This window comes from Klebsiella sp. 141203 (assembly GCF_032601985.1).
GTDB classification, from domain to species: Bacteria; Pseudomonadota; Gammaproteobacteria; order Enterobacterales; family Enterobacteriaceae; genus Klebsiella; species Klebsiella aerogenes.
Map to the genome: position 1 here is coordinate 113099 of NZ_JAQIRL010000002.1, position 229141 is coordinate 342239.

At 56.3% G+C, this 229141-nt stretch carries 211 protein-coding genes, 14 tRNA genes and 2 pseudogenes (2 of these 227 cut by a window edge); 103 read left to right on the top strand and 124 right to left on the bottom strand.

From position 1 onward, the window contains the following. From PGR29_RS08215 to PGR29_RS08230, 4 genes are all read right to left on the bottom strand, one after another. Nucleotides 1-50: the beginning of a MoaF C-terminal domain-containing protein gene (locus tag PGR29_RS08215; protein ID WP_316424382.1), read on the bottom strand. It extends 742 nt beyond the left edge of the window; only the first 50 of its 792 coding nucleotides appear in the window; its start codon is at nt 48-50; its stop codon lies beyond the left edge, outside the window. A 25-nt stretch (nt 51-75) separates the two neighbouring features. Beyond that, complete coding sequence (locus PGR29_RS08220) at nt 76-852, bottom strand: SDR family NAD(P)-dependent oxidoreductase (RefSeq protein WP_316424383.1); 777 nt, start codon at nt 850-852, stop codon at nt 76-78. Between the two features lie 88 nt (nt 853-940). Further along, on the bottom strand, nt 941-2674 hold the full coding sequence (locus PGR29_RS08225; RefSeq protein WP_087860305.1) for an arylsulfatase: 1734 nt from the start codon (nt 2672-2674) through the stop codon (nt 941-943). A gap of 44 nt (nt 2675-2718) precedes the next feature. Continuing rightward, on the bottom strand, nt 2719-3906 hold the full coding sequence (locus tag PGR29_RS08230) for an anaerobic sulfatase maturase (protein ID WP_087860304.1): 1188 nt from the start codon (nt 3904-3906) through the stop codon (nt 2719-2721). 425 nt (nt 3907-4331) lie between these two features. Here PGR29_RS08230 and PGR29_RS08235 point away from each other — a divergent pair, with 425 nt between their 5' ends. The 5 genes from PGR29_RS08235 (at nt 4332) to PGR29_RS08255 (ending at nt 8220) form a co-directional block, all read left to right on the top strand. Beyond that, nucleotides 4332-5015: a helix-turn-helix transcriptional regulator gene (locus PGR29_RS08235; RefSeq protein ID WP_316424384.1), complete on the top strand. Its 684-nt coding sequence runs from the start codon at nt 4332-4334 to the stop codon at nt 5013-5015. Between the two features lie 117 nt (nt 5016-5132). Further along, complete coding sequence (locus tag PGR29_RS08240) at nt 5133-6326, top strand: MFS transporter (RefSeq protein WP_087860303.1); 1194 nt, start codon at nt 5133-5135, stop codon at nt 6324-6326. Next, on the top strand, nt 6323-7438 hold the full coding sequence (locus PGR29_RS08245; RefSeq protein ID WP_316424385.1) for a class II histone deacetylase: 1116 nt from the start codon (nt 6323-6325) through the stop codon (nt 7436-7438). The genes PGR29_RS08240 and PGR29_RS08245 overlap by 4 nt, the downstream gene beginning before the upstream one ends. A 116-nt stretch (nt 7439-7554) precedes the next feature. Then, nucleotides 7555-7857 (top strand): type II toxin-antitoxin system HigB family toxin, encoded by a 303-nt coding sequence (locus tag PGR29_RS08250; RefSeq protein ID WP_087860301.1) that lies wholly within the window; start codon nt 7555-7557, stop codon nt 7855-7857. Continuing rightward, the gene (locus tag PGR29_RS08255) at nt 7858-8220 is read left to right on the top strand and encodes a helix-turn-helix domain-containing protein (RefSeq protein WP_172408062.1); all 363 of its coding nucleotides are present in this window, start codon (nt 7858-7860) and stop codon (nt 8218-8220) included. Between the two features lie 18 nt (nt 8221-8238). Here PGR29_RS08255 and PGR29_RS08260 read toward each other — a convergent pair whose 3' ends face one another. The 4 genes from PGR29_RS08260 to PGR29_RS08275 form a co-directional block, all read right to left on the bottom strand. Then, a complete protein-coding gene (locus tag PGR29_RS08260) occupies nt 8239-8793 on the bottom strand; it encodes a DUF3156 family protein (RefSeq protein WP_316424386.1) in 555 nt (184 codons plus the stop codon). After that, a complete protein-coding gene (locus PGR29_RS08265; RefSeq protein ID WP_087860299.1) occupies nt 8771-10270 on the bottom strand; it encodes an APC family permease in 1500 nt (499 codons plus the stop codon). The genes PGR29_RS08260 and PGR29_RS08265 overlap by 23 nt, the downstream gene beginning before the upstream one ends. 373 nt (nt 10271-10643) lie before the next feature. Then, entirely contained in the window at nt 10644-11009 is a 366-nt protein-coding gene (locus PGR29_RS08270; RefSeq protein ID WP_113373801.1) for a cupin domain-containing protein, read from the bottom strand. 13 nt (nt 11010-11022) lie between these two features. After that, a complete protein-coding gene (locus tag PGR29_RS08275; protein ID WP_087860297.1) occupies nt 11023-12324 on the bottom strand; it encodes an NAD(P)/FAD-dependent oxidoreductase in 1302 nt (433 codons plus the stop codon). 158 nt (nt 12325-12482) lie between these two features. On the opposite strand from PGR29_RS08275, the gene PGR29_RS08280 reads away from it, so the two are divergent. The 5 genes from PGR29_RS08280 to pheP all read left to right on the top strand — a co-directional run bounded on the left by PGR29_RS08280 (nt 12483) and on the right by pheP (nt 20791). Further along, nucleotides 12483-13967 carry an aldehyde dehydrogenase family protein gene (locus tag PGR29_RS08280; RefSeq protein WP_316424387.1) on the top strand — a complete coding sequence of 495 codons (1485 nt, stop codon included), beginning with the start codon at nt 12483-12485 and terminating at the stop codon, nt 13965-13967. A 327-nt stretch (nt 13968-14294) separates the two neighbouring features. Beyond that, on the top strand, nt 14295-15599 hold the full coding sequence (locus PGR29_RS08285) for an NAD(P)/FAD-dependent oxidoreductase (RefSeq protein WP_316424388.1): 1305 nt from the start codon (nt 14295-14297) through the stop codon (nt 15597-15599). A 368-nt stretch (nt 15600-15967) separates the two neighbouring features. After that, on the top strand, nt 15968-17050 hold the full coding sequence (locus PGR29_RS08290; RefSeq protein ID WP_316424389.1) for a YncE family protein: 1083 nt from the start codon (nt 15968-15970) through the stop codon (nt 17048-17050). 59 nt (nt 17051-17109) lie between these two features. Next, nucleotides 17110-19308: a TonB-dependent receptor gene (locus PGR29_RS08295; RefSeq protein WP_271032042.1), complete on the top strand. Its 2199-nt coding sequence runs from the start codon at nt 17110-17112 to the stop codon at nt 19306-19308. Nucleotides 19309-19414: 106 nt separating this feature from the next. Next, a complete protein-coding gene (gene pheP / locus PGR29_RS08300; RefSeq protein ID WP_047054926.1) occupies nt 19415-20791 on the top strand; it encodes a phenylalanine transporter in 1377 nt (458 codons plus the stop codon). A gap of 36 nt (nt 20792-20827) precedes the next feature. Here the strand turns inward: pheP and PGR29_RS08305 are convergent, their stop codons facing one another. The 3 genes from PGR29_RS08305 to PGR29_RS08315 form a co-directional block, all read right to left on the bottom strand. Continuing rightward, nucleotides 20828-21244 carry an Exc2 family lipoprotein gene (locus tag PGR29_RS08305; protein ID WP_045381305.1) on the bottom strand — a complete coding sequence of 139 codons (417 nt, stop codon included), beginning with the start codon at nt 21242-21244 and terminating at the stop codon, nt 20828-20830. 131 nt (nt 21245-21375) lie between these two features. Next, nucleotides 21376-22620: a mechanosensitive ion channel family protein gene (locus PGR29_RS08310; RefSeq protein WP_015367814.1), complete on the bottom strand. Its 1245-nt coding sequence runs from the start codon at nt 22618-22620 to the stop codon at nt 21376-21378. A 77-nt stretch (nt 22621-22697) separates the two neighbouring features. Continuing rightward, complete coding sequence (locus tag PGR29_RS08315; protein ID WP_316424390.1) at nt 22698-24125, bottom strand: MFS transporter; 1428 nt, start codon at nt 24123-24125, stop codon at nt 22698-22700. 109 nt (nt 24126-24234) lie between these two features. On the opposite strand from PGR29_RS08315, the gene PGR29_RS08320 reads away from it, so the two are divergent. Both PGR29_RS08320 and PGR29_RS08325 read left to right on the top strand, forming a co-directional pair. Next, nucleotides 24235-25104 carry a helix-turn-helix transcriptional regulator gene (locus PGR29_RS08320; RefSeq protein ID WP_162750177.1) on the top strand — a complete coding sequence of 290 codons (870 nt, stop codon included), beginning with the start codon at nt 24235-24237 and terminating at the stop codon, nt 25102-25104. Nucleotides 25105-25128: 24 nt separating this feature from the next. Next, the gene (locus tag PGR29_RS08325) at nt 25129-26166 is read left to right on the top strand and encodes a DUF2157 domain-containing protein (RefSeq protein ID WP_316424391.1); all 1038 of its coding nucleotides are present in this window, start codon (nt 25129-25131) and stop codon (nt 26164-26166) included. Nucleotides 26167-26271: 105 nt separating this feature from the next. On the opposite strand, the gene nfsB is transcribed toward PGR29_RS08325, so the two are convergent. The 3 genes from nfsB to PGR29_RS08340 form a co-directional block, all read right to left on the bottom strand. Further along, nucleotides 26272-26925: an oxygen-insensitive NAD(P)H nitroreductase gene (gene nfsB / locus PGR29_RS08330; RefSeq protein WP_015367810.1), complete on the bottom strand. Its 654-nt coding sequence runs from the start codon at nt 26923-26925 to the stop codon at nt 26272-26274. 120 nt (nt 26926-27045) lie between these two features. Then, on the bottom strand, nt 27046-27414 hold the full coding sequence (locus PGR29_RS08335) for an MmcQ/YjbR family DNA-binding protein (RefSeq protein ID WP_087860290.1): 369 nt from the start codon (nt 27412-27414) through the stop codon (nt 27046-27048). Next, nucleotides 27414-27995, bottom strand: a complete 582-nt coding sequence (locus tag PGR29_RS08340) for a TetR/AcrR family transcriptional regulator (protein WP_087860289.1) — start codon at nt 27993-27995, stop codon at nt 27414-27416. The genes PGR29_RS08335 and PGR29_RS08340 overlap by 1 nt, the downstream gene beginning before the upstream one ends. A 173-nt stretch (nt 27996-28168) precedes the next feature. On the opposite strand from PGR29_RS08340, the gene PGR29_RS08345 reads away from it, so the two are divergent. Together PGR29_RS08345 and PGR29_RS08350 are read left to right on the top strand one after the other, a co-directional pair. Beyond that, nucleotides 28169-29284: an MBL fold metallo-hydrolase gene (locus PGR29_RS08345; protein ID WP_162750178.1), complete on the top strand. Its 1116-nt coding sequence runs from the start codon at nt 28169-28171 to the stop codon at nt 29282-29284. 32 nt (nt 29285-29316) lie between these two features. Beyond that, the gene (locus tag PGR29_RS08350; RefSeq protein ID WP_015367806.1) at nt 29317-29658 is read left to right on the top strand and encodes a RamA family antibiotic efflux transcriptional regulator; all 342 of its coding nucleotides are present in this window, start codon (nt 29317-29319) and stop codon (nt 29656-29658) included. A 57-nt stretch (nt 29659-29715) separates the two neighbouring features. On the opposite strand, the gene PGR29_RS08355 is transcribed toward PGR29_RS08350, so the two are convergent. Further along, nucleotides 29716-29964: a DUF1158 domain-containing protein gene (locus PGR29_RS08355; RefSeq protein ID WP_015367805.1), complete on the bottom strand. Its 249-nt coding sequence runs from the start codon at nt 29962-29964 to the stop codon at nt 29716-29718. Nucleotides 29965-30465: 501 nt separating this feature from the next. Between PGR29_RS08355 and PGR29_RS08360 the strand changes: the two genes are divergently transcribed. Beyond that, the gene (locus PGR29_RS08360) at nt 30466-33189 is read left to right on the top strand and encodes a cation-transporting P-type ATPase (protein ID WP_316424392.1); all 2724 of its coding nucleotides are present in this window, start codon (nt 30466-30468) and stop codon (nt 33187-33189) included. Between the two features lie 40 nt (nt 33190-33229). On the opposite strand, the gene PGR29_RS08365 is transcribed toward PGR29_RS08360, so the two are convergent. The 5 genes from PGR29_RS08365 to betI form a co-directional block, all read right to left on the bottom strand. After that, nucleotides 33230-33961, bottom strand: coding sequence for a phosphodiester glycosidase family protein (locus tag PGR29_RS08365; protein ID WP_213794450.1), 732 nt, complete (start codon nt 33959-33961; stop codon nt 33230-33232). 48 nt (nt 33962-34009) lie between these two features. After that, nucleotides 34010-35125 carry a YbdK family carboxylate-amine ligase gene (locus PGR29_RS08370; RefSeq protein ID WP_316424393.1) on the bottom strand — a complete coding sequence of 372 codons (1116 nt, stop codon included), beginning with the start codon at nt 35123-35125 and terminating at the stop codon, nt 34010-34012. A gap of 146 nt (nt 35126-35271) precedes the next feature. Further along, nucleotides 35272-36936, bottom strand: a complete 1665-nt coding sequence (betA, locus tag PGR29_RS08375) for a choline dehydrogenase (RefSeq protein WP_032714033.1) — start codon at nt 36934-36936, stop codon at nt 35272-35274. Nucleotides 36937-36950: 14 nt separating this feature from the next. Beyond that, nucleotides 36951-38423: a betaine-aldehyde dehydrogenase gene (betB, locus tag PGR29_RS08380; protein ID WP_048230691.1), complete on the bottom strand. Its 1473-nt coding sequence runs from the start codon at nt 38421-38423 to the stop codon at nt 36951-36953. 11 nt (nt 38424-38434) lie between these two features. After that, entirely contained in the window at nt 38435-39028 is a 594-nt protein-coding gene (betI, locus tag PGR29_RS08385; protein ID WP_045392822.1) for a transcriptional regulator BetI, read from the bottom strand. 128 nt (nt 39029-39156) lie between these two features. On the opposite strand from betI, the gene betT reads away from it, so the two are divergent. Beyond that, complete coding sequence (betT, locus tag PGR29_RS08390; RefSeq protein WP_015704693.1) at nt 39157-41190, top strand: choline BCCT transporter BetT; 2034 nt, start codon at nt 39157-39159, stop codon at nt 41188-41190. Between the two features lie 67 nt (nt 41191-41257). On the opposite strand, the gene PGR29_RS08395 is transcribed toward betT, so the two are convergent. From PGR29_RS08395 to PGR29_RS08440, 10 genes are all read right to left on the bottom strand, one after another. Beyond that, nucleotides 41258-42289, bottom strand: coding sequence for a methionine synthase (locus tag PGR29_RS08395; RefSeq protein ID WP_271032740.1), 1032 nt, complete (start codon nt 42287-42289; stop codon nt 41258-41260). A 26-nt stretch (nt 42290-42315) separates the two neighbouring features. Further along, nucleotides 42316-43296 (bottom strand): DUF1852 domain-containing protein, encoded by a 981-nt coding sequence (locus tag PGR29_RS08400; protein WP_316424394.1) that lies wholly within the window; start codon nt 43294-43296, stop codon nt 42316-42318. Between the two features lie 275 nt (nt 43297-43571). Beyond that, on the bottom strand, nt 43572-44357 hold the full coding sequence (locus tag PGR29_RS08405) for an SDR family oxidoreductase (RefSeq protein WP_087860281.1): 786 nt from the start codon (nt 44355-44357) through the stop codon (nt 43572-43574). 88 nt (nt 44358-44445) lie between these two features. After that, nucleotides 44446-45243 carry an SDR family oxidoreductase gene (locus PGR29_RS08410; protein WP_316424395.1) on the bottom strand — a complete coding sequence of 266 codons (798 nt, stop codon included), beginning with the start codon at nt 45241-45243 and terminating at the stop codon, nt 44446-44448. 62 nt (nt 45244-45305) lie between these two features. Continuing rightward, nucleotides 45306-46373 carry an ABC transporter permease gene (locus PGR29_RS08415; protein WP_316424396.1) on the bottom strand — a complete coding sequence of 356 codons (1068 nt, stop codon included), beginning with the start codon at nt 46371-46373 and terminating at the stop codon, nt 45306-45308. Nucleotides 46374-46390: 17 nt separating this feature from the next. Beyond that, complete coding sequence (locus PGR29_RS08420; protein ID WP_087860279.1) at nt 46391-47935, bottom strand: sugar ABC transporter ATP-binding protein; 1545 nt, start codon at nt 47933-47935, stop codon at nt 46391-46393. Between the two features lies 1 nt (nt 47936). After that, nucleotides 47937-48557, bottom strand: coding sequence for a DUF2291 family protein (locus PGR29_RS08425; RefSeq protein ID WP_213794458.1), 621 nt, complete (start codon nt 48555-48557; stop codon nt 47937-47939). 43 nt (nt 48558-48600) lie between these two features. Beyond that, on the bottom strand, nt 48601-49536 hold the full coding sequence (locus PGR29_RS08430; RefSeq protein ID WP_015367786.1) for a D-ribose ABC transporter substrate-binding protein: 936 nt from the start codon (nt 49534-49536) through the stop codon (nt 48601-48603). A gap of 169 nt (nt 49537-49705) precedes the next feature. Beyond that, a complete protein-coding gene (locus PGR29_RS08435) occupies nt 49706-51226 on the bottom strand; it encodes an FGGY family carbohydrate kinase (RefSeq protein ID WP_316424397.1) in 1521 nt (506 codons plus the stop codon). A gap of 348 nt (nt 51227-51574) precedes the next feature. Next, nucleotides 51575-52525, bottom strand: a complete 951-nt coding sequence (locus PGR29_RS08440) for a sugar-binding transcriptional regulator (protein ID WP_087860276.1) — start codon at nt 52523-52525, stop codon at nt 51575-51577. Between the two features lie 373 nt (nt 52526-52898). Here PGR29_RS08440 and PGR29_RS08445 point away from each other — a divergent pair, with 373 nt between their 5' ends. After that, on the top strand, nt 52899-53729 hold the full coding sequence (locus PGR29_RS08445; RefSeq protein WP_087860274.1) for a transketolase: 831 nt from the start codon (nt 52899-52901) through the stop codon (nt 53727-53729). Beyond that, on the top strand, nt 53722-54663 hold the full coding sequence (locus tag PGR29_RS08450; protein WP_316424398.1) for a transketolase family protein: 942 nt from the start codon (nt 53722-53724) through the stop codon (nt 54661-54663). Before PGR29_RS08445 ends, PGR29_RS08450 begins: the two co-directional genes overlap by 8 nt. Nucleotides 54664-54707: 44 nt before the next feature. Here the strand turns inward: PGR29_RS08450 and fepA are convergent, their stop codons facing one another. Then, nucleotides 54708-56936 carry a siderophore enterobactin receptor FepA gene (fepA, locus tag PGR29_RS08455; protein ID WP_316424399.1) on the bottom strand — a complete coding sequence of 743 codons (2229 nt, stop codon included), beginning with the start codon at nt 56934-56936 and terminating at the stop codon, nt 54708-54710. 236 nt (nt 56937-57172) lie between these two features. On the opposite strand from fepA, the gene fes reads away from it, so the two are divergent. From fes to entF, 3 genes are read left to right on the top strand one after another with little or no spacing between them, the layout of a single operon-like run. Beyond that, nucleotides 57173-58441 carry an enterochelin esterase gene (gene fes / locus PGR29_RS08460; protein ID WP_316424636.1) on the top strand — a complete coding sequence of 423 codons (1269 nt, stop codon included), beginning with the start codon at nt 57173-57175 and terminating at the stop codon, nt 58439-58441. A 3-nt stretch (nt 58442-58444) separates the two neighbouring features. After that, entirely contained in the window at nt 58445-58648 is a 204-nt protein-coding gene (locus tag PGR29_RS08465; protein WP_015367778.1) for an MbtH family protein, read from the top strand. Between the two features lie 10 nt (nt 58649-58658). Then, nucleotides 58659-62540, top strand: a complete 3882-nt coding sequence (entF, locus tag PGR29_RS08470; protein ID WP_316424400.1) for an enterobactin non-ribosomal peptide synthetase EntF — start codon at nt 58659-58661, stop codon at nt 62538-62540. 87 nt (nt 62541-62627) lie between these two features. Here entF and fepC read toward each other — a convergent pair whose 3' ends face one another. The 3 genes from fepC to fepD are packed head-to-tail and all read right to left on the bottom strand — an operon-like array spanning nt 62628 to nt 65415. Further along, entirely contained in the window at nt 62628-63422 is a 795-nt protein-coding gene (fepC, locus tag PGR29_RS08475) for an iron-enterobactin ABC transporter ATP-binding protein (RefSeq protein WP_087860268.1), read from the bottom strand. Continuing rightward, entirely contained in the window at nt 63419-64408 is a 990-nt protein-coding gene (gene fepG, locus PGR29_RS08480; RefSeq protein ID WP_213317422.1) for an iron-enterobactin ABC transporter permease, read from the bottom strand. The genes fepC and fepG overlap by 4 nt, the downstream gene beginning before the upstream one ends. Beyond that, the gene (fepD, locus tag PGR29_RS08485) at nt 64408-65415 is read right to left on the bottom strand and encodes a Fe(3+)-siderophore ABC transporter permease (protein ID WP_213794466.1); all 1008 of its coding nucleotides are present in this window, start codon (nt 65413-65415) and stop codon (nt 64408-64410) included. The genes fepG and fepD overlap by 1 nt, the downstream gene beginning before the upstream one ends. A 112-nt stretch (nt 65416-65527) precedes the next feature. Here fepD and entS point away from each other — a divergent pair, with 112 nt between their 5' ends. Next, complete coding sequence (gene entS / locus PGR29_RS08490; protein WP_316424401.1) at nt 65528-66769, top strand: enterobactin transporter EntS; 1242 nt, start codon at nt 65528-65530, stop codon at nt 66767-66769. A 68-nt stretch (nt 66770-66837) separates the two neighbouring features. On the opposite strand, the gene PGR29_RS08495 is transcribed toward entS, so the two are convergent. Continuing rightward, on the bottom strand, nt 66838-68961 hold the full coding sequence (locus PGR29_RS08495; protein ID WP_316424402.1) for a glycosyl hydrolase family 18 protein: 2124 nt from the start codon (nt 68959-68961) through the stop codon (nt 66838-66840). Nucleotides 68962-69190: 229 nt separating this feature from the next. Further along, nucleotides 69191-70150, bottom strand: coding sequence for a Fe2+-enterobactin ABC transporter substrate-binding protein (fepB, locus tag PGR29_RS08500; RefSeq protein WP_308957891.1), 960 nt, complete (start codon nt 70148-70150; stop codon nt 69191-69193). A gap of 187 nt (nt 70151-70337) precedes the next feature. Here fepB and entC point away from each other — a divergent pair, with 187 nt between their 5' ends. From entC to PGR29_RS08535, 7 genes are all read left to right on the top strand, one after another. Continuing rightward, nucleotides 70338-71513 carry an isochorismate synthase EntC gene (entC, locus tag PGR29_RS08505; protein WP_045361975.1) on the top strand — a complete coding sequence of 392 codons (1176 nt, stop codon included), beginning with the start codon at nt 70338-70340 and terminating at the stop codon, nt 71511-71513. Between the two features lie 9 nt (nt 71514-71522). Then, the gene (gene entE / locus PGR29_RS08510) at nt 71523-73130 is read left to right on the top strand and encodes a (2,3-dihydroxybenzoyl)adenylate synthase EntE (protein ID WP_113373834.1); all 1608 of its coding nucleotides are present in this window, start codon (nt 71523-71525) and stop codon (nt 73128-73130) included. A gap of 13 nt (nt 73131-73143) precedes the next feature. Further along, on the top strand, nt 73144-73995 hold the full coding sequence (gene entB, locus PGR29_RS08515) for an enterobactin biosynthesis bifunctional isochorismatase/aryl carrier protein EntB (RefSeq protein ID WP_015367768.1): 852 nt from the start codon (nt 73144-73146) through the stop codon (nt 73993-73995). Then, on the top strand, nt 73995-74750 hold the full coding sequence (gene entA, locus PGR29_RS08520; protein WP_316424404.1) for a 2,3-dihydro-2,3-dihydroxybenzoate dehydrogenase EntA: 756 nt from the start codon (nt 73995-73997) through the stop codon (nt 74748-74750). The genes entB and entA overlap by 1 nt, the downstream gene beginning before the upstream one ends. After that, on the top strand, nt 74751-75164 hold the full coding sequence (gene entH, locus PGR29_RS08525; RefSeq protein ID WP_316424405.1) for a proofreading thioesterase EntH: 414 nt from the start codon (nt 74751-74753) through the stop codon (nt 75162-75164). A gap of 297 nt (nt 75165-75461) precedes the next feature. After that, nucleotides 75462-77567: a pyruvate/proton symporter CstA gene (gene cstA / locus PGR29_RS08530; RefSeq protein WP_316424406.1), complete on the top strand. Its 2106-nt coding sequence runs from the start codon at nt 75462-75464 to the stop codon at nt 77565-77567. A gap of 79 nt (nt 77568-77646) precedes the next feature. Continuing rightward, nucleotides 77647-77844 carry a YbdD/YjiX family protein gene (locus PGR29_RS08535; protein ID WP_002893903.1) on the top strand — a complete coding sequence of 66 codons (198 nt, stop codon included), beginning with the start codon at nt 77647-77649 and terminating at the stop codon, nt 77842-77844. Here PGR29_RS08535 and PGR29_RS08540 read toward each other — a convergent pair. Together PGR29_RS08540 and PGR29_RS24920 are read right to left on the bottom strand one after the other, a co-directional pair. Continuing rightward, nucleotides 77841-77966, bottom strand: a pseudogene (locus PGR29_RS08540) (helix-turn-helix domain-containing protein); the annotation flags it as partial. The gene PGR29_RS08535 and the pseudogene PGR29_RS08540 sit on opposite strands and share 4 nt — an antisense overlap. Beyond that, nucleotides 77936-78046, bottom strand: a pseudogene (locus PGR29_RS24920) (hypothetical protein); the annotation flags it as partial. The pseudogenes PGR29_RS08540 and PGR29_RS24920, both read right to left, overlap by 31 nt. A 197-nt stretch (nt 78047-78243) precedes the next feature. Here PGR29_RS24920 and PGR29_RS08550 point away from each other — a divergent pair. Genes PGR29_RS08550 through PGR29_RS08560 form a run of 3 tightly spaced genes read left to right on the top strand, consistent with a single transcriptional unit; the run spans nt 78244 to nt 81826 of the window. Further along, nucleotides 78244-79746 (top strand): sugar ABC transporter ATP-binding protein, encoded by a 1503-nt coding sequence (locus tag PGR29_RS08550; protein WP_316424407.1) that lies wholly within the window; start codon nt 78244-78246, stop codon nt 79744-79746. Continuing rightward, nucleotides 79743-80741 carry an ABC transporter permease gene (locus PGR29_RS08555; protein ID WP_316424408.1) on the top strand — a complete coding sequence of 333 codons (999 nt, stop codon included), beginning with the start codon at nt 79743-79745 and terminating at the stop codon, nt 80739-80741. The genes PGR29_RS08550 and PGR29_RS08555 overlap by 4 nt, the downstream gene beginning before the upstream one ends. Before the next feature lie 20 nt (nt 80742-80761). Beyond that, entirely contained in the window at nt 80762-81826 is a 1065-nt protein-coding gene (locus PGR29_RS08560) for a sugar ABC transporter substrate-binding protein (RefSeq protein WP_213794472.1), read from the top strand. An 8-nt stretch (nt 81827-81834) separates the two neighbouring features. On the opposite strand, the gene mtnK is transcribed toward PGR29_RS08560, so the two are convergent. Continuing rightward, complete coding sequence (gene mtnK / locus PGR29_RS08565) at nt 81835-83034, bottom strand: S-methyl-5-thioribose kinase (RefSeq protein ID WP_213317381.1); 1200 nt, start codon at nt 83032-83034, stop codon at nt 81835-81837. Nucleotides 83035-83138: 104 nt separating this feature from the next. Here mtnK and mtnA point away from each other — a divergent pair, with 104 nt between their 5' ends. Then, nucleotides 83139-84164, top strand: a complete 1026-nt coding sequence (gene mtnA, locus PGR29_RS08570) for an S-methyl-5-thioribose-1-phosphate isomerase (protein ID WP_316424409.1) — start codon at nt 83139-83141, stop codon at nt 84162-84164. Nucleotides 84165-84189: 25 nt separating this feature from the next. After that, a complete protein-coding gene (locus tag PGR29_RS08575; protein WP_087860255.1) occupies nt 84190-84795 on the top strand; it encodes a methylthioribulose 1-phosphate dehydratase in 606 nt (201 codons plus the stop codon). Nucleotides 84796-84798: 3 nt separating this feature from the next. Here PGR29_RS08575 and PGR29_RS08580 read toward each other — a convergent pair whose 3' ends face one another. Together PGR29_RS08580 and mtnC are read right to left on the bottom strand one after the other, a co-directional pair. Next, nucleotides 84799-85341: a 1,2-dihydroxy-3-keto-5-methylthiopentene dioxygenase gene (locus PGR29_RS08580; RefSeq protein ID WP_316424410.1), complete on the bottom strand. Its 543-nt coding sequence runs from the start codon at nt 85339-85341 to the stop codon at nt 84799-84801. Next, on the bottom strand, nt 85338-86027 hold the full coding sequence (gene mtnC, locus PGR29_RS08585) for an acireductone synthase (RefSeq protein WP_087860253.1): 690 nt from the start codon (nt 86025-86027) through the stop codon (nt 85338-85340). The genes PGR29_RS08580 and mtnC overlap by 4 nt, the downstream gene beginning before the upstream one ends. A gap of 184 nt (nt 86028-86211) precedes the next feature. Here mtnC and PGR29_RS08590 point away from each other — a divergent pair, with 184 nt between their 5' ends. Beyond that, nucleotides 86212-87357 carry a pyridoxal phosphate-dependent aminotransferase gene (locus tag PGR29_RS08590; protein WP_213794497.1) on the top strand — a complete coding sequence of 382 codons (1146 nt, stop codon included), beginning with the start codon at nt 86212-86214 and terminating at the stop codon, nt 87355-87357. Here the strand turns inward: PGR29_RS08590 and PGR29_RS08595 are convergent, their stop codons facing one another. The 4 genes from PGR29_RS08595 to dsbG all read right to left on the bottom strand — a co-directional run bounded on the left by PGR29_RS08595 (nt 87358) and on the right by dsbG (nt 91190). After that, a complete protein-coding gene (locus tag PGR29_RS08595; RefSeq protein WP_087860251.1) occupies nt 87358-87984 on the bottom strand; it encodes an IbrB-like domain-containing protein in 627 nt (208 codons plus the stop codon). It abuts the gene before it with no gap. Further along, nucleotides 87969-89192: a phosphoadenosine phosphosulfate reductase gene (locus tag PGR29_RS08600; RefSeq protein WP_087860250.1), complete on the bottom strand. Its 1224-nt coding sequence runs from the start codon at nt 89190-89192 to the stop codon at nt 87969-87971. The genes PGR29_RS08595 and PGR29_RS08600 overlap by 16 nt, the downstream gene beginning before the upstream one ends. A gap of 149 nt (nt 89193-89341) precedes the next feature. Then, on the bottom strand, nt 89342-90244 hold the full coding sequence (gene citR / locus PGR29_RS08605; protein WP_087860249.1) for a DNA-binding transcriptional repressor CitR: 903 nt from the start codon (nt 90242-90244) through the stop codon (nt 89342-89344). Nucleotides 90245-90437: 193 nt separating this feature from the next. Next, entirely contained in the window at nt 90438-91190 is a 753-nt protein-coding gene (dsbG, locus tag PGR29_RS08610) for a thiol:disulfide interchange protein DsbG (protein ID WP_316424411.1), read from the bottom strand. A gap of 402 nt (nt 91191-91592) precedes the next feature. Here dsbG and ahpC point away from each other — a divergent pair, with 402 nt between their 5' ends. Together ahpC and ahpF are read left to right on the top strand one after the other, a co-directional pair. Then, a complete protein-coding gene (gene ahpC, locus PGR29_RS08615) occupies nt 91593-92156 on the top strand; it encodes an alkyl hydroperoxide reductase subunit C (RefSeq protein WP_004859485.1) in 564 nt (187 codons plus the stop codon). A gap of 128 nt (nt 92157-92284) precedes the next feature. Next, a complete protein-coding gene (gene ahpF, locus PGR29_RS08620; RefSeq protein WP_015367747.1) occupies nt 92285-93850 on the top strand; it encodes an alkyl hydroperoxide reductase subunit F in 1566 nt (521 codons plus the stop codon). Nucleotides 93851-93936: 86 nt separating this feature from the next. On the opposite strand, the gene uspG is transcribed toward ahpF, so the two are convergent. The 4 genes from uspG to dcuC form a co-directional block, all read right to left on the bottom strand. Continuing rightward, complete coding sequence (gene uspG / locus PGR29_RS08625; protein WP_015367746.1) at nt 93937-94365, bottom strand: universal stress protein UspG; 429 nt, start codon at nt 94363-94365, stop codon at nt 93937-93939. A gap of 189 nt (nt 94366-94554) precedes the next feature. Further along, on the bottom strand, nt 94555-94965 hold the full coding sequence (gene rnk, locus PGR29_RS08630) for a nucleoside diphosphate kinase regulator (protein ID WP_015367745.1): 411 nt from the start codon (nt 94963-94965) through the stop codon (nt 94555-94557). 172 nt (nt 94966-95137) lie between these two features. Beyond that, nucleotides 95138-95935, bottom strand: a complete 798-nt coding sequence (rna, locus tag PGR29_RS08635) for a ribonuclease I (RefSeq protein ID WP_087860247.1) — start codon at nt 95933-95935, stop codon at nt 95138-95140. 93 nt (nt 95936-96028) lie between these two features. Next, entirely contained in the window at nt 96029-97402 is a 1374-nt protein-coding gene (dcuC, locus tag PGR29_RS08640; protein ID WP_087860246.1) for an anaerobic C4-dicarboxylate transporter DcuC, read from the bottom strand. A 291-nt stretch (nt 97403-97693) separates the two neighbouring features. Here dcuC and pagP point away from each other — a divergent pair, with 291 nt between their 5' ends. Next, on the top strand, nt 97694-98269 hold the full coding sequence (gene pagP, locus PGR29_RS08645) for a lipid IV(A) palmitoyltransferase PagP (RefSeq protein WP_162750180.1): 576 nt from the start codon (nt 97694-97696) through the stop codon (nt 98267-98269). Nucleotides 98270-98462: 193 nt separating this feature from the next. Further along, entirely contained in the window at nt 98463-98672 is a 210-nt protein-coding gene (cspE, locus tag PGR29_RS08650) for a transcription antiterminator/RNA stability regulator CspE (protein WP_012542460.1), read from the top strand. A 57-nt stretch (nt 98673-98729) separates the two neighbouring features. Here cspE and crcB read toward each other — a convergent pair whose 3' ends face one another. Then, nucleotides 98730-99113: a fluoride efflux transporter CrcB gene (crcB, locus tag PGR29_RS08655; protein ID WP_087860424.1), complete on the bottom strand. Its 384-nt coding sequence runs from the start codon at nt 99111-99113 to the stop codon at nt 98730-98732. A gap of 89 nt (nt 99114-99202) precedes the next feature. Between crcB and PGR29_RS08660 the strand changes: the two genes are divergently transcribed. Together PGR29_RS08660 and tatE are read left to right on the top strand one after the other, a co-directional pair. Beyond that, nucleotides 99203-99991, top strand: coding sequence for a deaminated glutathione amidase (locus tag PGR29_RS08660; protein WP_087860245.1), 789 nt, complete (start codon nt 99203-99205; stop codon nt 99989-99991). Between the two features lie 138 nt (nt 99992-100129). Then, nucleotides 100130-100336: a twin-arginine translocase subunit TatE gene (gene tatE, locus PGR29_RS08665; RefSeq protein WP_045381457.1), complete on the top strand. Its 207-nt coding sequence runs from the start codon at nt 100130-100132 to the stop codon at nt 100334-100336. Nucleotides 100337-100539: 203 nt separating this feature from the next. Here the strand turns inward: tatE and lipA are convergent, their stop codons facing one another. The 15 genes from lipA to leuS form a co-directional block, all read right to left on the bottom strand. Continuing rightward, nucleotides 100540-101505, bottom strand: coding sequence for a lipoyl synthase (gene lipA, locus PGR29_RS08670; protein WP_015367739.1), 966 nt, complete (start codon nt 101503-101505; stop codon nt 100540-100542). A 181-nt stretch (nt 101506-101686) separates the two neighbouring features. Beyond that, nucleotides 101687-102637 carry a YbeF family transcriptional regulator gene (locus PGR29_RS08675; RefSeq protein ID WP_316424412.1) on the bottom strand — a complete coding sequence of 317 codons (951 nt, stop codon included), beginning with the start codon at nt 102635-102637 and terminating at the stop codon, nt 101687-101689. A 143-nt stretch (nt 102638-102780) separates the two neighbouring features. Continuing rightward, the gene (gene lipB, locus PGR29_RS08680) at nt 102781-103422 is read right to left on the bottom strand and encodes a lipoyl(octanoyl) transferase LipB (RefSeq protein ID WP_087860243.1); all 642 of its coding nucleotides are present in this window, start codon (nt 103420-103422) and stop codon (nt 102781-102783) included. 100 nt (nt 103423-103522) lie between these two features. After that, nucleotides 103523-103786 carry a DUF493 family protein YbeD gene (ybeD, locus tag PGR29_RS08685; protein WP_015367736.1) on the bottom strand — a complete coding sequence of 88 codons (264 nt, stop codon included), beginning with the start codon at nt 103784-103786 and terminating at the stop codon, nt 103523-103525. Nucleotides 103787-103899: 113 nt separating this feature from the next. After that, entirely contained in the window at nt 103900-105099 is a 1200-nt protein-coding gene (gene dacA / locus PGR29_RS08690) for a D-alanyl-D-alanine carboxypeptidase DacA (RefSeq protein WP_015367735.1), read from the bottom strand. A 142-nt stretch (nt 105100-105241) separates the two neighbouring features. Further along, entirely contained in the window at nt 105242-106378 is a 1137-nt protein-coding gene (rlpA, locus tag PGR29_RS08695) for an endolytic peptidoglycan transglycosylase RlpA (RefSeq protein ID WP_316424413.1), read from the bottom strand. 10 nt (nt 106379-106388) lie between these two features. Then, the gene (gene mrdB / locus PGR29_RS08700; RefSeq protein ID WP_008805635.1) at nt 106389-107501 is read right to left on the bottom strand and encodes a peptidoglycan glycosyltransferase MrdB; all 1113 of its coding nucleotides are present in this window, start codon (nt 107499-107501) and stop codon (nt 106389-106391) included. After that, nucleotides 107501-109402 carry a peptidoglycan DD-transpeptidase MrdA gene (mrdA, locus tag PGR29_RS08705; protein WP_015367733.1) on the bottom strand — a complete coding sequence of 634 codons (1902 nt, stop codon included), beginning with the start codon at nt 109400-109402 and terminating at the stop codon, nt 107501-107503. Before mrdA ends, mrdB begins: the two co-directional genes overlap by 1 nt. Before the next feature lie 27 nt (nt 109403-109429). After that, nucleotides 109430-109897, bottom strand: a complete 468-nt coding sequence (gene rlmH / locus PGR29_RS08710) for a 23S rRNA (pseudouridine(1915)-N(3))-methyltransferase RlmH (protein ID WP_015367732.1) — start codon at nt 109895-109897, stop codon at nt 109430-109432. A 3-nt stretch (nt 109898-109900) separates the two neighbouring features. After that, nucleotides 109901-110218 carry a ribosome silencing factor gene (rsfS, locus tag PGR29_RS08715; RefSeq protein WP_002894623.1) on the bottom strand — a complete coding sequence of 106 codons (318 nt, stop codon included), beginning with the start codon at nt 110216-110218 and terminating at the stop codon, nt 109901-109903. Nucleotides 110219-110461: 243 nt separating this feature from the next. After that, a complete protein-coding gene (locus tag PGR29_RS08720; RefSeq protein WP_316424414.1) occupies nt 110462-111070 on the bottom strand; it encodes an adenosylcobalamin/alpha-ribazole phosphatase in 609 nt (202 codons plus the stop codon). 51 nt (nt 111071-111121) lie between these two features. Further along, nucleotides 111122-111772, bottom strand: a complete 651-nt coding sequence (nadD, locus tag PGR29_RS08725) for a nicotinate-nucleotide adenylyltransferase (RefSeq protein ID WP_213794478.1) — start codon at nt 111770-111772, stop codon at nt 111122-111124. Next, nucleotides 111765-112796, bottom strand: coding sequence for a DNA polymerase III subunit delta (gene holA / locus PGR29_RS08730; protein ID WP_113373848.1), 1032 nt, complete (start codon nt 112794-112796; stop codon nt 111765-111767). The genes nadD and holA overlap by 8 nt, the downstream gene beginning before the upstream one ends. Beyond that, nucleotides 112796-113386, bottom strand: a complete 591-nt coding sequence (gene lptE, locus PGR29_RS08735; RefSeq protein WP_087860239.1) for an LPS assembly lipoprotein LptE — start codon at nt 113384-113386, stop codon at nt 112796-112798. Before lptE ends, holA begins: the two co-directional genes overlap by 1 nt. Nucleotides 113387-113400: 14 nt before the next feature. Further along, nucleotides 113401-115983 (bottom strand): leucine--tRNA ligase, encoded by a 2583-nt coding sequence (gene leuS, locus PGR29_RS08740; RefSeq protein WP_015704739.1) that lies wholly within the window; start codon nt 115981-115983, stop codon nt 113401-113403. Nucleotides 115984-116209: 226 nt separating this feature from the next. Here leuS and PGR29_RS08745 point away from each other — a divergent pair, with 226 nt between their 5' ends. Next, nucleotides 116210-116692, top strand: coding sequence for a zinc ribbon-containing protein (locus PGR29_RS08745; protein ID WP_087860422.1), 483 nt, complete (start codon nt 116210-116212; stop codon nt 116690-116692). 44 nt (nt 116693-116736) lie between these two features. Here the strand turns inward: PGR29_RS08745 and PGR29_RS08750 are convergent, their stop codons facing one another. The 11 genes from PGR29_RS08750 to miaB form a co-directional block, all read right to left on the bottom strand. Then, nucleotides 116737-118530, bottom strand: a complete 1794-nt coding sequence (locus PGR29_RS08750; RefSeq protein ID WP_213317391.1) for a filamentous hemagglutinin N-terminal domain-containing protein — start codon at nt 118528-118530, stop codon at nt 116737-116739. A 39-nt stretch (nt 118531-118569) separates the two neighbouring features. Then, on the bottom strand, nt 118570-120243 hold the full coding sequence (locus tag PGR29_RS08755; RefSeq protein WP_316424415.1) for a ShlB/FhaC/HecB family hemolysin secretion/activation protein: 1674 nt from the start codon (nt 120241-120243) through the stop codon (nt 118570-118572). Between the two features lie 363 nt (nt 120244-120606). Further along, the gene (locus PGR29_RS08760; protein ID WP_015367722.1) at nt 120607-121332 is read right to left on the bottom strand and encodes an amino acid ABC transporter ATP-binding protein; all 726 of its coding nucleotides are present in this window, start codon (nt 121330-121332) and stop codon (nt 120607-120609) included. After that, a complete protein-coding gene (gene gltK / locus PGR29_RS08765; protein ID WP_045381494.1) occupies nt 121332-122006 on the bottom strand; it encodes a glutamate/aspartate ABC transporter permease GltK in 675 nt (224 codons plus the stop codon). Before gltK ends, PGR29_RS08760 begins: the two co-directional genes overlap by 1 nt. Beyond that, a complete protein-coding gene (locus tag PGR29_RS08770) occupies nt 122006-122746 on the bottom strand; it encodes an amino acid ABC transporter permease (protein WP_087860236.1) in 741 nt (246 codons plus the stop codon). The genes gltK and PGR29_RS08770 overlap by 1 nt, the downstream gene beginning before the upstream one ends. 163 nt (nt 122747-122909) lie before the next feature. Next, a complete protein-coding gene (locus PGR29_RS08775; RefSeq protein WP_087860235.1) occupies nt 122910-123821 on the bottom strand; it encodes an amino acid ABC transporter substrate-binding protein in 912 nt (303 codons plus the stop codon). Between the two features lie 428 nt (nt 123822-124249). After that, complete coding sequence (gene lnt / locus PGR29_RS08780) at nt 124250-125788, bottom strand: apolipoprotein N-acyltransferase (RefSeq protein ID WP_316424416.1); 1539 nt, start codon at nt 125786-125788, stop codon at nt 124250-124252. 22 nt (nt 125789-125810) lie between these two features. Next, complete coding sequence (gene corC / locus PGR29_RS08785; RefSeq protein ID WP_015704743.1) at nt 125811-126689, bottom strand: CNNM family magnesium/cobalt transport protein CorC; 879 nt, start codon at nt 126687-126689, stop codon at nt 125811-125813. A gap of 158 nt (nt 126690-126847) precedes the next feature. Next, nucleotides 126848-127321, bottom strand: coding sequence for an rRNA maturation RNase YbeY (ybeY, locus tag PGR29_RS08790; protein ID WP_087860233.1), 474 nt, complete (start codon nt 127319-127321; stop codon nt 126848-126850). Next, nucleotides 127318-128364 (bottom strand): PhoH family protein, encoded by a 1047-nt coding sequence (locus PGR29_RS08795; protein ID WP_087860232.1) that lies wholly within the window; start codon nt 128362-128364, stop codon nt 127318-127320. Before PGR29_RS08795 ends, ybeY begins: the two co-directional genes overlap by 4 nt. A gap of 156 nt (nt 128365-128520) precedes the next feature. Next, entirely contained in the window at nt 128521-129945 is a 1425-nt protein-coding gene (miaB, locus tag PGR29_RS08800; protein WP_045381508.1) for a tRNA (N6-isopentenyl adenosine(37)-C2)-methylthiotransferase MiaB, read from the bottom strand. Between the two features lie 170 nt (nt 129946-130115). Here miaB and ubiF point away from each other — a divergent pair, with 170 nt between their 5' ends. Further along, nucleotides 130116-131291, top strand: coding sequence for a 3-demethoxyubiquinol 3-hydroxylase (ubiF, locus tag PGR29_RS08805; protein ID WP_113373854.1), 1176 nt, complete (start codon nt 130116-130118; stop codon nt 131289-131291). A gap of 114 nt (nt 131292-131405) precedes the next feature. Here the strand turns inward: ubiF and PGR29_RS08810 are convergent. The 12 genes from PGR29_RS08810 to nagB all read right to left on the bottom strand — a co-directional run bounded on the left by PGR29_RS08810 (nt 131406) and on the right by nagB (nt 138363). Next, nucleotides 131406-131480 (bottom strand) — tRNA-Gln (locus tag PGR29_RS08810). Nucleotides 131481-131515: 35 nt separating this feature from the next. Beyond that, a tRNA-Gln gene (locus tag PGR29_RS08815) sits at nt 131516-131590 on the bottom strand. 45 nt (nt 131591-131635) lie between these two features. Next, nucleotides 131636-131712: transfer RNA gene (locus PGR29_RS08820), tRNA-Met, on the bottom strand. A gap of 23 nt (nt 131713-131735) precedes the next feature. Further along, nucleotides 131736-131810: transfer RNA gene (locus PGR29_RS08825), tRNA-Gln, on the bottom strand. A gap of 36 nt (nt 131811-131846) precedes the next feature. After that, nucleotides 131847-131921: transfer RNA gene (locus tag PGR29_RS08830), tRNA-Gln, on the bottom strand. A 23-nt stretch (nt 131922-131944) separates the two neighbouring features. After that, nucleotides 131945-132029 (bottom strand) — tRNA-Leu (locus PGR29_RS08835). A gap of 8 nt (nt 132030-132037) precedes the next feature. Continuing rightward, nucleotides 132038-132114 (bottom strand) — tRNA-Met (locus tag PGR29_RS08840). 226 nt (nt 132115-132340) lie between these two features. Next, entirely contained in the window at nt 132341-134005 is a 1665-nt protein-coding gene (asnB, locus tag PGR29_RS08845; RefSeq protein ID WP_015367711.1) for an asparagine synthase B, read from the bottom strand. 279 nt (nt 134006-134284) lie between these two features. Further along, complete coding sequence (locus PGR29_RS08850) at nt 134285-135037, bottom strand: HAD-IIA family hydrolase (protein ID WP_045392984.1); 753 nt, start codon at nt 135035-135037, stop codon at nt 134285-134287. 45 nt (nt 135038-135082) lie between these two features. Then, complete coding sequence (nagC, locus tag PGR29_RS08855; protein WP_087860229.1) at nt 135083-136303, bottom strand: DNA-binding transcriptional regulator NagC; 1221 nt, start codon at nt 136301-136303, stop codon at nt 135083-135085. A gap of 8 nt (nt 136304-136311) precedes the next feature. Further along, complete coding sequence (nagA, locus tag PGR29_RS08860; RefSeq protein WP_015367708.1) at nt 136312-137460, bottom strand: N-acetylglucosamine-6-phosphate deacetylase; 1149 nt, start codon at nt 137458-137460, stop codon at nt 136312-136314. Nucleotides 137461-137562: 102 nt separating this feature from the next. Continuing rightward, complete coding sequence (gene nagB, locus PGR29_RS08865) at nt 137563-138363, bottom strand: glucosamine-6-phosphate deaminase (protein ID WP_015367707.1); 801 nt, start codon at nt 138361-138363, stop codon at nt 137563-137565. A gap of 314 nt (nt 138364-138677) precedes the next feature. Between nagB and nagE the strand changes: the two genes are divergently transcribed. The 4 genes from nagE (at nt 138678) to chiQ (ending at nt 144690) form a co-directional block, all read left to right on the top strand. Beyond that, entirely contained in the window at nt 138678-140630 is a 1953-nt protein-coding gene (gene nagE, locus PGR29_RS08870; protein WP_113373855.1) for a PTS N-acetyl glucosamine transporter subunit IIABC, read from the top strand. Nucleotides 140631-140807: 177 nt separating this feature from the next. Next, entirely contained in the window at nt 140808-142475 is a 1668-nt protein-coding gene (gene glnS / locus PGR29_RS08875; RefSeq protein WP_045381516.1) for a glutamine--tRNA ligase, read from the top strand. Between the two features lie 434 nt (nt 142476-142909). Further along, nucleotides 142910-144310, top strand: a complete 1401-nt coding sequence (gene chiP, locus PGR29_RS08885; protein ID WP_045392987.1) for a chitoporin ChiP — start codon at nt 142910-142912, stop codon at nt 144308-144310. 47 nt (nt 144311-144357) lie between these two features. After that, a complete protein-coding gene (gene chiQ, locus PGR29_RS08890; protein WP_015367703.1) occupies nt 144358-144690 on the top strand; it encodes a ChiQ/YbfN family lipoprotein in 333 nt (110 codons plus the stop codon). 52 nt (nt 144691-144742) lie between these two features. On the opposite strand, the gene PGR29_RS08895 is transcribed toward chiQ, so the two are convergent. The 8 genes from PGR29_RS08895 to ybfF all read right to left on the bottom strand — a co-directional run bounded on the left by PGR29_RS08895 (nt 144743) and on the right by ybfF (nt 152385). Further along, the gene (locus tag PGR29_RS08895) at nt 144743-146038 is read right to left on the bottom strand and encodes an MFS transporter (protein ID WP_213794485.1); all 1296 of its coding nucleotides are present in this window, start codon (nt 146036-146038) and stop codon (nt 144743-144745) included. A gap of 55 nt (nt 146039-146093) precedes the next feature. Further along, nucleotides 146094-147233: a tricarballylate utilization 4Fe-4S protein TcuB gene (tcuB, locus tag PGR29_RS08900; protein ID WP_113373859.1), complete on the bottom strand. Its 1140-nt coding sequence runs from the start codon at nt 147231-147233 to the stop codon at nt 146094-146096. Continuing rightward, nucleotides 147220-148623: an FAD-dependent tricarballylate dehydrogenase TcuA gene (tcuA, locus tag PGR29_RS08905; protein ID WP_316424417.1), complete on the bottom strand. Its 1404-nt coding sequence runs from the start codon at nt 148621-148623 to the stop codon at nt 147220-147222. Before tcuA ends, tcuB begins: the two co-directional genes overlap by 14 nt. Before the next feature lie 96 nt (nt 148624-148719). After that, the gene (gene tcuR, locus PGR29_RS08910) at nt 148720-149646 is read right to left on the bottom strand and encodes a tricarballylate utilization LysR family transcriptional regulator TcuR (RefSeq protein WP_316424418.1); all 927 of its coding nucleotides are present in this window, start codon (nt 149644-149646) and stop codon (nt 148720-148722) included. Nucleotides 149647-149759: 113 nt separating this feature from the next. After that, the gene (gene fur / locus PGR29_RS08915) at nt 149760-150212 is read right to left on the bottom strand and encodes a ferric iron uptake transcriptional regulator (protein WP_015367698.1); all 453 of its coding nucleotides are present in this window, start codon (nt 150210-150212) and stop codon (nt 149760-149762) included. Nucleotides 150213-150504: 292 nt separating this feature from the next. Then, nucleotides 150505-151035, bottom strand: coding sequence for a flavodoxin FldA (gene fldA / locus PGR29_RS08920; protein ID WP_015367697.1), 531 nt, complete (start codon nt 151033-151035; stop codon nt 150505-150507). A gap of 149 nt (nt 151036-151184) precedes the next feature. Beyond that, nucleotides 151185-151478, bottom strand: coding sequence for a LexA regulated protein (gene ybfE, locus PGR29_RS08925; RefSeq protein WP_015367696.1), 294 nt, complete (start codon nt 151476-151478; stop codon nt 151185-151187). Between the two features lie 133 nt (nt 151479-151611). Further along, nucleotides 151612-152385: an esterase gene (gene ybfF / locus PGR29_RS08930; protein ID WP_316424419.1), complete on the bottom strand. Its 774-nt coding sequence runs from the start codon at nt 152383-152385 to the stop codon at nt 151612-151614. Nucleotides 152386-152614: 229 nt separating this feature from the next. Here ybfF and seqA point away from each other — a divergent pair, with 229 nt between their 5' ends. The 3 genes from seqA to PGR29_RS08945 are packed head-to-tail and all read left to right on the top strand — an operon-like array spanning nt 152615 to nt 155340. Then, nucleotides 152615-153175, top strand: coding sequence for a replication initiation negative regulator SeqA (seqA, locus tag PGR29_RS08935; protein ID WP_213317403.1), 561 nt, complete (start codon nt 152615-152617; stop codon nt 153173-153175). Between the two features lie 32 nt (nt 153176-153207). Then, entirely contained in the window at nt 153208-154848 is a 1641-nt protein-coding gene (pgm, locus tag PGR29_RS08940; protein ID WP_087860223.1) for a phosphoglucomutase (alpha-D-glucose-1,6-bisphosphate-dependent), read from the top strand. A gap of 54 nt (nt 154849-154902) precedes the next feature. Beyond that, nucleotides 154903-155340, top strand: a complete 438-nt coding sequence (locus PGR29_RS08945; protein WP_045393008.1) for a hypothetical protein — start codon at nt 154903-154905, stop codon at nt 155338-155340. On the opposite strand, the gene kdpE is transcribed toward PGR29_RS08945, so the two are convergent. Genes kdpE through kdpF form a run of 6 tightly spaced genes read right to left on the bottom strand, consistent with a single transcriptional unit; the run spans nt 155322 to nt 163107 of the window. Then, nucleotides 155322-155999 (bottom strand): two-component system response regulator KdpE, encoded by a 678-nt coding sequence (gene kdpE / locus PGR29_RS08950; protein WP_047049246.1) that lies wholly within the window; start codon nt 155997-155999, stop codon nt 155322-155324. The two genes, PGR29_RS08945 and kdpE, sit on opposite strands and share 19 nt — an antisense overlap. Continuing rightward, nucleotides 155996-158683: a two-component system sensor histidine kinase KdpD gene (gene kdpD / locus PGR29_RS08955; protein WP_316424420.1), complete on the bottom strand. Its 2688-nt coding sequence runs from the start codon at nt 158681-158683 to the stop codon at nt 155996-155998. The genes kdpE and kdpD overlap by 4 nt, the downstream gene beginning before the upstream one ends. A gap of 3 nt (nt 158684-158686) precedes the next feature. Further along, complete coding sequence (gene kdpC, locus PGR29_RS08960; RefSeq protein WP_087860219.1) at nt 158687-159259, bottom strand: potassium-transporting ATPase subunit KdpC; 573 nt, start codon at nt 159257-159259, stop codon at nt 158687-158689. A 10-nt stretch (nt 159260-159269) separates the two neighbouring features. After that, complete coding sequence (gene kdpB, locus PGR29_RS08965) at nt 159270-161318, bottom strand: potassium-transporting ATPase subunit KdpB (RefSeq protein ID WP_316424421.1); 2049 nt, start codon at nt 161316-161318, stop codon at nt 159270-159272. Between the two features lie 20 nt (nt 161319-161338). Beyond that, nucleotides 161339-163018 (bottom strand): potassium-transporting ATPase subunit KdpA, encoded by a 1680-nt coding sequence (gene kdpA, locus PGR29_RS08970; protein WP_113373866.1) that lies wholly within the window; start codon nt 163016-163018, stop codon nt 161339-161341. Next, nucleotides 163018-163107, bottom strand: coding sequence for a K(+)-transporting ATPase subunit F (kdpF, locus tag PGR29_RS08975; RefSeq protein WP_020079348.1), 90 nt, complete (start codon nt 163105-163107; stop codon nt 163018-163020). The genes kdpA and kdpF overlap by 1 nt, the downstream gene beginning before the upstream one ends. A 313-nt stretch (nt 163108-163420) precedes the next feature. On the opposite strand from kdpF, the gene PGR29_RS08980 reads away from it, so the two are divergent. Together PGR29_RS08980 and phrB are read left to right on the top strand one after the other, a co-directional pair. Continuing rightward, on the top strand, nt 163421-163627 hold the full coding sequence (locus tag PGR29_RS08980; RefSeq protein ID WP_015367687.1) for a DUF2517 family protein: 207 nt from the start codon (nt 163421-163423) through the stop codon (nt 163625-163627). A 178-nt stretch (nt 163628-163805) separates the two neighbouring features. After that, the gene (gene phrB, locus PGR29_RS08985; protein WP_316424422.1) at nt 163806-165215 is read left to right on the top strand and encodes a deoxyribodipyrimidine photo-lyase; all 1410 of its coding nucleotides are present in this window, start codon (nt 163806-163808) and stop codon (nt 165213-165215) included. 3 nt (nt 165216-165218) lie between these two features. On the opposite strand, the gene dtpD is transcribed toward phrB, so the two are convergent. Next, nucleotides 165219-166697 (bottom strand): dipeptide permease DtpD, encoded by a 1479-nt coding sequence (dtpD, locus tag PGR29_RS08990; RefSeq protein ID WP_087860216.1) that lies wholly within the window; start codon nt 166695-166697, stop codon nt 165219-165221. 268 nt (nt 166698-166965) lie between these two features. Here dtpD and ybgI point away from each other — a divergent pair, with 268 nt between their 5' ends. The 8 genes from ybgI (at nt 166966) to nei (ending at nt 173291) form a co-directional block, all read left to right on the top strand. Then, nucleotides 166966-167709: a radiation resistance protein YbgI gene (gene ybgI / locus PGR29_RS08995; RefSeq protein ID WP_032707631.1), complete on the top strand. Its 744-nt coding sequence runs from the start codon at nt 166966-166968 to the stop codon at nt 167707-167709. A 14-nt stretch (nt 167710-167723) separates the two neighbouring features. Further along, nucleotides 167724-168380 (top strand): 5-oxoprolinase subunit PxpB, encoded by a 657-nt coding sequence (pxpB, locus tag PGR29_RS09000; protein ID WP_316424638.1) that lies wholly within the window; start codon nt 167724-167726, stop codon nt 168378-168380. Continuing rightward, nucleotides 168374-169306 (top strand): 5-oxoprolinase subunit PxpC, encoded by a 933-nt coding sequence (gene pxpC, locus PGR29_RS09005; RefSeq protein ID WP_087860215.1) that lies wholly within the window; start codon nt 168374-168376, stop codon nt 169304-169306. The genes pxpB and pxpC overlap by 7 nt, the downstream gene beginning before the upstream one ends. Continuing rightward, nucleotides 169296-170039: a 5-oxoprolinase subunit PxpA gene (gene pxpA / locus PGR29_RS09010; protein WP_087860213.1), complete on the top strand. Its 744-nt coding sequence runs from the start codon at nt 169296-169298 to the stop codon at nt 170037-170039. The genes pxpC and pxpA overlap by 11 nt, the downstream gene beginning before the upstream one ends. Before the next feature lie 73 nt (nt 170040-170112). Next, the gene (locus tag PGR29_RS09015) at nt 170113-170838 is read left to right on the top strand and encodes a DUF969 domain-containing protein (protein ID WP_015704763.1); all 726 of its coding nucleotides are present in this window, start codon (nt 170113-170115) and stop codon (nt 170836-170838) included. Next, nucleotides 170835-171830 carry a DUF979 domain-containing protein gene (locus PGR29_RS09020; RefSeq protein ID WP_213317413.1) on the top strand — a complete coding sequence of 332 codons (996 nt, stop codon included), beginning with the start codon at nt 170835-170837 and terminating at the stop codon, nt 171828-171830. Before PGR29_RS09015 ends, PGR29_RS09020 begins: the two co-directional genes overlap by 4 nt. 9 nt (nt 171831-171839) lie before the next feature. Beyond that, nucleotides 171840-172484 (top strand): pyroglutamyl-peptidase I, encoded by a 645-nt coding sequence (gene pcp / locus PGR29_RS09025; protein WP_213794495.1) that lies wholly within the window; start codon nt 171840-171842, stop codon nt 172482-172484. 15 nt (nt 172485-172499) lie between these two features. Then, nucleotides 172500-173291 carry an endonuclease VIII gene (nei, locus tag PGR29_RS09030; RefSeq protein ID WP_213317416.1) on the top strand — a complete coding sequence of 264 codons (792 nt, stop codon included), beginning with the start codon at nt 172500-172502 and terminating at the stop codon, nt 173289-173291. Nucleotides 173292-173388: 97 nt separating this feature from the next. Here the strand turns inward: nei and gltA are convergent, their stop codons facing one another. Together gltA and PGR29_RS24975 are read right to left on the bottom strand one after the other, a co-directional pair. Continuing rightward, nucleotides 173389-174672: a citrate synthase gene (gltA, locus tag PGR29_RS09035; RefSeq protein WP_015367676.1), complete on the bottom strand. Its 1284-nt coding sequence runs from the start codon at nt 174670-174672 to the stop codon at nt 173389-173391. A 183-nt stretch (nt 174673-174855) separates the two neighbouring features. Next, the gene (locus PGR29_RS24975; RefSeq protein ID WP_418268990.1) at nt 174856-174987 is read right to left on the bottom strand and encodes a hypothetical protein; all 132 of its coding nucleotides are present in this window, start codon (nt 174985-174987) and stop codon (nt 174856-174858) included. Nucleotides 174988-175311: 324 nt separating this feature from the next. Between PGR29_RS24975 and sdhC the strand changes: the two genes are divergently transcribed. From sdhC to pnuC, 28 genes are all read left to right on the top strand, one after another. After that, a complete protein-coding gene (gene sdhC, locus PGR29_RS09040) occupies nt 175312-175716 on the top strand; it encodes a succinate dehydrogenase cytochrome b556 subunit (protein ID WP_020079340.1) in 405 nt (134 codons plus the stop codon). Then, nucleotides 175710-176057, top strand: coding sequence for a succinate dehydrogenase membrane anchor subunit (gene sdhD, locus PGR29_RS09045; RefSeq protein ID WP_015367674.1), 348 nt, complete (start codon nt 175710-175712; stop codon nt 176055-176057). The genes sdhC and sdhD overlap by 7 nt, the downstream gene beginning before the upstream one ends. Continuing rightward, complete coding sequence (sdhA, locus tag PGR29_RS09050; protein ID WP_032707635.1) at nt 176057-177823, top strand: succinate dehydrogenase flavoprotein subunit; 1767 nt, start codon at nt 176057-176059, stop codon at nt 177821-177823. Before sdhD ends, sdhA begins: the two co-directional genes overlap by 1 nt. Before the next feature lie 15 nt (nt 177824-177838). Continuing rightward, the gene (gene sdhB / locus PGR29_RS09055; RefSeq protein WP_020079339.1) at nt 177839-178555 is read left to right on the top strand and encodes a succinate dehydrogenase iron-sulfur subunit SdhB; all 717 of its coding nucleotides are present in this window, start codon (nt 177839-177841) and stop codon (nt 178553-178555) included. Between the two features lie 265 nt (nt 178556-178820). After that, a complete protein-coding gene (sucA, locus tag PGR29_RS09060; protein WP_045381571.1) occupies nt 178821-181628 on the top strand; it encodes a 2-oxoglutarate dehydrogenase E1 component in 2808 nt (935 codons plus the stop codon). Nucleotides 181629-181642: 14 nt separating this feature from the next. Further along, entirely contained in the window at nt 181643-182863 is a 1221-nt protein-coding gene (gene odhB / locus PGR29_RS09065; RefSeq protein WP_020079338.1) for a 2-oxoglutarate dehydrogenase complex dihydrolipoyllysine-residue succinyltransferase, read from the top strand. A gap of 104 nt (nt 182864-182967) precedes the next feature. Further along, nucleotides 182968-184134 carry an ADP-forming succinate--CoA ligase subunit beta gene (gene sucC, locus PGR29_RS09070; protein WP_015367670.1) on the top strand — a complete coding sequence of 389 codons (1167 nt, stop codon included), beginning with the start codon at nt 182968-182970 and terminating at the stop codon, nt 184132-184134. Further along, the gene (gene sucD, locus PGR29_RS09075) at nt 184134-185003 is read left to right on the top strand and encodes a succinate--CoA ligase subunit alpha (protein WP_015367669.1); all 870 of its coding nucleotides are present in this window, start codon (nt 184134-184136) and stop codon (nt 185001-185003) included. The genes sucC and sucD overlap by 1 nt, the downstream gene beginning before the upstream one ends. Before the next feature lie 791 nt (nt 185004-185794). After that, nucleotides 185795-187363 carry a cytochrome ubiquinol oxidase subunit I gene (gene cydA / locus PGR29_RS09080; protein ID WP_015367666.1) on the top strand — a complete coding sequence of 523 codons (1569 nt, stop codon included), beginning with the start codon at nt 185795-185797 and terminating at the stop codon, nt 187361-187363. Between the two features lie 15 nt (nt 187364-187378). After that, nucleotides 187379-188518 (top strand): cytochrome d ubiquinol oxidase subunit II, encoded by a 1140-nt coding sequence (gene cydB / locus PGR29_RS09085; protein WP_015367665.1) that lies wholly within the window; start codon nt 187379-187381, stop codon nt 188516-188518. 15 nt (nt 188519-188533) lie between these two features. Next, on the top strand, nt 188534-188647 hold the full coding sequence (cydX, locus tag PGR29_RS09090; protein ID WP_004100325.1) for a cytochrome bd-I oxidase subunit CydX: 114 nt from the start codon (nt 188534-188536) through the stop codon (nt 188645-188647). Then, nucleotides 188647-188937, top strand: coding sequence for a cyd operon protein YbgE (gene ybgE / locus PGR29_RS09095; RefSeq protein WP_087860209.1), 291 nt, complete (start codon nt 188647-188649; stop codon nt 188935-188937). The genes cydX and ybgE overlap by 1 nt, the downstream gene beginning before the upstream one ends. A gap of 160 nt (nt 188938-189097) precedes the next feature. Then, complete coding sequence (gene ybgC / locus PGR29_RS09100) at nt 189098-189502, top strand: tol-pal system-associated acyl-CoA thioesterase (protein WP_004859689.1); 405 nt, start codon at nt 189098-189100, stop codon at nt 189500-189502. Continuing rightward, nucleotides 189499-190191 (top strand): Tol-Pal system protein TolQ, encoded by a 693-nt coding sequence (gene tolQ / locus PGR29_RS09105; RefSeq protein ID WP_015704769.1) that lies wholly within the window; start codon nt 189499-189501, stop codon nt 190189-190191. Before ybgC ends, tolQ begins: the two co-directional genes overlap by 4 nt. Nucleotides 190192-190194: 3 nt before the next feature. Beyond that, nucleotides 190195-190623 (top strand): colicin uptake protein TolR, encoded by a 429-nt coding sequence (tolR, locus tag PGR29_RS09110; RefSeq protein ID WP_015367661.1) that lies wholly within the window; start codon nt 190195-190197, stop codon nt 190621-190623. A 90-nt stretch (nt 190624-190713) separates the two neighbouring features. Then, nucleotides 190714-192033 (top strand): cell envelope integrity protein TolA, encoded by a 1320-nt coding sequence (tolA, locus tag PGR29_RS09115; protein ID WP_032714098.1) that lies wholly within the window; start codon nt 190714-190716, stop codon nt 192031-192033. A gap of 130 nt (nt 192034-192163) precedes the next feature. Continuing rightward, a complete protein-coding gene (gene tolB / locus PGR29_RS09120) occupies nt 192164-193456 on the top strand; it encodes a Tol-Pal system beta propeller repeat protein TolB (protein ID WP_316424423.1) in 1293 nt (430 codons plus the stop codon). A 34-nt stretch (nt 193457-193490) separates the two neighbouring features. Next, nucleotides 193491-194015 carry a peptidoglycan-associated lipoprotein Pal gene (gene pal / locus PGR29_RS09125; protein ID WP_004859700.1) on the top strand — a complete coding sequence of 175 codons (525 nt, stop codon included), beginning with the start codon at nt 193491-193493 and terminating at the stop codon, nt 194013-194015. 9 nt (nt 194016-194024) lie between these two features. Then, nucleotides 194025-194828 carry a cell division protein CpoB gene (cpoB, locus tag PGR29_RS09130; RefSeq protein WP_316424424.1) on the top strand — a complete coding sequence of 268 codons (804 nt, stop codon included), beginning with the start codon at nt 194025-194027 and terminating at the stop codon, nt 194826-194828. Between the two features lie 161 nt (nt 194829-194989). Continuing rightward, nucleotides 194990-195065, top strand: a tRNA-Lys gene (locus tag PGR29_RS09135). Between the two features lie 36 nt (nt 195066-195101). Further along, nucleotides 195102-195177, top strand: a tRNA-Val gene (locus PGR29_RS09140). 2 nt (nt 195178-195179) lie between these two features. Beyond that, nucleotides 195180-195255, top strand: a tRNA-Lys gene (locus tag PGR29_RS09145). Nucleotides 195256-195405: 150 nt separating this feature from the next. Further along, nucleotides 195406-195481 (top strand) — tRNA-Val (locus tag PGR29_RS09150). A gap of 3 nt (nt 195482-195484) precedes the next feature. Beyond that, nucleotides 195485-195560 (top strand) — tRNA-Lys (locus PGR29_RS09155). A gap of 47 nt (nt 195561-195607) precedes the next feature. Next, a tRNA-Lys gene (locus tag PGR29_RS09160) sits at nt 195608-195683 on the top strand. A gap of 132 nt (nt 195684-195815) precedes the next feature. Continuing rightward, nucleotides 195816-195891: transfer RNA gene (locus PGR29_RS09165), tRNA-Lys, on the top strand. 370 nt (nt 195892-196261) lie between these two features. Continuing rightward, a complete protein-coding gene (gene nadA, locus PGR29_RS09170) occupies nt 196262-197305 on the top strand; it encodes a quinolinate synthase NadA (RefSeq protein ID WP_047065013.1) in 1044 nt (347 codons plus the stop codon). 35 nt (nt 197306-197340) lie between these two features. Then, nucleotides 197341-198060 (top strand): nicotinamide riboside transporter PnuC, encoded by a 720-nt coding sequence (pnuC, locus tag PGR29_RS09175; RefSeq protein ID WP_015367656.1) that lies wholly within the window; start codon nt 197341-197343, stop codon nt 198058-198060. Here pnuC and zitB read toward each other — a convergent pair. After that, entirely contained in the window at nt 198057-198995 is a 939-nt protein-coding gene (gene zitB / locus PGR29_RS09180; protein ID WP_015367655.1) for a CDF family zinc transporter ZitB, read from the bottom strand. The two genes, pnuC and zitB, sit on opposite strands and share 4 nt — an antisense overlap. Before the next feature lie 115 nt (nt 198996-199110). Then, nucleotides 199111-199482 (bottom strand): YbgS-like family protein, encoded by a 372-nt coding sequence (locus tag PGR29_RS09185; protein WP_316424425.1) that lies wholly within the window; start codon nt 199480-199482, stop codon nt 199111-199113. A 315-nt stretch (nt 199483-199797) separates the two neighbouring features. Here PGR29_RS09185 and aroG point away from each other — a divergent pair, with 315 nt between their 5' ends. Next, nucleotides 199798-200850 carry a 3-deoxy-7-phosphoheptulonate synthase AroG gene (gene aroG / locus PGR29_RS09190; RefSeq protein ID WP_015367653.1) on the top strand — a complete coding sequence of 351 codons (1053 nt, stop codon included), beginning with the start codon at nt 199798-199800 and terminating at the stop codon, nt 200848-200850. Between the two features lie 110 nt (nt 200851-200960). On the opposite strand, the gene gpmA is transcribed toward aroG, so the two are convergent. The 7 genes from gpmA to modE form a co-directional block, all read right to left on the bottom strand. Next, complete coding sequence (gene gpmA, locus PGR29_RS09195) at nt 200961-201713, bottom strand: 2,3-diphosphoglycerate-dependent phosphoglycerate mutase (RefSeq protein WP_015367652.1); 753 nt, start codon at nt 201711-201713, stop codon at nt 200961-200963. 234 nt (nt 201714-201947) lie between these two features. After that, the gene (gene galM / locus PGR29_RS09200) at nt 201948-202991 is read right to left on the bottom strand and encodes a galactose-1-epimerase (RefSeq protein WP_213795096.1); all 1044 of its coding nucleotides are present in this window, start codon (nt 202989-202991) and stop codon (nt 201948-201950) included. Beyond that, nucleotides 202985-204133 (bottom strand): galactokinase, encoded by a 1149-nt coding sequence (gene galK / locus PGR29_RS09205; protein ID WP_213317971.1) that lies wholly within the window; start codon nt 204131-204133, stop codon nt 202985-202987. The genes galM and galK overlap by 7 nt, the downstream gene beginning before the upstream one ends. Further along, a complete protein-coding gene (gene galT / locus PGR29_RS09210) occupies nt 204130-205182 on the bottom strand; it encodes a galactose-1-phosphate uridylyltransferase (protein ID WP_316424426.1) in 1053 nt (350 codons plus the stop codon). Before galT ends, galK begins: the two co-directional genes overlap by 4 nt. A gap of 31 nt (nt 205183-205213) precedes the next feature. Beyond that, a complete protein-coding gene (galE, locus tag PGR29_RS09215) occupies nt 205214-206230 on the bottom strand; it encodes a UDP-glucose 4-epimerase GalE (RefSeq protein ID WP_045364697.1) in 1017 nt (338 codons plus the stop codon). A 206-nt stretch (nt 206231-206436) separates the two neighbouring features. Further along, nucleotides 206437-207912 (bottom strand): molybdate ABC transporter ATP-binding protein ModF, encoded by a 1476-nt coding sequence (modF, locus tag PGR29_RS09220; RefSeq protein WP_316424427.1) that lies wholly within the window; start codon nt 207910-207912, stop codon nt 206437-206439. A 67-nt stretch (nt 207913-207979) separates the two neighbouring features. Then, nucleotides 207980-208768: a molybdenum-dependent transcriptional regulator gene (modE, locus tag PGR29_RS09225; RefSeq protein ID WP_087860065.1), complete on the bottom strand. Its 789-nt coding sequence runs from the start codon at nt 208766-208768 to the stop codon at nt 207980-207982. A gap of 153 nt (nt 208769-208921) precedes the next feature. Between modE and PGR29_RS09230 the strand changes: the two genes are divergently transcribed. The 4 genes from PGR29_RS09230 to modC all read left to right on the top strand — a co-directional run bounded on the left by PGR29_RS09230 (nt 208922) and on the right by modC (nt 211722). Then, the gene (locus PGR29_RS09230) at nt 208922-209071 is read left to right on the top strand and encodes an AcrZ family multidrug efflux pump-associated protein (protein ID WP_087860064.1); all 150 of its coding nucleotides are present in this window, start codon (nt 208922-208924) and stop codon (nt 209069-209071) included. A 127-nt stretch (nt 209072-209198) separates the two neighbouring features. Continuing rightward, nucleotides 209199-209975, top strand: coding sequence for a molybdate ABC transporter substrate-binding protein (gene modA / locus PGR29_RS09235; protein ID WP_316424428.1), 777 nt, complete (start codon nt 209199-209201; stop codon nt 209973-209975). Beyond that, nucleotides 209972-210661, top strand: a complete 690-nt coding sequence (gene modB, locus PGR29_RS09240) for a molybdate ABC transporter permease subunit (RefSeq protein WP_015367643.1) — start codon at nt 209972-209974, stop codon at nt 210659-210661. Before modA ends, modB begins: the two co-directional genes overlap by 4 nt. A 2-nt stretch (nt 210662-210663) precedes the next feature. Continuing rightward, on the top strand, nt 210664-211722 hold the full coding sequence (modC, locus tag PGR29_RS09245) for a molybdenum ABC transporter ATP-binding protein ModC (protein WP_049032994.1): 1059 nt from the start codon (nt 210664-210666) through the stop codon (nt 211720-211722). Here the strand turns inward: modC and PGR29_RS09250 are convergent, their stop codons facing one another. Continuing rightward, nucleotides 211723-212541 carry a pyridoxal phosphatase gene (locus PGR29_RS09250; RefSeq protein WP_213317975.1) on the bottom strand — a complete coding sequence of 273 codons (819 nt, stop codon included), beginning with the start codon at nt 212539-212541 and terminating at the stop codon, nt 211723-211725. 184 nt (nt 212542-212725) lie between these two features. On the opposite strand from PGR29_RS09250, the gene pgl reads away from it, so the two are divergent. Beyond that, nucleotides 212726-213721, top strand: a complete 996-nt coding sequence (gene pgl, locus PGR29_RS09255; RefSeq protein WP_316424429.1) for a 6-phosphogluconolactonase — start codon at nt 212726-212728, stop codon at nt 213719-213721. Between the two features lie 60 nt (nt 213722-213781). On the opposite strand, the gene PGR29_RS09260 is transcribed toward pgl, so the two are convergent. The 3 genes from PGR29_RS09260 to ycgZ form a co-directional block, all read right to left on the bottom strand. Next, a complete protein-coding gene (locus PGR29_RS09260; protein WP_015367639.1) occupies nt 213782-214048 on the bottom strand; it encodes a biofilm development regulator YmgB/AriR family protein in 267 nt (88 codons plus the stop codon). Nucleotides 214049-214095: 47 nt separating this feature from the next. Continuing rightward, complete coding sequence (locus tag PGR29_RS09265) at nt 214096-214398, bottom strand: hypothetical protein (RefSeq protein WP_171830086.1); 303 nt, start codon at nt 214396-214398, stop codon at nt 214096-214098. 64 nt (nt 214399-214462) lie between these two features. Beyond that, nucleotides 214463-214708 carry a regulatory protein YcgZ gene (gene ycgZ, locus PGR29_RS09270; RefSeq protein ID WP_087860058.1) on the bottom strand — a complete coding sequence of 82 codons (246 nt, stop codon included), beginning with the start codon at nt 214706-214708 and terminating at the stop codon, nt 214463-214465. Between the two features lie 309 nt (nt 214709-215017). Between ycgZ and PGR29_RS09275 the strand changes: the two genes are divergently transcribed. Both PGR29_RS09275 and PGR29_RS09280 read left to right on the top strand, forming a co-directional pair. Then, entirely contained in the window at nt 215018-216229 is a 1212-nt protein-coding gene (locus tag PGR29_RS09275) for a diguanylate phosphodiesterase (RefSeq protein WP_113373884.1), read from the top strand. Between the two features lie 156 nt (nt 216230-216385). Further along, a complete protein-coding gene (locus PGR29_RS09280) occupies nt 216386-217120 on the top strand; it encodes a MerR family transcriptional regulator (protein WP_087860056.1) in 735 nt (244 codons plus the stop codon). A gap of 53 nt (nt 217121-217173) precedes the next feature. On the opposite strand, the gene PGR29_RS09285 is transcribed toward PGR29_RS09280, so the two are convergent. Both PGR29_RS09285 and PGR29_RS09290 read right to left on the bottom strand, forming a co-directional pair. Beyond that, a complete protein-coding gene (locus tag PGR29_RS09285) occupies nt 217174-217728 on the bottom strand; it encodes a helix-turn-helix transcriptional regulator (protein WP_113373885.1) in 555 nt (184 codons plus the stop codon). A 28-nt stretch (nt 217729-217756) separates the two neighbouring features. Continuing rightward, nucleotides 217757-217969, bottom strand: a complete 213-nt coding sequence (locus tag PGR29_RS09290) for a hypothetical protein (protein WP_213794624.1) — start codon at nt 217967-217969, stop codon at nt 217757-217759. A 391-nt stretch (nt 217970-218360) separates the two neighbouring features. Between PGR29_RS09290 and blc the strand changes: the two genes are divergently transcribed. Then, the gene (gene blc / locus PGR29_RS09295; RefSeq protein ID WP_087860053.1) at nt 218361-218894 is read left to right on the top strand and encodes an outer membrane lipoprotein Blc; all 534 of its coding nucleotides are present in this window, start codon (nt 218361-218363) and stop codon (nt 218892-218894) included. Here the strand turns inward: blc and PGR29_RS09300 are convergent. From PGR29_RS09300 to PGR29_RS09315, 4 genes are all read right to left on the bottom strand, one after another. Beyond that, complete coding sequence (locus PGR29_RS09300; RefSeq protein WP_316424430.1) at nt 218891-219685, bottom strand: anti-sigma factor family protein; 795 nt, start codon at nt 219683-219685, stop codon at nt 218891-218893. The genes blc and PGR29_RS09300 overlap by 4 nt on opposite strands. Beyond that, a complete protein-coding gene (locus PGR29_RS09305) occupies nt 219682-220215 on the bottom strand; it encodes an RNA polymerase sigma factor (RefSeq protein WP_271032787.1) in 534 nt (177 codons plus the stop codon). The genes PGR29_RS09300 and PGR29_RS09305 overlap by 4 nt, the downstream gene beginning before the upstream one ends. Before the next feature lie 18 nt (nt 220216-220233). Continuing rightward, the gene (locus PGR29_RS09310) at nt 220234-220773 is read right to left on the bottom strand and encodes a tetratricopeptide repeat protein (RefSeq protein ID WP_316424431.1); all 540 of its coding nucleotides are present in this window, start codon (nt 220771-220773) and stop codon (nt 220234-220236) included. Between the two features lie 175 nt (nt 220774-220948). Continuing rightward, on the bottom strand, nt 220949-222232 hold the full coding sequence (locus tag PGR29_RS09315; RefSeq protein ID WP_087860050.1) for a putative acyl-CoA thioester hydrolase: 1284 nt from the start codon (nt 222230-222232) through the stop codon (nt 220949-220951). 213 nt (nt 222233-222445) lie between these two features. Here PGR29_RS09315 and hutI point away from each other — a divergent pair, with 213 nt between their 5' ends. The 6 genes from hutI to PGR29_RS09345 all read left to right on the top strand — a co-directional run. Continuing rightward, a complete protein-coding gene (gene hutI / locus PGR29_RS09320; RefSeq protein WP_271032783.1) occupies nt 222446-223705 on the top strand; it encodes an imidazolonepropionase in 1260 nt (419 codons plus the stop codon). Next, entirely contained in the window at nt 223702-224658 is a 957-nt protein-coding gene (gene hutG, locus PGR29_RS09325) for a formimidoylglutamase (RefSeq protein WP_316424432.1), read from the top strand. The genes hutI and hutG overlap by 4 nt, the downstream gene beginning before the upstream one ends. Before the next feature lie 61 nt (nt 224659-224719). Continuing rightward, the gene (locus tag PGR29_RS09330) at nt 224720-225445 is read left to right on the top strand and encodes a histidine utilization repressor (RefSeq protein ID WP_087860047.1); all 726 of its coding nucleotides are present in this window, start codon (nt 224720-224722) and stop codon (nt 225443-225445) included. Between the two features lie 142 nt (nt 225446-225587). Then, nucleotides 225588-227276: a urocanate hydratase gene (gene hutU, locus PGR29_RS09335; protein ID WP_316424433.1), complete on the top strand. Its 1689-nt coding sequence runs from the start codon at nt 225588-225590 to the stop codon at nt 227274-227276. Continuing rightward, entirely contained in the window at nt 227273-228808 is a 1536-nt protein-coding gene (gene hutH / locus PGR29_RS09340; RefSeq protein WP_213794627.1) for a histidine ammonia-lyase, read from the top strand. Before hutU ends, hutH begins: the two co-directional genes overlap by 4 nt. Before the next feature lie 99 nt (nt 228809-228907). Beyond that, a protein-coding gene (locus tag PGR29_RS09345) for an amino acid permease (RefSeq protein ID WP_316424434.1) crosses the window boundary here: on the top strand, nt 228908-229141 show its start. It continues 1149 nt past the right edge of the window; 234 of the gene's 1383 nt are visible here — the first part of the coding sequence; it begins with the start codon at nt 228908-228910; the stop codon falls past the right edge of the window.

Here is a 229141-nt window from a genome sequence, read left to right on the forward strand (position 1 = left end):
AAACCATCGGCCAGCGCGCCGACCTGGATAAATACGGCTTCTGAAGTCATATAAGCTCCTGAGTAGAGTGGGGCGCTAAGTAAACGCCAGCGTTGGAACATCGACGATGCTGGACCCGCCATCGGCGACCAGCGTCGCGCCGCTGATGATGGCGGCCTGCGGCGAGCAGAGAAACTGACAGGCCAGGGCTATCTCCTCGGGGCTGGCGGGGCGGCGTAGCGGAACGTCGCGGCACACCCGTTGATAGGCTTCGGTAAGCGACAGCCCGTGTTGCTGCATCAGTGGGATCATCTCTTCATCCGCCATCGGGGTGGTGACCCAGCCGGGACAAATCGCATTGGCGCGGACGCCCTGTGGGCCGTAATCACGGGCGATGGAACGCATCAGGCCAATTAACGCGTGTTTGGCGGTGATATAGCCACAGGCCTGCGGCCCGGCGGCAAGGGAAGCGATGGAGGCGACAAACAGCACATTGCCGCGGTTGGCGATAAGCGAAGGCAGGCAGGCGCGCACGCTGGCGAAAGCGCTGTTTAAATTCGCGTTCAGCGCCTCGCGCCATTGGCGATCGCTGGTATCGGTGGCGGCGCTATTGCCCATGCCGCCGGCGCTGCAGATGAGTACATCAATACCGTGAGTCTGGTCGAGAATCGGCGGTAGCAGCCGTTCCCGCCAGACGTCGCCGTCGGCGGCATCGCCCACCAGCGCCGTCGCACCGGTTTCAACGGCGATCTTGTGTAGCGGCGCTTCACGTCTGCCGGTAATAAACACCCGATCGCCCGCCGCGCTCATCAACCGCGCGCAGGCGGCACCAATCCCGCTTCCGCCGCCGGTAATCACCACGACTCTCGCCATCTGCTCTCTCCTGTAATGGGGTTCAGGATTACCTTAGAAAGCGAGTCTACTTCCGGCTATCGCCCGGAAGAACGATAGCCGGGTTCGTTTATTTGCCCTCGCTCACAGGAATGGCCTGCGGCGCGGGCACCGGCTTCATGGTCGCCGGATCGACCGCCAGATAACGCCCGGTTTTGTTATCGATACCGACGTAATCGATCATCTTGCCCTGCGCTTTGGTGACCATGGTACGTTTGGCGAATGCCTCGTAAGCGTCGCTCATCGTTTTGACCCGATCGGCATGTTGGGCCGCGACGTCATGCGTTTCCAGCGGATCGTCATGCAGGTTAAACAGCTGCCACGGCGCATCGCCGGCGTTGAGGCCGCGAGGTACCAGCCGCCGCAACTTCCATTCGCCATCGACCCAGGCCGCCTGATTATGCAGTTCAACGCCGTAGTTGCCGCGCGGCGGCTGCTGGACTTCACCGGTTAGATAGCGCTTAAAGCTGACGCCAATCATCGGTAACACGGGTTTCTTCGCCAGCGATTTATTGGGATCGATGCCGGCGAATTCATATAGTGTCGGCGCCACGTCGTACACCGCCATCGTTGAGGCGTCAATTTTACCGCGCCGGGTAATGCCGGGACCGGAGATCATAAAGTCGGTATTGATGCCGCCCTGGGCGCTGGTGGTTTTGTGATAGTTGGCGTAGGGGGCATTGCTGACGTTCGCCCAGTGGGGGCCGTAGGAGACAAATGATCCTTTGCGGCCCACGTTGTCATAGCTGTTATCGAACTGCTTCCAGAATTCGGGGGTAGATTCGTAATAAAAACCCTGTGCCGGGTTGGCGCCGTTATCGGTTAAAAACACCAGCAGGGTATTTTTATCGCGCCCGGTTTGTTTCAGCGTCTCTATCAGCGTGCCGATTTGCGCGTCCATATTGGCGATCATCGCCGCATATACCTGCATTACTTTCGCCGTATATTTCTGCTGCTCTGGCGTTAGCGCTTCCCACTCTTTATCCAGCTCCAGATGCGGCAGCGGGGTGTCGTCATGAATGATTCCCAACGCTTTCAGGCGGGCGATGCGCTGGCGGTAGACCTCGGCGTAACCCTGCTCATACTGGCCTTTAAAGCGCTTAATCCACTCGTCCGGCGCCTGCAGGGGGTCATGAGGGGCGGTAAACGCCAGCCAGGCGAAGACCGGCTGCTCCTTCGGCGTCGCTTTAATCCAGCTATTCATCTGGCGGGCGTAAGCTTCGCTGGAGTAAAAATCATCCGGCAGGGAGACGCGCTCGCCATCGCGGGTATAGTAAGTGTGGAACGCCTCGACGGTACCGAGCGGTATCGCGTCGTTAAAGTGGCTGGTGCCGCCGCCCATAAAGGCGAAGGAGTGGTTAAAACCGCGGTCCTTCGGCGTGGCGCCGGGAACAAAACCGAGATGCCATTTGCCGGCCATCAGCGTGTTATAGCCGGCATCTTTAAAGCGCTCGGCCATGGTGGTGACGCGGTCGGTCAGCCGCAGCTCGTAACCCTCCTTGCCTATGGTACTGTCGTACCACCACATGCCGCCCATCCCGGCCTGCTGGTTACTGTTGCCGGTCAACAGCATCGAACGCGCCGGGGCCGACATCGGCGAGGTGTAATACTGGCTCATGCGGATACTTTGCTCCGCCATGGCCTGCAGGTTGGGGGTGGGGATCTCACCGCCGAAGGGGCTGATATCGGAATAACCCATATCATCGGCGATAATCACGATGACGTTTGGATGCTCATTCTGCGCGCCGTGCGCGCCGCCGGCGAGGATCATGCTGACCGCCGCGGCCATGGCTTTTTTGTTCACGACTGACTCTCCTGTTCAGAGGGGGATATCATCAGGGTAAGGCGCTACGCAGTATGCGCAGACCCAACAAACGCGGCCCGCCAGGCCTTCAGGCCGTTAAGGTCGCGGGAAAAGGGGCGTACTGGCGCGAGGATTTCGCTAAAGAACCGGTAATAGCCGCCGCAGAGGCGGTTGTTGCCAGCGGCGTTGAGATGCGCGGGGCAGCCGCCCTGGCAGACCATTTTTACAGCGCAAGTCTGACATTCGCGGCGCCGGCTTTTTTGCTGGCCAAAAGGGAGCTGAACGGATGCGTCGACCGCGGCGGCGAGCGTCTGCTCGTCAAGGCGGCCCAGACGGTGTTCGGCGTTGATCAGATGATCGCAGGCGTAAAGCTGGCCGTCAGACTCCATCACCAGATTGCTGCCGCAGCGGGCGCTATGCACGCAGCTGCCGCTGGTATGGGTAAAATATTGCGCCCACGCCTGTTCGATATTGATGACGAATACCCGCCCCATATCGCAGCGCTTTTGCCACTGTCGCCAGATACCGACCATAAAACGCCCCCAGTTATCGGCGCTGAGCTGATAACCCTCACGCAGCGCCGCGCCTTCGCTCATTAGCGGCTGGAACTGCAGATAGCGCGCGCCAAGCGTGACCACCCGGTCATAAATCGCCGCCGCGTGGGCGGCCATCTCGTTATGCACCACCACCAGCAGATTAAACTCCACCTGATGCTGGTGGAGCAGGGCGATACCGCGTAGCGCCGCCGGCCAGGAAGCCTGCCCGCGTTTATCCGGTCGATGGTGGTTTTGCAGCGCTTCGCTACCTTCGAGGCTGACGCCGATAATAAAGCGATGTTCGCGAAACAGCCGGCACCAGGCGTCGTTGATAAGCGTCCCGTTGGTCTGCAGGCTATTGCTGATGGTTACGCCGTCAGGGGCGTAACGCTGCTGCAGGGCGAGCGCCTTTTTATAAAAACGTAGCCCGGCCAGTAGCGGCTCGCCGCCCTGCCAGACAAAGTTGATTTCCCGCGCGCTGGCGGGCTGGGCGGCAATATAGCGGCGGATAAACTGCTCCAGCCGCGCCTCGTCCATCTTCCTGACCGGCGTTTCATCCTGCGGGTAGTAGCAGTAGCGGCAGGCGAGGTTACAGGCGGGGCCAATCGGTTTCATCAGAATATGAAACGGCAGCGATGAGCGCGGTTCGACGGCCAGCGGAATTTGCTGCTGGCGTAAGGCGGCGATATTCAGCATCGGCTTATCCTCTATTAATTGCTGGCCTGGGGCGGCGTATTTGGGCAATAGCAAGTCAGGCGTAATCCGTTGATTAAGCCGCGGCGTTAAATTATCGACATCCTTTTTAGGGTATAAATGAAAAAATGCAAAAAACTATCGTTCTTAAGGATGAGATCGGACCTGCCAATATAAGGGTTTTTAATCCTTGCCGGAAAATAACGCGTGGTGTTAATAACTTTTGTTTATGTTTTAACGTGTCCACGTTAACAGAACGCTGGCTTGTTTTTAAATGCTTTAAATAACAATGCATTGATGAAAATAATGTAATCGATATCACATTGTTAACATGTTAATGATTGTGTTACTTAAATGTGAAATGTATGCTTCATCTTACTCTGGTAATCCGCGTGTTACGCACCACCACCTTGACGGGGGGAAATATCATGTCTGCTTTATTAAAAGCCAGTCGTAATGATGCGATAATAGCCCGTTGTTTACAGACTATTTCACAGTTAATTCCACTGTCTTCAGCGGTTTTTTATCGAGTAAATAATCGTTTAAAACCTGAAAACTATATATTGCATAATATTTCGGATAATACACACCAACAATATCTGGAGAGCTTCCAGCCGTTGGATCCACACCTGCCGGCGCACTTTAGCCACCAGAGCACGACCATGGCGGCGATGACGCCGCGACTCTGTGACCGTAACCGGCACTACTACCATGAATTTATGTTGCCGAATAACGTACGCGACATGACCGAAATCTTTATTCGCCGCGAACGGCGGATCGTTGCCGGTATCTCGCTGATGCGCGACGTGCCTTTTTCCAGCGAAGAACGGTTGCGGGCCCAGGCGGTACTGCCGTTGGTGGAACTGGCTATTCGCGATTTCCTGCAGGAAGAGGATGAACTCCCCGCCATCCTGACAGCCAAAGAGCGCGAAATCGTCGGCATGGTGCGTGAAGGCGCCAGCAACAAGCTGATTGCCCGCCAGCTGGATATCTCGCTCTCGACGGTGAAAACCCATCTGCGCAATATTTTCGCCAAGACTGAAGTCATCAACCGGACTGAACTCGTTTCCCGAACCTGGATGCCTGCCGCTCAGCGTACGCTGCATCTGTAATCTGACTATCGCATCCCGCGCGCGCCGTGGCAGCACGGCGTTTTCCTGATGCCTGAGGGTATCACTCCCTGGATAACCGTCCGGGGGGAGGCTTTTTTGACTGGAGCACGCCCTACGATGTCGAGTACACCTCTTTCTGATAATACTCTTTCGCGGCCTGGCAGGCTGGTGGTGTCGCTGCGTTTGCTGGCGGCGATTGTCATTTTCGCCGCCATTGCGCCGGGGATTTTAATGACCGCGCCGGCGGTGGCGGCGCAACTGGGCAGCGAATGGCACCTTAAACCCGGGCAGATCGGTTGGTTGTTTTCGGCGGAGCTCGGCGCGATGAGCCTGGCGACGCTTCCGGCGTGGTGGTGGATGAGCCGCCTCGACTGGCGGCGGGTCGCGCTCGTTGCCTGTGCGGTATTTCTGCTCGCTAACCTTGCCTCGGCGGCGGTAACCCAGTATTCGTCGCTGCTGGCGGTACGCTTTATTGCTTCCCTGGCGGGAGGCACGCTGATGATCTTGTGCATCAGCTGCGCGGCGGGAACGCCGAATCCATCACGGGTGTACGCATTCTGGGTACTGGGGCAACTGCTGTTAGGCATGCTTGGCTTGCTGGTGTTGCCCGGCCTGTTCGTGACCTTTGGCCTGAAGGTCGTTTATCTGATTCTTGCCGCCATCATGCTCTGCTGTTTGCCGCTGGTTTCCGCCTTCCCGTCGTGTTTTCAAGCGCAATCGGCTTCCCATCGCCAGCCGTCTGCGGCGTCGTGGCGAAAGGCGCTGGCGGTGCTGGCGGTTCTCACCTTCTATATCAGCCTCAGCGCGGTATGGACCTTTATCGGCACCATCGGCAGCGGGGCGGGGTTGAGTCCGACACAGGTCGGTCTGGTGCTGGCGGCGGCGACGGTGTTCGGCATTATCGGCGCCGGCGGCGCGGCGCTGCGCGGTACCCAACGTCCGGACCGGCTGGCGGTGTGGCTGGGATACGCGCTGCTGATCGCCAGCGTGCTGTTACTGACAGGTCATCCGCTGCTGGTGCGTTACGCCATCGCGGCGCTGCTGTTTAAGTTCACCTGGACTTTCGTGCTGCCCTTTATCCTCGCTCGCGTGGCCGCGCTCGATAACAACGGCCGGTTGATGAACAGCATCAATCTGGTGATCGGCGGCGGAATGGCCGCCGGTCCGGCGATCGCGGGGGCCTTACTGCAACACTTCGCCAGCGCCAATCCGCTGCTGGCGGCGGCAGGCGCCTGCGCGCTGCTGTCGCTGATTTTGATTGCGGCGGCGTCGTCCGCCGGGAAAGGTTTAGCCAACGGGAGGATAGAGTGAAAAGAAAAACCGGTTTCTTCTTTGATGAACGTTGTTTCTGGCACAGTACCGGCCTGCACGCGGTAACGCTGCCGGTCGGTGGTTGGGTACAGCCGCCTGCCGGCGGCGGCCATGCCGAGTCGCCGGAGACCAAACGGCGGATGAAAAACCTGATGGACGTCTCCGGGCTGACGCCGCAACTGGAACTACGCAGCGCGGCGGCAGCGAGCCTGGAAGACCTGCGGCGGATCCATCCCGATAGCTATCTTGAGCGCTTTAAGGCAATCAGCGATAACGGCGGCGGCATGCTCGGCAAAGAGGCGCCGCTGGGGCCGGGGAGTTATGAAATCGCCTGCCTTTCCGCCGGGCTGGCCTGCGCCGCCGTCGAGGCGGTGCTTAAGGGCGAACTGGATAACGCTTATTCGCTGTCGCGGCCGCCAGGACACCACTGCCTGCCGGATCAGTCGATGGGGTTTTGTTTCCTCGCCAATGTTCCCATTGCCGTTGAACGGGCGAAAGCGTTGCTGGGGCTCGGCAGGGTAGCGATTATTGACTGGGACGTTCACCACGGTAACGGTACGCAGCATATCTATCTGCAGCGCGATGACGTGCTGACTATCTCATTGCATCAGGACGGCTGCTTCCCGCCGGGCTACTCCGGCGAGGACGATCGCGGCGTTGGCGCCGGCGAAGGTTACAATATCAATATTCCGCTGCTGGCCGGGGCGGGCGACGATAGCTGGCGCTATGCGCTGGAAACTATCGTCATTCCCGCGCTGGCGCGTTTTGAGCCGGAACTGATTATTATCGCCTGCGGCTATGACGCCAACGCGATGGATCCATTGGCGCGGATGCAGCTACATAGCGACAGCTTCCGGGCGATGACCGAACAGGTCCAGCAGGCGGCGGATCGCCTGTGCGGCGGCAAACTGGTGATGGTGCACGAAGGCGGCTATGCCGAATCCTACGTGCCGTTCTGCGGCCTGGCGGTGATGGAAACGCTGAGTGGCGTGCGCACCGAGGTTCAGGATCCGCTGCTGGAATTTATTCAGCAGCAGCAGCCGCGCGCCGCGTTCGCGCAGTTCCAGCGCCAGGCTATCGATCGACTGGCTCAGCAGTTCGGTCTGCTATAAACCACCTCAGCCTCCCCGCTGTGATGGCGGGGAAGGGCAAGACGCAATGTGGCTCAAAAGTCCCGGTTTGGGACTTTTTTCTTTACCTGGTCCCGAATTGGGACTAATATCCGTCCATGAAGATAATCTCAGTGAAAGTACTCAGGGATTTCTGGGCGGAGAATCCCGACGCGGAACAACCGCTAAAGGCTTGGGTGGACGAGGCAATAAAGGCTGACTGGAAAACCCCGGCGGAGATCAAGGACCAATACCGCAGCGCAAGCATATTGAAAAATAAGCGGATGGTATTCAACATAAAGGGAAATGATTATCGGTTAATTGTAGCTGTTGCTTATCTGCGGGGATGGATGTTCGTTAAGTTTATCGGAACGCATAAGGAATATGACGTGATAAACGCTGAGACGATAGAGAGGAAGTAAATGATGAATGTTAAGCCTATCCGCACTGAACAAGATTACGAAGCCGCGTTAAGCGCGGTTGAACCTTTTTTTGATAATGAACCAGCGCCTGATACGCCAGAGGGCGATTTTTTTGAGGTGATGTGCTTGCTCATTGAAGAGTATGAGAAAAGGCACTATCCCATCGAGCCGCCCACCCCCATTGAAGCCATAAAATTTCGCATGGAGCAGCAGGGGCTTACCGTAAAAGATCTGGAACCGGCGATTGGTAAATCTAATCGCGTTTATGAAATTCTCAATGGCACGCGCAACCTGACGCTCCCGATGATTCGCCGGCTTCATGCACAGTTCGGCATTCCTCTGGAGAGTCTGATCGGTGCGTGATGTCATGGCCATAAGCTCTTAATCATTGGTTTTTTCAATCATCCACTGACTTACCGCCTGATTAATCATCGCCATCACGCTGAGCAGCAGCATCCGCTGCTGCGCTTCGAGCTTCAGATAACGGCGCAGCGGCGGCATTTTGCAGACCACTTCGCTGGCGGCCCAGGGTTCAATGCAGCAGCGCCAGCCGCGACCGTCAAAGGTCAACGAAAAACGGCGGTAGTCCAGCTCGCTTAAGGTCTGCTGAAGATTAGGAAAACCGTTGAGATAGCCGGCGAGTTCCGCGCTCTCTTTACCGCCGATAAAGCGGACTGGCTGACGTTTCAGCCAGCCGGATTGGTGAGCGCGGATCTTACCGCGAGCGGGCCGGGTAACCGGCCCCTCGACGACAAACTCGCAGCTGTGAATGCTGGCCATAAATAGTCGCTTCTGACGCACCCTGTAGGTGACGAAGGTGGCGTCGTTCAAGCGCAACATCGCGCTGCTTTCGCTGAGTTTTTCGCTCGGCCAGCCCGCTAAATCGCGCTGCACCGCGTTCATTAATGGCGTTTCAAACCAGGGGACGGAGGGCATCAGGCGTCATCTCCCCGCGGGTCTGTTTCTCATAGTTGCCGATAGCGCGCTCGACCACCTCTTCTACCGCCAGCGGCTTGAACGGATTAACGCGCTGTACGCACAGCGTCCAGAACAGGGCATAGGCGGCGGTCAGGCCGAGCATAATCCCGAACGGCACCAGCACCTCGCGGCTGTCCATCCCCGGTGGGGTAATATTCACGATAGCGATGATAATCCCGACGCTGGAGATAATCTGCGGTAGCGGAAACCACGGCGAGCGGTAGGCGCGCGGTAGGTCCGGGCGGCGAATGCGCAGCATCACCACCGACAGCGTCACCAACAGATAGGCCACGCCCCAGGCGCAGACCGCGGCGAGGATCAGCGGCACGATGCGGTCCAGATCGCCGTTCAGGTACCAGGCGTGCAGGCAGGGGATGGCCACGCCGATGGCAATCGCGATCACCGGCGTTTTGAAGCGCGGATGCAGCCAGGTAAGAAAACGCGGCAGCGCGCCGTCCAGCGCCATACCGTAAATAATACGTGGCACCGCGGCCATCAAGGTATTAATCGTGGCGCAGCCCGCCAGCAGCAGGCCGACTCCGAGCCAATACTGGCCGGCGTGGCCCATCACCCGCTCGGCGAAGGCCGGGATAGCCATCGGCGTGTCCAGCAGATGGACGTTATTCGCCGCATCGACCACCACGTTTTCCACCTGGCGGTTAATCGCCGCGCCGTAGATAAACATGCAGCTGGCGACCCCTAGCAGACCCAACGCCATCGCCCGCGGAATGGTGCGGTGGGCTTTTTTGATTTCCGGCGCCATCGGCGTCACCAGTTCGCAGCCGACGAACATAAACATCGCCATGCCGATATAGCCGAACAGGCCGGAGATATCGCTAACGTTCAGCGGCGTGCCGAACCAGCCGGAAAGGTGAGTCACCGGCGCCATAAAAATGCCGCACAGGCCGAAAATGGTCAGCGTCGTCCACATGCCAAAGGTAAGCACCACTTCGACCTTGCCGAAAATTTCCACGCCAATGGCGTTGAGCAGGCCGAAAATGACCACCATACCGACGCCCACCATCCAGGTGTTTTGATGGGCGGCCATCTGCGCATTGACCGATTCGAAGTTCACCAGCGCCATAATGCCGGCGAGAATGGTCTCCGCGGTTCCGGCGAAGATATGGACGATAAGATAGGCGCACAGCGCGCCGGTAATGGCGAAGAAGCGGCCCATACCGCAGGAGATATAGTCGTACACCGAACCGGTGGTGGGGATTAACGTCGCGGCTTCGGCGAAGGTAGTGACCTGCGCCTGCATCATAATAAAAGCCAGCAGTACCGCCAGCGCGAAGGTGTCGCCGCCCATGCCAAATCCGCTGGTGACCGTCAGGATCACCGGGCTTGCCATAATCAGCCCAACCGAGCTAGCGAGGGTCGTCGGAAAGCCGACGACGCCGCGTTCAAGATGGCTGGCGAGTCTGTTACTAAACATAGTCAACCTCTGCACAATGTAGGGGAGGGCAGGGAATAGCCAGCGCCACTCCCGGATAGTCATAATTTAGGCGGGCATCCTGCTCAACGAATATCGTCCGGAAGGTGGAGAGCAACGGGTGAATCTGTGACGTAGTCCATGAATGTGGCGACTGATAAACAAGATGGCCCCGGAAACCGGGGCCATCTGTCTTGCCACGTTGCGCGTATTTCTGCCGGGTGGCGGCTAGCGCCTTACCCGGCCTACGGTCCGTGCGGCCTGCCTTTAATTTGGCCTCAAAACCCCGGTGGCGCTGCCGCTTACCGGGGCTACAGCGCTGTGCGATTTGGTAGCCCGGAGAAGGCGCAATGCGTCGCCGGGCATTATCAGCGTGTTAGCGCGTCTCAACGTTCGCCAGATAGTGTTTGACGAAACGCGGGGTGAGAATTTTCCACTCCACTTCGGTGCCTTGTTTGACAAACCAGCTGTCGCCCGGCGCGAAGCGCTGCGGCTCGCCGCCGGCGACGGTCAGTTCTACTTCGCCCTCCAGCACGGTGGCGTGTTCGGTAAATGGATAGGTCATGGTGAAGCTCCCTTCGGTGGACGAAAACAGTCCGCAGGTAAAGGCGTCCTGCGGCTCGCCATATATCATCGCGCCCGCTACCTGCGGGTCGCCGGCGGTCGGCGTCGCGCCGAGCAGACTTACGCTGCCGATCGGCTGCAGTTCAGGTACCGGTTGTTCGAGTTTAAAAGCGTACATTGCGTTCTCCTGATTAACTCCGGCCTTTCCAGAAACCGGCGGTTTGATGCATCAGTTTTCCGGCGGTGACTAATAACAGACGCAGGCTGTCACGGCCGTGGATGGTCGCGTGGGGAATGCTGCTTAGCAGGCGATAGCGGTCGGAACCGCCATTGATCCCTTCGGCGAGGATTTTGCACACGATGTGCGAGGGGGTGACGCCGAAGCCGGAGTACCCCTGGACGTAAAAGACGTTGTTATGGTCGCGTAAGGTGCCGATCTGCGGGAACAGGTTGGCGCTGCAGGCCATCGGCCCGCCCCAGGCGAAGTCGATCTTCACATCTTTCAGGTACGGGAAGACCTCCGCCAGCAGCGTACGATTCCAGGCGGCGAAATCGTTCGGCGTATATTCCACGAAGCGGGTAGCGCTGCCGAACAGCAGGCGGTTTTCGCGGGTGACGCGGTAGTAGTTAATCACCGGGCGAATATCGCTGAAGGCGCCGCGCAGCGGGCTGATGCGCTCGATCAGTTCATCGGAGAGCGGCTCGGTCGATACCTGATAAGAGTAAGTGACCAGCGTTTTGTTGTAGATCTCCGGCTCCATATTGTTGAGGAAGCTGTCGCAGGCCCACAGCAGTTTGGCGGCTTTAACGCTGCCCATCGCGGTGCGCACCCGAACCTGTTTGCCGTAATTCACTTCCACTACCGGCGAGGATTCGAAAATCTTCACCCCCAGAGAATGCGCGGCCTGCGCCGAACCAAGCAGCATATTGAGCGAATGGATCTGTCCGCCGCCCATATGTTTCAGCGCGCCGCAGTAGACCTCGGAGCCGACCACCTGCTGTACCTCTTTGCCGGTATACAGTTCGATATCTTCATCCGGGGTGGCGGCTTTAAACTCCTTCTCCCACTGGCGTAGCGTTTTGAGCTGCCGCTGGTTATAGGCCAGGTAGCCGTAGCCGGGGACGAAATCGGCGTCGATGTTGTATTTGCGGATGCGTTCGCGAATGATGCCCGCGCCGAGGTTGGCGATTTTAAATAGCGTCTCCAGCCCCTCTTTGCCGACGTGTTTTTTCACCGCTTCGATATCGTGGCCGATCCCGGCCATCACCTGGCCGCCGTTGCGCCCGGTGCCGCCATAGCCAAGATGGCGCGCTTCCAGCACCACCACGTTGGTGATCCCCTGTTCCGCCAGCTCCAGCGCGGTGTTAATACCGGAAAAGCCGCCGCCGATAATCACCACATCGGCTTCGATATCTTCCCGCAGCGCCGGAAAATGGAGCTGGTATTTCTTCGTCGCGCCGTAGTAGTTCAGCGCATCGATTTTAATATTCATCGCGTTACCCTGTCGTCTTGCCTGGCTCAATGTCCTCATCACAGCACGCCGCGCGGGCGTTGAATATCGTCCGGAAGAATGACGTTCTTTAGAACGATGGGCGGCGCGGCGCAACCGTGCTGTGATGGGCTAACTTTGCTAAAAAACGGGTGCTGACGATGAGCGAGATAACCATACTGGCGGAAGTGACCGCCTTTTTACGCCAGCCGCACGGGCAGTTTATTGCCGGCCATCGTGAGGCGGGCCACGGCGCGCCGTTCGCTGTGATAAACCCGGCGACCGGAGAGTCAATCGCCGAAGTCACGGCGGCGGATGTCGGCCAGGCGGACCGCGCCATGGAGAGCGCCCGCCTGGCGTTTAATCAGTGGCGCGAGATGCCGACGCTGGCCCGCGGCGCGCTGCTGCTAAAGCTGGCGGACACGCTGGCAGAGCATCGCGAAGAGCTGGCGCAGCTGGAAAGCCTCTGCTCCGGTAAGCCCATCACCCTGGCGCGGATGCTCGAGCTGGATCAGTCGGTAGCGTTTTTGCGCTACTTCGCCGGCTGGGCGGGGAAAATCACCGGAGAAACCCTGGATGTGTCACTGCCGTCGATGGCCGGGGAAAGATATACCGCCTTTACCCGCCGCCAGCCGTTGGGCGTGGTGGTCGGCATCGTGCCGTGGAACTTCTCGATTATGATTGCCATCTGGAAGATGGCGGCGGCGCTGGTCTGCGGCTGCACTATCGTCCTCAAGCCGAGCGAGTATACGCCGCTGACGCTGCTGCGGGTGGCGGAACTGGCGAAGGTAGCCGGTATTCCGGATGGCGTGATTAACGTGGTCAACGGCGCCGGCGGCGAAATCGCCCAACGCCTTATCACGCATTCGGCCTGCGCCAAAGTGAGCTTCACCGGCTCGGTGGCGACCGGGGGAAAAGTCCAGCAGTCGGCCAGTGCGTCAGGTAAACGGGTTACGCTGGAGCTGGGCGGTAAAAACGCCGCGCTGTTCCTCGATGACCTGCCGCCAGAGGCCATGGTGAACGGCATTATCGAAGCCGGTTACCTCAACCAGGGGCAGATTTGCGCCGCCGCTGAGCGCTTTTATCTGCCGCAGGGAAAACTGGATGCGGTGCTGGCGCTGCTGAAAGACAAGCTCAGCGCTTTCGCCCCGGGGTCGCCGCTGGATGAACAAACGCTGATGGGGCCGCTGGCTAACCGCCAGCAGTATGACAAAGTCTTGCGTCTCATTCAGACCGCGCGCGAAGAGGGTGATACCATCGTTTGCGGCGGCGAAGCGCTGCCCGGCGAGGGCTATTTCCTGCAGCCGACGGCGGTTAAGGTGCGCAGCGAAGAGAGCACCCTGATGCGCGAGGAGACCTTCGGCCCGGTATGCAGCTTTATTGGCTATCGCAGCGAAGAAGAAGCGCTGGCCCGAATTAATGCTTCCCCATTTGGACTGGCGGCCAGCGTCTGGTCGGATAATATCCGCCAGGCGCTGCGCTACTCGCAGGCCATTGACGCCGGGATCGTATGGGTCAACATGCATACCTTCCTCGACCCGGCAGTGCCGTTCGGCGGCATGAAAGGGTCGGGTATTGGCCGTGAGTTTGGTAGCGCGTTTATTGATGATTATACCGAACTTAAATCAGTGATGATGCGTTATTAAAACACAGGAATATCGGCATGCCGCTAATCACTATTAATTAATGAAAGATAAGACTTGCTGGTTATTATTATCTAACCCACCGCCAGGCCGCTAAATAATAATTTAGTGGCCTTTTTGTTTACCTCGAATATGCGTTCAAGGAAAACGCCCGAAAACTTGTACAATAATATCCCGATTAAAAATTGCCGCCAATTAAATTTGCGATTACCAATATGCACTCCGTAATCATCTAATGGATGACTGGCATTTTATTGTTTGAATTATTGTTAACTAAAAATTATCTGAGAGTTTTTAATTAACATTTAATTAATTATTTGAGAGGTCACTTTGACTACGCTATTAAAAGAGATCGTTATTGTCGGCGGCGGCGCCGGCGGGTTGGAGCTAGCGACCCAGCTGGGACGTAAATTAGGGCGTCGGCGGAAAGCGAATATTACCCTTGTCGATCGCAGCCAGAGTCATCTGTGGAAACCACTGTTGCATGAAGTCGCCACCGGTTCGCTGGATGAAGGCGTGGACGCGTTAAGCTTTCTTGCCCATGCCAGCAAACACCACTTTTCCTTCCAGCACGGTTCGGTAATGGATATCGATCGGCAGAATAAAACGATTACTATCGCCGCGCTGCGGGATGAGCAGGGCGAAGTACTGGTGCCGGAACGCAAGTTGCGCTGGGATACGCTGGTGATGGCGCTGGGTAGTACGTCGAACGATTTTAATACGCCAGGGGTAAAAGAACACTGTATTTTCCTCGACAGCGCTGAGCAGGCAAAAGTATTTCATCAGCAAATGCTGAACCAATTTCTGCGCTATTCCGCCGACCCGCAGACGACCGGTAAGGTCAATATTGCCATTGTTGGCGGTGGCGCTACCGGCGTTGAATTATCTGCTGAATTACATAATGCGGTGAAAGAACTGCGCAGCTACGGTTATAAAGATCTGACCAACGAGGCGTTAAATGTCAGTCTGATAGAAGCCGGCGACGGTATTTTACCTGCACTGCCAAAACGGATTTCCCGCGCCGCGCACGAAAAGCTGAGTAAACTTGGCGTGAATGTGATGACCAATACCATGATCACCGGCGTTGAAAAAGGTGGCCTGCAGACCAAAAATGGCCAGTTTATCGAGGCGAGTTTAATTGTCTGGGCGGCGGGGATAAAAGCGCCGGACTTCATGAAGGATATCGCCGGGCTGGAGACCAACCGTATCAATCAACTGGTGGTGACCCCGACGCTGCAGACGACGCGCGACGCTGATATTTTTGCTTTCGGCGACTGCGCGGCATGTCCGCGTCCGGAAGGTGGATTTATCCCGCCGCGCGGCCAGGCGGCGCATCAAATGGCGCTCTTGACCGCCGACAACATTATCGCCCGCATGAAGGGGCATAAGTTGAAATCGTTCTCCTATCGCGATCGCGGTTCGCTGGTTTCTCTCTCCGGCTACACGACCTTTGGCAGCATTATGGGACATCTACCGATTGGCCCGATGATGGTCGAAGGCCGTATTGCGCGGATGGTTTACGATTCGTTGTATCGGATGCATCAGGTGACGCTGCACGGTTATTTTAAAACCGGCCTGATGATGTTATCCGGGGGGATAAACCGGATTATTCGCCCGCGCCTGAAATTGCATTAAGCGTGTTAAGCCGCCCTTCGCAAGAAGCGTGCGGCATAGCCTCCTGTCGCCCGGATAAGGCGTAGTGCGCCGCTATCCGGGTATGTATCGATCCCGAAGTTTCTTTCTTCCCCTATCAATCCGCCATTCCACGTTAAAAAATCAGCAGATTATCTTTTTTGCCCGCCGGGGGTTGTCTGACGCCTGATAATGCGTATAGTTCTCATTCTCTTTTTTGTTCGCGGGCTAAGCAGGGATCGATCTGCGCCAGTGAGTCGTTCACAAGGAACAGCAAAGGCGTAGGGTGACGCAAAGACAGCAGGCCGGAAACACACAATATCGGCCACTGCGCGACCACCGGGTCATTGATTTTTTATAGGGTTGTTCCAATGAAATACACTCTTCCGGCGTTGGCGCTGGCCATCAGCGCGACGTTAGGCGGCTGCGCGACTCACCATTCCGCTGCCGTTGCGCAACCGGTTGTTAACTCTCCTGCGGCTAACGTGGCGCAACCGCTGCAGCGCCAGCTAGCGGAAGGGTTGTACGAGATGGCGCTAAGCCCGCAGGGCGATGCGCTGTACGTCGCCAGCGCCGAAGGCTTTAAAGATGTGCAGGGCGGGGCGGTTTACAAGCTGGATCAGCAAACCCTTAATACCATCGGCCTGACGCATACCGATCTGAAAAACTTCGCTTTGCAACTCTCTGCGGATGGTAAAACGCTATACGTCAGCAATTCGCTTGACGGCGGCATCAGCGCTATCGACACCGCCACCGGCAAGGTAAAAAACCGCCTGCTGTTCAGCGAGCGCAATGAAAAAGGGCTCCCCTATGGGGCGCGTCAGCTGCTGCTGCTAAATAATACCCTCTACGTTGGCGCAGTCGCCGACCCGGCGCAAATCTGGGTGGTTGACGCCACTACCATGAAGCTGAAAACGCGGATTAAAAACACCGGTAAATGGATGACCGGCCTGCACTATTCTGCACAAACCGGGCGCGTATACGCCGCCAACGGCAGCGGTGAAATTCTGGTGATCAACCCGCGTAACCAACGCATTGAACAGCGCTGGAAGCCGCTGGGCGACAAGCCGGCGCTGCTGCTTAATATGGCCGAAGATAGCGACACCGGTCGTCTGTTCGTGACCGATAACTCGAAAGCGAAAACCACCCTGGTGTTGGATATCCACAGTGGCAGACTGCTTAAACAGCTCGAGGTCGGTGATTCGCTGGCGGTGCAGTTCAATGGGAAACGCCACGAAATTTATATTTCACAGCGTGAATCCGGCAAGGTTATCAGCCTTGACGCCAGCCGCTACACGCTGAAGAAAAGCTGGGCGCTGCCGGCCAATCCCAACAGCCTGCTGCTTTCCGCCGATGGTCAGACGCTGTTTGTCACCGTCAAACAGCCCTTCAATAAAGACCACTCCACTAAAGGCCCGGACAGCGTCGTACGTATCGACCTGAACGCGCAATAAAAATAACTGGCCCGGCGACGGGTCCTTTGATCCATTTATCCTCATCCATGGGGCAAATTATGCACACCACGCACTATTCATCCTTCCCGCTGCGTAAAACGCTGTTGGCCTTAGCCATCGGCGCCGCCAGTCAAACGGCGATGGCCGCTGACGCTGCCGCCGCGGAGCAGCCTGGCGAAGAGACCATCATCGTCGAGGCTAACGAAAACGGCGATTTTAAATCCGGCGGCGACCTGGTGGTACCGGCATTCCTCGACGGCCAGATCGCCCACGGCGGCCGTCTGGGGATGCTTGGCGAACAAAAAGCGATGGACGTCCCGTTTAACGTCATCGGCTATACCTCGAAGCTGATTCAGGACCAGCAGGCGAAAACTATCGCCGATGTCGTCAGCAACGACGCAGGCGTGCAGGCCGTACAGGGCTACGGAAACTTCGCCGAGACCTATCGAATCCGCGGGTTTAAGCTCGATGGCGATGACATGACCATGGGCGGTCTGGCGGGCGTGGTGCCGCGTCAGGTGATGGACACTCAGATGCTGGAGCGCGTTGAAATTTTCAAAGGGGCTAACAGCCTGCTTAACGGCGCGGCCAGCAGCGGCGTCGGCGGGATGATTAACCTCGAGCCGAAACGGGCGGAAGATCTGCCGACCGCACGTGTTGGCGTCGACTATACCTCTGATTCGCAGGTTGGCGGTACCCTCGACCTGGGACGCCGTTTCGGCGATAACAACCAGTTCGGCGCCCGGGTCAACCTGGTGCATCGCGAGGGCGAAGGCGCTATCGATAACGATAAACGCCGTACCACGCTGGCTTCGCTGGGGCTTGATTACCGTGGCGATCGTTTCCGCTCCTCGCTCGATTTCGGCTATCAGAAGAAAACGTTCCACGGCGGTACGATGGGCGTCAATATCAGCGGCGTAGATTTCATCCCGGCGCTGCCGGACAACAGCAAAAACTACAGCCAGAAGTGGGGCTATAGCGATATTGAAAGCGAGTTCGGCATGGCGAAGGCGGAATATGACCTGAGCGATAGCTGGACGGTATACAGCGCCCTCGGCGGTCAGCATTCGCATGAAATCGGCACCTACAGCGCGCCGAAGCTGCTCAATAAAAACGGCGATGCAACGGTTGGCCGCCTTGATACTAACCGCATCATCGACGCGATCAGCGGCATGGGCGGGGTACGCGGCGATTTCAATACCGGCGCGATTTCGCATAAGGTGAATCTCGGCTATGCGGCGCAGGTGCATACCGATGCGACCGCCTGGCGGATGTCGGCGAAGAATCCGACCACCAATATCTATGACAACCACGATGTGGCAATGCCGGATAACGCCTATTTTGGCGGCAACTACCACGATCCGCTGGTCACCTCGCGCAGCCGTACGCAGGGCTGGCTGCTGAGCGACACTCTCGGCTTCTTTAACGATAAGGTGCTGTTTACCGCGGCTGCTCGTCATCAGAAAGTGGTCGTGCGCAACTACAGCAACGCCACCGGACTGGAAGATACCTCTTCGCGTTATACCCAAAGCCGCTGGATGCCGACGTTTGGCTTGGTGTACAAGCCGTGGGAGCAGCTGTCGCTGTATGCTAACCATACCGAAGCGCTGCAGCCGGGCTCTGTGGCGCCGACTACGGCGGCCAATGCCGGGCAGAGTACCGGGATCGCGCACTCGAAGCAGGACGAAGTGGGCGTCAAGATCGACTACGGAACGATCGGCGGATCGCTGGCGCTGTTTGAAATCAAAAAACCGAACGCCATTTCCGATACCTCTGGCAATTACGGCCTCGACGGCGAGCAGCGTAACCGCGGCGTAGAGATGAACGTCTTCGGCGAGCCGATGCTGGGGCTGCGTCTTAACGCCAGTACGGTGTGGCTGGATGCCAAACAGACTAAAACCGCTAAAGGCGCAACCGATGGTAAAGATGCCATCGGGGTGGCTAATTTCTACGCGGTGCTCGGTGCCGAGTATGATATTAAGCCGGTGGAAGGCCTGACCGCGACAGCGCGTGTCAATCATAGCGGCTCGCAGTATGCCGATGCGGCCAACACCAAGAAGCTGGATAGCTACACCACCCTGGATTTAGGCCTGCGCTATCGTATGCGCCTGAACTCCGACCAGAACGAAATGACCTGGCGCATCGGGGTGACCAACGTGACCAACGAGAAGTACTGGTCCGGCATTGACGATACCGGAACCTATCTGTTCGAAGGCGATCCGCGTACCGTTCGCGTCTCAATGAGCTACGACTTCTAACGCTAAAAAAGCGGGGCGGGCGGCTGATGCTTGCCCCGTGCAACTTGCGACAATTCCCCCTAAGTGATAAAAGGTGCCCCTTCACAAAAATACACAGGGGAACGACGTGAAAGACGCGTCAACGTCGTCGGATGCCGTGGAAGAGAGCGGCCCGACGCTTCATCGCGGTTTACAGAACCGACATATTCAACTTATCGCCCTTGGCGGCGCGATTGGCACCGGCCTGTTTCTTGGCATTGGTCCCGCGATTCAAATGGCTGGCCCGGCGGTATTACTGGGTTACGCCGTGGCCGGTATTGTGGCTTTTCTGATTATGCGCCAGCTTGGCGAGATGGTGGTGGAAGAGCCGGTATCTGGCTCTTTTGCCCACTTTGCCTATAAATACTGGGGCCCGTTCGCCGGCTTTCTCTCTGGCTGGAACTACTGGGTGATGTTCGTGCTGGTAGGGATGGCGGAACTAACCGCCGCCGGGATTTATATGCAGTACTGGCTCCCTGATGTTCCCACCTGGGTTTGGGCGGCGGCCTTCTTCATCATTATTAACGCCGTCAACCTGGTCAACGTACGTCTGTATGGCGAAGCGGAATTCTGGTTCGCGCTGATTAAAGTGCTGGCGATTATCGGCATGATCGCCTTTGGCCTGTGGATGCTGTTTGGCGGTCACGGCGGCAGTAAAGCTGGTTTTGATAACCTGTGGAAGCATGGCGGCTTCCTCGCCACCGGCTGGCATGGCCTGGTGCTGTCGTTGGCGGTCATTATGTTCTCTTTTGGCGGCCTGGAGCTAATCGGCATTACCGCCGCGGAAGCGCAGGATCCGGAAAAGAGCATTCCGAAAGCGGTCAACCAGGTGGTTTACCGTATCCTGCTGTTTTACATCGGCTCGCTGGTGGTGCTGCTGGCGCTTTATCCGTGGGTGGAGATCAAATCCGATAGTAGTCCGTTTGTGATGATTTTCCATAATCTTGACAGCAACGTGGTGGCTTCCGCGCTGAATTTCGTCATTCTGGTGGCATCGCTGTCGGTCTATAACAGCGGCGTCTATTCTAACAGCCGCATGCTGTTCGGGTTGTCGGTACAAGGCAACGCGCCGAAGTTTCTCGCCCGCGTCAGCAAACGCGGCGTGCCGGTGAATTCGTTGCTGCTGTCGGGCGTCATTACCTCGCTGGTGGTGGTACTGAACTATCTGCTGCCGCATGAAGCGCTGGGGTTGCTGATGGCGCTGGTAGTGGCGACGCTGCTGCTGAACTGGATAATGATCTGCATGGCGCATCTGAAGTTTCGCGCCGCGCAGCGTCGTAAAGGTCGCGAGTCGAAGTTCAAAGCGTTACTGGCGCCAGCCAGCAACTACTTTTGCATCGCTTTTCTCGGTTTGATTCTGGTGCTGATGTGCACCATTGACGGGATGCGTCTGTCGGCGATATTGCTGCCGGTGTGGATTATCTTCCTGTTTGCCGCTTTCAAACTGCTGCGCCGCCCGGCGTAAGGCTTATCGCCCCGCGGAATGGCGGGGCGACATAACTTATTTTATCCCGTGGAAGCCATCCAGATAGGCGCCAGCCAGCTCATTGCCAAACAGACGAGCATCCTTCGCTTCCATCGTTTCGCTCCACCGATCGCTCGCATTACCGTTGAAGGAGTGTTGCGACTTCACCCCTTCCAGCGCCTGTTGCTTAATGGCGTCGGCAACTCGCTGCGCATCGCTTTCACTCACCCCTTTTTTCCGATCTTCTTGCCCGCGGGCGTAGATATCGCGGAAGTTAGGCAAGTTCATCTGATAATTTTGCTGACGGTTAACGGTGAAATTACCGCCGACGAAATCTGAACGGTGAGACACGAAGCTATAAGCATGGCGTTCTGGCGAGGTCTTCGATGAGGTGCAACCGGAAAGGAGTGCTAAAGCGCAGCCAAGCGCGACAAACGTTGTGGTTAATTTCATTATGCAGAGCGTCCTTTGGCGATAATCCATATTGGTGAAAAGATCATCTGCTTAAACTGTGTCGACGGCTAGCCCTGAGAAATGATAGTGGAGTGAGAGTACGCTGGCGCGCAATGCGCGCCAGCCGGGAATCAGGACGACAGCGCGCCCGACAGCGAACGAATGTCGTTGCCGGTTGGCGTCTGGTGAATACGCAGGCCGAACTCGTCAACCACGGCAAAGATATGGTCGAAGATATCCGCCTGAATGCCTTCATACTCCGCCCACACCACGGTATTGGTAAAGCAGTAGATCTCAATCGGCAGGCCGTTAGCGTCCGGCGCCAGCTGGCGCACCATCATGGTCATATCCTTACGTAGCCGCGGATGGTTACGCAGATACTCCTGCAGATAGGCGCGGAAGGTGCCGATATTGGTCATTTTGCGCAGGTTAAGCACCGAGGGTTCATTAGCGTGCTGTTGGTTCCACTCGTTAATTTCCTGATGGCGCGAGTCCATATACGGCTTCAGCAATTTGGCCTGAATCAGCCGCTGCTGCTCCTGCTCGTCAAGAAAATGGATGCTGGTGGTATCGATGTTCAGGCTGCGCTTAATGCGACGACCGCCGGAGGCCGACATCCCGCTCCAGTTTTTAAACGAATCCGAGACCAGCGACCAGGTGGGGATTGTGGTGATAGTGTTATCCCAGTTGCGCACTTTTACCGTGGTCAGGCCGATATCAATAACCGCGCCATCGGCGCCATATTTCGGCATTTCCAGCCAGTCGCCGAGTTTGAGCATGTCGTTGGCGGAAAGCTGGATGCCGGCCACCAGGCCAAGAATCGGGTCTTTAAATACTAACATCAGTACGGCGGCCATCGCGCCAAGACCGCTAATGAGAATCGCCGGCGACTGGCCAATCAGCAGAGATATGATCAGAATGCCGATAATAATCGCCGTAACCAGTTTAATACCCTGGAAGATGCCTTTAAGCGGCAGCTGCGAGGCAGTCGGGAATTTTTGCGCCAGATTGAAAATCACGTCCAGCAGCGAGAAGAAGGAGAGCATGGCGTAAACCATGACCCACAGTTGCGCGCAGGTGGATAAAATTTCCGCCGCTTCGCTGCCTTTCTGCAGCCAGAGCACGGCCTGAACGTTGACGATAATCCCCTGTAGGGTGAACGCCAGGCGGTGGAAAAGTTTATTTTGCGTGATGATCTGCAGCCATAAATGGCTACTGGCCTGCGCCCGCTTTTCGAAGGTGCGTAGTACCACTTTATGTAGAATGAGATGAACGACAATCGCCGTCAGAAAAATAATGCCAAAAGTAATGATGAGCGAGGTGGTTGGGGTGATTTTGATGCCTAATGCGGCGATTTGCGATATTAATTCCTGCATAACGTCTCCTGTACATCCAGCGGTTATGATGACCGCTGGATGACTATTATGCAAATCAGAGGTTACACAGTTGTGAATCAGGACGCCGTCGCCGCCGCCTGCAGATTCAGGTGATGGCGCAGCCAGAGGGCTATAGCGCCCAGCAGCAGCATCATCGCCACCTCGACCAGCAGGAAGACGATCAGCGCCTGCGCATAGTCACCACCGCCGCGCTGGGCCAGGGTTAAGAACAGCGAGCCGAGAATGGCCGGCCCCAGCCCCAGCGTCGCCTGTTGCAGGGTACTGAGAATGGCGCTACCGGCCCCGGCGTCGCAGGCGCGAATGTCCCGCATCCCGATACGATAGAAACTGTTGACGATTAACGCCTGGCCATAGCCGACCAGCGCGGTGGAGGGCACCAGCGCCAGCGTCGTGGTCCGCAGGCCAAGTTGATAAAAGGTGGCGCTCAGCATCAGCAGGCCGCTAATCTGCACTGCCAGGCCAATCAGCAAAATCCGCCCCATACTATAGCGAGCGATAAGCTTCGGCGCGTACAGCGCGGAGATAAAATAGGCCACCCCGAGAGCGATAAAACTGTTGCCGGACTGCCACGGCGCCATCCCAAGCCCGGCCTGCATGGTCAGCGCCATACAAAACATAAAGCCGGACCAGGCGCTGAAGAACAGCAGCGCGATAGCCATACCAAAACGGATGCTGGTGAGCTTCAACAGCCGCGGCGGCAGCAGCGGTTGCTCGCCGCGCTGCTGCTTACGCAGCGCGCTCAGGCGCATCCAGCCGAGCAGGGGGAGTACGGCCAGCAAAAGCAGCTGTAGCTCCCATGGCCAGTGCAGTTCCGGCCCCAGCGCCATCGGGAACAGCAGGCAGCAGAGGATTAACGCCAGGCTGAAAGTTCCCTGCCAATCGATGCTGGAATGGCTTTCGCGGCGGGTTTCCGGCACATAGCGGCGGCTAAAAGCTAACACCAGCAGGCAGATAGGGATGTTGATAAAGAAGGCGTTACGCCAGCCGAGCCCGGCGATATCGGCGGAGACCAGCCAACCGCCGCCCATCTGGCCGACGATAAACGCGATGCCGCCGATACCGCCGTAGAGGCTGATCGCCCGGGCGTGGGCGGTACCTTTCAAGGTGACGTGCAGGGTGGCGAGTATTTGCGGCACGATCAGCGCGGCGCCCGCGCCTTGCAGCGTTCTCGCGGCCAGCAGGGTAGTGATTGAGTTAGCCATCCCGCATAGCAGCGAGGCGATGCCGAATACCGCCACGCCCCACAGGAACAGGCGGCGGCGTCCATAGTTATCGCCCAGTTTGCTGCCCATCGCCAGGCAGACGGCAAAGGCCACGCCGTACAGCGCGACGATAAGCTCCAGTTGGGTGGCGCTGGCATCGAGGGAGTGGGTGATCGAGTCCAGTGCCACGTTGGTTATCGAGGTATCGATTAACGGCAGCATCTGGCCGGTCAGTAACAGCAGTAAACCGGCGCGGCCGGGTGAAACAGCAGACGAATTCATCGGATCTCTCCATTGCGTCATTCAGCGTATGGCCGTAGCATCACCGATTAATTAAACGGGTACCAGTTCCTGTCTATACTGGTATTGGTACTACCATGCTGGAGGAACGATGTCGCTAATACTGCAACGTGAGGCCCCGAACCTCGCGCCCGATGATAGCCGTAAACAGCTGGGGGCATTTCTGCGCGCCCGCCGCGAAAGTCTTGACCCGCAGCGCCTCGGCCTGCCGCGCGTCGGGCGGCGAAGGACGCCGGGCCTGCGCCGGGAAGAGGTGGCGATGTTGGCGGACGTCGGCGTGACCTGGTATACCTGGCTTGAGCAGGGGCGGGAAGTGAATCCATCGGCGGCGGTATTAAGCGGCGTGGCCAGCGCGCTTCAGTGCAGCCCGCTGGAAACCCGTCATCTGTTCGTTCTGGCAGGCTTAACGCCGCCGGAGAACACGCAGGCCACGGTCTGCGAGGGGATCAGTCCCGGAACCCGACGCATGCTTGATAGCCTGATGCCGCAGCCCGCCAGCATTCAGAAACCAAACTTTGATATCGTCGCCTGGAACGACAGCTTTTGCCGCCTGATGGGCGTTGATTTCGCGACGATTGCCGAAGAAGACCGCAATTGCATTTATCTCTATCTCACCTGCGAAACCTGGCGTAGCCGCATTGAAAATCGCGATGTGTTGCCCACTTTTGTTTCCTATTTTCGCGCGGCGATGGCTGAGCATCGCGGCTCGCCAGAGTGGGAAGATAAGCTGGCGCGTTTTTTCGCCGCCTCGGCGGAGTTTGAAGCGCTATGGCACCAGCGCTACGAGGTACGCGGCGTCGAAAACCAGGTGAAAAATTTTAACCATCCGCAGCTCGGGCGCTTTAGTCTGCAGCAAATGTACTGGTATTCCGCGCCGCGCAACGGTTCGCGTCTGCTGGTCTATTTACCGCTGGATGAAACCGGAGAACAGGCGCTGGCCTGGCTGGATCAACAGGGCTAAGCCCGCAATGGACAAGGAACGCTTATGAACGTCACCCGCAAGCAGCAGCGGATTATTCAACGTGCTATCGAGCAATGGCAGCAGGAGGGGATTCTGAACAGCAGCGACGGCCAACGGCTGTCAGCGTCGCTATCTGTTCGCGCTTTCGACTGGCAGCGCCTGAGCCGCTATGCCTTCTGGACCGCGATGGCCTGCGTGCTGATTGCGCTGGGGAGTCTGTTCGCCGACGCCGAATTGATTACGGCGATTATCAATCTGTTCAGCGACTCCGCTGTCGCGCGCATTATCCTGCCGACGCTGCTGGCCATCGCATTTTATTATTGGGGGTTCCGCCGTCAGCGTCGCGAAGCGCAGTGGCACTATAGCACCGAGGCGATTTTGTTCCTCGGCGTGATTTGCACCGCCATTGCCTTGTGGCAGCTAGGCGATCGGCTGGACGACGGCAGCGGCCACGTGGCGCCGCTGATACTGCTCGGCTGCGCGATTTACGGCCTGATAGGGTATTTCGCCCGTTCCGGGCTGGTGTGGCTGTTCTTTCTGCTGGCGTTGGGGAACTGGTTTGGCGCGGAAACCGGCTATGTATTAGGTTGGGGCGCCTACTGGCTGGGGATGAGCTTCCCGATTCGTTTCGTGTTGTTCGGCGGCGTGCTGCTGGCGCTGTGCTACTTGATGCAAAATGTATTACGCCAGCGGCAGTTGTTTACCGTCACTAAGGCGATGGGGCTGACCTGGCTGTTTGTCGCGCTGTGGATCCTGTCGATTTTCGGCAACTACGATTCCGAGAGCTGGTATGGGGTGAGCCAGGCGCAACTGCTGCCGTGGGGGCTGCTGTTTGCGCTGGCGGCGGTGCTGTGTATTTATATCAGCCTGAAAACCGACGATGGCATGCTGCGTGGATTTGGCCTGACGTTCCTCGCCATCAACCTCTACACCCGCTTCTTCGAATTCTTCTGGTATAGCCTGCACAAGGTGGTGTTCTTCCTGATCCTGGCGGCATCGCTGGCGATGATTGGCCGCTATGCCGAGCGGATCTGGCACGCCGGAGAGGGGGAGAAAAAGTAACCTTCCCCGGTGGCGCTACGCTTACCGGGGCTACCAACTGAGTACTGGACCGTAGCCCGGATAAGGCGCAAAGCGCCGCCATCCGGGGAGGGCAGCGCGCGGAGATTAGATCTCTGTGATGGTGGTAGACTGCGGCAGGCGGGATTTCGGCAGTGCGGCGTTGAAGTCCTCCACGCTGTGATGACCGACCGGCACCACGACTACGCTGGTATAACCTTGCGCTTTCAGGCCAAACTCTTCGTCGAGGATGGCGAAATCGACGCCTTCGATCGGCACCGCATCCAGACCCATTGCCGCCACGCCGAGCAGGAAGTTGCCCACGTTAAGATAAACCTGCTTCGCCATCCACTGATCGTCATCTTTCAGCTCTTTGCGGTGCATATCGGCAAAGAAGGTGCGGCCTTTGTGGTTACCGGCTTTGGCTTCCGGAGTGGCAAAACGGCCATCGGCATCTTCCTGATCAACGACTTTTTCCAGCCACGCATCGTCCATCGCGGTTTTCGCACAGAACACGACAACGTGGGAAGCGTCGAGGATTTTACGTTCGTTGAACACGTAGGTGCCGCTGGCTGCTTTCGCGACGCGAGCTTTACCTTCATCGCTGCTGGCGACGATAAAGTGCCATGGCTGGGAGTTGGTGCTCGACGGGCTATATTGCAGCAGCGTTTTCAGGTTTTCCGCCTGTTCAGCCGTCAGTTTTTTCGCCGGATCGAAAGCCTTAGTGGAGTAACGTTTTAAGGCAACTGAGATAATATCCATGACTCTTCCTCACAATTTTCAGCCCCTTACGGGCACATTTCGTGGGAGGAAGAGTACAGCGATGCGCGGGAAATGATAAGAGTGAAAAATGCGATAACACTTATCGCATTTATTTGAAAATCAGCCGGGACGCAGCCGACGCTGGTCTTTTTTCGCCAGCTTATCCACCACCAGATTCCACGAGTCGTCAATAAGCTCGGCAAGTAAATCCTCGCTGATATCCTCGCCCGGGACCACGGTGATCCAGTGCTTTTTGTTCATGTGATAGCCCGGTTCGATGCTGCGGTAAATTTGCTGATTGAGCAGCGATTTTTGCGGATCGGCCTTCAGGTTGACTATGACACGCCCGCGAAGGGTCATGGTCAACATGAAAATCCGCCCGCCGACTTTAAACACGTCATACTCCGGGCCAAACGGCCAGCAGTGTTCGGTGAAAGGGTAGGTTAGCGCGATACGCTGCGCGTGATGGTGTAGCGCTTCGTTATCCATTAATGCTCATTCTCATGCAGCGCATTCCACATAGCCTCAAAACCGAGGGCGATGATTTCTCGAGCACGCTGCGGGTCGTGGCTGGCGAACTCGATGGTGGTTTCGGCCAGCGACAGGAACAGGGCATCGCCGAAGGCGCGATAGGCGTCGCTAAGGAAAACCGCTTTCACCGACAGCTGACACATCTCGTTCAGCTCGGGAAAACTCTCTTTAACCTGGCTGCGGGTTTCATCGGTGATGCGTTCGCTCAATGCCATGCGGCGAATGGCGCGGTATTCCATAGGGTTACGCATCCCCCAGTCGATATAGCTGTTCCAGATGTTGCGCGCGTTCTCTTTCGGGCGCTTTTCGTCAGGATTGAGCCCGTCGATCATCGTCTGTACTAAGCGCATCTTAATGGCGAGGTATAACTCGTTGAGCAACTCATCTTTAGTGGCGAAATAGCGAAACAGCGTTCCTTCAGCAACCCCCGCGCTGCGGGCTATCGCCGATGTTGAAGCGGCAATGCCGGACTGGGCGAAAGCGGCCGTGGCGGCTTCCAGTAACGCTTGTTTTTTATCTTCACTCTTAGGACGAGCCACTACATTTTACCTCGCTGAAAGTTAAACCTCGATCTAATCACGGCGGACCGCACAACTGCAACGCCAGATGTCAAAAATTGAAAATAGTCTTGACGATTTTCTACTCCTTCCTAATAATGAGTGCTTACTCACTCATAATCAAGTTATATCATAAAGTCCCCTGGATGGGGCTTTTGTCTGGTCAGGATATGAACCGTGTCACCTTTAGCGTGGTCGCCATTATGTTATTAGCAGCAGCAACGACATTGCCGTTTGTTCTCAATGCCGGTTTTGGCAAAGCGCCGCAGGGTGCGCAGCTCAGTCTTGTCGAACAGTCGCCGAACTACCGTGACGGCCAGTTCCATAACCAACTGCCGACGCCGGGATTCACCGGGCAGAAAAACATGCTGGCCGCGTGGTGGGATTTTCTGGTCACGAAGCGAGAGAACGCGCGCCCGCAGCAGCCGTTGCCGCTGGTGAATACCGATCTTGCCGGTCTACCTTCTGGTGAAGACGTGATGGTCTGGCTCGGTCACTCATCGTGGTATCTGCAGCTGGCGGGTAAACGTATCCTGATCGACCCGGTATTTAGCGATTACGCCGCGCCGTTCTCTTTCATCAATAAGGCTTTCCCCGGTGATTACCCGTGGAACGCGCAGCGGATGCCGGAGATCGATCTGCTGATTATCTCCCACGATCACTACGACCATCTCGACTACGCCACCATCAAAGCGCTGATGCCGAAAGTTAAACGCGTGGTGACGCCGCTCGGCGTCGGCTCGCATCTGCGCTACTGGGGAATGGATGCGGCGATCATTGATGAAATGGACTGGAACCAGGCGGTAAAAATCAGCGATGAACTCACCGTACACGCGCTGCCGGCTCGCCATTTTTCCGGCCGCGGGTTGAAACGCAACCAAACCTTGTGGGCCAGCTTCCTGTTCGTCACCCCGCAGCAAAAGATTTATTACAGCGGCGATAGCGGCTATGGCCCGCATTTTAAGGCCATTGGCGAGCAGTTTGGTCCCATCGACCTGGCAATCATGGAAAACGGTCAATATGACCAGGACTGGAAATACATCCACATGATGCCGGAAGAAACGGCGCAGGCCGCCGATGATTTACGCGCCCGGTCGGTATTACCGGGGCATGCCGGACGCTTTGTGCTGGCAAAACACAGCTGGGACGATCCGTACCAGCGGCTGGCGGCAGCCAGCGAAGGACGTGAGTGGCGTTTAGTCACGCCAATGCTGGGCGAACCGGTGTGGGTCGCTGATAAGACACAATCATTTAACGCCTGGTGGCGCTAACCGCCAGAGTGGTTCAGAAGGAGAGAAGAGATATGAATATATCCGCTCAGGTGATTGACACTATCGTGGAATGGATTGATGACAATCTGCATCAACCGCTGCGAATTGATGATATTGCGCGCCATGCCGGATACTCAAAATGGCATCTGCAACGGCTGTTTTTACAGTACAAAGGGGAAAGTCTCGGGCGCTACATTCGCGAGCGTAAACTGCTGCTGGCGGCGCGCGACCTGCGAGATACCGACCAGCGGGTTTATGATATCTGCCTGAAATACGGCTTTGATTCTCAGCAAACCTTTACCCGCATCTTTACCCGTACTTTCAATCAGCCGCCGGGCGCGTATCGCAAAGAGAACCACAGTCGCGCGCATTGAGCGCCGGTCGCATACCAGTCCGCCTCTTCGGCGGGCTTTTTTTTGCTCGCTTGCGGCTTAATCTGCCAGCGAGAACCAGCGGCGCCATATCCAGCGCAATACCAGATACTCAACTACCCCCAGCGCTAAGAACCACAGGCAGAAGATCAAAGTATAGAGCTGGTTGAGATCCATCAGGTGGAAGGATGTGACTAGCTTTTGCGCCAGCGTCAGGCCGAGCGAGGGCGCCGGCAACAGCAAGCACGAGATCAGGGCTAACAGCAAAATGCCGGCGGCGGATAATAGCGTTTCCAGCGGGTGTTTCATTATGATGTTAATCGTCAGTTAAAAAACATATTGTCCGGTAAAAAGTCCGTTAACGCAATATGCTTTATCTGCTGATTAATTTACGTCATTCATATTATTTCTAATATTATTAATAAAAAACCCTCTGTTAATTTATTGGGTAATATTTGTGATTAAGTTAATTTCACCTGGATGTAAATTAACGTCATTTATTATCCCAGCATTTTTACAAAAGTATAGGTACTATATCCCACTATTGTGGCAATAATGATTGCCAACGCGACATACAGCGCCAGCCGGCGTCCGCGGTAGATTCCAAACATGTTTCACCTCGTTTATAAATGGTTTAGAAATACCCTGTAATATTTGTTTTTCAGAACCAACTTACCATGTATTTTTTAATTTGCGAGCAAATAAATGTTGTGGCTGGATAATTTGATCTTGCTCGCAAAACGCATTAATTCATTGGCCAGAAATGATTTCAGGCTTTCCGATTCACGGAATTTAAAAGGAAACTTTATTTTGACCAGGATGATTAATCCCCACAACATCACGCCTTCGGGCGACAGCGCGCCGCAGCAGGCTTATCAGCAAACAGTCGAGGCGGTACTGGCGCAAAAAAAGAGCCATGCCGACGGTCTTAGCAGCGCTGAAGCCGCCGGTCGCCTGAAATCATACGGCCCTAACGCACTGCCGGAAAAGAAAGGCAAACCCGCATGGCTGCGTTTTCTCGCCCACTTCAACGATGTCCTGATTTACGTCCTGCTGGCCGCTGCCGCGCTCACCGCGGTGATGGGCCACTGGGTCGATACTCTGGTTATTCTCGGCGTTACCGTCATTAATGCGTTGATCGGTCATATTCAGGAGAGCAATGCCGAAAAATCGCTGCAGGGGATCCGCAACATGCTTTCCAGCGATGCCCGCGTACAGCGCAACGGCAAGCATGAAACGATTCCCACCCGTGACCTGGTGCCGGGCGATATTGTTATTCTGCGCGCCGGCGATCGCGTTCCGGCGGATCTGCGCCTGATTGAAAGCCACAATCTACGGGTAGAAGAGGCTATCCTCACCGGTGAGTCGACGGTGGTGGATAAAACCACCGTGACGCTACAGGGGGAATTGCCGCTGGGCGACCGCACCAATATGGTCTTCTCCGGCACCACTATCAGCGCCGGCAGCGGCGTCGGCGTGGTTACCGCTACCGGTCAAGAGACCGAGCTAGGCCACATCAATCAGATGATGGCGGCTATTGAAAAGCACCGTACTCCGCTGCTGGTGCAGATGGATAAGCTGGGGAAAGCGATTTTTGTCATCATTCTCGCGATGATGGTGGCGCTGTTCTTCTTCAGCCTTGCGTTGCGCGATATTCCGCTGGGCGAGCTGCTGCTGTCGCTGATTAGCCTCGCGGTGGCGGCGGTGCCGGAAGGCCTGCCGGCGATTATCTCGATTATCCTGTCGCTCGGCGTACAGGCGATGGCGCGCAAGCGGGCGATTATCCGTAAGCTGCCGACGGTTGAAACGCTTGGCGCGATGACCGTGGTGTGCTCGGACAAAACCGGCACCCTGACCATGAACGAAATGACGGTGAAAGCAGTCATCACCGCTGACTGCTGCTACCGCGTAGAAGGCGATAGCTATGAGCCGCAGGGGCGCATTTTCCAGGAAGGCAGCGACGAGCCGGTGGTGGTCCAGCCGGGTAGCGTTCTGGAAACCTACCTGCGCACCATCGATCTGTGCAACGACAGCCAGATCGTTCAGGACGAGCGTGGTCTGTGGGGTATCACCGGCGGCCCGACCGAAGGGGCGCTGAAGGTGCTGGCGGCAAAAGCCCGGTTGGCGCCCCTCGTTACCCGGCTGGTGGCGAAGATTCCGTTTGATTCGCAGTATAAATATATGGCCACCCATCAGCAGATTGGCGATGAGGAGCGGGTGCTGATTACCGGCGCGCCGGATGTCATCTTCGCCCTGTGCGGCCAGCAGATGAGCAAGCAGGGGCCAATGCCGTTTGACCGTCAGTACTGGGAAGACGAAATGGCGCGCTTTGCCCGCCAGGGGTTACGGATGGTTGCCGCCGCCTGCAAACCGGCAGCAGTCGGTAGCACTACGCTGAACCACGACGATCTGCGTGAAGGGCTGGTGTTCCTCGGCATCGCCGGAATGATGGATCCGCCGCGTCCGGAGGCGATTGACGCGATCCACGCCTGCCAGACCGCCGGGATCCGCGTGAAGATGATCACCGGCGACCATCCGCAGACGGCGATGAGCATCGGCCAGATGCTGGGGATCGCCAATAGCCGCCAGGCGATGACCGGCTATCAGCTTGAGCATATGGATGATGCCGAGCTGGCGAAGGCTGCAGTGGAGTTTGATATTTTCGCCCGTACCAGTCCGGAGCATAAGCTGCGCCTGGTAAAGGCGCTACAGGATAGCGGCGAAGTGGTCGGCATGACCGGTGACGGCGTTAACGACGCCCCGGCGCTGCGCCAGGCCGACGTGGGCATCGCCATGGGCATTAAAGGGACCGAGGTGACCAAAGAGGCCGCCGATATGGTGCTCACCGACGACAACTTCGCCACCATCGCCAGCTCGGTGAAGGAGGGGCGTCGTGTCTATGACAACTTGAAAAAGACCATCCTGTTCATCATGCCGACCAACCTCGCGCAGGGGCTGTTGATCATCATCGCGCTGCTGGCGGGCAATATTATTCCGCTGACGCCGGTGCTGATTTTGTGGATGAACATGGCGACCTCGGCCACGCTCTCCTTCGGCCTGGCCTTTGAAGCCGCCGAGCGCAACGTGATGAATCGCCCGCCGCGTAAGACCGGCCAGCACGTGATGGATGGGTTTGCCGTCTGGCGCGTCGCCTTTGTCGGTTCGATGATTGCCGTCGCCGCTTTTATTCTCGAAGCCTGGCTGGCGCCGCGCGGCCACAGCGCCGAGTTCATCCGCACCGTGCTGCTGCAGATGTTGGTGACCGCGCAGTGGGTCTATATGATTAACTGCCGCAGTAGCGACAGCTTCTCCCTGAACAAAGGATTGCTGCGCAACAAAGGCATCTGGTTGGTGACCGGCGTTCTGTTGCTGATGCAGTTGGTCATCATCTATGTACCGCTAATGCAGAACATGTTCGGCACCGAAGCGCTACCGCTGCGCTACTGGTTCGTGACCCTGGTGATTGGTGTGGCTATGTTCCTGGTGGTTGAAATTGAGAAGCGGCTGACCCGCCGTTTGCGTAAAGCTGCCTGATCCCCTCCGGCGCCCCTTCAGGATTGAGCGGGCGCCATTTTCATTTAGCCAGGTTTTTTCTTTCTACGGTTATCATGGTGACGAAAGGGTGATACTGCCACGGTATGCCGCCGCCCTTTTGATACATTTTTGAAATCGTGCCGTCGAGGTACAGCATCTGGCGCACGTGGAGTTTGGACTGCGCGTAACAGGCAAAATCGTAGAAATTGGTTTCGCGCTCGCTAAGCATAAATACCACCCGTCCCTGTTTATCAATGCCGACGCCGTTGCGCAGCTTACGCGAGCTGGCGGAGGGCTTCAGCCGCCAGTTAATGGCGCCGTTTTCAATCAGCATCGGACCAGACTGCACGGCGTAGGTTATCTCAGGCGATGGCGTAAACTTGTTGATAGGCGTTATTCCCGCCCGCTGGCCTTTCAGCCAGAATACGCCGCCGGGGCGAATGAAAAAATTGCCGCCGCCGGAGGCGCGGTTGAGCGGCTTTAGCTGCTTGCCGTTTTCGATATACAAGCCCAGCGGCTCGTAGGCTTTATCGTATATCCCGCCGTTCATCGCCATCTGGACGCTGCCGTCTTTATTGATATCGGACAGCAGCGATCGTAACGATCCCCAGGCTTTACCATTTTGCTTTTGCCAGTACATTACGATGCGCTCTTGCTGCGGATTAACCGTATAGCTTTGCAAGATCAGCGTTGGGTCGGTGAGAGTACAGGCTGCATGGGTAAAGGCGGTGAAGGGGAGAAGCGCAAGAGGGATCAGGCGGCGTAATAACATGAACAATCCTTTTAAATATCCTGCGCCGAGTATACCCGTTTCGCTTCCTTATGCCGCCCAAATCTCGCAGTGCTTTTGTACCAGACCGATCAGCGAACCGCCGTTGGCGATGAATTCGCGCATCTGCTGCGCTTCGCTGATGGGGGACCTGGCCTGGCGCACAACCGACTCCAGCGCCGCGCTGGCGTGCACCTTATGGGCAAAGGGCGCCAATCGGTCGGCTAACTGAATAATGTTCGCGCGGATGCTCTGTTGTTCGCCGGACCAGACATCGGTTATCACCCCGTCGAGGCCGTAGCGACAGGCCTGATAGCGGTTGAAAGGGTAGAGTAGATAATCTTCTGGCTGATGTTTAAACGGTCGTTCGCTTAACAGCCAACAGGCAAGCGTCTGGATAAATCCGGCGATATTCACCGCCTGGCCTATCGTCAGCGGCGTATCCATCACCCGCACTTCGACGGTACCGAAAACCGGACTCGGGCGAATATCCCAGTGTAGATCCTTCATGCTGTCGATCATGCTGGTGTAGCTCAGGCGACGGAATAAACGCTGAAAGGCCTGCCAGTTCTCTACCCACGGCATCGGCCCGTTATCGGGATAGGAAGAGAAACGGTTCAGGCGCGAGCAGGCGAAGCGGCTGTCGGTGCTGTCGAACCACGGCGAGGCGGCGTTGAGGGCGATAAAGTGCGGTACAAAGCGAGACAGCCCGTGTAGTAAATAGATGGCGTCATCGCCGTTTTGACAGCCGACGTGGACGTGCTGGCCAAACACCGTCGCCTGCTTTGCCAGATAGCCGAAGTGCTCGACGGTTTTCACATAGCGCGGGTTATCGCTGATTTGTTGACGCTGCCAGGCGTGGAAAGGGTGCGAACCGCCGCCGCAGATTTGCAGGTGGTGACGGAGTGCGGCGCGCTGTACCGCCTGATGGATGGCGCCGAGCTGTGTTGTGGCGTGGCTGATATCGCGACAGATGCCGGTCGCTATCTCCAGCATGCTTTCGGTGATGTCGTGTTTGGCCTCTCCCGCCGTCAGTTCATCCTGCACATCGGCAATCAGCGTGGAGGCATCCTGGCTGAGGTCATATCCCGGCGGGTTGACGACCTGTAACTCCAGCTCAATACCAAGCGTAAAAGGCGCTGAGACGTGAAAATCGGGTAGCGTCATCGTCGTTCTCCTGTCCCGCTTAAACTGCAAGTATAGGTGAAGCGCAGAGAGTGCGGGCAGGATGAGAAAACCCCGCTTACCGGGGCTACAGAGTTGTGCGATTTGGTAGCCCGGATGAGCGCAGCGCAATCCGGGGACCTGCTCGTTTAGCGGCGAACCGGCGCGTCGCCGGCGACATAGTACGCTGCGGTGCTGCGCGGTAACGGCTGACGCCCGCGAATGGCATCGGCCATCTTCTCGCCAATCATGATTGTGGTGGCGTTCAGGTTGCCGGTAATAATCTGCGGCATAATCGACGCGTCGACCACACGTAATCCTTCCATGCCGTGGACGCGGCCTTCGCCGTCAACCACCGCCATGTCGTCGTACCCCATTTTACAGGTGCCGCACGGGTGGAACGCGGTCTCGGCGTGATTACGCACAAACTCATCTAACTCCGCATCGCTTTGGCACTCAACGCCAGGGCTAATTTCGCGTCCGCGATACTTATCCAGCGCCGGCTGGTTCATGATTTCGCGGGTAATACGGATGGCGTCGCGGAACTCCTGCCAGTCCTGTTCGCTCGACATATAGTTAAACAGGATTGCCGGATGAGCATGCGGGTCGCGCGATTTCAGACGCACATGGCCGCGGCTTGGTGAACGCATCGAGCCAACGTGGCACTGGAAACCATGCTCTTTAACCGCATTGGATCCATTGTAGTTAATCGCCACCGGCAGGAAGTGGTACTGAATATTCGGCCAGGCGAATTCCTCGCGGCTGCGGATAAATCCGCCCGCTTCAAACTGGTTGCTGGCGCCGATCCCGGTGCCGCCGAACAGCCATTCCGCGCCGATTTTCGGCTGATTCCACCACTGTAGCGCCGGATACAGCGACACCGGCTCTTTGCACTCGTACTGCAGATACATCTCAAGATGGTCCTGCAGATTTTCACCGACGCCGGGCAGGGCGTGGACCAGCGGAATATCAAACTGGCGCAGGAGTTCTGGGTTACCGACTCCGGAACGCTGCAGAATTTGCGGCGAGGCGATGGCGCCGGCGCACAGCAGCACTTCTTTATTGGCCATTGCTTTCGACGGCGCGCTGCTGTCGCCTTCCAGCCACTCGACGCCGACGGCGCGTTTGCCGTCAAAAATAATGTGATCGGTCATGGCGTGGGTGCGGATGGTCAGGTTCGCGCGGCTGCGGGCCTGATCGAGATAGCCGCGGGCGGTGCTGGCGCGGCGTCCCTGCGGCGTCACGGTGCGATCCATCGGGCCAAACCCTTCCTGCTGATAACCGTTGAGATCGTCAGTACGCGGATAGCCCGCCTGCACGCCGGCTTCCACCATCGCATGGAACAGCGGATTATTATTCTGTTTCGGCGTAGCGACGCTCACCGGGCCGTCGCCGCCGTGATAGTCGTTAGGGCCGATGTCGCGGGTTTCCGCTTTCCGGTAATAGGGCAGGCAGTCGAGGTAGCTCCAGTGTTCCAGCCCCGGCGCGGCGGCCCAGTTATCAAGATCCATGGCGTTGCCGCGGATGTAACACATGCCGTTAATCAGCGAGGATCCACCGAGCCCTTTACCGCGTCCGCACTCCATGCGGCGGTTGTTCATATAGGGTTCCGGTTCGGTCTCATAGGCCCAGTTGTAGCGTTTGCCCTGCAGTGGGAAAGCCAGCGCGGCGGGCATCTGGGTGCGGAAATCAAAGCGGTAATCCGGACCGCCCGCTTCCAGCAGCAGGACGGTGGTGTTGGGATCTTCCGTTAAACGCGTCGCGAGGACGTTGCCGGCGGAGCCGGCGCCAATAATGATGTAGTCAAACTGCAAAAATGACCTCCTGGTTAAAATATGGATTGAAACTGACCCATCTCAACCTGGATGGATTTCACTTGGGTATAGCTCTGTAGGGTCATCACGCCATTTTCTCGGCCAATGCCGGAGTGCTTATAGCCGCCGACCGGCATTTCCGCCGGCGATTCTCCCCAGCTGTTGATCCAGCAAATACCGGCTTCCAGCTGGTGGATGATGCGGTGAGCGCGGTTCAGATCCGGCGTGACGACGCCAGCGGCAAGGCCGTACTCGGTGGCGTTGGCGCGACGAATCACTTCCGCTTCGTCGTCATAGCTGAGAATCGACATCACCGGTCCGAAGATCTCTTCGCGTACGATAGTCATGTCATCGGTGCAGTCGGTGAAGACCGTCGGGGCGACCCATGCGCCATTATCGAAGCCTTCGCCTTTCAGCACATCGCCGCCGCACAGCAGGCGAGCGCCTTCGCTTTTGCCGCTCTCGATATAGCGCAGTACATTCTGGCGATGCGGGAAGCTGACCAGCGGGCCGAAGTTGGTATCGTCGGCAAACAGGTCGCCGGCGCGGATACGGCCCACGCGCTGCAGGATCTTGTGTTCAAATTCGGCTTTAAACTTCGCGGGAACAAACACGCGGGTGCCGTTGGTGCAGACCTGACCGGAGCTGTAGAAATTGGCCATCATGGCGATATCGGCGGCGAGGTCGAGGTTGGCATCTTCCGCGATAATCAGCGGTGATTTACCGCCCAGCTCCATGGTCACCTCTTTTAAAGAAGAGGCGGCGGAGTTGGCCATGACTTTTTTGCCGCTGGCGACGCCGCCGGTGAAGGAGATTTTGGCGATATCCGGATGCTCGGTCAGGTACTGGCCGGTTTCGGCGCCGATCCCCGGCAGGACGTTGAAGACCCCTTCCGGCAGACCCGCTTCGCGGTAGATTTCCGCCAGCTTCAGCGCGGTGAGCGGAGTGACTTCGCTCGGTTTAAAGATCATCGCGTTACCGGCTGCCAGCGCCGGGGCCGATTTCCACAGGGCTATCTGGATCGGGTAGTTCCAGGCGCCAATACCGGCGACCACGCCAAGCGGCTCGCGGCGGGTGTAAACAAATGAACTGTCGCGCAGCGGGATCTGGCTGCCTTCCAGCGCCGGGATTAATCCGGCGTAGTATTCCAGCACATCGGCGCCGGTCACGATATCAACGGCGGCGGTTTCGCTCAGCGGTTTGCCGGTATCGAGCGTCTCCAGACGCGCCAGCTCATCGTTACGTTCGCGCAGGATATCAACCGCTTTACGCAGGATCCGCGAGCGCGCCATCGCGCTCATCGCCGCCCATACTTTTTGCCCCTGTTGGGCGCTTTTTACCGCACGGTCGACGTCTTCACGCCCGGCGGCCTGGACGGTTGCCAGCACTTCCCCAGTGGCAGGGTTGATGGTCTCGAAAGTTTTACCGCTGGTGGCGGCGACAAACTTGCCGTGAATATAAAGCTGCTGTTCGGCCATTCGGGACATGGTTTCCTCCATTATTGCGAAGTCGGTGGCAGATACTGCCTGATGAAATGGTCCGCGAGCGCCTCAGCGCGGGCTTTGTCGAGCGGTTTACCGCTTAACGCCGCACGCAGCCACAGGCCATCGATTAGCGCCGCCAGGCCATAGCCCGCTTCCTGCGCCTGCTCGCGCGGCAGCTGGCGCTGAAACTCATAGACGATATTCGATAACAAACGCTTGCTGCTGACCTGCTGCAGGCGGTAGAGCATCGGCTGGTGCATACTGCTGGCCCAGAAGGCGAGCCAGGCCTTCATCGCCGCGCCGCTTATCTGGCTGTCATCGAAATTGCCGGCGACGATAGCCCGCAGACGCCGTTCAGCGCTGGCGCCGGGTAGCGCCCGCAGCCGCTGTAACACCGCATGGCGTAGCTGGCCGGTGATGTCGCGCATCGTCGCTTCCAGCAGTCCGTTTTTATCCTTGAAATAGTGGCTGATGATGCCCGTCGATACGCCCGCCCGGCGGGCGATCTGCGCGATGGTGGCGTCATGCATGCCGACCTCATTAATCGCCGCCAGCGTGGCGTCGATCAGCTGCCGCTGACGTATCGATTGCATCCCCAGTTTTGGCATTTCCCGGACTCCATTCATCAGATTTGTTTATCTATTAAAGCGGTTTTTGATTGGACGTTCAATATAAAATGTGTCTTAATTGTTGCCGATTTGCTTTTTAATAGTTGCAATAAATGTAAGGAGAATGGATGACAGACCTTTCGCCGAGCAGAGAAAAGGACAAAATCAATCCGGTGGTTTTTTACACTTCCGCAGGACTGATTTTGTTGTTTTCCCTGATGACTATCTTCTTCAGCGATTTTTCCGCGGCCTGGATTGGCCGTACCCTGAACTGGGTTTCTAAAACCTTCGGCTGGTATTATTTACTCGCCGCCACGCTGTATATCGTGTTCGTCGTCTGTATTGCCTGTTCGCGATTCGGTTCGGTGAAGCTGGGGCCGGAACACTCGAAGCCGGAGTTCAGCGTGCTGAGCTGGGCGGCGATGCTGTTTGCCGCCGGTATCGGCATCGACCTGATGTTTTTCTCGGTCGCCGAACCGGTCACGCAGTATATGCAGCCGCCGGAAGGGGCGGGACAGACCATGGAGGCGGCGCGCCAGGCGATGGTGTGGACGCTATTCCACTACGGCCTCACCGGCTGGTCGATGTACGCCCTGATGGGAATGGCGCTGGGATACTTTAGCTATCGTTATAATTTGCCGCTCACCATCCGCTCCGCGCTCTATCCAATCTTCGGTAAAAAAATTAATGGCCCTATCGGCCACAGCGTCGATATCGCCGCGGTGATCGGTACGATTTTCGGCATCGCCACTACCCTCGGTATCGGCGTGGTGCAGCTCAATTACGGCCTGAGCGTGCTGTTCCATATTCCTGATTCATTGGGCGCAAAGGCGGCGCTGATTGTATTGTCGGTGATTATCGCCACCATTTCGGTAACCTCTGGCGTGGATAAGGGCATTCGTATCCTTTCCGAGCTCAACGTGGTACTGGCGCTGGGGCTGATCTTATTCATTCTGTTTATGGGCGATACCGAGTTCCTGCTCAATGCGCTGGTGTTGAACGTCGGGGATTACGTCAATCGCTTTATGGGAATGACGCTGAACAGCTTCGCCTTCGACCGCCCGGTTGAATGGATGAATAACTGGACGTTATTCTTCTGGGCCTGGTGGGTGGCGTGGTCGCCGTTTGTCGGCTTGTTCCTGGCGCGTATTTCGCGCGGGCGCACCATTCGCCAGTTTGTGGTCGGTACCTTAATTATTCCGTTCACCTTCACCCTGCTGTGGCTGTCGGTATTCGGCAATAGCGCGCTGTATGAAATTATTCACGGCAATGCGGATTTTGCCGCCGAGGCCATCGCTCACCCGGAGCGCGGTTTCTATAACCTGCTGGCGCAGTACCCGGCGTTTACCTTTAGTGCTTCGGTCGCCACCATTACCGGCCTGCTGTTTTACGTCACCTCAGCGGACTCCGGCGCGCTGGTGCTCGGCAACTTCACTTCGAAGCTGAAGGATATTAATAGCGATGCGCCGAACTGGCTGCGCATTTTCTGGTCGGTGGTGATTGGCCTGTTGACCCTCGGTATGTTGATGACTAACGGCATCTCCGCGCTACAGAACGCGACGGTGATCATGGGGCTACCGTTCAGCTTTGTGATTTTCTTCGTGATGGCGGGATTATATAAGTCATTGAAGGTGGAAGATTATCGCCGCGAAAGCGCCAATCGCGACACTGCGCCGCGCCCGCTTGGCGTACAGGATCGTCTGAGCTGGAAAAAGCGCTTGTCACGCTTAATGAACTATCCCGGCACGCGCTATACCCGCCAGATGATGGAGACGGTGTGCTTCCCGGCGATGGAAGAGGTGGCGCAGGAGTTGAAGCTGCGCGGCGCTTACGTTGAGCTGAAAAGCCTGCCGCCGGAAGAGGGCGATAACCTTGGTCACCTCGATCTGCTGGTGCATATGGGCGACGAACAAAACTTCGTCTACCAGATTTGGCCGCAGCAGTACTCGATTCCTGGTTTTACCTATCGGGCGCGCAGCGGCAAATCGACCTACTACCGTCTTGAGACTTTCCTGCTGGAGGGTAGCCAGGGCAATGACCTGATGGATTACAGCAAAGAGCAGGTGATCACCGATATTCTCGACCAGTACGAGCGACACCTGAACTTTATTCATCTACACAGGGAAGCGCCGGGGAATAGCGTAACGTTTCCGGGGATGTAAACCCGCTTTTGATATGGCGTCATGTTTTCAATGACGCCTTGTTTCAGAAGTGAACGGCAGGCGGCGATTATTTCGCCACCAGCTCCCGGCGAATGATTTCCGCCCCGGCGCTTAGCGCATGAAGCTTACCGCTGGCGACCTGACGCGATAACGGCGCCATGCCGCAGTTGGTTGATGGATAGAGCTTGTCGGCGTCGACGAACTGCAGGGCTTTGCGTAGCGTGCTGGCCACCTCCTCTGGCGTCTCAATGGCGTTGGTCGCCACATCGATTGCTCCGACCATCACTTTCTTGCCGCGGATGAGCTCCAGCAGGTCCATCGGTACGCGCGAGTTATGACACTCCAACGAAATAATATCGATAGAGGAGGTTTGGAGTTTCGGGAACGCCTCTTCATACTGGCGCCATTCGGAGCCGAGCGTTTTTTTCCAGTCGGTATTGGCCTTAATACCGTAGCCATAGCAGATATGCACGGCGGTTTCGCATTTCAGACCTTCAACGGCTCTTTCCAGCGCGGCGATTCCCCATTCATTGACTTCATCAAAAAAGACGTTAAATGCGGGTTCATCAAACTGAATAATATCTACCCCGGCGGCTTCTAATTCCCGGGCTTCCTGGTTGAGAATTTTGGCAAATTCCCACGCCAGTTTTTCACGGCTTTTATAGTGATTGTCATACAGGGTATCGATCATCGTCATTGGCCCAGGCAGAGCCCATTTAATCGGTTTGTTGGTGAGTTGACGCAGGTATTTTGCATCTTCCACAAACACCGGCTGCTGGCGTTCGACGGCGCTGACAACGGTCGGCACGCTGGCGTCATAGCGGTTGCGAATTCTCACCGTTTGCCGTTTCTCAAAATCGACGCCGCTGAGATGTTCAATAAAGGTGGTGACAAAGTGCTGACGCGTCTGCTCGCCATCGCTGACGATATCAATGCCTGCGCGCAGCTGATCGTCCAGGGATAAACGCAGCGCATCGCGTTTGCCTAGTACTAACTCTTCATTCTGTAATTTCCACGGTGACCACAGCGTCTCGGGCTGCGCCAGCCAGGTCGGTTTCGGTAAACTGCCTGCGGTGGATGTCGGGAGCAATGTTTTCATACAGGTGACCTTTATTTTTTTATGATTTAGAGAGCGTAATGAGCTGACCATTGCTCAAGAATATGCTGGTACGGCTTAATAAACTGTTGTTCGGTAAATTTGCCCTGTTCAATCGCCAGGCGGCTGCGCTCTTCGCGGTCATAAACAATCCGGGTCAACGAATGATCCTGATTATTCAGGTTCGGCTGATAGCACTGCCCGGCCGCGGAGTTGGCGTTGTAAATTTCCGGGCGATAAATCTTCTGGAAGGTCTCCATGGTGCTAATGGTACTAGCAAGCTCAAGGTTGCTGTAATCGCTGAGCAGATCGCCCGCGCAGAAGAAGGCCAGCGGCGCTACGCTATTGGTCGGCATAAAGTAACGCACCTGCAGGCCCATCTTATTGAAATAGGCCTCGGTCAGCGCCACGCCATCCTGCTGGTACTCGACGCCGAGAATAGGGTGCTGATTGCCGGTCCGGCGGTAGGTATGCTTATTGGAAACGCTCAGGCAGATGACCGGCGACTTTTTAAAACATTCATGGTATTCGGCAGAGCGTATGAAATGTTTGAAAATATTGCCATGCAGAACGCCATAATTTTCCGGCACGCTGAATGTGGCTTTATCTTTATTATATTCCGGCAGTAATACGCTAAAATCATAATCGCGCACATAAGAGGAGAAGTTATTCCCAACAATACCTTCGATTCGCGCGTTGGTGGCTTTATCAATAATATTGGTTTGCAGAATCTCAATCACCGGGAATGCCGCATTCTGGCCGTTATCGCTAATATTCATTTCGACCGAGATGATATCGAGCTCGACGGAGTAGCGGTCGCCGTTCGGGTTGTCCCACTGCACCAGGTTATTAAAGCGATTATCAATCATTGCCAGCGCATTGCGCAGGTTCTGCTGACGGTTTTCGCCCCGCGCCAGGTTGGCAAAATTGGTGGTAATACGCGTATTTTCCGCCGGGTTATAGTGTTCATCAAAACGACTACGTTTAATCGTAAAGGTAAAGTCTGTCATCGTCTCTTTCCACCCTGGGTTCTGATATAAAAATGCAGGTATTTCACATTCCCAGAATGACCTTGCGATTTATCTGGATTTATTATTCAGTAGCATTCATATTGTCTGCAGTTGCTGAAGACTATTTTTGCCAGAGTCATTGAGTGAGTGAAAGAGAGTTAATTTCAATACTGCATGAGCCATCTTCATGATCCATCATGTGCTCTGCGTGGATGTGCAAGACGGCTGAAGAAAACGCCCCGGCTTGTGCATCGTTAGCCGGGGTAAGACCGGTTTTACCAGCAGACAAACCCACCGTCGACCACCAGATCCACGCCGGTGCAGAATGAGGCGGCGTCGCTGGCGAGGAACAGCGCCGGGCCGGCCATCTCTTCTACCTTCGCCATGCGCTGCATCGGGGTCTGGCTTTCAAACTCGCGGGTCTGATGCACCATCTCCGGGCGGGTATTCATCGGCGTGGCGGTATAGCCGGGGCTGATGGCGTTGACGCGGATCCCTTTATCAACCCACTCCATGGCCAGGCTTTTCGACAGATGGATAACGCCGGCTTTCGAACAGTTGTAATGCGCCTGATCGAGGCCGCGATTCACGATAATCCCCGACATCGAGGCGATATTGATAATCGACCCGCCGCCAGACTCCTGCATTAATTCCGCTTCTGCTTTGCAGGAGTTCCATACGCCGGTGAGGTTGATATCGATAACCCGCTGCCACTGCTCGCTTTCCATCTCCAGGGCCGGATTGGCGTTGGCGATCCCGGCGGCGTTGACGGCGATATCGAGGCGGCCAAAGCGGCTTTTTGCCAGCGCAACGCCGGCGCGCAGGTCGGCAAGCTGGCGGACATCGCCGGTATAAGAACACGCCTGGCCGCCGATGGATTCAATATGGCTGACCGTTTCCGCCAGCCCGCCGTCGTCGCGAAGATCAAAACAGACCACCCGCGCGCCGGCGCTGGCGAGCGCGCAGGCGATGGTTTGGCCGATGCCGCTGCCGGCGCCGGTCACGAAAGCGACGCGCTCCTGCAGGTTAAACAGCTGCTGTGCAAAGTCTTTGCCGATCATAGTGATTACTCTCTTCAATATAGTGTCGAACCTCGGGAGCCCGCTTTCCCGGATGACGGCGCTTAGCGCCTTATCCGGGCTATCGCGTTCAGGACATAATCAAACCGCCATCGATATTGATGGTCTGCCCGGTGAGGTAACGTGCATCGTCGGAGGCGAGGAAGGCCACCAGCCCGGCTACGTCTTCCGGCTTACCGGCGCGCTTCATCGGGATCCCTTCGACCCATTCCGCCATCAGTTCGCCCTTGCCGTAACGCTTCTGCTCGGTGCTGAGAATTTCTCCCCACACGCGATCGTTGTAATCCCACATTTCGCTTTCAATAATGCCGGGGCAGAAGGCGTTGACGGTGATGTTCCACGGCGCCAGTTCGTGGGCCAGGCTTTGGGTAATACCGATCACGCCCATTTTGCTGGCGGCGTAGTGCGGCGTGTAGATAAAGCCCTGACGCCCCTGGCCGGAAGAGGTGTTAATCAGGCTGCCGTGGTTCTGTTTCACCATATATTTAGCGGCCTCGCGGCAGCACAGCCACACGCCGGTGGTGTTAACCGCGAGCACTTTTTCAAAATCGGCTTTTGGCATCCGATCGTAGTAATCGATGGTGATCACCCCGGCGTTCTGAATGGAGACGTCAATGGTGCCGAAGCGCGCGGCGGCCTGCTCATACAGGGCCTGCACCTGGGCTTCGTCGGTCACATCGACCTGCAGCGATAAAATATCCGCCTGATAGCGCTGACGCAGGATTTCGGCGGTCTCGTGAACGCGCTCGGCGTTGGAGACCATCACCAGATTAGCGCCGTCGCGGGCAAAACGCTCCGCAATACCTGCACCGATGCCGCGGCAAGCGCCGGTGATAACCACCGTTTTATTATGGAAATCTCGTTGCATATTTTTTCCCTTTCGATAAGCCGGGCGCCAGGCCCGGCGGAATACGTGTATACGGTTGCCGATTAGCTGGAGGTGGCGCCGTTCGGCGGGATGGCGGCCAGCTTCTCTTCATGGCGGCGCATCAGGATGACTTTGTTCTGCAGCTTCTGCTGGAACTGGTCGACGACAACGGCGGTGACGATCACCAGGCCCTTAATGACCATCTGCCAGAAGTCGCTAACGCCCATCATCACCATGCCGTCGGCGAGGAAGACGATCACGAAGGCGCCGATAATCGAGCCGGTCACCCGACCGCGGCCTCCTGCCAGCGCGGTTCCGCCGAGCACGGTGGCGCCGATGGCGTCCATCTCAAACATGTTGCCGGTCATCGGGTGGGCGGTTTGTAGCTGAGAGGCGACGATCAAGCCGACGAAGGCGGCGCACAGACCAGAGAAGGCATAGACGAAAATTTTGGCTTTGACGATCGGTACGCCGGCGAGGCGAGCGGCGGATTCGTTGCCGCCGATAGCGTAGATGTAGCGACCAAGCGGCGTTTTAGTCGTCAGCCAGTAGCCCAGTACCAGGAAGGCGATCATCAACCAGATCGGCAGATAAACCCCAAGCAGGGTACCGGAGCCCAGCGTGGCGAAACCGGTGTTGCCCAGCGCCTCCATGCCGTTGAGGTTCGGGTAGGTGCTGCCGTTGTTAAACAGCAGGGCGGAGCCGCGGGCGACGTACATCATCCCTAAGGTGCAGATAAACGGCGCGACGCCGAAGCGGGTAATCACCGCGCCGTTAACCAGCCCTACCAGCACGCCGAAGACCGCGACGCAAAGGATCACTTCCGGGACGTTAAAGAAGATGATGTCGCCGTTCCATAGCGGTAGCCCGTTGGTCAGCAGCGCGCCCGCGACCATCCCGCAGATACCCGCCACTGCGCCGACGGACAGGTCAATGCCGCCGGTGAGGATCACAAGCGTCATACCGATGGCCAACAGGCCGGTAATCGCCACGTGCTGGGTCATGATCAGCAGGTTAGAGGCGGTCAGGAAGTTCGGTACCATCACGCTGAAGAATGCGATCACCAGCAGCAGGGCGATGAAGGTTCTGGCCTTCAGCAGGTACATATAAATCATATATTTCTGGTTCATGATGGATTCCAGCCTGATTAATCTTGAGGTGTTGAAGCCGCGATTAACTTTTCGCGGGTCACCGCATGGCGCGGTAAATCGGCGGTAATGCGGCCATCGGCCATCACCAGGATGCGGTCGGCCAGCGCCATCACTTCATCCAGCTCCGAAGAGGAGAACATGACCGCCAGCCCCTGCTGGGCCATTTTGCCGATCAGGTGATAGACGTCGGTTTTCGCGCCGACGTCGATACCGCGCGTCGGTTCATCAAGGAACACCACCTGCGGCTGGGTCATCAGCGCCTTACCCAACACCACTTTTTGTTGGTTGCCGCCGCTCAACGAGGTGATGGGCAAATTGGCGTCGCTCACTTTGATCGCCAGTTGCTGAATCATCTCTTTTACGCAGGACTCTTCTTTCTGCGGATTCAGCCACCGCCAGGCGCGGCGAAATCCCTGCAGACTAAAATCAGAGAGCGTCATGTTGGATTGAATTGACATCATCTGCACCACGCCTTCGCCCTGACGGTCTTCCGGCACCAGCGCCAGCCCCTTTTTCAGGCGGTGTTGAAAGCGCGATTTGCCGATGTTTTCGCCGTTAAGATGTACCTCGCCGCTCTGACAGGGCATCAGGCCGACCAGCCCTTTAAACAGCTCGGTGCGCCCGGCGCCAAGCAGGCCGTAAATGCCGATCACTTCGCCTTTGCTGAGGGTGAAGGTGACATCATTGAGTTTGTAGCCGCCGCTCGGATGCAGCGCGGTCAGCCCCTTGACGTCAAGCACCGCGTTGCCTTTTGGCGCGGGCTGATAATCAAAGTGCTTTTTCTTATCGCCGACCATCTGTTCGATGATCCACGGCACGCTGGCGTCGCTGACGTTGCGCTCGCTGATAAAGCGACCGTCGCGGAAAATGGTGATATTGTCGCCAATCTCCATCAGCTCTTCGAGGCGATGCGAAATATAGATAATGGTGACGCCGCGGCGCTTAAGCTGCTCGATGACCTTAAACAGCACTTTGACCTCGGACTGGCTCAGCGCCGAGGTGGGTTCATCCATAATCAGTACGCGGGTGTCTTTCGATAGCGCACGGGCGATTTCAACCAGCTGTTGATGGCCAATCCCCAGTTCGCCCAGTTGCGTGTAGGGATCGACGTCGAGCTCCAGCCGCTCCAGCAGCGATTTGGCTAACGCATATTGATATTTTTCGTTGATGCGTCCTTTCTGAAAGAATTCATTAGCCATGAATATGTTGTCCATCACATTCATATTGGGGAATAAATTCAGTTCCTGGAAAATAATGCTGATGCCGACTTTCTCTGCCTGATGGGTAGAGTTTAAAGTCACCGCCTCGCCATCGAGAATAATTTGACCGGAGGAGGGCGTTTCAACGCCGGCAAGCATTTTCATCATGGTGGATTTACCCGCACCATTTTCTCCGATCAGAACGTTAACCTTATTTCGATAGACCCGGTAGTTCACGTTATCCAGCGCGGTCACGCCGGGATAAATGCGCGAAAGGCCGCGGGTTTCGATAATCACTTCAGATTCGACTGGTTGGGGAGCGACGATATCTTGCGGCGTCATATTATTGACCTCCCGGATGAACGATTTTCGCCGGCGTGATTTCTGGAATAGTTTGTGGAATATCCCAGGCCGAGAAGACGCCATACACTTCTATGTTGTCGCCGGTTTTCAGGTTGGCCGCCTGAATCATCTTGACCGCCTGACTGTTAATATTTTTGCTGTATTCGCCAAACAGCACCTGGTCGTTAAAGTCCTGGTAGCTGGCGCCGCGGTAACCGTCGCGCAGCAAGGTGCCGCGCAGGGTTGGGCCAATCTGCACCATCACATTACCGATACTGCCATCGGCGAGGGTCATCTTGCCGCTGCGCGAGGCGCTATCCAGCTTGCTGACGGCGCCCGCCACCTTAACGTAAAAGATGCACGGGTTTTCGTCCTGGGCGCGGTAGCCCAGCGCTTTGCAGGCGCTATCGATATCTTTTTGCGCCTTCAGCGCGCTCATCAACTCCGCCGCCGGGCGGGCGTTGGCGACCACCTGCGGCACGATGCTCTGCTGCCAGGTTTTATCGATGTTCGCCATATGCGGATTGGGCGGGGATTTCAGGTCTGCCAGCTCCTGCTGCGAGACGATGCGGCAGCCGCCCAGCGCCAGAACGGCCAGCGCGAGACAGGTTTTCTTGTACATAATGCTCTCCTCTGCGCCCCCACAGGGGCGCAACCACCCGAACTCAGGACTTGATGTTGAAGTCCTGAACTTTATCTGCGTTATCCTGGGTAATCAGAATGCCGCGGAACATCACGCGCTGCTTCGCCGGCTTCTCTCCTTTTTGCAGGTAGTTATCCAGATCGGTAACGCCCTGGGCGGCGATGGCCTGCGCCTGGAGCATCACGGTCGCCTGCAGTGTGCCCGCCTTCACCGCATCGCGTTCGTCGTTGCTACCGTCGATACCGACGACGATCACATCGTTACGATTGGCCGCTTTTAGCGCCGCGATGGCGCCAAGAGCCACCGGGCCGTTGCCGCAGATCACCCCTTTGACATCCGGGTGAGCCTGGAGAATGCTATCCATAATGCGTTTGCCGTCGATCAGGGTGCCTTTGGCATCCTGTTTTGCCACGCTGACCATATCCGGGTACTGGTCAATCACCTGGTGGAAGGATTTAGAACGGGTGACGCAGTTATTATCGGCGAGGTTGCAGGTCAGTTCGGCGTATTTGCCTTTTTCCGCCATTTTCTCAACAAATACGTTGGCGACTTCTGAACCCGCCTGGAAGTTATTGTGGGTAATTTGTTCCAGCGCGACATCATCAACCGGAATTTCACGGTTAATTAATACCACCGGAATACCCGCTTTTTTGGCTTTTTCAATGGCGGCGACGCTGGCGGTGGAGTCGGCGTTATCGAGAATAATTCCCTGCACCTTTTTACCAATGGCGGTATCGATCAGCTCATTTTGCTTTTTCACATCTTCGCCATGCGAGAGCACGGTCGTTTTATAGCCGAGGGCCTGCGCTTTTTCGCTGGCGCCTTTGGCTTCCGAGGCGTAATAAGGGTTATCCAGCGAGTTAACCATTATCATAATGGTGCCTTTTTCGGCGCTATGCGCGGCAAAGGAAAAGGCGGTCAGGGTCGCAGCGGTTAAAAGAGTTAAACGTAATTTCATGACTCTGTTCCTGTATTTTTATATTCGAACAAATGATCCCTGAGCGGGCAGGGTTTACGGTCTGAAATTTCCCCAGAATAAATTCGGGGGTTGCGATACATCGTTATGGGCCGGGGTTCTCCTGTAGTGGGTTAATAAGGTTCGTCGCCCAATCTGACGCCGATGGGCATCAGGCCGGCGAATCCGGTTTCCATAATGTTCTGTTTACCGCATGGCGCCACTCCTGCCAGCGCTGCTGTAGGCGCTGGTGGCGGGCCATGTCGGGTTGAAAAGCGCTGTGTTCGGTTAAGAAGGCTTGCAGGTCGGCGGTTTCACCCGGAGTGAGGGCTTTTCGCGCCAGCAACGCCGCGCCGATGGCGGACAGTTCCGGGATATCGCTGCGCATCACCGGGCAGCCGAGCAGGTCGGCCTGGTATTGCATCAGCCAGTCGTTGTTGGTTGGGCCGCCGTCGACCATTAACGCCGTCAGGGTGAATTCAGCGTGCTGGCGCATCGCTGCCACCACGTCGGCGATTTGATAGGTAATGGATTCCAGCGCCGCGCGGATCAGGTGCGCGCGCTTGACGCCGCGGCTCAGACCGCAGATCACCCCGCGGGCGCTGTCGTCCCACCAGGGGGCGCCGAGCCCGGTCAGCGCCGGTACGAAGTAGACCCCTAAAGTCGAATCGACAGAGGCGGGCAGGGTATTCAGCTCATGGGCCAGATCGGCGGCGGTGAGTTCGCTCAGTCCGGTGCTGTCCGCCATCCATGCTACCGCATCGCCGGTATGGGGAATGTTGCCTTCCAGCCCCCACACCAGCTGGTCGCCATCGTGCCAGGCGACAGTGGTCGCCAGAGCGGCAATATCGCACTGGGCCGATTTGACCGGCGCCATCACCGAGGAGCCGGTGCCGTAGGTGGCTTTCACACAGCCAGCTTCGCCAAGCGCGTGGCCGAATAGCGCGGCGTGTGAGTCGCCGATCATCGCCATCACCGGGATACCGTCGGGGATCGCCGTTAGCCCTTTGGTGTAGCCAAACAGACCGCTCGACGGTTTAATCTCCGGCAGCGCCGCGCGCGGAATACCAAACAGCGTCAGCATCTCGTCATCCCACTCGCCGCGGTGCAGATTCAGCAATTGGGTGCGGGCGGCGTTGGAGTAATCGCAGAAGAAGGATTGTCCGCCGGTCAAATTCCACAGCAGCCAGCTGTCGATAGTGCCGAGGCAAATCTCGCCGCGTGCGGCAAGCTGATAGCCGTCGGGAGTGGCGTCCAGCAGCCAGCGCATTTTAGAGGCGGAAAACAGCGGCGCAATCGGCAGGCCGGTGGCGTGCTTAATGCGCTGTTCCTGACGATCGCGACGCAGGGTGTCGCAGAACGCGGCGCTGCGGGTGCATTGCCAGGTGATGGCGGCGTTAATCGGTTCACCGCTGGCGCGATACCAGCCGATGGCGGTTTCTCGTTGATTGCTGATAGCCAGCGCCGCGACGTTTTCCGCGCCGACGTGAGCCACCGCTTTGGCGATCACCGCCAGCGAGGCCGCCACCAGCGCCTCGCCGGATTGTTCCACCCAACCTTCGCGAGGGGTTTGGATCGCCAGCGGCTGCGAGAACTTGACGCTAACTTTGCCTTTGCCGTCCAGCACCACGGCTTTCGCGTTGGTGGTGCCTTCATCCAGCGCAATGATGAACTCTTTGGCTGTCGCCTGCATATGATGCTCTCCTCGGTCACACATTGTCCTGGAACGGCGGAGAATGGTTTATCTCCGGCCATTGCATGCGTCTACGCAGGCCATGATGTGACATATCGTTATCACTTTTTCATCACTGAATATATATTCGATAGTGATTATTTATTTGATACCTTAAGCCACAAACCCGGTGATGGGCTACCTGAAAAATCATCAATTGTGCTGGCAATCACATTTCACAGATTGGGAATATGACGCGAAGACGGGGAGGGGGATGGATTAATTTATTGAATTATAATTATTTATTTTGCAATCCCTGTGGCTGAAAAAACAGCCTCAGGGATTGTCGAGGCGGGAAACTGCGGTGGGTTAGTCGCTAACCAGTAGTCTGGCGGTGGGGTAATCGGTGATTAAAACGTCGATATAGCCGCCGGTAAGCGCGCCTTTAATTGCCGCGACTTTGTCGGTGCCGCCGGCCAGCGCGACCACGTTCGGGCATTTTTTGACTTTCTCCAGCGCCATGCCGATCACCGGATCTTCATCATCACGCAACACCGGCTGGCCGTATTTGTCGTAGTAGTGCAGGCAGATATCGCCAACCGCGCCGCGCGCCGCCAGCACCTGCAGCATATCTTCGTGATAATAGTTACCCGACGTTTTCAGCAACTGGGAAGGTTCGAGAATTCCAATGCCGACAATGGCGATATCGACCTCGTCAAAGCGGGAAACCACGTCGGCGACATCTTTACTGGCCAGCAGGCGGTTGCGCTCTTCCATGGAACCTTCGATGCTCTGCGACGGCAGCAGCCAGGCATCGCAGTTAAGACGCTGGGCCAGCGTCTGGGTGAGGATCGTCGCCTGCACGTTGCCGTTGGGCCCGACGCCGCCAAGCAGCTGGATGACGCCGCTGGCCTTCAGATTTTGCGCGTGGACCTCATCAACCATCGCACGGATGGTCGAGCTCCATGAAGAGACGCCAATCAGATCTTTTGGCCGCAGGCGGGTTTCCAGGTAGTGCGCGGCGGCCGAACCTATCGCCCGCTTGATGGTATGGTCGCTGGCCTCTTCTTCGGTATCGACTACCACCGCCTGTTTAAGCCCGTAGCGATCCTCAAGCCCCTTTTCAAGATTGAGGAAAATATTCGATGGCTGCACGACGCTGATTTTCACGACGCCCTCTTTTTGGCAGCGGGTAATCGCGCGAGAGACAAATGACTGAGATAGCGAGAGAAGTTGGGCGATATCAGACTGCTTTCGTCCTTCCAGATAGTAAAGCGTGGCAATCTTCACCAATAGCCGTTGTTCATCCTGCTTAGCCATATTTATCCTCGAAAATCATTTATCGCCTTTCTTCAGGCGTTTAGCTGCAGCCATTATCGTAGTGACTTTTATCATACGCGAAAAAAAATCACACTTAAGTGTGATGGTGGTCAAATTTTTGCCACTCATCAAAATCGACTATGGACAAAAACAAAACAGCCAGGCCATAATCGAATAAAGAATCATCATTGAATATATATTCAAGGTGACTTTGAGTCAACGAGTTTATCCGGGCTTCGCCTGGAGCGGGAGGCAGAATGTTCCTGAGTACGGCGCTGTGGTGGAAGGCTAACCACCGGCATGGGGATATCTGGTTTTTTTAGTCCCTGACGGAATAAATATTCCATATTGAAAATAAATTCAGAGGTATTAAATGAATCCCTACAGATTTGATGTCCAGACGCTTGAGCGCAAAGCGCGCGCCGTGCGCCGCCACATTGTCCGCTTAAACGCCAATAGTCCGGCGGGCGGGCACACCGGGGCCGACCTGTCGCAGGTCGAGTTGTTAACCGCGCTCTACTTCCGTGTGCTCAATGCGGCGCCCGATCGTCTTGACGACCCGCAGCGCGATATCTATATCCAGTCGAAAGGCCATGCGGTGGGCTGCTACTACTGCGTACTGGCGGAAGCGGGTTTCTTCCCGATCGAATGGCTGGAGACCTACCAGCACGCGAACTCGCACCTTCCCGGCCATCCGGTGCGGCAGAAAACGCCGGGCATTGAGCTAAATACCGGCGCGCTGGGCCACGGTTTGCCCGTTGCGGTGGGGCTGGCGCTGGCCGCAAAGAAAAGCAATAGCTCCCGCCGCATCTTTTTAATCACCGGCGACGGCGAACTGGCGGAAGGCAGTAACTGGGAGGCGGCGCTGGCGGCGGCCCATTATGGCCTCGATAACCTGGTCATTATTAATGATAAGAACAATCTTCAGCTGGCTGGGCCAACCCGCGAAATTATGAATACCGATCCGCTGGCCGATAAATGGCGCGCCTTCGGCATGGAGGTCAGCGAATGCGAGGGTAACGATATGGCCTCGGTGGTCGCGGCTATCGAAGGGCTGCAGCAGAACGGTAAACCTAACGTCATTATTGCCAACACCACGAAGGGCGCGGGCATCTCCTTTATCCAGGGGCGCCCGGAGTGGCATCACCGGGTGCCGAAAGGCGAGGAAATCGCACTGGCGCTGGAGGAACTGAAAGATGAGTAATGCAGAACACCTGGCGAACGTGATGGTCGAGGCGTTTATCGCCGCGGTGGAAAAGGGCGTCGATCTGGTGCCGGTGGTCGCGGACTCCACCTCAACGGCCAAGATCGCTCCTTTTATTAAGCAGTTCCCCGGACGGCTGGTTAACGTCGGTATCGCCGAGCAGAGCATGGTCGGCACCGCCGCGGGGCTGGCGCTCGGCGGTAAAGTGGCGGTGACCTGTAACGCCGCGCCGTTCCTTGTCTCCCGCGCTAACGAGCAGATTAAAGTCGATGTCTGCTACAACAACACCAACGTCAAGCTCTTTGGCCTTAACGCCGGGGCCAGCTATGGCCCATTGGCCAGTACCCACCATGCTATTGACGACCTGGCGGTAATGCGCGGTTTCGGCAATATCCAGATTTTCGCCCCCTCCACGCCGCGCGAATGTCGGCAGATTATCGACTACGCCCTGGCGTATCAGGGGCCGGTTTATATCCGCCTTGACGGCAAGGCGCTGCCGGAGTTGCATGACGAAGCGTACCGTTTTGTGCCCGGCGCGGTGCTGACCCTGCGCGAAGGCGCTGCGGTGGCGCTGGTGGCGACCGGTTCAACCGTGCACGAAGTGGTGGAGGCGGCGCAGCAGCTTGCCGACCTCGGCATTGAGGCGAAAGTGGTCAGCGTGCCGTCGATTCGTCCCTGTGATACCGCGGCGCTGCTGGCGGCGCTGCAGTCATGCCGTTCAGTTATTACCGTCGAAGAGCATAACGTCAACGGCGGTCTGGGGAGCCTGGTCGCCGAAGTGCTGGCGGAAGCGGGCGCGGGGATTGCCTTGCAGCGTCTGGGGATCCCGGATGGCGAGTATGCGGCGGCCGCCGATCGCGGCTGGTTGCGTCAGTATCACGGTTTTGATGCGGCGTCGATTGTCGCGCGGGTACAGAAAATAGCGCAGTGTTGAAAAAAACGCCCTCCCGGCGGGGAGGGCGTCAGACACTAATATTATCAGAAGTGGGTGTTGACGCTCATATACCAGGTACGGCCGGATTCGTTATAGGTCTCAGCGCCAGCGCCGTACATACTCCCTTTGTCGCCGCCGGTGGTTTGGGCGTTACCCGCGCGCCAGTGGCGCTTGTCGAAGACGTTATCCACGCCGCCGGTCAGGCTGACGTTTTTGGTCACGTCCCAGGTCGCGCTCAGGCCGAGAATGCTATACGGGCTGACCTCGTTCTTCTCGCTGCCGGTGACCGGCTGGCCTTTGTAGTTGTACTTCTTCGGTTCCTGCTTGCCGTACCAGGTGAAGGTCGATTGCACAGAAACGTCCTGATAAACCTGCCAGCTCAGCGTCGAGTTCAGCGTGTATTCCGGAATAATCGACAGGCGATCGCCGGTCTCTTTGTTCTTACTCTGCAGCATGTAGGTGATGTTGTTGGTCCAGTTCACCGTCTCGCTGACCGGCACGTTCAACGTGCCTTCCAGCCCTTCAACTACCGCTTTCGGCACGTTTTCCCATTGGTACAGGTCGGTCCCTTTAGTATTGCGATAAACTGGGGCATATCCCGCTTCAATCTTGTTGCGGTAATCGTTACGGAACCAGGTAACCCCCGCCAGCCAGCCGTCGCGTTTGAACTCGAGGCCGATCTCTTTGTTGATGCTGGTCTCTGCTTTTAAATCGTCATTCCCTTGCAGGTAGCAGCCTGCTTGGCTGGCGTAGCAGCCCTGACCTTTACTGTAGAGAATATAGTTGGGGTTGGTCTGATACAGGCTCGGCGCTTTATAGGCGCGGGCGATACCCATTTTCAGGGTAAAGTCGTCGCCCAGACCCTGCGACAGGTTCAACGACGGGCTCCAGTTATTACCGACAATACTGTGGTGATCGAAACGCAGCGCCGGCGTCAGCATGGTGGTATCGGTCACTTCCATGTTGTTCTCGGCGAACAGGGAGAAGATTTCCGCTTTCGAATACGGGCTGCGGCCGGTGCTGTCATAGCCCGGAATTTCACCGCCAGAGAGTTCCTGGGTATTAGAGGCGTTGTCCTTCATGCGCTGCTGGTTCCATTCGGTACCAAGCGTCAGGTTCTGGTTAACCCACAGATCGAACGGAATATTGACTTCGCTGTGCAGCATCACGTCGGAGAGATCGATATCGGTAAACTGGTTGCTGCTGAAGATCCCCTCGGTGCCGCCCGCCAGACCTTCGCCTTTACGGGAGTTGCGGGTGTGTTCGTACTGCGCCCAGTTGCTGGTGGTCACGCCGTTATCCCAGCCGCCGTTCCAGGTCACGGAGTAAGTATTGCGATAGAGACGGTTGGTCTCTTTACCGTAGTTCTCTTTCACCAGATCGTTGCTGTTGGTGTTTTGCGTATCACCGGCGTACAGGTTGCCCTGGCGGCTATAGCCGGCTTCAAACTCCAGCGACTGCATCGGCGCGAAATCCCAGCGCACCACGCCGTTGATGTTTTTGTTTTCTACCCCTTCACGCCCGGCGGGCAGGGTATCGGCGTAAATGCCGGTACGTTCAGACTGATGGCCCTGGTTGATATCCCAGGCATCAGCCTGGGTTTTATCGAGGTTACCGTACATGCGGAAGCTGAAATCGCCGCCCAGCGGGCCGCTGAGGCTAAAGTCGGTACGCTTGGTCGCGCCTTCGTCTTTATGCTCCGGCATGTTCATGTAGGCGTTCCACGAACCATGCCACTGGTTGTCGAATTTTTTAGTAATGATGTTGACCACGCCGCCCGCCGCGCCGTTGCCGTAGCGCGCCGCCGCCGGGCCGCGGATAACGTCAATACGTTCGATCATTTCCGGCGGTACCCAGCTGGTATCGCCGCGGGTGTCGCGCTCGCCGCGCCAGCCGAGACGAACAGAGTTACGGCTGGTCACGGGCTTACCGTCAATCAGGATTAAGGTGTTTTCCGGGCCCATACCGCGAATATCAATCTGGCGATTGTTGCCGCGCTGGCCGCTGGTGGAGTTGCCGGTCAGGTTGACGCCCGGCATGGTACGGATGATTTCAGAGACGTCGCGCGCCGGCGGACGTTTGCGAATTTCATCGGCGGTAATGGTAGAAACGCCCGGCGCCTGCAGGTTTTGCACCTCGGCGGTGACTACCATCGTTTCTTCACCGGCGGTTTGTTTACTGTCGGTGGTTTCTTCTGCCGCGCACAGCGGGAATGCCACCCCGTAGATACCCAGATTGACCATTAAGGCCAGGGACTTAATCCTGTTATTCATTGTAAGTCAGTTCCGCTTTTCTTTGCCGCTTTCCCCAGAAGCCCCTTCCCACCGGGAGGGGAGACGGCATAAATGTAGCCAGTAGAAGGTGAACGCTTTCCGTAGCCGACCGAGCCAAACGCTCTGAAAAGACCCTCTCTGACCTTGATTTAATGTAATGAGAAGACGCGCTACCCATAGGCGCGTTAATACGCTATTGCAAATGCAAATAGTTATCAATAATATTATCAATAAATATTACCTTTGTTGATAAAAATCACGGTAAACATAGGGTTACTGACGGAATGCAAATAACGGGAAGTGACGACTGGTGGCGGGGGATCGCCGGCCCGCAGACAGAGGCGCTGGGAGACGCATATCGGGTGACCTTCTGGTGGCGCGATCCGGCAGGCAGCGAAACCACGTCGCCGATTCGGCGGGTGTGGATTTACATTACCGGCGTCACCGATCATCACCACAACGCGGCGCCGCAAACCCTGCAGCGCATCCCCGGTACCGATGCCTGGTGCTGGCAAACCACGCTCCCCGCCAGCTGGCGCGGCAGCTACTGTTTTATTCCCTCCGAACGCGACGACGATTTTTCCCCGCAGCTTTTTAACGGTGAAGCGCCGGACCGCGCGCTGCTGCGCGAAGGCTGGCGCAAACTGCTGCCGCGGGCGATTGCCGATCCCCGCAATCCGCAAAGCTGGAAGGGGGGGCGCGGCCACGCGGTCTCGGCGCTGGAACTGCCGCAGGCGCCGGAACAGCCGGGTTGGCATTATCGCGAGCCGGTTTCGCCAGCGCCGCGCTGTATTGAATGGCGCAGCCAGCGATTAGGTAACCAACGACGAGTGTGGATTTACACCACCGGCAGTGGGACGGATCGCCCGCTGGCGGTCCTGCTTGACGGCCAGTTCTGGGCCGAAAGCATGCCTGTCTTTGCGCCGCTGGCGGGGCTGACGCGGGAAGGCCGCCTGCCGCCGGCGGTCTATGTGCTGATCGACGTTATCGACAATCAACACCGAAGCGTCGAGTTGCCCTGCAACCGTGATTTCTGGCTGGCGGTACAGGAAGAACTGCTGCCGCAGGTGCAGGCCGTGGCGCCGTTCAGCGATCGCGCCGACCGGACGGTGGTGGCGGGACAGAGCTTCGGCGGTCTGGCGGCGATGTATGCCGCGCTCCACTGGCCGCAGCGTTTTGGCTGCGTTCTGAGCCAGTCGGGGTCGTACTGGTGGCCGCAGCGCGGCAGTAGCCAGCCGGGAGTGATACTTGAACAACTGCAGCGCGGCGAGCTTCGACCGCAGGGGCTGCGTATCTGGCTGGAAGCCGGCGTGCGCGAGCCGATTATTTTTCGCGCCAACCAGGCGCTTTTCGCGCAACTACGGCAGACCACGCCGTCCGTTTTCTGGCGCCAGGTTGACGGCGGTCATGACGCGCTATGCTGGCGCGGCGGGCTGACGTCCGGGCTTATCCAGCTGTGGCTGCCTTTGCGCCGCGGGCAACAACACGCGCTTAATGAGGAGTGAGAGATGCAATTCAGCAACCCCTTCGACAATCCGCAAGGGCAGTTTTACATTCTGCGCAACGCACAGGGGCAATATAGCCTGTGGCCGCATCACTGCGCGCTGCCGACAGGCTGGACGGTGGAGTGTCCGCCGCAGTCATTAGAGGCCTGTAACGCCTGGCTTGCCGCCAACTGGTCAACTCTTATTCCAGCGCATTACGCCTCCTGAGGAGCTTTCGATGAGTACACGTTTACCGCTGGTTGCGGCGCAGCCGGGAATTTGGATGGCTGAACGCCTCTCCACGCTACCTGGCGCCTGGAGCGTTGCCCACTATGTTGAACTGCGCGGCAATCTTGATCCGGTGCTGCTGAGTAAGGCAATCGTCGCCGGGCTTAAGCAGGCCGATACCCTAAGCATGCGTTTTTGTGAAGATAACGGCGAAGCGTGGCAGTGGGTTGATGACGCGCGCGAGTTTGCCGAGCCGCAAAGCGTCGACCTGCGCCAGCAGGCCGATCCGCACATGGCCGCGCTGGCGCTGATGCAAAGCGATCTCGGGCAGAATCTGCGCGTCGATAGCGGTAATCCGCTGGTCTGCCATCAGCTCATGCGCGTTGGCGACGACTGCTGGTACTGGTATCAGCGCTATCACCATTTGCTGGTCGATGGCTTTAGCTTCCCGGCCATTACCCGCCAGATCGCCGCTATTTATCGTGCCTGGCAACGCGGCGAAGAGACGCCGGATTCACCGTTTACGCCGTTCGCCGAAGTGGTGGAAGAGTATCAGCGCTACTACGGCAGCGAGGCGTGGCAGCGCGATAAAGCCTTCTGGCAGGCGCAGCGTCAGGCGTTGCCGTCTCCGGCCTCGCTATCAGACGCGCCGCTGGCCGGGCGGGCGACCAGCAGCGATATCTGGCGCCTGAAACTGGAGGCCGATCCGGCTGTCTTCAGCCAGCTCGCGGCCAGCGCGCCGCAGTGCCAGCGCGCCGATCTGGCGTTGGCGCTGACGACGTTGTGGCTGGGGCGGCTGTGCGGCCGAATGGATTACGCGGCTGGCTTTATCTTTATGCGCCGCATGGGATCGGCGGCGCTGACCGCCACCGGCCCGGTACTCAACGTACTGCCGCTGGCGGTGAATATCGACGCGCAGGAGACGCTGGCGCAACTGGCGACGCGACTCTCCGGGCAGCTGAAAAAAATGCGCCGCCATCAGCGCTACGATGCCGAGCAAATTGTCCGCGATAGCGGCAAAGCGGCGGGCGACGAACCGCTGTTTGGCCCGGTGCTGAACATTAAAGTCTTTGATTACCAGTTGGATATCGACGACGTGAAGGCGCAGACGCATACCCTCGCCACCGGCCCGGTGAATGACCTCGAGCTGGCATTATTCCCGGACGAACGCGGCGGCCTGTCGCTGGAGATCCTTGCCAATAAAGCGCGTTATGATGACGTCACGCTGAACCGCCACGTATCGCGTCTGACATCGTTACTGGCGCAGTTCGCCGCCAATCCGGCGCTGCGCTGCGGCGAGGCGGAGATGTTGTCGGCGGAAGAAGGCGCGCAGCTGGCGTTGATCAACAATACCGCGATGCCGCTGCCGACCACTACCCTCAGCGCGCTGGTGGCGGAACAGGCGCGGAAAACGCCGGATGCCCCGGCGCTGGCGGATGCCAACTGGCGCTTTAGCTACCGCGAAATGCGCCAACAGGTGGTGGCGCTGGCCAACCTGCTGCGGCAACGCGGCGTGCAGCCGGGGGATAGCGTGGCGGTTGCCTTACCGCGTTCGGTCTTCCTGACGCTGGCGCTGCACGGTATCGTCGAAGCCGGCGCCGCCTGGCTGCCGCTGGATACCGGCTACCCGGATGACCGTCTGCGGATGATGCTGGAAGATGCGCAGCCATCGCTGCTGATTACCTCTGACGATCAACTGGCCCGTTTTAGCGATATTCCGGGACTGACCAGCTTGTGTTATGAGCAGCCGCTGGCTGCTGAAGATGATACGCCGCTGGCGCTGTCAAAACCGGAACATACCGCGTATATCATCTTCACCTCCGGTTCCACCGGACGGCCGAAAGGGGTGATGGTCGGCCAGACCGCCATCGTGAACCGCCTGCTGTGGATGCAAAATCACTATCCGTTAACCGCCGCCGATGTGGTGGCGCAGAAGACGCCGTGCAGCTTTGATGTCTCGGTATGGGAATTCTGGTGGCCGTTTATGACCGGCGCCCAGCTGGTGATGGCGGCGCCGGAGGCGCATCGCGATCCGCAGGCGATGCAGCGGCTCTTCGCGCAGTACGGCGTGACCACCACCCACTTTGTTCCGTCGATGCTGGCGGCGTTTGTCGCCTCGCTGGATAGCGATAATGTGTCATCCTGCCGGACGCTAAAACGCGTTTTCTGCAGCGGCGAAGCGCTGCCGACGGAACTGTGTCGCGAATGGGAGCGCTTAACCGGCGCGCCGCTGCATAACCTGTACGGGCCAACGGAAGCGGCGGTGGATGTCAGTTGGTATCCCGCCAGCGGGCCAGAGCTGGCGGCGGTAACCGGCAACAGCGTGCCCATCGGCTGGCCGGTATGGAACACCGGATTACGTATTCTTGATGCCGCCATGCGCCCGGTGCCGCCGGGCGTGGCGGGTGATTTGTACCTCACGGGCATCCAGCTGGCGCAGGGGTATATGGGCCGCCCTGATCTCACCGCCAGCCGCTTTATTGCCGACCCGTTTGCCCCCGGCGAGCGCATGTACCGCACCGGCGATGTGGCGCGCTGGCTGGATAACGGCGCGGTGGAATATCTTGGCCGCAGCGACGATCAGTTGAAAATTCGCGGCCAGCGCATTGAGCTTGGCGAGATCGACCGGGTGATGGCGGCGCTGCCGGACGTCGCGCAGGCGGTGTGCCACGCCTGCGTCTTCAATCAGGCCGCGGCCACCGGCGGCGATGCCCGCCAGCTCGTCGGTTATCTGGTGAGCGAGTCCGGCCAGCAGCTGGACGTGGCGGCGCTGAAGGCGCGTCTTAGCGAACAGCTGCCGCCGCACATGGTGCCGGTGGTGTTGATCCAGCTGGAATCCTTCCCGCTCAGCGCCAACGGTAAGCTGGATCGTAAAGCGCTACCGCTCCCCTCCTTAAGCAGCGAGCGCTGCGGTCGCCCGCCGCAATCGGCTACCGAAATGGCCGTTGCCGCGGCGTTCAGTCAGCTGCTGGGCTGCGAGGTAAATGACATCGACGCCGATTTCTTCGCCCTCGGCGGCCATTCGCTGCTGGCTATGCGGCTGGCGGCGCAGCTTAGCCGCGAGCTGGCGCGGCAGGTGACGCCGGGGCAGGTGATGGTCGCTTCGACGGTCGGCAAGCTGAGCGCGCTTCTGGCTTCCGACCTGAGCGACGAGCAGGCGCAGCGCCTGGGCTTCGATGCGCTGTTGCCGCTGCGCGAGAGCGACGGTCCGACGCTGTTCTGCTTCCATCCGGCCTCCGGTTTTGCCTGGCAGTTCAGCGTGCTGGCGCGTTATCTTAGCCCGCGCTGGTCGATTACCGGTATTCAGTCGCCGCGTCCGACGGGGCCGATGGCCTCCGCCGCCAACCTCGACGAAGTCTGCGAGCACCATCTGCGCACGCTTTTAGCGCAGCAGCCGCATGGGCCTTACTATCTGTTTGGTTATTCGCTCGGCGGAACGCTGGCGCAGGGGATTGCCGCCCGTTTACGTCAGCGCGGCGAAGAGGTGGCGTTCCTCGGCCTGCTCGATACCTGGCCGCCGGAGACGCAAAACTGGGCGGAGAAAGAGGCGAACGGTCTGGATCCCGAAGTACTGGCGGAAATCGCCCGCGAGCGCGAAGCGTTTCTCGCCGCTCAGCAGGGGCAGGCTTCCGGCGAGCTGTTCAGCGCGATCGAAGGTAACTACGCCGATGCGGTGCGCCTGTTGACGACCGCGCACAGCGCAAAGTTTGACGGTAAAGCAACGCTATTTGTGGCGGAGAAAACGCGCCAGAAAGGGATGGATCCGCAGGTCGCATGGGGGCCGTGGGTTGGCGAACTGGAGGTGTTCAGCCAGAACTGCGCTCACGTCGAGATTATCTCGCCGCAGGCCTTTGAAGCGATAGGCCCGGTAGTGCGGGAAATTCTGGGGTAACGGTAGAGCTCGGGCTACCCGTTTTTGGTAGCCCGGCTCAGCGCAGCGCAAGCCGGGAATGCGATGGTTGAGATGGTATAGAAAAGATTATCGGCGACCCAGCGGCACCACCAGCGGCGTATGCGCCACCGGATCCTCGATTATCGTGCAGCGCAGGCCGTAGATACGCTCAATCAGATCCGCCGTGACGATCTCTTTCGGCGCCCCTTCGGCGACGATCTTACCGTCACGCAGGGCGATCAGATGGGTGGCGTAACGGCAGGCCTGATTGAGATCGTGCAGTACCGCCGCCAGCGTATATCCCTTCTCGCGATTCAGCTCGCTTAACAGTTCCAGCAGGTCGATCTGATGGCTGATATCCAGCCAGGTCGTCGGCTCATCAAGCAACATAATCGCCGTCTCCTGCGCCAGTACCATCGCAATCCATGCCCGCTGGCGCTGGCCGCCGGAGAGGGTATCCACGCTCTGCAGCGCGAGGTCGACAATACCCGTCGCCCGCATCGCGTTATTTACCGCAGTTTCATCTTCTTTACGCCAACGGGTAAACATCGGCTGGTGCGGATAGCGACCGCGCGCCACTAGCTCTTGTACGGTGATATCGCCGGGCGTGGTGGCATTCTGCGCCAGCAGGCCAATCCGCTTCGCCACCTCTTTGCTGGCGTAGCGCTGGATCTGCTCGCCGTCGAGATAAACGTGTCCGCTGGACGGCGTCATCAGACGGCTAAGGGTCCGCAGCAGAGTTGATTTACCACAGCCGTTGGGGCCGATAATCGCCGTGAAATGACCGTCAGGAATTGTGACATTCAGCGATTCGGCGATGGTCTTTTTGCCGTAGGCCAGGGTCAACTGGTCGCCGCGCAAACGGGAAGTTACAGCGGTCATTTTTTGCGGGACTCCTGAATTAATAACGCGATGAGGTAGATACCGCCAAGACTGACGGTGACCACCCCAACCGGTAACTGATAAGGCATGAACAGGCGCTGAGCGCAGTAATCGGCCAGCGCCAGCAGCAGCGCGCCGCACAGCGCCGACTGGGTTAACCCCCAGCGTGCGGTACCGCTTATCCGCCGGGCGATATGCGGCGCGACCAGCGCGACGAAAGAAATAGGCCCGGCCAGCGCGGTGGCGGAAGCGGTCAGCAGCACCGCCACCAGCATCAGCAGCAGGCGCGAACGTTCGACCCGAACCCCCAGCGCGCAGGCGGTATCGTCGCCCATCTCCAGCAGCCGCATCCGCCGCGCCAGCAGCGCGCCGCACGCCAACATCAGCAGAATCAGCGGCGCCGAAGGCCAGGTTTTGCCCCACGTCAGGCCGTTGAGCGAACCGGCATTCCATAATCCGGCGGAAAGGGCGGTCTCAAGCGACGCGCGCAGCAGCAGCCAGGTATTGAATGCCACCAGCATGGCGCGCACGCCGATGCCGATAATGATCAGGCGGAAGGTTTCTATGCCGTTGCGCCACGCCAGCAGCCACACCACCAGCGAGGTCAGCACGCCGCCAAGCATTGCCGCCAGCGCGATGGCGGTCAGGTTCTGGCCGAACATCACCATCGCCACCAGCACGCCGCTCCAGGCGCCGGTGTTGAAGCCCATTACGTCCGGGCTACCCAGCGGGTTACGCATCAATGACTGAAAAATGGCGCCGCTGACGCCAAGCCCGGCGCCGATCAGCAGCGCCATCAGCACGCGCGGCAAGCGCCATTCGGTGACCACCATGCTGACGTTACGCGGTGCGTCGCCGAGTAGCGCCGAAACCACCTGTTCGATGCTGAGCGGCACCAGGCCATTACCCAGACCGAGCAGCGACACCAGCAGACTGGCGGCGATCAGCAGCAGGCAGCAGAAAATCAGGCGACGGGAAGGGGCCATCACAGCGCACCTCCTCGCGGCTGACGGCGAACCAGCCAGATCAGCACCGGCGCGCCGATAAAGGCGCTGACCACCGAAACGCGCAGTTCACCGGGCACCAACAGGCGGCCAAGCACGTCGGCAAACAGCAACAGGGCGGGGGTGGCGAGTAGCGTGACCGGCAATGACCAGCGATGATCCGCTCCCACCAGCCAGCGCGCCATATGCGGCATCATCAGGCCGATAAAGGCGATAGGGCCGACCAGCGCCGTCGCGCTGCCGCACAGAACGGTGATCGCCAGCAGGCCGATAAGCTGGGTGCGCGCGACCCGGCTACCGAGCGCGGTGGCGGTGTCGGCGCCGAGACTCAGGCTGTTTAGCGCCCGGCTGAGAAACAGCGTTACCGCGGCGGCAATCAGTACCGGCAGCAGGACGATTTTCAGCGTTTGCAGGGTGCGAATATCCAGCGAACCGGCCTGCCAGAAGCGCAGCTGGTCATATACGTCCGGGTTGAGCAGGGCGATGCCGTTAGATAAGCCTTCCAGTACCGCCGCCAGCGCCACGCCCGCCAGGGTCAGGCGCACCGGGCTAAGCTGGCCGCCGCCCTGGCTGCCGGTAAACGCGACCAGTAGCGACGCGGCGAAGGCGCCGCAGAAGGCCATCAGCAGCTGCTCCTGCGGCGAAGTGATACCCAACAGCGCCGCGCCTAACACGATGGCGAAGCTGGCGCCGGAGTTGACGCCGAGCAGGCCCGGGTCGGCCAACGGGTTACGGGTGAGGGTTTGCATCAGCGCGCCGGCGAGACCGAGCGCGCAGCCGGCGAGCAATCCGGCCAGCGTACGCGGCAGGCGGGCATCCAGTACGATGGTACAGTCGGCGCTCTGACAACTGCCGGAAAAGGCATCGACAATCACGGAAGGCGGCAGAGGTTTGGCGCCGATAAGCAGGCTGAGCGCAATCGCGAGAGCTAAAAGTAACAAGAGACCAGGCACGGCGACGGCGCGCACCGTGGTCGTAGAAAACGACATAGTTCAAATCCCTGACATGATAATGATAGTAGTTATCGTTATCGATTTTATTCAGGTATGTTATCATGAGAAACCATAAAAATGGTATGAAAAATAACGACAAGGCCCTTGCATGAACCGACCTTCCCGGCTGCTTGATGTCAGCCTCCTGCGCACCCATCCGGCGTTCCGCGCCGTCTTTATCGCTCGCTTTATCTCGATCCTGTCGCTTGGCCTGCTAGGCGTGGCGATCCCGGTACAAATCCAGATGATGACCCATTCGACCTGGCAGGTGGGCCTCTCAGTGATGTTGACCGGCTGTTCAATGTTCATTGGGCTGATGGTCGGCGGCGTGTTGGCCGACCGTTATGAACGCAAACGCCTGATCCTGCTGGCGCGTGGCACCTGCGGCGTTGGCTTCGTCGGCCTGTGCCTGAACGCCATGCTGCCGGAACCCTCGCTGGCGGTAATTTACCTGCTGGGGATCTGGGATGGCTTCTTCGCCTCTTTAGGCGTAACCGCGCTATTGGCGGCAACGCCGGCGTTAGTCGGCCGCGAAAATCTGATGCAGGCAGGGGCGATCACCATGTTGACCGTGCGTCTCGGTTCGGTGATCTCGCCGATGATTGGCGGACTATTGCTGGCGACCGGCGGTGTTGCCTGGAATTATGGCCTGGCGGCGGCAGGGACGTTCATTACCACCCTGACGCTGCTACGCCTGCCGCTGCTGCCGCCACCGCCGCAGCCGCGCGAGCATCCGCTGAAATCGTTACTGGCGGGGCTAAAATTTCTCTTTAATAGCCCGCTTATTGGCGGTATTGCGCTGCTCGGCGGCCTGTTGACGATGGCCAGCGCGGTGCGGGTGCTTTATCCGGCGCTGGCGGAAGGCTGGCAGATGTCAAATTCGCAAATTGGCCTGTTGTACGCCGCCATCCCGCTTGGCGCGGCGCTGGGAGCGTTAACCAGCGGGCAACTGGCGCATACCGCCAGGCCGGGAGCGTTGATGCTGATGACAACGGTAGGGTCATTTGTGGCGATCGCTTTATTCAGCGTGATGCCGTTCTGGGCGCTGGGCGCGCTCTGTCTGGCGCTGTTTGGTTGGCTGAGCGCGATAAGCTCGCTGCTACAGTACACGCTTATCCAGACGCAAACGCCGGAGAATATGCTGGGGCGCATTAATGGCCTGTGGACCGCGCAGAACGTCACCGGCGATGCCATTGGCGCGGCGTTGCTTGGCGGATTAGGGGCGGTGATGACCCCGGTGGCTTCCGCCAGCGCCAGCGGCTGGGCGCTGGTAATTGTTGGCGTATTACTGGTTGGCTTATTACGCGAGCTACGTCGTTTTCAGCGTCCGGAAATGGTCAGCGAAAGTTAAGCGCAACAATAGCGAAAGGCCCCGGATTGCTCCGGGGCCTGGTGACATTTATCGGTACATATTAATGCTTAGTACGCGCCGAGATCTTTCCAGACGTCGAACTGGCCGCAGTACAGGTCAGGCTGGTTGCCCTGAGACCACCATTTCACCTGATAGTTATGGCCTTTCCAGCTCACGGTTTCAAAGGTACCCCAGCTGCCGCCATAAACGGTTTTAGCATCCCACAGCGGGTAAGGCGTAGCGTCGTCGGACGGCGCGACTTCATCATCCTTTGCCGGCGCGTCATCGGTATCTTTTCCTTCATCGGCGGGTTGATCCGCAGGCTCATCGGCCGGCTCATCAGCGCTTGGTTCACCCTGGGAAGCGACGACCACCGACAGAATAAAGCGCTGCTGGGTTGACGGTTCGCCCCAGGTGTCGCGAACGAACAGGGTAAAGGTAAACTCGGTATCCGCGGTGACGACCGGGACATCGAACTCAATAACCGCGGCGGTTTTATCCACAACATCAATCGCTGCCGGCACGCCCCAGCTGTAGCTCAGCTCGTCGCTATCTTCATCAGACGACTTTTCCCCGGACAGACGAACGCGGGAGCCGCCTACGACCATCATCTCAATCGCCGCCTCTGGCGCATGGTTTACCGTCGGTTCAGTCTGGTCTGTATCTTCTTCCTCTTGTTCATCAGCTGGCGCAACGTTGATGCCTTCGAAATAGAACGGGTCCATATCGATAACTTCAGAAGCGATTTCATATCCCAGACCTTCACGGGCGGCGTTAACCAGCACGCCGTTGTCCTGGTCGATAGTCCAGGTGAACATGCCGCCGAGGCCCAGCTTCGCCGCGTATTCGCCTTTGGCTTTCACGGTGCGCGGCGTATCCAGCGACATAAACAGTTTGGATTCCGGGTTGTAGAGGTAGTCAGCGTCAGCTACCTGGTCGGTATAAACGTTAAAGCCGTTACGCCCTTTCTGGTTTTCCAGGTCCAGGTAGTTATAAATGACGTCATACCATTCGGTGGTACCCGATTCAAAGGTACCGACGGTGGTGCCGTTACCCGGGTTATAGGTACCTTTCAGCGGAGACAGCGACTCCAGCTCGGCGTTGCGGCCGTTACGGGTATAACTGGCGTAACCGATGTTGATACGTTCAGCGGGGAAACCTTCCGCCAGCAGATGTTCAACGATGGTGTTAACCGCCCAGCCGCCTTGTTCAATGGCGTTCAGGTTGCTGTGGTGAGCAATGCTTTCGGCCCACGGGGTGCCGAAGAAGTCATAGGTCATCAGGTTGATGCCGTACAGACCGGCGCTGAGCAGCGCTTTGACGTTAGAATAATCGAAAGTCTTCACCACCGCCGAACTGGCGATAGAGATTTTGACATCGCTCAGGCCGGCGGAATCCAGCTGCTTACGCAGTTCGGCAATCAGCAGGGCGTAGTTATCGCCATCTTCCGGGCCATAAGGGTTACCGGCGCCTTCAGCGTTCGGGTACTCCCAGTCGATATCCACTTCGCTGAACATCGGGAACTGTTTGAACAGCTTCACCACGCCTTTAGAGAAGGTTTTACGTGCGGAATCAGACGCTGCGGTTTCATGGAAGCCGTTACTCATGGTCCAGCCGCCGATGCTCATGGACAGCACCAGGTTGTGGCCCTGCTGTTTGGCTTTTGCCTGCAGGTCGCGCAGGCCGCCGAGCAGGCCTTTGGTGTTCGTCTGGGTTACGGTTTTCGGATCGACATCCCAGCCGCTGACGCTGTGGCCAACGTTAATGTAGGACTGGAAGTCGCCCCACGGGTCGAGGAAGGTCGGTTCATATTTGACTTTGCCGCACTTCTCAGCCCCGTCGGCCACCACATCGTGATACAGACCATCCACTTTATGGAAGCCGGTCACGCCGACGAAGCCAACGATAATTTTATCGTAAGCGGTAGGGGAGACGTTGGTCAGATCATAGCCGCGGCCGCGGTTATCTTTCGCATCGCCGCCCTGCAGGCGACCATCATACTGAGACCAGTCGGTGTAGTAACCGAATACCTTTGGTTTGGTGGTTGCGCTTTTGTATTTGTTATAGACCGGTTTGGCGACGCGGTCTGACGTGTAGCTGTAGTTGCTGACTTCAGTTGCCGGGTTAAAACCATCTGCGGCGTTGCTGGTTTCGGTCAGGGTATCGCCCTTGATCAATTTGCTAGTGGTCACGGTAAGTTCCTTCTGAGTTGAATGTCCACCTCAAGTGGTGTGGGGCAGATATTCGGGGAAGGCGGCGACGATGGCTAATCACAAAACAACACCTCAAATGATGATGTTTCGCATGAGGAATGGATGAGATATCAAAGGGAAAAAGGAGTAAAAAGTCTTTTGTAACAGATAGATGATGTGTTTGATGATATGAAATGAGATCCCGGCGCCAGGCGCCGGGAAGGGAGACTCAGGCAAAGAGCGCGGATAAACGCTGCAGGACCAGCATGGCGCTGTAGTAGTCAAGACGGAAGGTTTCGGTACCCAGCGGATAAACGCGCTTCGCGGCAACCGACGGCAGGTGCGCCAGCAGCGGGTTAGCGTAAATGGCCTCAGCGTCTTTCTGGTCGCCGGCGAACAGGAACAGGCTTTCGCCGTTGATACCCGCCGCCAGATTCTCGCCGCCCAACTGCACGATGTCGTGACGCTTACCCTGGCTCTGGCTGGCGTGAAGGCCGGCCGGCAGCGCCGCCAGCTTAAAGCCTAACTGTTCCAGCATCTGACCCTGCGCTGATTCCGGCGTCCAGATATTGGCGCTATGCGCCGCGGCGGTATAAACCAGCGCGGTGACCGGCTGCGGCGGCAACTTCAGTTTCTCTTTTAACGAAACGAGCTGTTTATTGAACTCGGCAATGCGCGCGTCCGCCTGCTTTTCGTGACCGGTGATATGCCCTAATTGGGTAAGCAGCGTCTGCCAGCTTTTATCGTCGTAGTTGATGACAAGCGTCGGCGCGATAGTCGAAAGCTGGTCGTACAGGGCGAGAGCGGAATCGCCGCCGGTGGCGCTAATCAGGATCAGATCCGGCATCTGCGCCGCCACCGCTTCGGCACTGGGTTCGCCAATATACAGTCGCGCCAGTTTGCGCTTTTTCGCGACATCGCCCCACTGGCGCAGAAAGCCCTGCGCGTCGGCCACGCGGTTATTCGGCGTGGTTGCGCCGCTGGCCACCACCGGCGCATCAATAGCCAGCAGCGAGCCGGTGAGGGTAACGCTGGTTGAGACTATGCGCAGCGGCTGGCTTTCCAGCGTATGGGTGCCGCGGCTATCGGCGATCTGACGCGGCCAGTCCGCCGCCAGCGCTGAGGTAATTCCTAAAAGGCACAGCCCGCTGGCGAGTAAAGTACGACGGCAAAAAGTGGCAAAATTCACGAATTCGCATCCTGAGTCAGTTGTAGTAAATACGTCTCATTTTCAACATTGTGTTGCCTGGATGCAAGTTTAAGTCGCATAACCTGCTGTTTGTGCGGTTGACAAGGAGAGCAATACCTTTTAGGTTAGCCAACAAAAATATAAATGATAATTATTCTTAATATCTTTATCGTTTTTGGAGGATGATATGGAAACGTCACTGGCTGAGGATGTACAGGAAAAAACGCAGACCCTGTCGCCGCAAAGCTTCTTCTTTATGTCGCCGTACCGCAGCTTCAGCACCACCGGCTGTTTTAGCCGTTTTTCCCAACCTGCCGTCGGCGGTGATTCGCTGAACGGCGAGTTCCAGCAGAAAATGGCGGCCGCTTTTGCCGAAGCCCGCGCGGCGGGGATCCGCAAGCCGGTAATGGTCGGGGCGATTCCGTTCGACACCAATCAGCCTTCCGAGCTCTATATCCCCGAACGCTGGGAAACCTTCTCCCGTACCGACAAACAGCAGTCCGCGCGTTACGCGGCGCCGCTCAAGGCGATGGATGTTGTCGATCGTCAGGAGATCCCGGAACAGGACGAGTTTTTGGCGATGGTGGAACGTGCCGCCGCGCTGACGGCGACTCCGGAAGTCGACAAAGTGGTGCTCTCAAGGCTGATTGATATCACTACCCGCGACCGAGTCGATAGCGGCGCGCTGCTGGAGCGGCTGATTGCCCAGAACCCGGCGAGCTTTAATTTCCATGTCCCGCTGTCAGACGGCGGGGTACTGCTGGGCGCCAGCCCGGAACTCCTGCTGCGCAAAGAAGGGCTGCATTTCAGTTCGCTGCCGCTGGCCGGCTCTGCCCGCCGCCAGCCTGACGACGTGCTGGACCGCGAAGCAGGCAATAAATTGCTGGCCTCCGGTAAAGATCGCCATGAGCACGAGCTGGTGACCCAGGCGATGAAGAGCGTGCTTGGCCCGCGCAGTAGCCAGCTGTCGCTGCCGGAATCACCGCAGTTGATTACCACGCCAACCTTATGGCACCTGGCGACGCCGATCGAAGGTACGGCGCTGGCGGAAGAAAACGCCATGTCGCTGGCCTGCCTGCTGCACCCGACCCCGGCGCTGAGCGGTTTCCCGCACCAGGTGGCGAAGCGCCTGATTGCCGAGCTCGAACCGTTCGATCGCCAGCTGTTTGGCGGCATTGTCGGCTGGTGCGATGACGAAGGCAACGGCGAATGGGTAGTGACCATCCGCTGCGCGCGCCTACATCAACGCTCGCTGCGCCTGTTTGCCGGCGCGGGGATCGTCCCGGCCTCCTCGCCGCTGGGCGAATGGCGCGAAACCGGCGTCAAACTCACCACCATGCTTAACGTATTTGGCTTGAATTAAGAGGCAAGGATGATTGCATTTACCCGTTGGCCGGAAGAGTTTGCGGCCCGCTATCGTCAAAAAGGCTACTGGCAGGATCTGCCGTTAACCAATCTGATTACTCGTCATGCGGAAAATGACGCCGTGGCGATTATCGACGGCGAGCGGCAAATTAGCTTCCGCCAGTTTAACCTGCTGGTGGATAACCTCGCGTCTTCCCTGCAGCATCAGGGACTTAAGCGCGGAGAAACCGCGCTGGTGCAGCTTGGTAACGTCGCCGAGTTCTACATTACCTTCTTTGCGCTGCTGCGCATCGGCGTCGCTCCGGTTAACGCCTTGTTTAGCCACCAGCGTAGCGAACTCAACGCCTACGCCGCGCAGATTAAACCCTCGCTGCTGATTGCCGACCGCGAACACGCGCTGTTTGCGGACGATAGCTTCCTTAATGGTTTTATCGCTGAGCATCCTTCACTGCGCGTCGCGCTGCTGCGTAACGATGGCGGCGAGCGCGACCTGGCGACGGAAATTAACCGTACGGCGGATAACTTCGTCGCCAATCCGACCCCGGCTGACGAAGTGGCTTTTTTCCAGCTCTCCGGCGGCAGCACCGGGACGCCGAAGCTTATCCCGCGTACCCATAACGATTACGATTACAGTATCCGCCGCAGCAACGAGATCTGCGGTATTAACGCCGATACGCGCTATCTCAACGCGCTGCCGGCGGCGCACAACTATGCGATGAGCTCGCCGGGCTCACTGGGCGTCTTCCTCGCCGGCGGCCGGGTGATCCTCGCCGCCGACCCGAGCGCCACGCTCTGTTTCCCGTTGATTGAAAAACATCAGATTAACGTCGCGTCGCTGGTGCCGCCGGCGGTCAGCCTGTGGTTGCAGGCTATTCATGAATGGGGCAGCAACGCGCAACTGCAATCGCTGCAGTTACTGCAGGTTGGCGGAGCGCGCCTGTCCGCGACGCTCGCCGCGCGCATTCCGGCGGAAATCGGCTGCCAGCTGCAGCAGGTGTTCGGCATGGCGGAGGGGCTGGTTAACTACACCCGCCTAAACGATAGCCCGCAGCGGATTATCAATACCCAGGGTTGCCCGATGTGCCCTGACGACGAAGTGTGGGTGGCGGATGCCGACGGCAACCCGCTGCCGCGCGGCGAAGTGGGCCGTCTGATGACCCGCGGGCCTTATACCTTCCGCGGCTACTACAACAGTCCGCAGCATAACGCAGAAGCCTTTGATGCCGATGGATTTTACTGCTCCGGCGATCTGATTTCGATCGATGAAGATGGCTATATCACCGTCCAGGGGCGGGAAAAAGATCAGATCAATCGCGGCGGCGAGAAGATCGCCGCTGAAGAGATAGAAAACCTGCTGCTGCGCCATGAGGCGGTGATCCACGCCGCGCTGGTCAGCATTGAGGACAATCTGCTGGGCGAGAAGAGCTGCGCTTATCTGGTGGTGACATCGCCGCTGCGCGCCGTCGCGGTGCGCCGCTTCCTGCGCGAGCAGGGCGTGGCTGAATTTAAATTGCCGGATCGCGTGGAGTGCGTTGCCGCGCTGCCGCTGACGCCGGTGGGCAAAGTCGATAAAAAACAATTACGTCAGTGGCTGGCCGAAGGCAAGCTGGGCTGAAGGAGAACAGAAAATGGCAATCCCTAAATTACAGGCTTATGCGCTGCCGGAAGCCAGCGATATTCCGGCGAACAAAGTTAACTGGGCCTTTGAGCCGTCGCGCGCCGCGCTGCTGATCCACGACATGCAGGAGTATTTCCTCAATTTCTGGGGCGAAAACAGCGCGATGATGGAAAAAGTGGTGGCCAATATCGCCGCCCTGCGCGACTTCTGCAAACAAAACGGTATTCCGGTGTACTACACCGCCCAGCCGAAAGAGCAGAGCGATGAAGACCGCGCCCTGCTGAATGATATGTGGGGGCCGGGGTTGACTCGCTCGCCGGAACAGCAACAGGTGATTGCCGCGCTGGCGCCGGATGAACAGGATACGGTGTTGGTGAAATGGCGCTACAGCGCGTTTCATCGCTCGCCGCTTGAAGAAATGCTGAAAGAGACCGGCCGCGACCAGCTGATCATCACCGGCGTTTACGCCCATATCGGCTGCATGACTACCGCCACCGACGCTTTTATGCGCGATATCAAACCGTTCTTTGTCGCCGATGCGCTGGCGGACTTCAGCCGCGAAGAGCATTTGATGGCGCTGAAATACGTCGCCGGCCGTTCCGGACGGGTGGTGATGACCGAAGAACTGCTGCCGCTGCCAGCCTCCAAAGCGGCCCTGCGCGCACTAATTCTGCCGCTGCTCGACGAATCCGACGAACCGCTGGATGATGAAAACCTGATCGACTACGGGCTGGATTCGGTGCGTATGATGGCGCTGGCCGCCCGCTGGCGCAAAGTGCACGGCGATATCGACTTCGTGATGCTGGCGAAAAACCCGACCATCGACGCCTGGTGGGCTCTTCTTTCCCGCGAGGTGAAATAATGGCGGCTCTGGATTTTCACGGCCAGACCGTGTGGGTGACCGGCGCAGGTAAAGGCATTGGCTATGCCACCGCGCTGGCTTTCGTCGAGGCCGGGGCCAACGTCACCGGTTTCGACCTTGCCTTTGACGGCGAAAGCTACCCGTTTGCCACCGAAATGCTCGACGTCGCCGATGCCGACCAGGTACGCGACGTTTGCGCGCGTCTGCTCAACGATATCGAACGACTGGACGTGCTGGTGAATGCGGCCGGGATCCTGCGCATGGGGGAGACCGATCAATTGAGCGCGGAGGACTGGCAGCAGACCTTCGCGGTGAACGTCGGCGGCGCGTTTAATCTGTTTCAGCAGACGATGGCGCAGTTCCGCCGTCAGCAGGGCGGGGCGATCGTCACCGTCGCCTCCGATGCCGCGCATACGCCGCGTATCGGCATGAGCGCCTATGGCGCCTCGAAAGCGGCGCTGAAAAGCCTGGCGTTGACCGTCGGGCTTGAGCTGGCAGGCAGCGGCGTGCGTTGTAATCTGGTATCGCCGGGCTCCACCGACACCGATATGCAACGTACCCTGTGGGTCAATGAAGATGCTGAACAGCAGCGGATCCGCGGATTTGGCGAGCAGTTTAAGCTTGGGATCCCGCTGGGCAAAATCGCCCGTCCGCAGGAGATCGCCAATACCATTTTGTTCCTCGCCTCTTCTCACGCCAGCCATATCACGCTGCAGGATATTGTGGTCGATGGCGGCTCGACTCTGGGGGCGTAGATGGCCTGGAAACGAGAGCTCACGCTTGCGGCGCTGAACGCCAGCAGCGAAAACACCATGGTGGCGCATCTTGGCATCGTCTACACCCGGCTGGAAGAGGGGCTACTGGAGGCGGAGATGCCGGTGGATGCGCGCACGCATCAGCCGTTTGGCCTGCTGCACGGCGGCGCTTCCGCGGCGCTGGCGGAGACGCTGGGCTCGATGGCCGGTTGGCTGATGACGGAGGATGGGCAGTGCGTGGTGGGCACCGAGCTTAACGCTACCCACCATCGTCCGGTCTCCAGCGGTAAAGTGCGCGGTGAATGCCGACCGCTGCACCTTGGCCGCCAGAGTCAGAGCTGGGAAATTGTAGTGTATGACGATAAAGGGCGGCGCTGCTGCACCTGTCGTCTGGGTACCGCGGTGCTTGGCTAAGACGCCGCTATTTCCCCGGCTTGCGCTGCGCTGAGCCGGGCTACCAAATCGCACAGCGCTGTAGCCCCGGTAAGCGGTAGCGCCACCGGGGGTTTTGAGGCCGCCACCCGACAAAAAAACGGCACCGTTCACGGCAATCCTTTCATTAATTTTCCTGTCTTAAGTGATCCCGCTAGCAATGTGAGACAAATCTCCGCCGCGGCATGGCATCTGCGCTGTTTCGAAGTTGTTAAATTCTGCGTTGTGTTCTAGAAACAAACTGTAACATCCTGATTACCCTACCGGTGGACCACAACAATGAATAATTCAGGGAAATACCTTATCTGGACACTGCTCTCCGTAATCGGAGCCTTTGCCCTCGGCTATATCGCCTTAAACCGGGGTGAGCAGATAAACGCGCTGTGGATTGTCGTCGCGGCGGTCTGCGTTTATCTGATCGCGTATCGTTTCTACGGCCTGTATATCGCCAAAACCGTCCTCGGCGTTGACCCAACGCGGATGACGCCGGCGGTACGACATAACGACGGTCTCGATTATGTTCCGACCGACAAAAAAGTGCTGTTCGGTCACCATTTTGCCGCGATTGCCGGCGCAGGGCCGCTGGTTGGCCCGGTGCTTGCCGCGCAGATGGGCTACCTGCCGGGGATGATCTGGATCCTCGCCGGCGTGGTGCTGGCCGGCGCCGTGCAGGACTTTATGGTGCTGTTTGTTTCGACCCGCCGCGATGGCCGTTCGCTTGGCGAACTGGTTAAAGAGGAGATGGGGCCGACCGCTGGCGTACTGGCGCTGGTGGCCTGTTTTATGATCATGGTGATCATCCTCGCGGTACTGGCGATGATCGTGGTGAAAGCATTGACCCACAGCCCATGGGGGACATACACCGTCGCCTTTACCATCCCGCTGGCGATCTTTATGGGCATCTATATTCGCTACCTGCGCCCGGGGCGCATCGGCGAGGTGTCGGTGATAGGCCTGGTGATGCTGGTGTTCGCGATTATTTCCGGCGGCTGGGTGGCGGAAAGCCCGACCTGGGCGCCGTGGTTTGATTATACCGGCGTACAGCTGACGTGGATTCTGGTGGGTTACGGCTTTGTTGCCGCGGTACTGCCGGTCTGGCTACTGCTGGCGCCGCGCGACTATCTCTCCACGTTCCTGAAAATCGGCACCATCGTTGGGCTGGCGATTGGCATCCTGATTATGCGCCCGACGCTGACTATGCCGGCGCTGACGAAGTTCGTCGACGGTACCGGCCCGGTCTGGACCGGCAACCTGTTCCCGTTCCTGTTTATCACCATCGCCTGCGGCGCGGTTTCTGGTTTCCACGCGCTGATCTCCTCCGGCACCACGCCGAAGATGTTAGCCAACGAAGGCCAGGCCTGCTTTATCGGCTACGGCGGCATGTTGATGGAATCCTTCGTGGCGATTATGGCGCTGGTGGCGGCCTGTATTATCGACCCGGGCGTCTACTTCGCGATGAACAGCCCGATGGCGGTGTTGGCGCCGGCGGGGACGACTGACGTCGTGGCCTCGGCGGCGCAGGTAGTGAGCGGCTGGGGCTTTAGCATTACCCCGGATACGCTGAATCAAATAGCCCATGAGGTCGGCGAACAGTCGATTATTTCACGCGCCGGCGGCGCGCCGACGCTGGCGGTGGGGATGGCTTACATTCTGCACGGCTCGCTGGGCGGGCTGATGGATGTCTCTTTCTGGTACCACTTCGCCATTCTGTTTGAAGCGCTGTTTATCCTGACGGCGGTCGATGCCGGCACCCGCGCGGCGCGGTTCATGCTGCAGGATCTGCTGGGCGTGATTAGCCCCGGGTTGAAAAAAACCAGCTCGCTGCCGGCTAACCTGCTGGCGACCGCGCTGTGCGTCCTGGCGTGGGGCTACTTCCTGCATCAGGGGGTGGTTGACCCGCTGGGCGGCATCAATACCCTGTGGCCGCTGTTCGGTATCGCCAACCAGATGCTGGCGGGAATGGCGCTGATGCTGTGCGCGGTGGTACTGTTCAAGATGAAACGCCAGCGCTATGCGTGGGTGGCGCTGCTGCCGACAAGCTGGCTGCTGATTTGTACGCTGACTGCCGGCTGGCAGAAATCGTTTAGCCCGGATACTAAAGTCGGTTTCCTGGCCATCGCCAATAAATTCCAGGCGATGATCGACAGCGGTACCATTCCGCCGCAGTATACGGAATCGCAGCTGGCGCAGCTGGTGTTTAATAACCGTCTCGATGCCGGGCTGACTATCTTCTTTATGATTGTGGTGGTGGTTCTGGCGCTGTTCTCGATCAAAACCGCGCTGGCGGCGCTGAAAGAGGATAAACCGACGGCGAAAGAGACGCCGTATGAAGCGATGCCCGCGGATGCGCAGACCTTAACGGCGCAGGCGAAGCGCGCGCATTAACCTGTTTGGCCTACCTTTCTTCTCCTCCCTCTCCCTGTGGGAGAGGGCTGGGGTGAGGGGAATAAGCGAGAAACTCATTATGTTCGACACCCTTTCAAAAGCAGGAAAATATTTAGGCCAGGCGGCGAAGATGATGATCGGCGTGCCGGATTACGACAACTACGTCGAACACATGCGGATCACGCATCCGGACCAGACGCCGATGACCTATGAAGAATTCTTCCGCGAGCGCCAGGACGCACGCTACGGCGGTAAGGGCGGGGCGAAGTGCTGCTAGCCTTCTTTCGGTAAATAAAGGCTGATTTGCTCCTGGGTACAGCCGTAAATCGCCGCCAGTTTTTCGCGGGTTCGCTTCTGCGGATGGGAGTTCAGCGCTTCCAGCTGTGACACCGCGGACTTCCTTGATGTACTGAATAGTCATGTTCGGTATGTTCCTCATGAAGGTAGGTGGTGGTGGTTCGGCGTTTAACCGCCACTATCGATTTTAGAAAATTGCTTATCTGCCGTTTTTGACCAGACAATCTTCCTCCGTACCTCCACTGTAAGCCCGCTCATATCTGGACATCCAGATGGCTAATATTATTTGGTTTTATCTTATGCTTTTTACGCAGTTGTCAGGCATCGGCAGCTGTGAAAAATTCGTTAAATCAGAATATTAATTGCCCTGGGGAGGGTGATGAGCGTGAATCGCCTTGAGATGCATAACATTAGCCTGGCCTTTTCCGGCTTTCAGGCGCTGAGCAAGGTGAATTTTACCCTTAAGGGCGGAACGGTGCATGCGCTGACCGGCGCCAACGGCGCTGGCAAATCGACGCTGATGGCGGTGTTGTGCGGGACGCACGCCGATTACGAAGGCGAAGTCGCGATCAATAACCAGCCGGTTAGCATTCGTTCGCCGCGCGATGCAAAGCAACTGGGCATCCATCTGGTACAGCAGGAGGTGGATGTTGCGCTGGTTCCGGGGCTGAGCATTGCCGAAAACATCATGCTGGACAGGCTGGCTGAACCGGGTGCGGTTTTTCGCTGGTCGCGGGTGCGTCAGCAGGCGCGCGAAGCGCTGGCGCAGCTTGATATTGCGCTGGATGTTCGACGTTCAATCGATAGCTGTACCCTTGCCGAAAAACAGCAAATTCTGCTGGCTCGCGCACTGTCGCACCATTGCCGCTTTTTGATTCTTGATGAACCCACCGCGCCGTTGGATCAGCACGAAAGCGAACGCTTATTTGCGGTGGTTCGTCGTCTGCAGCTGCAGGGGATCGGCGTGGTCTTTATTTCGCATCGTATTCATGAACTAAAAGCGATTTGCGACACCCTGACGGTACTGCGCGATGGCCGTTTAATCGAAAGCGGCCCGATGGCGCAGCTCAGCGGCGAGCAGATCGTCGAAAAAATGCTCGGCCACGAGTTGAGCGATATTTTTCCGCCTGCGCGTCCGCCGCATGGCGAAGAGGTGCTGCTGCAGGTTGACGGTTTGCATGACGAAGCGCTGTTGCAGGATATCTCGCTACGTCTGCATAAGGGCGAAATTCTCGGTATCGCCGGCTTAGCGGGCGCGGGGAAAACTGAACTTTGCAAAGCCTTATTCGGCGCCAGTAAAAGCCGGGTGCGCTACGGCGAACTTAACGGCCAGCCGTGGCGGCCGCGCGATCCGGGCGATTCCGTCCTCCAGGGGCTGGCGCTGGTGCCGGAAGAGCGGCGCAAAGAGGGGATATTCATCGATGAGGCGATCGCCATGAATCTGGCGGTCAGCGCCGATAACAGCTTTTCGCGCTGGAGCCTGTTCGGCCATCGGCAGGCGTGGCGGTGGGCGCAGGAGGTTATTGCCCGTATCGGCGTGCGCGCCACCGGGCCGGGGCAGACGCTGCGCCGCCTCTCCGGCGGTAATCAGCAAAAAGTGGCCATCGGCAAATGGCTGCGCAGCGGTGCAAACGTGCTGATTTTCGACGAGCCGACGAAAGGGGTGGACGTGAAAGCGAAAACCGATCTGTTTCAGTTGATTGATGGCCTGGCGCGGGAAGGCCGGGGCGTGATTTACGCCTCCGGCGAATTTTCCGAGCTGGTAGGCCTGTGCGATCGCATCTGCGTGCTGTGGGATGGGCGCATTGTGGCGGAAATTCCCGGCGCCGAGGCGCGGGAGGAGACGATTCTTTATTACTCCACCGGAGGAGCGGCAGCGTGAGCAAGGCTCTGGCAGTTAACGCGACGGTATCGGGCCGTCAGCGGTTTTTCGATTTTCTCTATAAATGGGGCATGTTGCTGACCGTGGTGCTGCTGGTTGGCGTCTTTGGTTTGGCCTCGGAGAACTTTCTTGACCCGTTTAACATCATCAACATTCTGCGCTCCATCGCTATCGTGACGGTGATTGCCATTGGGGTATCGATTTCTCTTACCATCGGCGGCTTTGATCTGTCGGTGGGGTCGACGGCGTCGCTGGCGAATGCGTTAGTGATTTCGTTGTTTGTCTGGCACGGCCTGAACACCACTGAAGCCATTCTGATCACCCTCGCGCTCTGTACGCTGGTTGGGCTATTCAACGCGTTTCTGATCGTGGTGCTGCGCATTCCTGACATGCTCGCCACGCTTGCCAGCCTGTTTGTGATTCAGGGCGTGGCGATGACCTACAGCTACGGCGGCTCGATCACCGAAAATATGGTGCTGCCGAGCGGCGAGATGGCCGAAGGTACGATCCCGGCGGCGTTTGGCGCGCTGGGGCAGGTACCGACCATCGTCATTATCATGCTGGTGGTAACGCTAATCGCGCAGCTGGCGCTGTCGTTCACCACTCACGGGCGGAGGATGTACGCCATCGGCGGCAACCCGGAGGCGGCGCGACTCTCCGGCCTGCGGATCACGCGCTATAAAGTGGCGGCCTACGTGATTGCCTCGCTGTTGGCCGGGCTGGGCGGCATTCTGCTGGCATCTAGGATTGGTTCTTCCCAGGTAAACGCCGGGGGCGGTTACCTGATGGATGCGGTCGCGGCGGCGTGGATCGGCTTTTCGCTGGCGGGCTCCGGCAAGCCGAATGCGCTGGGTACATTGGTGGGTGCGGTGATCCTCGGCGTGCTTTCCAATGGCCTGGTGATGCTGTCGGTGCCCTATTACGCGATGGACATTATTAAAGGGCTGGTGCTGGCTGGCGCGCTGGCACTGACCTATTTTCAGCGCCGGACCTAACACTTTACAGGGTAAACAAAATGAAAAAGATAGCACTTTCTCTTATAGCGCTGGGCCTGCTGCAGTCGATGGCAGCGCTGGCGCAGACCCCGACGCCGGTTCCGGCGGCGATCGCTGAGCATAACGGCCCGATCCGCATCGCGGTGATTCGCAATCTCGGTTCTGACGATAACACTACCCAGTTTGTCGCCGGGGCGATTCAGGAAGGTAAAAAGCTCGGTTTTAAAGTCAGCGCCTTCCTGAGCAACGGTGATGACGCCAAATTCCAGGACTTCGTCAATCAGGCCATTAGCCAGAAATATGACGGTATTATTCTTTCCCAGGGGCGCGACCCGTACTCGACCGCGCTGGTGAAAAAGGCGGTCGATGCCGGGATCAAAGTCGCGGTGTTCGATACCGCGGTGCAGGGAGCCATCCCCGGCGTGACGGTTAGCCAGCAGGATGACGCCTCGTTGACCGAGCTCTCTTTTGGCCAACTGGTGAAAGATTTCAACGGCAAGGCCAACATTATCAAGCTGTGGGTGGCAGGCTTCCCGCCAATGGAACGCCGGCAGGCGGCCTACCAGACGCTGCTTAAACAAAATCCGGGGATTAAAGAGCTGGAGTCTATCGGCGCCGTTTCATCCGACGTGCAGGGTGACACCGCTAACAAAGTCGGCGCGATTCTGGCCAAGTATCCGAAAGGGAAAATCGACGCCATCTGGGGCACCTGGGATGCCTTTAGCCAGGGGGCCTATAAGGCGCTGAAAGAAAACGGACGCAGCGAAATCAAACTCTACAGCATCGATATTTCCAATCAGGATTTACAGCTGATGCGGGAAGCCGGTAGTTCGTGGAAGGTTAGCGTGGCGGTCGACCCGAAACTCATCGGCGCCACCAACGTGCGCTTGATTGCCAATAAGATTGCCGGAGAAAGCACCCCGGCTACCTACGATTTCAAAGCGGCGGCGATCCCGCAGGCGCTGCTGGCGGCACAGCCTGGGGCGGTCAACGTGGCGTCGCTGGGGAAAATAATCCCTGGCTGGGGGCAGACCGAAGATTTTATTGCCCCGTGGTTTGCCACCCTGGAAGCTCAACATAAATAATCACGCGTTTAGCTGTACTGACGCACGCGGGCGATAAGTTCGTCCACGCTATCGATACGTTCGGCGATGACGATCAGCGCTTTGCCGAGCGTAATTGCGTGGCGCAGGCATTCGTGGCGCATGGCCGTGTCCTGAATAGAATCGATATCGGCGACGTGTGAAAGCCCGACGCTGCGGCGTATCAGTTCGGTTCCGCAGAATCCAATAGCATCGCACCAAACCTTTTTGAGGAATACTGAGGCGTAACCGGGGCAGGCCAGCGCGGTATCGCGGGTTTTCTCCGTCGCTAACGCCTGGAAACGCTCGCTGAAGGTATGCCACAAGGTCTGAATATCGTTGAGCCGCTGTTCGCGCGCGGCGGCGGCATCGCGAATGCCGAGATGACCGGGCAAACCGCAGTAGTTAAGCAGCAAGTTGCCAATGGCGGTGCCGACGTCAAAACCGATTGGGCCGAAATAGCCAAATTCGGCATCGATGGCTTTAAGGCTATTTTCAGCGACGAAGATGGAGCCGCTATGAATATCGCCGTGCAGCAGGGCTTCGGCCTGTGAGAAAAAGCGGTGCTTCAGCGCCGCGACAGCCAGTTTAAGCTGAGCGTCCTCACGCAGGGCGGCAACATCTTCTTCCAGCTCCGCCGGGTAGTTATTGCGCTCGTGGATCTGATACGGATCGTTAAAAAACAGATCCTCGGTGATCTCGCACATTTCCGGATTGATAAATTGCGCCACCTGCGCTTTTTTCTCATGCGGATGGAGATAGAAATCGCTGGTGTGGAACAGCGTCTGCGCCAGATATTCGCCCAACTGGCGCGCCGCCTGCGGATAGTAGACGTTGCCGATAAGCTCGCCGCGCCAGATACGGTGGTCGGAAAGGTCTTCCATTACCATCACCGCCAGAGCGGGATCGAAATGAAGAATCTGTACCGTATGCTGCGGGCTGTGCTGATAGTGGGCGACCAGGGTCTGCGCTTCGAGGCGCGCGCGGTCCAGTGTCAGCGGCCAGGATTCGCCGACGCAGCGCACGTAGGGCAGCGCCTGCTTAACAATAATTCGGCTCACGCCCTGAGCATCGAAAATTTTGAACACCAGATTGAGATTGCCGTCGCCTACCTCCTGCGCCGACACCAGCTCAGACGGATCGTCGAGCCCGCCAAATTGTTGTGCGTAAGCCACCGCATCGCTGGCCGTGAAGGTATGGTATTGCGACATTGCCTCGATCCTCAAAAGTGCTGAATTAAGCCGTTCAGACGTCTATACATCTGGATTTCATCCTGACACAATGTGATACAACAACGCAACAGGGATTTAACGATATGCAGACACTACAGACCACCAGCCTGCGGGTAAGCGAAAATCAGCTTTTTATTCTCGATCAACAGGCATTGCCGCAGGAAAAACGCTGGCTGGCGGCGGATAACGTTGCGCTGCTGGTGGACCATATTCATGCTTTGCGGGTGCGCGGCGCGCCGTTGATTGGTCTCTCCGCCAGCCTGTTGCTGGCGCTGTTGGCGCAGCGCGGTTTATCCCGCGACGAGCTCGCTCAGGCGCTGGAAACCCTGCGCGCGGCGCGGCCGACGGCGGTCAATTTGATGAATAATCTCGATCGTATGAAGCAGGCGCTGGCGCAGGAAGACTATCCGCAGGCGCTGGAGACTGAAGCGCTGCGTCTGATTGCCGAAGATAAACAGCTGTGCGCCAGCATTGCCGAAGCTGGCAATGCGCTGGTCACGCCGGGTAGCCGTTTGTTGACCCACTGTAATACCGGTGGTTTGGCGACGGCGGGGGTTGGCACCGCGCTGGGGGTTATCGCTTTGGCCCATGAACAGGGCAAGGTGGCTAACGTCTGGGTCGATGAGACGCGGCCGCTGCTGCAGGGCGGCCGCCTGACCGCCTGGGAACTGGGGGAGCTGGGCGTGCCGTATCAGCTTATTACCGACTCCATGGCCGCCAGCCTGATGGCAAAGAGGCAGGTTGATGCGGTATGGGTCGGTGCGGATCGTATCGCCGCCAACGGCGACGTGGCGAATAAAATTGGGACCTATTCGCTGGCGGTGCTGGCTCACTATCATCGCATTCCTTTCTACGTGGCGGCGCCGCAAACCACTCTCGATCGCCACTGCCCGAACGGCGCGGCGATCCCGATTGAACAGCGTGCGGCGCAAGAGGTGACCGGCGTAAAAGGCAGCTTTGGCGCCGTGCAGTGGGCGCCAGAAAACGCGCCGGTTTACAACCCTGCCTTTGATGTGACGCCAGCGTCGTTAATCAGCGGTTGGGTGCTGGATAGCGGCGTGGTCACGCCACAGCAGGTGGCGGACGGTATATTTGCGCCGCTGGCGTAACGGTTAACATCGATAAGGAACGATTATGTGGCAAGAGCGACTCGCACAACTGGTGACCACCTGTCACTGGATTGGCGCGAAAGGGTGGGCGCCGGCAACCGGCGGCAATATGTCAGTACGCGAGGATGCGCGCTGGTGTTGGTTAAGCGAATCGGGGCGCGATAAGGGCAGCCTGACCCGCGACGATTTTTTGCAGGTGGACATCGCCAGCAATCGCGCGCCGTCGGGCCGTAAACCATCGGCGGAGACCGGGTTGCATACGCTGGTTTATCGTCTGTTTCCGCAAGCGAACGTCGTGCTGCACGTGCATACCGTGCACGCCACGGTGCTCTCACGTCTTGAAACCAGCGATACCCTGCAGCTGCAGGGCTATGAAATGCAAAAAACGCTGAGCGGGCAGCATAGCCATCTCGATAGCGTACCGGTGGCGATTTTTGATAACGATCAGGATATTGAGGCGCTGGCGGCGCGGATTGAAGCGTATGCCCGTAGCCATCCTTTACGTTATGGATTTTTGATCCGCGGCCACGGTTTAACCTGTTGGGGCAGGGATGTTAGCGAGGCGCGGCGTCAGCTGGAAGGGCTCGAATTTCTCTTCGAATGCGAGCTGCTGCGCCGCCGCTATGCATAAAGGTTAGGGTAAGCGCGGGTAGGCATCGGCGATAGCATCGCCGGTGAACTGCGCTATCCAGCCTTCCGGATTGTCAAAAATACGAATGGCGGTGAAATTCGGCTCCGAACCCATATCGAACCAGTGTGGGATATTTGCCGGGACGGAGATCAGATCGTTCTTTTCGCACAGCACCTGAAAGACTTCATCGCCGATATGCAGGCAAAACAGCCCGGCGCCTTCGACAAAGAAGCGCACTTCATCTTCGCCATGGGTATGCTCATTGAGGAATTTTGCCCGCAGCGCCTCTTTCTGCGGATTATCCGCTCGCAGGCTAATGACGTCCCAGCTCTGATAGCCCTTTTCAGCCACCAGTTTATCAATCGCGTGCTGATAGGCCGCAATAACGGTTTCAGCGCTTGGCGCCGGGCCAAGGTTGCGATCGGCCTGCCAGCGCTCGAAGCGCACCCCTTTCGCGCGCAATTGCTGTTGGATCTCATCGGCGTTGCTGCTGTGCCAGCGTGGATGGCTGGCATCGTTAACGGAAAAAATAGTTAATGCGCTCATGAGGGAAGTTGCTCCGGGTCGATGTCGTCAAAACGCTGAACCTGTGGATGATGGCTGGCCGGATCGCGGTCGCCGCGTACCAGCTGCAGAGTGCGGAAACCCGCTTCTTCAGCGGCGTCCAGTTCCTGATGAATATCAGAGAGGAAGAGAATGCGCGCCGGGCTATGCCCCAGTTGCTCAGCGATGGTGCGATAGGATTGAACTTCGCGTTTGGCGCCGACCAGGGTATCGAAATAGCCGCTAAAGAGATGAGTAATATCACCTTCGTCGCTGTAGCCAAATAACAATTTCTGCGCGGCGACCGAGCCTGAGGAATATACATATAAATCAATGCCCATTGCCTTCCATTTCTCCAGCGACGGCAGAACATCGGGGTAAAGATGGCCGGTAAAATCACCGTTCAGATAGCCTTCGCGCCAGATAATGCCCTGCAGCGCTTTCAGCGCCGTCGATTTACGATCCTCATCCATGAAGCGGAATAGCGTCTCGATAAGCGCTGCGGTGCTGGCTTCGGGGGCGGCGATTTCCGTACGCAGATTGTCGAGAATGGTACTGACCGGCTCGACATACTGCTGCGCGGTGACAAATGCGGCCAACCGCTCGCGGGCGTAGGGGAATAAGACGTTATGGACGAAGCGAATGTCGCTGGTGGTGCCTTCAATATCGGTCACGATAGCGCGGATCATGGTATCTCCAGAGTGGATAGTGCGCCGTGCTGCCGGTGGCGTCGGTTTGCCGCCTGCCTGCGGCAAGCGAAATAACGTTAGCATTTAGACGTCTAAGCGTCTTGATTGCCAAATATTAACATCGTGTTATAGTGGCTTCAACAACAGCATTACAATCGGAACGAAGATAATGAGCAATAAGCCACTGATTCCTGAGAGTAAACTCCCTGCATTAGGCACCACCATTTTTACCCAGATGAGCGCGCTGGCGCAGCAGCATCAGGCCATCAATCTATCACAAGGTTTCCCGGATTTTGACGGCCCGCGCTATTTACAGGAACGCCTGGCGTGGCATGTCGCCCAGGGAGCCAACCAGTATGCTCCGATGACCGGCGTACCGGCGCTGCGCGAAGCCATTGCCGATAAAACCGCTGAACTTTATGGCTATCGCCCGGATGCTAATAGCGAAGTGACCGTGACCGCCGGTGCGACTGAAGCGCTGTATGCGGCGATCACCGCGCTGGTCAGAGCCGGCGATGAGGCGATCTGCTTTGACCCGAGCTATGACAGCTACGCGCCGGCGGTAGAACTTTCCGGCGGGGTGCTGAAACGTATTGCTCTGCAGCCGCCGCATTTCCGCGTTGACTGGCAGCAGTTTGCCGCCACGTTAAGCGACCGCACCCGTTTGGTCATTCTTAATACGCCGCATAATCCATCAGCCACCGTCTGGCAGCGGGAAGATTTTGCCGCGCTGTGGCAGGCGATCGCCGGGCGGGAAATTTACGTTATCAGCGACGAAGTGTATGAGCATATCTGTTTTGCAGAGCAGGGGCACGCCAGCGTGCTGGCTCATCCGCAGTTGCGTGAACGGGCGGTAGCGGTCTCTTCTTTCGGTAAAACCTTTCATATGACCGGCTGGAAAGTGGGTTATTGCGTGGCGCCTGCCGCCATCAGCGCCGAGCTGCGTAAAGTGCACCAGTATTTAACCTTTGCCGTTAATACGCCGGCTCAGCTGGCGCTGGCGGATATGCTGCGCGCGCAGCCGGAGCACTACCGCGAGCTGCCTGCGTTTTATCAGGAGCGCCGGGATCTGTTTATCGATGCGCTACGCGACAGCCGGCTGGAGATCCTGCCGTGTGAAGGCACCTACTTCCTGCTGGCCGACTATAGCGCCATCTCTGACCTTGATGACGTCAGCTTCTGTCGCTGGCTGACCACGGACGTCGGCGTGGCGGCGATCCCGCTATCGGTATTCTGCGCCGATCCGTTCCCGCATAAGTTGATTCGCCTGTGCTTCGCTAAGCAGCCGGAAACCCTGCTGGCGGCGGCAGAGCGTCTGCGCAGCCTGTAGCTATTTCACCGTCCACGCCTGGGAAAATTGACGGTCGCCGAACATCTCGGCCAGACCGTTAATTTGCTTCAGGCGCAACACTTCATCGGCATCCATCCCCAACTCTTTACTGATTTTTGCGTTGCTCCAGCCGAGATTGGCCAGCTCGCGGACAATTTCCGACATCGCGTGAATCTGATGGCGTCCGCGGGCCCGATTGTGACGAATAGTGGCGGCCATCAGGGCATCGCGCGGGTGGCTATTCTCCGTCAAACAGGTTACCGGTAAATATCCCTTGAGCCGCTTTTTTAATGACACTTTGCTGCTAACCAGTTCGTGGCGGTGAAAACCGTCAATGATGGTATAACGCTTTGGCTGCTGATGCTGCACCACGATAGGTTGCGTAAAGCCGTTGGCCTCCAGCGAAGTTAACAACAGTCGCTTTTCCGGCGGTGCAAGATTGTTAGGGTTGTAGTCATTGGGAACCACTTCTTCCTCTTTAACCCATAGCACGCAGTCAACCGGCTGGTTGCGAAAAGGGCTATGGCGGTGCAGAGCCTGGCGAAAGCGGTTCAGCGCGTCGATTTTTTCCTCTTCCGGCAGCGCGGCCAGATACTCTTCTATCTGGGTTATTAGTCGTTGTTGCATAACAGTCCCCATTGTTGGCGTTTTTTACTTATGCGCTCGCAGTAGTTTTTATAGCGGGTGGCCTTAGTTGGGCTAAATGAAAGCTGGCGACACCAGTAATCATTGTTTAATAACACTTTGCAGACGCGTCGCCATGAAGGGATATCCCGGGTGCCGATGTCGCTCTCCTGGCTATCGGGGATATCGTCCATTCCCTGTTTTTGATACCAATGCAGATAGACCGCGATTTTGTTGCGATAGTGCTCGGCGGTTTGCCGCGGCATGCTATCCAGCAGAAACAGGGCATAACTCTTCCAGCTGTGGTGTCCGGGTTTATCGAGCTTACGGTGACCATAGAATTTGTTGTCATATCCGGCATAAATACCGCCGCTGTGCACGCCGTTTACGCGCTGGCAGATGGCTGCCCAGCGCTCGGGTTCCAGCACGTGATACAGCCAGAGTCCCTGGCGCTGCTCCGGGCCAAAAGGTTCGCAGATGCGCATATAGCGTAGCGGCACCCCGGCCTGATACATCAGATCGTAAAGGGGGTTATAGGTATGGCCGCTTTTGCTAAACCACGTCCAGATATCGGCGGTTTTCCAGTCATAGATCGGGTAGATGTACCAGGTATGACCGCCCGGCGCCGATGTTGTCCATGGCTTGTCATCGGCAAAGCGCAGCTTGCGCTGCGATGAGATGGTCATAAAACGATTAAGCGATTCATCTGCCCGGATACCCACCATCATTGCCGCCGGGCGGTTTTGCGAAAACCAGTCGGCGAAATCACGAACGAACTCTTCAAAGCTCATTCCGCATCTATAAAACGGAAAATAGCCGGGATCGGTAATAGCGTCAGCGGGCGGCTGGCGTACCCAGTTGACGCCAGGTTCCCAGCATTGCCACTCCGGCGAAAACTGCGTCAGTGAGTTTTGCGTGGTGAGCGGTAGGGCCACCCAATAAAATTTTTCAATAACATCCTGGTATTCGGTGCGAATATTTTCGCAATGCTGAATGGTGCAGGAAAATTGCGCTTCCCAATCAATAAACAGCACGCTGAATTTCTTGCCCATTTGCCGGGCGCAAAGCGCCGCCAGGTGCAGCATAGTGGTGGAGTCTTTTCCACCGGAGAAAGAGATGCAGATGCGTGAAAAATTTTCTAATACCCACTGTATCCGCTGCTGGCTTGCTTGAAGAACGGACTCGGGTAATGGAATTTTTATTAATGACATTACCATTAATCCTTTAATGTGATAGGTACGATTTCACGGATAGTGTAGAACACATTAATGGTAAGGTTAATATATATTAGTAATGTTTCACCTGGTTCATAAATGGAGGTCCACAATATATTTGTTATGTGAATATATTGTGGGTTTAATTAATCGGTGTTTTTATGTCTGCTGATAAAAGCAGCAAATTTAGGATTGTTAAGTGATGAACGATTGTAAATCATATATGTCTTGATGGGCGGTACGGGGTGTGGCTGAATGATTTCATGAAAATCAAATGAACCTTTAAAGTACTCCAGTACGTGTCTGGCCATATAACCGATAAAATCACTTTGATGAATCATGGTTAAAATAGCTATCAACGAGTTGCTTTGGAACGCAATTCTACGATTGGTAAATATATTTTCATTTTGATTTTGAAATAATTTCACACCTGGATCATTAGAAATATAATAAGTGAATCCTTCCTTCTCAATCGCTTCCTGTGTATTAAGTAACGCCTTTCTTGGGTGATCTTTACGGCAAATCAGAACCACCTCAATTTCCTGAAATGGTTGGCATACGACACTATGATTTGAGATTGGCGTTAGACTATAAACCAGATCCGCTTTTCGATAGGCCATCAAATCATCAGCGCTCTCCGAAGATAAAAGAAGATCGCGGTGTTCAATTTGGAGGTTTGGATCCTGATATAAATCATTGATCAAATCCATTGTACCAGGGGCAACAAACAATTGTGGGCTATAAATAACAAATCTTTTACTTAATTCAGAATGATTGGCAATATTAATTGTTTTTTCTAATTGATTGAGGTTCTGTTCCAGGTGATGATGTAAATTCACCCCAACGATCGTTGGCGTTATCCCCTTGCCCGAACGGACAAATAGCGGATCGTTTAATTGATTGCGTAACCGCTGCAGCGACTGACTAACCGCAGAAGGGGTAATAAACAGCGTTTCTGCGGCTTTACTGATACTAAGATGTTGATAAATACACTCGAAGATAACCAACAGGTTTAGATCGAATTTTTTTAAGTCATAAAGGTTGGCCATGCTTAACGTCCTGTTTATGTTGCATCGAGGCGAACGGATTACTATTTCTTCCCGTTATAAATTTGGGGCGATGCCATGAATTATCATTATTATAGCTAAATCTACAATTAATCCCTACTAAATGTATACCAACCAATCGCTTTCCGCCAGATCCTTTTTTGTCCTTAAGACTCTGGCGGAAATACGTTATTTTTTACTGCTGTTTTTCACCCATCATCACCTGCAGTTTCTCTTTATCAGGTAACCCCACTACCTGCTGCAGCATGTTGTCTTTATTCATATAGTAAATAGCCGGGGTGGCATTAGCGCCGAGGTCATCCATCAGCTGCTGGTTGACATTCAGTGTCCTCATCAACGCTGCAGGGATATCTGCCGGTACGTTTAGCTTCATTTTGCCGTTGGACTGTTCGTAATCATGCCAGGTTTGCGCCGGGTCTTTGCTGGCCAGAATGGCTGCCGCGGTGGCCGGGCTCTCTGGTTTAATCACGCCGACCAATAAGGTGTGCAGCTGCACCTTACCGGATTCAACCCACGGTCGCGCCTGTTGCCAGAACTGTTTACAGTAAGGGCAGAAAGGGTCGGCAAACACATAAAGGACGATGGGCGCCTCTTTTTTGCCTTCCAGTAGCCAATCAGCGGATTCGAGTTTTTTCCACATCGCCTGTCCTGCCGGGGTATAGAGCTCTTTCTGGAAAAGCTGTTCGCTCAGATTGTTGCCTTTTTCGTCGTACATATAGCCGGAAATAGCGTGTTTACCGTCGGGGGTGAGATAGATAGCAACACCCATATCCTGATATTTTCCGAGCCAGCCTTTGACGCCACCGGGAGCTTCAAAGGGCTTAATGATAGTAATACCCTGTTTTTCTATCGCTTTTACGGGGGCAGGGAGGTCTTCGGCATAGCTGCACAACGGCAACAGGCTCAGGAAAAGCAGTCGTTTTAACATGAGTATTCCTTTTAAATCAGAAACTAATGCGAAGTGGTGGTGAAACCTATCGCAGTCATAGATAAGACCTGCCGGGCGTTTGGTTGCCCTTTAGTTCGGCGAATGATGTAATCCTTCATGCTGTTACATTAAGGTGTAGAGCGCAACATATTGCCAGCCATTCTGGCGCTGAAGCTACCTGCGGGTATTTCAGGTAACGGGGCCGCCTGAGAGGGCGGCCTTTTTACTTTTAGCGAAATGAGGCGAAACACGGGTAAAAACCGCGATCGCGACGGCAGGTTCACAAAGTTGTCTTATGGCGGTTGTTAGATAACGCTTATTGATTTGATAATGCAAACGCATTGGTCGAGTCAGGAAAAATTCGTTAACTTAGACCTCAACAAAAACACGGAGGAAGTATCGATGTCTTTAATTAATACCAAAATCAAACCTTTCAAAAACCAGGCATTCAAAAACGGTGAATTCATCGAAGTTACCGAAAAAGATACTGAAGGCCGCTGGAGCGTCTTCTTCTTCTACCCGGCTGACTTCACTTTCGTTTGCCCGACTGAACTGGGCGACGTGGCTGACCATTACGAAGAACTGCAGAAACTGGGCGTAGACGTGTACTCTGTATCTACCGACACCCACTTCACCCACAAAGCGTGGCACAGCAGCTCTGACACCATCGCTAAAATCAAATACGCGATGATCGGCGACCCGACTGGCGCCCTGACCCGTAACTTCGACAACATGCGTGAAGATGAAGGTCTGGCTGACCGCGCGACCTTCGTCGTTGACCCGCAGGGTATCATCCAGGCAATCGAAGTTACCGCTGAAGGTATCGGCCGTGATGCGTCTGACCTGCTGCGTAAAATCAAAGCCGCTCAGTACGTTGCTTCCCACCCAGGCGAAGTGTGCCCGGCTAAGTGGAAAGAAGGTGAAGCGACGCTGGCTCCTTCTTTAGATCTGGTTGGTAAGATCTAATTCGTTTTATTCCCGCTAATCAACGGGCGTACCCGCGCCCGTTTTATTCCAACACCATGATGCAAGCGCATTCAGGCTGCCTGATAAAGGCCGCTTGCATGATGATGTTTTAAGCCCAGGAGATAAAAATGCTCGACACCAACATGAAAACCCAGCTCAAGGCCTATCTTGAGAAGCTGACTAAACCTGTTGAGCTGATTGCCACGCTGGATGACAGCGCTAAATCGGCAGAGATCAAGGAACTGTTGGCTGAAATCGCTGAACTGTCAGACAAAGTTACCTTTAAAGAAGACAATACGTTGGCGGTACGTAAGCCATCGTTCCTGATTACTAACCCAGGTTCCAACCAGGGCCCGCGTTTCGCTGGTTCTCCACTGGGACATGAATTCACCTCATTAGTGCTGGCGCTGCTGTGGACCGGCGGCCATCCGTCGAAAGAAGCGCAGTCGCTGCTGGAACAGATCCGCAATCTTGACGGTGATTTTGAGTTTGAGACCTACTACTCGCTCTCTTGCCACAACTGCCCGGACGTGGTGCAGGCGCTGAACCTGATGGCGGTGCTTAACCCGCGTATCAAACACACGGCGATTGATGGCGGGACCTTCCAGAATGAAATCACCGATCGCAACGTGATGGGCGTACCGGCGGTGTTTGTGAATGGTCAGGAATTTGGTCAAGGTCGTATGACGCTGACTGAAATCGTTGCCAAAGTGGATACCGGCGCGGAAAAACGTGCGGCGGAAGAGCTTAACAAACGCGATGCTTATGACGTTCTGATTGTGGGTTCCGGCCCGTCTGGCGCCGCGGCGGCGGTATACTCCGCGCGTAAAGGCATTCGTACCGGCCTGATGGGCGAACGCTTCGGCGGTCAGGTACTGGATACCGTAGATATCGAAAACTATATTTCCGTACCGAAAACCGAAGGTCAGAAGTTGGCGGGGGCGCTGAAAGCGCACGTCAGTGAGTATGATGTTGATGTGATTGATTCACAAAGCGCGGCAAAACTGATCCCGGCAGCCGTCGAAGGCGGCCTGCATCAGATTGAAACCGCCTCCGGCGCGGTGCTGAAAGCGCGCAGCGTGATCATCGCGACCGGCGCCAAATGGCGTAACATGAACGTACCGGGTGAAGACCAATACCGGACTAAAGGCGTAACCTACTGCCCGCACTGCGACGGCCCGCTGTTTAAAGGTAAACGCGTGGCGGTGATTGGCGGCGGTAACTCCGGCGTTGAAGCGGCGATTGATCTGGCGGGCGTCGTTGAGCACGTGACGCTACTGGAATTCGCACCAGAAATGAAAGCCGACCAGGTGCTGCAGGACAAAGTACGCAGCCTGAAAAATGTCGATATTATTCTCAACGCCCAGACTACCGAAGTGGTTGGCGACGGTAGCAAGGTGACGGGGCTGCAGTACCGTGACCGCGTCAGCGGCGATGAGCATCATGTCGCGTTAGCCGGTATTTTTGTCCAGATCGGCCTGCTGCCGAACACCAACTGGCTGGAAGGTACGGTTGAGCGTAACCGCATGGGTGAAATCATCATCGATGCCAAATGTGAAACCAACGTGAAGGGCGTGTTTGCGGCCGGTGACTGCACCACCGTACCGTACAAGCAAATTATTATCGCCACTGGCGAAGGCGCGAAAGCTTCTCTGAGCTCATTCGATTATCTGATTCGCACCAAAAGCGCATAAACATAAAAAGTCGTAAGACAATACCTGCATACAGCAAAGAGGCGACCATAGGGTCGCCTCTTTTTTTTGCTTATTTCACCGTTTCGTTATCTCACGACCATCACCGGAATATGTGCATGACGGATGACGCTTGAGGCGTTTGAACCCAGCAAATGGGTGCTGATCGACGGATTGCGGGAACCAATTACTACTACGTCAGCTTTTATTTCATTGGCCAGTTCATTAACCATGTCGCGTACATTGCCGAAACGTACATGGCTCTTGATGCGTGAAGGGTCGATGCTGAAGTGGCCGACCATGGTCTGCAAGCGGGTTTCCGCTTCATGCTGCAAATGCTCTTCAAAGCGGCGTAGATCGGCGGTAAAACGGCTCATGGTGAAGCTGGATGAGCCGGGTAAGACGTGAAGTAAATGAATAATGCCGTCCTGTTGGGCAAGAAACTCTGCATGGCGGACAGCCTTGTCGCTCAGCTCCATTTCAAAGACATCAACCGGCATAATGATAGTTTTATACATATGCATTTCTCCTTGTTTGTCTGTTTCTATATCAACATATTATACAAGGATATTGTGGCATTCAGGTCGCAAAACTGTATACGCCGTCACGAGATGAGGTAAAACTTTGTCAGACAGGAAGGGAAAACAGAAAGAGGATGGCGAAGCATCCTCTGAATAAAGCGTCAAACGCCTCAGGCAGCGGGGAACTTAGCGGTGGAATTCGCCTGCGGCTTCCGGCTGGTACAGCAGCTCCAGCACTTCCAGATGCGCCGATGCGCCGCCAGGTAACTCCCAGTGAATGGAGGTGCCGACTTTCAGCCCAAGCAGCGCTGCGCCAACCGGTGCCAGAACCGAAAGCTGAGTGGCGCTATCGGTCGCCTGAGCCGGGAAGACCAGAGTCCGCACGCGTTCTTCGCCGCTGGTTAAATCGCGAAAGCGGACTTTGCTGTTCATGCTCACGACGTCGTGCGGCATTGCTTCCGGCGCGAGCATTTGCGCACGATCCAGTTCGTCGTTCAGGGCATCGGCGACCGGCGAATTAGCGTAAGCCGGTTGCTCAAGCAGTCTGTCGATACGTTCAGCATCGAATTCGTTAATAATGATTGCGGGTCTGGTCATTGCATACTCCATGTTATCCAGGAACCTTTTCCGTAAAAGAAAACCCTCGCCGAAAGGGGCAAGGGTTAATGTCCCTTCATCATACTGAGACTTGCCTGATGTTTGAAGTGATTAAGCGCACATTCAGCGCATCATGAGCAAAAGCAGATGAAGTGGGCGCATCGCCCTGTTATCAAGAACCGACTTTGTCCAGAACAAACTGCTTAGCGCAGTTGCCCGGATGCGGCTGCGGCAGGAACGAATCTGCGCCCAACGGAGAATTGATAGCGCCAGCTTTGATGGAAATTTGCATTTCCGTTAAATAAGCCGGGTTGCCGTCGCAGGTTAATTTAAAGGCTTTGACGTTTTGCGCGCCATACGCTTTGGCGACGGCGGCATCAAAATCGCTACGGCTAACGGTTTGTCCGTAGTGTTTTGCCAGAAAATCACCGATTGCGCTTTGCTTCACTTCGCCATTCAGGCGCACCATCGTACCGAAGTAGCTATCCGGATCGAAGCCGAAACAGACGCCATGCTTGGCATACTCATAACGTTCCAGACAAGAGTTCCCGCCAGAACCCGGCATCACGCTATTCAGCTTATTAGCCATTTCCAGCGACAGCCCGGTTTCCGCGGCCTGGCATTTACGTCCGGCTTTGACTTCCGGCATATTGGGGATCGGGCGCGTCGCGCAGCCGTAGCGCATCCAGCGGCGCTCGTCGACGCCGCGTGAGGCGATCGACTTCGGCAGGCCCGGCCATAGGCCGTGTACCGTCAGAAAATCGGCTTTGTTGCGTTCGTCCTGCTGTAGCCGGCACTCCTCGGGCTCATTACGGTTACTATCCAGCATGCTCTGACAAAAACCGGTTTGCCAGGACAGTGCCAGCACGTAACGATCGAAATCACCGTATTTCGTCGCGGTAAGCGGCTCTGCGCCAACCTGCGTTGCGCCGAGTAAAAGGGCAATGGCGACGACATCCTTCCTGAACATTTTTATTCCTGATAGTGGGAGATGATTAATTGCTGGGATTTATTAAAGCATAAAAAAGACGCCTGCTGGCGCCTTTTCACTGTGGTTTGTAGTTTATTGAACCGCGGCGCCGGGGACCAGAATCTCGGTGGCGACGATCACCACTAACAGGCCGACGATAACGGGGACCGAGGTGCGCTTAACGACTTCAAATGGCGAAATCTTCGCCATTCCCGCCACCGCCACCACCACGCCGGAAACCGGTGAAATAGTGCGTCCCAAATTCGACGCCTGCAACATAGGGATCGACAGGTAAGCCGGATTGATGCCGGAAGAGTGGGCAAGCTTCGGGATCATCTCTACGAAGGCATAAAATGGCGCGTTGCCGGAGCCGGTGGTCATCGCCGCCAGCATGGTCAGAATCACCAGCACCAGCATCAGAATGATACTGGCGGAACCGAACGAGGTGGCTATGGAGATAAGTCCGTCGATAAAACCGATAGTGCTCAGACCCTGGGCAAATACGCCGGCCGCGACCAATAGCATGACGACGCTGGCGAAGGCGTCAGCCATACCGCGATAGGCGGCTTCCAGCCCGGCGAAGACCTTTTTAGTGTCAAAACTGCGCAGGAATTCCAGTACCGAAGCCAGCACCATACAGAGCACCAGAATAGTGATGATGTGTAATTCAGGACCCCATTTGCCGTCGAAAATCAGCACCCCGATAATCGGCGTGAAAGGTAGAATAGCGTACAGCGCCGGCGCGGTGGTGGTTATCTCGTTGACGTCGAGCATTTCGTGCGAGGCGTTCTCTTTTTTATCGAGGTAGCGCTGCCAGAAGAAGTGAGCGATGGCCATACAGACGATAGCGGCAATCGAGATAGGCAAGGTGGTTTTGAACGCGAAATCGATTAGCGGCATTTCGGCAGCTTTGGCCGCCAGTACTACGTCACCGGAGGTCGGAGACAGGATCAACGCGGCAGGGGAGGCGCAAATCGCCGCCGCGGCGCCGCGGCTGATGCCGACGTTGACCATTACCGGGAACAGCGTCGCCATCAGCAGCACACCCAGGCCGGTCGCTGAGGAGACCGCCAGCGACATCAGACAGGCGAGGAAGTAGGCGGCAATCATCAACAGATAAGGTGAGTTAATATATCGCAGCGGTTTAGAGGCCAGTTTAACCACCATATCATTGGCGCCGATATGCGTCATATAGGTGGCGAAGCCGCAGAGCATCATAATCATCATGCCGAGGTCGCCGCCGCGGCTCATGAGCAGTATTTTAATATACTCGAAGATGTCGGTCGCGGTGTAACCCGTACTGGCGGCGCTGGCCGGGAGAACCTTATGCCCCATGATGGCGCTGGCGATAAGTAAGACTAAACCGCCGACAAACAGCACCCCTGTCGCGGAATAGCCTTTTATAATGTAGCGGGCGACGCCCACAATAACCACGACCCCGATTAGGATCTCAACAAGCGTAAGCATACTTTACCCCTAAGCCATTAACCCAAAGAATCTGCTGATATCTAAAGCACTACAAAAATTAAGTGAGGGAATGTGCCCAAAAAACGGACAGAACTTGCTGACCCAAATCAATAAACTACTGAGAATTGACTAATCGGAACCTGCGGCGCGGCTAACATCACAAAAGTCGTCTCCCAGGATGCGGTTTTTGCCATCGCGCAATTCAGGATTTTGCCTTATTCCGTTAACAGTCTATTAAGATTACATTTGTTACTTTACTTCGTTTTTAAAATTGAAATCGGTAATAGAGAAGTGTTGAAACTACGTCAATTTACATTGTTTATTCTTGCGCTGTCCGGCCTGCTGCTGTCGTCCGGTTATGCTAACGCCTCGTTCTCGTCAACGCTCCGCGATGGCTACAATACGCTGACGGACAATGTCTCGCAAACCTGGAACGAGCCTGAGCACTACGATCTGTACGTTCCGGCGATCACCTGGCACGCGCGTTTTGCCTATGACAAAGAGAAAACCGATAAGTACAACGAACGCCCGTGGGGGGCGGGATTCGGCGTGTCGCGTTGGGACGATAAAGGAAACTGGCACGGCCTGTATCTGATGGCGTTTAAAGATTCCTTTAATAAGTGGGAGCCGATTGGCGGCTATGGCTGGGAAAAAACCTGGCGTCCGCTGGCCGATGACAACTTCCACCTTGGCCTTGGTTACACCCTTGGCGTAACGGCGCGCGATAACTGGAACTATATCCCGATCCCGGTAGTGCTGCCGCTGGCCTCGATTGGCTACGGCCCGGCGACGTTCCAGATGACCTACATCCCCGGCACTTATAACAACGGCAACGTTTATTTTGCCTGGGCGCGCATTCAGTTTTAATCGTTATAACGTAGTGACAAAAGTGATAAGTTCTTTGTCTTGTTGAAAAACAACGACTAACGTAACTGCCGGCTATAAAGATAGAGACTTTTATCACTTTTTAAGAAAGTTACGCTGGACAAAAGGCATCACAATTGATGTACTGGTATCCGACACAGCATTAGTGTCGTTTTTTAATTTAAAGGTAATTTTGATGTCTAAGATTAAAGGTAACGTTAAGTGGTTTAATGAGTCCAAAGGTTTCGGTTTCATTACTCCGGAAGATGGCAGCAAAGATGTATTCGTACACTTCTCTGCAATCCAGTCCAACGGTTTCAAAACTCTGGCTGAAGGTCAGCGCGTAGAGTTCGAAATCACTAACGGTGCCAAAGGCCCTTCTGCTGCAAACGTAATGGCTATCTAACCAACACGTCAGTAGAATATAAAAACCCGCTTATAGCGGGTTTTTTTTTGCCTGTTGTTAACGGGCGGCTGACTGTGAAAATAGCCAGAATGCCGTCGCGGTCATGGTGAAAGAACCAAGCAGGTTGACGAGAACGTTTAGCAACGCCCAGCTGAAACGCCCCTGCTGGAGCAGGAAGACGACTTCTGCGGAAAAGGTGGAGAAGGTCGTCAGGCCGCCGCAGAAACCGGTAGTGATGAGCAACTTCCACATAGGATCGACATGCGTCAGACGATTAAACCACGCCAGCCCGGCACCGATAATAAAGGCGCCCAGCAGGTTAGCGACTAGCGTGCCAATGGGAATCGCATGATGCATGGGGTTAAATTTCATGCCCAGCCACCAGCGCAACACGCTGCCGGTTCCGCCGCCAACAAAAACGGCTAAAAGGAGTTGTAACACGGTCATTTCCTGCTAATACGTTAGATAGAGGGTTGAGTGTAGCGCGATAAACGCGTTTTTGGCTATGGATTCGCAAGTGGGAGAAAGAGATGCGGGTAGCTGCGGGACAATTCGCCGTCACGGCGCAGTGGCAGAAAAATGCGCAGACCTGCGTTGAGCTGATGCATCAGGCGGCAGAATGCGGCGCTTCGTTACTGGTCTTGCCCGAGGCGTTACTGGCGCGAGCCGATAACGACCCGGATATGTCGGTAAAATCCGCGCAGGCGCTGGATGGCGGCTTTATGCAGCAGTTGCTGGCGGAAAGCCGGCGGAATGACTTAACCACGATATTAACGCTACACGTGCCCTCTGCTGAAGGGCGCGCGAGCAATACTCTGGTGGCGATATGCCGAGGAGCGATTTGCGCACAATACCAGAAACTCCATTTGTACGATGCGTTTAATATGCAGGAGTCACGGCTGGTGGATGCCGGCGAGCAAATCCCGCCGTTAATAGAGGTAAATGGGATGCGAATCGGCTTAATGACCTGCTACGATTTACGCTTTCCCGAATTAGCGCTATCGTTAGCGTTAAAGGGGGCCGATGTGTTGGTGCTTCCGACAGCCTGGGTGCGTGGGCCATTGAAAGAACATCACTGGGCGACGCTGCTGGCGGCAAGGGCGCTGGATACTACCTGCTACATTATTGCGGCAGGCGAGTGTGGAACGCGTAATATCGGCCAGAGCCGGATTATCGACCCGCTCGGTACCACCATTGCTGGCGCCGCAGCCCAGCCGCAGCTGATTTTTGCTGAGATATCCGCAGATTATATTCATCAGGTGCGCGAGAGTTTGCCGGTGCTGCGTAATCGCAGATTTGCGCCACCGCAATTATTGTGACGTTTTTTTAAACAAGGCTTGATTCACCTTGTTACAGATTGCTATTGTGTCGGCGCGTCAAATAGCCGTTAATTGTATGCGTATATGTGTATGATGGCGTATTCGCAGCTTGAGCTTGTATAGAGAAGAAGGTTAGCTATGGGTGAGATTAGTATTACCAAACTGCTGGTAGTCGCAGCGCTGATTATTTTAGTGTTTGGTACCAAAAAATTACGCACGCTGGGTGGAGACCTGGGTTCGGCTATCAAAGGCTTCAAGAAAGCCATGAATGATGACGATGACAGTGCCAAAAAGACCAGCGCTGAGGAAGAAGCGCCGGCACAGAAACTCTCTCATAAAGAGTAATTAATCACGGGCTCCCGATAAGCGGGGGCGCGTCGCGGCCGGGTGTGAAGCTCTGGCGGCAAAGAGGCGGCAGCGTATTCGTTGTCGCCTTTTTTATGGTCGTTGTTTGGGATGCGAAAAAGTTGCAACCAGGTGTGACGATAGAAAGGGGCGTTAGCAGGTAAATCTGGCCGCCGCGAACGGCGGCCAAAGAAAGGCAGAGGTTATTTTACTTCCATACCTTTTGCCTGCAGATCGGCATGATAGGAAGAGCGGACGAACGGGCCGCAGGCGGCATGGGTAAAGCCCATCGCCATGGCTTCAGCTTTCATCTCTTCAAACTCTTCCGGGCTGACGTAGCGCTGCACCGGCAGGTGGTGACGGCTCGGCTGCAGGTACTGACCCAGCGTCAGCATAGTGACGCCATGACGGCGCAGATCGCGCATTACTTCGATGATCTCTTCATTGGTCTCGCCAAGACCCACCATCAGACCCGATTTGGTCGGGATTTCCGGATGCGCTTCTTTAAAGCGCTCCAGCAGCTTCAGCGACCAGTTGTAATCTGCGCCCGGACGTACCTGGCGATACAGGCGCGGTACGTTTTCCAGGTTGTGGTTAAACACATCCGGCGGCGTCACTTTCAGGATATCCAGCGCGCGATCCATACGACCACGGAAATCCGGCACCAGCGTTTCAATCTTGATGTTCGGGCTCTTTTCGCGGATAGCGCTGATACAGTCGGCGAAATGCTGCGCGCCGCCGTCACGAAGATCGTCGCGGTCAACGGAAGTCACCACCACGTAGCGCAGACCCATGTCGGCGATGGTTTGCGCCAGTTTTTGCGGCTCATTGGCATCAGGCGTCACCGGACGACCGTGGGCAACATCGCAGAACGGACAACGGCGAGTACAGATAGCGCCGAGGATCATAAAGGTCGCGGTGCCGTGGTTGAAGCACTCGGCAAGGTTCGGGCAAGAGGCTTCTTCGCACACGGAGTGCAGGCCATTCTTACGCATCGCTGCCTTGATCCCCTGAATACGGGACGAGTCAGCCGGAAGTTTGATTTTCATCCATTCCGGTTTTCTGAGCAGAGCTTCACGCTCAGTTGCCACGTTTTTCACCGGGATAAGGGCCATTTTATCGGCGTCGCGGTACTTAACACCGCGTTCCATCACAATGGGTTTACTCATAGCGTGCGTGTTCCAGTTGCGAGTCACGAAGGAAAGCGAATTAATTCAATCAAATGTTGTATTTATCAACTATTTTTGAACTAAGGACAGGCAGTATATCATTGATACGGGGTTGAAAGCAGCCTGGTTACCCGGCAAATTGTAAAATAGTTGTTGTTTTATCCTTTTCCCTCGCGTGCGGTTAGCAGGAATAAGTTTGCACAATAGTGTCGATAATCTCTTTCAGTAACGGCTCCTGGGCGCTTTGTCGGTTGTAATGGAGCGAAATATCAATACGCTGGTCCTGCAGCGGTGGAAAAGGAATCGCTTGTAAATCCCAGATCTTCGCCACCAGCGCGAACATGCTCTCAGGCGTCAGCCCCAGCAAATTGCTATTATTCATCATCGCCGCCTGGGTCAACAGGTTATAGCTGCTAAAACCGCAGCGGCGTTCGCCGATAAATTCATCAAGTTGCCGATGCAGGGTAGGGTAGCGCTGTCCTTCCGGCAGCAATAGCGCAAACTCAAACTGCTGTAGATTTTCCCGCGTCAGCGGAAGAGGCAAAATGGGATGATCTTTCCGGCAGAACATGACGACCGGTTCGGAAAACAGTACCTGGTGTGCAATGGCCAGCCCGCTATGGTTATAGCTGTCGATCAGCAAATCAACCTGCCGCTGGTTGAGCTGGCTGGCGGCATCGGTAATCGCAATGTTGTGCAGTAATACCTGAGGAAACCTCGGTTTCAACGCATTGGCGATCGTTGGCATCACCAGGGCGCCGATGGTTGGAGTGGTAGCGATGGTGAGCACGCGCTGTTGCTGCGAGCTGCTGCCCAAATCCAGCGCATTGAGAAAGGCTTCCATCCCCTGACTAATATACTGATGCAAGTGAGTGGCAAAAGCCGTCGGCGTCACCCCCTGTCCTTTACGAATAAAGAGCGGGTCAGGGAACAGAGCCCGTAATTTATTGATGGACTGGCTGATGGCCGAAGGGGTGATATTTAGCACCCTCGCCGCGTTGACGATGCCTTTATGCACGTACACCGCTTCGAAGATGGTCAGCAGATTAAGATCGATATTACGCAGAATACGAAAAATCTGCCGATCTTCAGGTTGTTCATTGAGTTCCGATGGGGGATGGTTTTCTGCCACTCAGCGTATCCGGTTGTCGGGTGTATAGCGCTATTATAGCGGGCCGTGGCATTGCGGAACGTGATAATTGATTGCAAATATAAAGTATTAATAATGACTTGCGCAATTTACAGGCGCTCTGAGATTTCAGAGCGCGAAGCTTCTTAAGCGGCTACATACTCATGCGGTGGGTTATTCAGCAGCGCCAGCAGGTTGGCGACCAGCCGCGGCGCGACGTTTTCCGTGGTGGCCTGCGGCTGCCACTGGCGCATTTGCGTCATCTCCATACCGGCATAGCCGCACGGGTTAATGCGCAGGAATGGCGTCAAATCCATTGCCACATTCAGCGCCAGGCCGTGGAAAGAACAGCCTTTACGAATACGCAGCCCCAGCGAACAAATTTTCTGTTCACCAACGTAAACCCCAGGCGCATCGGCGCGTGGGTGGGATTCAATCTGATACTCCGCGAGAGTATTGACCACGGTCTGCTCCAGCAGCGTCACTAATTCACGCACGCCGAGTTTACGCCGTTTAAGATTCAGCAATACATACATCACCTGTTGGCCAGGCCCGTGATAGGTCACCTGGCCGCCGCGATCGCTCTGAATGACCGGGATATCGCCTGGCACCAGCACGTGTTCGGCTTTACCGGCCTGACCCTGAGTGAAGACCGGGTGATGTTCTACCAGCCAGATTTCATCCAGCGTCGTGTCGTCACGGCTGTCGGTAAATTCATGCATTGCCTGCGAGATGGGTTCGTAAGGTTGCAGGCCAAGTTGTCGGATAAGAATGGTATTGTGCTGCAAAACAACGTCTCCGCCGAGAGGGATGACTTAAGTGGGGGAGAGTATATCACAACGAAAGAGGGAGGATTACCCGGCCCTTGAGGCCGGGTAAGGAGATGGATTACAGCACCATCCGCACGATTTCGATATTGCCCAACTCTTCGTACAGGGCTTCGACCTGCTCAATGTGGGTAGCGTTAATGGTGATGGAGACCGAGTGGTAGTTACCTTTGCTGCTCGGTTTTACTGACGGAGAGTAATCACCAGGCGCATGGCGCTGTACCACTTCCACCACCTGATCAACCAGCTCAGGCAACGCCTGCCCCATTACTTTGTAAGTAAATGGAGTAGGGAATTCAAGCAGTTCGTTAAGTTTGGTTTTCATGTCAGCTCCGGTGTGACGACTAAAATAATAACTCCCACGTAATGTGGGAGTTATCAGGTTTCTTTGATGAATAGTATATGGGGATAGAAATCACACTTTCAAGTGTTCAATTTTTAACCAAACCAGTGATGGAACATTAACTTAATGTAATCAATGATTTTGCCGAAGAAATTACCTTCCGGAATTTCCTGCAGCACCACTAACGGACGCTGATCGATAGTTTTGCCATCTAACTGGAAGTTGATGGTACCGACCACCTGGTTTTTCTGCAGCGGCGCGTGCAGCTCGGTGTTATTCAACACATAGCTGGCTTTCAGATCTTTCATACGGCCGCGCGGGATAGTCAGATAGACGTCTTTATCTACGCCCAGAGAAGCGCGATCGCTATCGCCGAACCAGGCCGGTTCAGAGGCGAACTCTTTACCTGCTTTAATAGGGTTGACGGTTTCAAAGAAGCGGAAGCCCCAGGTCAGCAGTTTCTTGCTCTCGGACTCACGCCCTTTGTAGGTACGCCCGCCCATGACCGCGGAGATCAGGCGCATCTGGCCTTCGGTAGCAGAGGCAACCAGGTTGTAGCCGGCTTTATCGGTATGGCCGGTTTTAATGCCATCGACGTTGAGGCTGTTATCCCACAGCAGACCGTTACGGTTCAGCTGGCGAATACCGTTAAAGGTGAACTCTTTCTCACGGTAGATGGAATACTCATTCGGTACGTCGCGGATCAACGCTTGGCCGATCAGCGCCATGTCACGCGCGGAGCTGTACTGACCGTCGGCATCCAGGCCGTGAACGGTCTGGAAGTGGGTGTTTTTCAGGCCCAATGCGTTAACGTAATTGTTCATCAGGCTGACAAACGCGTCCTGGCTGCCGGCAACGTAGTCGGCCATCGCCACGCAGGCATCGTTACCGGATTGCAGGTTGATGCCGCGGATCAGCTGAGAAACCGGCACCTGCATGCCCGGTTTCAGGAACATCAGGGAAGAACCTTTAAACACCGGGTTACCGGTTGCCCACGCGTCGTTACCTACGGTGACCAGATCGGATTCTTTGAATTTGCCCGCCTTCATGGCCTGGCCAATGACATAGCTGGTCATCATTTTGGTCAGGCTCGCCGGATCGCGACGGGCGTCGGCGTTGTTTTCCGCCAGCACTTTACCTGAGTTGTAATCGATAAGAACCCAGGATTCAGCATCGATCTGCGGAGCGCCTGGGATCATGGTTTTCATATTCAGGTCATCGGCGCGGGCAGCGGTAGACAGTGCCGCAACGGAGAGGGCCGTAACGAGTAAACGAGCGGTGAAAGAGGTCTTCATGGTTAGAACAACGGCATCCGTGATGAAATTAAAAAAAGTGCCTTACTATAACAAATGCGTTTCGCAGCGGCATCCGACATTGCATATGACTTTGTTAACGACTTTTACATATGCGGCGGCGGGAGATACCGCGGCGTTACGTTTAGTTGGCGCGAGTAATAAATGATTGCAGCTGCGCTTCGTTTTGCAGGCGCTGCTGTACCGTCGACGCTTGCGACTTACTGGTAAATGGACCCAATTGGATTCGCCACACGGCGCCATTTTGCATCACTCGGCCCGGAACGGCGAACTGCTGGCTCAAGCGCTGCTGATATTGCTGGGCGCGAGCCTGGTCGCTAACGGCGCCGACCTGCACGACGAACTCGCCGCTGGTGCTGGCGCTTGGCGCGGCAACAGTCGCGGTTGCTGCTGCGGCCGCGGCAGGCGCAACGCTCCCCTGAATCGAGCCCGGCGCGGTGACTGGAGCGCTGGGTGCTGTCGGCGTCGCGGCGACGGCGGCAGGCGCAGCAGCAGGTTCGTTGCTTTCCAGCACGCCATTATTCAGCGGCGTCGGCGCGCCAAGGAATCCACTATTGCTGACCGGCGCGCCCACGTTATCCTCAGGCTTAAGCGTTGAGTTGCTGATGGCGTGAATGTTTGATTGGTCGGCCGGGGCGATGGCCGCGGAACCATCGCCATCAAGGTTTGGCCGTGAAGGCAGGGCATAGGTTTGTTTGGCGACGGTGGTACACGCCATACCCGGGCCCGACAAAGCGCCGTCCTGAGAGACGATAATAGGATCGATACGAACTTTAGTATTGTTCGAGGTATTCAGGCGGTCGGCGGACGCGCGGGACAGGGAAATGACCCGATCATTGCCGTACGGGCCGCGATCGTTAATGCGCACCACGATCATCCGGCCGTTGGCCAGGTTCGTGATACGCGCGTAGCTCGGGATGGGCAAGGTTGGATGCGCGGCGGTGAGCTGAGTTGGATCGAACGCTTCGCCAGAGGCGGTCAGATTGCTGTTCGGTTCGGCATCATAAATTGCCGCCAGACCGGTCTGGGTGAAGTTAGCCGGATCCTGAACGATTTTATAGCTTTTGCCGTCGCGCTCATAATCCTGATTGGCCGTGGCGTTCAGCGTTTCGAAACGCGGATCGGCGCCGCTAATTTCTACCGTCGGACCATTACAGACGGCCGGCTGCGGGACGCTAACCGTCTTCTGCTGAACGTCTTCACCCGAACATGCCGCCAGCAGCCCTGCTGCTATGCAGATCCCCAGCCATTGCTTACGCATTGCGAACCCCTTAAACGCTTTTCGACAACATTTTTCTGTGGGTATGGATCGACATCACGATACCAAACCCGGCCATCAATACGATCAGGGCTGAGCCCCCGTAGCTGACCAGCGGCAAAGGTACCCCCACCACCGGCAAAATACCACTTACCATACCAATATTTACGAAGACATAAACGAATAAAATCAACATTAAACCGCCCGCCATGACGCGGCCAAAGGTGGTTTGCGCCTGGGCGGCGATCCACAGTCCGCGCATGATAAGCAAAATGTACAATGCCAGCAGGATCAACACCCCGATAAGACCCAGCTCTTCCGCCAGCACGGCGAAGATAAAGTCAGTATGGCGCTCCGGCAGGAATTCGAGCTGCGACTGAGTACCATGCAACCATCCTTTACCGCGTAATCCGCCGGAACCAATAGCGATTTTCGACTGAATAATATGATAGCCCGCGCCCAGCGGATCGGTCTCCGGGTCGAGCAGCATCATCACGCGCTGACGCTGGTAGTCGTGCATCAGGAAGAACCATAAAATCGGAATAAAGGCGGCGACCAGCACGACCGCAATACCGATCAAGCGCCAGCTGAGGCCGGAGAGGAACAGAACAAACAGGCCGGAGAGGGCGATCAAAATCGAGGTGCCGAGGTCTGGCTGCGCCGCAACCAGCAGGGTCGGCAGGAAGATCAGGACCAGCGCGATAGCGGTATTCTTCAATGACGGCGGACAGACATCGCGGTTAATAAACCGCGCCACCATCAGCGGCACGGCTATTTTGGCAATCTCCGAGGGCTGAAAGCGCACAATACCGAGATCCAACCAGCGCTGCGCGCCTTTGGATATTGCGCCGAAGGCATCTACGGCAACCAGTAAAATAATACAGAAAATATAGAGGTAGGGCGCCCAGCCCTCGTATACCCGCGGCGGGATCTGCGCCATCACGATCATAATCACCACGCCCATGGCGATTTGGCCGATTTTGCGCTCCATCATTCCCACATCCTGGCCGCTGGCGCTCCAGATAACCAGCGCGCTGTAGGTGAGCAGCGCCAGCAGGATGAGCAGCATCGTGGGGTCCAGATGGATTTTATCCCATAGTGATTTTTTGTTCGGATTATCGGTCATTATTGATCCTCCCCCGCCGTCACCGCCGGGCTTTCACTCGGCAGATTGGTGTTGTTATCACCCAGCATGATGTGATCGAGGATCTGGCGCATAATGGTACCGACCGCCGGGCCGGCGCCGCCATTCTCCAGGATCATCGCCACCGCGACCTGGGGGTTGTTGTAAGGCGCAAACGCCGTCATGAGTTTGTGGTCACGCAGACGTTCGGAAATTCGGTGCGCGTTATAGGTTTCGTTGGCTTTCAGGCCGAATACCTGCGCGGTACCGGACTTCGCCGCAATCTTATACGGCGCGCTGGCAAAGTATTTGTGCGCGGTACCGTTGCCGCGGTTAGCAACGCCGTACATCCCGTCTTTGGCGATTTCCCAATAGCCGGAATGAATATCGCCGACCGGCGGTTCATGCGGCTGTACCCACGGTACCTGTTTACCGTCTTCGAGAGTGCTTTGCAGAAGATGGGGCACTTTGACCACGCCGTCGTTTATCAGGATCATCAGCGCTTTGTTCATCTGAATCGGCGTAGCGGTCCAGTAGCCCTGGCCGATACCGACCGGGATGGTATCACCCTGATACCAGGGTTTCTTAAAGCGCTTGAGCTTCCATTCGCGAGTGGGCATGTTGCCGGAGCGTTCTTCCGCCAGGTCAACGCCAGTGTAGTCGCCGTAGCCAAACTTACTCATCCATTCGGAAAGACGATCGATGCCCATATCATAGGCGACTTGATAGAAATAGGTATCCGCGGACTCTTCCAGCGCTTTGGTGACGTTCAGGTGTCCGTGGCCCCATTTTTTCCAGTCGCGATAGCGTTTTTCCGAACCAGGCAACTGCCACCAGCCGGGGTCGAACAGACTGGTGTTGCGCGTAATCACACCGGCGCTCAAGGCTGAGACGGCGACGTAGGGTTTCACCGTCGATGCAGGTGGATAAACCCCCTGCGTCGCGCGGTTAACCAGCGGGGTATTCGGATCGTTGAGTAGTCCGGAATAATCTTTGCTGGAGATACCATCAACAAACAGGTTGGGATCGTAGCTCGGGGTTGAAACCAGCGCCAGAATCGCGCCGCTGCGCGGGTCGGTGACCACTACCGCCGCGCGGCTGCCCGCCAGCAGCGTTTCGATATACTGCTGCAGCTTCAAATCAAGGGTTAGGTAGATATCGCGTCCGGCCTGCGGCGGCACTTCTTTAAGCTGGCGAATAACGCGGCCGCGGTTGTTGACTTCAACCTCTTCATAACCGGTTTGCCCGTGCAGCACGTCTTCATAATAGCGCTCGATTCCAAGCTTACCGATGTCATGGGTCGATGCGTAGTTGGCCAGCTTGCCCTCTTTATCCAGGCGATCGACGTCTTTATCGTTGATTTTAGAAACGTAGCCGATAACGTGGGTCAGGGCGGAGTTATAGGGATAGTAGCGGCGCTTGTAGCCTTTGACTTCGACGCCGGGAAAGCGGTACTGGTTTACGGCGAAGCGCGCCACCTGGACTTCATTAAGATTGACCTTCACCGGAATCGAGGTGAAGCGGTGAGAGCGCGCGCGCTCTTTTTTAAAGCCGGCGATATCGTCGTCGGTCAGGTCGACGACGTCGCGCAGCGCATCCAGCGTCTGCTGCACGTTATCGACTTTTTCCGGCATCATCTCTAGCTGATAGATGGTGCGGTTCAGCGCCAGCGGCGTGCCGTTGCGATCGTAGATAATGCCGCGGCTGGGTGGAATAGGGACCAGCTTAATGCGGTTTTCATTGGAACGCGTTTGATAGTCGTTGAAACGGACAATCTGTACGTTGTAGAGGTTGGCAATCAGCACGCCGGTAAGCAACAAAATGCCCGTAAAAGCGACCAGCGCCCGGCGTACAAACAGCGAGGATTCAGCCGTATAGTCGCGGAAAGAATTCTGTAATTTCATTCGCTGCTTAGTCTACCCAGGTCATCATTACTCACGGTGGTAAGGGTGGTTAGTCGTAATGCTCCACGCACGATACAGGCTCTCAGCGACCAGCACGCGAACTAACGGGTGAGGCAACGTGAGCGTGGAAAGCGACCAACTCTGTTCCGCTGCCGCTTTGCAGGCCGGAGAGAGACCTTCCGGGCCGCCAATGAGTAAACTGACGTCCCGGCCATCCTGCTTCCAGCGTTCCAGTTCTCGCGCCAGCTGCGGCGTATCCCACGGCTTACCGGGAATATCCAGGGTCACGATACGGTTCTTGCCTGCGGCCGCCAGCATCATTTCGCCCTCTTTTTCGAGGATGCGTTTGATATCGGCATTTTTTCCGCGCTTACCGGCAGGGATCTCTACCAGTTCGAACGGCATATCTTTTGGAAAACGGCGCAGATATTCGCTAAAGCCGGTCTGAACCCAGTCCGGCATTTTGGTGCCAACGGCCACCAATTGTAGCTTCACGCATTAACTCCAGAGTTTTTCCAGCTCGTACAGACGACGGCTCTCTTCCTGCATGACGTGAACCATCACGTCGCCCAGATCGACCACGATCCAGTCGGCGGCGGCTTCACCTTCAACGCCCAGCGGCAGCATCCCGGCGGCGCGGGATTCCTGCACCACATGGTCGGCGATGGACATCACGTGGCGCGTAGACGTGCCGGTGCAAATAATCATGCAATCGGTGATGCTGGATTTGCCATGTACATCAATGGCGACGATGTCCTGACCTTTCAGGTCATCAATTTTGTCGATAACAAAATCCTGGAGTGCTTTACCCTGCAAGTGTTCCCCCTGGGTGCGTGAAGAGTGATAACAATAACGAGCCTGACAGTATACCCGAAGTCATGGCAATGTCGGGAGAAAAGTCAGCTTTCAGCCCTTGAAAGCGGGCTATCATCCCATCCCTTGCCGACGAATGCATCGCCATTTTTGTAAAACAATTTCTGCAAGATGCGTATAGCGGGTGTAGCCTGGCTGCGGAGAATAACAGCCTGCATTTGGCTGTCAATGGGCGACGATTAATTCTTATTCCGCGCGCCACCGCGCCTGGCTATTTAATACCCGCAGGGTAGTAAAATCGTGGTGTCGTTCGATAAGGCTCCAGCTACCGTGGGCGAGGGGAAAATGCCACATTGCTGCCGCAGGCATCTGCAATAAAAGTGCGATTAACAGGCTTAAAGCGCCCTGGTGGCCGACGATCAATAGATTATCCCGCTGCTGATATTGCCCGAGGGTGGCGGCAAAAGCCGCGATACGCTGCGCGAAGGCCTGGAAACTTTCGCCGTTGGTCGGCGCAGCATGTTGCCAGTCTTTGCACCAGGCGGCGTAGTTCTGCGGGTCATCTTGTTGCAGATCGCGATGGTGGCGCATTTCCCAATCACCAAAAAACATCTCATTCAACGAAGGAATCACTTGCCGTGGGATTGGCCGTCCAGCGAGCAATAAGTCGGCGGTATGCTGGGTTCTCTCCAGCTCGCTGCACAATACCAGCTCGAAAGGCACCGCCCGCAGATAGTCACCCAGCGAGCGAGCCTGCTGGATCCCGCGTTCGGTAAGAGGGGTTGGGGCATGACCGCTATACAGTCCGTCGACATTAGCCTGCGTTTCGCCGTGGCGAACCAGCCATAATTTCATGATGCACTCCGTGGAACTCGCGTAGCGTAACGATATCCCCGTAGCGGGTTCTCAGCAATAGAGCTTCTGCTGGTGAATGTAGTCCAGCACGGCTGCAGGCAGCATATCGGCGCAGGAGACGCCCTGCTGCAGACGCTGGCGAATCAGCGTAGCGGAAATATCGAACCACGGGGTTTCCGCCAGATAGATAGCTCCGGCGGGGCGGTTATGTAACTGCTCGACGTCGTGGGTGAGATGTTTATCGAGCCATTGCTGATCTTCTTCACGCTTCATCGCCAGTGGATATCCCGGGCGGCGGCAGACAATCAGATGGGCGTTATCGAGGATCGTGGCGTAGTTATGCCAGGTGGGGAAGGTCAGCAGCGAATCCTGGCCGATGATAAACGCCAGCGGCCGCTCGGGCCCCTGTTCCTGCCGCCACTCCTGCAACGTTTGCGCCGTCCATGAGAGGGTATCGCGTCGCAGCTCGCGCTCGTCGAGGACAAACAGCGGTTTGTCCGCAATCGCCAGCTTGAGCATATGTACGCGCTGGGCGCTGGTGGCCTCCGGCTGCGGACGATGCGGCGGGACATTATTGGGGACGATAATCACCCGGTTAAGACCGATCTGGTTAGCCAGAATTTCTACCGGCTTCAGGTGGCCATAATGCACCGGATCGAAGGTGCCGCCGTACATCGCCTGCAACTGAGTCATATCAACCATCAATGAAAACGTCTGCCAGCGCTTTATGGCAGAGCAGTAACGAAAGACTTTCCAGCTCGGGCCATATTGACTGGCCATAATCTTGTTTGAAGGTGAGCTCGGCGCGGGTTAATAACGTGACGGCCTGGCGTAGTTGCTCGGCGCTGAGGCGCGTGAGCGCGTCGCCAACCAGTTGACGGCGGTTCTGCCAGACCCGGTGTTTATCAAACAACGTGCGTAGCGGCGTATGCGCCGACTGGCGCTTCAGGTTCACCAGCAGCAGCAGTTCGCGCTGCAACGTACGCAACAAAATGGCGGGTTCGCAGCCCTCAAGCCTCAACTGCTGCAGGACGTGCAGTACGCGCTTGCTTTTGCCGGCCAGCAGGGCATCGACCCAGTGATACGGCGTGAAGTGGGCGGCATCATTCACCGCCTGTTCAACGCGAGGCAACGTCAGCTTGCCGTCAGGCCACAGCAGCGAGAGCCGCTCCAGCGCCTGCGCTAACGCCAGCAGGTTACCTTCATAGCAGTAGCACAGCAGTTGGCTGGCGGCGTCATCTAATTGCAGCTTGTTCTGTTTAGCGCGGGCGGCCAGCCAGCGCGGTAGCTGCGCATATTCCGGCGTCTGGCAGCTGACCTGTACGGCGCGACTGGCAAGCGCGGTCACCCATGCTGCATTTTCCTGGGCTTTGGTAAGCTTGTTGCCGCGGACAATAAGCAGCAAATCTTCATGCAGCATACCGACCAGAGTGGCAAGCTGTTCGTTAATCGCCGCATTCGGGCCGTTTTCCGGCAGAATAAGCAGAAGCGTCTGGCGACTGGAAAAGAGGCTCAGCGCCTGACTTAAAGAGAAAAGGGCGGGCCAGTCGGTGCTGGCATCGATGGTCGCGGTGTGATGTTCGGTAAAGCCCTGAGCGGCCGCGGCTTCGCGGATCGCATCCTGGCTTTCCTGTAACAGCAATGGATCGCTACCAAGCAATAAATACGCCGCGCGCAGCCCTTCAGTGAGCTGCGCGCGGAGTTGTTCCGGGTACAACCGAATCATCAGTTACCCAGCGTAGTGGAGACGCGGTTGCCAGAGGTCGAGGTGGCCGGGGTTCCAGACACCGGCTGCTCAGCCTCTTTGGTGGCTTCGACATCCGCAACATGCACGCTCGGCAATTTGCGGATCAGTTGTTCCGCGGCCTTGTCGTACATCTCTCGGACAATCATGTCCTGCTCGGCATCTTTCGCCAGCGCCGCCTGCGGGTTATCGAAGAACGAACGATAAACCTTGGTATTGATTGGGTAAATGTCATGACCCGGTATCAATACGGTGGCGTTAACGGTCAGCACCATCTGGTATTCAGCAGTACGACCATCCTGGAAAATGGATGCCGTATCTTTCTGAATGGATGAGTTACCCAGACGCAGGGACGGAACGTCCTTACGCAGCGTATCGGCATCGATCAGCTCGACGCCATTCAGACGCAGCTGATTGCGTACCGCACGGCTTAACGGACCATTCGGATCGCTTGACTGGAAAATCATAGTTTTCATTGTGGTTGGAACCTGCGTATTGCTACGCAGATGCCAGCCGCAACCGGCGGTGATTAACACCGCCAGAGATAACAGCATTGTTGCCAGATATCGCACGCTTCCTCCCGCGCTTAGCCAACGACCAGATTGAGCAGTTTGCCCGGAACGTAAATCACTTTACGTACGGTCACGCCTTCAAGGTATTTTGCGACCAGATGTTCCTGGCCTGCACGTTCACGAACCTGCTCCTCGGTTGCATCTACCGCAACGGTAATTTTACCACGAACTTTACCGTTTACCTGGACGACGACCAGAGTCGTGTTTTCAACCATTGCACTTTCGTCCGCTACCGGCCACGGCGCATTATCGATATCGCCTTCGCCGCCCAGTTCTTGCCACAAGGTGAAGCAGGCATGCGGGGTGAACGGGTTGAGCATACGTACCACGGCCAGCAGAGCCTCACGCATCAGCGCGCGATCCTGCTCGCCTTCCTGCGGCGCTTTCGCCAGTTTGTTCATCAGCTCCATCACCGCGGCAATGGCGGTATTGAAGGTCTGACGACGGCCGATATCATCGGTCACTTTGGCAATCGTTTTGTGCACGTCGCGACGCAGCGCTTGCTGATCTTCGCTGAGGCTTGCCACGTCCAGGGCGACAGCCGGGCCCTGAGAGGTATGCTCGTAAACCAGTTTCCAGACGCGTTTCAGGAAGCGGTTTGCACCCTCTACGCCGGATTCCTGCCACTCCAGGGTCATTTCAGCCGGAGACGCGAACATCATGAACAGACGTACGGTATCCGCGCCATAACGTTCAACCATAACCTGCGGGTCGATACCGTTGTTCTTCGACTTGGACATTTTGCTCATGCCGGTGTACACCAGCTCACGACCCTGCGGATCGAAGGCTTTGACGATGCGGCCTTTTTCATCACGCTCAACGGTGGCGTCAATCGGTGATACCCAGTTACGCTCGCCGTTTTCGCCGACGTAGTAGAACGCATCGGCCAGTACCATGCCCTGGCACAGCAGCTGTTTGGCTGGCTCATCGGAGTTCACCATACCGGCATCGCGCATCAGCTTGTGGAAGAAGCGGAAATAGAGCAGGTGCATAATGGCGTGTTCGATACCGCCGATATAGATATCCACCGGCAGCCAGTAGTTCGCGGCATTCGGATCCAGCATGCCTTTATCGTACTGCGGACAGGTATAGCGAGCGTAGTACCAGGAAGACTCCATAAAGGTGTCAAAGGTGTCGGTTTCACGCAGCGCCGGCATGCCGTTAACGGTGGTTTTCGCCCACTCAGGATCGGCTTTGATCGGGCTGGTGATGCCGTCCATGACCACGTCTTCCGGCAGGATAACCGGCAGCTGATCTTCCGGCGTCGGCATCACGGTACCGTCTTCCAGGGTCACCATCGGAATTGGCGCGCCCCAGTAACGCTGGCGGGAAACCCCCCAGTCGCGCAGGCGGTAATTCACTTTGCGCTCGCCAACGCCCATCGCGGCCAGTTTGTCGGCGATGGCGTTGAAGCCCGCTTCGTAATCCAGGCCGCTAAATTCGCCGGAGTTGAACAGCACGCCTTTCTCGGTCAGGGCCTGCTCTGAGAGATCCGGTTCAGAACCGTCGGCGGCGAGGATTACCGGCTTGATGTTCAGGCCGTATTTGCTGGCAAACTCGTAGTCACGCTGGTCGTGACCCGGAACGGCCATCACCGCGCCGGTGCCGTACTCCATCAGCACGAAGTTTGCCGCCCATACCGGGATGGCTTCGCCGGTCAGCGGGTGAATAGCTTTAAAGCCGGTGTCGACGCCTTTTTTCTCCATTGTCGCCATGTCAGCTTCGGCAACTTTGGTGTTACGGCATTCGTCGATAAAGGCGGCCAGCGCCGGATTATTAGCCGCAGCCTGCTGCGCCAGCGGGTGACCGGCAGCGACCGCCAGGTAGGTGCAGCCCATGAAGGTATCCGGGCGGGTGGTGTAGACGGTCAGCTTATCGGCGTAGTCGTTGACGTCAAAGGAGATTTCTACCCCTTCAGAGCGGCCGATCCAGTTGCGCTGCATGGTCTTAACGGTGTCAGGCCAGTGATCCAGATTATCCAGATCGTTGAGCAGTTCGTCGGCGTAGGCGGTGATTTTAATAAACCACTGCGGGATCTCTTTGCGCTCAACTTTGGTGTCGCAGCGCCAGCAGCAGCCGTCGATAACCTGTTCGTTAGCCAGCACGGTCTGATCGTTCGGGCACCAGTTGACCGCGGAGGTTTTCTTGTATACCAGGCCTTTTTTATACAGCTCGGTGAAGAATTTTTGCTCCCAGCGGTAGTATTCCGGGGTGCAGGTCGCAATTTCACGGCTCCAGTCATAGCCGAAGCCCAGCTTTTTCAGCTGGTTTTTCATGTAAGCGATGTTGTCGTAAGTCCACGGGGCCGGCGCGGTGTTGTTTTTCACCGCTGCGCCTTCCGCAGGCAGACCAAACGCATCCCATCCGATCGGCTGCAGGACGTTTTTGCCCAGCATGCGCTGATAGCGCGCGATGACGTCGCCGATGGTGTAGTTACGCACGTGACCCATGTGTAGTCGACCAGAAGGATAAGGAAGCATCGACAGGCAGTAATACTTCTCTTTGCTCTCGTCTTCAGTTACTTCAAATGTACGATTTTCGTCCCAGTGAAGCTGGACTTTCGATTCTATCTCTTCCGGGCGGTATTGCTCTTGCATGGCAGCCAGTGGTCCTGTTTTCAATACAGCTACAAAATGTAGCCAATGGATGTGTTGTTTCAGATCGGCATAGCATAGCCCAAACGTCCACGTCAAAACAGCCTTTCGCACATTAACATCGGCAAAAGCGACGTAGAATTTTTCGCGACTCTGTGGCGTGGCTGGCAATGCAAACCGCTGATAACGTCTATTATTAGAAGCAGTTAATCACACCGGAGGCGAAATGATGAACAAGGTTGCTCAATATTACCGGGAACTGGTCTCCTCGCTCAGTGAACGGCTGCGCAATGGAGAGCGTGACATTGACGCGCTGGTGAAACAGGCGAGGGAGAAGATAGTCCAGGCCGGCGATCTGACGCAGAGCGAGGTTGAATCACTGATCGCGGCGGTAAAGCGCGATTTAGAAGAGTTCGCCCGCAGCTACGAAGAGAGCCATGAAGATGATAGCGACAGCGTCTTTATGCGGGTGATCAAAGAGAGCCTGTGGCAGGAGCTTGCTGATATTACGGATAAAACGCAGCTTGAATGGCGCGAGGTATTCCAGGATTTGAACCACCATGGCGTCTATCACAGCGGGGAAGTGGTGGGCCTTGGCAACCTGGTGTGCGAAAAGTGCCACTATCATCTGGCGGTATACACCCCGGATGTGCTGCCGCGCTGCCCGAAATGCGGGCATGACCAGTTCCAGCGGCGGCCATTTGAACCGTAAACGCTAAAGCAGCGATGCGCATTGCGCTGCGCATCGCTGAGTCATTACAGAACGGTATTGATTTCCGCAATCTTAAAGTATTGATATCCGCCCATCTCGCTGGCGTATTTGTATGAGGAGTTGAGGATCATCTTGTCGGCATAGATAGTGCCGACGTCGCAGGTACTCAATTTTAACCAGCCGCAGCCGCGACCGCCGTTAACTACCTTTTTAGCCGTCATGGTTAAGGTGCCGTTCGCCTGCAGTAAAGAATAGTTGTAAATATTCGCTTTATTCTGCGTATCCAGCAGCAGATCGCCGGTGCTGAAGATGGTGCCTTCATTTACGATATCAAATCTGGATGTGATTGAAATGGAGTCACCTTTTATGGAGCCCGTATTGTTGACCGGACCATGATCGGTAGTGATAGTCGCCGCCTTTATCGCGCCATTATTATTCAACCAATAGCTATGGGCGGTAAAAGCGTCTGTCGCTGTCATTTTGCCGTCAGTGCTCTGCGCCAACGTACCGTCGGTTTGCATATCGATATTTGCGCCGCTAATACTGCCTAAGTTGTAAATCTCACCGGTGTTGAGGGTGCTGTCCTGATTTAACGATTTCACGGCGACATTACTGGTCGCGGCGATGGTTCCGGTATTTTTAAAATTAGTACCAATAAAATTCAGCGCGACGTTGTTACCGTTAATCGTACCGGCATTGGTGAAATTACCTAGCGAGGTAGCGGTAATCTGCGCATCCGAGGTGATTTTCGCGCCGGCATTGTTGGTTATCGCCCCGTTGCTGGCGGCCACCAGACTGGACGTCGCGCTAATCGTTCCGCTGTTCTGGATATTGCCGCTGGCATTGAGCACCAGCTGCTTTGTCGAACTAATCGTGCCCTTGCTGCCGTTGTTGAGAGCGCCATAGGTTGTAATCATGGTCATATTCTTGGTCGCCAGCGTACCGTTATTCGTGAAATTCCCGGAAGCGGCGATGCTGGTAAGGTAACCATTGCTGGCGATGGAGCCATCGTTGGTCAGTAATCCATTGTTGGTGATAGAAAGCGTCGAGTTGGCGGTGATTGACCCTTTGTTACGTACGCCAAAGCCCAAATTGTTGCCGACCATACTGATACTGTTGGCTTTAATGCCGCCCAGGCTACTGATATCAATGCTGTATACCGGACTTATCATTTGCAGGACGGTAGCGCTTTTACCTGCGCTAGTCATGGCGCCCGTGCTGTTGTCGAAGGTGAAGTTACCGCCGCCGACCGTGGCGTTACCTGCGTTGACCATGCCATTGATGGCGACGGCATCAGCCAGCAATGCGGCATAGCTGGTGGTGGCATCCATGCCCTTCTCGCCAATAGTAATTTTGCCATCGGTGATGGTATAGCTGCCGATAGCGCCTTCATCGGTCATATTGACCTGGCCTGTGGTTAATACCGCCTTGTTGGTATTAACGAAACTACAACCAGAGCAGGTAATGCCATTGGGGTTGGCAATCACGACATCGGCTTTTAGTCCGGCGACCTCAATAAAACCATTCAGGGAACTGGCTTTATTTGAGGTGACTTCATTGAGGATCACCGATGCGCCGCCGTTGGTCAGATTATTGTTTTTAGCAATATTGCCAAAAGTCGCGTGATTGATATCGCTGTCGCTGTTGTTGAGTATTAATCCATTGCTACCTACGTTAAATTCGCGATACAGATTGTGCGAGACGCCGGCGGCGTTAGGGGCTTCAATATCTACAACCGTTGCTCCTGACAGATGGGTGTAAGTCGTTGGGTCGGCGTACGCTATCGTAGAACTTAACGCCGCTGCTAACGCAACATAGGTTAATTTAAACTTAAACATGAATTTATTCCTTTAAATATGATTGATAATACGTGGGTTTTAATACTTCCATTTCAATGCGAAGCCCAGATTAAGTGAGTCGCTCTGAAAGTTATCCGGTTTACTTAGCGGCGTGCCGATAAAAAGATCATATTGTGTGAACAATAGCTTGCCACGTAATCCGCTAACCGCACCTGAAATAACTTTTCCTTGCCGATATTGTTCACTGCCAATAATACGACCAATATCTAATCCTAAATAAAATTGCTGTTCCGGGCCGGCGATATCCCAGATGAAATCATTACTCCAGTACCAGCCCTGATTGCCGGAGAGCGTATATTCGCCATCAAATCCACGGACCGTCCAGCGGTTGCCAATATTAAATTGGTTGTCCGAAGAGAGGATGTCCGGGCTATATTGCGCATTAACATGCGGTGCGTAACTAAATTTATCGCCGGTTACATCGAATTTCATCAAAGCCTGTAAATCGGCATGTACGACACGTGAACGCTTACTGAACAGGCCCGCTTTTTCTTCGGGCGTGGCGACGGAGCTTAGCCATGGAAGGCGGCGTTGCAGCCCCAGGCTGGCGGCGACGACTTTTTTATCGAAGTAGCGTTGCTGGCGGAGCGTCAGCTCCCATGTCGGGTTCTGTTTGCGCATCACCCCGAGTTCCTCTCCGCCAAAGTAGTAATGTGATGAGCTTTTGGCGATGCGTAAATCCAGCGACGTTTGCTGTTGACGAGTATGTGACAGGAGCCGCGACAGCGTCGCGCTGTAGTAGCGGTTTTTACTTTTATAGTCCGTTTGCGACCAGGCGCCTTTGAACAATTGCCTATATTGACTCTGCGAACCGTAAAGACTTAATGCCCAATAGCCGAAAGGGATCGAATAATACAGACTCCCATTCTGGTTGCCGTCATTATGCTGATTAAATTCAATATCGCCGCCGCCGGAGACATAGAATATATCGTTGAGCGTGGTGATATCATAAAGATAGAGCGCGCCGCCGGCCTGATAGCGGCCGCTGGCGCGGCTGCCGGCATCATCCATCCAGGCGCCGACCTGCCACTTTTTATCCAGACGCCGCGTAAGCTGCAGATTGCTTTCCGCCTCTCGCTGTCCCGGCAATATTTGCATATTCGCTGAGCTTCCCGGCAGGCGACGCAGGTTTTTCATCCCCTGTTCGAGATCGGAGAGGCGCAGAATATCTCCCTTGCTGGCGGGGATATTGTTCCAGATGCTGGTGGTTTGCTCACTTGCGGTTGACCAGAGTATTTCACCGATTTTGCCATAAGCCAGCTCGAGCCTTAATGTCCCTTCCGCCAATGATTGTTCCGGGATGGTCACCAATGAAGTGATATAACCCCAGGCGATTAACTCATTTTGTAATGCCATGGCGAGATGCTGAATGCCGTTAATCCCCAGACAACGATGCAGAGCCTGAGCTGTAAGGTTGTCCAGAAGCTGATGAGTGAGCTTCGGCTCGGCAGAATCGATATAAATATTATTGATGAGCCTGCAGTTTTCTTCCTCCGGAAAGGTGAGCGTTTGCCGGTCGGTATTAATTTGTGAAGCCTGGGCGGCCTGATGCTGTGGCGTCAGCGCCGCCTGACGCGCTTTATCCTGCTCGTTTTGATTCGTTGTGGCCGAGGCAATGGTGCTGGCAATAGCCTGATGCTGGCATAATAATAAAATTAGTAGAGCGTGAAGCAGATTGTGTTTATTAAACATGAAGCAAGATCCATTTGTTTCATTGAGTGTGTATGCCGTTGTTTAAGCGCGCTCAAGGCGTAGCGTAATTAAGCCCATAGGGTCATCTATAAAAATATTATTTTTATTGTTGATAATGTTATGTAGAGACGTATTTCCTGAGGTCGTTTTTAAAGGGGGGTATGTTAGCGGTGGCGGTAACGCTTAGCCATGCGAAGGAAACTGAATTTTATATGAATTAAACTAATTTAGAATGTGAATTATTAGGCGAGGAGGTTGAATTATTTATTTGCCAGATAGAAGGAAGCTTAAAATAAACCACTAATATATGTATGCAAATACCGCAGGGGAAGAAAGCGCGCACATGACGTGCGCGCTGGGATTTTAGTGCAGGATTTTGGCAAGGAAATCTTTAGCGCGTTCTGATTGTGGGTTGGCAAAGAAGGCTTCTTTATCGACATCTTCGACAATTTTACCTTCATCCATAAAGATGACCCGGTTGGCTACTTTACGGGCAAAGCCCATTTCGTGCGTCACCACCATCATAGTCATACCTTCGTTAGCCAACTCAACCATGACATCCAGCACTTCGTTGATCATCTCCGGGTCAAGCGCTGAAGTCGGCTCATCGAACAGCATCGCTATCGGATCCATGCACAGCGCGCGGGCGATCGCGACACGCTGCTGCTGGCCGCCGGAAAGCTGCGCCGGATATTTTTCCGCATGCGCCGCCAGACCCACGCGTTCCAGCAGCTTAAGTCCCTTTTTACGCGAAGATTCTTTATCGCGATTGAGAACCTTAATCTGCGCCAGCGTCAGGTTGTCGATGATCGACAGGTGCGGGAACAGTTCAAAGTGCTGGAATACCATACCGACGCGGGAACGCAGTTTAGCAAGATTGGTTTTCTTATCGTTAACCTGAGTGCCATCAACGATAATTTCGCCTTGCTGCACCGGCTCAAGGCCGTTAACGGTTTTAATCAGCGTCGATTTACCGGAGCCAGACGGCCCGCAAACTACCACCACTTCGCCTTTTTTCACTTCGGTGGAGCAATCGGTCAGCACCTGAAAGTGACCATACCATTTCGAAATATTTTTCAGGGTAATCATTACACAGTCCTTTTCTTCAACCAGCTGACCAACAGCGATGCGCTGAGACTAAATACAAAATAAACGGCGCCTGCGAACAGGATCATTTCCACTTGGGTTCCGTCGCGTTCGCCGATAGTGGAAGCGGTACGGAAGAAATCGGCCAGGCTCAGGACATACACCAGCGAGGTATCCTGAAACAGGACGATACCCTGGGTTAACAGCAGCGGGACCATTGCGCGGAAGGCCTGCGGCAGAATCACCAGCTTCATCGATTGCCAGTGGGTCATCCCCAGCGCCAGCGCGGCGCTCGACTGACCGCGGGAAATACTCTGGATCCCGGCGCGAATAATTTCCGAATAGTAGGCCGCTTCAAACATTGAAAATGCCACCATCGCCGAAATCAGGCGAATATCGGTTTTCGGCGACAGTCCCAGCACGTTTTGCAGGAAGCCGGGAACAATCAGATAGAACCACAGCAGCACCATCACCAGCGGAATCGAGCGGAAAACGTTAACGTAGGTCTTGGCGAACCACGCCAGCGGCAGGAAGCTCGACAGGCGCATCACCGCCAGAATCGTACCCCAGACGATACCGAATATAATCGCCGTGACGGTGATTTTCAGCGTAATGACCAATCCTGCCAGCAGGTAGGGCATGGAAGGGACAATTGAACTCCAGTCAAAATCGTACATTATTTGCCTCCCATATTGCCCGGCAGACGAACTTTACGTTCAACCACGTACATCACCAGCATAATGACGGCGTTGATGAAGACATAGGCGAGGGTGATCGCGGTAAAGGATTCCCAGGCGTGGGCAGAGTAATCCAGCAGCTTGCCGGCCTGCGCCGCCATATCCGCCAGGCCGATGGTAGAAGCGATGGCCGAGTTTTTTACCAGGTTCATCATTTCCGAGGTCATCGGCGGCACGATAACGCGATAGGCGTTCGGCAGCAGCACGTAGCGATAGGTTTGCGGCAGGGTCAGCCCCATCGCCAGGCCGGCATTTTTTTGCCCGCGCGGCAGAGACTGTATCGCGGCGCGAACCTGTTCGCAGACGCGGGCAGCGGTAAACAGCCCGAGGCACAGCATTGAGGAGACAAAGAACTGGATATTGGGATCCAGCTCTGACTTAAACCACATGCCGATGTTTTCCGGCAGAAATTCCGGAATAACAAGGTACCAGGTGAAAAACTGTACGATCAGTGGAACGTTGCGAAACAGCTCGACGTAGCAGGTGCCGATCCCGGCTAACCAGCGGTTAGGGACGGTACGCAGAATGCCGAACAGCGAGCCGACAAGGAAAGCGATAATCCAGGCGCTAATCGACAGCGCGACGGTAACCTGAAAGCCGCTCCATAACCAGCCTAAGTAAGTCGTGTTGCCGAACGGGGCGGGTTGCAGGAATATTCCCCAGTTCCAGTCTATTGACATAAATAAACTCCAGAAAAAAAAGGGTAGCAGCGCTACCCTCGAAGATTGTTGCCCTGCTTGTTTCGGTATTCGCGGCGGCTGGGGAACGACCAGCCACCGTATAGTCTGTCCGTGCGAAGGCAACAATCGGGAGGGCTACTTAGTCGAGCCCCTGTTTTTTTAATTAGTTAAGAGCTTTGTCATTCGGTGATTTGAACAGCGCCTTCATGTCTTCTGACAGTTCGAAGTTCAGGTTCAGATTTTTCGGCGGAATCGGGTTCTTGAACCACGTGTCGAACCATTTTGCCGCTTCGCCGGAGGTCTGCGCCTGGGCGACGGTGTCATCGACCAGCGTTTTGAACGATGCGTCATCTTTACGCAGCATGCAGCCATAAGCCTCTTTTGACTGCGGCGTACCGACGATTTCCCAGTTATCCGGTTTCTTCGCTTTTGCGCGCTCGCCGGCCAGCAGGGCATCGTCCATCATAAAGGCTACCGCACGGCCGCTTTCCAGAGTGCGGAAGGAGTCGCCGTGATCTTTCGCGCTGATGATGCGCATGTTCATTTTCTTCTCGTCGTTCAGCTTATGCAGCAGCACTTCCGAGGTGGTACCGGAAGTAACGACCACCGCTTTGTCTTTCAGATCCGGGAAGTCTTTAATCGGGCCACCTTTTTTCACCAGCAGACGAGTGCCGACGACGAAAATGGTATCGGAGAAGGCGGCCTGCTTCTGACGCTCAAGGTTGTTGGTGGTGGAACCACACTCGAAATCATAAGTGCCGTTCTGCAGCAGCGGGATGCGGTTCTGCGAGGTGACTGGAATCAGTTTCACCTGCAGGTCGGGTTTGTTCAGCTTTTTCTTGATGGCTTCAACGATAGCGTTGGAGTAATCCTGAGAGTAACCCACCACTTTTTGTTGGTTATCGTAATAGGAGAATGGTACTGACGATTCGCGGTGGCCGACGACGATCACCCCGTTTTTAGCGATTTTATCCAGCGTGCTCTGACCTGCGGCCGGGGCGGCATCTTCAGCGTGCGCCAGACCGGCGGTCACTCCCATGACCAGCATTGCGGCGGCCAGTTTACGTAATTGCATATCCAACTCCTTATCCTTAACGCCAGGGACGCTAGTGATACCCATTGTGATTGTGTGTATGTGTTGTTATTCCTTCCGGCACTGCGGTAAGGCGGCGCTTTCGGGAATCGTCTGCAATCTTAAAGTGCAGTATTTGTATGAGCTTGTTAGCATTTAGTTTGGCTTAATGTAAAGATTTTGATGCTTTATTGTTTATTTTTGCGAAGTGCTCCGCACCATTTGTGGGCAAAAATGGGTTGTTGCACCAACCTGGCGCGAAGTGCGAACGCTTTCGGTGCAACCCCGGTACAACCGCGGTCAAAATCGCCTACAGGGATGAAATTAAGCAATGGACGTGCCAGATTGGCGCTGGAGAGCGTAAAGCGGGGAAGACCCGCCGGCGACGAATGCCGCCGGGAGCAGGCCGGGCGGCTGCCCGGCGGAAAAGATTAGCGTCGACTCTGGCGCAGGCTCATCACCAGCGCGGCAAAGCCAAAGAGGGCGGTTAACGCCCACAGCGGCCAGTTGCCGGTACGGGCATACGGCGTCAGGCCGGTGGTTGGCGTGACTTTGGTGGTCAACACCGCGCGGGTAAACTGCGGGATCATGTCCTGAATTTCACCTTGAGGGCCAATAACGGCGGTAATACCGTTGTTGGTGCTGCGCAGCAGCGGGCGCGCCAGCTCCAGCGCGCGCATCCGCGCCATCTGGAAGTGCTGCCACGGGCCTATCGACTTACCAAACCACGCATCGTTGGAGATGGTCAGCAGATAATCGGTATCCGGGCGGAAATTATCTCGGACCTGTTCGCCGAGAATAATTTCGTAGCAAATTGCCGCCGTAAGCTTCAGGTTATGCGCCACCAGCTGCGGCTGCACGTAAGGTCCGCGGCTGAACGAGGACATCGGCAAATCGAAGAATGGCGCCAGCGGGCGTAAAATCGACTCCAGCGGTACGAATTCGCCGAACGGCACCAGATGGTTTTTGTTATAGCGATTGCTCGAGTCGTAGCTGTACGGGTTATCTTTACCCAGCGTGATGATGGTGTTGTAGGTATCGTAGCGGTTTTGTTTATTGAGCCGCGCATCGACGATACCGGTAATCAACGAGCTATTTTTTGCCCGCATCAGGTCATCAACCATGCTAAGGAAATGCTGCTGATTGATTTCCAGATCCGGAATCGCCGACTCCGGCCAGATAATCAGCTGCGATTTACCCATATGCGGCTGGGTGAGATCGAGATAGGTTTTCAGGGTGTTTACCAGCTGGTTTTCATCCCATTTCATCGCCTGCGGAATATCGCCCTGCACCAAAGAGACTTCCGTCGCCCGTTCAGGCAGCAGTTGATACCACTGGATATAACGCAGCGGGAAGGGCAGGGCAAACAGCACTATCGCCACCAGCAGCGGTTTCCAGTGACGCTGTACGACTGCCAGCGCCAGCAGGCCGCTGACCATCATCAACAGAAAGTTTATCGCCTCAACGCCCATCACCGGCGCCAGCCCCTTCAGCGGGCCGTCAATCTGGCTATAGCCGAACTGCAGCCACGGGAAACCGGTCAGCACCCAGCCGCGGAGAAATTCGGTAATTTGCCAGATGACAGGCGCGGCGATGGCCAGACGGATCCAGTTGGTTTTCGGCCACAGTCGCGCGAGGATCCCGGCGAACAGACCGGTATACAGCGATAAATAGGCCGCCAGCAAGGCAACGAGGAAAACGTTAACCGGGCCCGGCATGCCGCCGAACTGCGCGATGCTAACGTAAACCCAATTGATGCCGGTACCGAATAGCCCCAGCCCCCAGAAGTAGCCAATCCAGGCGCTTTGTAGCGGGCGACGGTTGAGAGTGAGCGCCTGCAGGCCAAAGAGCGAGACAATTGCCGCCGGCCAGAAGTCGTAAGGTGAAAAAGCCAGCGTTCCGCTGGCTCCGAATAACAGCGCCAGCAGCAGACGTACGCGCTGGCGTTCAAGTAAAGAGGCAAATACCATTTAGGTTAATCGTCCCGTTAAATTAGTCTTCCAGCTTCGGCTGCGGCGCATCATCAGGAAGCTTTACATGGACCTGAATAATACGTCTGCTGTCAGCCATTGCGACCTTGAATTGGTAACCATCAATGTCAATCGACTCGCCGCGGGCCGGGAGATGACCAAAGGCCTGCATCACCAGTCCGCCGATGGTATCGACCTCTTCATCGCTGAAGTGGGTACCGTAGGCTTTATTGAAGTCTTCAATCGATGCCAGCGCGCGTACCGTCCAGGTATGACGGCTTAGCTGGCGAAAATCGATATCTTCCTCTTCGTCATATTCGTCTTCGATTTCGCCGACGATAAGCTCAAGAATATCTTCGATAGTTACCAGACCGGAGACGCCGCCGAACTCGTCAATGACGATCGCCATATGATAACGTTGCGAGCGGAACTCTTTCAGCATGCGGTCAACCCGCTTGCTTTCAGGCACGACAACCGCCGGGCGTAACACTTTTTCCATGCTGAAAGCTTCGGCGTCGCTGCGCATAAACGGCAGCAGATCCTTAGCCATCAGAATCCCTTCAATGTGATCTTTATCTTCGCTAATGACCGGGAAACGCGAGTGGGCGGATTCGATGATGACATCGAGGCATTCGTCCAGCGTCTGGTTGCGTTTCAGGGTAATCATTTGCGAACGCGGGATCATAATATCGCGGACGCGCTGGTCGGCGATATCCATTACCCCTTCGAGCATGTCGCGCGTATCTTCATCGATAAGCTCGTTCTGCCCGGAGTCACGGATCAGCGCCAATAATTCATCACGGTTTTTCGGTTCACCGTGGAAAAGTTGGCTGAGTAAGAGGGAGAAAAATCCCTTTTTGCTGTTTACTGTGTCACTACTGTGTGAATTGTCGTCGCTCATGGCGTCGTATGGGTTCTCGTGTTGATTTAATTGTCGCTCGTCGCGCGTAAACTCAGCGTCGTACGGCATGTTTCGCCTGATGGCGCTACGCTTATCAGGCTTGGGATACGCATGAATGTAGGCCGGATAAGGCGCTCGCGCCGTCATCCGGCAAGTTACTATTCAGCAATCTTCTCGGCAATGTACGGATCCTCATAGCCCAGAGCAAGCATTATCTCTGTTTCGAGGCCTTCCATTTCTTCCGCTTCGTCGTCTTCGATATGATCGTAGCCCAGCAGGTGCAGGCTACCGTGCACGACCATGTGCGCCCAGTGGGCCTCCAGCGGTTTTTCCTGCTCTTTGGCTTCCTGTTCAACCACCTGGCGGCAGATGATCAGATCGCCGAGCAGCGGCATCTCAATGCCCGGCGGGGCTTCGAAGGGGAAGGAGAGGACGTTAGTCGGCTTATCCTTGCCGCGATAGGTCAGGTTCAGCTCGTGGCTTTCGGCGACATCGACCAGGCGAATCGTTAACTCTGACTCTTCCTGGAACTGCGGGATGACGGCATCCACCCAGCGTTGAAAGAGGGCTTCGTCCGGTAGACCGCCGGTGTCTTCGCAGGCCAGCTGTAAATCGAGAATCACCTGACTCATTTTTGCTCCTGTTCCTGGGCTTCGCGTTTGCGCTCGGCGGCCAGTTCTGCTTTACGTTTTTGTTCGGCTTCTTCCCATGCCTCATAGGCATTGACGATGCGGGCGACCACCGGGTGGCGCACCACGTCTTCGCTGTGGAAGAAGTTGAAGCTGATTTCATCGACTTCCGCCAGCACTTCAACGGCGTGACGCAGACCTGATTTGGTATTGCGCGGTAGGTCAATCTGGGTAACGTCGCCGGTGATAACCGCTTTCGAGTTAAAGCCGATACGGGTCAGGAACATCTTCATCTGCTCGATGGTGGTGTTCTGGCTTTCATCGAGAATGATAAAGGCGTCATTCAGCGTACGCCCGCGCATGTAGGCCAGCGGCGCGACTTCAATGACGTTACGCTCAATCAGCTTCTCAACTTTCTCAAAGCCGAGCATCTCGAACAGCGCGTCATACAGCGGGCGCAAATACGGGTCAACCTTCTGGCTTAAGTCGCCCGGCAGGAAGCCGAGCTTCTCGCCTGCTTCGACCGCCGGACGGGTCAGCAGAATACGGCGAATTTCCTGGCGCTCCAGGGCATCTACCGCCGCGGCAACCGCGAGGTAGGTTTTACCGGTACCCGCAGGCCCGACGCCAAAGGTAATGTCGTGGTCGAGGATATTGGCGATGTACTGCGCCTGGTTTGGCGTACGCGGTTTGATGACCCCGCGTTTGGTTTTGATATTGATGGCCTTGCCGTATTCCGGCACGCTCTCGGCGCTTTGCTCGAGCACCCGGGCTTCTTTAATAGCCAGGTGGATTTGTTCCGGTTCAATATCCTGAATCTGGCCGCGCATTGGCGCGGTATCAACATACAGGCTTGTCAGAATATCTGCCGCGGCGTGCACGCAGATGGCGCGGCCGGTCAGTTTAAAATGATTGTCGCGGCGGTTGATCTCAATACCCAACCGGCGCTCCAGCTGTTTGATGTTGTCGTCAAACGGGCCGCACAGCCCTAACAGGCGGGCGTTGTCCGCTGGCTCCAGGGTAATTTCACGGGTTTCTATGTTCAAACTGTTCCTCTTATTACGCGTGTTGCCGGAGGGCGTTCGTCATCCGGCCAATAAGGAAATTATTCACGTCACGGGAATATGGCGCAAGCATTGCTGTAGATATAGGGGCGAGGAGGGGAAATACAAGGCCTGTCGGAACCGACAGGCCTGCGGGGATTACGGCTGGTAGATGCCGACGCCCAGATCGTTTTCTTTACGCGTACGCGCAATGACCGATTCCGGCGATTCCACGACGCGCAGCCCCATCTCGTCTTCGGTGCGGACAATTTTGCCGCGCAGTGAGTTAGTGTAGACATCGACGATTTCCACGTCGACGAATTTACCGACCATATCCGGCGTACCTTCGAAGTTCACCACGCGGTTGTTCTCGGTGCGCCCGGAGAGCTCCATCAGGCTCTTACGCGACGTGCCTTCTACCAGAATACGCTGGGTGGTGCCGAGCATGCGGCGACTCCACGCCATCGCCTGCTGATTAATACGCTCCTGCAGAATGTACAGGCGCTGTTTTTTATCGGCTTCAGAGACATCGTCGACCATATCCGCCGCCGGGGTGCCCGGGCGGGCAGAGAAGATAAAGCTGTAGCTGACGTCAAAGTTAACCTCGGCAATCAGCTTCATGGTTTTTTCGAAGTCTTCCGTCGTTTCGCCCGGGAAGCCGACGATAAAGTCGGAGCTAATCTGAATATCCGGGCGCGCTTCGCGCAGCTTGCGGATAATCGCTTTATATTCCAGCACGGTGTGGGTACGGCCCATCAGGTTCAGTACGCGATCGGAACCGGCCTGCACCGGCAAATGCAGGAAGCTCACCAGTTCAGGGGTATCGCGATAGACCTCGATGATATCGTCAGTAAACTCAATCGGGTGGCTGGTGGTGAAGCGAATACGGTCGATACCGTCGATGGCGGCGACCAGACGCAGCAGATCGGCAAAGTTGCCGGTCGTGCCGTCGTAGTTTTCGCCGCGCCAGGCGTTCACGTTCTGCCCGAGCAGGTTGACTTCACGCACCCCTTGCGCCGCCAGTTGGGCGATTTCAAACAGAATATCGTCGCACGGACGGCTTACTTCTTCACCGCGGGTATAGGGCACCACGCAGTAAGTGCAGTATTTGTTGCAGCCTTCCATGATGGAAACGAAGGCGGTCGGCCCCTCGGCGCGCGGTTCCGGCAGACGATCGAATTTTTCGATTTCCGGGAAGCTCACGTCGATAACCGGTTTATGGTTGTTGCGCACCGCGTCGATCATCTCCGGCAGGCGGTGCAGCGTCTGCGGGCCAAAAATAATGTCAACGTAATGGGCGCGCTGGCGAATCAGCTTGCCTTCCTGGGAGGCAACACAGCCGCCGACGCCGATAATCACGCCGGGTTTTTTCTCTTTCAGCAGTTTCCAGCGGCCAAGCTGATGGAACACTTTTTCCTGCGCCTTCTCGCGAATTGAGCAGGTGTTGAGCAGCAGCACGTCCGCTTCTTCGGCCACTTCTGTGAGTTGATACCCATGGGTGGCATCCAGCAGATCGGCCATCTTGGATGAATCGTATTCGTTCATCTGACAGCCCCAGGTTTTAATATGGAGTTTTTTTGTCATCGACTTGCTCATGCTCAATTATAAAGACGGGTATAAGTTAAGAATTAGAATTCGTTTGCAGGGTACGCATTGTAATGCTTTGGTTGCCACCTGACCAGTGCGACCACGATCCCCCGCAAGGCGCAAAAAATCCGGTAAACTTAAGGAAATCAGCTTTAAGGATAATTGCCATGACAATTCATGCAACAGATATCGCCATTGTCGGCGGCGGAATGGTCGGCGGCGCGCTGGCGCTGGGGCTGGCGCAACACGGGTTTTCGGTGACGGTGATAGAAAAACACGCGCCTCCGGCCTTTGATGCCGCTGCGGCGCCGGATGTGCGTATTTCGGCGATCAGCGCGTCGTCGGTCGGCTTGCTCAAAAGCCTCGGCGTCTGGGAGGCGGTGCGCGCTATGCGCGCGCATGCTTATCGTCGTCTTGAAACCTGGGAGTGGGAAAGCGCGCACGTTGACTTTAATGCCGCCGAACTGAAGCTGCCTGAGCTTGGCTATATGGTGGAAAATAACGTGCTACAGCTGGCGCTGTGGCAGGCGCTCGAAGCCCATCCGCAGGTGACCTTGCGGGTTGGCGTGACGTTAAGCGAGCTTAATCGTGAGCCGCAGGGCGTTTCGTTGCGCCTGAGCGATGAGAGCGTTTGCACGGCGCAACTGGCGATCGGCGCAGACGGCGCGAATTCTCAGGTGCGCGAATTGGCCGGCATCGGCGTTCAGGCGTGGCAATATCAACAATCCTGTATGCTAATTAGCGTGCAGTGCGCCGACGATCCCGGTGATAGCACCTGGCAACAGTTTACCCCCAGCGGGCCACGCGCCTTCCTGCCGCTATTCGATAACTGGGCGTCGCTGGTGTGGTACGACACCCCGGCGCGCATCCGCCAGCTGCAGGGGATGTCGATGTCCCAACTGCAGCAGGAAATCAGCGCGCATTTTCCAAAACGTCTGGGCGGCGTGACGCCGATGAGCGCCGGCGCCTTCCCGTTAACCCGCCGTCATGCATTGCAGTACGTGCAACCGGGACTGGCGCTGGTGGGGGACGCGGCGCATACCATTCATCCGCTGGCGGGGCAGGGGGTTAACCTTGGCTATCGCGACGTTGACGCGCTGCTGGATATTTTGGCGGAAGCCCGCGGGCGCGGGGAAGCCTGGTCCAGCTTGCCGGTGCTGAAGCGCTATCAGGCGCGGCGTCGGGCGGATAACTTTATTATGCAATCCGGCATGGATCTGTTCTATGCGGGCTTCAGCAACGATTTAGCGCCGGTACGCGTGTTGCGTAATATTGGCTTGATGGCAGCCGAACGTGCTGGAGTATTAAAGCGCCAGGCATTGAAGTATGCATTAGGGTTGTAAAGGGGCTTTTGCCGATGGGGGCTGCAGACTGAGGTTTTGCAGTACCTACATCGGCAATGTGACTATCCGCAGAAAGCAAAAAAGCTCACCGAAGTGAGCTTTTTTGTGAATAAGTGGCTGGGGTACGAGGATTCGAACCTCGGAATGCCGGAATCAGAATCCGGTGCCTTACCGCTTGGCGATACCCCAACAGGCTGCGTTCACAGAGGAACGTCTTTAGAATTTGGCTGGGGTACGAGGATTCGAACCTCGGAATGCCGGAATCAGAATCCGGTGCCTTACCGCTTGGCGATACCCCAACAAATTTTTACGGATTTACCGATGTTAACCGATAGTCCTGAATATGGTGGCTACGACGGGATTCGAACCTGTGACCCCATCATTATGAGTGATGTGCTCTAACCAGCTGAGCTACGTAGCCAAATTGTCATGCTGTTTCTTCGATGGCTGGGGTACCTGGATTCGAACCAGGGAATGCCGGTATCAAAAACCGGTGCCTTACCGCTTGGCGATACCCCAATACCGTCGCGGCTAACCGCAAATATCGAAGAAATATGGCTGGGGTACCTGGATTCGAACCAGGGAATGCCGGTATCAAAAACCGGTGCCTTACCGCTTGGCGATACCCCATCCGTGCAACGCTTTTTGGTGAATGGTGCGGGAGGCGAGACTTGAACTCGCACACCTTGCGGCGCCAGAACCTAAATCTGGTGCGTCTACCAATTTCGCCACTCCCGCAAAAAAGATGGTGGCTACGACGGGATTCGAACCTGTGACCCCATCATTATGAGTGATGTGCTCTAACCAGCTGAGCTACGTAGCCATCTTTTTTTCGCGTTACCTTATCGGCGTTGCGGGGCGCATTATGCGTATTGGGCCTGCGAGCGTCAACCACTTTTTCAAGGAAAATCGTCGTAATGTGACTGTTTGGTTAGGTTGCGAACAGCATGCTGCAATAATCGGCAAGAATTGATTATTTATCGTTTTTATTTGCCAATTTTGGCATAAAAAAAACGGACCCCGTAGGGTCCGTTGTTCGCCAGAATGGCTTATTTATAAGCTGACTGGTGGACGCCGACCGCGCGTCCTGATGGATCGTTCATGGTTTTGAACGCTTCATCCCACTCGATGGCTTTCGCTGAAGAGCAGGCGACGGACGGGCCGCCGGGGACGCATTCCGCCGCGCTGGGCAGCGGGAACAGCTCTTCGAAGATTTCGCGGTACAGGTAGCCTTCTTTAGAGGTCGGCGTGTTGTACGGGAAGCGGAAGCTTGCCGTCTCCAGCTGCTGGTCGCTAATTTGTTTTGCCGCCACTTCTTTCAGCGTATCAATCCAGCTATAGCCCACGCCGTCGGAGAACTGCTCTTTCTGGCGCCAGGCGACGCTGGCTGGCAGATAGGACTCAAAGCATTCACGCAAAATATGTTTTTCCATTTTGCCGTTGCCGCACATTTTATCCTGCGGGTTGATGCGCATCGCCACATCGAGGAATTTCTTATCGAGGAACGGTACGCGGGCCTCTACCCCCCAGGCGGACATCGCTTTGTTAGCGCGAGCGCAGTCAAACATGTGCAGCGCCTGCAGTTTACGCACCGTTTCTTCATGCAGTTCTTTGGCGTTCGGCGCTTTGTGGAAATAGAGATACCCGCCGAATACTTCATCGGAACCTTCGCCAGAGAGCACCATTTTAATGCCCATGGCTTTAATTTTACGCGACATCAGGTACATCGGCGTCGAGGCGCGAATGGTGGTCACGTCATACGTTTCGATGTGATAGATAACGTCGCGGATCGCATCCAGCCCTTCCTGCACCGTAAAGTGAATTTCGTGATGCACGGTGCCGAGGTGGTTCGCGACTTCTTGCGCCGCTTTCAGGTCAGGGGAGCCTTCGAGGCCGACCGCGAATGAGTGCAGCTGCGGCCACCAGGCTTCGCTACGCTCCTGATCTTCAACGCGGCGGGCGGCGTATTTTTTGGTAATGGCCGAAATCACCGAAGAGTCCAGGCCGCCGGAGAGCAGCACGCCGTAAGGTACGTCGGACATCAGGTGGCTCTTCACCGACTCTTCCAGCGCCTGACGCAGTTCATTTTTATCCGTAACGTTGTCTTTTACCGCGTCGTAGTCGAACCAGTCGCGCTGGTAGTACTGACGAATTTCGCCATCCTGGCTCCACAGGTAGCTACCTGCAGGGAACTCTTTAATGGTGCGGCAGACCGGCACCAGCGCTTTCATTTCAGAGGCGACGTAGAAGTTGCCGTGCTCGTCGTGGCCCATATACAGCGGGATAATACCGATATGGTCGCGGCCAATCAGGTAAGCGTCTTTCTCGCTGTCATACAGCGCGAAGGCAAACATCCCCTGCAGTTCATCGAGGAACTCAGGCCCTTTTTCCTGGTACAGCGCGAGGATCACTTCGCAGTCGGAACCGGTCTGGAACTGGTAGCGATCGCCATATTCGGCGCGCAGCGCCTGGTGGTTGTAAATTTCACCGTTGACCGCCAGCGCATGGGTTTTTTGTTGGTTATAGAGCGGCTGGGCCCCGGCGTTGACGTCGACGATCGACAGACGTTCGTGGGCGAGAATCGCTTTATCGCTGGCATAAACGCCGGACCAGTCCGGTCCGCGGTGGCGCATCAGGCGGGAAAGTTCCAGTGCCTTTTTACGCAGTTCGCCTGCGTCAGTTTTGATATCCAGTACGCCAAAAATAGAACACATAGCCTTCTCCGTTACCCTGTCTTGTAGTGATGTTATGCAGACCTCGTCTCTTGCAAGGTCTTAGTGTGTGTTAAAGAAAATGCCGTAAAGGAGAGTGGGGCGCAAGAGATTTACCGGCTGAAAAGTAAAAAGTGCAATGCTGATTGCCGGATGTTGAAAAATGAGTATGTTTAGCTCGGCTTTATTGATGATTGTTTAGTGATAAGCCATTTTCATTAGATGAATCTATTTTTGGAGGCGCCAAAAATAAAAAACCACGTCCTGGGACGTGGTTTCGGCTCAAAAAACGTCGATTTCGGCGACCGACGGATAAATCCACGACGGGCGGAACGGCATGCTGTCGATATCGTCCAGCGTGGAGACTCCGGAGAGCACCAGAATGGTCTCAAGGCCCGCCTGGAAACCGGCGAGGATATCGGTACGCAGGTTATCGCCGACGATCACCGTTTGCTCGGAGTGGGCCTGCATTTTGTTCAGCGCAGAACGAATAATCCACGGGCTCGGCTTACCGACATAAAACGGTTTACGGCCGGAGATTTTTTCGATTCCCGCACAGAGTGCGCCGCAAGCAGGGTAGTAGCCACGGCCGTGAGTATCCGGGTTGGTGGCGATGAAACGCGCGCCGTTGGCGACAAAGAAAGCCGCTTTATGCATCATTTCCCAGTTAAAGGAGCGAGTCTCGCCAACGATGACGAAATCAGGGTTAACGTCGGTGATGGTGAAGCCGGCCTTATACAGTTCGTGGATGAGCGCGCCTTCGCCAACCACATAGGCTTTTTTACCTTCCTGGCGACGCAGGAAATCGGCGGTGGCCATGGCGGAGGTGTAGAACGCGGTATCCGGCACTTCGATACCGGCGGTGGCGAAACGGTTGGCCAGGTCCTGGCCGGTTTGCGAAGGATAGTTGGTCAGCATCACCAGCGGCATGCCTTTATCCAGGATGCGTTTGATAAATTCAGCGGCGCCGGGAACAGCCACGTTATCGTGCATCAGCACGCCGTCGATATCACAAATTACGTTTTGAATGGTCATGGACAGTCCAACATCATTAACGAAAGGCGAAACTATAAAGCTGGATTAGCTTTCCAGCAAATGCTGTAGCAGGATGCCGTTGAGCATCGCGCGCTTGACCAGCGCGAAGGCGCCGATGGCCGAGCGGTGATCGAGCGTCGAACGTACCACGGGCAGGTTTTTACGAAACGCTTTCAGCGCCTGGCCGTTGATACAACCTTCAATGGCCGGCAGCAGCACCTTTTCCGCCTCGACGATTTCGCCGGCAATCACCACTTTTTGTGGGTTAAACAGATTGATGGCGATGGCGATGGTTTTACCCAGATGACGACCAACGTATTCGATCACTTCACAGGCCAGCGCATCGCCTTTATTTGCCGCTTTGCAGATGGTTTTGATATTACAGTCATCAAGCGTGATACGGCTTTGATAGCCCTGCTCAAGCAGATGACGGACGCGGTGCTCAATGGCGGCGTTCGCGGCGACGGTTTCCAGACAGCCGAAGTTGCCGCAGTGACAGCGCTCGCCTAATGGGTCAACCTGGATATGGCCAATTTCACCGACGTTACCGTTACGGCCGATAAAAATACGCCCGTTGGAAATAATGCCCGCGCCGGTACCGCGGTGTACACGCACCAGGATGGAGTCTTCGCAATCCTGGCTTGCGCCAAAATAGTGCTCGGCCAATGCCAGACTGCGGATATCGTGGCCGACAAAACAGGTGACGCTAAAGCGTTTTTCCAACGCGCCGACCAGCCCCCAGTTCTCGACCTGAATATGCGGCATATAGCGGATAACGCCGCTTTCCGGATCGACCAGCCCCGGCAAAATGACCGAAATGGCGATAAGCTCGCGGATTTTGCGCTGACAATTTTCAATAAAGGTGGCGATGATATTCAGCAGCGCGTGCTCGAGGGTTTCCTGGGTACGCTCCGGCAGCGGGAAATGCTCTTCTTCCAGCGTCTTACTGCTTAAATCATAGAGGGTCAGGGTGGCGTCATAGCGGCCAAGCCGCACGCCGATGGCGTTGAAATTGCGGGTCTCCGCAATGATAGAGATGGCGCGGCGCCCCCCGGTGGAGGCCTGCTGATCGACTTCTTTGATCAGGCCGCGCTCAATAAGCTGACGCGTAATTTTGGTTACGCTGGCAGGGGCAAGCTGACTTTGTTCCGCTATCTGAATGCGCGAGATGGGACCATGTTGGTCAATCAGCCGATAGACGGCCGCGCTGTTCAGCTGTTTTACCAGATCGACGTTACCAATTTGAGCTTGTCCGCCTGCTGTCATACTTTTACTTACTCAGTGACGACCTCGTTACCATTAACGATGGTCTTGATGATTTTATAATCGCGGCTGAAAGCGGTCAGGTTAGCGACCATACCCGGCGCAATGCTGCCGAGCTGCTTGTCCACGCCAATCGCGCGCGCCGGGTAGAGCGTCGCCATACGCAACACTTCGTCCAGCGCCACGCCGCAATGTTCAACGAGGTTACGTACCCCTTCAATCATGGTCAGCGAAGAGCCGCTGAGGGTGCCGTTTTCATCCACGCACAGACCATTGCGGTAGTATATTGTTTTACCAGCAAAAATGAACTGGTCAATATTAGCTCCTGCCGGCGCGGTGGCGTCAGTCACCAGGCACAGTTTATCGCCTTTCAGGCGTTTAGCGTTACGCACGTTGGCATAATCGACGTGCATACCGTCGACGATGATACCGCAGTAGACATCCGGCTCGTCGAAAATGGCGCCGGCCAGGCCTGGTTCGCGACCGGTAATATATGGCATGGCATTATAAAGGTGCGTCGCAAAAGTGATACCGGCGCGGAAACCGATTTTCGCCTCTTTCAGCGTAGCATTAGAGTGGCCTGCTGAAACGACGATGCCGGCGGCAACCAGTTTACGGATCACTTCCGGTTCGACGCGTTCAGGGGCCAGCGTCACTTTGGTGATAACGTCGGCGTTGTCGCACAGGAAGTCGACCAGCGCGGCGTCCGGTTTACGCACGTAGTCCGGGTTGTGAGTGCCTTTTTTAACGATATTCAACCACGGCCCTTCCAGATGCAGACCCAGCGCCTGGTTCGGGTGTTTTTGCAGGTATTCGCGCATCACGCGAATGCCTTGCTTCATCAGGTCATCGCTGGAGGTAATCAGCGTCGGCAGGAAGTTGGTGCAGCCGGAACGTTCATTCGCTTTCTGCATAATTTCCAGCGTTTCGACGGTGACCGCATCCGGACTATCGTTGAACTGCACGCCGCCGCAGCCGTTCAGCTGGACGTCGATGAAACCGGGGGCAATAATCGCGCCGTTGACCGAGCGTTGCTCAATTTCAGACGGCAAATCAGCCAGCGGACAGAGACGTTCGATACGGCCATTGGCGATAACAACCGCATGGTCATCGAGAATTTCATGACCGGTGTAAACCCGGCCCTGGGTTAATGCATACATTACGACCCCCGGTATATACGCCCCACCAGCTCAACTCGCATTGTTCTGGTGTGGCATACAAAGAAAAAGATGGTCCCACGCCAGGGCGCGGGACGGACTACATTACAGACCTTTAATATTTTCAGCTTCTAATTCGTTGAAATATTTCAGAGTCTTCACTTTCAGTTCCATCGTGGACGGCTCGTCGCAGACCACAACCGCTTTCGGATGCAGCTGCAGACAGGTGATGGTCCACATGTGGTTGACGTTACCTTCGACCGCCGCCTGCAGCGCCAGCGCTTTCTGATGGCCCAGCACCAGAATCATCACTTCTTCCGCATCCAGCAGAGTACCCACGCCCACGGTCAGCGCATATTTCGGCACCAGATCCACATCGCCGTCGAAGAAGCGGGAGTTGGCCACGCGGGTGTCATGGGTCAGGGTTTTAATACGGGTACGGGACGCCAGAGAAGAGGCCGGTTCGTTAAACGCGATATGACCATCGTTACCTACACCGCCCATAAACAGGTGGATTTTACCGTAGGAGCGGATTTTTTCTTCATAACGACGGCATTCTGCATCGATATCCGGCGCATTACCATTCAGCAGGTTGATATTTTCAGCTGGAATATCAACATGGTCAAAGAAATTGCGGTGCATGAAGCTATGATAGCTTTCTGGATGCTCTTTCGGCAGGCCGACATACTCATCCATGTTGAAGGTAACAACGTGCTTGAAGCTAACCTGGCCTGCTTTATGCATTTCAACCAGCGCTTTGTAAGCGGTAAGAGGCGTACCACCGGTAGGCAGACCCAGTACGAACGGACGGTCCGCGGTCGGTTTGAACGCGTTAATGCGGTTAACGATATGACGGGCAGCCCATTTACCTACTTGTTCAGCTGTTACCAGGGGGATCAGTCTCATTCTTCACCTCTATAGTTAAATTAGAACCTGGCGGATTGGCGCCAGCATACTATGAAGAGTATTGCAGCAACTGCGCCGACCGGGGTCAATCCGTGTTGATTTTTTGAATGATAAAATAAGTTTTCGATGTTAGCCAGTCAAAGGGAGGGGGGAATACGATATTTGGTGATTATAGTCACAAAAAATACCCGTTTAATTTGCGATACGAATTAATTTTTCACACACTTTGCCGGTAAGTGATAAATCCGACCTTGTTACACAATAAAAAAGTGGCTTTGAAATGAGCCTCATCGGGGTCTCATAGGGGGAATAAGATGAATATTTTAGGTTTCTTTCAGCGGCTGGGTAGGGCGTTACAGCTCCCTATCGCAGTGCTGCCGGTCGCGGCCTTGCTGCTGCGATTCGGGCAACCAGATCTGCTGAACGTACCCTTCATCGCGCAAGCGGGTGGGGCAATCTTTGACAACTTAGCGTTGATCTTCGCCATCGGCGTGGCATCAAGTTGGTCCAAAGATAACGCGGGTTCTGCGGCGCTGGCCGGCGCGGTAGGTTATTTCGTGATGACCAAAGCGATGGTCACCATTAACCCGGAAATTAACATGGGCGTGCTGGCGGGTATCATTACCGGTCTGGTCGCGGGTGCTGTTTATAACCGTTGGGCCGGCATTAAACTGCCAGACTTCCTGAGCTTCTTCGGCGGTAAACGCTTCGTACCTATCGCTACCGGCTTCTTCTGTCTGGTGCTGGCTGCCATCTTCGGCTATGTCTGGCCGCCGGTGCAGCACGCTATTCATGCGGGCGGTGAATGGATCGTGTCTGCGGGCGCGCTGGGTTCCGGTATCTTCGGTTTCATCAACCGTCTGCTGATCCCAACCGGTCTGCATCAGGTGCTGAACACCATCGCCTGGTTCCAGATTGGCGAGTTCACCAACGCCGCGGGCGCGGTCTTCCACGGCGACATCAACCGCTTCTATGCCGGTGACGGTACCGCGGGGATGTTCATGTCCGGCTTCTTCCCGATCATGATGTTTGGTCTGCCGGGCGCTGCGCTGGCGATGTACATGGCTGCGCCGAAAGAGCGTCGTCCGATGGTCGGCGGTATGCTGCTGTCCGTGGCCATCACCGCGTTCCTGACCGGTGTGACCGAGCCGCTGGAATTCCTGTTCATGTTCCTGGCGCCATTGCTGTACCTCCTGCACGCTATCCTGACCGGTATCAGCCTGTTCATCGCAACGGCGCTGGGTATCCATGCGGGCTTCTCCTTCTCCGCGGGCGCTATCGACTACGTGTTGATGTACAGCCTGCCGGCAGCCAGCAAAAACGTCTGGATGCTGCTGGTGATGGGCGTGGTGTTCTTCTTCGTTTACTTCCTGTTGTTCAGCGCGGTTATCCGCATGTTCAACCTGAAAACGCCGGGTCGTGAAGATAAAACCGACGACGTCGTGACTGAAGAAGCTAACAGCAACACCGAAGAAGGTCTGACTCAGCTGGCGACCAACTACATCGCAGCCGTAGGCGGTACCGATAACCTGAAAGCCATTGATGCTTGTATCACCCGTCTGCGTCTGACCGTCGGCGACTCGGCGAAAGTCAACGATGCCGCCTGTAAACGTCTCGGCGCCTCCGGCGTGGTGAAACTGAACAAACAGACTATCCAGGTCATCGTTGGCGCGAAAGCGGAATCCGTTGGCGACGCCATGAAGAAAGTGGTTGCCCGTGGTCCGGTTGCCGCTACCGCCGTCTCGACTGACAGCGCGCCAGCCGCCGCGCCTGCCGCCAAACCGCAGGCGGTTGCAAACGCTAAAACCGTCGAAGCGCTGGTTTCCCCGATTACCGGCGAAGTGGTGGCGCTTGAGCAGGTGCCGGATGAAGCCTTCGCCAGCAAAGCCGTCGGTGACGGTGTCGCGGTGAAACCGACCGATAACATCGTTGTCGCGCCGGCGGCCGGTACGGTGGTGAAAATCTTCAACACCAACCACGCATTCTGCCTGGAAACCGATAATGGCGCGGAAATCGTCGTCCATATGGGCATCGATACCGTCGCGCTGGAAGGCAAAGGCTTTAAACGTCTGGTTGAAGAGGGCGCACAGGTGAAAGCCGGCGAGCCGATTCTGGAAATGGATCTGGCGTTCCTCAACGCCAACGCCCGCTCGATGATTAGTCCGGTCGTCTGCAGCAACAGCGATGATTACAGCGCGCTGGTGATTCAGGCAACGGGTAACGTTGTCGCCGGCCAAACGCCGTTGTTCGAGATTAAAGGCAAGTAAGGCTCCTGAGTAGAGTTTTGCCTCAGCGGCGCAGCGAAACCTGCGCCGCTTTTTTTTGCCGCAAATACCCCCATATCCAACAACAGATACGTATTTTGCGTAACTAATAGTTGTCTCTGCGCCCTGCTTGTAAGATCATGTGCCGTTATACGTTGTTTACGCTTTGAGGAACCCGTGATGAGTGAGGCAGAAGCCCGCCCGACTAACTTTATCCGTCAGATCATCGATGAAGATCTGGCTACCGGTAAGCACACCACCGTTCATACCCGCTTCCCGCCGGAACCGAACGGCTACCTGCACATTGGCCATGCAAAATCCATTTGCCTGAACTTCGGCATCGCTCAGGATTACCAAGGTCAATGTAATCTGCGTTTCGATGACACCAACCCGGTGAAAGAAGATATCGAATACGTGGAGTCGATTAAAAACGACGTGCAGTGGTTAGGTTTCCACTGGTCCGGCGATGTCTGCTACTCCTCTGATTACTTCGATCAGCTGCATCAGTATGCGGTTGAACTGATCAACAAAGGTTTGGCCTACGTTGACGAACTGTCCGCCGACGAGATCCGCGAATACCGCGGTACCCTGAAAGAGCCGGGTAAAAACAGCCCTTACCGCGATCGCAGCGTGGAAGAGAACCTCGCGCTGTTCGAAAAAATGCGCACCGGCGGCTTTGAAGAGGGTAAAGCTTGCCTGCGCGCGAAGATCGACATGGCGTCGCCGTTCATCGTGATGCGTGACCCGGTGCTGTATCGCATTAAATTTGCGGAACACCATCAGACCGGCAACAAGTGGTGCATCTACCCGATGTACGACTTCACCCACTGCATCAGCGATGCGCTGGAAGGTATCACCCACTCGCTGTGTACCCTGGAGTTCCAGGACAACCGTCGTCTGTACGACTGGGTGCTCGACAACATCAGTATTCCGGTGCATCCGCGTCAATATGAATTCTCGCGCCTGAATCTCGAATACACCGTGATGTCCAAGCGTAAGCTGAATCAGCTGGTGACCGAGAAGCACGTGGAAGGCTGGGATGACCCGCGTATGCCGACTATTTCCGGTCTGCGCCGTCGCGGTTATACCGCTGAATCCATCCGCGAGTTCTGCAAACGCATCGGCGTGACCAAGCAGGACAACACCATTGAGATGGCGTCGCTGGAGTCGTGCATTCGTGAAGATCTTAACGAAAACGCGCCGCGCGCGATGGCGGTAATCGATCCGGTTAAACTGGTTATCGAAAACTATCCGCAGGGCGCAAGCGAAATGGTGGCGATGCCGAACCATCCGAACAAGCCGGAAATGGGTAGCCGCGAGGTACCATTCAGCGCTGAGATCTGGATCGATCGCGCGGACTTCCGCGAAGAAGCCAACAAACAGTACAAGCGTCTGGTGCTGGGTAAAGAGGTGCGTCTGCGCAACGCCTACGTGATTAAAGCGGAACGCGTTGAGAAAGATGCAGAAGGTAATATCACTACCATCTTCTGTACTTACGATGCCGACACCCTGAGCAAAGACCCGGCCGATGGCCGCAAGGTTAAAGGCGTTATCCACTGGGTGAGCGCGGCGCACGCGCTGCCGGTTGAAATTCGCCTCTATGACCGTCTGTTTAGCGTGCCGAACCCGGGCGCGGCGGATGACTTCCTGGCGGTAATGAACCCGGAATCGCTGGTCATCAAGCAAGGTTTCGCGGAGCCGAGCCTGTCGAAAGCGCAGGCGGGTAAAGCATACCAGTTCGAGCGCGAAGGTTACTTCTGCCTCGACAGCCGCTACGCCACCGAGAGCCATCTGGTCTTCAACCGCACCGTTGGCCTGCGTGACACCTGGGCTAAAATCGGCGAGTAATGCTCACCGTCTTCATGAAACGCCGCGCACTGCGGCGTTTTTTTATTTCAGAATCAGTGAATTAAGAATCGATATTTTTTCGATGCGAATTAATCTTATTAAAACGCAGTAATAATTCCCCATCTCTTCCTGCCTGCGTATTTACATTTAACCGTTTCAGCTTTGACGGATTTTCAATTTTTTTTCGATATAACCATGACTTATCGTTAAAAAAGCTGAGAAGTAAGTCTGTAACAAAACGACATAAATTATGTGCGCTTTGTCATAATCTTAAGCTTTGCTCTGCGAAAGAGATTGATAATTCGCGTCACGAAAAATAGTCTATCCATAGTGGTTTCGCGGACTTTTAACCGCGCCGCTTTTAGTACTTTTTTATTTTTTTAGCGAGCTGCCTTTGGCAATCGCAATTTTAAAACGTCAAAGAGGATATGCACATGCGTACGTTTAGTGGCAAACGTAGTACGCTGGCGCTGGCTATTGCCGCCGTCACCGCGATGTCGGGTTGGGTTGTGGCTCCACAGGCCAGCGCAGCAGGCTTTATCGATGATTCTACCTTAACCGGCGGTATCTATTACTGGCAGCGCGAGCGCGACCGTAAAAACGTAGAAACCGACAAATACGAAACTAACCTTTCCCATTCTACCTGGAACGCCAACCTGGATTTCCAGTCCGGCTATGCCGCCGATATGTTTGGTCTGGATATTGCTGCCTTCACCGCGATTGAAATGGCGGAAAACGGCGACAGCGGCCATCCGAACGAAATTGCTTTCTCCTCCAGCAACCGTGCGTACAGCGAAGATTATACCGGCGATAAGAGCGGGATAAGCCTGTATAAAGCGGCAGCAAAATTTAAATTTGGCCCGGCGTGGGCGCGCGCGGGTTATATCCAGCCGACCGGACAAACGCTGCTGGCGCCGCACTGGAGCTTTATGCCGGGTACCTATCAGGGTGCGGAAGCCGGAGCCAACTTCGACTATGGCGATAACGGCGCGCTGAGTTTCTCCTATATGTGGACGAACGAATATAAGGCGCCGTGGCATATCGAGATGGATGATTTCTACCAGAACGATAAGAAAACCAAAGTTGACTATCTTCACTCTCTTGGCGCGAAGTACGATTTTAAAAACGATCTGGTGCTGGAAGCCGCATTTGGACAGGCCCAGGGCTATATCGATCAGTACTTTGCTAAAGCCAGCTACAAATTTGATATCGCGGGTTCGCCGTTGAGCACCAGCTATCAGTTCTACGGTACCCGCGATAAAGTCAGCAACGGCGGCGTCAACGATATCTACGACGGCACCGCGTGGCTGCAGGCGATCACTTTCGGCTATAAAGCGGCCGATGTGCTGGATCTGCGTCTGGAAGGGACCTGGGTGAAAGCCGATGGTCAGCAGGGCTACTTCCTGCAGCGTATGACGCCAACCTATGCCTCCTCTAACGGTCGTCTCGATATCTGGTGGGATAACCGCTCTGACTTTAACGCCAACGGCGAGAAAGCGGTGTTCTTCGGTGCGATGTACGACATGAAGAACTGGGACATGCCGGGCTGGGCGTTTGGCGCATCCTATGTTTACGCCTGGGATGCTAAGCCTGGCAGAATGGCATCCCCGGATGCTTACTACGATCCTAACTATCGTCTGAAAGAATCCGCCTACAGCCTGGATGCTATCTACACCCTGCAGGAAGGCCGGGCGAAAGGAACGATGTTCAAACTGCACTTCACGCAATACGACAACCACTCCGACATCCCAAGCTGGAGCGGTGGTTACGGCAACATCTTCCAGGATGAGCGTGACGTGAAGTTTATGGTTATCGCGCCGTTCACCATTTTCTGATGCCTGCGCGGCGGGCGTGAGCCTGCCGCCCCTCTGGGAGAATAACTATGAAAAAGCTGCTGCTCATCGCCATCATGGCATCGGGTCTGGTTGCCTGCGCGCCATCGCCAGCGCCGAAAGAAGATTCCAAATTGAAAGATGCCTATAGCGCCTGTATCAACACGGCAGAAGGTAATCCGGACAAGATTGAAGCCTGTCAGAGCGTACTCAACGTCCTGAAGGAAGAGAAACCGCATCAGCAGTTTGCGACGCAGGAGAGCGTCAGAGTGCTGGATTATCAGGCCTGTATTCAGGCGACGCGCACCGGTAATGACCAGGCGGTCAAAGCGCGCTGCGATAAAATCTGGCAGGAGATCCGCAGTAATAACACCACGAAGTAAAGCAGACAGTTAAGCGTATACGGGCGGAGCGCACACTCCGCCCGTCGCTATTTTAACGCGGTATTTCCGCTGGTTGATAGCCGCGGCTCAGACGCATGAACAGCATGGCGGTGGCGGCGAATCCGCATAGCGCCGCGCACATCAGCCACCAGCCCGGCGCGCTCTTATCGCCGGTGATTTCCACCAGCGCGGTAGAGATAGCTGGCGTCAGACCGCCGAAGATAGCGGTGGCGAGGCTAAACGCCAGCGAAAAGCCCACGGTGCGAACGTAGACCGGCATCACTTCCGTTAGCGCCGCCACCATTGCGCCGTTATACATACCAAAGAAGAACGAGAACCACAGCAGCACCAGCGTCATGCGGGTGAAGTCCGGCGCGGCGGTGAGCCATTGCATCACCGGCCAGGTGGTCAGCAGCGCCAGGACGGTGATTCCCATCAGCACCGGACGACGACCTATTTTGTCTGACAGCGCCCCGCCAATCGGCAACCAGATAAAGTTAGAGATACCGACCAGCATCGTCACCAGCAAGCTGTCGCGCGCGCTCAGATGCAGTACCGCTCTGCCGTAAGTTGGGGTATAGACGGTAATAAAATAAAAGGTGGTGGTGGTCATCGCTACCAGTAAGGTGCCTGCGCTGATGATGCGCCAGTTTTTAACAATTGTGGTCAGTATCTCTTTCGTATCGGGACGATGCTTACGCTGAAGAAAGGCTTCGGTCTCCTGCAGCGAACGCCGTAGCACGAAAATCAGCGGGATAATCAGGCAGCCGATAAAGAAGGGAATGCGCCAGCCCCATTCTGCAATCTCGTCGTGACCCAGCGTCTCGTTCAGTGCGTAGCCAATCAGCGCCGCCATGACGATGGCCACCTGTTGGCTGGCGGACTGCCAACTGGTATAGAACCCCTTTTTCCCCGGTTTGGCGATTTCCGCCAGATAGACCGACACGCCGCCGAGCTCGACCCCGGCCGAGAATCCTTGCAGCAAACGGCCAATTAATACCAGCACCGGCGCCAGCATGCCGATGGTTTGGTAGCCCGGCACCAGCGCAATCAGTAACGTGCCGCAGCCCATAATCGCCAGGGTGACCATCAGTCCTTTACGGCGCCCGATCCTGTCGATATAGGCGCCCAGCACCACCGCGCCAATGGGGCGCATCAGAAAGCCGGAACCAAATACGGCAAAGGTGAGCATCAACGCCGCAAACTCGCTCTCTGCCGGAAAGAAGGTTCTGGCGATATAGGTGGCATAGAAACCAAACAGAAAGAAGTCGAATTGCTCGAGAAAATTACCGCTGGTTACGCGGAGAATTGCGCCGAAGGTACCGGCGCGCGAGGTTGGTTGGGTCATAGAGTTTGCTCTCCATTGTCTTTATCTTGTTGTTATAGAGGTAAGAGTGAGCGGGTTAGTCGCCTGCGACTGCCGCCTGTTTTCCGCGCCGCTTCTCAATCGCCCACTTGAGTAACGCCGCACAGCGATAAAATCCGTGGGCAAATTTTCCGTAAGGCAGCGTTAAAAACAGCGCCATCACCACCCCGAGATGGATAGCGAGCAGAATGCCCATCCACGAGGTGTCCCGGCCCGCCAGGAGCGCGAGCCCGGTAAAACTGGTCAGCAGCAATAGCAGGATAAAACCACGATCCATCGGTTTTTGCCGCGCGTCGCCGTGCAGCGGCGAGCGGCGCAGGTTCAGCCATAGCAAACCCGCTGGGCCCACCAGTAGCCCGATCCCGCCAAGCGTGCCCAGCAGCACCGGTACGCTAAAGAACGGGTAGGGCGCTTCCCAGCCGGCGAAATAGTGATAGCCGGTGGCCACAACCGTGGCGGCGAAACAGAGCATAAAACCGTAAAATGTGAAGTGGTGAAAACGGCGGCGCATCAGGGTGAAGGCGTCATCGGCCTCGTTACAGCCTTTACCGTGTCCGCCGTCGAGATATTTCAAGGTCAGCGCATCATGTGAGGCCCTGGCGATATCAGCCGCCTGCGGTTGGCCCGGCGAGATCTCGCGCCAGAAACGAATCACCCCGCTCATCAGTAAACCGATGGCCAAAATAAAGACTGAACCAAACATCCACGCCAGCAGGTTATGTGGGAAAATCTGGTAGAAATCGCCGGCCAGCGGCGGGTGCAGCAGCGAGCCTTTGAGCCCCATCGCCAGCAGCAGAAACAGGACAAGACCCGCGACCAGCGCCAGCACCGTGGCGATCCCCGCACGGCGATATAAACTGCCGAAAGCGGCGGGCCGGGCGTAATGTTGATAGGTTTCCAGCCGCACTTCCGCCATCGCTTTGGGAACATTAATCGCAAACTCGTGCGGCGGGGCATACTGGCAGGCGTGCAGGCAGGCGCCGCAGTTGTGGCACAGGTTCGCCAGATAGTTAATATCCGCCTTGCCAAAGGACAGACGCTGGGTCATGGCCGGAAATACGGCGCAAAAGCCTTCGCAATAGCGGCAGGCGTTACAGACCTGCATCACCCGTTCGACTTCCGCTTCCGGCTCGGTGATGATTTGCGCCTCGATGATCAGCTTTTCAAGCGACTTCATGATGTTTCTCCTGCTGTGCCGCCAGGGCGGCTTGCTGACCGGCAATGCGGCCGAATGTGGTCCCGATCGACATGCCTACGCCGGCGGTATAGCCTTTGCCCAGCACGTTGCCGGCCATCATTTCGCCGGCGACAAACAGATTGCGGCTCGGCTTGCCGGCAAAGTGGACGGCGGCGTGTTGATTGACGTACAGCCCGAGGTAGGTGAAGGTGATCCCTGGACGCAGGGCATAACCATAATAAGGCGGCGTATCGATAGGCCGCGCCCAGTGGGTTTTTGGCGGCGTAAGGCCGGAGGTAGCGCAGTTATCAAGACGGGTATGGTCGAACTGGCCTGGCGTACAGGCGGCATTGTAGCTGGCGATGGTCTGCGACAAACGTTCGCCATCCAGCCCCAATTGGCGGGCCAGTTCCGCGATGGTATTGGCCTGGGCTCCCGGAAAAACGGGCGGCATAAACTGTCCAACGGCTTTACTGTCGATGATCGAATAGCCGATTTGCCCCGGCTGGTGGGCGACCAGACGGCCCCAGATGGCGTAACGTTTGGGCCAGAAATCCTCCCCTTCATCATAAAAGCGCTCAGCATCGCGGTTCACCACCACCCCCAGCGACACGCAGTCGACGCGGGTACAGATGCCGCCGTCATAGAGCGGCGCCCGGGCGTCAATGGCGACGCAGTGCGACTGCGAAGGATCGCCGATGATATCGGCCCCGGCGTCGATCATAAATTTGAGCAGCACCCCCTGATTAAAACGGGTGCCGCGGATGAGAAAGTTGTCGGCAGGCCATTCGCCGCGCTCATTTTGCCCCCAGGCTTCGCGCAGCCACTCGCGGTTAGATTCAAAACCGCCGGCGGCGAGCACGCAGGTTTTCGCGGCGATCCGCTCGGTGCCCGCCAGCGCGGCGACGAATTCGCCATCACGTAATTCAAGCGCCTGCACCGGCGTGTTATAGCGGATCTGCACGCCCATCTGCTCGGCGCTGCGGTAATAGGCATTGACCAGGGCTTTACCGCCGCCCATAAAAAAGGCGTTGGTGCGGGCGACGTGCAGGGCGCCGGATAAGGGCGGTTGAAAGTTAACGCCATGACGGCGCATCCAGTCCCGACATTGCGACGAGGTGCGGATCACCAACCGGGCCAGCGTTTCGTTGGTGTTGCCCCCGGTGACGCGCAGCAGATCCTGCCAGTATTCTTCTTCCGGGTAGCTGTCAACTAAGACATCCTGCGGCGCATCGTGCATACAACGCAGGTTACGCGTGTGCTGAGAGTTACCGCCCCGCCATTCCCGCGGCGCGGCCTCCAGCAGCAGTACGGATGCGCCTGCTTCCCGGGCGGTTAAGGCGGCGCATAACGCGGCGTTGCCGCCGCCAATCACCAGTACATCCACCATTATCGGCTCCATTACGCTTTGACTAATTGTTAAATTTGTAATGGAAATGTAAGGTGCAGGGGCGGCAGGCGCTATGGCGTAAAGCTAAAAAGGGGTTTAGGAAGTGTAAAGACTGGCGCCCGGCCAGTTGCCGGATTCAACTAGCTGGCGCATGACTTTTGCCAGCATTACCCGTGCCGCAAGGCCTGCCGGGGTGAGTTCGTCATCGGAAAGACTGACCAGAAAATTCGGTCGGCTTAGTACCGGATTGTCGACGCCGATCACTCTTAGCGCCTCGCTGTCGAGATGAGAAATCGCCGCGCCCGGCTGCAGCGTGGCGCCGAGGCCATCACGGACGGCCCGCATCAGCAGGGCCAGGCCATCGATTTCAGCTACCACGTCAACGTTGATGGCGTGCTCCTGGCAAATAGCGTCCAGCCTGCCGCGCAGGCCATGCCCCTGGCTTGGCATAATCAGCGGGATGGCGGCCAGTTGGTTCGGGGAGATGCTATCGCCGGGCAGCGGCGCCAGCACGTCATGGGCGCCAATGAGAAACAGACGCTCTTCGAGAATGGGTCTGGCGCTCCAGCGCAGGATCTTCTCTTTCTGGAAAACGATGGCTAAATCGAGCTGGCGGGTATTGATCATCCGTTCCAGATTGCCGGAGAGGCTTTCCACCAGGTGCAGGCGGACGTCGGCGTAGCTTTCGCGCATGGCGTTGATAAAAGGTACGCCCAGTACAGAAGCGGTGCTGGGCGCCATACCGACGCTGACGTGACCGGAAAGGCGCGCTTCACGCGCGGCGAGAATGGCATCGTCAGCATGGCGCAGCGCCAGTTGCGCCTGTGAGTAAAAGGCGAGCCCGGCGCTGGTGGGCATTACGCCACGCGAAGTCCGTTGCAGCAGGCGGATAGCGAGTTCATTTTCCAGACGCGCCATTTGCTGGCTGAGCGCAGAGACGCCAATATTCAGATCGAGCGCGGCGCGGCCCATACTGCCGGTTTCCACGATGCGGACAAAATAGCGTAGCTGGCGCAGCTCCATAGTGACTCTCCGTACAAGGCGATAGGCTCTGACAGAATACGCATTCAGGCGGATTTCGCCCATAAAAAAAGCCAACCTTCAGGTTGGCTTTTTACGACAAACGAGACGGGAAATTACTTATTCACCGCATCGTGGGCATGTTCATCTTCGCGGCAGTCGCCTTCCGCACAGTGGCCGTACAGGTACAGGCTGTGGTTAGTTAAGCGGATGCCGTGTTGCGCAGCAATTTCACGTTGGCGGGATTCGATCGAATCATCGCTGAACTCGATCACTTTGCCGCAGTCGAGGCAAATCAGGTGATCGTGGTGGTGCTGCTGAGTCAGCTCGAATACGGATTTACCGCCTTCGAAGTTGTGACGAGTCACGATGCCTGCATCGTCGAACTGGTTCAGCACGCGGTAAACGGTAGCCAGACCAATCTCTTCACCCATATCGATCAGGCGTTTATATAAATCTTCCGCACTGACGTGATGGTTATCCGGTTCCTGCAACACTTCCAGAATTTTCAGTCGGGGAAGTGTGACTTTCAGGCCAGCCTTCTTTAATGCGATATTGTTGTCAGTCATGCGGAATCTGTCCTGTTGCTAAAGATCGGCTTCCTTCAAAGGGAAGCAATACAGAGAATCACCCGATGTAATGCGTCTCATTATAGAGCTGCTACTCTGAAATGAAAACTGCAAGCATCGCGCCTTGTAAGCTGTCAAAAACGAATTACCAGCTACAAACTGTGTCACGTGACCTCGTGGAATCAGAGGACATTGTACAGATATGTGATGAAAAGTTAAAAACTTGTAGCTATTAGTTTGATTGCTTTTATCTATTAATTCAGCGCAGCTTAATAGCTGCGCCGTTTGATTCTTAGGCGTTTTTGATTTCTTCCAGATGCAGCTCTTCGGAAATCTGCTTCACCCACTTCTCAACGCGCTCGTTGGTCAGTTCCGGTTGACGGTCTTCATCAATCGCCAGACCTACGAAGTGATCGTCGTCCGCCAGGCCTTTCGACGCTTCAAAGTGGTAGCCCGCGGTCGGCCAGTGGCCAACGATGGTTGCGCCGCGCGGTTCAATGATGTCACGAATGGTGCCCAGCGCATCGCAGAAGTATTCTGCGTAATCTTCCTGGTCGCCGCAGCCAAAGACGGCTACCAGCTTACCGTTGAAGTCGATCTCTTCCAGCGTCGGGAAGAAGTCGTCCCAGTCGCACTGCGCTTCGCCGTAGTACCAGGTTGGGATGCCGAGCAGCAGAATATCGTGGCTTTCCAGATCTTCTTTGCTGCTCTTGGCAATGTCGTGAACTTCAGCAACGTCTTTACCGAGCTGCTTTTGGATCATTTTTGCAATATTTTCGGTGTTGCCGGTGTCGCTGCCAAAAAAGATGCCGATGATTGCCATGAGTAAAATAACCTCTTGAAACTTAATGATGTGGTAGTGGCATTATGCCTACAGTTAACGGCAATCATAGCAGAACAGGGAAGGGCGCGGAAACAGCAATAACGTCCTGGTGCACACTCTGCTACATGAAAGCGATTTTTTTGCGTTTTTCAGACTTCGCCCTGGTTACGCAGGCAGGCCAGTTGGTGCATCAGCATCTCTTCGATAAGATCGCTGCGGCTCATATTGCGGGCTTCCGCCAGCTCATTAAGCGCGTCGACCGCATCGGCGTTGAGCTTCAACTCAACGCGCTTCAAGCCGCGAACCTTATCGCGTTTGAGCTGATTGCGTTTGTTGATGCGCAGTTGTTCATCGCGCGAAAGCGGATTGGTTTTCGGTCTACCCGGGCGACGCTCATTTGCGAACAAATCTAATGTCGTTCGGTCCGTTTGTTCTTTTGCCATGATTCAGAGTGACTTCGGGGAAACAAGCTGCCGGGCTATAGCCGGCGCAGATAGCGCGCCATAATACATCAGGCGAACCGCTGCGCCAACGACCGCGGGCATTCTGCCGCGCGGTCGGGCGTTTTTTAGCCACTCAGGCTTCAATTGTGCTCAGATAACGGCGAATTGCGCGTAAAACCGCCTCGGGTTTTTCCGCATGCACCCAGTGTCCGGCGCCGGCAATGACGTGGGCGCGGGCCTGCGGGAACTGCGCCAGCAGCGCGTCGCGGTATTCATCGGTGACATAAGGGGAGTTGCCGCCGGGAATAATTTGCGCCGGGTGCGGCCAGGCTGGCACGGTTTCCCAGCCGACAATATGCGGGTATTGATCCCACAGCGCCGGCACGTTGAAGCGCCACGCGCCGTCGACAAAGGATTTCAGCAGAAACTGAATGACGCCTTCTTCCTTTATATGCTCGCGCATCACCTGCGCCGCCTGCTGGCGGGTGCTGGCGGCGGATTCGCTGACCGCGTTAATCGCCGCGAAGATCTCATCATGACGGCGGACGTGATAAGCCACCGGCGCAATATCAATCGCCACCAGCCCGGCGATGCGATCCGGCGCCAGCGCGGTCAGCGCCATCACCGCTTTGCCGCCCATCGAATGGCCGATAAAAGTCGCTTTCTCTATCTGATGATCGTCAAGAGTATCCAGCAGATCCTGCGCCATCGCGCGGTAGGTCATCTCCGGCGAACGCGGGGATAAACCGTGGTTTCGCATATCGACCTGCAATATATCGTAGTCGGCGACCAGATCGCGGGCGAGGATCCCAAGATTGTCCAGGCTGCCGAACAGGCCATGTACCAGGACGATTGGGGATTTATTGTGCGGGTTTTGTGCAGATTGCGCTCGGCTATTTAATTTCATGGCAAAGTTCTTTTTTTCGCTCCGTCGGGTTAGGGTATTATGTTGGACATTCTGCCATTAGGCTGCAAGACCCGGAAGCATTCTGAGTTTTAACGCCATCCTGGTTTGACGCTATTCGCGGTTGGGATTTGTCCTCTATCTGCTGCCTGTTGCGCTGCGGCGTGAAAGACAAAGGATAGTTAATCCCGACGACTTGTATTCAGAAACAAAGAAATCGCACTGGATTAAGATGAAAACAATCGAAGTTGATGATGAGCTCTACCGCTATATTGCCAGCCACACTCAGCATATTGGCGAGAGCGCATCCGACATTTTACGGCGCATGCTGAAATTTTCCGCCGTTTCTCAGCCTGCATCTGGCGCGCCAGCGGCGAAAGCCGCGCCGACGGCTGCTCCTGCGGCGGCGCCAGCCGTCGAAGCGAAGCCGGCCAACCCGGTTAAAGATAAAGTCCGCGCGATGCGCGAGCTGCTGTTATCTGACGAATACGCTGAACAAAAGCGCGCGGTTAACCGCTTCATGCTGGTGTTGACTACGCTTTACTCGTTAGACAGTAAGGCATTTTCAGAAGCCACTGAGTCTCTGCACGGACGCACCCGCGTATACTTCGCCGAAGACTCACGGACGCTGCTGAAAAGCGGTAATCAGACCAAACCGAAACAGGTTCCTGGTACGCCGTGGTGGGTTATCACCAATACTAATACCGGCCGTAAATGCAGCATGATCGAACACATCATGCAATCAATGCAGTTCCCTGCGGAGCTCATTGAAAAGGTTTGCGGCACGATCTAGTTAATTAAACTTTGCACCAGAAGGATCAGGCAATGGCAATCGATAAACGTGCGGGTCAGCCGGCACAACAGAGTGATTTGATTAACGTCGCCCAGCTGACCGCTCAGTACTATGTGCTGAAGCCGGAAGCGGGCAATGCGGAGCATGCGGTTAAATTCGGCACCTCCGGCCATCGCGGTAGCGCAGGGCGCCACAATTTCAATGAGCAGCATATTCTGGCGATTGCGCAGGCGATTGCGGAAAACCGCGCGAAAAACGGCATCACCGGCCCGTGCTACGTGGGTAAGGATACCCACGCTTTATCCGAACCGGCCTTCATTTCCGTGCTGGAAGTGCTGGCGGCAAACGGTGTTGATGTGATCGTTCAGGAAAACAACGGCTTCACCCCGACGCCGGCGGTTTCCAACGCGATTCTGGTGCATAACAAAAAAGGCGGCCCGCTGGCGGATGGTATTGTCATTACCCCGTCGCACAACCCGCCGGAAGATGGCGGTATTAAGTACAACCCGCCAAACGGCGGCCCGGCTGATACTAACGTGACTAAAGTGGTAGAGAACCGCGCTAATGAACTGCTGGCTGCCGGTCTGCAGGGCGTGAAACGTATTTCTCTCGACGCCGCGCTGGCTTCCGGCCACGTGAAAGAGCAGGACCTGGTACAGCCGTTTATTGAAGGGCTGGCGGATATCGTCGATATGGCGGCTATTCAGAAAGCGGGCCTGAAACTGGGCGTCGACCCGCTGGGCGGTTCGGGTATCGAATACTGGAAACGCATCGGCCAACACTACAAGCTGGATCTGACCATCGTCAACGATCAGGTCGATCAGACGTTCCGCTTTATGCACCTTGATAAAGATGGCGCGATCCGCATGGACTGCTCCTCCGAGTGTGCGATGGCGGGTCTGCTGGCGCTGCGCGATAAGTTCGATCTGGCTTTCGCCAACGATCCGGATTACGACCGTCACGGTATCGTGACCCCGGCTGGCCTGATGAATCCGAACCACTATCTGGCGGTGGCTATCAACTACCTGTTCCAGCATCGTCCGCAGTGGGGCAAAGATGTTGCGGTTGGTAAAACGCTGGTTTCTTCGGCGATGATTGACCGCGTGGTTAACGATCTGGGCCGTAAGCTGGTGGAAGTGCCGGTGGGCTTTAAATGGTTTGTTGACGGTCTGTTCGACGGCAGCTTCGGCTTCGGCGGCGAAGAGAGCGCGGGGGCATCGTTCCTGCGTTTCGACGGCACGCCGTGGTCCACCGATAAAGACGGTATCATCATGTGCCTGCTGGCGGCGGAAATCACCGCGGTGACCGGTAAGAACCCGCAGGAACACTACAACGAGCTGGCGGAACGCTTTGGCGCCCCAAGCTACAACCGTCTGCAGGCATCGGCCACTTCCGCGCAGAAAGCGGCGCTGTCTAAGCTATCGCCGGAAATGGTGAGCGCCGATACGTTGGCGGGCGATCCGATCACCGCGCGTCTGACCGCGGCGCCGGGCAACGGCGCTTCTATCGGCGGGCTGAAAGTGATGACCGACAACGGCTGGTTCGCGGCCCGTCCGTCAGGCACCGAAGACGCCTACAAAATCTACTGTGAGAGCTTCCTTGGCGAAGAGCATCGCAAGCTGATTGAAAAAGAAGCGGTAGAGATTGTCAGCGAAGTGCTGAAAAACGCCTGATTGTCCTATCAGCATCAGGCCCCCTGCGGGCCTGATTATTTCGCAAGGAATGCGATGAAATTACAACGGAAGTCCCTTTTTTTGTTCTGGGCGTGGATGGATCTCTTTTTCGTCCTGCAATTCTTATGGTGGAATATTTCCCACCGCCGTCTTCCTTTCTACGACGATCTACTGGCGTATCTTCAGCTGCTGCACACTTACGGCGCAGCGGCGGCCTGGCTGTACCCGCTGAATGTTCTGCTGATTATCAGCATTCCGCTGTCGATGATCCTATTTTTCCGTCAGAGCCGCTATGCGCTGTGGTTGGCCTGGGGGCAGGCGCCGCTCAGGCTGGTATTTATGCAGCCTTCGCTGTCGCTGGGTCTGTGGCTGATTCAAGCCGCCGGCGTCAGGAATTTAGCGATCCTGGCAGGCTTCCTGCTGCTCTCTGAAGGGCTGAAAATCGCCACTCTCTGGTACTGCAGAGGCGAATTTCAGGGCATAAAGCGATAGCCAATCCCGGTTTCGGTCAGCAGATGCTGCGGCCGCGCCGGGTCAACCTCCAGCTTTTGCCGTAAGTGTCCCATATAAATCCGCAAATAGTGACTGTGTTCGACGGCGTTAGGCCCCCATACCTGATTCAGAAGCTGGCGCTGGGTGAGCACTTTGCCGGGATTGTTCAGCAGCGCTGCCAGCAGGCGAAACTCGATGGGCGTCAGGTGAATTTCTTCACTGCCGCGCACGATACGGCGGGCGGGGATGTCGACGCTAATATCGGCAAAACGCACCACCGGCTCATCGGCCTGCGCGCTGCCGTGACGGCGCAGCGCGACGCGTAGCCGCGCCTGCAGTTCGCCTATACCAAACGGTTTACTTAGGTAGTCATCGGCGCCGGCGTCAAGGGCGGCGATCTTGTCATGTTCTTCGCTGCGCGCCGACAGCACGATAATCGGCATCTGGCTCCACTGGCGGACTTCGCGGATAAAATCATTACCGTCGCCGTCCGGCAGGCCAAGATCGAGGATCGCTAAATCCGGTTTGCGGGTGGCGGCTTCGATGAGTCCGCGCTGCAGGGTTTCGGCTTCAAATACGCGCATGCCGTCGGCTTCCAGCGCGGTGCGCAGAAAGCGGCGGATAGCGTGTTCGTCTTCGATGATTAAAACGTTAATCACATTTCCTCGGCTAACTCTTCCAGTTCTGGGGGGGCTTCTCGCGGCAGTGTAACACGGAAACAGGCGCCGCCCTCCGGACGGTTGCTGGCGGTAATGCTGCCGTCGTGCACCTCGACAATGGCCTGGCAAATCGCCAGCCCCAGGCCGACGCCGGGGATGGCCGACTCTTTATTACCGCGGGCGAATTTATCAAAGATAGCCTGTTCCTGGCCTGCCGCGATCCCTGGACCATTATCCCAGACTTCGATGATCAACTGTTGTGTATCCGCTTCGGCATGAATGCCAATCTGCGCCTGTGCGCCGGCGTATTTATGCGCGTTCTCCAGCAGGTTGATCAGCACCCGTTCAAACAGCGGGCCGTCAACGTGGACCAGCAGCAGCGGGTCCGGCAGCGACAGCTGGATGCGCTGGCCGCCAAGCCCAGGCTCCAGCATACGCAGGGCGCTACCGACGATCTCTTCGAGAGTTAACCACTCTTTATGCAAATTAAAACCGCCGGACTGAATACGCGCCATATCCAGTAGATTATTCACCAACCGGGTAGTGTTGAGCACGTGCTGGCGAATTTCGTTGGCCTGCGGCGCGTGCTTCGACCCTTCGCTGGCCAGATCGAGGGTCAGGATCTCCGCCTGGCCGAACAGGACCGTCAGCGGCGTCCGCAGATCGTGAGAGAGGGCGGCCAGCAGTGAGTTGCGCAGGCTTTCGCGTTCGCTGGTCAAGCGCGCCTGCACTTCGCTGGCGGTCAGGGTCAGGCGCTCAAGCGCGCTGGCCACCAGCAGGGTAAAGGTTTCCAGCAGCCGCTGTTGTTCGGGGATCATCAGCTGGCGCAGATTTTCCGGTTCGACCAGCAGCAGCCCCCAGGTGCGGGCGGCGCTTTGTAGCGGCAGAATTTGATACGGCACGCCGGGGAGAGTGTCGGTACCGGCCCCGGCTGGCTGACCTTTATCGAAACTCCAGCGGGCAATCGCATCATCCCACGAGAAAACGCCGGATTGCTGGGTCATCGGCTGCAACTGCCCGTTCTCATCAGGCAGCAGTAGCTGGCTGCGGGCCTGAAAGGTGGAAGTAATAAAGCGTTCGCTGGTGGCGGCGATATCTTCACGGCTGCGGCCGACCGCCAGCGCTTTTGACATTTCATACAGATGGCGGGTACGCCGCTCGCGATAACGCGCCACCCGCGCTTGGTATCGCATCCCGGCGGTCAGGTTGCCGATCACCAGACCAACGGTCAGCATCACGCCGAACGTCAGCAGGTACTGAACGTCGGAAACCGCCAGCGTACCGCGTGGGGCGACAAAAAAGAGATCGAAGCTAATCACGTTGATAAAGGTCGCCAGCACCGATGGCCAGCGGCCATACAGCAGGGCGATTATCACCACGCCCAGTAGATAGAGCATCACCAGGTTGGCGGCTTCAAAGGCCATCAGCCACTGCATGGCGACTACGGTGATAATGGCGCACAGCGCCACGGCCAACAGACAACCCTTCAACTGTTGGCGCCATTTATCAATAGCCGTACGATTGTCATTTGCACGGGCGGGCAGGGAGGCCGGTTTTTCATCCAGCGCGATCACCACCAGATCGAGGTCCGGGGCGCGACGCGCCAGACGGTCGGCAAACCCGGCTCGTTCCCACCAGCGGCGCTCTCCCTGGCGACCAATCACAATTTTGCCGAGGTTGTGCTCGCGAGCGTAATGCAGCACCGCTTTTTCTTCCGATGGGTCGGAGAGCGTCGCGGTTTCGGCGCCTAACTCTTGCGCTAGCTTCAGCGCGGCGAGGATCGCCCGCCGCCTGGCCTCCGGCAGTCGGTGCAGCGCGGGCGTTTCTACATAGACCGCGTGCCAGACGCTACCGAGCCTGGCCGCCAGCCGGGCGGCGGCGCGAACCAGTTTTTCGCTGCCGGTATTGTGCCCGATGCACAGCAGAATGGCGTCGCGGGTGTGCCAGACTTTTTCCTGCCCCTGGCGGTCGCGCCAGGCGCGCATTTGTTCATCTACCCGGTCGGCGGTACGACGCAGCGCCAGTTCGCGCAGGGCGATCAGATTACCTTTGCGGAAGAAGTTTTCGATGGCGCGTTCGGCCTGGCCGCCGATGTACACCTTGCCCTCATTCAGGCGCTGGCGCAGATCGTCCGGCGGCAAATCCACCAGAACCACATCATCGGCGGCGTCAAAGAAGGGGTCGGGGACGGTTTCGCGTACCTGCACGCCGGTAATACCGCTGACTACATCATTGAGGCTTTCAAGATGCTGGACGTTGACGGTGGTGAAGACGTCGATACCGGCTTCGAGCAGTTCTTCGACGTCCTGCCAGCGCTTCGGGTGGCGCGAACCCGGCGCGTTGCTATGCGCCAGTTCGTCCACCAGGATCAGCGCCGGGCGGCGGGCCAGCGCGGCATCAAGGTCAAACTCATGAACGTAGCGTCCGCGGTGGGAAATGCGCTTTTGCGGGAGGGCGCTAAGCCCCTCCAACATGGCGGCGGTATCTTTGCGGCCGTGGGTTTCCGCCACGCCGATCAGAATATCCAGCCCCTGAGCGCGCAGCCGCTGCGCTTCCGCCAGCATTGCCCAGGTCTTACCCACCCCGGCGCAGGCGCCGAAAAACACCTTCAGCTTGCCGCGATGCGGCGCAGCGGTTTGTTGCAGCAGACGGTCGGGGTCCGGACGCAGCGGCTCGTCACTCATTGATTAATCCTTTAGGGCATCCAGCGCCATGTTCAGTTGCAGTATATTTACCACAGGTTGACCGAGAAAACTGAGCAACGGTTTTTGCGTCGCCTGGTCCACTAACTGTTTCACCTGCGCATCGCTGAGGTTGCGCGCTTTGGCGACGCGCGGTACCTGCCACAGCGCCGCGGCTGGGGTCAGGTTGTTATCCAGTCCGCTGGCCGACGCGGTAACCAACTCGACCGGCACCGTCGGGCTCGCTTGCGGGTTAGCGGCGCGTAATGCCTGTACCCGTTCGCTTATCGCTTTATCCAGCGCCGGATTGCTGACCGCCAGATTACTGCCGCCGGAGGCCAGCGGATTATCCGCCACCTCTGCCGTCGCGGAAGGGCGGCCGTGGAAATAACCGGCGGCGGTAAAGTTCTGCCCGATCAGAGCGGAGCCGCGCACCTCGCCGTCGAGATGGATCAGCGAGCCGTTAGCCTGCTGCGGGAACCACCACTGCCCTAAGGCGGTAGTCAGTAACGGATACAGGCCGCCGGTGAGCAGGGTTAACAGAATAAATAGCACAAGTGCCGGACGAATCAATGACATGGTAATTTCCTCACACCAGACCGGTCAGGGTCAGCAACAGGTCGATAGCTTTAATACCGACAAAAGGCACGATCAGCCCGCCGAGGCCGTAAACCCACAGGTTGCGGCGCAGCATCGCCGACGCCGACAGCGGACGATAGCTCACGCCCTTCAGCGCTAAAGGGATCAGGCAGACGATAATCAGGGCGTTAAAAATAACCGCGCTCATGATCGCCGAAGAGGGCGAGTGCAGATGCATCACGTTCAGCATCGCCAGTTGCGGATAGGCGGCGGCGAAGGCGGCCGGAATAATCGCGAAATACTTGGCGACGTCATTGGCGATACTGAATGTGGTTAACGACCCACGGGTCATCAGCATCTGTTTACCGATATGCACCACTTCAATCAGCTTGGTCGGGTTCGAGTCGAGATCCACCATGTTGCCCGCCTCTTTCGCTGCCTGAGTGCCGGAGTTCATTGCGACCGCCACATCAGCCTGCGCCAGCGCCGGAGCGTCGTTGGTGCCGTCGCCGGTCATCGCCACCAGCCGTCCTTCCGACTGATACTGGCGAATCAGCGCCAGCTTGGCTTCCGGCGTTGCTTCGGCCAGAAAATCATCAACCCCCGCTTCGGCGGCGATGGCGGCGGCGGTCAGGCGGTTATCACCGGTGATCATCACCGTCTTAATGCCCATTTTGCGCAGCTGGGCGAAACGCTCTTTAATGCCGCCTTTGACGATATCTTTGAGCGAAATAATCCCCAGCACGCGTTCGCCCTCGGCGACGACCAGCGGCGTGGCCCCCTGGCGGGCGACCTCTTCTACCTGCTTATCGACATCGGCCGGGAAGTGGCCGCCGTTAGCTTCGATATGGCGGCGAATCGCGTCCACCGACCCTTTACGGATCATGCGTTGGTCGATGTTAATACCGCTCATACGGGTCTGGGCGGTGAAGGGGACAAATGTGGCGTGCAGCGAATGCAGATCGCGTTCGCGCAGATTAAAGCGCTGTTTCGCCAGCACCACGATGCTGCGGCCTTCTGGCGTTTCATCCGCCAGCGACGATAGCTGGGCGGCATCGGCCAGCACGCGCTCTTCGACGCCGCGAGCCGGCAGAAACGCCGAGGCCTGACGGTTGCCGAGGGTGATGGTGCCGGTTTTATCCAGCAGCAGTACGTCGACATCGCCGGCGGCTTCCACCGCGCGCCCGCTGGTGGCGATAACGTTGGCGCCAAGCATCCGGCTCATCCCGGCGACGCCGATAGCGGAGAGCAGGCCGCCGATGGTGGTTGGGATAAGGCATACCAGTAGCGCCACCAGTACGGTCACGCTAACCGCATTACCGCTCCACGCCGAGAAGGGCCAGATGGTGGCGGTGGCCAGCAGGAACACCAGCGTCAGGGCGATCAACAGGATCGTCAATGCGATTTCGTTCGGCGTTTTACGGCGCTGCGCGCCTTCAACCATGGCGATCATCCGGTCGAGGAAGGTTTCACCCGGATTGACGCTGCAGCGGATCACCAGCCAGTCAGAGAGGATCCGGGTGCCGCCGGTGACCGAGGCGAAATCGCCGCCGGACTCGCGGATAACCGGCGCGGATTCCCCGGTGATGGCGCTTTCATCTACCGAAGCGCCGCCTTCGATCACTTCGCCGTCGCAGGGGATAATGTCGCCGGCTTCCACCAGTACGATATCGCCTTTGCGTAACTCTTCCGCCGGGACGTGATCCATCGGGGCATCGTGCTGCGGCGCGCGCAGCTTACGGGCGAAAGCGGTTTTTTTCACCCCTTTCAGGCTGTTGGCCTGCGCTTTGCTTCGTCCTTCGGCCATCGCTTCGGCGAAGTTGGCGAACAGCACGGTAAACCACAACCACAGACTCACGGCTGCGGTAAAGCCGGCGTGACCCGTAAGATATCCCCCGGCCATGGCCATCGCCAGCAGGGTGGTCAGCACGCTGCCAATCCAGACGATAAACATCACCGGGTTACGCCACTGCACCGAAGGGCTGAGTTTTTTCACGGCATCCAGCAGCGCCTGACGCACCAGCGTCGGCTCCAGCAGGGCTAATTGTTTGCGACTCATAACAGGCTGCTCCGCATCGCTTAAAGTAAAGAGAAGTGTTCCGCCACCGGGCCGAGCGCCAGTGCGGGGATAAAGGTGAGGGCGCCGACCAGCAGGACGGTACCGATCAGCAGGCCGATAAACAGCGCATCGTGGGTGGCGAGCGTGCCGGAACTGGCGGGCTGAATTTTCTTGTTCACCAGCGACCCGGCAATCGCCATCACCGGGACGATCACCCCGAAGCGGCCCACCAGCATGCAGAACGCCAGCAGCAGGTTCCAGAAGGTCGTGCCGGCGCTTAAGCCGCCGAAGGCGCTGCCGTTGTTGTTGGCCGCCGAGGTGACCGCGTACAACACTTCGCTAAAGCCGTGCGGGCCCGGATTCAACATGGCGCTGCGACCGGCTTCGGTCATCATCGCCAACGCGGTGCCGAGCAGTACCAGCGTCGGGGTCACCAGAATCGCCAGCGCGATCATTTTCATTTCGCGCACGTCGATTTTCTTGCCGAGATATTCCGGCGTGCGGCCAATCATCAGCCCGGCGATAAATACCGCCAGCATGACGAACAGCAGCATGCCGTACAGCCCGGAGCCCACGCCGCCGAAGACCACCTCGCCAATTTGCATCAGCCACATCGGCACCATGCCGCCCAGCGCGGTGAAGGAATCATGCATCGCGTTGACCGCGCCGCAGGAGGCGGCGGTAGTGACTACCGCAAACAGGCTGCTGGCGAGAATGCCAAAGCGGCTCTCTTTCCCTTCCATATTCAGGCTGCTGTCGGCGCCAAGGCTGAGCAGGTGCGGATTTCCGCGAGTTTCCGCCCACATCACCACCGCCACGCAGACCACGAAAATCAGCGCCATTGCCCACAGGATTGCGCGTCCCTGACGGCGATCGCCGACCGCTTCGCCAAAGGCAAAACACAGCGCCGCCGGGATCAGGAAGATCGCCAGCATCTGCACCAGGTTGGTTAACGCCGTCGGGTTCTCAAACGGATGCGATGAGTTGGCGTTAAAGAAGCCGCCGCCGTTGGTACCGAGCATTTTGATCGCTTCCTGCGAGGCGACCGGTCCCATCGGCAGCCACTGGCGAACGCCTTCCAGGCTGGTGAACGGCTGATAAGCCTGCAGGTTCTGCGGCACGCCCTGTTGCACAAAGAACAGCGCGATCAGCAGAGAAAGAGGCAGTAGCAGCCACAGCGTAATGCGGGTCAGGTCGACCCAGGCGTTGCCGAGGGTGCTGACTTTCTGTCGCGCCCAGGCGCGGGTCAGCACGAAGATAACCGCAATACCGGTCGCGGCCGACAGGAAGTTTTGCACCGCCAGACCTACCATCTGGCTGAGATAGCTCATGGTGGTTTCCCCGGCGTAGGCCTGCCAGTTGGTGTTGCTGACGAAGCTTACCGCGGTATTCAACGCTAAATCCCAGGACAGATTGGGGAAGTGCTGCGGATTGAACGGCAGCCAACCCTGACACATCAGCAGCGCCATCAGCGCCGCGAGACCAATCGCGTTAAACAGCACAATGGCGATCAAGTACTGCCGCCAGTCCATCTCCTGGCTGCGAATCCCCGCCAGCCGCCAGATACCGCGCTCAACGCCGGCAAGCCCCGGGAGCGGGAGGTCGTTGATCATTCGCGCCAGCAGCGAACCGAGCGGCCGCGCCAGTACCAGCAGTACCAGCAGGAAGCTGGCGATAAGTAAGAACCCTTGCGCGGCCATCAGAACGCCTCCGCATGTATCAGGGCATAGACCAGATACGCCAGCAGCAGGAATACCAGCGTTACGCCAGCAATGATGCCTGTAGTCACTTTCCACCTCCGGGTGTGTCTCTTATTGATATACCGAGAGGGTAGGAATTTCGGCGCAAAGATTTCGCAAAAATCGCCGCGGGCGGTGTAAAAAAAGTATAAAAATGGCTAAAGGCACAATTTAACTAATGGTTAGTATTAATTTAACTTTTTTGTAACTCAGTTACGCCGTGAATGTAAATTAAGTATAAATAAGTGCTTTTTAGTGGTCGGATGAGTAGTAAAATTACAACCAGCGCGGTACTATTTGTGCAGACAAACATTGTGACATTTACCGGCGCTGCTTGCCGGCCTGACAAAGGGGAGAGAAATTATGGCGTTGTACAAAGCTTATCCTGCTCACATTATCCTGATGCGTCGCGCTTTCGCCGTCGTGGCCGGGGTTGCTGCGCTGCCGGTGATGCTGTTCTGGAAAGATCGCGCCCGTTACTACAGCTGGCTGCATCGCGTATGGGCGAAAACCAGTGAACAGCCGGTATGGATGGCGCAGGCGGAAAAAGCCGCGCACGACTTCTACTAATCCGCGCTGCTGCGACGAATATAAAAACCGCCGGTTGACGACCGGCGGTTTTTTTTCGTCTGCTGTCTACACTTAGCTTTCACGCGCCGTGGCAGAATTGGCAGGTGCTTATTTTGCCGCAGCGCGCTATTTTGCCGGCCTGAGTGATGAGTTTTGCTTACGGAGAGTGAGGAGTTTTATGGCCACCCATCTGGTCTGGTTTCGCATGGATTTACGCCTACACGATAATCTGGCGCTGGCCGCCGCCTGCCGCGACCCGCAGGCGCGGGTGCTGGCGCTCTATATCGCCACGCCAGAGCAGTGGCGCCAGCATCATATGGCGCCGCGCCAGGCGGCCTTTATCGCCAGCCATTTACGCAGCCTGCACGCGGCATTAGCGGAACGCGGTATTCCGCTGCTGGTAGAAGAGGCGGACGATTTCGCCGCCAGCATCGAGTTGCTGACGCGCTTCTGTAAACAGCACCAGGTGAGCCATCTATTTTATAACTATCAGTATGAGTTTAATGAGCGCCGACGCGACGCCGACGTCGAGAAAACCCTGACAGAAGTCACCTGCCAGGGGTTTGACGACAGCGTACTGTTGCCGCCGGGCAGCGTGATGACCGGCAACCGTGAGATGTATAAAGTCTTTACGCCGTTTAAAAATGCGTTTATCCGCCGCCTGCGTGAAGGGCTGCCGGAGTGCGTGGCGGCGCCGAAAGCACGCCAGTCAGCCGCCGGGCAGGCGCCGCCGCTGCCTGAGATCAACTATCCGCAAACGGCATTTGACACCGATCTGTTCGCGGCAGATGAAAAAACGGCGCTGGCTCGATTGCGCGCGTTTTGCCAGCAGCCGGCGGCGGATTACGATCAGCAGCGCGATTTTCCGGCAATAGAAGGAACCAGCAGGCTATCGCCGTGTCTCGCGGTAGGCGTACTGTCGCCGCGCCAGTGCCTGCATCGCTTGTTACGGGAGCAGCCCGGCGCGCTGGATGGCGAAGCGGGCGCAAGCTGGCTGAACGAGATTATCTGGCGCGAGTTCTATCGTCATCTGATGGTTTACTACCCGAAACTGTGTAAAGGCCGGCCCTTTGTCGCCTGGACCGACAAGGTCGCCTGGCGCAGCAATGAGGATGAACTGCAGGCCTGGCAACAGGGGCAAACCGGTTTCCCCATCGTCGATGCCGCCATGCGGCAGCTTAACGCCACCGGCTGGATGCACAATCGCCTGCGGATGATTGTCGCCAGCTTCCTGGCGAAAGACCTTCGTCTCGACTGGCGGCAAGGAGAGCGCTATTTCATGAGTCAGCTGATCGACGGCGATTTGGCGGCCAACAACGGCGGCTGGCAGTGGGCGGCCTCGACCGGTACCGATGCAGCCCCTTATTTTCGTATTTTCAATCCGACGACCCAGGGGGAGAAGTTTGATAAGCAGGGCGAGTTTATTCGCCGCTGGCTGCCGGAACTGGCTGAAGTACCAGAGAAAGCGCTGCATCAGCCGTGGCTGTGGGCGGATAAACAGGGGGTAGCGCTGAGGTATCCGCGCCCGCTGGTTGACCATAAGCAGGCGCGGCTGGAGACGCTGGCGGCCTGGGAAGCCGCCAGATAGTTTTTATTCTACCGCCAGTTGGCGGGTTTTGACCTTCACGGAGTGATACAGCCAGATGACCAGTACCAGGCCGACGCAGGCCAGCGCGCCCCAGGTGATCTGGCTGAAGACGTCGATGTAGGCTTCAATCGAATAGTTAACCGCGCCCGCGGCATCAAACGACGCCTGCGATGTCTGGTCGGCGATGACGCCGGCCAGATAGTTGGCGATCGCCCCGGAAAGCAGCATATAGATACCGGTCAGCACCCCGGTGACGCCGGGGATTTCGATCCGGGTGATTTGCGACATCGCTACCGGGTCGATAAACAGTTCGGCGAAACCCATCACCGCCAGCCCCAGTACCATTAGCGGCATGGAAGAGTGGCCATACGCGGCCGACCAGCGGGCGCTTAAGGTCAGAATGCAGAACCCGGCGCTCATTAGCCCCAGACCGAGGGCGAATTTCCCCCAGATACGCACGGTGCGGTTGCCCTTGATGTTCTCTTTAACCAGCCATGCCAGCACCATACCGCAGAGCATCACCGCGAAGGCGTTAACCGACTGGAACATCGCGGTTGGTACTTCATAGCTCATGACGTGGCGGTTCACGAAACGGTCGATATACAGGCTGATGGAGCTGCCGCCCTGCTGGGCAAAGGCCCAGAACAGCAGGCTAAAACCGGTGAGGACGATAATCAGACGCAGCTCTTTACGCTGTTTGTCGTTCTCCGCGCGCAGGTAAATACGCGCCAGTACCGCCAGGCCAATCACCGTCGCCACAATCAGCGCATACACCGACCACTCCTGCCAGAACAAGACGGTAATTAGCAGCGGCGTCGCCACCAGCAATACCAGCAGCCAGCCCCAGTTCGGCAGGAGGAAGGTCCGGGCGCGCAGCGCCTCGCGGTTAACGCCGGTGGTGTGGCGGAAGTGGCGACCGCCGCAAAGGAAGATCACCAGTCCAGCAATCATACCGACTGCCGCCAGCGCAAAGCCCATCGCCCAGCTGTACTCTTCCTGCACGTAGCCGCAGGCGATAGGCGCGATGATCGAACCAATATTTCCCGCGGCGTACATCAGCGAGAAGCCGCCATCGCGGCGCGGATCGGTCGGCTCGTACAGTTCGCCAAGCAGGCAGCTGACGTTGGATTTAAACAGCCCGTAACCGCAAACGATAATCGCCAGCGATAAATAGAGGAAGGTGGGGGCGACTTCGCTGGCGCCGAGCACCAGATGGCCGATAGCCATGAGTAGCGCGCCGAGCATCACCGCCATGCGGTTGCCGAGCAGTTTGTCGGCGAGGAAGCCGCCGAGAATAGGGGTGACATAGACCAGGGAGCAGTAGGCGCTAAACAGGGTATAGGCGTGATTATCGTCGTACTTGAGCTGGTTGGTGAGGTACAGGATTAACAGCGCCCGCATGCCGTAAAAACTGAAGTATTCCCAAATTTGCAGCGCAACGACGTAGTAAATCGCCCGTGGCTGTGAAGTTTGTCTGTTCATGTAACGTTCATTTCCTGGCCGTAAAACGAAAGTCGATCTTTCTGCATGAATAGCGTTTGTCTGGTGTTATTCATGGCCTAAATGGCTTTCTTGTTATTTAATATGCTTTATAAGTGCATAAATATACACTAATGCGCGGTGAGGGGAAGAGGCAATTTGGGCGATTATGCGAATGGCTGAAATGGACCCTTTGGCGTCGCTATCGACGACTCGGGCGGATGTGGTTATGTTATAGGTTTGTACAAACAGATTTTCTGATGGAGCGGCAATGAAAAATAGCGAACTGGAACAATTAATTAACGAAAAACTGAATAGCGCGGCCATCAGTGATTACGCCCCGAATGGCCTGCAGGTGGAAGGGCGGGAGACGGTGCGGAAAATCGTCACCGGCGTCACCGCCAGCCAGGCGCTGCTCGATGAAGCCGTGCGTCTGCAGGCGGATGCGGTGATTGTGCATCACGGCTACTTCTGGAAAGGCGAATCGCCGGTGATCCGCGGCATGAAGCGCAATCGCCTGAAAACGCTGTTGGCCAACGATATCAATCTTTATGGCTGGCATTTACCGCTGGATGCGCATCCGGAGCTGGGCAATAACGCCCAACTGGCGCAGCTGCTGGGGATCAATGTGATGGGGGAAATCGAACCATTGGTGCCCTGGGGCGAGCTGTCTATGCCGGTATCCGGGCTGGAACTGGCATCGTGGATTGAAGCGCGATTAGGGCGTAAACCGCTGTGGTGCGGCGATACCGGGCCGGACAAAGTTACCCGCGTCGCCTGGTGTACCGGCGGCGGCCAGAGCTTTATCGATAGCGCGGCCCGCTTTGGCGTCGATGCCTTTATTACCGGTGAAGTGTCTGAGCAGACCATCCATTCCGCTCGTGAGCAGGGGTTGCATTTTTATGCCGCCGGCCATCATGCCACCGAGCGCGGCGGTATTCGCGCCCTGAGCGAGTGGTTGACGGAAAATACCGACCTGGACGTCACCTTTATTGATATCCCTAACCCGGCCTGATGAGAGAGAAAAAAGTGCAGCGAGCGCGTTGTTATCTATTAGGTGAAACGGCGGTGGTCCTGGAGCTTGAGCCTCCGGTGACCCTGGAGAGCCAAAAACGTATCTGGGGCCTGACGCAGCGGTTAACCGATCACGAAGAGGTGATTGAAGTGATCCCGGGGATGAACAACATCACCGTTGTGCTGCGTCGTCCGCAGGAGATGGCGTGGGAGGCGATTGACAAGCTGCAGCGCTGGTGGGAAGAGAGCGATGCGTTGGAGCCGGAATCCCGTGAGATAAGTATCCCGGTTATCTATGGCGGTGAAGCGGGGCCAGATCTTGGCGACGTCGCGCGCCATAGCGGGTTGAGCGAAAAACAGGTGGTCGAACTGCACTCTTCGGTGGAGTATGTGGTGTGGTTTCTGGGGTTCCAGCCGGGATTTCCGTACTTTGGCGGCCTGCCGGAGCAGTTGGCCATGCCGCGTCGCGCCGAGCCGCGCGTACTGGTACCGGCGGGATCCGTCGGTATCGGCGGATCGCAAACCGGTATTTATCCGCTGGCGACGCCGGGCGGCTGGCAGCTGCTGGGGCGCACGCCGCTGGCATTATTCGATCCAAAGCGTGAAGAACCGGTGCTACTACGTTCTGGCGATCGCGTACGCTTTGTGCCGCAGAAGGAGGGGGTATGTTGAAATTTATCCGCGCCGGCATGTATACCTCGGTACAGGATGGCGGCCGGGAAGGCCAGCGGCAGTGGGGGATTAGCCGCTGCGGCGCGCTGGATAAACCGGCGATGACCATTGCCAATCTGCTGGTAGGCAATGCGCCGGAGGCGGCGGCGCTGGAGATTACGCTGGGTCAGATCGATGTGCAGTTTACCCGCCACTGCTGGTTCGCGTTGACCGGCGCCGCCTGTGAAGCGACGCTCGACGGCGCGCCGGTCTGGCTGGGCTGGCGAATGGAAGCAAAGGCCGGGCAGCGGCTGGTGCTGAAAAATCCTCAGCATGGGATCCGCAGCTACCTGGCGGTGGCGGGCGGCATCGACGTACCTGAAGTTTTAGGTTCCCGCTCTACCGATCTGAAAGTTGGCATCGGCGGAATCGAAGGGCGCCGATTGCAGGATGGCGATCAATTGAAGATTGGGAAATCCTCCCGCCGCTTTAGCGCCTCGCGCGGCGTTAAACAGCTACCGACCGGTAATATCATTCGTGCGCTGCCGGGGCCGGAGTATCACGAATTCGACAGCGTGTCGCAGGAGTCGTTCTGGCGTTCGCCGTGGCGGCTTAGCCCGCAGAGCAACCGTATGGGCTACCGCCTGCAGGGTCAGCCGCTCAAGCGCACAACCGACCGTGAAATGCTCTCCCATGGCCTACTGCCTGGGGTGGTACAGGTGCCGCATAACGGCCAGCCGATCGTGTTGATGAACGATGCGCAGACCACCGGCGGCTATCCGCGTATAGCCTGCATTATTGAAGCCGATATGTACCAACTGGCGCAAATTCCGCTGGGTCAGCCGATCCATTTCGTCCCCTGTTCGCTGGAAGAAGCGCTGAAAGCGCGCGCCGACCAGCAGCGTTACCTTGAACAACTGGCCTGGAGATTGAGCGATGAAAATTGATTTAAATGCCGACCTCGGCGAAGGCTGCGCCAGCGATAGCGCGCTGCTGCAGCTGGTCTCTTCCGCCAATATCGCCTGCGGCTTTCACGCCGGCGATGCGCTGCTTATGCAGCAGTGCGTGCGCGAGGCGCTGAAAAACGGCGTCGCTATTGGCGCACACCCGAGCTTCCCGGACCGGGAAAATTTCGGTCGAACCGCAATGCAGTTACCGCCAGAAACGGTCTACGCCCAGGTACTGTACCAAATTGGCGCGCTGGCGGCGATTGTGCATGCCCAGGGCGGCGAGCTGCGGCACGTTAAACCGCACGGCATGTTGTACAACCAGGCGGCGAAAGAGCCACCGCTGGCCGATGCCATCGCCCGTGCGGTGCGCGATGCCGACGCCGGGTTGGTGCTGGTCGGGCTGGCGGGGAGCGAGCTTATTCGCGCCGGACAGCATTATCAGCTGACGACGCGTCAGGAAGTCTTCGCCGATCGCGGCTATCTCGCCGACGGTAGCCTGGTGCCGCGTAGCCAGCCGGGCGCGCTGATAGAGAGCGAAGAGCAGGCGCTGGCGCAAACGCTGGAAATGGTGCAACACAATCGGGTGCGCAGCCTGAGCGGCGAATGGGCGCATGTGAAGGCGGAAACGGTCTGCCTGCATGGCGATGGCGCTCATGCGCTCGATTTCGCCCGACGCTTGCGCGCTGCTTTCGCAGGGCGCAATATCGACGTCAGCGCGGACATCGATTAATAGTCCGCCTTAGTATTTTAATAATAATTAAATCAAATAACTAACAACACTCACAACTGAACAGGACGTTATTATGCAAGAGGCGATATCCCTCTGGCCGCTGATCGGCATTGCCGTGATTGTGGTCGGTTTTGTATTACGCTTTAACCCGGTGCTGGTGGTGATTATCTCCGGGATCGTCACCGGCGTGGCGGCGCATATGCCAATAGCCACTATTCTGGAGAAACTGGGCGAGGGCTTCCTTAATACCCGTAATCTGCCGTTTATTCTGCTGTTGCCGCTGGCGGTGATCGGGCTGCTGGAGCGCCATGGTCTGAAAGAGCGGGCGCAGGCGTGGATCGCGAAGATCCATAGCGCGACCGCCGGACGTCTGCTGATCGTCTATCTGTTTGTGCGCGAAGCCACCGCCGCCCTGGGCTTGACCAGCCTCGGCGGACATCCGCAAATGGTGCGCCCGCTGCTGGCGCCGATGGCGGAGGGGGCGGCGGAAAAGCGCTTTGGCCCGCTGCCGGGTCATGTGCGCTACCGCCTGCGTGCGATGTCGGCGGCGACCGACAACGTTGGCCTGTTCTTCGGTGAAGATATTTTTGTCGCCTTTGGCGCGATCATCTTCATGCACAACTTTATGCTGGAGTCGGGCGGGATCCAGACGGAACCGTTGCATATTGCCCTGTGGGGGATCCCGACGGCTATCTGCGCCTTCCTGATCCACGCCGCGCGCCTGTGGCGCCTCGATCGCCATCTCCAGCGCGAGTTGGACCGCGTTAACGCCGGGCAGGCGAAAGGCGGTGCGGCATGAACTTCCAGCAAACGTATTTATACTGGCTGGCCGGCGCGGTACTGCTGGTCGTGGCTATCATGTCCTGGCGCGACAAAAGCAATCCGCGGCGCCTGACAACCGGCCTGTTCTGGGGCCTGTACGGGCTGGTGTTCTTGCTCGGCGACTGGACGTATCAACTGGTGGGCGATAAGCGTACGGTGAACATCGCCGTCGGCGGCTTGGTGGTTGTACTGGCGCTAATCGCTGGTTTTGGCGGCGTGCGCCTCGGCAGCTACCATCAGCGTACCCAGGAAGAGAAAACCGCCAGCGCGAAACGCCTCGGCAACAAACTTTTCTATCCGGCGCTGGCGATTCCGGTCGTCACCGTTATTGGCGTTCTGCTGTTTAACAATCTGCCTTCATGGCAGGTGGCGCTCTTCGGGCCGGGCAACCACGCGACGCTGATTACCCTGTTCTCGATGACCGTCGGTACGCTGATTGGCCTGGCGATGGCGATTCGTATGACGCATGAAACGGTGGCGCAACCGATGCAGGAAGCGCGCCGTTTGCTGGATTCCGTCGGCTGGGCCTTTATCCTGCCGCAAATCCTCGCGGTGCTGGGGCTGCTATTTACCGCGGCGGGCGTCGGAACCAGCATTTCATGGCTGACCGAGCACTATCTGGCGGTAGATAACCGCTTTATCGCCGTGGCCGTGTACGCCATCGGCATGGCGGTGCTGACGATGGTGATGGGCAACGCCTTTGCCGCTTTCCCGATCGTGACCGCCGGGGTTGGCATTCCGATTTTAGTCCTGCAGCACGGCGGCAATCCGGCGGTGATGGCGGCGATTGGTATGTTTTCCGGCTACTGCGGTACGCTGATGACGCCGATGGCGGCGAACTTTAATATCGTGCCGGCGGCGCTGCTGGAACTGCCGGATAAAAACGCGGTGATTAAAGCCCAGGTACCGACCGGTATCCTGCTGCTTATCGTCAACGTATTCTTACTCTATTTCCTGATGTTCCTGTAAGGAGGGATGATGGCTGGCGTATTAATTACCGGTTTTGAGCCGTTCGGCGGCGAAACGATTAACCCTTCATGGGAAGTGGTTAAGCAACTTGATGGCGTGATGATTCGCGGGCAGCAGGTGGTGGCTAAACAGTTACCCTGCGTGTTCGGCGAGGCGCTGACGGCGCTGAAGGCCGCGCTGGAAATCTATCAACCGCAGCTAACGATTGCCGTCGGCCAGGCCGGCGGCCGTGTCGATATTACCGTCGAACGAGTGGCTATCAATGTCGATGATGCGCGGATCCCCGACAATAAAGGCCAACAGCCGATCGATGAGCCGATCGTCGCTGATGGCCCCGCGGCCTGCTTCAGTACGCTACCGATCAAAGCGATCGTTAGCGCGCTGCGCCAGCAGGGGATCCCGGCCTCGGTGTCGCAAACCGCGGGCACTTTTGTCTGCAATCACGTGATGTATGGTTTGCTACATCAGTTGCAGGGCAAAGCCGGGCAGAAGGGCGGTTTTATCCATATTCCGTATCTGCCTGAACAGGCGGCGGCTCATCCGGGGCAGGCGAGTATGTCGGTCGCGACGGTACGCGCGGCGCTGGAAACGGCGATTGCCGTCGCTCTTGAACAGGATGACGACGTCAAAATTGGCGGCGGCGCCACGCACTAACAGAAGGACGATACTATGCCTGAAGGCCCGGAGATCCGCCGCGCGGCGGATAACCTGGAGGCGGCTATCAAAGGCGAACCGTTAACCGAAGCCTGGTTCGCCTTTCCACAGTTGCAACCCTATCAAAGCCAGCTGATTGGCCAACGGGTGACCCATATCGCTACCCGCGGCAAGGCCCTGTTAACCCACTTCTCCGGCGGATTGACGCTGTATAGCCATAACCAGCTGTATGGGGTCTGGCGCGTGGTGGATGCCGGCGTTGAGCCGCAATCGAACCGCGTACTGCGCGTCAGACTGCAGACCGCACGCAAGGCGATTTTGCTCTATAGCGCCTCGGAGATTGAGATGCTGACGGCGCAACAGCTGGCCGATCATCCGTTTTTACAACGGGTCGGGCCGGATGTGCTGGATATGACGTTAACCGCCGGGCAGGTCAGAGAGCGCCTGTTGTCGGCGAAATTTCGCAATCGCCAGTTTTCCGGCCTGTTGCTGGACCAGGCGTTTCTCGCCGGGCTCGGTAACTATCTGCGGGTGGAGATCCTGTGGCAGGTAGGGCTGACCGGGCAGCATAAGGCCGCCGAGCTCAATGACACGCAGCTCGATGCGCTGGCGCACGCGCTGCTGGATATCCCGCGCCTTTCTTACCGCACCCGCGGCCAGGTGGATGAAAACAAACATCATGGCGCGCTATTCCGCTTTAAGGTTTTCCATCGCGAGGGGGAGGCCTGCGAACGTTGCGGCAGCATCATTGAGAAAACGATGCTGTCATCGCGACCCTTTTACTGGTGCCCTGGCTGCCAGCACTAACGCCAGTTGTTGAGCGATTAAAATTTTTTTGTACGCTTAAATAAAAAAAATCGGGGAAGGTCCCCGATTTTTTTTGCTAACCCCAAAAGGGGTGAAATTACTTCTTGAGATCGGACTTGAAATCGCGCTTCTGGTAGCCGGTATACAGCTGACGCGGACGGGCAATTTTCATACCGTCGCTGTGCATTTCGTTCCAGTGGGCAATCCAGCCGACGGTACGCGCCATCGCGAAGATGACGGTAAACATCGAGGATGGAATACCCATCGCTTTCAGGATGATGCCGGAGTAGAAATCGACGTTCGGATACAGTTTCTTCTCGATGAAGTACGGGTCATTGAGCGCGATGTGCTCAAGTTCCATAGCCACTTCCAGCAGATCGTCCTTGGTGCCCAGCTCTTTCAGTACTTCGTGGCAGGTTTCACGCATTACGGTGGCGCGCGGATCGTAGTTCTTGTACACGCGATGGCCGAAGCCCATCAGGCGGAAAGAGTCATTCTTGTCTTTCGCGCGGCGCACGAATTCCGGAATGTGTTCAACGGAGCTGATCTCTTCCAGCATTTTCAGCGCGGCTTCGTTGGCGCCGCCGTGCGCCGGTCCCCACAGGGAGGCGATACCCGCAGCGATACAGGCGAACGGGTTAGCGCCGGAAGAGCCAGCGGTACGCACGGTAGAGGTTGATGCGTTCTGTTCGTGGTCAGCGTGCAGGATCAGGATACGGTCCATTGCGCGTTCCAGTACCGGGTTAACCTCATAGGTTTCGCACGGCGTGGAGAACATCATATTCAGGAAGTTACCCGCGTAGGAGAGATCGTTGCGCGGATACACGAAAGGCTGGCCGATAGAATATTTGTAACACATTGCTGCCATGGTCGGCATTTTAGACAGCAGACGATAGGCGGCGATTTCACGGTGACGTGGGTTATTTACGTCCAGGGAGTCGTGATAGAACGCCGCCAGCGCGCCGGTAATACCGCACATCACCGCCATCGGGTGAGAGTCGCGACGGAACGCGTGGAACAGACGGGTAATCTGCTCGTGGATCATGGTGTGGCGGGTAACGGTAGTTTTGAATTCGTCGTACTGCTGTTGAGTCGGTTTTTCGCCGTTCAACAGGATGTAGCACACTTCAAGATAATTTGACTCGGTAGCCAGCTGATCGATCGGGAAACCGCGGTGGAGCAGGATCCCTTCATCGCCGTCGATAAAAGTAATTTTAGATTCACACGAGGCTGTTGAAGTGAAACCGGGGTCGAAGGTGAAGACACCTTTTGAACCAAGACTACGAATATCAATAACATCCTGACCGAGCGTGCCTTTTAGCACATCAAGTTCAATAGCAGTGTCACCACCCAGGGTGATTTTTGCTTTAGCATCAGACATTTATGGTCTCCTTAGCGCCTTTTATTGCTTAAGACTGCCGGGTGGTGGATTTGCATTCGGCCCGAACCTGACTACGTTACCAGATTGTTATGTTGCTCACAGCTCTGTGTCGCGAAAATTGCAGGGTACAGAGCGCAGGCGCTTGATGGTACGTCTTCAGCCCGGGAGTGAAACGGCAGCAAATCAGCGTTTTAGCAGCCCGAATATTAAAACCTGTATACCACTAATAACTGTCCTGATTACATCGGTCAATACCATCACACTGTTACATAACTTATTCTCAGGTGAAAGAGTGACCCCATAACTTTTGGGCATTATTGCATTAATCTAGTAATGGTTGTAACAAGAATGTTTAATATTTGTCAAATCAGGTGATTAAAATTTAAAATAATGTTGTAATCGTGACCTTGATCACTGTTCCGGACAAAACCCGACAAACTATATGTAGGTTAATTGTAATGATTTTGTGAACGGCCTATACTGCCGCCAGGTCTCCGGAACACCCTGCAATCCCGAGCCACCCAGCGTTGTTTGGTCACGCTTTTACTCCTGGAAAGGGGTTTTAACATGACTTCTGGTTATAGAAAGGACGCTGTCTGACCCGCAAGCAGACCGGAGGAAGGAAACAATAAGAACAGCATGTGGGCGTTATTCATGGTAAGAAATGTGAAAAAACAAAGACCTGTCAATCTGGATCTACAAACGATTCGATTCCCAATCACGGCGATAGCGTCCATTCTCCATCGCGTATCCGGTGTGATCACTTTTGTGGCGGTCGGTATTCTGCTTTGGTTGCTGGGCACCAGCCTTTCCTCTCCGGAGGGCTTCCTGACGGCCGCTTCCATCATGAATAGCTTCTTCGTGAAGTTCATCATGTGGGGCATCCTCACCGCTCTGGCTTATCACGCCGTTGTCGGTATCCGCCATCTGCTGATGGACTTTGGCTATCTGGAAGAAACCCTCGAAGCAGGGACACGCTCCGCCAAAATTTCTTTTGTTATTACTGTCGTGCTTTCACTTCTCGCAGGAGTCCTCGTATGGTAAGCAACGCCTCAGCACTGGGACGCAACGGCGTACATGACTTTATTCTGGTCCGTGCTACCGCCATCGTTCTGACCCTCTACATCATCTACATGGTTGGCTTCTTCGCCACCTCCGGTGAGATCTCCTGGGAAATCTGGACCGGATTCTTCTCCTCCGCGTTCACCAAAGTCTTTACCCTGCTGGCTCTCGTTTCCATCCTGATTCACGCCTGGATCGGTATGTGGCAGGTGTTGACGGACTACGTTAAACCACTGGCCGTGCGCTTAGTTCTGCAACTGATTATCGTTGTGGCGCTGGTGGCTTACGTTCTTTATGGATTTGTTGTGGTGTGGGGTGTGTAATGAAATTGCCAGTCAGAGAATTTGATGCAGTTGTAATTGGTGCCGGCGGCGCAGGTATGCGCGCGGCGCTGCAGATTTCCCAGAGCGGACAGACCTGTGCGCTGCTCTCTAAAGTTTTCCCTACCCGTTCCCATACCGTTTCCGCGCAGGGTGGCATCACCGTTGCGCTCGGTAATACCCATGAAGATAACTGGGAATGGCACATGTACGATACCGTGAAAGGGTCGGACTATATCGGCGACCAGGACGCCATCGAATATATGTGTAAGACCGGCCCGGAAGCGATTCTTGAGCTGGAACATATGGGCCTGCCGTTCTCCCGTCTTGATGACGGCCGTATTTATCAGCGTCCGTTTGGCGGCCAGTCGAAAAACTTCGGCGGCGAGCAGGCGGCACGTACCGCGGCGGCGGCCGACCGTACCGGTCACGCGCTGCTGCACACCCTGTATCAACAGAACCTGAAAAACCACACCACTATCTTCTCCGAATGGTATGCCCTCGATCTGGTGAAAAACCAGGACGGCGCGGTGGTCGGTTGTACCGCTCTGTGCATCGAAACCGGTGAAGTGGTGTACTTCAAAGCCCGCGCTACCGTGCTGGCGACCGGCGGCGCAGGCCGTATTTATCAATCCACCACCAACGCCCACATCAACACCGGCGACGGCGTCGGTATGGCTCTGCGCGCGGGCGTTCCGGTGCAGGATATGGAAATGTGGCAGTTCCACCCGACCGGTATCGCCGGGGCAGGGGTGCTGGTCACCGAAGGTTGCCGCGGCGAAGGCGGTTACCTGCTGAACAAACACGGCGAGCGCTTCATGGAGCGTTATGCGCCGAACGCGAAAGACCTGGCGGGTCGTGACGTGGTGGCGCGTTCCATCATGATCGAAATCCGCGAAGGCCGCGGCTGCGATGGTCCGTGGGGCCCGCACGCCAAGCTGAAACTGGATCACCTGGGTAAAGAAGTGCTGGAATCCCGTCTGCCGGGCATTCTTGAACTGTCTCGTACCTTTGCCCACGTTGACCCGGTTAAAGAACCGATTCCGGTTATCCCAACCTGCCACTACATGATGGGCGGTATTCCGACCAAAGTGACCGGCCAGGCGCTGACCGTGAACGAGAAGGGCGAAGATGTGGTGATTCCGGGCCTGTTCGCCGTTGGCGAAATCGCCTGCGTATCGGTACACGGCGCCAACCGTCTGGGCGGCAACTCGCTGCTGGACCTGGTAGTCTTCGGCCGCGCGGCGGGTCTGCATCTGCAGGAATCCATCGCCGAGCAGGGCGCGCTGCGTGCTGCCAGCGAGTCCGATGTCGAAGCTTCCCTGGATCGCCTCAACCGTTGGAACAACACCCGTTCCGGCGAAGACCCGGTTGCTATCCGCAAAGCGCTGCAGGAATGTATGCAGCATAACTTCTCGGTCTTCCGTGAAGGCGACGCGATGCATAAAGGTCTGGAACAGCTGAAAGAGATCCGCGAGCGTCTGAAAAATGCGCGCCTGGACGACACTTCCAGCGAGTTCAACACCCAGCGCGTTGAGTGCCTGGAGCTGGATAACCTGATGGAAACGGCGTATTCCACGGCGGTATCCGCTAACTTCCGTACCGAAAGCCGCGGCGCGCATAGCCGCTTCGACTTCCCGGAACGTGATGATGAAAACTGGCTGTGCCATTCCCTGTATCTGCCAGAGTCGGAATCCATGACGCGTCGAGCGGTCAACATGGAACCGAAACTGCGTCCGGCATTCCCGCCGAAGATTCGTACTTATTAATGCGGAGACAGGAATATGAAACTCGAGTTTTCAATTTATCGCTATAACCCGGATGTTGATGACGCTCCGCATATGCAGGATTACACCCTCGACGCGGAAGAAGGTCGCGACATGATGCTGCTGGATGCGCTTATCCAGCTGAAAGAAAAAGATCCGTCGCTGTCGTTCCGCCGCTCCTGCCGTGAAGGGGTGTGCGGTTCCGATGGTCTGAACATGAACGGTAAAAATGGTCTGGCGTGCATCACGCCGATCTCCGCGCTGAACCAGCCGGGTAAGAAAATTGTTATCCGTCCACTGCCTGGATTGCCGGTTATCCGCGATTTGGTGGTAGACATGGGGCAATTCTACGCACAATATGAGAAGATCAAGCCTTACTTATTGAATAATGGGCAAAATCCTCCGGCTCGCGAGCATCTGCAGATGCCTGAGCAGCGCGAGAAACTCGATGGTCTGTACGAGTGTATTCTGTGCGCATGTTGTTCGACCTCTTGCCCGTCGTTCTGGTGGAACCCGGACAAGTTCATCGGCCCGGCAGGCCTTCTGGCCGCGTATCGCTTCCTGATCGACAGCCGCGATACCGAAACCAGCGAGCGTCTGGAAGGTCTGAGCGATGCTTTCAGCGTATTCCGCTGTCACAGCATTATGAACTGCGTCAGTGTGTGTCCTAAGGGATTGAACCCAACGCGCGCCATCGGCCATATTAAGTCGATGCTGCTGCAGCGCAGCGCGTAAGTTGTTTTCGTTGCCGGATGGCGACGTATACGTCTTATCCGGCCTACAGGATCGTATCTTGTAGGCCTGATAAGCGAAGCGCCATCAGGCAATAGAGATAGCAGGAAACCTCTAAAAACTGCCCCTGATAGTTAGACAGTTTTTAAAGGTTCCTTAGCGGATAGAAACCACAACTCGTCCGCAACAAGTGAACCCCGGCACGTGCACTCGGTGTGCGTGGTAGTTTCTACGGCGAAATAAGCATAAAAATGCTTAAGGGATCACGATGCAGAACGGCGCAATGAAAGCCTGGCTGGACTCTTCTTACCTCTCTGGTTCGAACCAGAGCTGGATAGAACAGCTCTATGAAGACTTCTTAACCGATCCTGACTCTGTTGACGCCAACTGGCGTTCGATGTTCCAGCAGTTACCTGGCACCGGAGTTAAACCGGATCAATTTCATTCGAAAACACGTGATTATTTCCGTCGACTGGCGAAGGATGCCTCACGTTACACTTCTTCGATATCCGACCCTGATACCAATGTGAAGCAGGTTAAAGTCCTGCAGCTCATCAACGCATACCGTTTCCGCGGTCACCAGCAGGCGAATCTCGATCCGCTGGGACTGTGGCAGCAAGAGAGAGTGGCGGATCTCGATCCGGCTTACCACGATCTCACTGAGGCCGATTTCCAGGAAAGCTATAACGTAGGTTCTTTCGCCATCGGAAAAGATACGATGAAGCTGGGCGACCTGATTGCGGCGCTTAAGCAAACCTACTGCGGCTCCATCGGCGCGGAATACATGCATATCACCTCTACTGAAGAAAAACGCTGGATCCAGCAGCGAATTGAGTCAGTAGCTGGTAAAGCGAGCTTCACCGCGGAAGAGAAAAAGCGCTTCCTGAGCGAACTGACCGCCGCGGAAGGCCTGGAGCGCTACCTCGGCGCCAAATTCCCGGGCGCGAAACGCTTCTCGCTGGAAGGCGGCGATGCGTTAATCCCGATGCTCAAAGAGATCATCCGTCACGCCGGTAAGAGCGGCACCCGTGAAGTGGTGCTGGGCATGGCGCACCGTGGTCGTCTGAACGTACTGGTTAACGTGCTGGGTAAAAAACCGCAGGATCTGTTCGACGAATTCGCGGGCAAACATAAAGAACACCTCGGCACCGGCGACGTGAAGTACCACATGGGCTTCTCTTCCGATATGGAAACCGAAGGCGGCCTGGTTCACCTGGCGCTGGCGTTTAACCCGTCGCACCTGGAAATCGTAAGCCCGGTGGTTATCGGCTCCGTACGCGCCCGTCTGGATCGTCTGGACGAGCCGAGCAGCAACAAAGTTCTGCCAATCACCATCCACGGCGACGCCGCGGTAGCCGGCCAGGGCGTGGTTCAGGAAACCCTGAACATGTCCAAAGCGCGCGGTTACGAAGTGGGCGGTACCGTTCGCATCGTTATCAACAACCAGGTTGGCTTCACCACGTCCAACCCGCTGGATGCGCGTTCTACGCCTTACTGCACCGATATCGGTAAGATGGTTCAGGCGCCGATTTTCCACGTTAACGCGGATGACCCGGAAGCGGTCGCTTTCGTTACCCGTCTGGCGCTGGATTTCCGTAATACCTTCAAACGCGATGTCTTCATTGACCTGGTGTGCTACCGCCGTCACGGCCACAACGAAGCCGACGAGCCGAGCGCAACCCAGCCGCTGATGTACCAGAAAATCAAAAAGCATCCGACTCCGCGCAAAATCTATGCTGACAAGCTGGAGCAGGACAAAGTCGCGACGCTGGAAGACGCTACCGAACAGGTTAACCTCTACCGCGATGCGCTGGATGCCGGCGATTGCGTGGTAGCGGAATGGCGTCCGATGAACATGCACTCCTTTACCTGGTCTCCATACCTCAACCATGAGTGGGACGAGAGCTATCCGGATAAAGTTGAGCCAAAACGTCTGCAAGAGCTGGCCAAACGCATCAGCACGGTACCGGAAAGCGTTGAGATGCAGTCTCGCGTAGCGAAAATCTACGGCGACCGTCAGTTGATGGCGGCGGGCGAGAAGCTGTTCGACTGGGGCGCGGCGGAAAACCTGGCGTACGCCACCCTGGTTGACGAAGGTATTCCGGTACGCCTGTCCGGCGAAGACTCCGGTCGCGGCACCTTCTTCCACCGTCATGCGGTTATCCACAACCAGAGCAACGGCTCTACTTATACGCCGCTGCAGAACGTACACAACGGCCAGGGCCAGTTCCGCGTCTGGGACTCCGTGCTGTCTGAAGAAGCGGTACTGGCATTCGAATACGGTTACGCCACCGCGGAACCACGCACTCTGACCATCTGGGAAGCGCAGTTCGGCGACTTCGCCAACGGCGCGCAGGTGGTGATTGACCAGTTCATCAGCTCCGGCGAGCAGAAATGGGGCCGGATGTGCGGCCTGGTGATGCTGCTGCCGCACGGCTACGAAGGGCAGGGCCCGGAGCACTCCTCCGCGCGTCTGGAACGTTATCTGCAGCTGTGTGCTGAGCAGAACATGCAGGTTTGCGTACCGTCCACTCCGGCACAGGTTTACCACATGCTGCGTCGTCAGGCGCTGCGCGGTATGCGCCGTCCGCTGGTGGTCATGTCGCCGAAATCTCTGCTGCGCCACCCGCTGGCGGTTTCCAGCATGGACGAACTGGCGAACGGCACCTTTATGCCGGCGATTGGCGAAATCGACGAGCTCGATCCGCAAGCCGTGAAACGCGTCGTACTGTGCTCTGGTAAGGTTTACTACGACCTGCTGGAACAGCGCCGCAAAAACGAGCAAAAAGATGTCGCCATCGTGCGTATCGAACAGCTCTATCCGTTCCCGCATCAGGCGGTGCAGGAAGCGCTGAAAGCTTATTCGCACGTCCACGATTTTGTCTGGTGCCAGGAAGAGCCGCTCAACCAGGGCGCATGGTACTGCAGCCAGCACCACCTTCGTGAAGTAGTTCCATTTGGGGCCTCTCTGCGTTATGCAGGCCGCCCGGCCTCCGCCTCTCCGGCGGTAGGGTATATGTCCGTTCACCAGAAACAGCAACAAGATCTGGTCAATGACGCGCTGAACGTCGATTAATTAAAGGATACACAATGAGTAGCGTAGATATTCTGGTTCCCGACCTTCCTGAGTCTGTAGCTGACGCAACCGTCGCCACCTGGCACAAAAAACCGGGCGACGCGGTAGTCCGCGACGAAGTTCTGGTCGAAATCGAAACTGACAAAGTGGTACTGGAAGTACCGGCATCAGCGGACGGCATTCTGGATGCAGTACTGGAAGACGAAGGCGCCACCGTGCTGTCTCGTCAGATTCTGGGCCGCCTGCGTGAAGGCAACAGTGCCGGTAAAGCCGCTGATGCGAAAGCTGATACTAAAGAGTCCACCCCGGCTCAGCGTCAGCAAGCGTCTCTGGAAGAGCAAAGCAACGACGCGCTTAGCCCGGCTATCCGTCGTCTGTTGGCTGAACACAGCCTCGACGCGGCGGCGATTAAAGGCACCGGCGTTGGCGGCCGCCTGACCCGCGAAGACGTTGAGAAGCATCTGGCGAGCGCGCCGGCGAAAGCTGAAGCGAAAGCGCCAGCCGCTGCTGCGGCGCCGGTTGCGCAACTGGGCCACCGCTCTGAAAAACGCGTACCGATGACCCGTCTGCGTAAACGCGTTGCCGAGCGTCTGCTGGAAGCGAAAAACTCTACCGCCATGCTGACCACCTTCAACGAAGTCAACATGAAGCCGATTATGGATCTGCGTAAGCAGTACGGCGAAGCGTTCGAAAAACGTCACGGTATCCGTCTGGGCTTCATGTCCTTCTACGTGAAAGCGGTGGTTGAAGCGCTGAAACGCTACCCGGAAGTGAATGCTTCCATCGATGGCGACGACGTGGTTTATCACAACTACTTCGACGTAAGTATGGCGGTTTCTACGCCGCGCGGCCTGGTGACTCCGGTTCTGCGTGACGTTGACCTGCTGGGCATGGCGGATATCGAAAAGAATATTAAAGAGCTGGCAGTGAAAGGCCGTGACGGCAAGCTGACCGTAGATGACCTGACCGGCGGTAACTTCACCATTACCAACGGCGGCGTATTCGGTTCTCTGATGTCCACGCCGATCATCAACCCACCGCAGAGCGCCATCCTGGGTATGCATGCCATTAAAGACCGTCCGATGGCGGTGAATGGCAAGGTAGAAATTCTGCCGATGATGTACCTGGCGCTCTCCTACGACCACCGTCTGATCGATGGACGTGAATCGGTAGGCTTCCTGGTAGCGATTAAAGAGCTGCTGGAAGATCCGACTCGTCTGCTGCTGGACGTGTAGTAGTCACAATGGCCCGGTGCGTCTGCCCGGGCCAATAAAAACATCATCGGCCTGCAATTGTGTCGGCTACATGATAACGATTACCTGAAGGATGGACTGAACACATGAACTTACATGAATATCAGGCAAAACAACTTTTTGCCCGCTATGGCTTACCGGCGCCGGTGGGTTATGCCTGTACTACTCCGCGTGAAGCAGAAGAAGCCGCTTCAAAAATCGGCGCGGGTCCGTGGGTAGTGAAATGTCAGGTTCACGCTGGTGGCCGCGGTAAAGCGGGCGGTGTGAAAGTAGTTAAGAGCAAAGAAGAGATTCGCGCTTTTGCTGAGCATTGGCTGGGCAAACGCCTGGTGACTTACCAAACAGATGCTAACGGCCAGCCGGTAAACCAGATCCTGGTTGAAGCGGCGACCGATATTGATAAAGAGCTGTATCTGGGCGCGGTTGTTGACCGTAGCTCCCGTCGCGTGGTGTTCATGGCGTCTACCGAAGGCGGCGTGGAAATCGAAAAAGTAGCGGAAGAAACCCCACACCTGATCCACAAGATCGCTATCGATCCGCTGGCGGGCCCGATGCCTTACCAGGGTCGTGAACTGGCGTTCAAACTGGGTCTGGAAGGTAAACAGGTTCAGCAGTTCACCAAGATCTTCATGGGTCTGGCGACCATCTTCCTGGAGCGCGACCTGGCGCTTATCGAAATCAACCCGCTGGTTATCACCAAGCAGGGCGACCTGATCTGCCTCGACGGTAAACTGGGCGCTGACGGCAACGCGCTGTTCCGCCAGCCGGATCTGCGTGAAATGCGCGACCAGTCTCAGGAAGATCCGCGCGAAGCTCAGGCGGCGCAGTGGGAACTGAACTACGTTGCGCTCGACGGCAACATCGGTTGCATGGTTAACGGCGCAGGCCTGGCGATGGGTACCATGGACATCGTTAAGCTGCACGGCGGCGAACCGGCTAACTTCCTCGACGTTGGCGGCGGCGCAACCAAAGAGCGCGTGACCGAAGCGTTCAAAATCATCCTCTCTGACGACAACGTTAAAGCGGTTCTGGTTAACATCTTCGGCGGTATCGTACGTTGCGACCTGATCGCTGACGGCATCATCGGCGCGGTTGAAGAAGTGGGTGTTAACGTACCGGTTGTGGTTCGTCTCGAAGGTAACAACGCCGAACTGGGCGCGAAAAAACTGGCTGACAGCGGCCTGAATATTATTGCAGCGAAAAGTCTGACGGACGCAGCACAGCAGGTTGTTGCCGCAGTGGAGGGGAAATAATGTCAGTTTTAATTAATAAAGACACCAAGGTTATCTGCCAGGGCTTTACCGGTAGCCAGGGTACATTCCACTCTGAACAAGCGATCGCTTACGGCACTCAGATGGTTGGCGGCGTAACGCCAGGTAAAGGCGGCACCACTCATCTGGGCCTGCCGGTATTTAACACCGTGCGCGAAGCCGTTGAAGCCACCGGCGCGACTGCGACCGTCATCTACGTTCCGGCGCCGTTCTGCAAAGACTCCATTCTGGAAGCTATCGACGCGGGCATTAAGCTGATTATCACCATCACCGAAGGTATCCCGACCCTGGATATGCTGACCGTGAAAGTGAAGCTGGACGAAGCTGGCGTTCGCATGATCGGCCCTAACTGCCCGGGCGTTATCACTCCGGGCGAGTGCAAAATCGGCATCATGCCGGGTCACATTCACAAGCCGGGCAAAGTGGGCATCGTTTCCCGTTCCGGTACCCTGACCTATGAAGCGGTTAAGCAGACCACCGACTATGGCTTCGGCCAGTCTACCTGCGTCGGTATCGGCGGCGACCCGATCCCGGGCTCCAACTTCATCGATATCCTGAAAATGTTCCAGGAAGACCCGCAGACCGAAGCGATCGTCATGATCGGTGAAATCGGCGGCAGCGCGGAAGAAGAAGCGGCAGCTTACATTAAAGAGCACGTGACTAAGCCGGTTGTCGGCTACATCGCGGGCGTTACCGCGCCGAAAGGCAAGCGTATGGGCCACGCCGGCGCCATCATCGCTGGCGGTAAAGGTACTGCTGATGAGAAATTTGCTGCGCTGGAAGCGGCCGGTGTGAAAACCGTTCGCAGCCTGGCGGATATCGGCGAAGCGCTGAAAGCAATCATCAAGTAAACCCTCACTGCTCCTCAGGAGCAGACTAATGTCCGATTTCGACATGGTTGGCCACCGTCAGGTGGCCTTTTTTTTGCCTTGTCGTCATGCCGCAGGCTCTCCCTTGCGTTAAAAAACGCTATTGTATTGATTTGATGAATATTATTAGGAATAATCACTCGCCGCTTTCCGGGGGAGGGGAGATGGTTAATTTTATGTGAAAATAAACAGAAAAACGCAGACGTTATTTTTTGCATTTCGATTGGGAAAAATAGTGTGACCGGTCTAACATTATTAGGATCGCATCATTTCTTACCTTAAATTGGTCAAAGTTAAAATTATATTACCTATAATTCTCATCTCTCTCTTTTTAGTAACCGCTAGCGGCAGACTTTAAACACATTTTTAACATCAATTTCACTGTTATTCTTTATTGCGCCACATAATTAACATGGGCGGGAAAAATTGATTTATATCAATGCTTAATACTTGGAAAAAATCCCCAAAAAACGTTAAATTGTCGCAAATCAAATTGGCCTATTCAGGGCATTTTCGCTATATATTGATCACCGTCGAAAAATGTAAAGCTGGAACAATAAAATCCTATTTATTGTAAGGTTATTGCGGCGTAATATATTAGAGAATCATTTGGTTTTTTCGTTAACGTATTTGTAACCTTTGCGAGGGCGCTGTTTCATCGCCAGATGAGCAGTAACGTACCAGGGAGCAAATAATTTTGTATTGGGGCATGCGTATGAACCTGAATTTTGGGTTCGTTCTCGGAGTCTTCATGCGATGAGCAAGGAGTCATGATGTTAGATATAGTCGAACTGTCGCGCTTACAGTTTGCCTTGACCGCGATGTACCACTTCCTTTTTGTGCCGCTAACGCTCGGTATGGCGTTCCTGCTGGCCATCATGGAAACGGTCTACGTCCTTTCCGGCAAACAGATTTATAAAGATATGACCAAGTTCTGGGGCAAGTTGTTTGGTATCAACTTCGCTCTGGGTGTCGCAACCGGTTTGACCATGGAGTTCCAGTTCGGGACTAACTGGTCTTACTATTCTCACTATGTGGGCGATATCTTCGGTGCGCCGCTAGCCATTGAAGGTCTGATGGCCTTCTTCCTCGAATCTACCTTTGTAGGTCTGTTCTTCTTCGGTTGGGATCGTCTGGGCAAAGTTCAGCACATGGCGGTGACCTGGCTGGTCGCTCTGGGGTCTAACCTCTCCGCGCTGTGGATCCTTGTGGCCAACGGCTGGATGCAGAACCCGATCGCATCGGATTTCAACTTTGAAACCATGCGTATGGAGATGGTCAGCTTCTCTGAGCTGGTCCTGAACCCGGTTGCTCAGGTTAAATTCGTCCACACCGTGGCCTCCGGCTATGTGACTGGCGCGATGTTCATCCTTGCTATCAGCTCCTGGTACATGCTTAAAGGCCGTGATTTCGCCTTTGCTAAGCGCTCCTTCGCGATTGCTGCAAGCTTTGGTATGGCCGCTATCCTCTCCGTTATCGTCCTCGGCGATGAGTCCGGTTACGAAATGGGTGACGTGCAGAAAACCAAACTGGCGGCGATTGAAGCAGAATGGGAAACTCAGCCGGCGCCGGCTGCCTTTACCCTGTTTGGTATTCCCGATCAGGAAGCGCAAACCAACCACTTCTCCATCCAGATCCCTTACGCGCTGGGTATCATCGCTACCCGCTCGGTGGATAAGCCGGTTATCGGCCTGAAAGATCTGATGGCGCAGCATGAAGAGCGTATTCGTAACGGGATGAAAGCCTATGCGCTGCTGGAACAGCTGCGCGCCGGTTCCACCGATCAGGCGGTACGCGATCGGTTCAATGATGTTAAGAAAGACCTCGGTTATGGCCTGCTGCTCAAGCGCTATACCCCGAACGTCGCCGACGCCACGGAAGAGCAGATTGCTAAAGCGACCAAAGACTCTATTCCGAGCGTAGCGCCGCTGTACTTCGCCTTCCGTATCATGGTGGCGTGCGGCGTACTGATGCTGTTGATTATCGGCGCCTCTTTCTGGACCGTGATTCGCAACCGCATTGGCGAGAAAAAATGGCTGCTGCGCGCCGCGTTCTTCGGCCTGCCGCTGCCGTGGATTGCCGTTGAAGCGGGCTGGTTTGTTGCCGAGTATGGCCGTCAGCCGTGGGCGATTGGTGAAGTGCTGCCTACAGCGGTGGCGAACTCATCGCTGACCGCGGGCGATCTGATCTTCTCGATGTTGCTGATCTGCGGTCTGTATACGCTGTTCCTGGTGGCTGAACTGTTCCTGATGTTCAAGTTTGCCCGCAAAGGACCGAGCAGCCTGAAAACGGGTCGCTATCACTTTGAACAGTCCTCCGCGGCTATTCAGTCGGCACGCTAAGACAGGAGTCGTCAAATGATCGATTATGAAGTATTGCGTTTAATCTGGTGGCTACTGATCGGCATTCTGCTGATTGGCTTTGCCGTCGCCGACGGTTTCGACATGGGGGTGGGCATGCTCACCCGTTTCCTCGGTCGTAATGACACCGAGCGTCGAATCATGATCAACTCCATCGCCCCGCACTGGGACGGAAACCAGGTGTGGCTCATCACCGCCGGCGGCGCGCTGTTTGCTGCCTGGCCGATGGTATACGCCGCCGCGTTCTCCGGTTTCTACGTGGCGATGATTCTGGTGCTGGCGTCTTTATTCTTCCGTCCGGTGGGCTTTGACTACCGTTCCAAGATTGAAGATACCCGCTGGCGCAACATGTGGGACTGGGGCATCTTCGTGGGGAGCTTTGTGCCGCCGCTGGTTATCGGCGTGGCTTTCGGCAACCTGCTGCAGGGCGTACCGTTCCATATCGATGAGTATCTGCGTCTGTACTACACCGGCAACTTCTTCCAGCTGCTGAATCCGTTTGGTCTGCTGGCGGGTATCGTCAGCGTGGCGATGATCCTGACGCAGGGCGCGACCTACCTGCAGATGCGTACCGTAGGCGAACTGCATCTGCGCACCCGCACCGTCTCCACGGTGGCGGCGCTGGTGACGCTGGTCTGCTTCGCGCTGGCGGGCGTTTGGGTCTACTATGGCATCGACGGCTATGTGGTGAAATCGGTGCTGGATCATACCGGCCCGTCTAACCCGCTGACCAAAGAAGTGGCGCGTGAAGCCGGCGCGTGGATGGTGAACTTTAACAATATGCCAGCGCTGTGGGCTATTCCTGCCCTGGGCGTGGTGCTGCCGCTGCTGACCGTCGCGTCAACAAAAGCAGATAAAGGCGCCATGGCGTTCCTGTTCTCCTCGCTGACGCTGGCCTGCATCATCCTGACCGCGGGTATCGCGATGTTCCCGTTCATCATGCCGTCCAGCACGATGCTGAATGCGAGCCTGACGATGTGGGATGCCACCTCCAGCCAGCTGACGCTGAATGTGATGACCTACGTGGCTATCGTGTTTGTGCCGATTATCCTCGGCTACACCACCTGGTGTTACTGGAAGATGTTTGGCCGCATTACCCGCGAAGACATCGAAAAGAACACCCACTCGCTGTACTAAGGTAAGGAGCTATATATGTGGTACTTCGCATGGATTTTGGGAACGCTGCTTGCCTGTGCCTTTGGGGTGATTACCGCGCTGGCGCTTGAGCACGTGGAAGCCACCAAAGCAGGTAAAGAAGAGCATTGATGAAAATTATCGCGACCCTTTACGCGATAATGGACAAGCGCCCGTTAAGGGCGCTTTCCTTATTATTGGCGCTGCTGCTGGCAGGCTGCATCTTCTGGGATCCGTCGCGCTTTGCGGCGAAGACCAGCGAGCTTGAAATCTGGCATGGATTCTTGCTGATGTGGGCGGTGTGCGCTGGCGTCATTCACGGTGTGGGCTTCCGTCCGAAAGCCGTGCACTGGCAGGGGATTTTTTGTCCGCTTATCGCTGATATCGTTCTCTTCGCAGGCCTGATCTTTTTCTTCTTTTGAAAGATAAGAGTATAAGAGAAGTCTGTTAACCGCATGGGCTTGCATAAGCCCATAAAAATTTACTCGCCGTTTACTTTCTCCCATTCCAAACCACGATTCCCGCGCGTATAGTAGCGAAGTTTGAAAGCACTACTCTTTTTTTGCATTACCGGGATGTAAAGTGAATACAACGCTGTTTCGATGGCCGGTCCGGGTCTACTACGAAGATACCGATGCCGGTGGTGTGGTTTACCACGCCAGTTACGTCGCTTTTTATGAAAGAGCACGCACAGAGATGCTGCGCCACCATCACTTCAGTCAGCAGGTTCTGTTGGCTGAACGAGTTGCCTTTGTCGTTCGCAAAATGACGCTGGAGTATTTTGCGCCCGCCAGACTCGACGACATGCTCGAAATCCAGACGGAAATTACCTCGATGCGAGGCACCTCTTTGGTTTTCACGCAGCGAATCGTCAACGCCGAGAATACAGTTTTGAACGAAGCTGAAGTTCTCATTGTGTGCGTTGATCCACTCTTAATGAAGCCTCGTGCGCTTCCCAAGTCTATTGTCGCGGAGTTTAAGCAGTGACTGACATGAATATCCTTGATTTGTTCCTGAAGGCGAGCCTTCTGGTTAAACTTATCATGTTGATTTTGATTGGTTTTTCTATCGCTTCCTGGGCTATTATTATTCAGAGAACGCGTATCCTCAATTCCGCCAGCCGCGAAGCCGAAGCGTTTGAAGATAAGTTCTGGTCCGGCATTGAACTGTCTCGCCTGTACCAGGAGAGCCAGGGCCGTCGCGATAGTCTCGCCGGTTCCGAGCAGATTTTTTACAGCGGCTTTAAAGAGTTCGCTCGTCTGCATCGCGCCAACAGCCATGCGCCGGAAGCGATTGTCGAAGGGGCGTCGCGCGCGATGCGTATCTCGATGAATCGCGAGCTGGAAACGCTGGAAACGCATATTCCGTTCCTTGGCACCGTGGGTTCTATCAGCCCGTATATCGGCCTGTTCGGTACCGTCTGGGGGATCATGCACGCCTTTATCGCCCTCGGCGCGGTGAAGCAGGCGACGCTGCAGATGGTTGCGCCGGGGATCGCGGAAGCGCTGATCGCCACGGCAATCGGTCTGTTTGCCGCCATCCCAGCGGTTATGGCCTACAACCGTCTGAACCAGCGCGTGAACAAACTTGAACTTAACTACGACAACTTTATGGAAGAGTTCACCGCCATTCTGCACCGTCAGGCGTTTACCAGCAGCGAAAGCAATAAGGGGTAAGCCATGGCCAGAGCACGTGGACGCGGACGTCGCGAACTGAAGTCCGAGATTAACATCGTTCCGCTGCTGGATGTCCTGTTGGTGCTGTTGCTGATCTTCATGGCGACAGCGCCGATCATTACGCAGAGCGTGGAAGTCGATCTGCCGGACGCCACGGAGTCGCAAGCGGTGAAAAGCAACGATGAACCACCGGTTATCGTTGAAGTCTCCGGAGTAGGGCAGTACAGCGTGAAAGTCGGTCAGGAAACGTTGTCTCAGTTGCCGCCGGAGCAGGTCATTGCTGAAGCGAAGCGCCGACTCGAAGCGAATGAGAAGACGGTGTTCCTTATCGGCGGCGCGAAAGATGTGCCTTACGATGAAATTATTAAAGCGCTTAACCTGTTGCATAGCGCAGGGGTTAAATCGGTTGGCTTAATGACCAAGCCTATTTAATCGGCCCGCAAAGCGAGCGGCGGTGGATATCGATAGCATTCCGCCGTTGCTTTTAAGCGGCAACAGGCGAACAGTTTTTGGGAACCGATAGTGTCAAAGGCAACCGAACAAAACGATAAGCTTAAACGAGCGATCATAGTTTCAGTGGTGCTGCACATCATTCTGATTGCGCTACTGATCTGGAGTTCGTTCGACGAGCATCTGGATACTTCCGGCGGCGGCGGAGGTTCGTCCATTGATGCGGTGATGGTCGATCCTGGCGCGGTAGTCAACAACTACAACCGCCAGCAGCAGCAGCAGTCCAGCGCGCGTCGCGCGGCCGAGCAGCGTGAAAAGCAGGCTCAGCAGCAGGCTGAAGAGCTGCGGGAAAAACAGGCTGCCGAGCAGGAACGCCTGAAGCAAATGGAACAAGAACGTCTGCAGGCGCAGGAAGCGGCGAAAGAAGCGAAAGAACAGCAGAAACAGGCTGAAGAGGCCGCAGCTAAGGCTGCCGCCGCGGCAAAAGCGAAAGCGGATGCCCAGGCGAAAGAGGCGCAGGAAGCTGCCGCCAAAGCCGCCGCTGATGCCAAAGCTAAGGCCGATGCTCAGGCGAAAGTCGCGGAAGCGGCTGCCGCTAAGGCGGCGGCTAAAGCAGCTGCCGACGCGAAGAAACAGGCGGAAGCCGAAGCGGCGAAAGCCGCCGCGGATGCGCAGAAGAAAGCCGAAGCGGAAGCTGCGAAAAAAGCTCAGCAGGATGCAGAGAAGAAAGCGCAGCAGCAGGCCGAGAAGAAAGCCCAGCAGGAAGCGGCGAAACAGGCTGCGGCAGAAAAGGCCGCCGCTGAAAAAGCCGCTGCCCAGAAAGCTGCCGCGGAAAAAGCAGCAGCCGAGAAGGCCGCTGCTGAAAAAGCCGCAGCCGCCGAAAAAGCTGCCGCCGCCAAAGCTGCCGCCGCAGAAAAAGCGGCGGCTGATAAAGCGGCCAAAGCCGCCGCCGCGAAGGCCGCCGCGGCCAAGAAAGCCGCTGCTGCTAAAGAAGCAAGCGGTGTTGACGATCTGCTTGGTGACCTGAGCTCAGGTAAGAATGCGCCGAAAACCGGCGGTGGCGCTAAAGGTAATGGCCAGCCATCGAAAGATAGCGGTGCCTCTGGCGCCAACGGCGGGGCAACGGGCGCTGATATCAGCGCATACGCAAAGCAAATACAGATGGCTATTCAAAGCCGCCTGTATGATGCCAGCCTCTATCAAGGCAAGCGTTGCGTGTTGCATATCAACCTTGGGCCTGACGGCACATTAAAGGATATCACCTCTGAAGGAGGCGACCCTGCGCTGTGTCAGGCGGCATTAACGGCAGCACGTACTGCGAGTATTCCTAAACCGCCAAGTCAGGCTGTTTATGAGAAAATAAAAAATGCCACACTAGACTTTAAACTGTAATCGTTTTTCCCCGTGCAGGCGGGGAAAAACAATCTATGGTAGTCACAGGGTTTTGGTAGTTTTGTGTATTTGGGTTTGTTAACATTCTGCTAAATTATCGTGGGCTTTCCGCCCGGATAAGGGAGATATGATGAAGCAGGCATTACGAGTAGCATTTGGTTTTTTGATGCTGTGGGCGGCGGTGCTGCACGCAGAAGTACGCATCGAGATCACCCAGGGGGTGGACTCGGCGCGCCCCATCGGTGTGGTGCCATTCCAGTGGGCTGGCCCGGGCGCTGCGCCTGAAGATATTGGCGGCGTGGTAGCGGCTGACCTGCGTAACAGCGGCAAGTTTAATCCGCTGGATCGCTCGCGCCTGCCTCAGCAGCCGGGTAGCGCTCAGGAAGTGCAGCCTGCGGCATGGTCTGCGCTGGGCGTTGACGCCGTGGTCGTAGGCCAGGTGACGCCGAACCCTGACGGTTCTTACCAGGTTGCCTATCAGCTGGTGGATACCGGCGGTGCGCCGGGTACCATCCTGTCGCAAGGCTCTTTCAAAGTGACCAAGCAGTACCTGCGCTATGCCGGACATACTGCTAGTGACGCGGTATTCGAAAAGCTGACCGGGATTAAAGGCGCTTTCCGTACCCGTATCGCTTATGTGGTTCGCACCAACGGCGGCCAGTTCCCGTATGAGCTGCGCGTCTCTGACTACGATGGCTACAACCAGTTCCTGGTTCACCGTTCATCGCAGCCGCTGATGTCGCCGGCATGGTCTCCGGACGGTTCTAAACTGGCCTATGTGACCTTCGAAAGCGGCCGCTCCGCGCTGGTAGTCCAGACGCTGGCGAATGGCTCAGTCCGTCAGATTGCCTCCTTCCCGCAGCATAACGGCGCGCCGGCCTTCTCGCCGGACGGCAGCAAACTGGCATTCGCACTGTCGAAAACCGGTAGCCTGAATCTGTACGTGATGGACCTCGGCTCCGGCCAGATTCGTCAGGTGACTAACGGTCGCAGCAATAACACCGAACCGAGCTGGTTCCCGGATAGCCAGAATCTGGCGTTTACTTCCGACCAGGCTGGCCGTCCTCAGGTGTATAAAGTCAACATCAACGGCGGTACGCCGCAGCGTATTACCTGGGAAGGTTCGCAGAACCAGGATGCTGACGTCAGCGCTGATGGTAAAATTATGGTAATGGTGAGCTCGGCCAACGGTCAGCAACACATTGCTAAGCAAGATCTGGAAGCGGGTGGTGTACAGGTTCTGTCATCAACGTTTTTAGATGAAACGCCAAGTCTGGCACCTAACGGCACTATGGTAATCTACAGCTCTTCTCAGGGGATGGGATCCGTGCTGAATCTGGTTTCTACAGATGGGCGTTTCAAAGCGCGTCTTCCGGCAACTGATGGACAGGTAAAATTCCCTGCCTGGTCGCCGTATCTGTGATAATAAATAATTGATTATTAAAGGAATCAAAGAAATGCAACTGAACAAAGTGCTGAAAGGGCTGATGATCGCTCTGCCGGTTATGGCAATCGCGGCGTGTTCTTCCAACAAGAACGCCAGCAACGACCAGAGCGGTGAAGGCATGCTGGGTGCCGGCACTGGTATGGACGCTAACGCTAACGGCGGCAACATGTCTTCCGAAGAGCAAGCTCGTCTGCAGATGCAGCAGCTGCAGCAGAACAACATCGTTTACTTCGATCTGGACAAGTACGATATCCGTTCTGACTTCGCTGCAATGCTGGATGCGCACGCTAACTTCCTGCGTAGCAACCCGTCCTACAAAGTGACCGTAGAAGGTCACGCGGATGAGCGCGGTACTCCGGAATACAACATCGCTCTGGGTGAGCGTCGTGCTAACGCCGTTAAGATGTATCTGCAGGGCAAAGGTGTTTCTGCTGACCAGATTTCCATCGTTTCTTACGGTAAAGAAAAACCTGCAGTACTGGGTCATGACGAAGCGGCATATGCCAAAAACCGTCGCGCCGTACTGGTTTACTAAGAGAATTGCATGAGCAGTAACTTCAGACATCATTTATTGAGTCTGTCGTTACTGGTTGGCATAGCGGCCCCCTGGGCCGCTTTTGCTCAGGCGCCAATCAGTAGTGTCGGCTCAGGCTCGGTCGAAGACCGCGTCACTCAACTTGAGCGTATTTCCAATGCTCACAGCCAGCTTTTAACCCAACTCCAGCAACAACTCTCCGATAACCAAAGCGATATTGATTCCCTGCGCGGTCAGATTCAGGAAAATCAGTATCAGCTCAATCAGATTGTCGAACGCCAGAAGCAGATTCTGCAACAGATCGACGGGCTGACGAGCGGTGGCGGAGCAGCAGCGGCAGGCGCGCAGGCGCAGGCTCCATCGTCTTCTGGCGATCAGAGTTCGGCTACCGCCAGTTCAGCGCCGGCGGCCTCTTCTGGGGCGCCTGCGATGACCGGGGATGCCAACACCGATTACAACGCGGCTATTGCGCTGGTTAAAGATTCGTCCCGCCAGGATGACGCGATGGTGGCGTTTCAGAACTTCGTCAAGAAGTACCCGGATTCAACCTATCAGCCGAACGCCAACTACTGGCTCGGACAGTTGAACTACAATAAGGGGAAAAAAGACGATGCGGCATATTATTTTGCCTCGGTGGTGAAAAACTATCCGAAATCCCCGAAAGCGCCGGATGCGATGTTTAAAGTCGGCGTCATCATGCAGGACAAAGGCGACACCGCGAAAGCGAAAGCGGTTTACCAGCAGGTGGTCAGCAAATTCCCTGGCACCGATGGTGCGAAACAAGCGCAAAAACGCCTTAACGCCCTGGGTTGATTATGGCATGACCAGAAATCGCGTTATTTCTGGTCTTGTCGCACGAAACCCAAGCAGTTAAGTGATCTTTATCGAAATTTTAGTTGCGCTGAAATCTGAAATCAGTAATATATGCCGCCGTTGCCAAGGGATATCGAACAAGCCCAAAGCGACGCCAGAGTGGGTCGTTAGCTCAGTTGGTAGAGCAGTTGACTTTTAATCAATTGGTCGCAGGTTCGAATCCTGCACGACCCACCACTAATTAGTTTTAATTGTAGTATCCAGCGTAGTATCGGGTGATTAGCTCAGCTGGGAGAGCACCTCCCTTACAAGGAGGGGGTCGGCGGTTCGATCCCGTCATCACCCACCACCGGGTCGTTAGCTCAGTTGGTAGAGCAGTTGACTTTTAATCAATTGGTCGCAGGTTCGAATCCTGCACGACCCACCATTTTTAGCATCGAACTTCGATGTTAAACGTGAAGGATAACGTTGCTTCAGCAACGGCCCGTAGGGCGAGCGAAGCGAGTCATCCTGCACGACCCACCATCTTAATGATGGGGTCGGTGGAAGCAGTATCGGTAGTATCCAGCGCAGTTTCGGGTGATTAGCTCAGCTGGGAGAGCACCTCCCTTACAAGGAGGGGGTCGGCGGTTCGATCCCGTCATCACCCACCACTCGGGTCGTTAGCTCAGTTGGTAGAGCAGTTGACTTTTAATCAATTGGTCGCAGGTTCGAATCCTGCACGACCCACCATCTAAAATGATGGTGCCGAGTACAAAATCTTTCAGGTAACACCCTTAGGGTCGTTAGCTCAGTTGGTAGAGCAGTTGACTTTTAATCAATTGGTCGCAGGTTCGAATCCTGCACGACCCACCAATCTTTAACGGTGGTTTCTGGTAGAACGTGAAGGATAACGTTGCGATAGCAACGGCCCGAAGGGCGAGGCAAAGCCGAGTCATCCTGCACGACCCACCATCCTGAATGATTACAGCAGTAAAATCCCGCAAGGGGTCGTTAGCTCAGTTGGTAGAGCAGTTGACTTTTAATCAATTGGTCGCAGGTTCGAATCCTGCACGACCCACCATTCAACATTGAACTTTGATGTTGAACGTGAAGGATAACGTTGCGTCAGCAACGGCCCGTAGGGCGAGGCGAAGCTGAGTCATCCTGCACGACCCACCAATGTAAAAAGGCGCCCTAAAGGCGCCTTTTTGCTATGCGTCATTCTCCACAATCAACTCCATGTTCGCACTACGCTTACCGTGACTCCATAGCGCACGAACCGGTAGCCCGGGAAGATGCGCAGCATCGTCCCCGGGGAATACAAAATTCATCACGACATTTCGCTTGCAATCGGCTATCTTGTTTAGCATATAAAACACAAGAACCGTATTAAGGCGATACAGAGCGATATTTACGGTTTCAAAGTTAAGCCAGTAAAACGAGATTGCATGATGAGCGTAATGTTTGATCCTGAAACGGCGATTTATCCTTTCCCGCCAAAACCACAACCGTTGAACCGTGACGAAAAAGCGTTTTATCGCGAGAAAATTAAACGCCTGCTGCGTGAACGCGACGCCGTGATGGTGGCGCATTACTACACCGATCCTGAAATTCAGCAACTGGCCGAAGAGACCGGCGGTTGTATTGCCGACTCGCTGGAAATGGCGCGTTTTGGCGCGCGTCACCCGGCCTCCACGCTGCTGGTTGCCGGAGTGCGTTTTATGGGCGAAACGGCCAAAATCCTTAGTCCGGAAAAGACCATCCTGATGCCGACGCTGAATGCGGAGTGTTCTCTGGATCTCGGCTGTCCCATTGATGACTTTAACGCGTTTTGCGATGCTCACCCGGATCGCACCGTGGTGGTCTATGCCAATACGTCAGCGGCGGTAAAAGCGCGTGCCGACTGGGTAGTGACTTCCAGCATCGCGGTGGAATTGATTGAACATCTCGATAGCCTCGGACAAAAGATACTTTGGGCGCCGGACCGCCATCTTGGCCGCTATGTACAGCGCCAGACCGGGGCCGACGTGCTGTGCTGGCAGGGCGCCTGTATCGTCCATGATGAATTCAAAACCCAGGCGCTGGCGCGCATGAAGGGGCTCTACCCCGACGCGGCGATCCTGGTGCATCCGGAATCACCGCAGGCGATTGTCGACATGGCGGATGCGGTAGGATCAACCAGCCAATTAATTGCCGCGGCGAAAAGCCTGCCGCAGCGCCAGCTTATCGTGGCAACCGATCGCGGGATCTTCTATAAAATGCAGCAGGCGGTACCGGAAAAAGAGCTGCTGGAAGCGCCTACGGCAGGTGAGGGCGCAACCTGTCGCAGCTGCGCCCATTGCCCCTGGATGGCGATGAACGGCCTGAAAGCGATAGCGGAAGGGTTAGAGCAGGGCGGCGTTGAACACGAAATTCACGTCGACGCCAAACTGCGTGCCGGGGCATTAATTCCGCTTAACCGTATGCTGGAATTTGCGGCTACACTACGGGGATAACTCATTACCGCGTCGCGTTACGCTTAGGGGATAAAATGGATTTTTTCAGTACGCAGAATATTTTAGTGCATATACCGATCGGCGCCGGCGGCTACGATCTGTCGTGGATTGAGGCGGTGGGCACCATCGCCGGCCTGCTGTGCATCTGGCTGGCGAGCCTGGAAAAAATCAGCAACTACGCTTTCGGCCTGGTGAACGTGACGCTTTTTGCGATCATCTTCTTCCAGATCCAACTGTACGCCAGCCTGCTGCTGCAGCTGTTTTTCTTCGCGGCGAACGTTTACGGCTGGTACGCGTGGTCAAGGCAGACCAGCGATAACGAAGCGGAACTGAAAATTCGCTGGCTACCGCTGCCAAAAGCGCTGGCCTGGCTGGCGGGCTGCGTGGTGGCTATCGGCCTGATGACGGTGTTTATTAACCCGGTATTTGCCTTCCTGACCCGCATCGCCGTCAACCTGATGCAAATGCTCGGGCTGCAGGTGGCGATGCCGACGCTGGAACCCGATGCTTTCCCATTCTGGGATTCCTGCATGATGGTGCTGTCGATTGCCGCGATGGTATTGATGACGCGTAAATACGTGGAGAACTGGCTGCTGTGGGTGATCATCAACGTCATCAGCGTGGTGATTTTCGCTCTACAGGGCGTATACGCGATGTCGCTGGAATATTTGCTGCTGACGTTCATTGCCCTGAATGGCAGCCGGATGTGGATTAACAGCGCGCGTGAGCGGGGGTCTCACGCGCTTTCACGTTAATGGTGATGATGATGCTCATGTCCGGAATGCGCCAGATTCAGGTGGCATTCCGGGCCGCTGCAGGGACGGTACTCCATCTGTACCGTCACATGCTCAATTTCATATTTATGCTCAATAAAATGCTGGATGCTATCAAGTAGCGCATCGTGATCGTGCGGCGGCACGACCTGTACGTGCAGCGTCATCACCGGTTTTTCCCCCACCAGCCAGACGTGAACGTGGTGAACGTCGCGGACTTCAGGTATCGAGCGGCGTAGATCGCGGCCTAATGCTTCGACATCCAGCGAGCGCGGCGCGCCCTCCAACAACTCATTCATACTCTCCTGCAGCAATCGCCAGGCGCTACGCAGTACTAAACACGACACCAGCACCGAGAGGATCGGGTCAATCGGCGTCCAGCCGGTCATCAGAATGACGATAGCGGCCACGATAGCGCCGACGGAACCCAATAGATCTCCCAGCACATGCAGTGCCGCCGCGCGGACATTAAGATTACTTTCGGCGCTGCCGCGGTGCAGGATCCAGAAGGCGAGAATATTGGCCAGTAGTCCGGCGACGGCGATAACCATCATGGTTTTTCCCGCGACAGGCTGCGGATGGTTAAAACGCTGTACCGCTTCCCAGAAGATGAAAATGGTAATGACTACCAGGGCGATGGCGTTGACGAAGGCGGCGAGAGTGGTTAAACGCAGCCAGCCAAAGGTGTGGCGGCTATTTGGCGGCCGGCTGGCGAAGCGTACCGCCAGCAGAGCGAACAGGAGGGCGGCGGAGTCGGTAAGCATATGTCCGGCATCGGCCAGCAGGGCCAGCGAACCGGAAATGACGCCGCCGATGGCCTCAATAATCATAAAACCGGCGGTTACGATAAAAGCCCAAAGCAGCCGGTTGGCGTTACTGTTTTCGCCAGCAGGGGTCGGTGAATGTGCATGCGCCATGATGTCATCCCTTAATAGTTATCATTATTACACTATGACATCTTACCGAAATTCAGCGAACAAAGGGATCAAGGTGAACGTTGGTCACCTCGATCCCTTTTCTTACCCGTTTCAATTACTGCGTAGTGCCATCCGTTTTGCTGGCATCGTGGTTCATGCCATTGCCGCTTTCCATTTTTTTATCCGTATCCGGACAGCGTCCATCTTTGCACATGCTGTTTTTATGGACCTCGTCGCTCGACATTCCGTCATGATTCATCGTCGAACCATCAGGGTGAAGCATGGTGCCGCCGGAGTTAATTTTGTCGTTATCGACATTATTAGGCGCCACGTTTTCACGGGCATCGGGCGCAACCTGTCCGGCATCAGCGGCGGAATTGGCCTGGCCGTTGTTCGATTGCGCGCCGCTATCGGCGGCCAGCGCGGCGCCGCTGGCTAAGCTTAAGGTGGCGGTGAGAAGTAGGGCTGTGAGTTTATTCATATTCATCGGATACTCCTGCTTAGTCGATTTGTTGGCTAAACGCGGCCAACAGAGATGTGCCAGGGATCTGCGGTGCTATGGTTTAACACTCCGCCTTAGCGTGAGGATTTAAAATATAATACTGAAAATAAACATTTAATTGGATGTTGCAGTTAAAAATTGTAGTTGGCTGGCGGGATTTCGCTACTTTATGGCGTATTTTTCCCTAATTCCAGGATTATTCCATCGTCAGTGTAAAATCACGTTTACACTTTTTGACCGAAGAGATAGATTGGAAGGATTGCATTTCATTGTATAAGTATGGCAACGCCTGGAAAGAAGATGAATTATCAGAACGACGATTTACGCATTAAAGAGATCAACGAATTATTACCTCCCGTTGCGCTCCTGGAAAAATTCCCCGCTACCGAAAATGCTGCTAATACCGTTGCACATGCTCGCAAAGCGATCCACAACATCCTCAAAGGCAACGACGATCGTCTGCTGGTGGTAATTGGTCCGTGCTCTATTCACGACCCTGCCGCGGCGAAAGAGTACGCCAGCCGCCTGCTGACGCTGCGTGAAGCGCTCAAAGGCGAGTTGGAAATCGTTATGCGCGTCTATTTTGAAAAACCGCGCACTACCGTCGGTTGGAAGGGGCTAATTAACGATCCGCATATGGATAACAGCTTCCGCATCAACGACGGGCTGCGTATCGCGCGTAAGCTGCTGCTGGAAATCAACGACAGCGGTTTGCCTGCGGCGGGCGAGTTCCTTGATATGATTACCCCGCAATATGTGGCGGACCTGATGAGCTGGGGCGCAATCGGCGCGCGTACCACTGAATCCCAGGTGCACCGTGAACTCTCTTCCGGCCTCTCGTGCCCGGTTGGCTTCAAAAATGGCACCGATGGCACCATCAAGGTCGCTATCGATGCGATCAACGCAGCTGGCGCGCCGCACTGTTTCTTATCGGTAACGAAGTGGGGCCATTCCGCTATTGTGAACACCAGCGGCAACAGCGATTGCCATATCATTCTGCGCGGCGGTAAAGAGCCGAACTATAGCGCTCAGCACGTTGCCGAAGTGAAAGTGGGTCTGGCAAAAGCCGGTCTGCCGGCGCAAATCATGATCGACTTCAGCCACGCTAACTCCAGCAAGCAGTTTAAAAAGCAGATGGAAGTCGGCGCCGACGTGTGCCAGCAGATTGCCGGTGGTGAAAACGCGATTATGGGGGTGATGATTGAAAGCCACCTGGTGGAAGGCAATCAGAGCCTGGAAAGCGGCGAACCGCTGACCTATGGCAAGAGCGTGACCGACGCCTGCATCGGCTGGGAAGATACCGAGACCATCCTGCGCCAGCTGGCGGATGCGGTTAAAGCGCGCCGCGGCTAGCCTGTGCTTTGCCATCGCTGGCTGCCTTCGCGTTGCGCCAGCGATAGCTAAAAATAAAAAAGCGTGGAAAATTCCACGCTTTTTTGTTGGCGAAATAATTCAGTTGCGTATTACTTCGCTTTACCCTGGTTGGCGACGGCCGCGGCCTTCGCAGCGATTTCGTCAGCATTGCCCAGGTAGTAGTGTTTGATCGGCTTGAAGTTTTCATCGAACTCATACACCAGCGGTACGCCGGTCGGGATGTTCAGTTCGAGGATTTCGTCTTCGCCCATGTTGTCGAGGTATTTCACCAGCGCACGCAGGGAGTTACCGTGAGCGGCGATAATGACGCGCTCGCCGCTTTTCAGGCGCGGCAGAATGGTTTCGTTCCAGTAAGGTACGACGCGGTCGATGGTCAGCGCCAGGCTCTCGGTGGTCGGCAGTTCCGCATCGGTCAGCTTCGCGTAACGCGGATCGTGGCCCGGATAACGTTCGTCATCTTTGGTCAGTTCCGGCGGGGTGACGGCAAAGCCGCGACGCCACTGTTTAACCTGCTCGTCGCCATACTTCTCAGCGGTTTCGGCTTTGTTCAGGCCCTGCAGCGCACCGTAATGACGTTCGTTCAGTTTCCATGATTTCTCAACCGGCAGCCAGGCCTGATCCAGTTCGTCCAGCACGTTCCACAGGGTGTGGATGGCACGTTTCAGCACGGAGGTATAAGCAAAATCAAAGCTGAAGCCTTCTTCCTTCAGCAGTTTACCCGCCGCTTTCGCTTCGCTAACGCCTTTTTCAGACAGGTCAACGTCGTACCAACCGGTGAAACGGTTTTCGTTGTTCCATTGGCTCTCGCCGTGACGAACTAGTACCAGCTTAGTTACAGCCATTCTCTTACTCCTCCTACACGCAACCCGACTACTGTGGTGTATGTGTTTATTGATTGATAACTATTCTCATTATATTGCCGTGATTTGCCTCACGGCAATGCTTATCCCTAACCATAGCGAAAATAGTGACGCAGTGTAAGATGCTTGTAAAACACCGGTTAGTTTTTTGTCTTTTAGCGGTGCAAATTAGAGCAAAAAGGCGAAAAAAAACCCTCCGCAGGGAGGGTTATGACGTTATCCGGCGATAAACTGATATTCCGTCAGGCTAACGTACTCGGCGCCGGGCCGTAATACGCAATCTGGCTGCGGCCAGTGCGGATGATTTGGGGAGTCCGGCAGGAACTCGCTCTCCAGCGCCAGCCCTTGCCAGTCGCCGTAAGGTTGACTGCCGCGCGATGGCGTGCCGCCGAGATAGTTGCCGGAATAAAACTGCAGCGCCGGGGCGGAGGTGTACACCGTCAGCTGTAGCTTTTCATCCTGCGACCAGACATGCGCCGCCGGCTGGCGGGCGTCGCCTTTGGCCTGCAGCAGAAAGGCATGATCGTAACCTTTCACTTTTTGCTGGTCAGCATCGGCAAGGAACTCGTCGGCAAGCACCTTCGGCGCGCGGAAATCAAAGCTGGTGTACTCCACGTCGCGCAAATCGCCATACGGAATACCATCGCTCTCCACCGGCAGATACTGGTCGGCGAAGATCTGCAGGCGGTGGTGGCGCACGTCGCCCTGCGCGCCGTCGAGGTTAAAATAGACATGGTTAGTCATATTGACCGGGCAGGGCTTATCAACGGTGGCGCGGTACTCAATGGCGATACGATTATCGTCAGTCAGGCGATAGCGCGCGGTTGCCTGAAGATGACCCGGGAAGCCCTGATCGCCATCGGCGGAGTCGAGCGCAAACAGCACCTGGCTGTCGTCGTGGCTGACAATTTGCCAGCGACGCTTGTCGAAGCCGTCCGGCCCACCGTGGAGCTGGTGGCCGGCCTCGTTCGACGGGGTTAAATTCACGATCTCGCCATCGAGCGTGAAGCGGCTGTTGGCGATACGGTTAGCGTAGCGGCCAACGGACGCGCCCAGAAATGCCGCCTGCTGGCGATATTGCTGCGGCGTGGCGCAGCCCAGTAACGCTTCGCGCAGGCTACCATCGGCAAGGGGCACTTGCGCGGAGATTAGCGTTGCGCCCCAGTCCATCACCGTCACCGTCATCCCGGCGTTATTACGCAGCGTTAGCACGTTCCACGGCTGTCCGTCGGGCGCGAGTTCGCGGGTTGGCGTTAGCATTGGCCGGCTCCCTGGGATGGTTTGCAGACGTAAAAAGTCTCTTTAATGCCGGTTTTCGCTTCATACTGAGCGGCAACCGCCTGCTGTACTTTTTCAACCAGTGCTTCCGGCATCAGGGCAACGATACAGCCGCCAAAGCCGCCGCCGGTCATCCGCACGCCCCCCTGGTCGCCGATAACCGCTTTGACAATCTCAACCAGCGTATCAATTTGCGGTACGGTGATCTCAAAATCATCGCGCATGGAAGCGTGAGACTCCGCCATCAGTTGGCCCATGCGCTGCAGGTCGCCGTTTGCCAGCGCGCTCGCCGCTTCGACGGTACGGGCGTTTTCGGTTAATACATGGCGCACGCGTTTCGCCACAATCGGGTCCAGCTCGTGGGCCACGGCATTAAACTGCGCAAGTTCAACGTCACGCAGAGCAGGCTGCTGGAAGAAACGCGCGCCGGTTTCACACTGTTCGCGGCGGGTGTTGTATTCGCTGCCGACCAGCGTGCGTTTAAAGTTGCTGTTGATAATCACCACCGCGACGCCTTTCGGCATCGACACCGGTTTGGTGCCAAGGGTGCGGCAGTCAATCAGCAGCGCATGATCTTTTTTACCCAGCGCCGAAATAAGCTGGTCCATAATGCCGCAATTACAGCCGACAAACTGGTTTTCCGCTTCCTGGCCGTTAAGGGCGATTTGCGCGCCGTCGAGCGGCAGATGATACAGCTGCTGGAACACGGTGCCGACGGCGACTTCCAGCGACGCCGAGGAGCTTAACCCCGCGCCCTGCGGTACGTTGCCGCTGATGACCAGATCGGCGCCGCCGAAGTGGTTATTGCGCTTCTGCAGATGTTTGACCACGCCGCGTACGTAGTTTGACCACTGCTGGGTGTCGTGGCTAACGATGGGCGCATCGAGGGAAAACTCGTCGCGCTGGTTATCGTAATCGGCGGCAATGACCCGCACGATACGGTCAGAACGCGGCGCGCAGCTGACTACGGTTTGATAGTCAATGGCGCACGGCAGCACGAAACCATCGTTGTAATCGGTATGTTCGCCAATCAGGTTGACGCGGCCCGGCGCCTGAATGACGTGACTAGCAGGGTAGCCAAACTGTTCAGCAAACAGCGCCTGGGTGTTCTCTTTCAGACTCATTGTTCAACTCCTGATTCACGAAAATGGATATCGCTAACGGCACGTAACTTTTCGGCGGCTTGTTCCGCCGTGAGATCGCGCTGGGTTTCGGCTAGCATTTCGTAACCGACCATAAATTTGCGCACCGTGGCGGAGCGCAACAGCGGCGGGTAAAAGTGAGCGTGCAGCTGCCAGTGTTGATTATCTTCGTTATTAAACGGCGCGCCGTGCCAGCCCATGGAGTAGGGGAAGGAGGTCTGGAACAGGTTGTCGTAACGGCTGGTCAGCTTTTTCAGCGCCAGCGCCAGGTCGTGGCGCTGGGCTACGGTTAAATCGGTCAGACGCTGGATATGCGCTTTTGGCAGCAGCAGCGTCTCAAAGGGCCAGGCCGCCCAATAGGGGACCACGGCCAGCCAGTGTTCGGTTTCTACAACGGTACGGCTGCCGTCGGCCAGTTCGCGTTGCACATAATCCACCAGCATCGGCGAACCCTGCTCAGCGAAATATTTCTTTTGCAGACGGTCCTCACGTTCCGCCTCATTGGGCAGGAAACTGTTGGCCCATACCTGGCCGTGAGGGTGCGGATTGGAGCAGCCCATCGCCGCGCCTTTATTTTCGAAGACCTGGACCCAGGGATAACTTTTCCCAAGGTCCGCGGTCTGCTCTTGCCACGTTTTAACCACGCCTTCCAGTGCTTCAATGCTCAGTTCCGGCAGCGTTTTGCTGTGGTCTGGCGAAAAGCAGATAACCCGACTGGTGCCGCGCGCGCTTTGGCAGCGCATCAGCGGATCGTCGCTCTCCGGGGCGTCCGGAGTATCGGTCATCAATGCCGCAAAATCGTTGGTAAACACGTAAGTGCCGGTGTAATTCGGGTTAGTGTCGCCGGTGACGCGGGTATTACCCGGGCACAAGAAACAATCCGCATCGTGCGCGGGCAACGTTTGTTTTGCCGGCGTCTCCTGCGCCCCTTGCCAGGGGCGCTTGGCGCGATGCGGTGAAACCAGAATCCACTGCCCGGTTAACGGGTTATAACGACGGTGCGGATGGTCGACGGGGTTAAATTGCGTCATGGTATTTCCTTAGAGCCTTACCTTTAGGCTATTAGTCCGGATAACCCTGCGGATGACGGGACTGCCAGTGCCAGGTGTCCTGCGCCATTTCGTCAAGGTTGCGCGTCACGCGCCAGTTCAGCTCGCGGTCGGCTTTGGCGGCGTCAGCCCAATAGGCCGGGAGATCGCCATCGCGGCGCGGCGCGAAGTGATAATTAATCGGTTTACCGCAGGCTTTGCTGAAGGCGTTGACCACGTCCAGCACGCTGCTGCCGACGCCTGCGCCAAGGTTGTAGATATGAACGCCGGCTTTATTCGCCAGTTTTTCCATGGCCGCGACGTGGCCGTCGGCGAGGTCCATCACGTGGATGTAGTCGCGCACGCCGGTGCCGTCTTCGGTCGGGTAGTCGTTACCGAATATTGCCAGTGATTCGCGGCGGCCGACGGCAACCTGGGCGATATACGGCATCAGGTTGTTCGGGATGCCCTGCGGATCTTCGCCCATATCGCCTGATGGATGCGCGCCGACCGGGTTGAAGTAGCGCAGCAGCGCGATGCTCCAGTCCGGCTGGGCTTTCTGCAGGTCGGCGAGGATCTGCTCAACCATCAGTTTGCTTTTACCGTAGGGGCTTTGCGGGGTACCGGTCGGGAAGCTTTCAACATAAGGGATCTTTGGCTGGTCGCCGTAGACGGTCGCGGAGGAGCTAAAAATAAAGTTTTTAACGCCGGCTGCGCGCATAGCGGAAACTAATTTAAGTGTACCGGTGACGTTATTGTCGTAATATTCCAGCGGTTTGGCGACGGACTCGCCGACGGCTTTCAGGCCGGCAAAATGGATCACCGCTTCAATAGCGTGATCGTGCAGAATTTCCGTCATCAGCGCTTCATTACGAATATCGCCTTCGACAAAGGTGGCTTTCTTGCCGCCGAGACGTTCAATGACCGGCAATACGCTGCGTTTACTGTTGCAGAGATTGTCGAGAATAATCACATCATGTCCCTGCAGCAGCAGCTGTACGCAAGTATGACTTCCAATGTAACCGCTACCACCTGTGACCAGTACTTTCATGATTCGCTCCAATAGGCTTATCGTGTGAGAAGAAGATAGCATACCAAAGAAGGCAAAAGTGTGACACAGGCTAAAATAGTGGAATCGTTTACACTTGATGGTGTATTAAGACTGATTTTATGTAATTATTTATAAAACAGTGTGTTGTTGTGGTTTTTGGTTATTTCTCTGAAAAAATACAGGGATCCGCAGACCCCTGTATAGCGCTATTCCGCCAGCGCGCCGAGACGGTAAGTGTAACCGTCTCCACTGCGAATGAACTCCAGACGGTGAGTGATGCAGTCAGGGGCATCTTCGGCGTGATGCGATACAAACAGCAGCTGCGTGGCCCCTTCGCTAATCAAAACATCAACAAAACGACGTACCAGTTGACGATTCAGCGGATCCAGCCCCTGTAACGGTTCGTCGAGTATCAGTAGAGTCGGATGTTTAACCAGCGCGCGAACGATCAGCGCCAGCCGCTGCTGTCCCCACGACAAACTATGAAACGGGGCGTCGGCGGTGCGTTTATCAATGCCGAGAATATCCAGCCAGCGCTGGACCAGCTTGTGCTGCTTATCAGAGACCGCCTGATAAATGCCTATCGAATCAAAGTAGCCGGAAAGGATCACGTTACGCACGTTTGTGCTGACGCGGTATTCCAGATGCAGGCTGCTGCTGACATAGCCAATATGTTTTTTGATATCCCAGATGGTCTCGCCGCTGCCGCGACGGCGGCCAAAGAGCGTCAGATCGTTGCTGTAACCCTGCGGATGGTCACCGGTGATCAGGTTTAGCAATGTGGATTTTCCCGCGCCGTTAGGGCCGACAATTTGCCAGTGTTCGCCGGGGTTCACCGTCCAGCTTAGCTGGTTGATGATCGCTTTATCGTTATACGACACCGTGCCGTCGTTAAGAACGATAAGTGGAGCGTTCTCTGCTAAATCATGCCGTGCGGCGGGGGCATCCGGTTCAGGTAGCGTCATACCGGCCAGTTTTTCGCTATGCGCCAGTTGGGCAACCAGCGCCTGCTGTAATAACGCCTGTTTCTCGCCGGTTTCGCTCAGCGTGCAATCCGCCAGCACGCCGGCATATTCAATGAATTCCGGGATTTCATCAAAACGGTTGAGTACCAGTACCAGGGTGATACCAGCCTGATGCAGGCAGGCCAGCAGGTCGGCCAACTGTTGGCGCGAAGCGACATCCAGGCCATCAAACGGCTCGTCGAGGATCAGCAGATCGGGGTCGCTCATCAGCGCCTGGCAGAGGAGCGTTTTGCGGGTTTCGCCTGTCGACAGATATTTAAAGCGCCGCGTCAGCAGGTGGCTAATGCCAAACTGCTCCGCCAGCTGGGCACAGCGCTCCGGATCGCGTTTTTCATCTTCGATGATTTCCGCGGTAGTGCGCCCGGTATCCTCTTCGCCGGGGCTCAGCATATCGGTGTTGTTGCGTTGCCACTCGTCGCTGACCAGTTTCTGCAGCTGTTCAAAAGAGAGGCGAGTGATACGCTGAAATGCGCTTTCGCGCTGCCCGTTGAGTAGAGTCAGTTCGCCGGCCAGCGCTCTGGCCAGCGCCGATTTACCGCTACCGTTGCTGCCGACGAAAGCCCAGCTTTCGCCAGCGCGCAGCGTGAGGCGATCGATATGTAATGTTTTAGTATCGCTAAGGCGAAACGTACCTTGCGAAATTTGCAATGATGACATTGTGTATCCCACTTTTTGCAGCGTTGTGCTTCAGGGATACGACTTCACGGCAATAAAGTCAATGCCATTAGCATAAGGTCGCCAGAATGATACGATCGGCATTGAAGTAAGCGATCGCCTGCGCGCCTTCCTGCAAACCGTCGGTTTGCGCCGTTGGCAGCGTGGCGCACAGGTTTTGCCCATCCGGCAACGCCATGATAACTTCGCACCGATCCGGCCCGCGTTCAATGTGGCTGATGCGCCCGGTAAGCTGGTTGTCCGCCTGCTGCGCTACGGCGTGGTCAAGCGTGATGCCGACCCACGGCGCTTTCAGCAACACCAGCACTTCCTGGCCTTCATCAAGCCCGAGGCGGTCGGCGCTTTGAGCGGTAATGGCGACTTTAAAACGGGTCTGACCGTCCGCCAGCAGCACGTCGACATGTTGCTGTACCTGCTGGTGGTCGCGACCGGTGATGGTGCCGAACCACTGGTTGCGGGCGCTGGTTTGTAACGAGAAGCGGGAAATCGCAGCCAGCAAACTGTCGAGGGGCAGGGCGTCATCGTCGCTTAACACATCGAAGGCTTTTTGTTGAATCTGCGCCAACAGATCGTATAACTGAATCAACCGCTGGCCATAGCGGGTCAGCACCGCGCCGCCGCCGCCTTTGCCGCCGGTGGCGCGGTCGACCAGCGACTGTTCGCTGAGCTGGTTCATTTCGTTGATCGCATCCCATGCGCTTTTATAGCTGATACCGGCGTTCTTCGCGCCCTGGCTAATTGAGCCAGTCCGATCGATCTGCTTGAGTAAGGCTATCCGGCGGGGATCGGCGAACAGGCGCTGCTGAAGCTTAAGCGTAAGAAGGATTTCGGCCTGCATAATCAATTCCTGACGTAAAAAGCGTATTGTGAACGATAGCGCCCATCTTGCAACAGGCATCTGCCGCGGCGGCGGCGAGGCACCGCACAAATGGGGCGTGTTTTTCCGGCTGAAATGGTTACAATGAAGTATTCGTACTATCTGGAGCCAACCATGTTAGAGCTGTTGAAAAGTCTGGTATTTGCTGTCGTCATGGTACCTGTGGTGATGGCGGTCATCCTCGGTCTGATTTACGGCCTCGGTGAAGTGTTTAACCTTTTCTCCGGCGTCGGTCATAAAGACAGCAGCCAGCAAAATCACTGATTCCCCAACGCCCGGTCCGCCGGGCGTTTTCTTTTGTACCGATCCCGATTCCCCCTAATTGACGCTGTGAAATTCTCACCATAGTCGTTATATTATCTACTACATAACGAATAAACAGGAGTTTCCAATGGCAGGTCAATGGTCGCGTTTTCTCACCGGAGCGGCATTAACGCTCTGCGTTTCTGGTCATGCGCTGGCGCAGGACGGCAAAATTACCGTTTTTGCCGCGGCGTCGTTAACCAACGCTATGCAGGATATCGCGCAAGCGTATAAAAAAGAGCATCGTGTCGACGTGGTCTCTTCCTTTGCTTCTTCCTCCACGCTGGCGCGGCAGATTGAAGCCGGCGCGCCCGCCGATCTGTTTATTTCAGCGGACCAGAAATGGATGGACTATGCCGTAGACAAAAAATCAATCGATACGGCTTCCCGCACTACGCTGCTGGGCAATAGTCTGGTGGTGGTCGCGCCGAAAGCCAGCGATCGCGGCGATATCGCCATTAATGATAAAACCGACTGGACCAGCCTGCTGCAAGGCGGACGTCTGGCGGTCGGCGATCCGGACCACGTGCCGGCAGGGATCTACGCGAAAGAAGCGCTGCAGAAACTCGGGGCCTGGGAGACGCTGTCGCCGAAGCTCGCGCCGGCAGAAGACGTGCGTGGCGCGCTAGCGCTGGTGGAGCGCAACGAAGCGCCGTTGGGCATTGTCTACGGCTCTGATGCCGTCGCCAGCAAGGGGGTCAAAGTGGTGGGCACCTTCCCGGAGGAATCGCACAAAAAAGTCGAGTATCCGCTGGCTATCGTTGATGGGCATAAAAATGCTACCGTAACCGCGTTTTACGACTACCTCAAAGGCCCGGAAGCCTCGGCTATCTTTAAACGTTACGGATTCACCACACAGCAATGATTTTAAGCGATCCCGAATGGCAGGCGGTACTGCTGAGCCTGAAAGTTTCATCCCTGGCGGTGGTTTGCAGCTTACCTTTTGGGATCTTTTTCGCCTGGCTGCTGGTGCGCCGCCATTTTCCCGGCAAAGCGTTACTCGATAGCATTATACATTTACCGCTGGTGCTGCCGCCGGTGGTGGTCGGCTATCTGTTGCTGATTTCCATGGGGCGACGCGGCTTTATCGGTAGTTGGTTATATGATTGGTTTGGTCTGACTTTCGCCTTCAGCTGGCGGGGGGCGGTGCTGGCGGCGGCGGTGATGTCATTTCCGCTGATGGTGCGGGCGATACGCCTCGCCCTTGAAGGGGTGGACGTGAAGCTTGAACAGGCGGCGCGCACCCTCGGGGCTAATCGCTGGCGGGTATTTTTCACCATCACGCTGCCGTTGACCCTGCCGGGCATTATTGTCGGCACGGTGTTGGCCTTCGCCCGTTCGCTGGGGGAGTTTGGCGCGACGATCACCTTTGTCTCAAACATTCCTGGCGAAACGCGCACCATTCCTTCCGCGATGTATACCCTGATTCAAACGCCCGGCAGCGAAGGCGCCGCCGCGCGGTTATGCATCATCTCTATTGTTCTGGCGCTGGTATCGCTGCTGGTGTCCGAATGGCTGGCGCGCCTTAGCCGTAAGCGGATGGGAAAATAACTATGCTGGAGCTCGATTTTAGCCAGACGTTAGGCAATCACTGCCTGGAAGTGCATGAAACCCTTCCCGCCAGCGGCATCACCGCTATTTTCGGCGTCTCAGGCGCGGGCAAAACCTCACTGATTAATGCTATCAGCGGGCTGACGCAGCCGCAGCAGGGGCGCATTGTGCTCAATGGCCGGGTGCTCAATGACGCGCGACAGCGCATCTGCCTGGCGCCGGAGAAGCGGCGTATCGGTTATGTGTTTCAGGACGCGCGGCTGTTTCCGCACTATAAAGTGCGCGGCAACCTGAAATATGGGATGGCTAAAAGCATGGCCGCGCAATTTGACAAGCTGGTGGCGTTATTGGGCATTGAGCATCTGCTCGAACGGCTGCCCGGTAGTTTGTCCGGCGGCGAAAAACAGCGGGTGGCGATTGGCCGCGCCCTGTTGACCGCGCCGGAATTGCTGCTGCTGGATGAGCCGCTGGCCTCGCTGGATATTCCGCGAAAGCGCGAATTACTCCCCTATTTACAGCGGCTGGCGCGCGAGATCCATATCCCGATGCTGTATGTCAGCCACTCGCTGGATGAAATTCAGCACCTGGCCGATAACGTGCTGGTGCTGGAAGCGGGAAAAGTGAAGGCGTTTGGCGATCTCGAAACGGTGTGGAGCAGCAGCGTGATGCATCCGTGGCTGCCGCAGGAGCAGCAGAGCACGATTCTTAACGTCTCGGTGATCGCGCAGCATCCGCAGTATGCAATGACCGCGCTGGCGCTGGGCGATCAGCAACTATGGGTTAATCAGCTGGCGCGAGAGCCGGGCGAAGCGGCGCGTGTTCGTATTCAGGCGTCGGATGTGTCGCTGGTGCTGGAGCACCCGCGACAGACCAGTATCCGTAATATCCTGCGCGCGCAGGTTGTTGGTTGCGTGGAAACCAACGGCCAGATTGAGGTACAGCTTACGGTCAGCGGCAGAACGCTATGGGCGCGAATTAGCCCATGGGCGCGGGATGACCTGGGCATCACCCCAGGTCAGTGGCTGTATGCGCAAATTAAAAGTGTATCGATCGCGGCCTGATTACAACAGATGGCGATTGATGAAGTCGGCGATGCTGGTGGTTTCGTTTTCACCAATCACCACTTTTGCCCGCGCTTTTACTTCCTCAACCGCGTTACCCATCGCCACGCCGGTCCCGACGGCTTCCAGCATGCTGAGATCGTTGTAGTTATCGCCAAAGGCGATAACATCCTGCATGGATAATCCTTGCGCGGCGACCCACTGCGCCAGGCGTTTGCCTTTGCTATTGCCGGCGCGGGCGATATCCACCTGATCGTGCCACGACCATTCGCATTCCAGGCCCAGATTCTGGCCGACGGTCTGCGCGAAGTCCTGTAGTTTCGGGATATTTTCATCGGTGAGGGCGAATTTCCACACCGCCTGCACTTCACGCGCCGCCTGGGCCAGAGAATCCACCTGGGTGAAAACCGGGCGCTGTTCAACCGGCAGCGACTGCGCCCAGTTAGTGGTGCGTATCACGTGGCCGGTCGGACGTTCATAAAGCATGGCGTCATCAACGTACATCAGACCGTGAATATCGTGTTCGGCGAGCATGTTGGTGAGGCTGAGGGCTTTATCTACCGGCATCGGATCGGCCTCGAGAACCTTTTTTGCATGATAATCATACAAATAAGTGCCATTACAACAAATTGCAGGTGTATCGAGAGCCAGTGCCTGATAAAAAGGATGGATAGCGACGTGATGTCGGCCGGTTACGACGATCACCTGATATCCAGCCTCCCGGGCGCGAGCCAGCGCATCGAGCGACGCCGGAAGAATCGTTTTTTTTGAGGTCAGTAGGGTGCCGTCTAAATCGAGGGCGATCACGCGTGAGGTCATGTGTTGGTTCCGGTAAATGGTGAAAAAGGGTCTGCCATGATGGTACACGGCTTCGTCTCAGGGGCAAATTTTTCAGCATCTACCGTTAAAAACGTCTATACCATTCATCGTTGCGCCGCGCGCCGGATGAAATGTATAACGATGTCCACGAGCAGTTTCACGAGCAGTGAGGAAAGGAGTAGTCATGAAACAAACCGTATATACCGCCAGCCCGGAGAGCCATCAGATTCACGTCTGGAGCCTCAATGCTGAGGGAAATCTGACATTGGTTCAGGTTGTTGATGCCCCGGGCCAGGTGCAGCCGATGGTGGTAAGCCCGAACAAAGAGTATCTCTATGTCGGCGTTCGTCCGGAGTTTCGCGTCCTGGCTTACCGCATTGCGCCAGATAATGGCGCGCTGACTTTCGCCGGTGAAGCCGCGCTGCCGGGGAGCCCGACGCATATCTCCACCGACCATCAGGGCCGTTTTGTTTTCAGCGCTTCCTACAATCAGGGCTGCGTGAGCGTGACGCCATTGATTGACGGCGTACCGGGCGAAACGGTCACCGTCGTCGAGGGGCTGGAAGGCTGTCACTCGGCCAATATTTCGCCGGACAACCGCACGCTATGGGTCCCGGCGCTGAAGCAGGATCGTATTTGCCTGTTTAATCTGAGCGATGACGGCTATCTGGCCGCGCAGGAGCCGGCGGAAGTTACTACCGTGGAAGGCGCTGGTCCGCGGCACATGGTGTTCCATCCGAACCAGCAGTACGGCTACTGCGTGAACGAACTGAATAGCTCCGTTGACGTGTGGGAGCTTAAAGATCCGCACGGGAAAATTGAGTGCGTGCAGACGCTGGATATGATGCCGCCAGATTTCACCGGCGTGCGCTGGGCTGCGGATATTCATATTACGCCGGATGGCCGCCATCTGTATGCCTGCGATCGTACCGCCAGCATTATCACCATCTTCAGCGTTTCTGAAGACGGTAGCGTACTGTCTATTGAAGGCTACCAGCCGACCGAAGCGCAGCCGCGCGGCTTTAATCTCGATCACAGCGGTAAGTATCTGATTGCCGCCGGGCAGAAATCGCATCATATCGCGGTATATGAAATTGCCGGCGAGCAGGGGCTATTAAAAGAGAAAGGGCGTTATGCCGTTGGTCAGGGCCCGATGTGGGTAGTGGTTAACGCGCATTAATTTGCTATTGATAGAAAAAAACCTCGCGCCGGCGAGGTTTTTTTATTTGGACTGACAGGCCTAAATATCATCCATCGTATAGCCGACGACAATTTCCAGCGTCTTACGAATCACATCCGCGGTGACCACGTTATCGGTGGTTTCCAGAGCATTGATCAACCATAAAATAAGCGCCTTATTGCTCAGATGCCCATCTGAGCTGAGGATACTGTCGATTGCCAGCGACATGACCGCAGATTCATCGACTAATTTATCTCCGGCGCTGCGGAAATATTCTGAGAGCGCTGTATCCTGCAGTCCTGCGTAAATATCTGATTGCTGATGCATAGTCTGTCTCATCATATTCTCACTTGTTTATTAAACTTGATCGGGGATCAGTGTATTTTTTTGCCCGTCGGTTCGACGTTACTATCCACAACAACGGCTCTGTTTTCCCACTGGCCGTTAATCTTTTTAATGACTGGAGCGTGATTGCCGCGCGTCGTGAGTCTGACGCTAATTTCATCAATAACGGCAATAATTGCATTCCTTCGCTGGTGGTTCGTTTCCGCTGCCTGCATTAACCGAAGTTTGACTAGTAGCGTCGGAATATTAATTGGCCGGTTTGTTTTAAGAAGAGATAAAACCGCCTCGCCGATAATCTCATCGCTAACCCGATCTGATTGACTGCTTTTCATCATCGTCCCTCTGCATGCCTCGTGTTCCTGTAAGCCAGGTCAGGTGCAGGCCGACAGTCAGCGTTTACTCCTGACGCTCAAACAGCAGGCCAATCAACGTTTGATAATGATCTTCTTCTTCGGGGGCTCGTGCGACGTCAAGACGGCTCAGTAACTTGGTGCAAAGCGCTTTGCGGTTTAAATGCCGCCCTTCGGTGAGAATGTCCATCACGATTTCGCCCAGCGTCTCCTGCTGAGAAGGTAACGATGCTTTGTTGAAATACTGGGCTATCGCGTTCGCTGTATCTGGAATGTAACCATTCTGCTGCATATGCGCTCCTTTAATTTCACTCATCTGTTAATTGTGAGTAAACTTATACAATAATTTGTAACTTGTACATAGCGTGTTGCGCAATAAATCGCGTTTAGAGTATAGTCTATTGAAATTTATTGATAAATTTATTGTTTTTTTATTTTGTGTAAAATTGCCATGAGGGTTGTAAGCGTGACAATCTGTACAAGATTATGCGGCCAGGCGGCGTCGTGTGTTCAATTTTTGTTAATATAAATACTTGTTTCGCAAGACGTATCGAGCAGTAACTGCTACTGTGAATGCTTATACCTCTCATCTGGAACCGCTATGCTCACCACCATCATTTATCGCAGCCATATCTGCGACGATGTCTCATTCAAATCGCTCGAGTCGATGGTTGCTGCGGCTAACGAGAGAAATGGTCAGGCGGATGTCACCGGTATTTTACTTTTTAACGGCACGCATTTTTTCCAACTCATTGAGGGGCCGGAAGAAAACGTACAGCAAATTTATCGGCATATTTGCGCGGACCCGCGTCATTACAATCTGGTGGAGCTTCTGTGCGATTACGCGCCGTCTCGCCGCTTTGGTAAGGTTGGCATGGAGCTGTTTGATTTAAGGGAACACGATCGCGATGCGGTACTACAGGCCGTGCTGGATAAGGGGACGACAAAATATCAGCTGACTTACGACGACCGGGCGCTGCATTTTTTCCGTACCTTTGTCGAAGCGACGGAAAAAGAGAACTACTATGAAATTCCGTCAGCTGATAGCTGGGATTTTATTGCCGATGAGAGCTCGTTTTACCCGGCCGTGCCCTGTATCGACCGTGCTGAAACATGCTGTTTTGCTTTTCAGCCGGTGGTTGACCCTTTTGCCTGTGAAATAGTCTCCTGGGAAGCGCTGCTGCGTACCGTTGACGGAGAACCGCCTGCGGCCTATTTTGCCGGTTTGTCAGGCGATGAGATTTATGTCGCGGATTTGCAAAGTAAACGGGTTGCGCTGGCCATTGCTGGCAAATTAGGCCTGCGTGAACGTACCCTGACCATCAATCTGCTGCCGATGACGCTGGTGAAAGTGGCGGATGCGGTGCCATTCCTGTTAACGGAAATTCAGCGCAATGACCTGATTCCGGAACAGATAATTGTTGAATTCACCGAGCGTGAAGTGATTTCGCGGATGGATGAGTTTACCGATGCCGTACGCAAACTTAAGGGGGCGGGAATTCGCGTCGCTATCGATCACTTTGGCGCCGGTTTTGCCGGGCTATCGCTGTTGGCGCAATATCAACCGGATCGAATTAAAATCGACCAGCAGCTGATCCGCAACATCCATCGTGACGGGCCGCGCCAGGCTATCGTGCAGGCGATCATCAAATGCTGCCATTCACTGGAAATTGCCGTATCGGTGGTTGGCGTTGAGCAGGCGGAGGAGTGGATGTGGCTTGAGGCGGCGGGTATTTCTCATTTCCAGGGAAATCTGTTTGCCAGCCCGCGACTGGCTGGTCTGCCGGCAATCCTCTGGCCGGGGAAAATATGATCCATCCTGAGATAGCGTAAACGCACTTTCATCCTTTTTCCCGCACGCTGTGAGCTGCAACCTGATATCTTTATCTGTACAAGAAAAGAGAGTTGTACAGTATGCCTAAATTCGTTAGTTTAGGCGCTAAAGTATCAGGTTGAGATAAGGCGGCTTATGGCTTTTTACAGTATCGGTGAAGTAGCCGAGCGTTGCGGAATCAATCCGGTCACCCTTCGAGCCTGGCAGCGGCGTTACGGTTTGCTGAAACCGCAGCGTAGCGAAGGCGGGCACCGTCAGTTTGATGAAGAAGATATTCAGCGAATCGAAGAGATTAAGCGCTGGATAGAACGTGGCGTTTCAGTGGGCAAGGTGAAAGCGCTGCTGGAAGGCCAGCTACCTGCCGCACGCGATGAATCTGCCCAACTGCAGGAAGAGATGATGAGTATCCTGCGCTATATGCAGCCGGCAAAAATCCGCGCCAAAATCACCGCATTAAGCCATCAGTATCCTGTCGACACCCTGCTTGATAGCCTGTTTGCGCCGGTGCGCCAGCGGCTGAAGCTCGATCAAAACACCTCGCTGGTTATTAGCAGCATGCTGGATGGCATTTTGATTGATTGCGTGGCGCTGTTTTTAGCCGAGTCGCGTAAGAAAAATGGCAAGGAGACGCTGCTGGTGGGGTGGGGGAATGAAGACCGCACCGGCCTATGGCTGGAAGCCTGGCGCCTTTCGCAGCGTGGTTGGCACGTCAACGTGCTGGCGGAACCGTTAGAATCTCCCCGCCCGGAACTGTTTCCTGGGCAACATATTTTCGTCTGGACCGGGCGCGCCGCCTCGCCGCTGCAGCTGGAGCTGCTGGGCCACTGGCAGGAGCAGGGCTTCAGTATTCACTTCCACGGTAACGAATAAAAAAACCTGCCTTGTAAGTGAGGCAGGTTTCTGTTTGCTTACGTCGCGCGTGCTTACAGATGGATTTGACTCCAGGACTTAAATGTTTCGCTACGGCTGATATTAAAGAAATCTGTCCTGCCGCTGCAGCCCAGTTTTTTTATCAGATTCAAACGGATTTGATAAATTGTCTTAATATGCAAGTTGAGCGAGCGGCCAATACTGGCAATGGCTTCGCCATTACTGATGAGCTGAATGACTTTCTTTTCTCGCTCGGTAAACTGCACCCGTTCACCAGGGGAGGTATGCGTTTTATAATACCGGGTGGGTTGATTGAGAAATGTTTTTAATTCTGCTGGCGTCGATCTAGCGGGAATGCGTAACATTGGCAATTCGCTGAGAAAATTAAGATCGTTGCCTTCGGTTAATAAAACAAAAACCGTCTCCCGGCGATTATATTTATGTTGTAATACCGAAAAATAACTGTCGCTGGTAAAAAAGACATATTTTTTACTGAAACACCTTTCTGGCAGCGTACGCAGAATGAGGCTAATGCCGCTCAGAAGATAGTGGTTGTCAATCCACAGGTCGTAGCGTTCGGAACAAATGTGCGTGTGTTTACTGAACATTTTGGTCTCCACGAAGCGGGTGGACGAATTAATGGTGAATACCGCGGCGTAGAATATCCAACGCCTGCAAATAGAGATCAGAAAGTATTTCATTACTTTCTGTTTGCAGTCGCTGGTTAATCTCGGTAATTAATTGAAGGTCATCAACTGTTTTATTTTCCTGCAATAAGCTATTTTCAATGTTTTTCAGCAATGCGCAGTTAGCAATAAACTGCGCGGGAATTGTATTTTTGATGTGCATAACCCTGAATCTCCCACGCGAAAAATAAAAGCCGCTGGCGTAAACGATTTGCTCATCGTTTACGCCAAAACATTGCGGACAGGCAACGGTAAAGCAGGAACCACCTCAAAATAACCGCGGTATCGGCGCAGAGTGCTGACCCGAACGCCCGCGCAAAATCGAGCTACCCGTCAACTATAGACGCTCAGAACAAACTTGTACAAATTTCTGCGAAAAAATTTGTACACATTAAATTTTTATTTGTCGGGTTAAGTGTATTTTATTGATATTATTGAATTTGTTTTCTTCCGTCATTGTACAATTAGAGCAGTGAAAATCTCTGAAAAATGACCGGCGCTCACTGCTCTGGGTTATACTTGTCGGCCAAGAAGGTGAAGAATAAGGGAATGCGATGAAACTATGGCCAATTCTGACCGGGGTAGCGGTATCGCTGGCGTTAGTCGCCTGTAAGACCCCCACGCCGCCTCGAGGAGTCAAACCGATAAACCACTTTGACGCCAGCCGTTATCTGGGGCGCTGGTATGAAGTCGCGCGCCTGGAAAACCGTTTTGAACGAGGTCTGCAGCAGGTGACGGCAACTTACAGCATGCGTGATGACGGCGGCATTCGCGTACTTAATCGTGGATTTGACCCGCGCAACAACCGCTGGCGCGAAAGCGAAGGCAAAGCCTATTTCACCGGCGCTTCCACCACGGCAGCGCTGAAAGTCTCGTTCTTCGGTCCCTTCTATGGCGGATATAACGTGATCGCGCTCGACGACGATTATCAATACGCGCTGGTGAGCGGGCCAAATCGCGACTATTTATGGCTACTTTCGCGCACCCCGGATATTCCGACCCACATCCGACAACAATACCTTGCCCTGGCCGCTGAGCTCGGTTTTGCGGTTAACAAACTGGTCTGGGTGCCGCAGGCGAAGGCTTAAACTATCGCCTGCCGCAGGGTGTGCGCCGCATCGTTGAGCGCGGGCGCCGGCATACGGCCGATCAGCGCAAACTGGTAGCCGCCGTGGCGCCACCAGCGCAGGTTCATGCCCTGTCGCTGCTCATTTTGCGGCGGCGAGGCGGTTTGCCGGGCGGCGGGTGAAATACAAAGCGCGACCGGGCCGTAACCGGTATGCAGCCAGAGGATTTGCGTGATCGAGGTACTTTCGTAACGCAGCATACGGACCATTTTCAGCTCCGCCTCAGGCAAGGCGAGCTGCCGTCGTTCTAGAAACAGTCCTGTATCCTGCGCCGAACGACGCAGGCCACGGTCGAGCATCTCGGGTGAATTATCCACATCGGCCACGGTTTCCGCGCTATATAGCGACATGTACTGGGCTTCAAGACGGCGAATATTCTCGTCATCGTCTTCCTGCGGCGCAGGCCGCCAGAAGAAACTTGTTGCGCTACCGATAACCAACAGGCCCAGTGAGGCGCCGATCAGCGCGCGACGGCTGAAGCGCGCCTGATTTTGCGCTTTACTTTCCGACCCGGTGAGGTAGGGCGCCAGTTTCGCCTGCATCCGCGCCACGGGCGCTTCATCAAGCAGGGCGGCGAAAGCATGTTGATAAGGCTGATGATTATTCATCAACGTGGCGGTGCGGCTGGCGAGCTGCGGGTCGCGGGCAAAGGTTTCGCTAAAACGGCGGGCGTCCTGCGCGCACATTTCGCCATCAAGCCAGGCGACAATGGCCTCGTCCTGCCAGGGTGGGGAAAAGCGAATAGGGTTCATGAGCGTTTCTCCTGCGCCGGGGGCGAAATCGCCGGCGTTTTGGCCAGCGTTTCTCGCGCGGCGGCTAGCCGACTCATAATGGTGCCAATAGGTACCGATAGCGTCTCGGCGGCTTCCTGATAACTAAACCCCTCGACATACACCAAAAAGACGGCATTACGCTGCGCCTCGGGCAGTTGATTAACCCGCAGCATCAGTTGCCGATAGCGCCACTGCGTCTCGTCCTGCTCGCCCGGCTCAGGGGCAGCCAGCTCCTCACACTCGACAAACCCCTGGCCGAGGCGGACCTGGCGGGCGCGCAGCTCTGAAATCCAGATGGAGTGTAAAATGGAGAATAGCCACCTGTCGATGCGGGTGCCGGGGGTAAACTGCGCGCTCTTTTCGAGCGCGCGAAGGCAGGTGGCCTGCACCAGCTCCTCGGCGACGTCGCGGTTGTGCGAGAGTACGAGGCCGTAGCGCCACAGGCGAGGAAGATGGGCGGCAAGTTGGCTATCAACGATACGGTTAGCGATGTTCTTATCCTTATTGATTCTGGCGAATCACGACTATCAGGATTCAGGATGTCCGTTTATTGCCGACTGAAGATCGCGGTACTCTTCGCAGCTTTGGCCGCAAATGCCGGCAATCGCCGCCAACTGCTGTTTGGCCAGATCGGGGCGTCCTTTAACCATCCATGCCTCGCCAAGGTATTCGCGGGCTTTCGCGTAGTCTGGTTTCAGCGCCAGCGCCCGCTGATAATAGCCAATTCCTTCATCGGTTCTCCCGAGCTTACGCGTGGCGTAGCCGCGATAGTTCCACGCCTCAGGCGTATTGGCGTTGTGCAGCGTATCCAGCAGGTTAAGCGCGGCCTGATATTCCCCTTTTTTCGCCAGATGCCAGGCATAATTGGTTTTATCTTCATCGCTAAGGCTGCTGGTTTTCTGCGGGACGCATTTTTGGCTCACGCTGTCGTAGGCCTCTCCGCTCGGGCAATCCGGGGTTTGTTTGCTCGGGCTGTTATCGCCCATGGCCAACGCCGCCGGGGTATATAACAAAAATAGCAGCGCCGGAACGACTAAGCGCCTGATGGGAGAAATTTGTGCGTTCATGGTGACCTCCAGGTGGGCGAGAGACGCGATAAGGCATCGCGTTGCCGGTTCTTAGGAGTAAACGCGCAAGCGGGGGGATTTATTCGCCGTTGGCGAAAATTATTAATTGGCGTTGTGGCGAGAGTATGCGTCGATAAGAAAAGCCCGCGCTCGGGGGGAGCGCGGGCCGATAATATTACTGTTTCGGAGCGGCAACCACAAAGCTGCCCACGCCGCGGTTGTTATATTCCCACATGCGGTTGAAGCCGTTGTCGTTAAGGTTACGCTGCGGGTGGCCTTTGTCATCCTGCGCGCCAACGTTACCGCTGAAGGCTCGGTTAGAGCCTACCGCCGCCGCCCACGGTTGAGCAATGTTAAAGCCTTCATTGATGACGCTATCGCGGATTACCACCTGGCCGTTGCTGTTGCCGTCGACGTCCAGCGCGCGGCCCAGTTGCGCGACGTTATCGCCGGACGCGGTGAAGCGGCTGTTGGTCGCCAGGAAGCCGTAGGTCACGCTTTTCAGCGTTGCCGGCGCGAAAACGTAGGCTTCTTTCTGCGTACGCGAGTTCACGACGCGGAAATCGGTATTATCAAATACCACCGCGCCGCGACCGGAAACGATATCCACATCGCCTTCAATATAGCTATTGGTCACCAGCGTGCGGGTTTGACGGTTGTCCTGCAGACGGTTCTGCACGCCGCTATTGGTCACAAAGAAGGTGTTCTGGCGGCCAAGAATGTTGACCTTGTTGATCTGCACCTGGTCGCCATCGCTGCGCAACGCCACCGCCTGGTGGGTACCGGCATCGACGCTATCGCCGAGATTGTTGGCGATAGTCAGGTTCTGCAGCTGCAGGCCATTGTTCTGCGACCAGAAGACCGCGGAACACATCACGCCCACGGTGGCGGCGGATTTGCTCTGGCAACTGTCGAACATATACCACGCGGGCTTGCCCGGCATGTATTTGCCGCCCGGATTAACCAGATGACGCCAGCTATTACGGTCCATTTCGGAATCAATTGCTTCGCTGATTTTGACGTCGGCAGGGTTTTCACCGGTACCATAAATCGTCAGCGCGCCCGGCGCGGCAGGTACGTAGACGGTACCCGCATATTCGCCCGGCATAACGGCGATGAACAGGCGACGGGCAGAGTGACGGGCAATCGCCGCATCGACCGCGGCCTGAATAGTCGTGTGGGTCACGCCCTGGGCGCCCGCTGGGCCGACGATGAAATCAGGCTGCGCCGGCAGGCTGATAGCGGATGGCGTCCACGCGGCGGCATTCGGCGTCAGCGACTGGAAATAGGCCGCTTGAGTAAAGTTTTTCGCTTCATCGGCGCTAAGAATCGGCCGTGCGGTATTGCCCGGTGCAGTCTGCGTTGAGGGCTTTTGATCGGCAGGCGTCGAGCTACAGGCGGACAGCGTCACGCCGAAGGCCAGCGCCAGCGCCAGACGGGAAACGGAATATGTGTTCATGTTGCTCCGGGCGATAATATGCAAAGTTACATACCCTTTGTGCGCGACAGGGTATAAGTCCTTTAAAACCTGCTGTTTTATACTAACTTGAACGAAACGGGAAGATGCCAGTTCAAAAACTTCACTTCTTTACGCAACGCGAAGCGCTGACGGAACGTCTTTAGTCACAAAAAAATAACATTTACCCGCGCTTTTATTGACATTACCGGCGTTATGAAAATAAATGTCTATACAACCCATGACAAGTTGAATGCTATGACTGAAGCCACCTCTGAACTCGTTATCTGGCGAAACGCGCGTCTCGCCACCCTGAACCCTGATTATTCCCAACCGTATGGCCTGCTGGAGCGCCATGCGCTGCTGGTGCGTAATGGCCGCATCGAGGCGATCGTCGACGATGCTGATGCCCCGGCAGGGCGTCATATCGACCTCGAAGGCCGGCTGCTGACGCCGGGTCTTATTGACTGCCACACGCACCTGATTTTTGGCGGCAGCCGGGCGCAGGAGTGGGAGCAGCGGCTGAACGGCGTGTCGTATCAAACCATCAGCGCCAACGGCGGCGGCATTAACTCCACCGTGCGCGCCACGCGCGAAAGCAGCGAAGCTGAACTACTGGCGCTGGCGCAGCCGCGTCTCGCTCGCCTGCTTCGTGAAGGGGTGACAACGCTGGAGATTAAATCAGGCTACGGTCTCGATCTGCAAAACGAACGCAAAATGTTGCGGGTCGCCCGAAAACTGGCCGACGACAACGGAGTGGAACTGTCGGCGACGCTGCTCTCCGCCCACGCCACGCCGCCGGAATATCATGGCGACGCCGATGGCTATATCTCGCTGGTCTGCGAGACCATACTGCCGATGCTGTGGCAAGAGGGGCTGTTTGAAAGCGTTGACGTCTTCTGTGAAAACGTCGGCTTCAGTCCACAGCAAACCGAGCGCGTATTTCAGGCCGCGCAGGCGCTGGGCATTCCGGTAAAAGGCCACGTTGAGCAGCTCTCGTCGCTGGGCGGCGCTCAGCTGGTGAGCCGCTATCATGGGCTTTCCGCCGACCATATCGAGTATCTGACGGAAGAGGGCGTGGCGGCGATGCGCGAAAGCGGCACCGTGGCGGCCCTGCTCCCCGGCGCGTTCTACTTCCTTAACGAAACCCGCAAACCGCCGGTGGAACTGCTGCGCAAGTACCAGGTGCCGATGGCGGTGGCGACCGATTTCAACCCGGGCACCAGCCCCTTCGCCAGCCTGCACCTGGCGATGAATATGGCCTGCGTCAAGTTTGGTTTAACGCCGGAAGAGGCCTGGGCCGGGGTGACTCGCCATGCCGCGCGGGCGCTGGGGCGACAGGAGAGTCACGGTCAGCTGGCGGCGGGCTTTGTCGCAAACTTCGCCATCTGGGATGCCGAGCATCCGGTCGAGATGGTGTATGAGCCGGGGCGCGCGCCGCTCTGGGGGCGCGTGGTACGAGGAGAACTGCAATGATGCTGTGGCAAGCTACGCCCGCCAACCTTTGGCAGGGGCGCGATGATAGCGCGGAGGCGCCCAATGCGCTGCGCCTGTTCCAGACCATCGCCCGCGCGGAACGCTTTGCGCCGCAGGAGATTCCCGGCGATATCGCGCTGCTCGGCTTCGCCTGCGACGAAGGCGTACGGCGTAATAAAGGTCGTACCGGCGCCGGACATGGCCCGGAAACGCTACGCCGGGCGTTGGCCAATATGGCCAGCCATCAGGGCCATGACCGCTGCGTAGACATGGGCACGATTAGCGTCGATGGCGAACAGTTAGAAGCCGCACATCAGGCGCTGCGCGAGGCGGTGGTCGCCTGTCAACGCGCCGGCAAACGCACGCTGGTGCTGGGCGGCGGCCACGAGACGGCCTTCGGCCACGGCGCTGGGGTACTGGATGCCTTCCCGGGCGAAAAGGTGGGTATTATTAATCTCGATGCGCATCTTGATTTACGCTTTGCCGAATGCGCCAGCTCCGGGACGCCGTTCCGCCAGTTGGCGCTGGAGTGTGAAGCGCAGCAGCGAGGTTTTCATTATACCTGCATTGGCGTCAGCCGGGCGGCGAACACCCAGGCGTTATGGGATGAAGCGGCGCGCCGTCAGGTGGCTATCGTTGAGGATCTGGAGGTGCTGGAGGCCTTCGAAACTCGCGTGTTGCCGGAGCTTGAGCGCAATATCGCGCAATTCGACCGTCTGTATCTGACTATCGATCTCGACGTGCTGCCGGCGCGCGAAATGCCGGCGGTTTCCGCGCCGGCGGCGCTGGGCGTGCCGCTGGCGACCCTGTTGCGGATCGTCGAGCCGTTGTGCCGCAGCGGTAAGCTACAGGCGGTGGATTTGGTCGAGTTTAATCCGCAATTTGACGTCGACGGACAGGGCGCTCGCGCGGCGGCCCGTCTGGCATGGCAAATCGCCCATTGGTGGCGCTAGCGATCCGCGCTATTATTTTCGTTTCGCCGCTCCGCTTATTACGCATAAGGAAAGCCAGGCCATGTTTGCACAACAACCTCGTTCCGCGCCCGCGCCTTTCTATGAAAAGGTGAAGCAGGCGATCAGCGAAAAGATCCACCGCGGCGAGTGGCGTCCGCACGACCGAATTCCCTCGGAGGCTGAACTGGTCGCCCAGTTCGGCTTCAGCCGCATGACCATCAACCGCGCGCTGCGCGAGCTGACGGATGAAGGCTTGTTGGTGAGGCTACAGGGCGTCGGTACCTTCGTCGCCGAGCCGAAAGGGCAGTCGGCGCTGTTTGAAGTGCGCAGCATAGCCGATGAGATTGCCTCCCGCCGTCACCAGCACCGCTGCGACGTGCTGCTTTTAGAGGAGACCGAAGCGGATGTTATCCAGGCGGAGGCGCTCAACGTCGCCGAAGGCACGCGTATCTTCCATTCGCTGATGGTGCATTTTGAAAACGAGGTCCCGGTACAAATCGAAGATCGCTGCGTCAATGCCGCGGTGGTGCCGGACTATCTATTACAGGATTACACCGCCACCACGCCGCATGATTATCTATCGCTCATCGCGCCGTTAACCGAAGGCGAACATATTGTCGAGGCGGTGCAGGCAACGTCAGAAGAGTGCGCGCTGCTGCGCATCATGCCGCACGATCCCTGTCTGCTTATTCGCCGCCGAACCTGGTCGACGACGCATATTGTCTCACACGCTCGCCTGCTGTTCCCGGGCGCGCGCTACCGTCTGCAGGGCCATTTCAGCTCGTAATTTCCCCTGGCGTCAGCAAAACGTGATTGCTGACGCAATATAACAAAATTGTATCATTTCTGTTAAATCCTGGCTTGCGTAGAGTTGTATAGACAAGTATATGTATCTACGTACACAACGTTAATTGTCAGGAGAAACCCCGATGTCGCAAAGCAAATATCGCCAGCTGGACGTACGTGCCCCGAGAGGCACGACGCTGACCGCCAAGAGCTGGTTGACCGAAGCGCCGCTGCGTATGTTAATGAATAACCTCGATCCCGATGTCGCCGAAAACCCGCATGAGCTGGTGGTCTATGGCGGTATTGGTCGCGCTGCGCGCAACTGGGAATGCTATGACGCTATCGTGAAGGCGCTGAAAAACCTGGAAAGCGATGAGACCCTGCTGGTGCAGTCCGGTAAACCGGTCGGCGTATTTAAAACGCATGAAAACTCGCCGCGCGTGCTGATCGCTAACTCCAACCTGGTTCCGCACTGGGCTACCTGGGAACACTTCAACGAACTGGATGCCAAAGGGCTGGCGATGTACGGCCAGATGACCGCCGGCAGCTGGATCTACATCGGTAGCCAGGGCATCGTACAGGGCACCTATGAAACCTTCGTCGAAGCCGGTCGCCAGCACTATCAGGGCAGCCTGAAAGGCCGTTGGGTGTTAACCGCCGGTCTGGGCGGCATGGGCGGCGCGCAGCCGCTGGCCGCGACGCTGGCAGGCGCCTGCTCGCTGAACATTGAATGTCAGCAGAGCCGCATCGATTTCCGTCTGCGTACCCGCTACGTGGATGAACAGGCCACTTCTCTGGATGACGCCCTGGCGCGCATCAAAAAATATACCACCGAAGGCCGCGCTATCTCTATCGCGCTGTGCGGCAACGCCGCGGATATCGTTCCGGAACTGGTGAAACGCGGCGTGCGCCCGGATATGGTCACCGACCAGACCAGCGCCCACGACCCGCTGCACGGCTATCTGCCGAAAGGCTGGAGCTGGGAAGAGTATCAGCAGAAAGCCGAATCCGATCCGCAAGGCACTATTCTGGCGGCCAAACGCTCGATGGCCGATCACGTTCAGGCGATGCTGGCCTTTAATGAAATGGGCGTACCGACCTTCGACTACGGCAACAACATCCGCCAGATGGCGCAGGAAATGGGCGTCAGCAACGCCTTCGATTTCCCGGGCTTCGTGCCGGCGTATATCCGCCCGCTGTTCTGCCGCGGTATCGGCCCGTTCCGTTGGGTGGCGCTGTCCGGCGATCCGCAGGATATCTACAAAACCGACGCGAAAGTGAAAGAGATCATTAAAGATGATAAGCATCTGCACCACTGGCTGGATATGGCGCGCGAGCGCATTAGCTTCCAGGGACTGCCGGCGCGTATCTGCTGGGTAGGTCTGGAGTGGCGGCAGAAGCTGGGGCTGGCCTTTAACGAAATGGTGCGTAGCGGCGAAGTCTCCGCGCCGATCGTGATTGGCCGCGATCACCTTGATTCCGGCTCCGTCGCCAGCCCGAACCGCGAAACCGAAGCCATGCGCGACGGTTCGGATGCGGTATCCGACTGGCCGCTGCTCAACGCACTGCTTAACACCGCCAGCGGCGCGACCTGGGTCTCGCTGCACCACGGCGGCGGCGTAGGCATGGGCTTCTCGCAGCACTCCGGGATGGTTATCGTCTGTGATGGTACCGATGAAGCGGCGGCGCGTATCGCTCGCGTCCTGCATAATGACCCGGCGACCGGCGTAATGCGTCATGCCGATGCGGGTTACGATATCGCCATTGAATGTGCGGCGGAACAGGGTCTGAATCTTCCGATGGTTGCGGCAACGCAGGGGAACGCTAAATGAAATCTTTAACGCTAATTCCGGGGCAACTGAGCCTGTCGCAGCTCCGCGACGTTTACAGCCACCCGCTGAACATCACCCTCGATAGCAGCGCGTTTGCGGCAATCGATGAGAGCGTGGCCTGCGTCAACGCCATCCTTGCCGAAGGGCGGACCGCCTACGGTATTAACACCGGTTTTGGCCTGCTGGCCCAGACCCGTATCTCGACGGAAGATCTGGAGAACCTGCAGCGTTCACTGGTGTTATCCCATGCGGCGGGCGTTGGCGAGCCGCTGGACGATGATCTGGCGCGCCTGATTATGGTGCTGAAGATTAACAGCCTGTCTCGCGGCTTCTCCGGGATCCGCCTGAGCGTGATCCAGGCGCTGATTGGTCTGGTCAATGCCGGCGTGACGCCGTGGATCCCGGCGAAAGGTTCCGTCGGCGCTTCAGGCGACCTCGCGCCGCTGGCGCATATGTCGCTGACGCTACTTGGCGAAGGCAAAGCGCGGGTACGCGGCGGCGAATGGCTGCCGGCGTCGGAAGCGTTACGTCAGGCGGGGCTGGAGCCGATTACCCTGGCGGCGAAAGAAGGTCTGGCGCTGCTGAACGGCACCCAAGCGTCGACGGCCTTTGCGCTGCGCGGCCTGTTCGAAGCCGAAGATCTGTTCGCCTCAGCGGTCGTTTGCGGAGCGTTAACCACCGAAGCGGCGCTGGGCTCGCGTCGTCCGTTCGATGCGCGTATTCATGAGGTACGCGGCCAGCGTGGCCAGATTGATGCGGCGGCGCTGTATCGCCACCTGTTGACCGATGACAGCGCGATTTCGCAGTCGCACCATAACTGCGCCAAGGTACAGGATCCGTACTCTCTGCGCTGTCAGCCGCAGGTGATGGGCGCCTGCCTGACGCAGATCCGCCAGGCGGCGGAAGTACTGTTAGCCGAAGCGAATGCGGTCTCCGATAACCCGCTGGTCTTTGCCGCTGAAAATGACGTCATCTCCGGCGGTAACTTCCATGCCGAACCGGTAGCGATGGCGGCGGATAATATCGCGCTGGCGATCGCGGAAATCGGCTCGCTCTCCGAGCGTCGTATCGCGCTGATGATGGACAGCCATATGTCGCAGCTGCCGCCATTCCTCGTGAAAAATGGCGGCGTCAACTCCGGCTTTATGATTGCTCAGGTCACGGCGGCGGCTTTAGCCAGTGAAAACAAAGCGCTGTCGCACCCGCATAGCGTTGACAGCCTGCCAACTTCCGCGAACCAGGAAGACCACGTCTCGATGGCGCCGGCTGCCGGTCGTCGCCTGTGGGCGATGGCGGAAAACACCCGCGGAGTGCTGGCCGTCGAGTGGCTGGCGGCGGCGCAGGGGCTGGATATGCGCGAAGGGCTGACCACCAGTCCGCTGCTGGAAGAGGCGCGTCATCTGCTGCGCGAACGCGTGCCGCATTATACCCAAGACCGTTTCTTCGCTCCTGATATTGAAAATGCCACCGAGCTTTTGGCCGCACGTCACCTGACGCGTCTGCTGCCTGCCGTATTGCCTGGCCTGAATTAATCACCGTTGTTCTCTGTACCCGCGTCGGGGGGATGTCATCCCCCCGGCCGTCCTACATCGCATATTTGTCGTCATATAAAAAAACCAGGACACCTGTATATGCAACAACAACACAAACCGCATCTGCTGCGCGGGCTGAATGCCCGACACATTCGTTTTATTGCGCTCGGTTCCGCTATCGGCACCGGGCTATTCTACGGTTCGGCCTCCGCCATTAAGGCGGCGGGGCCGGCGGTACTGCTGGCCTATCTGATAGGCGGCGCGGCGGTCTTTATGGTCATGCGCGCGCTGGGTGAAATGGCGGTGCGCAATCCGGTTTCCGGCTCCTTCGGC

What these genes read in the sequence shown, in the direction of transcription:
- zitB (WP_015367655.1), bottom strand. Translation starts at nt 198,995, where the DNA reads ATGGCGCATGCACATTCACCGACCCCTGCTGGCGAAAACAGTAACGCC.
- PGR29_RS08255 (WP_172408062.1), top strand. Translation starts at nt 7,858, where the DNA reads ATGATGAATGTTAAGCCTATCCGCACTGAACAAGATTACGAAGCCGCG.
- PGR29_RS08260 (WP_316424386.1), bottom strand. Translation starts at nt 8,793, where the DNA reads ATGCCCTCCGTCCCCTGGTTTGAAACGCCATTAATGAACGCGGTGCAG.
- PGR29_RS08440 (WP_087860276.1), bottom strand. Translation starts at nt 52,525, where the DNA reads ATGGCTAAGCAGGATGAACAACGGCTATTGGTGAAGATTGCCACGCTT.
- PGR29_RS08465 (WP_015367778.1), top strand. Translation starts at nt 58,445, where the DNA reads ATGCAATTCAGCAACCCCTTCGACAATCCGCAAGGGCAGTTTTACATT.
- PGR29_RS08750 (WP_213317391.1), bottom strand. Translation starts at nt 118,530, where the DNA reads ATGTTTAAGTTTAAATTAACCTATGTTGCGTTAGCAGCGGCGTTAAGT.
- ycgZ (WP_087860058.1), bottom strand. Translation starts at nt 214,708, where the DNA reads ATGCAGCAGAATGGTTACATTCCAGATACAGCGAACGCGATAGCCCAG.
- tcuA (WP_316424417.1), bottom strand. Translation starts at nt 148,623, where the DNA reads ATGGTGGATGTACTGGTGATTGGCGGCGGCAACGCCGCGTTATGCGCC.
- PGR29_RS08945 (WP_045393008.1), top strand. Translation starts at nt 154,903, where the DNA reads ATGAAATTACAACGGAAGTCCCTTTTTTTGTTCTGGGCGTGGATGGAT.
- nagB (WP_015367707.1), bottom strand. Translation starts at nt 138,363, where the DNA reads ATGAGACTGATCCCCCTGGTAACAGCTGAACAAGTAGGTAAATGGGCT.
- PGR29_RS08250 (WP_087860301.1), top strand. Translation starts at nt 7,555, where the DNA reads ATGAAGATAATCTCAGTGAAAGTACTCAGGGATTTCTGGGCGGAGAAT.
- PGR29_RS08580 (WP_316424410.1), bottom strand. Translation starts at nt 85,341, where the DNA reads ATGAGCGCATTAACTATTTTTTCCGTTAACGATGCCAGCCATCCACGC.
- tcuB (WP_113373859.1), bottom strand. Translation starts at nt 147,233, where the DNA reads ATGAAGTCGCTTGAAAAGCTGATCATCGAGGCGCAAATCATCACCGAG.
- entH (WP_316424405.1), top strand. Translation starts at nt 74,751, where the DNA reads ATGGCCTGGAAACGAGAGCTCACGCTTGCGGCGCTGAACGCCAGCAGC.
- holA (WP_113373848.1), bottom strand. Translation starts at nt 112,796, where the DNA reads ATGATTCGGTTGTACCCGGAACAACTCCGCGCGCAGCTCACTGAAGGG.
- PGR29_RS08240 (WP_087860303.1), top strand. Translation starts at nt 5,133, where the DNA reads ATGTCGAGTACACCTCTTTCTGATAATACTCTTTCGCGGCCTGGCAGG.
- PGR29_RS08400 (WP_316424394.1), bottom strand. Translation starts at nt 43,296, where the DNA reads ATGACAGACTTTACCTTTACGATTAAACGTAGTCGTTTTGATGAACAC.
- mtnA (WP_316424409.1), top strand. Translation starts at nt 83,139, where the DNA reads ATGCAGACACTACAGACCACCAGCCTGCGGGTAAGCGAAAATCAGCTT.
- PGR29_RS08310 (WP_015367814.1), bottom strand. Translation starts at nt 22,620, where the DNA reads ATGCAGGAATTAATATCGCAAATCGCCGCATTAGGCATCAAAATCACC.
- PGR29_RS08315 (WP_316424390.1), bottom strand. Translation starts at nt 24,125, where the DNA reads ATGAATTCGTCTGCTGTTTCACCCGGCCGCGCCGGTTTACTGCTGTTA.
- nagA (WP_015367708.1), bottom strand. Translation starts at nt 137,460, where the DNA reads ATGTATGCATTAACCCAGGGCCGGGTTTACACCGGTCATGAAATTCTC.
- lnt (WP_316424416.1), bottom strand. Translation starts at nt 125,788, where the DNA reads ATGGTATTTGCCTCTTTACTTGAACGCCAGCGCGTACGTCTGCTGCTG.
- hutU (WP_316424433.1), top strand. Translation starts at nt 225,588, where the DNA reads ATGTCGCAAAGCAAATATCGCCAGCTGGACGTACGTGCCCCGAGAGGC.
- entF (WP_316424400.1), top strand. Translation starts at nt 58,659, where the DNA reads ATGAGTACACGTTTACCGCTGGTTGCGGCGCAGCCGGGAATTTGGATG.
- PGR29_RS08560 (WP_213794472.1), top strand. Translation starts at nt 80,762, where the DNA reads ATGAAAAAGATAGCACTTTCTCTTATAGCGCTGGGCCTGCTGCAGTCG.
- PGR29_RS08720 (WP_316424414.1), bottom strand. Translation starts at nt 111,070, where the DNA reads ATGAAATTATGGCTGGTTCGCCACGGCGAAACGCAGGCTAATGTCGAC.
- dacA (WP_015367735.1), bottom strand. Translation starts at nt 105,099, where the DNA reads ATGAAGACCTCTTTCACCGCTCGTTTACTCGTTACGGCCCTCTCCGTT.
- gpmA (WP_015367652.1), bottom strand. Translation starts at nt 201,713, where the DNA reads ATGGCTGTAACTAAGCTGGTACTAGTTCGTCACGGCGAGAGCCAATGG.
- kdpD (WP_316424420.1), bottom strand. Translation starts at nt 158,683, where the DNA reads ATGAGTGACGAGCCGCTGCGTCCGGACCCCGACCGTCTGCTGCAACAA.
- entS (WP_316424401.1), top strand. Translation starts at nt 65,528, where the DNA reads ATGAACCGACCTTCCCGGCTGCTTGATGTCAGCCTCCTGCGCACCCAT.
- galT (WP_316424426.1), bottom strand. Translation starts at nt 205,182, where the DNA reads ATGACGCAATTTAACCCCGTCGACCATCCGCACCGTCGTTATAACCCG.
- PGR29_RS08220 (WP_316424383.1), bottom strand. Translation starts at nt 852, where the DNA reads ATGGCGAGAGTCGTGGTGATTACCGGCGGCGGAAGCGGGATTGGTGCC.
- fepG (WP_213317422.1), bottom strand. Translation starts at nt 64,408, where the DNA reads ATGGCCCCTTCCCGTCGCCTGATTTTCTGCTGCCTGCTGCTGATCGCC.
- entB (WP_015367768.1), top strand. Translation starts at nt 73,144, where the DNA reads ATGGCAATCCCTAAATTACAGGCTTATGCGCTGCCGGAAGCCAGCGAT.
- ahpC (WP_004859485.1), top strand. Translation starts at nt 91,593, where the DNA reads ATGTCTTTAATTAATACCAAAATCAAACCTTTCAAAAACCAGGCATTC.
- gltA (WP_015367676.1), bottom strand. Translation starts at nt 174,672, where the DNA reads ATGTCTGATGCTAAAGCAAAAATCACCCTGGGTGGTGACACTGCTATT.
- sucD (WP_015367669.1), top strand. Translation starts at nt 184,134, where the DNA reads ATGTCAGTTTTAATTAATAAAGACACCAAGGTTATCTGCCAGGGCTTT.
- mrdA (WP_015367733.1), bottom strand. Translation starts at nt 109,402, where the DNA reads ATGAAATTACAGAATTCTTTCCGCGACTATACGGCTGAATCCTCGCTG.
- ybgE (WP_087860209.1), top strand. Translation starts at nt 188,647, where the DNA reads ATGAAAATTATCGCGACCCTTTACGCGATAATGGACAAGCGCCCGTTA.
- betB (WP_048230691.1), bottom strand. Translation starts at nt 38,423, where the DNA reads ATGTCCCGAATGGCCGAACAGCAGCTTTATATTCACGGCAAGTTTGTC.
- PGR29_RS08370 (WP_316424393.1), bottom strand. Translation starts at nt 35,125, where the DNA reads ATGACGCTACCCGATTTTCACGTCTCAGCGCCTTTTACGCTTGGTATT.
- kdpA (WP_113373866.1), bottom strand. Translation starts at nt 163,018, where the DNA reads ATGGCCGCGCAAGGGTTCTTACTTATCGCCAGCTTCCTGCTGGTACTG.
- rna (WP_087860247.1), bottom strand. Translation starts at nt 95,935, where the DNA reads ATGTTCAGGAAGGATGTCGTCGCCATTGCCCTTTTACTCGGCGCAACG.
- blc (WP_087860053.1), top strand. Translation starts at nt 218,361, where the DNA reads ATGAAACTATGGCCAATTCTGACCGGGGTAGCGGTATCGCTGGCGTTA.
- sdhC (WP_020079340.1), top strand. Translation starts at nt 175,312, where the DNA reads ATGTGGGCGTTATTCATGGTAAGAAATGTGAAAAAACAAAGACCTGTC.
- entE (WP_113373834.1), top strand. Translation starts at nt 71,523, where the DNA reads ATGATTGCATTTACCCGTTGGCCGGAAGAGTTTGCGGCCCGCTATCGT.
- PGR29_RS09185 (WP_316424425.1), bottom strand. Translation starts at nt 199,482, where the DNA reads ATGAATATGAATAAACTCACAGCCCTACTTCTCACCGCCACCTTAAGC.
- nfsB (WP_015367810.1), bottom strand. Translation starts at nt 26,925, where the DNA reads ATGGATATTATCTCAGTTGCCTTAAAACGTTACTCCACTAAGGCTTTC.
- PGR29_RS08335 (WP_087860290.1), bottom strand. Translation starts at nt 27,414, where the DNA reads ATGGATAACGAAGCGCTACACCATCACGCGCAGCGTATCGCGCTAACC.
- PGR29_RS24975 (WP_418268990.1), bottom strand. Translation starts at nt 174,987, where the DNA reads ATGCCCAAAAGTTATGGGGTCACTCTTTCACCTGAGAATAAGTTATGT.
- asnB (WP_015367711.1), bottom strand. Translation starts at nt 134,005, where the DNA reads ATGTGTTCTATTTTTGGCGTACTGGATATCAAAACTGACGCAGGCGAA.
- kdpC (WP_087860219.1), bottom strand. Translation starts at nt 159,259, where the DNA reads ATGTCATTGATTCGTCCGGCACTTGTGCTATTTATTCTGTTAACCCTG.
- corC (WP_015704743.1), bottom strand. Translation starts at nt 126,689, where the DNA reads ATGAGCGACGACAATTCACACAGTAGTGACACAGTAAACAGCAAAAAG.
- PGR29_RS08430 (WP_015367786.1), bottom strand. Translation starts at nt 49,536, where the DNA reads ATGAAATTACGTTTAACTCTTTTAACCGCTGCGACCCTGACCGCCTTT.
- ybeY (WP_087860233.1), bottom strand. Translation starts at nt 127,321, where the DNA reads ATGAGTCAGGTGATTCTCGATTTACAGCTGGCCTGCGAAGACACCGGC.
- leuS (WP_015704739.1), bottom strand. Translation starts at nt 115,983, where the DNA reads ATGCAAGAGCAATACCGCCCGGAAGAGATAGAATCGAAAGTCCAGCTT.
- galM (WP_213795096.1), bottom strand. Translation starts at nt 202,991, where the DNA reads ATGCTAACGCCAACCCGCGAACTCGCGCCCGACGGACAGCCGTGGAAC.
- nagC (WP_087860229.1), bottom strand. Translation starts at nt 136,303, where the DNA reads ATGACAGCAGGCGGACAAGCTCAAATTGGTAACGTCGATCTGGTAAAA.
- cstA (WP_316424406.1), top strand. Translation starts at nt 75,462, where the DNA reads ATGAATAATTCAGGGAAATACCTTATCTGGACACTGCTCTCCGTAATC.
- mtnC (WP_087860253.1), bottom strand. Translation starts at nt 86,027, where the DNA reads ATGATCCGCGCTATCGTGACCGATATTGAAGGCACCACCAGCGACATT.
- PGR29_RS08395 (WP_271032740.1), bottom strand. Translation starts at nt 42,289, where the DNA reads ATGAAAACATTGCTCCCGACATCCACCGCAGGCAGTTTACCGAAACCG.
- sucA (WP_045381571.1), top strand. Translation starts at nt 178,821, where the DNA reads ATGCAGAACGGCGCAATGAAAGCCTGGCTGGACTCTTCTTACCTCTCT.
- betT (WP_015704693.1), top strand. Translation starts at nt 39,157, where the DNA reads ATGACAGACCTTTCGCCGAGCAGAGAAAAGGACAAAATCAATCCGGTG.
- ybfE (WP_015367696.1), bottom strand. Translation starts at nt 151,478, where the DNA reads ATGGCAAAAGAACAAACGGACCGAACGACATTAGATTTGTTCGCAAAT.
- PGR29_RS09250 (WP_213317975.1), bottom strand. Translation starts at nt 212,541, where the DNA reads ATGACCTCACGCGTGATCGCCCTCGATTTAGACGGCACCCTACTGACC.
- sucC (WP_015367670.1), top strand. Translation starts at nt 182,968, where the DNA reads ATGAACTTACATGAATATCAGGCAAAACAACTTTTTGCCCGCTATGGC.
- PGR29_RS08265 (WP_087860299.1), bottom strand. Translation starts at nt 10,270, where the DNA reads ATGTTTAGTAACAGACTCGCCAGCCATCTTGAACGCGGCGTCGTCGGC.
- PGR29_RS08660 (WP_087860245.1), top strand. Translation starts at nt 99,203, where the DNA reads ATGCGGGTAGCTGCGGGACAATTCGCCGTCACGGCGCAGTGGCAGAAA.
- pcp (WP_213794495.1), top strand. Translation starts at nt 171,840, where the DNA reads ATGGCTGGCGTATTAATTACCGGTTTTGAGCCGTTCGGCGGCGAAACG.
- PGR29_RS08595 (WP_087860251.1), bottom strand. Translation starts at nt 87,984, where the DNA reads ATGCAACAACGACTAATAACCCAGATAGAAGAGTATCTGGCCGCGCTG.
- ybgI (WP_032707631.1), top strand. Translation starts at nt 166,966, where the DNA reads ATGAAAAATAGCGAACTGGAACAATTAATTAACGAAAAACTGAATAGC.
- tolB (WP_316424423.1), top strand. Translation starts at nt 192,164, where the DNA reads ATGAAGCAGGCATTACGAGTAGCATTTGGTTTTTTGATGCTGTGGGCG.
- PGR29_RS08270 (WP_113373801.1), bottom strand. Translation starts at nt 11,009, where the DNA reads ATGTACGCTTTTAAACTCGAACAACCGGTACCTGAACTGCAGCCGATC.
- PGR29_RS08350 (WP_015367806.1), top strand. Translation starts at nt 29,317, where the DNA reads ATGAATATATCCGCTCAGGTGATTGACACTATCGTGGAATGGATTGAT.
- PGR29_RS09315 (WP_087860050.1), bottom strand. Translation starts at nt 222,232, where the DNA reads ATGAACACATATTCCGTTTCCCGTCTGGCGCTGGCGCTGGCCTTCGGC.
- dtpD (WP_087860216.1), bottom strand. Translation starts at nt 166,697, where the DNA reads ATGAACAGACAAACTTCACAGCCACGGGCGATTTACTACGTCGTTGCG.
- mrdB (WP_008805635.1), bottom strand. Translation starts at nt 107,501, where the DNA reads ATGACCGATAATCCGAACAAAAAATCACTATGGGATAAAATCCATCTG.
- PGR29_RS08235 (WP_316424384.1), top strand. Translation starts at nt 4,332, where the DNA reads ATGTCTGCTTTATTAAAAGCCAGTCGTAATGATGCGATAATAGCCCGT.
- ybeD (WP_015367736.1), bottom strand. Translation starts at nt 103,786, where the DNA reads ATGAAAACCAAACTTAACGAACTGCTTGAATTCCCTACTCCATTTACT.
- pgl (WP_316424429.1), top strand. Translation starts at nt 212,726, where the DNA reads ATGAAACAAACCGTATATACCGCCAGCCCGGAGAGCCATCAGATTCAC.
- hutH (WP_213794627.1), top strand. Translation starts at nt 227,273, where the DNA reads ATGAAATCTTTAACGCTAATTCCGGGGCAACTGAGCCTGTCGCAGCTC.
- chiP (WP_045392987.1), top strand. Translation starts at nt 142,910, where the DNA reads ATGCGTACGTTTAGTGGCAAACGTAGTACGCTGGCGCTGGCTATTGCC.
- pal (WP_004859700.1), top strand. Translation starts at nt 193,491, where the DNA reads ATGCAACTGAACAAAGTGCTGAAAGGGCTGATGATCGCTCTGCCGGTT.
- tolR (WP_015367661.1), top strand. Translation starts at nt 190,195, where the DNA reads ATGGCCAGAGCACGTGGACGCGGACGTCGCGAACTGAAGTCCGAGATT.
- modE (WP_087860065.1), bottom strand. Translation starts at nt 208,768, where the DNA reads ATGCAGGCCGAAATCCTTCTTACGCTTAAGCTTCAGCAGCGCCTGTTC.
- dsbG (WP_316424411.1), bottom strand. Translation starts at nt 91,190, where the DNA reads ATGTTAAAACGACTGCTTTTCCTGAGCCTGTTGCCGTTGTGCAGCTAT.
- rnk (WP_015367745.1), bottom strand. Translation starts at nt 94,965, where the DNA reads ATGACCAGACCCGCAATCATTATTAACGAATTCGATGCTGAACGTATC.
- nei (WP_213317416.1), top strand. Translation starts at nt 172,500, where the DNA reads ATGCCTGAAGGCCCGGAGATCCGCCGCGCGGCGGATAACCTGGAGGCG.
- hutG (WP_316424432.1), top strand. Translation starts at nt 223,702, where the DNA reads ATGATGCTGTGGCAAGCTACGCCCGCCAACCTTTGGCAGGGGCGCGAT.
- betI (WP_045392822.1), bottom strand. Translation starts at nt 39,028, where the DNA reads ATGCCAAAACTGGGGATGCAATCGATACGTCAGCGGCAGCTGATCGAC.
- PGR29_RS08895 (WP_213794485.1), bottom strand. Translation starts at nt 146,038, where the DNA reads ATGACCCAACCAACCTCGCGCGCCGGTACCTTCGGCGCAATTCTCCGC.
- entC (WP_045361975.1), top strand. Translation starts at nt 70,338, where the DNA reads ATGGAAACGTCACTGGCTGAGGATGTACAGGAAAAAACGCAGACCCTG.
- PGR29_RS09230 (WP_087860064.1), top strand. Translation starts at nt 208,922, where the DNA reads ATGTTAGAGCTGTTGAAAAGTCTGGTATTTGCTGTCGTCATGGTACCT.
- PGR29_RS09300 (WP_316424430.1), bottom strand. Translation starts at nt 219,685, where the DNA reads ATGAACCCTATTCGCTTTTCCCCACCCTGGCAGGACGAGGCCATTGTC.
- PGR29_RS09265 (WP_171830086.1), bottom strand. Translation starts at nt 214,398, where the DNA reads ATGAAAAGCAGTCAATCAGATCGGGTTAGCGATGAGATTATCGGCGAG.
- PGR29_RS09330 (WP_087860047.1), top strand. Translation starts at nt 224,720, where the DNA reads ATGTTTGCACAACAACCTCGTTCCGCGCCCGCGCCTTTCTATGAAAAG.
- PGR29_RS08230 (WP_087860304.1), bottom strand. Translation starts at nt 3,906, where the DNA reads ATGCTGAATATCGCCGCCTTACGCCAGCAGCAAATTCCGCTGGCCGTC.
- rlpA (WP_316424413.1), bottom strand. Translation starts at nt 106,378, where the DNA reads ATGCGTAAGCAATGGCTGGGGATCTGCATAGCAGCAGGGCTGCTGGCG.
- tatE (WP_045381457.1), top strand. Translation starts at nt 100,130, where the DNA reads ATGGGTGAGATTAGTATTACCAAACTGCTGGTAGTCGCAGCGCTGATT.
- sdhB (WP_020079339.1), top strand. Translation starts at nt 177,839, where the DNA reads ATGAAACTCGAGTTTTCAATTTATCGCTATAACCCGGATGTTGATGAC.
- cydA (WP_015367666.1), top strand. Translation starts at nt 185,795, where the DNA reads ATGTTAGATATAGTCGAACTGTCGCGCTTACAGTTTGCCTTGACCGCG.
- lipA (WP_015367739.1), bottom strand. Translation starts at nt 101,505, where the DNA reads ATGAGTAAACCCATTGTGATGGAACGCGGTGTTAAGTACCGCGACGCC.
- ahpF (WP_015367747.1), top strand. Translation starts at nt 92,285, where the DNA reads ATGCTCGACACCAACATGAAAACCCAGCTCAAGGCCTATCTTGAGAAG.
- nadA (WP_047065013.1), top strand. Translation starts at nt 196,262, where the DNA reads ATGAGCGTAATGTTTGATCCTGAAACGGCGATTTATCCTTTCCCGCCA.
- sdhA (WP_032707635.1), top strand. Translation starts at nt 176,057, where the DNA reads ATGAAATTGCCAGTCAGAGAATTTGATGCAGTTGTAATTGGTGCCGGC.
- uspG (WP_015367746.1), bottom strand. Translation starts at nt 94,365, where the DNA reads ATGTATAAAACTATCATTATGCCGGTTGATGTCTTTGAAATGGAGCTG.
- cydB (WP_015367665.1), top strand. Translation starts at nt 187,379, where the DNA reads ATGATCGATTATGAAGTATTGCGTTTAATCTGGTGGCTACTGATCGGC.
- PGR29_RS08755 (WP_316424415.1), bottom strand. Translation starts at nt 120,243, where the DNA reads ATGTTTAATAAACACAATCTGCTTCACGCTCTACTAATTTTATTATTA.
- pnuC (WP_015367656.1), top strand. Translation starts at nt 197,341, where the DNA reads ATGGATTTTTTCAGTACGCAGAATATTTTAGTGCATATACCGATCGGC.
- PGR29_RS08600 (WP_087860250.1), bottom strand. Translation starts at nt 89,192, where the DNA reads ATGTCATTAATAAAAATTCCATTACCCGAGTCCGTTCTTCAAGCAAGC.
- PGR29_RS08535 (WP_002893903.1), top strand. Translation starts at nt 77,647, where the DNA reads ATGTTCGACACCCTTTCAAAAGCAGGAAAATATTTAGGCCAGGCGGCG.
- odhB (WP_020079338.1), top strand. Translation starts at nt 181,643, where the DNA reads ATGAGTAGCGTAGATATTCTGGTTCCCGACCTTCCTGAGTCTGTAGCT.
- PGR29_RS08550 (WP_316424407.1), top strand. Translation starts at nt 78,244, where the DNA reads ATGAGCGTGAATCGCCTTGAGATGCATAACATTAGCCTGGCCTTTTCC.
- PGR29_RS08355 (WP_015367805.1), bottom strand. Translation starts at nt 29,964, where the DNA reads ATGAAACACCCGCTGGAAACGCTATTATCCGCCGCCGGCATTTTGCTG.
- nadD (WP_213794478.1), bottom strand. Translation starts at nt 111,772, where the DNA reads ATGGTTGATATGACTCAGTTGCAGGCGATGTACGGCGGCACCTTCGAT.
- PGR29_RS08450 (WP_316424398.1), top strand. Translation starts at nt 53,722, where the DNA reads ATGAGTAATGCAGAACACCTGGCGAACGTGATGGTCGAGGCGTTTATC.
- dcuC (WP_087860246.1), bottom strand. Translation starts at nt 97,402, where the DNA reads ATGCTTACGCTTGTTGAGATCCTAATCGGGGTCGTGGTTATTGTGGGC.
- fldA (WP_015367697.1), bottom strand. Translation starts at nt 151,035, where the DNA reads ATGGCAATCATCGGCATCTTTTTTGGCAGCGACACCGGCAACACCGAA.
- PGR29_RS08770 (WP_087860236.1), bottom strand. Translation starts at nt 122,746, where the DNA reads ATGTCAATAGACTGGAACTGGGGAATATTCCTGCAACCCGCCCCGTTC.
- PGR29_RS08320 (WP_162750177.1), top strand. Translation starts at nt 24,235, where the DNA reads ATGTCGCTAATACTGCAACGTGAGGCCCCGAACCTCGCGCCCGATGAT.
- modF (WP_316424427.1), bottom strand. Translation starts at nt 207,912, where the DNA reads ATGTCATCATTGCAAATTTCGCAAGGTACGTTTCGCCTTAGCGATACT.
- sdhD (WP_015367674.1), top strand. Translation starts at nt 175,710, where the DNA reads ATGGTAAGCAACGCCTCAGCACTGGGACGCAACGGCGTACATGACTTT.
- PGR29_RS08435 (WP_316424397.1), bottom strand. Translation starts at nt 51,226, where the DNA reads ATGCAGGCGACAGCCAAAGAGTTCATCATTGCGCTGGATGAAGGCACC.
- PGR29_RS08850 (WP_045392984.1), bottom strand. Translation starts at nt 135,037, where the DNA reads ATGACCATTCAAAACGTAATTTGTGATATCGACGGCGTGCTGATGCAC.
- pxpA (WP_087860213.1), top strand. Translation starts at nt 169,296, where the DNA reads ATGAAAATTGATTTAAATGCCGACCTCGGCGAAGGCTGCGCCAGCGAT.
- galK (WP_213317971.1), bottom strand. Translation starts at nt 204,133, where the DNA reads ATGAGTCTGAAAGAGAACACCCAGGCGCTGTTTGCTGAACAGTTTGGC.
- PGR29_RS08760 (WP_015367722.1), bottom strand. Translation starts at nt 121,332, where the DNA reads ATGATTACCCTGAAAAATATTTCGAAATGGTATGGTCACTTTCAGGTG.
- PGR29_RS08295 (WP_271032042.1), top strand. Translation starts at nt 17,110, where the DNA reads ATGCACACCACGCACTATTCATCCTTCCCGCTGCGTAAAACGCTGTTG.
- mtnK (WP_213317381.1), bottom strand. Translation starts at nt 83,034, where the DNA reads ATGTCGCAATACCATACCTTCACGGCCAGCGATGCGGTGGCTTACGCA.
- PGR29_RS09275 (WP_113373884.1), top strand. Translation starts at nt 215,018, where the DNA reads ATGCTCACCACCATCATTTATCGCAGCCATATCTGCGACGATGTCTCA.
- PGR29_RS08445 (WP_087860274.1), top strand. Translation starts at nt 52,899, where the DNA reads ATGAATCCCTACAGATTTGATGTCCAGACGCTTGAGCGCAAAGCGCGC.
- PGR29_RS08775 (WP_087860235.1), bottom strand. Translation starts at nt 123,821, where the DNA reads ATGCAATTACGTAAACTGGCCGCCGCAATGCTGGTCATGGGAGTGACC.
- PGR29_RS08415 (WP_316424396.1), bottom strand. Translation starts at nt 46,373, where the DNA reads ATGAACCAGAAATATATGATTTATATGTACCTGCTGAAGGCCAGAACC.
- PGR29_RS09280 (WP_087860056.1), top strand. Translation starts at nt 216,386, where the DNA reads ATGGCTTTTTACAGTATCGGTGAAGTAGCCGAGCGTTGCGGAATCAAT.
- PGR29_RS08365 (WP_213794450.1), bottom strand. Translation starts at nt 33,961, where the DNA reads ATGTTATTACGCCGCCTGATCCCTCTTGCGCTTCTCCCCTTCACCGCC.
- PGR29_RS08325 (WP_316424391.1), top strand. Translation starts at nt 25,129, where the DNA reads ATGAACGTCACCCGCAAGCAGCAGCGGATTATTCAACGTGCTATCGAG.
- nagE (WP_113373855.1), top strand. Translation starts at nt 138,678, where the DNA reads ATGAATATTTTAGGTTTCTTTCAGCGGCTGGGTAGGGCGTTACAGCTC.
- fepC (WP_087860268.1), bottom strand. Translation starts at nt 63,422, where the DNA reads ATGACCGCTGTAACTTCCCGTTTGCGCGGCGACCAGTTGACCCTGGCC.
- modB (WP_015367643.1), top strand. Translation starts at nt 209,972, where the DNA reads ATGATTTTAAGCGATCCCGAATGGCAGGCGGTACTGCTGAGCCTGAAA.
- modC (WP_049032994.1), top strand. Translation starts at nt 210,664, where the DNA reads ATGCTGGAGCTCGATTTTAGCCAGACGTTAGGCAATCACTGCCTGGAA.
- pxpC (WP_087860215.1), top strand. Translation starts at nt 168,374, where the DNA reads ATGTTGAAATTTATCCGCGCCGGCATGTATACCTCGGTACAGGATGGC.
- PGR29_RS08575 (WP_087860255.1), top strand. Translation starts at nt 84,190, where the DNA reads ATGTGGCAAGAGCGACTCGCACAACTGGTGACCACCTGTCACTGGATT.
- PGR29_RS08425 (WP_213794458.1), bottom strand. Translation starts at nt 48,557, where the DNA reads ATGTACAAGAAAACCTGTCTCGCGCTGGCCGTTCTGGCGCTGGGCGGC.
- PGR29_RS09290 (WP_213794624.1), bottom strand. Translation starts at nt 217,969, where the DNA reads ATGCACATCAAAAATACAATTCCCGCGCAGTTTATTGCTAACTGCGCA.
- PGR29_RS08275 (WP_087860297.1), bottom strand. Translation starts at nt 12,324, where the DNA reads ATGAATATTAAAATCGATGCGCTGAACTACTACGGCGCGACGAAGAAA.
- PGR29_RS08280 (WP_316424387.1), top strand. Translation starts at nt 12,483, where the DNA reads ATGAGCGAGATAACCATACTGGCGGAAGTGACCGCCTTTTTACGCCAG.
- pgm (WP_087860223.1), top strand. Translation starts at nt 153,208, where the DNA reads ATGGCAATCGATAAACGTGCGGGTCAGCCGGCACAACAGAGTGATTTG.
- ubiF (WP_113373854.1), top strand. Translation starts at nt 130,116, where the DNA reads ATGACAATTCATGCAACAGATATCGCCATTGTCGGCGGCGGAATGGTC.
- fepD (WP_213794466.1), bottom strand. Translation starts at nt 65,415, where the DNA reads ATGTCGTTTTCTACGACCACGGTGCGCGCCGTCGCCGTGCCTGGTCTC.
- gltK (WP_045381494.1), bottom strand. Translation starts at nt 122,006, where the DNA reads ATGTACGATTTTGACTGGAGTTCAATTGTCCCTTCCATGCCCTACCTG.
- cydX (WP_004100325.1), top strand. Translation starts at nt 188,534, where the DNA reads ATGTGGTACTTCGCATGGATTTTGGGAACGCTGCTTGCCTGTGCCTTT.
- phrB (WP_316424422.1), top strand. Translation starts at nt 163,806, where the DNA reads ATGGCCACCCATCTGGTCTGGTTTCGCATGGATTTACGCCTACACGAT.
- kdpB (WP_316424421.1), bottom strand. Translation starts at nt 161,318, where the DNA reads ATGAGTCGCAAACAATTAGCCCTGCTGGAGCCGACGCTGGTGCGTCAG.
- PGR29_RS08420 (WP_087860279.1), bottom strand. Translation starts at nt 47,935, where the DNA reads ATGACGCCGCAAGATATCGTCGCTCCCCAACCAGTCGAATCTGAAGTG.
- PGR29_RS09260 (WP_015367639.1), bottom strand. Translation starts at nt 214,048, where the DNA reads ATGCATCAGCAATCAGATATTTACGCAGGACTGCAGGATACAGCGCTC.
- cspE (WP_012542460.1), top strand. Translation starts at nt 98,463, where the DNA reads ATGTCTAAGATTAAAGGTAACGTTAAGTGGTTTAATGAGTCCAAAGGT.
- entA (WP_316424404.1), top strand. Translation starts at nt 73,995, where the DNA reads ATGGCGGCTCTGGATTTTCACGGCCAGACCGTGTGGGTGACCGGCGCA.
- PGR29_RS08405 (WP_087860281.1), bottom strand. Translation starts at nt 44,357, where the DNA reads ATGATCGGCAAAGACTTTGCACAGCAGCTGTTTAACCTGCAGGAGCGC.
- glnS (WP_045381516.1), top strand. Translation starts at nt 140,808, where the DNA reads ATGAGTGAGGCAGAAGCCCGCCCGACTAACTTTATCCGTCAGATCATC.
- seqA (WP_213317403.1), top strand. Translation starts at nt 152,615, where the DNA reads ATGAAAACAATCGAAGTTGATGATGAGCTCTACCGCTATATTGCCAGC.
- fur (WP_015367698.1), bottom strand. Translation starts at nt 150,212, where the DNA reads ATGACTGACAACAATATCGCATTAAAGAAGGCTGGCCTGAAAGTCACA.
- PGR29_RS09310 (WP_316424431.1), bottom strand. Translation starts at nt 220,773, where the DNA reads ATGAACGCACAAATTTCTCCCATCAGGCGCTTAGTCGTTCCGGCGCTG.
- chiQ (WP_015367703.1), top strand. Translation starts at nt 144,358, where the DNA reads ATGAAAAAGCTGCTGCTCATCGCCATCATGGCATCGGGTCTGGTTGCC.
- PGR29_RS09285 (WP_113373885.1), bottom strand. Translation starts at nt 217,728, where the DNA reads ATGTTCAGTAAACACACGCACATTTGTTCCGAACGCTACGACCTGTGG.
- PGR29_RS09020 (WP_213317413.1), top strand. Translation starts at nt 170,835, where the DNA reads ATGAACTTCCAGCAAACGTATTTATACTGGCTGGCCGGCGCGGTACTG.
- PGR29_RS08305 (WP_045381305.1), bottom strand. Translation starts at nt 21,244, where the DNA reads ATGAAATTAACCACAACGTTTGTCGCGCTTGGCTGCGCTTTAGCACTC.
- miaB (WP_045381508.1), bottom strand. Translation starts at nt 129,945, where the DNA reads ATGACAAAAAAACTCCATATTAAAACCTGGGGCTGTCAGATGAACGAA.
- hutI (WP_271032783.1), top strand. Translation starts at nt 222,446, where the DNA reads ATGAAAATAAATGTCTATACAACCCATGACAAGTTGAATGCTATGACT.
- ybfF (WP_316424419.1), bottom strand. Translation starts at nt 152,385, where the DNA reads ATGAAATTAAATAGCCGAGCGCAATCTGCACAAAACCCGCACAATAAA.
- PGR29_RS08745 (WP_087860422.1), top strand. Translation starts at nt 116,210, where the DNA reads ATGAACAAGGTTGCTCAATATTACCGGGAACTGGTCTCCTCGCTCAGT.
- citR (WP_087860249.1), bottom strand. Translation starts at nt 90,244, where the DNA reads ATGGCCAACCTTTATGACTTAAAAAAATTCGATCTAAACCTGTTGGTT.
- PGR29_RS08980 (WP_015367687.1), top strand. Translation starts at nt 163,421, where the DNA reads ATGGCGTTGTACAAAGCTTATCCTGCTCACATTATCCTGATGCGTCGC.
- aroG (WP_015367653.1), top strand. Translation starts at nt 199,798, where the DNA reads ATGAATTATCAGAACGACGATTTACGCATTAAAGAGATCAACGAATTA.
- cpoB (WP_316424424.1), top strand. Translation starts at nt 194,025, where the DNA reads ATGAGCAGTAACTTCAGACATCATTTATTGAGTCTGTCGTTACTGGTT.
- fepA (WP_316424399.1), bottom strand. Translation starts at nt 56,936, where the DNA reads ATGAATAACAGGATTAAGTCCCTGGCCTTAATGGTCAATCTGGGTATC.
- modA (WP_316424428.1), top strand. Translation starts at nt 209,199, where the DNA reads ATGGCAGGTCAATGGTCGCGTTTTCTCACCGGAGCGGCATTAACGCTC.
- PGR29_RS08290 (WP_316424389.1), top strand. Translation starts at nt 15,968, where the DNA reads ATGAAATACACTCTTCCGGCGTTGGCGCTGGCCATCAGCGCGACGTTA.
- PGR29_RS09015 (WP_015704763.1), top strand. Translation starts at nt 170,113, where the DNA reads ATGCAAGAGGCGATATCCCTCTGGCCGCTGATCGGCATTGCCGTGATT.
- galE (WP_045364697.1), bottom strand. Translation starts at nt 206,230, where the DNA reads ATGAAAGTACTGGTCACAGGTGGTAGCGGTTACATTGGAAGTCATACT.
- tcuR (WP_316424418.1), bottom strand. Translation starts at nt 149,646, where the DNA reads ATGGAGCTGCGCCAGCTACGCTATTTTGTCCGCATCGTGGAAACCGGC.
- PGR29_RS08410 (WP_316424395.1), bottom strand. Translation starts at nt 45,243, where the DNA reads ATGCAACGAGATTTCCATAATAAAACGGTGGTTATCACCGGCGCTTGC.